The sequence below is a fragment of the Massilia sp. CFBP9012 genome, from assembly GCF_034045115.1.
Taxonomy (GTDB): Bacteria; Pseudomonadota; Gammaproteobacteria; order Burkholderiales; family Burkholderiaceae_D; genus Telluria.
The window spans coordinates 1-209,288 of record NZ_JAXCWM010000012.1 but is presented as its reverse complement, the minus strand read 5'-3'; the positions used below and the strand labels follow the sequence as shown (position 1 = coordinate 209,288).

189 protein-coding genes, 3 tRNA genes and 6 pseudogenes are annotated in these 209,288 nt (G+C 66.7%); 110 read left to right on the top strand and 88 right to left on the bottom strand.

The window, feature by feature from the left end:
• Positions 1 to 200 precede the first annotated feature (200 nt).
• Genes SOM61_RS20285 through sctC form a run of 3 tightly spaced genes read left to right on the top strand, consistent with a single transcriptional unit; the run spans position 201 to position 2,646 of the window.
• On the top strand, positions 201 to 434 hold the full coding sequence (locus SOM61_RS20285) for a hypothetical protein (protein ID WP_109343947.1): 234 nt from the start codon (positions 201 to 203) through the stop codon (positions 432 to 434).
• Positions 431 to 814: a hypothetical protein gene (locus SOM61_RS20280; protein WP_320475750.1), complete on the top strand. Its 384-nt coding sequence runs from the start codon at positions 431 to 433 to the stop codon at positions 812 to 814. Before SOM61_RS20285 ends, SOM61_RS20280 begins: the two co-directional genes overlap by 4 nt.
• 8 nt (positions 815 to 822) lie before the next feature.
• Positions 823 to 2,646: a type III secretion system outer membrane ring subunit SctC gene (sctC, locus tag SOM61_RS20275; protein WP_320475749.1), complete on the top strand. Its 1,824-nt coding sequence runs from the start codon at positions 823 to 825 to the stop codon at positions 2,644 to 2,646.
• 127 nt (positions 2,647 to 2,773) lie between these two features.
• On the opposite strand, the gene SOM61_RS20270 is transcribed toward sctC, so the two are convergent.
• Together SOM61_RS20270 and SOM61_RS20265 are read right to left on the bottom strand one after the other, a co-directional pair.
• Entirely contained in the window at positions 2,774 to 2,974 is a 201-nt protein-coding gene (locus tag SOM61_RS20270; RefSeq protein WP_109343945.1) for a hypothetical protein, read from the bottom strand.
• A gap of 68 nt (positions 2,975 to 3,042) precedes the next feature.
• Positions 3,043 to 3,402 (bottom strand): hypothetical protein, encoded by a 360-nt coding sequence (locus SOM61_RS20265; RefSeq protein WP_162819412.1) that lies wholly within the window; start codon positions 3,400 to 3,402, stop codon positions 3,043 to 3,045.
• 203 nt (positions 3,403 to 3,605) lie between these two features.
• Between SOM61_RS20265 and SOM61_RS20260 the strand changes: the two genes are divergently transcribed.
• Positions 3,606 to 4,091 (top strand): hypothetical protein, encoded by a 486-nt coding sequence (locus SOM61_RS20260; protein WP_320475748.1) that lies wholly within the window; start codon positions 3,606 to 3,608, stop codon positions 4,089 to 4,091.
• On the top strand, positions 4,088 to 4,534 hold the full coding sequence (locus SOM61_RS20255; RefSeq protein WP_320475747.1) for a hypothetical protein: 447 nt from the start codon (positions 4,088 to 4,090) through the stop codon (positions 4,532 to 4,534). The genes SOM61_RS20260 and SOM61_RS20255 overlap by 4 nt, the downstream gene beginning before the upstream one ends.
• A 43-nt stretch (positions 4,535 to 4,577) precedes the next feature.
• Here SOM61_RS20255 and SOM61_RS20250 read toward each other — a convergent pair whose 3' ends face one another.
• Entirely contained in the window at positions 4,578 to 5,132 is a 555-nt protein-coding gene (locus tag SOM61_RS20250; RefSeq protein ID WP_109343941.1) for an RNA polymerase sigma factor, read from the bottom strand.
• 182 nt (positions 5,133 to 5,314) lie between these two features.
• Between SOM61_RS20250 and SOM61_RS20245 the strand changes: the two genes are divergently transcribed.
• The 15 genes from SOM61_RS20245 to SOM61_RS20175 all read left to right on the top strand — a co-directional run bounded on the left by SOM61_RS20245 (position 5,315) and on the right by SOM61_RS20175 (position 17,340).
• Positions 5,315 to 6,346, top strand: coding sequence for a hypothetical protein (locus SOM61_RS20245; RefSeq protein WP_320475746.1), 1,032 nt, complete (start codon positions 5,315 to 5,317; stop codon positions 6,344 to 6,346).
• The gene (locus SOM61_RS20240; RefSeq protein WP_320475745.1) at positions 6,339 to 6,713 is read left to right on the top strand and encodes a hypothetical protein; all 375 of its coding nucleotides are present in this window, start codon (positions 6,339 to 6,341) and stop codon (positions 6,711 to 6,713) included. The genes SOM61_RS20245 and SOM61_RS20240 overlap by 8 nt, the downstream gene beginning before the upstream one ends.
• Entirely contained in the window at positions 6,706 to 7,134 is a 429-nt protein-coding gene (locus tag SOM61_RS20235; protein ID WP_320475744.1) for a hypothetical protein, read from the top strand. Before SOM61_RS20240 ends, SOM61_RS20235 begins: the two co-directional genes overlap by 8 nt.
• Complete coding sequence (locus SOM61_RS20230; RefSeq protein WP_320475743.1) at positions 7,124 to 7,405, top strand: hypothetical protein; 282 nt, start codon at positions 7,124 to 7,126, stop codon at positions 7,403 to 7,405. The genes SOM61_RS20235 and SOM61_RS20230 overlap by 11 nt, the downstream gene beginning before the upstream one ends.
• Entirely contained in the window at positions 7,402 to 9,477 is a 2,076-nt protein-coding gene (gene sctV / locus SOM61_RS20225) for a type III secretion system export apparatus subunit SctV (protein WP_320475742.1), read from the top strand. The genes SOM61_RS20230 and sctV overlap by 4 nt, the downstream gene beginning before the upstream one ends.
• A 34-nt stretch (positions 9,478 to 9,511) precedes the next feature.
• The gene (locus SOM61_RS20220; protein WP_320475741.1) at positions 9,512 to 10,474 is read left to right on the top strand and encodes an FHA domain-containing protein; all 963 of its coding nucleotides are present in this window, start codon (positions 9,512 to 9,514) and stop codon (positions 10,472 to 10,474) included.
• 65 nt (positions 10,475 to 10,539) lie between these two features.
• Positions 10,540 to 11,865, top strand: coding sequence for a FliI/YscN family ATPase (locus SOM61_RS20215; RefSeq protein ID WP_475439532.1), 1,326 nt, complete (start codon positions 10,540 to 10,542; stop codon positions 11,863 to 11,865).
• Positions 11,862 to 12,338: a hypothetical protein gene (locus tag SOM61_RS20210; protein ID WP_320475739.1), complete on the top strand. Its 477-nt coding sequence runs from the start codon at positions 11,862 to 11,864 to the stop codon at positions 12,336 to 12,338. Before SOM61_RS20215 ends, SOM61_RS20210 begins: the two co-directional genes overlap by 4 nt.
• The gene (locus SOM61_RS20205; RefSeq protein WP_320475738.1) at positions 12,339 to 12,953 is read left to right on the top strand and encodes a hypothetical protein; all 615 of its coding nucleotides are present in this window, start codon (positions 12,339 to 12,341) and stop codon (positions 12,951 to 12,953) included.
• 48 nt (positions 12,954 to 13,001) lie between these two features.
• Positions 13,002 to 14,075 carry a FliM/FliN family flagellar motor switch protein gene (locus SOM61_RS20200; RefSeq protein ID WP_320475737.1) on the top strand — a complete coding sequence of 358 codons (1,074 nt, stop codon included), beginning with the start codon at positions 13,002 to 13,004 and terminating at the stop codon, positions 14,073 to 14,075.
• Between the two features lie 53 nt (positions 14,076 to 14,128).
• Positions 14,129 to 14,737 carry a type III secretion system export apparatus subunit SctR gene (sctR, locus tag SOM61_RS20195; protein ID WP_229446696.1) on the top strand — a complete coding sequence of 203 codons (609 nt, stop codon included), beginning with the start codon at positions 14,129 to 14,131 and terminating at the stop codon, positions 14,735 to 14,737.
• A 26-nt stretch (positions 14,738 to 14,763) separates the two neighbouring features.
• Entirely contained in the window at positions 14,764 to 15,027 is a 264-nt protein-coding gene (gene sctS, locus SOM61_RS20190; protein ID WP_320475736.1) for a type III secretion system export apparatus subunit SctS, read from the top strand.
• Positions 15,028 to 15,040: 13 nt separating this feature from the next.
• A complete protein-coding gene (gene sctT / locus SOM61_RS20185) occupies positions 15,041 to 15,826 on the top strand; it encodes a type III secretion system export apparatus subunit SctT (RefSeq protein ID WP_109343931.1) in 786 nt (261 codons plus the stop codon).
• Positions 15,823 to 16,914 carry a type III secretion system export apparatus subunit SctU gene (gene sctU, locus SOM61_RS20180; RefSeq protein WP_320475735.1) on the top strand — a complete coding sequence of 364 codons (1,092 nt, stop codon included), beginning with the start codon at positions 15,823 to 15,825 and terminating at the stop codon, positions 16,912 to 16,914. The genes sctT and sctU overlap by 4 nt, the downstream gene beginning before the upstream one ends.
• A 96-nt stretch (positions 16,915 to 17,010) precedes the next feature.
• Complete coding sequence (locus SOM61_RS20175; RefSeq protein WP_320475734.1) at positions 17,011 to 17,340, top strand: hypothetical protein; 330 nt, start codon at positions 17,011 to 17,013, stop codon at positions 17,338 to 17,340.
• A 22-nt stretch (positions 17,341 to 17,362) separates the two neighbouring features.
• On the opposite strand, the gene SOM61_RS20170 is transcribed toward SOM61_RS20175, so the two are convergent.
• The 3 genes from SOM61_RS20170 to SOM61_RS20160 all read right to left on the bottom strand — a co-directional run bounded on the left by SOM61_RS20170 (position 17,363) and on the right by SOM61_RS20160 (position 20,151).
• Positions 17,363 to 18,457 (bottom strand): type IV pilus twitching motility protein PilT, encoded by a 1,095-nt coding sequence (locus SOM61_RS20170; protein WP_320475733.1) that lies wholly within the window; start codon positions 18,455 to 18,457, stop codon positions 17,363 to 17,365.
• Positions 18,458 to 18,635: 178 nt separating this feature from the next.
• Positions 18,636 to 19,376, bottom strand: a complete 741-nt coding sequence (locus SOM61_RS20165; protein WP_109343926.1) for a response regulator transcription factor — start codon at positions 19,374 to 19,376, stop codon at positions 18,636 to 18,638.
• 358 nt (positions 19,377 to 19,734) lie between these two features.
• Positions 19,735 to 20,151 (bottom strand): CesT family type III secretion system chaperone, encoded by a 417-nt coding sequence (locus SOM61_RS20160; RefSeq protein ID WP_320475732.1) that lies wholly within the window; start codon positions 20,149 to 20,151, stop codon positions 19,735 to 19,737.
• Positions 20,152 to 20,321: 170 nt separating this feature from the next.
• Between SOM61_RS20160 and SOM61_RS20155 the strand changes: the two genes are divergently transcribed.
• Entirely contained in the window at positions 20,322 to 25,283 is a 4,962-nt protein-coding gene (locus tag SOM61_RS20155; protein ID WP_320475731.1) for a hypothetical protein, read from the top strand.
• Between the two features lie 25 nt (positions 25,284 to 25,308).
• On the opposite strand, the gene SOM61_RS20150 is transcribed toward SOM61_RS20155, so the two are convergent.
• Entirely contained in the window at positions 25,309 to 25,989 is a 681-nt protein-coding gene (locus SOM61_RS20150) for a winged helix-turn-helix domain-containing protein (RefSeq protein ID WP_320475730.1), read from the bottom strand.
• 315 nt (positions 25,990 to 26,304) lie between these two features.
• Here SOM61_RS20150 and SOM61_RS20145 point away from each other — a divergent pair, with 315 nt between their 5' ends.
• The gene (locus SOM61_RS20145; RefSeq protein WP_320475729.1) at positions 26,305 to 26,571 is read left to right on the top strand and encodes a hypothetical protein; all 267 of its coding nucleotides are present in this window, start codon (positions 26,305 to 26,307) and stop codon (positions 26,569 to 26,571) included.
• A complete protein-coding gene (locus tag SOM61_RS20140) occupies positions 26,568 to 26,717 on the top strand; it encodes a hypothetical protein (protein WP_320475728.1) in 150 nt (49 codons plus the stop codon). Before SOM61_RS20145 ends, SOM61_RS20140 begins: the two co-directional genes overlap by 4 nt.
• Before the next feature lie 197 nt (positions 26,718 to 26,914).
• Here the strand turns inward: SOM61_RS20140 and SOM61_RS20130 are convergent, their stop codons facing one another.
• The 5 genes from SOM61_RS20130 to SOM61_RS20110 form a co-directional block, all read right to left on the bottom strand.
• The gene (locus SOM61_RS20130; protein ID WP_320475727.1) at positions 26,915 to 27,163 is read right to left on the bottom strand and encodes a hypothetical protein; all 249 of its coding nucleotides are present in this window, start codon (positions 27,161 to 27,163) and stop codon (positions 26,915 to 26,917) included.
• 422 nt (positions 27,164 to 27,585) lie between these two features.
• Positions 27,586 to 28,866 (bottom strand): ComEC/Rec2 family competence protein, encoded by a 1,281-nt coding sequence (locus tag SOM61_RS20125; RefSeq protein ID WP_320475726.1) that lies wholly within the window; start codon positions 28,864 to 28,866, stop codon positions 27,586 to 27,588.
• A complete protein-coding gene (locus tag SOM61_RS20120) occupies positions 28,866 to 31,217 on the bottom strand; it encodes a TonB-dependent receptor (RefSeq protein WP_320475725.1) in 2,352 nt (783 codons plus the stop codon). The genes SOM61_RS20125 and SOM61_RS20120 overlap by 1 nt, the downstream gene beginning before the upstream one ends.
• 111 nt (positions 31,218 to 31,328) lie before the next feature.
• Entirely contained in the window at positions 31,329 to 32,309 is a 981-nt protein-coding gene (locus tag SOM61_RS20115) for a FecR family protein (RefSeq protein ID WP_320475724.1), read from the bottom strand.
• A 2-nt stretch (positions 32,310 to 32,311) separates the two neighbouring features.
• Positions 32,312 to 32,911 (bottom strand): RNA polymerase sigma factor, encoded by a 600-nt coding sequence (locus SOM61_RS20110; RefSeq protein ID WP_320475723.1) that lies wholly within the window; start codon positions 32,909 to 32,911, stop codon positions 32,312 to 32,314.
• 97 nt (positions 32,912 to 33,008) lie between these two features.
• Here SOM61_RS20110 and SOM61_RS20105 point away from each other — a divergent pair, with 97 nt between their 5' ends.
• Positions 33,009 to 33,263, top strand: a complete 255-nt coding sequence (locus SOM61_RS20105; RefSeq protein WP_320475722.1) for a hypothetical protein — start codon at positions 33,009 to 33,011, stop codon at positions 33,261 to 33,263.
• 605 nt (positions 33,264 to 33,868) lie between these two features.
• Here the strand turns inward: SOM61_RS20105 and SOM61_RS20100 are convergent.
• The gene (locus tag SOM61_RS20100; protein WP_320475721.1) at positions 33,869 to 34,045 is read right to left on the bottom strand and encodes an SNARE-associated domain-containing protein; all 177 of its coding nucleotides are present in this window, start codon (positions 34,043 to 34,045) and stop codon (positions 33,869 to 33,871) included.
• Between the two features lie 14 nt (positions 34,046 to 34,059).
• On the opposite strand from SOM61_RS20100, the gene SOM61_RS20095 reads away from it, so the two are divergent.
• Both SOM61_RS20095 and SOM61_RS20090 read left to right on the top strand, forming a co-directional pair.
• Positions 34,060 to 34,773: a Plug domain-containing protein gene (locus tag SOM61_RS20095; RefSeq protein WP_320475754.1), complete on the top strand. Its 714-nt coding sequence runs from the start codon at positions 34,060 to 34,062 to the stop codon at positions 34,771 to 34,773.
• Positions 34,761 to 34,907, top strand: a complete 147-nt coding sequence (locus SOM61_RS20090) for a hypothetical protein (protein ID WP_320475720.1) — start codon at positions 34,761 to 34,763, stop codon at positions 34,905 to 34,907. Before SOM61_RS20095 ends, SOM61_RS20090 begins: the two co-directional genes overlap by 13 nt.
• A gap of 160 nt (positions 34,908 to 35,067) precedes the next feature.
• Here the strand turns inward: SOM61_RS20090 and SOM61_RS20085 are convergent, their stop codons facing one another.
• Entirely contained in the window at positions 35,068 to 35,823 is a 756-nt protein-coding gene (locus SOM61_RS20085; protein WP_320475719.1) for a GntR family transcriptional regulator, read from the bottom strand.
• A gap of 294 nt (positions 35,824 to 36,117) precedes the next feature.
• On the opposite strand from SOM61_RS20085, the gene SOM61_RS20080 reads away from it, so the two are divergent.
• The 10 genes from SOM61_RS20080 to SOM61_RS20035 are packed head-to-tail and all read left to right on the top strand — an operon-like array spanning position 36,118 to position 48,228.
• Positions 36,118 to 38,589: a TonB-dependent receptor gene (locus SOM61_RS20080; protein ID WP_320475718.1), complete on the top strand. Its 2,472-nt coding sequence runs from the start codon at positions 36,118 to 36,120 to the stop codon at positions 38,587 to 38,589.
• A gap of 7 nt (positions 38,590 to 38,596) precedes the next feature.
• Complete coding sequence (locus SOM61_RS20075; protein WP_320475717.1) at positions 38,597 to 39,712, top strand: BMP family lipoprotein; 1,116 nt, start codon at positions 38,597 to 38,599, stop codon at positions 39,710 to 39,712.
• Positions 39,709 to 41,199: an ABC transporter ATP-binding protein gene (locus SOM61_RS20070; RefSeq protein WP_320475716.1), complete on the top strand. Its 1,491-nt coding sequence runs from the start codon at positions 39,709 to 39,711 to the stop codon at positions 41,197 to 41,199. The genes SOM61_RS20075 and SOM61_RS20070 overlap by 4 nt, the downstream gene beginning before the upstream one ends.
• Positions 41,196 to 42,269, top strand: coding sequence for an ABC transporter permease (locus SOM61_RS20065; RefSeq protein WP_320475715.1), 1,074 nt, complete (start codon positions 41,196 to 41,198; stop codon positions 42,267 to 42,269). Before SOM61_RS20070 ends, SOM61_RS20065 begins: the two co-directional genes overlap by 4 nt.
• Positions 42,266 to 43,207 (top strand): ABC transporter permease subunit, encoded by a 942-nt coding sequence (locus SOM61_RS20060; RefSeq protein ID WP_320475714.1) that lies wholly within the window; start codon positions 42,266 to 42,268, stop codon positions 43,205 to 43,207. The genes SOM61_RS20065 and SOM61_RS20060 overlap by 4 nt, the downstream gene beginning before the upstream one ends.
• Positions 43,208 to 43,227: 20 nt before the next feature.
• Positions 43,228 to 44,292: an ADP-ribosylglycohydrolase family protein gene (locus SOM61_RS20055; protein WP_320475713.1), complete on the top strand. Its 1,065-nt coding sequence runs from the start codon at positions 43,228 to 43,230 to the stop codon at positions 44,290 to 44,292.
• A gap of 19 nt (positions 44,293 to 44,311) precedes the next feature.
• A complete protein-coding gene (locus SOM61_RS20050) occupies positions 44,312 to 45,229 on the top strand; it encodes a PfkB family carbohydrate kinase (protein WP_320475712.1) in 918 nt (305 codons plus the stop codon).
• On the top strand, positions 45,226 to 46,143 hold the full coding sequence (locus SOM61_RS20045) for a nucleoside hydrolase (RefSeq protein WP_320475711.1): 918 nt from the start codon (positions 45,226 to 45,228) through the stop codon (positions 46,141 to 46,143). Before SOM61_RS20050 ends, SOM61_RS20045 begins: the two co-directional genes overlap by 4 nt.
• Positions 46,140 to 47,273: an esterase-like activity of phytase family protein gene (locus tag SOM61_RS20040; RefSeq protein ID WP_320475710.1), complete on the top strand. Its 1,134-nt coding sequence runs from the start codon at positions 46,140 to 46,142 to the stop codon at positions 47,271 to 47,273. Before SOM61_RS20045 ends, SOM61_RS20040 begins: the two co-directional genes overlap by 4 nt.
• 13 nt (positions 47,274 to 47,286) lie before the next feature.
• Positions 47,287 to 48,228, top strand: a complete 942-nt coding sequence (locus SOM61_RS20035) for a carbohydrate kinase family protein (protein WP_320475709.1) — start codon at positions 47,287 to 47,289, stop codon at positions 48,226 to 48,228.
• Between the two features lie 2 nt (positions 48,229 to 48,230).
• On the opposite strand, the pseudogene SOM61_RS20030 reads toward SOM61_RS20035, so the two are convergent.
• The 3 genes and pseudogenes from SOM61_RS20030 to SOM61_RS20020 all read right to left on the bottom strand — a co-directional run.
• Positions 48,231 to 48,854: pseudogene (locus tag SOM61_RS20030) on the bottom strand (superoxide dismutase); the annotation flags it as partial.
• A 185-nt stretch (positions 48,855 to 49,039) separates the two neighbouring features.
• Complete coding sequence (locus tag SOM61_RS20025) at positions 49,040 to 49,315, bottom strand: DUF3325 family protein (protein ID WP_320475708.1); 276 nt, start codon at positions 49,313 to 49,315, stop codon at positions 49,040 to 49,042.
• 21 nt (positions 49,316 to 49,336) lie between these two features.
• Positions 49,337 to 49,894, bottom strand: coding sequence for a nuclear transport factor 2 family protein (locus SOM61_RS20020; protein WP_320475707.1), 558 nt, complete (start codon positions 49,892 to 49,894; stop codon positions 49,337 to 49,339).
• Between the two features lie 199 nt (positions 49,895 to 50,093).
• Between SOM61_RS20020 and SOM61_RS20015 the strand changes: the two genes are divergently transcribed.
• From SOM61_RS20015 to SOM61_RS20005, 3 genes are all read left to right on the top strand, one after another.
• A complete protein-coding gene (locus SOM61_RS20015; protein WP_320475706.1) occupies positions 50,094 to 50,600 on the top strand; it encodes a GAF domain-containing protein in 507 nt (168 codons plus the stop codon).
• 21 nt (positions 50,601 to 50,621) lie between these two features.
• The gene (locus SOM61_RS20010) at positions 50,622 to 50,909 is read left to right on the top strand and encodes a PAS domain S-box protein (protein ID WP_320475705.1); all 288 of its coding nucleotides are present in this window, start codon (positions 50,622 to 50,624) and stop codon (positions 50,907 to 50,909) included.
• Between the two features lie 244 nt (positions 50,910 to 51,153).
• Positions 51,154 to 51,480, top strand: coding sequence for a hypothetical protein (locus SOM61_RS20005; protein ID WP_320475704.1), 327 nt, complete (start codon positions 51,154 to 51,156; stop codon positions 51,478 to 51,480).
• Between the two features lie 61 nt (positions 51,481 to 51,541).
• Here SOM61_RS20005 and SOM61_RS20000 read toward each other — a convergent pair whose 3' ends face one another.
• Positions 51,542 to 53,044, bottom strand: a complete 1,503-nt coding sequence (locus tag SOM61_RS20000; RefSeq protein ID WP_320475703.1) for an aryl-sulfate sulfotransferase — start codon at positions 53,042 to 53,044, stop codon at positions 51,542 to 51,544.
• A gap of 159 nt (positions 53,045 to 53,203) precedes the next feature.
• Here SOM61_RS20000 and SOM61_RS19995 point away from each other — a divergent pair, with 159 nt between their 5' ends.
• Together SOM61_RS19995 and SOM61_RS19990 are read left to right on the top strand one after the other, a co-directional pair.
• Positions 53,204 to 55,693, top strand: a complete 2,490-nt coding sequence (locus SOM61_RS19995; protein ID WP_414675045.1) for a heavy metal translocating P-type ATPase — start codon at positions 53,204 to 53,206, stop codon at positions 55,691 to 55,693.
• A gap of 200 nt (positions 55,694 to 55,893) precedes the next feature.
• A complete protein-coding gene (locus SOM61_RS19990) occupies positions 55,894 to 58,602 on the top strand; it encodes a PAS domain S-box protein (protein ID WP_320475701.1) in 2,709 nt (902 codons plus the stop codon).
• Here SOM61_RS19990 and SOM61_RS19985 read toward each other — a convergent pair.
• From SOM61_RS19985 to SOM61_RS19970, 4 genes are read right to left on the bottom strand one after another with little or no spacing between them, the layout of a single operon-like run.
• Positions 58,599 to 59,987 carry a multicopper oxidase family protein gene (locus SOM61_RS19985; protein WP_320475700.1) on the bottom strand — a complete coding sequence of 463 codons (1,389 nt, stop codon included), beginning with the start codon at positions 59,985 to 59,987 and terminating at the stop codon, positions 58,599 to 58,601. The two genes, SOM61_RS19990 and SOM61_RS19985, sit on opposite strands and share 4 nt — an antisense overlap.
• Positions 59,984 to 61,396 (bottom strand): TolC family protein, encoded by a 1,413-nt coding sequence (locus tag SOM61_RS19980; RefSeq protein ID WP_320475699.1) that lies wholly within the window; start codon positions 61,394 to 61,396, stop codon positions 59,984 to 59,986. Before SOM61_RS19980 ends, SOM61_RS19985 begins: the two co-directional genes overlap by 4 nt.
• On the bottom strand, positions 61,396 to 61,755 hold the full coding sequence (locus SOM61_RS19975) for a hypothetical protein (protein ID WP_320475698.1): 360 nt from the start codon (positions 61,753 to 61,755) through the stop codon (positions 61,396 to 61,398). Before SOM61_RS19975 ends, SOM61_RS19980 begins: the two co-directional genes overlap by 1 nt.
• 56 nt (positions 61,756 to 61,811) lie before the next feature.
• Positions 61,812 to 62,219 carry a DUF2946 family protein gene (locus SOM61_RS19970; protein WP_320475697.1) on the bottom strand — a complete coding sequence of 136 codons (408 nt, stop codon included), beginning with the start codon at positions 62,217 to 62,219 and terminating at the stop codon, positions 61,812 to 61,814.
• 116 nt (positions 62,220 to 62,335) lie between these two features.
• On the opposite strand from SOM61_RS19970, the gene SOM61_RS19965 reads away from it, so the two are divergent.
• The 3 genes from SOM61_RS19965 (at position 62,336) to SOM61_RS19955 (ending at position 65,751) form a co-directional block, all read left to right on the top strand.
• The gene (locus SOM61_RS19965; RefSeq protein WP_320475696.1) at positions 62,336 to 65,038 is read left to right on the top strand and encodes a bifunctional acetate--CoA ligase family protein/GNAT family N-acetyltransferase; all 2,703 of its coding nucleotides are present in this window, start codon (positions 62,336 to 62,338) and stop codon (positions 65,036 to 65,038) included.
• Positions 65,039 to 65,183: 145 nt separating this feature from the next.
• The gene (locus SOM61_RS19960; RefSeq protein WP_320475695.1) at positions 65,184 to 65,459 is read left to right on the top strand and encodes a hypothetical protein; all 276 of its coding nucleotides are present in this window, start codon (positions 65,184 to 65,186) and stop codon (positions 65,457 to 65,459) included.
• A 7-nt stretch (positions 65,460 to 65,466) separates the two neighbouring features.
• Positions 65,467 to 65,751, top strand: coding sequence for a hypothetical protein (locus tag SOM61_RS19955; RefSeq protein WP_320475694.1), 285 nt, complete (start codon positions 65,467 to 65,469; stop codon positions 65,749 to 65,751).
• Here SOM61_RS19955 and SOM61_RS19950 read toward each other — a convergent pair.
• The gene (locus SOM61_RS19950; protein ID WP_320475693.1) at positions 65,744 to 66,100 is read right to left on the bottom strand and encodes a cupin domain-containing protein; all 357 of its coding nucleotides are present in this window, start codon (positions 66,098 to 66,100) and stop codon (positions 65,744 to 65,746) included. The two genes, SOM61_RS19955 and SOM61_RS19950, sit on opposite strands and share 8 nt — an antisense overlap.
• Before the next feature lie 67 nt (positions 66,101 to 66,167).
• Here SOM61_RS19950 and SOM61_RS19945 point away from each other — a divergent pair, with 67 nt between their 5' ends.
• The gene (locus tag SOM61_RS19945) at positions 66,168 to 67,037 is read left to right on the top strand and encodes an AraC family transcriptional regulator (RefSeq protein WP_320475692.1); all 870 of its coding nucleotides are present in this window, start codon (positions 66,168 to 66,170) and stop codon (positions 67,035 to 67,037) included.
• Between the two features lie 26 nt (positions 67,038 to 67,063).
• Positions 67,064 to 67,516 (top strand): GNAT family N-acetyltransferase, encoded by a 453-nt coding sequence (locus SOM61_RS19940; RefSeq protein ID WP_320475691.1) that lies wholly within the window; start codon positions 67,064 to 67,066, stop codon positions 67,514 to 67,516.
• 10 nt (positions 67,517 to 67,526) lie between these two features.
• Here the strand turns inward: SOM61_RS19940 and SOM61_RS19935 are convergent, their stop codons facing one another.
• Both SOM61_RS19935 and SOM61_RS19930 read right to left on the bottom strand, forming a co-directional pair.
• The gene (locus SOM61_RS19935) at positions 67,527 to 68,771 is read right to left on the bottom strand and encodes a DEAD/DEAH box helicase (RefSeq protein WP_320475690.1); all 1,245 of its coding nucleotides are present in this window, start codon (positions 68,769 to 68,771) and stop codon (positions 67,527 to 67,529) included.
• 124 nt (positions 68,772 to 68,895) lie between these two features.
• The gene (locus SOM61_RS19930) at positions 68,896 to 69,036 is read right to left on the bottom strand and encodes a hypothetical protein (protein WP_320475689.1); all 141 of its coding nucleotides are present in this window, start codon (positions 69,034 to 69,036) and stop codon (positions 68,896 to 68,898) included.
• Between the two features lie 952 nt (positions 69,037 to 69,988).
• On the opposite strand from SOM61_RS19930, the gene SOM61_RS19925 reads away from it, so the two are divergent.
• The 20 genes from SOM61_RS19925 (at position 69,989) to SOM61_RS19830 (ending at position 88,753) form a co-directional block, all read left to right on the top strand.
• Positions 69,989 to 70,297 carry a Flp family type IVb pilin gene (locus SOM61_RS19925; RefSeq protein ID WP_320475688.1) on the top strand — a complete coding sequence of 103 codons (309 nt, stop codon included), beginning with the start codon at positions 69,989 to 69,991 and terminating at the stop codon, positions 70,295 to 70,297.
• 91 nt (positions 70,298 to 70,388) lie between these two features.
• Entirely contained in the window at positions 70,389 to 71,870 is a 1,482-nt protein-coding gene (locus tag SOM61_RS19920; protein ID WP_320475687.1) for a pilus assembly protein TadG-related protein, read from the top strand.
• Positions 71,867 to 72,709, top strand: coding sequence for a hypothetical protein (locus SOM61_RS19915; RefSeq protein WP_320475686.1), 843 nt, complete (start codon positions 71,867 to 71,869; stop codon positions 72,707 to 72,709). The genes SOM61_RS19920 and SOM61_RS19915 overlap by 4 nt, the downstream gene beginning before the upstream one ends.
• Before the next feature lie 44 nt (positions 72,710 to 72,753).
• A complete protein-coding gene (locus SOM61_RS19910; protein WP_320475685.1) occupies positions 72,754 to 73,761 on the top strand; it encodes an OmpA family protein in 1,008 nt (335 codons plus the stop codon).
• Positions 73,761 to 74,510: a hypothetical protein gene (locus SOM61_RS19905; RefSeq protein WP_320475684.1), complete on the top strand. Its 750-nt coding sequence runs from the start codon at positions 73,761 to 73,763 to the stop codon at positions 74,508 to 74,510. The genes SOM61_RS19910 and SOM61_RS19905 overlap by 1 nt, the downstream gene beginning before the upstream one ends.
• A 5-nt stretch (positions 74,511 to 74,515) precedes the next feature.
• Positions 74,516 to 75,196, top strand: coding sequence for a hypothetical protein (locus tag SOM61_RS19900; RefSeq protein WP_320475683.1), 681 nt, complete (start codon positions 74,516 to 74,518; stop codon positions 75,194 to 75,196).
• Complete coding sequence (locus SOM61_RS19895; protein WP_147935022.1) at positions 75,193 to 75,372, top strand: hypothetical protein; 180 nt, start codon at positions 75,193 to 75,195, stop codon at positions 75,370 to 75,372. The genes SOM61_RS19900 and SOM61_RS19895 overlap by 4 nt, the downstream gene beginning before the upstream one ends.
• A 29-nt stretch (positions 75,373 to 75,401) precedes the next feature.
• Positions 75,402 to 76,490: a Flp pilus assembly protein CpaB gene (gene cpaB / locus SOM61_RS19890; RefSeq protein ID WP_320475682.1), complete on the top strand. Its 1,089-nt coding sequence runs from the start codon at positions 75,402 to 75,404 to the stop codon at positions 76,488 to 76,490.
• A gap of 23 nt (positions 76,491 to 76,513) precedes the next feature.
• Positions 76,514 to 77,923, top strand: a complete 1,410-nt coding sequence (locus SOM61_RS19885) for a type II and III secretion system protein family protein (RefSeq protein ID WP_320475681.1) — start codon at positions 76,514 to 76,516, stop codon at positions 77,921 to 77,923.
• 13 nt (positions 77,924 to 77,936) lie between these two features.
• Complete coding sequence (locus tag SOM61_RS19880) at positions 77,937 to 79,637, top strand: TadA family conjugal transfer-associated ATPase (protein ID WP_320475680.1); 1,701 nt, start codon at positions 77,937 to 77,939, stop codon at positions 79,635 to 79,637.
• The gene (locus SOM61_RS19875; protein WP_320475679.1) at positions 79,634 to 80,485 is read left to right on the top strand and encodes a type II secretion system F family protein; all 852 of its coding nucleotides are present in this window, start codon (positions 79,634 to 79,636) and stop codon (positions 80,483 to 80,485) included. The genes SOM61_RS19880 and SOM61_RS19875 overlap by 4 nt, the downstream gene beginning before the upstream one ends.
• Before the next feature lie 16 nt (positions 80,486 to 80,501).
• Complete coding sequence (locus SOM61_RS19870) at positions 80,502 to 81,389, top strand: type II secretion system F family protein (RefSeq protein WP_147935017.1); 888 nt, start codon at positions 80,502 to 80,504, stop codon at positions 81,387 to 81,389.
• 6 nt (positions 81,390 to 81,395) lie between these two features.
• Positions 81,396 to 81,752, top strand: a complete 357-nt coding sequence (locus SOM61_RS19865; RefSeq protein WP_320475678.1) for a DUF192 domain-containing protein — start codon at positions 81,396 to 81,398, stop codon at positions 81,750 to 81,752.
• The gene (locus SOM61_RS19860) at positions 81,749 to 82,582 is read left to right on the top strand and encodes a TadE/TadG family type IV pilus assembly protein (RefSeq protein ID WP_320475677.1); all 834 of its coding nucleotides are present in this window, start codon (positions 81,749 to 81,751) and stop codon (positions 82,580 to 82,582) included. Before SOM61_RS19865 ends, SOM61_RS19860 begins: the two co-directional genes overlap by 4 nt.
• Entirely contained in the window at positions 82,576 to 84,201 is a 1,626-nt protein-coding gene (locus tag SOM61_RS19855; protein WP_320475676.1) for a polymorphic toxin-type HINT domain-containing protein, read from the top strand. Before SOM61_RS19860 ends, SOM61_RS19855 begins: the two co-directional genes overlap by 7 nt.
• The gene (locus SOM61_RS19850; protein WP_229493601.1) at positions 84,198 to 85,520 is read left to right on the top strand and encodes a DUF6630 family protein; all 1,323 of its coding nucleotides are present in this window, start codon (positions 84,198 to 84,200) and stop codon (positions 85,518 to 85,520) included. Before SOM61_RS19855 ends, SOM61_RS19850 begins: the two co-directional genes overlap by 4 nt.
• Before the next feature lie 18 nt (positions 85,521 to 85,538).
• Entirely contained in the window at positions 85,539 to 86,138 is a 600-nt protein-coding gene (locus SOM61_RS19845) for a DUF1444 domain-containing protein (protein WP_320475675.1), read from the top strand.
• A 341-nt stretch (positions 86,139 to 86,479) separates the two neighbouring features.
• Positions 86,480 to 86,971, top strand: a complete 492-nt coding sequence (locus SOM61_RS19840) for a hypothetical protein (protein WP_320475674.1) — start codon at positions 86,480 to 86,482, stop codon at positions 86,969 to 86,971.
• A complete protein-coding gene (locus tag SOM61_RS19835) occupies positions 86,968 to 87,477 on the top strand; it encodes a hypothetical protein (RefSeq protein WP_320475673.1) in 510 nt (169 codons plus the stop codon). Before SOM61_RS19840 ends, SOM61_RS19835 begins: the two co-directional genes overlap by 4 nt.
• A 64-nt stretch (positions 87,478 to 87,541) precedes the next feature.
• On the top strand, positions 87,542 to 88,753 hold the full coding sequence (locus SOM61_RS19830) for a hypothetical protein (RefSeq protein ID WP_320475672.1): 1,212 nt from the start codon (positions 87,542 to 87,544) through the stop codon (positions 88,751 to 88,753).
• A gap of 71 nt (positions 88,754 to 88,824) precedes the next feature.
• On the opposite strand, the gene SOM61_RS19825 is transcribed toward SOM61_RS19830, so the two are convergent.
• The 3 genes from SOM61_RS19825 to SOM61_RS19815 form a co-directional block, all read right to left on the bottom strand.
• Positions 88,825 to 89,661: a hypothetical protein gene (locus SOM61_RS19825; protein ID WP_320475671.1), complete on the bottom strand. Its 837-nt coding sequence runs from the start codon at positions 89,659 to 89,661 to the stop codon at positions 88,825 to 88,827.
• 163 nt (positions 89,662 to 89,824) lie between these two features.
• Entirely contained in the window at positions 89,825 to 90,286 is a 462-nt protein-coding gene (locus tag SOM61_RS19820; RefSeq protein WP_320475670.1) for a hypothetical protein, read from the bottom strand.
• A gap of 101 nt (positions 90,287 to 90,387) precedes the next feature.
• Complete coding sequence (locus SOM61_RS19815) at positions 90,388 to 91,065, bottom strand: hypothetical protein (RefSeq protein WP_320475669.1); 678 nt, start codon at positions 91,063 to 91,065, stop codon at positions 90,388 to 90,390.
• A 234-nt stretch (positions 91,066 to 91,299) separates the two neighbouring features.
• Here SOM61_RS19815 and SOM61_RS19810 point away from each other — a divergent pair, with 234 nt between their 5' ends.
• The 3 genes from SOM61_RS19810 (at position 91,300) to SOM61_RS19800 (ending at position 94,758) form a co-directional block, all read left to right on the top strand.
• The gene (locus tag SOM61_RS19810) at positions 91,300 to 92,580 is read left to right on the top strand and encodes a sensor histidine kinase (protein WP_320475668.1); all 1,281 of its coding nucleotides are present in this window, start codon (positions 91,300 to 91,302) and stop codon (positions 92,578 to 92,580) included.
• Entirely contained in the window at positions 92,570 to 93,352 is a 783-nt protein-coding gene (locus SOM61_RS19805; RefSeq protein WP_320475667.1) for a LytR/AlgR family response regulator transcription factor, read from the top strand. The genes SOM61_RS19810 and SOM61_RS19805 overlap by 11 nt, the downstream gene beginning before the upstream one ends.
• Positions 93,353 to 93,456: 104 nt before the next feature.
• Positions 93,457 to 94,758 (top strand): NAD(P)/FAD-dependent oxidoreductase, encoded by a 1,302-nt coding sequence (locus tag SOM61_RS19800; protein ID WP_320475666.1) that lies wholly within the window; start codon positions 93,457 to 93,459, stop codon positions 94,756 to 94,758.
• 209 nt (positions 94,759 to 94,967) lie between these two features.
• On the opposite strand, the gene SOM61_RS19795 is transcribed toward SOM61_RS19800, so the two are convergent.
• Positions 94,968 to 95,690, bottom strand: a complete 723-nt coding sequence (locus SOM61_RS19795) for a sensor histidine kinase (RefSeq protein WP_320475665.1) — start codon at positions 95,688 to 95,690, stop codon at positions 94,968 to 94,970.
• Positions 95,691 to 95,883: 193 nt separating this feature from the next.
• On the opposite strand from SOM61_RS19795, the gene SOM61_RS19790 reads away from it, so the two are divergent.
• Entirely contained in the window at positions 95,884 to 96,348 is a 465-nt protein-coding gene (locus tag SOM61_RS19790) for a hemerythrin domain-containing protein (protein WP_320475664.1), read from the top strand.
• Positions 96,349 to 96,378: 30 nt separating this feature from the next.
• On the opposite strand, the gene SOM61_RS19785 is transcribed toward SOM61_RS19790, so the two are convergent.
• A complete protein-coding gene (locus tag SOM61_RS19785) occupies positions 96,379 to 98,052 on the bottom strand; it encodes a response regulator (protein WP_414675037.1) in 1,674 nt (557 codons plus the stop codon).
• 225 nt (positions 98,053 to 98,277) lie between these two features.
• Here SOM61_RS19785 and SOM61_RS19780 point away from each other — a divergent pair, with 225 nt between their 5' ends.
• The gene (locus tag SOM61_RS19780; protein ID WP_320475662.1) at positions 98,278 to 98,697 is read left to right on the top strand and encodes a hypothetical protein; all 420 of its coding nucleotides are present in this window, start codon (positions 98,278 to 98,280) and stop codon (positions 98,695 to 98,697) included.
• A 267-nt stretch (positions 98,698 to 98,964) separates the two neighbouring features.
• On the opposite strand, the gene SOM61_RS19775 is transcribed toward SOM61_RS19780, so the two are convergent.
• The 4 genes and pseudogenes from SOM61_RS19775 to SOM61_RS19760 form a co-directional block, all read right to left on the bottom strand.
• Positions 98,965 to 99,981 (bottom strand): GGDEF domain-containing response regulator, encoded by a 1,017-nt coding sequence (locus SOM61_RS19775; protein WP_147934640.1) that lies wholly within the window; start codon positions 99,979 to 99,981, stop codon positions 98,965 to 98,967.
• A gap of 186 nt (positions 99,982 to 100,167) precedes the next feature.
• Positions 100,168 to 103,224 carry an ATP-binding protein gene (locus SOM61_RS19770; RefSeq protein WP_320475661.1) on the bottom strand — a complete coding sequence of 1,019 codons (3,057 nt, stop codon included), beginning with the start codon at positions 103,222 to 103,224 and terminating at the stop codon, positions 100,168 to 100,170.
• A gap of 139 nt (positions 103,225 to 103,363) precedes the next feature.
• Positions 103,364 to 104,200: a response regulator gene (locus SOM61_RS19765; RefSeq protein ID WP_320475660.1), complete on the bottom strand. Its 837-nt coding sequence runs from the start codon at positions 104,198 to 104,200 to the stop codon at positions 103,364 to 103,366.
• Positions 104,201 to 104,399: 199 nt separating this feature from the next.
• Positions 104,400 to 105,366, bottom strand: a pseudogene (locus SOM61_RS19760) (IS1595 family transposase).
• Positions 105,367 to 105,671: 305 nt separating this feature from the next.
• Here SOM61_RS19760 and SOM61_RS19755 point away from each other — a divergent pair.
• Genes SOM61_RS19755 through SOM61_RS19745 form a run of 3 tightly spaced genes read left to right on the top strand, consistent with a single transcriptional unit; the run spans position 105,672 to position 110,108 of the window.
• Complete coding sequence (locus SOM61_RS19755) at positions 105,672 to 107,612, top strand: TOL_0244 family TonB-dependent receptor (protein WP_320475659.1); 1,941 nt, start codon at positions 105,672 to 105,674, stop codon at positions 107,610 to 107,612.
• A gap of 16 nt (positions 107,613 to 107,628) precedes the next feature.
• Positions 107,629 to 108,216, top strand: coding sequence for a TOL_0243 family YfiR-like periplasmic protein (locus SOM61_RS19750; RefSeq protein ID WP_320475658.1), 588 nt, complete (start codon positions 107,629 to 107,631; stop codon positions 108,214 to 108,216).
• The gene (locus SOM61_RS19745; protein WP_320475657.1) at positions 108,213 to 110,108 is read left to right on the top strand and encodes a sensor histidine kinase, YfiR-like protein-associated; all 1,896 of its coding nucleotides are present in this window, start codon (positions 108,213 to 108,215) and stop codon (positions 110,106 to 110,108) included. The genes SOM61_RS19750 and SOM61_RS19745 overlap by 4 nt, the downstream gene beginning before the upstream one ends.
• A gap of 96 nt (positions 110,109 to 110,204) precedes the next feature.
• On the opposite strand, the gene SOM61_RS19740 is transcribed toward SOM61_RS19745, so the two are convergent.
• From SOM61_RS19740 to SOM61_RS19720, 5 genes are all read right to left on the bottom strand, one after another.
• On the bottom strand, positions 110,205 to 110,753 hold the full coding sequence (locus SOM61_RS19740) for an FxDxF family PEP-CTERM protein (RefSeq protein ID WP_320475656.1): 549 nt from the start codon (positions 110,751 to 110,753) through the stop codon (positions 110,205 to 110,207).
• Between the two features lie 410 nt (positions 110,754 to 111,163).
• Positions 111,164 to 111,240, bottom strand: a tRNA-Arg gene (locus SOM61_RS19735).
• Positions 111,241 to 111,296: 56 nt separating this feature from the next.
• A complete protein-coding gene (locus SOM61_RS19730; protein ID WP_320475655.1) occupies positions 111,297 to 111,944 on the bottom strand; it encodes an NUDIX hydrolase in 648 nt (215 codons plus the stop codon).
• Positions 111,945 to 112,023: 79 nt separating this feature from the next.
• Positions 112,024 to 112,100 (bottom strand) — tRNA-Arg (locus SOM61_RS19725).
• Between the two features lie 134 nt (positions 112,101 to 112,234).
• Positions 112,235 to 112,311, bottom strand: a tRNA-Arg gene (locus SOM61_RS19720).
• A 91-nt stretch (positions 112,312 to 112,402) separates the two neighbouring features.
• Here SOM61_RS19720 and SOM61_RS19715 point away from each other — a divergent pair.
• The 3 genes and pseudogenes from SOM61_RS19715 to SOM61_RS19705 all read left to right on the top strand — a co-directional run bounded on the left by SOM61_RS19715 (position 112,403) and on the right by SOM61_RS19705 (position 118,360).
• Positions 112,403 to 116,299, top strand: a complete 3,897-nt coding sequence (locus SOM61_RS19715) for a sensor histidine kinase (RefSeq protein WP_320475654.1) — start codon at positions 112,403 to 112,405, stop codon at positions 116,297 to 116,299.
• A 559-nt stretch (positions 116,300 to 116,858) separates the two neighbouring features.
• Positions 116,859 to 117,736: pseudogene (locus SOM61_RS19710) on the top strand (IS3 family transposase); the annotation flags it as partial.
• 171 nt (positions 117,737 to 117,907) lie between these two features.
• Complete coding sequence (locus tag SOM61_RS19705) at positions 117,908 to 118,360, top strand: GNAT family N-acetyltransferase (protein WP_320475653.1); 453 nt, start codon at positions 117,908 to 117,910, stop codon at positions 118,358 to 118,360.
• An 80-nt stretch (positions 118,361 to 118,440) separates the two neighbouring features.
• Here the strand turns inward: SOM61_RS19705 and SOM61_RS19700 are convergent.
• Both SOM61_RS19700 and SOM61_RS19695 read right to left on the bottom strand, forming a co-directional pair.
• Positions 118,441 to 118,653, bottom strand: a pseudogene (locus tag SOM61_RS19700) (IS5/IS1182 family transposase); the annotation flags it as partial.
• A 369-nt stretch (positions 118,654 to 119,022) separates the two neighbouring features.
• Entirely contained in the window at positions 119,023 to 119,928 is a 906-nt protein-coding gene (locus SOM61_RS19695) for a LysR family transcriptional regulator (RefSeq protein ID WP_320475652.1), read from the bottom strand.
• A gap of 154 nt (positions 119,929 to 120,082) precedes the next feature.
• Here SOM61_RS19695 and SOM61_RS19690 point away from each other — a divergent pair.
• From SOM61_RS19690 to SOM61_RS19675, 4 genes and pseudogenes are all read left to right on the top strand, one after another.
• Positions 120,083 to 120,540 (top strand): annotated as a pseudogene (locus SOM61_RS19690) ((R)-mandelonitrile lyase).
• Positions 120,518 to 121,294, top strand: a complete 777-nt coding sequence (locus SOM61_RS19685; protein ID WP_414675035.1) for a carboxymuconolactone decarboxylase family protein — start codon at positions 120,518 to 120,520, stop codon at positions 121,292 to 121,294. The pseudogene SOM61_RS19690 and the gene SOM61_RS19685 overlap by 23 nt, the downstream one beginning before the upstream one ends.
• A 79-nt stretch (positions 121,295 to 121,373) precedes the next feature.
• A complete protein-coding gene (locus tag SOM61_RS19680) occupies positions 121,374 to 122,972 on the top strand; it encodes a carboxylesterase/lipase family protein (protein ID WP_320475651.1) in 1,599 nt (532 codons plus the stop codon).
• The gene (locus SOM61_RS19675) at positions 122,914 to 123,150 is read left to right on the top strand and encodes an aldo/keto reductase (RefSeq protein ID WP_320475752.1); all 237 of its coding nucleotides are present in this window, start codon (positions 122,914 to 122,916) and stop codon (positions 123,148 to 123,150) included. The genes SOM61_RS19680 and SOM61_RS19675 overlap by 59 nt, the downstream gene beginning before the upstream one ends.
• Before the next feature lie 340 nt (positions 123,151 to 123,490).
• Here SOM61_RS19675 and SOM61_RS19670 read toward each other — a convergent pair whose 3' ends face one another.
• Both SOM61_RS19670 and SOM61_RS19665 read right to left on the bottom strand, forming a co-directional pair.
• The gene (locus SOM61_RS19670; RefSeq protein WP_320475650.1) at positions 123,491 to 124,432 is read right to left on the bottom strand and encodes a D-2-hydroxyacid dehydrogenase; all 942 of its coding nucleotides are present in this window, start codon (positions 124,430 to 124,432) and stop codon (positions 123,491 to 123,493) included.
• Positions 124,433 to 124,603: 171 nt separating this feature from the next.
• Entirely contained in the window at positions 124,604 to 124,897 is a 294-nt protein-coding gene (locus tag SOM61_RS19665) for a hypothetical protein (RefSeq protein ID WP_123068127.1), read from the bottom strand.
• A 225-nt stretch (positions 124,898 to 125,122) separates the two neighbouring features.
• Between SOM61_RS19665 and ligD the strand changes: the two genes are divergently transcribed.
• Positions 125,123 to 127,666, top strand: coding sequence for a DNA ligase D (ligD, locus tag SOM61_RS19660; RefSeq protein WP_320475649.1), 2,544 nt, complete (start codon positions 125,123 to 125,125; stop codon positions 127,664 to 127,666).
• On the opposite strand, the gene SOM61_RS19655 is transcribed toward ligD, so the two are convergent.
• The 5 genes from SOM61_RS19655 to SOM61_RS19635 all read right to left on the bottom strand — a co-directional run bounded on the left by SOM61_RS19655 (position 127,629) and on the right by SOM61_RS19635 (position 132,553).
• Entirely contained in the window at positions 127,629 to 128,504 is an 876-nt protein-coding gene (locus SOM61_RS19655; RefSeq protein WP_320475648.1) for a hypothetical protein, read from the bottom strand. The two genes, ligD and SOM61_RS19655, sit on opposite strands and share 38 nt — an antisense overlap.
• 153 nt (positions 128,505 to 128,657) lie before the next feature.
• A complete protein-coding gene (locus tag SOM61_RS19650; RefSeq protein WP_320475647.1) occupies positions 128,658 to 130,121 on the bottom strand; it encodes a catalase in 1,464 nt (487 codons plus the stop codon).
• A gap of 153 nt (positions 130,122 to 130,274) precedes the next feature.
• Positions 130,275 to 130,508, bottom strand: a complete 234-nt coding sequence (locus tag SOM61_RS19645; RefSeq protein WP_320475646.1) for a hypothetical protein — start codon at positions 130,506 to 130,508, stop codon at positions 130,275 to 130,277.
• Positions 130,509 to 130,510: 2 nt separating this feature from the next.
• Positions 130,511 to 131,551 carry a non-homologous end joining protein Ku gene (gene ku, locus SOM61_RS19640; protein ID WP_320475645.1) on the bottom strand — a complete coding sequence of 347 codons (1,041 nt, stop codon included), beginning with the start codon at positions 131,549 to 131,551 and terminating at the stop codon, positions 130,511 to 130,513.
• A 33-nt stretch (positions 131,552 to 131,584) separates the two neighbouring features.
• Positions 131,585 to 132,553, bottom strand: coding sequence for an SDR family oxidoreductase (locus SOM61_RS19635; protein ID WP_320475644.1), 969 nt, complete (start codon positions 132,551 to 132,553; stop codon positions 131,585 to 131,587).
• 155 nt (positions 132,554 to 132,708) lie between these two features.
• On the opposite strand from SOM61_RS19635, the gene SOM61_RS19630 reads away from it, so the two are divergent.
• Positions 132,709 to 134,187: a GGDEF domain-containing protein gene (locus SOM61_RS19630; RefSeq protein WP_320475643.1), complete on the top strand. Its 1,479-nt coding sequence runs from the start codon at positions 132,709 to 132,711 to the stop codon at positions 134,185 to 134,187.
• A 121-nt stretch (positions 134,188 to 134,308) separates the two neighbouring features.
• Positions 134,309 to 135,985: a SulP family inorganic anion transporter gene (locus SOM61_RS19625; RefSeq protein ID WP_320475642.1), complete on the top strand. Its 1,677-nt coding sequence runs from the start codon at positions 134,309 to 134,311 to the stop codon at positions 135,983 to 135,985.
• Between the two features lie 13 nt (positions 135,986 to 135,998).
• On the opposite strand, the gene SOM61_RS19620 is transcribed toward SOM61_RS19625, so the two are convergent.
• Positions 135,999 to 136,628, bottom strand: a complete 630-nt coding sequence (locus SOM61_RS19620; protein ID WP_320475641.1) for a 1-acyl-sn-glycerol-3-phosphate acyltransferase — start codon at positions 136,626 to 136,628, stop codon at positions 135,999 to 136,001.
• 191 nt (positions 136,629 to 136,819) lie between these two features.
• On the opposite strand from SOM61_RS19620, the pseudogene arsC reads away from it, so the two are divergent.
• Positions 136,820 to 137,164 (top strand): annotated as a pseudogene (gene arsC / locus SOM61_RS19615) (arsenate reductase (glutaredoxin)); the annotation flags it as partial.
• A 39-nt stretch (positions 137,165 to 137,203) separates the two neighbouring features.
• On the opposite strand, the gene SOM61_RS19610 reads toward arsC, so the two are convergent.
• From SOM61_RS19610 to SOM61_RS19560, 11 genes are all read right to left on the bottom strand, one after another.
• On the bottom strand, positions 137,204 to 138,403 hold the full coding sequence (locus tag SOM61_RS19610; RefSeq protein ID WP_320475640.1) for a right-handed parallel beta-helix repeat-containing protein: 1,200 nt from the start codon (positions 138,401 to 138,403) through the stop codon (positions 137,204 to 137,206).
• 123 nt (positions 138,404 to 138,526) lie between these two features.
• Positions 138,527 to 138,964, bottom strand: coding sequence for an acyl-CoA thioesterase (locus tag SOM61_RS19605; RefSeq protein WP_320475639.1), 438 nt, complete (start codon positions 138,962 to 138,964; stop codon positions 138,527 to 138,529).
• 40 nt (positions 138,965 to 139,004) lie between these two features.
• Entirely contained in the window at positions 139,005 to 139,178 is a 174-nt protein-coding gene (locus SOM61_RS19600; protein WP_320475638.1) for a hypothetical protein, read from the bottom strand.
• A gap of 167 nt (positions 139,179 to 139,345) precedes the next feature.
• The gene (locus tag SOM61_RS19595) at positions 139,346 to 140,068 is read right to left on the bottom strand and encodes a hypothetical protein (protein WP_320475637.1); all 723 of its coding nucleotides are present in this window, start codon (positions 140,066 to 140,068) and stop codon (positions 139,346 to 139,348) included.
• 7 nt (positions 140,069 to 140,075) lie between these two features.
• A complete protein-coding gene (pepN, locus tag SOM61_RS19590; RefSeq protein WP_320475636.1) occupies positions 140,076 to 142,733 on the bottom strand; it encodes an aminopeptidase N in 2,658 nt (885 codons plus the stop codon).
• Positions 142,734 to 142,963: 230 nt separating this feature from the next.
• A complete protein-coding gene (locus SOM61_RS19585; RefSeq protein ID WP_320475635.1) occupies positions 142,964 to 144,028 on the bottom strand; it encodes an alkene reductase in 1,065 nt (354 codons plus the stop codon).
• A 9-nt stretch (positions 144,029 to 144,037) separates the two neighbouring features.
• A complete protein-coding gene (locus SOM61_RS19580) occupies positions 144,038 to 144,334 on the bottom strand; it encodes an ArsR/SmtB family transcription factor (RefSeq protein WP_320475634.1) in 297 nt (98 codons plus the stop codon).
• Between the two features lie 105 nt (positions 144,335 to 144,439).
• A complete protein-coding gene (locus SOM61_RS19575) occupies positions 144,440 to 145,408 on the bottom strand; it encodes a succinylglutamate desuccinylase/aspartoacylase family protein (protein ID WP_320475633.1) in 969 nt (322 codons plus the stop codon).
• A gap of 77 nt (positions 145,409 to 145,485) precedes the next feature.
• Complete coding sequence (locus SOM61_RS19570; RefSeq protein WP_320475632.1) at positions 145,486 to 145,956, bottom strand: hypothetical protein; 471 nt, start codon at positions 145,954 to 145,956, stop codon at positions 145,486 to 145,488.
• 104 nt (positions 145,957 to 146,060) lie between these two features.
• Entirely contained in the window at positions 146,061 to 146,930 is an 870-nt protein-coding gene (locus tag SOM61_RS19565) for a pirin family protein (protein ID WP_320475631.1), read from the bottom strand.
• Positions 146,931 to 146,970: 40 nt separating this feature from the next.
• Entirely contained in the window at positions 146,971 to 147,567 is a 597-nt protein-coding gene (locus SOM61_RS19560; protein WP_320475630.1) for an FMN-dependent NADH-azoreductase, read from the bottom strand.
• Positions 147,568 to 147,677: 110 nt separating this feature from the next.
• On the opposite strand from SOM61_RS19560, the gene SOM61_RS19555 reads away from it, so the two are divergent.
• Positions 147,678 to 148,643: a LysR family transcriptional regulator gene (locus SOM61_RS19555; protein WP_320475629.1), complete on the top strand. Its 966-nt coding sequence runs from the start codon at positions 147,678 to 147,680 to the stop codon at positions 148,641 to 148,643.
• Here SOM61_RS19555 and asd read toward each other — a convergent pair.
• Positions 148,633 to 149,454: an archaetidylserine decarboxylase gene (gene asd / locus SOM61_RS19550; protein ID WP_320475751.1), complete on the bottom strand. Its 822-nt coding sequence runs from the start codon at positions 149,452 to 149,454 to the stop codon at positions 148,633 to 148,635. The two genes, SOM61_RS19555 and asd, sit on opposite strands and share 11 nt — an antisense overlap.
• Positions 149,455 to 149,774: 320 nt before the next feature.
• Between asd and SOM61_RS19545 the strand changes: the two genes are divergently transcribed.
• Positions 149,775 to 151,943: a TonB-dependent receptor plug domain-containing protein gene (locus SOM61_RS19545; RefSeq protein ID WP_320475628.1), complete on the top strand. Its 2,169-nt coding sequence runs from the start codon at positions 149,775 to 149,777 to the stop codon at positions 151,941 to 151,943.
• 13 nt (positions 151,944 to 151,956) lie between these two features.
• On the opposite strand, the gene SOM61_RS19540 is transcribed toward SOM61_RS19545, so the two are convergent.
• The 4 genes from SOM61_RS19540 to SOM61_RS19525 form a co-directional block, all read right to left on the bottom strand.
• Entirely contained in the window at positions 151,957 to 152,799 is an 843-nt protein-coding gene (locus SOM61_RS19540; protein ID WP_320475627.1) for a DMT family transporter, read from the bottom strand.
• A gap of 3 nt (positions 152,800 to 152,802) precedes the next feature.
• On the bottom strand, positions 152,803 to 154,047 hold the full coding sequence (locus SOM61_RS19535; protein WP_320475626.1) for an MFS transporter: 1,245 nt from the start codon (positions 154,045 to 154,047) through the stop codon (positions 152,803 to 152,805).
• A 62-nt stretch (positions 154,048 to 154,109) separates the two neighbouring features.
• Complete coding sequence (locus SOM61_RS19530; protein WP_320475625.1) at positions 154,110 to 154,769, bottom strand: HD domain-containing protein; 660 nt, start codon at positions 154,767 to 154,769, stop codon at positions 154,110 to 154,112.
• Positions 154,766 to 155,431: a ribonuclease HI family protein gene (locus SOM61_RS19525; RefSeq protein WP_320475624.1), complete on the bottom strand. Its 666-nt coding sequence runs from the start codon at positions 155,429 to 155,431 to the stop codon at positions 154,766 to 154,768. The genes SOM61_RS19530 and SOM61_RS19525 overlap by 4 nt, the downstream gene beginning before the upstream one ends.
• Positions 155,432 to 155,518: 87 nt before the next feature.
• On the opposite strand from SOM61_RS19525, the gene SOM61_RS19520 reads away from it, so the two are divergent.
• Positions 155,519 to 157,468 carry a S9 family peptidase gene (locus SOM61_RS19520; RefSeq protein WP_320475623.1) on the top strand — a complete coding sequence of 650 codons (1,950 nt, stop codon included), beginning with the start codon at positions 155,519 to 155,521 and terminating at the stop codon, positions 157,466 to 157,468.
• 24 nt (positions 157,469 to 157,492) lie between these two features.
• On the opposite strand, the gene SOM61_RS19515 is transcribed toward SOM61_RS19520, so the two are convergent.
• Entirely contained in the window at positions 157,493 to 158,008 is a 516-nt protein-coding gene (locus SOM61_RS19515) for a YXWGXW repeat-containing protein (RefSeq protein WP_320475622.1), read from the bottom strand.
• Positions 158,009 to 158,170: 162 nt separating this feature from the next.
• The gene (locus SOM61_RS19510) at positions 158,171 to 158,407 is read right to left on the bottom strand and encodes a hypothetical protein (RefSeq protein ID WP_320475621.1); all 237 of its coding nucleotides are present in this window, start codon (positions 158,405 to 158,407) and stop codon (positions 158,171 to 158,173) included.
• A gap of 242 nt (positions 158,408 to 158,649) precedes the next feature.
• On the opposite strand from SOM61_RS19510, the gene SOM61_RS19505 reads away from it, so the two are divergent.
• The 8 genes from SOM61_RS19505 to SOM61_RS19470 all read left to right on the top strand — a co-directional run bounded on the left by SOM61_RS19505 (position 158,650) and on the right by SOM61_RS19470 (position 171,285).
• Positions 158,650 to 161,775: a penicillin-binding transpeptidase domain-containing protein gene (locus tag SOM61_RS19505; protein WP_320475620.1), complete on the top strand. Its 3,126-nt coding sequence runs from the start codon at positions 158,650 to 158,652 to the stop codon at positions 161,773 to 161,775.
• A gap of 91 nt (positions 161,776 to 161,866) precedes the next feature.
• On the top strand, positions 161,867 to 163,174 hold the full coding sequence (locus tag SOM61_RS19500; RefSeq protein ID WP_320475619.1) for a hypothetical protein: 1,308 nt from the start codon (positions 161,867 to 161,869) through the stop codon (positions 163,172 to 163,174).
• Positions 163,171 to 163,731 carry a hypothetical protein gene (locus SOM61_RS19495; RefSeq protein WP_320475618.1) on the top strand — a complete coding sequence of 187 codons (561 nt, stop codon included), beginning with the start codon at positions 163,171 to 163,173 and terminating at the stop codon, positions 163,729 to 163,731. The genes SOM61_RS19500 and SOM61_RS19495 overlap by 4 nt, the downstream gene beginning before the upstream one ends.
• Positions 163,732 to 163,758: 27 nt before the next feature.
• A complete protein-coding gene (locus tag SOM61_RS19490) occupies positions 163,759 to 164,865 on the top strand; it encodes a hypothetical protein (RefSeq protein WP_320475617.1) in 1,107 nt (368 codons plus the stop codon).
• Complete coding sequence (locus SOM61_RS19485; protein ID WP_320475616.1) at positions 164,862 to 165,866, top strand: hypothetical protein; 1,005 nt, start codon at positions 164,862 to 164,864, stop codon at positions 165,864 to 165,866. Before SOM61_RS19490 ends, SOM61_RS19485 begins: the two co-directional genes overlap by 4 nt.
• A 144-nt stretch (positions 165,867 to 166,010) precedes the next feature.
• Positions 166,011 to 168,071, top strand: a complete 2,061-nt coding sequence (locus tag SOM61_RS19480) for a coiled-coil domain-containing protein (protein ID WP_320475615.1) — start codon at positions 166,011 to 166,013, stop codon at positions 168,069 to 168,071.
• Between the two features lie 10 nt (positions 168,072 to 168,081).
• On the top strand, positions 168,082 to 170,349 hold the full coding sequence (locus SOM61_RS19475; RefSeq protein WP_320475614.1) for a bifunctional serine/threonine-protein kinase/formylglycine-generating enzyme family protein: 2,268 nt from the start codon (positions 168,082 to 168,084) through the stop codon (positions 170,347 to 170,349).
• A gap of 45 nt (positions 170,350 to 170,394) precedes the next feature.
• A complete protein-coding gene (locus tag SOM61_RS19470) occupies positions 170,395 to 171,285 on the top strand; it encodes a pirin family protein (RefSeq protein WP_320475613.1) in 891 nt (296 codons plus the stop codon).
• Between the two features lie 234 nt (positions 171,286 to 171,519).
• Here the strand turns inward: SOM61_RS19470 and SOM61_RS19465 are convergent, their stop codons facing one another.
• The 3 genes from SOM61_RS19465 to SOM61_RS19455 form a co-directional block, all read right to left on the bottom strand.
• Positions 171,520 to 173,082 (bottom strand): FHA domain-containing protein, encoded by a 1,563-nt coding sequence (locus tag SOM61_RS19465; RefSeq protein WP_320475612.1) that lies wholly within the window; start codon positions 173,080 to 173,082, stop codon positions 171,520 to 171,522.
• Positions 173,083 to 173,228: 146 nt separating this feature from the next.
• A complete protein-coding gene (locus SOM61_RS19460) occupies positions 173,229 to 174,203 on the bottom strand; it encodes a PP2C family protein-serine/threonine phosphatase (RefSeq protein ID WP_320475611.1) in 975 nt (324 codons plus the stop codon).
• Positions 174,204 to 174,265: 62 nt separating this feature from the next.
• The gene (locus tag SOM61_RS19455; RefSeq protein ID WP_320475610.1) at positions 174,266 to 175,531 is read right to left on the bottom strand and encodes an MFS transporter; all 1,266 of its coding nucleotides are present in this window, start codon (positions 175,529 to 175,531) and stop codon (positions 174,266 to 174,268) included.
• Between the two features lie 108 nt (positions 175,532 to 175,639).
• On the opposite strand from SOM61_RS19455, the gene SOM61_RS19450 reads away from it, so the two are divergent.
• The 3 genes from SOM61_RS19450 (at position 175,640) to SOM61_RS19440 (ending at position 177,759) form a co-directional block, all read left to right on the top strand.
• The gene (locus SOM61_RS19450) at positions 175,640 to 176,125 is read left to right on the top strand and encodes a GNAT family N-acetyltransferase (protein WP_320475609.1); all 486 of its coding nucleotides are present in this window, start codon (positions 175,640 to 175,642) and stop codon (positions 176,123 to 176,125) included.
• Positions 176,126 to 176,244: 119 nt separating this feature from the next.
• On the top strand, positions 176,245 to 176,967 hold the full coding sequence (locus SOM61_RS19445) for a MarC family protein (protein WP_320475608.1): 723 nt from the start codon (positions 176,245 to 176,247) through the stop codon (positions 176,965 to 176,967).
• A 45-nt stretch (positions 176,968 to 177,012) separates the two neighbouring features.
• The gene (locus SOM61_RS19440) at positions 177,013 to 177,759 is read left to right on the top strand and encodes a hypothetical protein (RefSeq protein ID WP_320475607.1); all 747 of its coding nucleotides are present in this window, start codon (positions 177,013 to 177,015) and stop codon (positions 177,757 to 177,759) included.
• Positions 177,760 to 177,819: 60 nt separating this feature from the next.
• Here SOM61_RS19440 and SOM61_RS19435 read toward each other — a convergent pair whose 3' ends face one another.
• Positions 177,820 to 178,713 (bottom strand): LysR family transcriptional regulator, encoded by an 894-nt coding sequence (locus tag SOM61_RS19435; RefSeq protein WP_320475606.1) that lies wholly within the window; start codon positions 178,711 to 178,713, stop codon positions 177,820 to 177,822.
• Positions 178,714 to 178,801: 88 nt separating this feature from the next.
• Here SOM61_RS19435 and SOM61_RS19430 point away from each other — a divergent pair, with 88 nt between their 5' ends.
• The gene (locus SOM61_RS19430) at positions 178,802 to 179,593 is read left to right on the top strand and encodes an NAD(P)H-dependent oxidoreductase (protein ID WP_320475605.1); all 792 of its coding nucleotides are present in this window, start codon (positions 178,802 to 178,804) and stop codon (positions 179,591 to 179,593) included.
• A complete protein-coding gene (locus tag SOM61_RS19425; RefSeq protein ID WP_320475604.1) occupies positions 179,590 to 179,988 on the top strand; it encodes a nuclear transport factor 2 family protein in 399 nt (132 codons plus the stop codon). Before SOM61_RS19430 ends, SOM61_RS19425 begins: the two co-directional genes overlap by 4 nt.
• Here SOM61_RS19425 and SOM61_RS19420 read toward each other — a convergent pair.
• The 5 genes from SOM61_RS19420 to SOM61_RS19400 all read right to left on the bottom strand — a co-directional run bounded on the left by SOM61_RS19420 (position 179,985) and on the right by SOM61_RS19400 (position 185,954).
• The gene (locus tag SOM61_RS19420) at positions 179,985 to 180,476 is read right to left on the bottom strand and encodes an SH3 domain-containing protein (protein WP_320475603.1); all 492 of its coding nucleotides are present in this window, start codon (positions 180,474 to 180,476) and stop codon (positions 179,985 to 179,987) included. The two genes, SOM61_RS19425 and SOM61_RS19420, sit on opposite strands and share 4 nt — an antisense overlap.
• Positions 180,477 to 180,484: 8 nt before the next feature.
• Positions 180,485 to 182,062: an RAD23 family protein gene (locus tag SOM61_RS19415; RefSeq protein ID WP_320475602.1), complete on the bottom strand. Its 1,578-nt coding sequence runs from the start codon at positions 182,060 to 182,062 to the stop codon at positions 180,485 to 180,487.
• Complete coding sequence (locus SOM61_RS19410) at positions 182,032 to 184,383, bottom strand: FtsW/RodA/SpoVE family cell cycle protein (protein WP_320475601.1); 2,352 nt, start codon at positions 184,381 to 184,383, stop codon at positions 182,032 to 182,034. Before SOM61_RS19410 ends, SOM61_RS19415 begins: the two co-directional genes overlap by 31 nt.
• Complete coding sequence (locus SOM61_RS19405) at positions 184,380 to 185,342, bottom strand: protein kinase domain-containing protein (RefSeq protein WP_320475600.1); 963 nt, start codon at positions 185,340 to 185,342, stop codon at positions 184,380 to 184,382. Before SOM61_RS19405 ends, SOM61_RS19410 begins: the two co-directional genes overlap by 4 nt.
• Positions 185,343 to 185,441: 99 nt before the next feature.
• Positions 185,442 to 185,954, bottom strand: a complete 513-nt coding sequence (locus SOM61_RS19400) for a glycine zipper 2TM domain-containing protein (RefSeq protein ID WP_147934582.1) — start codon at positions 185,952 to 185,954, stop codon at positions 185,442 to 185,444.
• A gap of 195 nt (positions 185,955 to 186,149) precedes the next feature.
• Here SOM61_RS19400 and SOM61_RS19395 point away from each other — a divergent pair, with 195 nt between their 5' ends.
• On the top strand, positions 186,150 to 187,286 hold the full coding sequence (locus SOM61_RS19395) for a metallophosphoesterase (protein ID WP_320475599.1): 1,137 nt from the start codon (positions 186,150 to 186,152) through the stop codon (positions 187,284 to 187,286).
• A gap of 113 nt (positions 187,287 to 187,399) precedes the next feature.
• Positions 187,400 to 188,842 carry a M20/M25/M40 family metallo-hydrolase gene (locus tag SOM61_RS19390; RefSeq protein ID WP_320475598.1) on the top strand — a complete coding sequence of 481 codons (1,443 nt, stop codon included), beginning with the start codon at positions 187,400 to 187,402 and terminating at the stop codon, positions 188,840 to 188,842.
• 24 nt (positions 188,843 to 188,866) lie between these two features.
• Here the strand turns inward: SOM61_RS19390 and SOM61_RS19385 are convergent, their stop codons facing one another.
• Entirely contained in the window at positions 188,867 to 189,238 is a 372-nt protein-coding gene (locus SOM61_RS19385) for an Lcl C-terminal domain-containing protein (RefSeq protein WP_320475597.1), read from the bottom strand.
• 309 nt (positions 189,239 to 189,547) lie between these two features.
• On the opposite strand from SOM61_RS19385, the gene SOM61_RS19380 reads away from it, so the two are divergent.
• From SOM61_RS19380 to SOM61_RS19370, 3 genes are all read left to right on the top strand, one after another.
• On the top strand, positions 189,548 to 189,820 hold the full coding sequence (locus SOM61_RS19380) for a hypothetical protein (protein WP_320475595.1): 273 nt from the start codon (positions 189,548 to 189,550) through the stop codon (positions 189,818 to 189,820).
• 405 nt (positions 189,821 to 190,225) lie between these two features.
• Entirely contained in the window at positions 190,226 to 191,380 is a 1,155-nt protein-coding gene (locus SOM61_RS19375; RefSeq protein WP_320475594.1) for a DUF1565 domain-containing protein, read from the top strand.
• 240 nt (positions 191,381 to 191,620) lie between these two features.
• Positions 191,621 to 193,018 carry a DUF1565 domain-containing protein gene (locus tag SOM61_RS19370; protein WP_320475593.1) on the top strand — a complete coding sequence of 466 codons (1,398 nt, stop codon included), beginning with the start codon at positions 191,621 to 191,623 and terminating at the stop codon, positions 193,016 to 193,018.
• A gap of 76 nt (positions 193,019 to 193,094) precedes the next feature.
• Here the strand turns inward: SOM61_RS19370 and SOM61_RS19365 are convergent, their stop codons facing one another.
• The gene (locus tag SOM61_RS19365; protein ID WP_320475592.1) at positions 193,095 to 193,775 is read right to left on the bottom strand and encodes an SOS response-associated peptidase; all 681 of its coding nucleotides are present in this window, start codon (positions 193,773 to 193,775) and stop codon (positions 193,095 to 193,097) included.
• Positions 193,776 to 193,886: 111 nt separating this feature from the next.
• Here SOM61_RS19365 and SOM61_RS19360 point away from each other — a divergent pair, with 111 nt between their 5' ends.
• From SOM61_RS19360 to SOM61_RS19350, 3 genes are all read left to right on the top strand, one after another.
• A complete protein-coding gene (locus tag SOM61_RS19360) occupies positions 193,887 to 194,291 on the top strand; it encodes a hypothetical protein (RefSeq protein ID WP_320475591.1) in 405 nt (134 codons plus the stop codon).
• Complete coding sequence (locus tag SOM61_RS19355; protein WP_320475590.1) at positions 194,292 to 194,501, top strand: hypothetical protein; 210 nt, start codon at positions 194,292 to 194,294, stop codon at positions 194,499 to 194,501.
• A gap of 99 nt (positions 194,502 to 194,600) precedes the next feature.
• Positions 194,601 to 195,578 (top strand): sensor domain-containing diguanylate cyclase, encoded by a 978-nt coding sequence (locus tag SOM61_RS19350; RefSeq protein WP_320475589.1) that lies wholly within the window; start codon positions 194,601 to 194,603, stop codon positions 195,576 to 195,578.
• 4 nt (positions 195,579 to 195,582) lie between these two features.
• Here SOM61_RS19350 and paoC (SOM61_RS19345) read toward each other — a convergent pair whose 3' ends face one another.
• The 10 genes from paoC (SOM61_RS19345) to SOM61_RS19300 form a co-directional block, all read right to left on the bottom strand.
• Positions 195,583 to 197,784 carry an aldehyde oxidoreductase molybdenum-binding subunit PaoC gene (gene paoC, locus SOM61_RS19345; protein WP_320475588.1) on the bottom strand — a complete coding sequence of 734 codons (2,202 nt, stop codon included), beginning with the start codon at positions 197,782 to 197,784 and terminating at the stop codon, positions 195,583 to 195,585.
• 88 nt (positions 197,785 to 197,872) lie between these two features.
• Complete coding sequence (gene paoC / locus SOM61_RS19340) at positions 197,873 to 200,080, bottom strand: aldehyde oxidoreductase molybdenum-binding subunit PaoC (RefSeq protein WP_320475587.1); 2,208 nt, start codon at positions 200,078 to 200,080, stop codon at positions 197,873 to 197,875.
• 4 nt (positions 200,081 to 200,084) lie between these two features.
• Positions 200,085 to 201,038, bottom strand: a complete 954-nt coding sequence (locus tag SOM61_RS19335; RefSeq protein WP_320475586.1) for an FAD binding domain-containing protein — start codon at positions 201,036 to 201,038, stop codon at positions 200,085 to 200,087.
• On the bottom strand, positions 201,035 to 201,688 hold the full coding sequence (paoA, locus tag SOM61_RS19330) for an aldehyde dehydrogenase iron-sulfur subunit PaoA (protein WP_320475585.1): 654 nt from the start codon (positions 201,686 to 201,688) through the stop codon (positions 201,035 to 201,037). The genes SOM61_RS19335 and paoA overlap by 4 nt, the downstream gene beginning before the upstream one ends.
• Before the next feature lie 271 nt (positions 201,689 to 201,959).
• A complete protein-coding gene (locus tag SOM61_RS19325) occupies positions 201,960 to 203,741 on the bottom strand; it encodes a PHA/PHB synthase family protein (RefSeq protein WP_320475584.1) in 1,782 nt (593 codons plus the stop codon).
• A 28-nt stretch (positions 203,742 to 203,769) separates the two neighbouring features.
• Entirely contained in the window at positions 203,770 to 204,618 is an 849-nt protein-coding gene (locus tag SOM61_RS19320; RefSeq protein WP_320475583.1) for a universal stress protein, read from the bottom strand.
• Positions 204,619 to 205,007: 389 nt separating this feature from the next.
• Positions 205,008 to 205,202 (bottom strand): hypothetical protein, encoded by a 195-nt coding sequence (locus SOM61_RS19315; RefSeq protein ID WP_320475582.1) that lies wholly within the window; start codon positions 205,200 to 205,202, stop codon positions 205,008 to 205,010.
• Between the two features lie 240 nt (positions 205,203 to 205,442).
• The gene (locus SOM61_RS19310; protein WP_320475581.1) at positions 205,443 to 206,948 is read right to left on the bottom strand and encodes a DUF4214 domain-containing protein; all 1,506 of its coding nucleotides are present in this window, start codon (positions 206,946 to 206,948) and stop codon (positions 205,443 to 205,445) included.
• Between the two features lie 406 nt (positions 206,949 to 207,354).
• Positions 207,355 to 207,621, bottom strand: a complete 267-nt coding sequence (locus tag SOM61_RS19305; RefSeq protein ID WP_320475580.1) for a hypothetical protein — start codon at positions 207,619 to 207,621, stop codon at positions 207,355 to 207,357.
• A 764-nt stretch (positions 207,622 to 208,385) separates the two neighbouring features.
• Positions 208,386 to 208,820 carry a DNA-binding transcriptional response regulator gene (locus SOM61_RS19300; RefSeq protein ID WP_320475579.1) on the bottom strand — a complete coding sequence of 145 codons (435 nt, stop codon included), beginning with the start codon at positions 208,818 to 208,820 and terminating at the stop codon, positions 208,386 to 208,388.
• 165 nt (positions 208,821 to 208,985) lie between these two features.
• Between SOM61_RS19300 and SOM61_RS19295 the strand changes: the two genes are divergently transcribed.
• Positions 208,986 to 209,108, top strand: coding sequence for a hypothetical protein (locus SOM61_RS19295; protein WP_320475578.1), 123 nt, complete (start codon positions 208,986 to 208,988; stop codon positions 209,106 to 209,108).
• Positions 209,109 to 209,288 lie beyond the last annotated feature (180 nt).

Here is a 209,288-nt window from a genome sequence, read left to right as displayed (position 1 = left end):
GCTTTCATCGTGCGCTCCCGATCGATGACGACCAGGATTTGACCGCGGGTCAGCTCAGCAGTTCAATGCTCATCCATATCTAACGATGACAGCGCCTTTTTTTTCGCGTCGATGGAACCGTTTTGTGCACCGCGTGCACTCACCCTGCACGCGCCCCTGCGGTCGGGGCGCATCCACCTTGTCTCGAAAGGGAGTCCGACATGTCCGTCTCACATGCAGCCAGCATCGACCCATTGCGCCGCCTGGATCGTCGCATGGACGCCGCCAATGGCCAGATCGAAGATTTCATGCAGGCCCAGGCGGCCGGCGAAGAGCCCGATCCGGCCGCTTTCACCGCCATGCTGGAGCAGCGCATGACGGTCGAACAGGCGATGCAGGCCCAGCTCAAGCTGCACGAGAAGCCGCTCAAGACCGTCCTGACGGAAACGCGATGAGCCAGCCGCCAGCGCAGGACCAGGACGTCCAGCTGCGCCGTGTCGGCGACGGGGCGCAGCTCAGCGTCGTGCTGGGGCCGGCCCACGATCCGGATGCGCTGCGCGCGGCGCTGGGGCTCGGCCTGTCGAGCGCCCTCTGTTTCGATGCCGGCCTGGCCTGCAATGACGACGGGCGCTGGCTGGCGCTGACGCGCTGGCTGGACACCTTGCCCGATGCACCGGCGCTGGACGCGGCGCGCGCGGCCCTGCTCGAACAGCGCGCCGCCTGGCGCGCGCTGCTGCCGGCGCAGGGCGATGCCGGCAGCGCCTGCGCGCGTGCCAGCCAGGAATTGCGCCAGCAGCAGCGCCTGCGCGGCCTGTTCGCCCGCACCAACCCATGAGAGTCACGATGATCAAGCGATTACGCAACAGCCTGTTGAGCGCCGCCATGGCCGCGCTGTGCTGCATGCCGGCCGGCGCCGCCGTGCCGTCCAGCTGGAAGGCGACCGGTTTCTCGATCGATGCCAATAATATGAAGCTGTCGAAGGTGCTGCAGGAATTCGGCAAGACCTATGGCGTCAAGCTCGACATCCAGGTGCGCGCGAGCCAGGCCTTGCAAGGCCGCCTGCAGGCCGACGACGGCGCCGCCTTCCTCGACCGTCTGGCAGCCAGCCACCGCTTCAACTGGTTCGTCTACAACGGCGTGCTGTACGTGGTGCCGCTCGACGACACCCGCTCGGTGCGGATCGAGGTCGGCGAGGACGCCGTTCAGGACGCCAAGGCCGCGCTGCAGGGGCTGGGCCTGTTCGACACCCGCTTCGGCTGGGGCGAGTTGCCCGACGAGGGCGTGGTGCTGGTCAGCGGTCCGCGCGAATACGTGCGGCTGGCGGGCGAGATCCTGCTCCCCGGCGGCAAGAAGAAGGAGCCGTCGCAGGAACGCCAGATGATGCTGTTCCGGCTCAAGTACGCTAGCGCGACCGACCGCGTGATCCAGTTGCGCGGCACGCGCGAGACGCTGCCCGGCCTCAAGACCATCCTGTCGAACCTGCTCAATCCGGCGACGCCCGAGCGCCTGGCGGCGCCGGCCACCGATTTCGACGCCGCCAGCCGCAAGCGCTCGCGCACCGCGCCGATGGGCCCGGGCGAGGCGCAGGAGCTCGATTTCGCGGCCGGCGCCGAAGCCCTGCGCACGGCGCTGCCGCTGCCGTTCGCGGCCAGGGGCGCGAGCCCGGGCGCTGCCGAGACGGACGCCGCCGCCGCCGACACGGCATCCAGCCGCCGGCGCGACGCGCGCAACGCCGAGCGCGCCGAACGGCCGCGCATCGAGGCCGATCCGGCGCTGAACGCGATCCTGATCTACGACCACGTCAGCAAGCGCGACAGTTACCAGCGCCTGATCGACGATCTCGACGTCGAACCGGCCCAGGTCGAGATCGAAGCGCTGATCGTCGACATCGACCGCACCCGCCTGGCCGATATGGGCGTCGAATGGAGCTTGTCGGTCGGCACCAGCAACGTGACCGTCAATGGCGGCTCGGGCGACTCGGCCGGGGTGGCGCTGCCGCTGCCCGGTTCGACCCTCCTGATCCGTAATGCCGCCAACTTCTATGCGCGCCTGAAGGCGCTCGAGGGCACGGGCGAGGCGCGCGTGCTGGCCAAGCCGACCGTGCTGACGCTGGAAAACGTGGCCGCCGTGCTGGACCTGAGCCAGACCGCCTATGTCCCGCTGGTGGGCGAGCGCGTCAGCGACCTGGCCGACATCACCGCCGGCACCATGCTGCGGGTGTTGCCGCGCATCCTGCGCGACGGCCGCGCCACGCGGGTGCGGCTCGACGTCGACATCGAGGACGGCGGCTTGACCGAGGTCGGCGGCAAGACCAATGCCAACCGCGCGACCATCACCACCCAGGCGATGATCGAGCTGCAGCAGACGCTGATGATCGGCGGCTATCACTCGGAGCAGACCAAGCGCGAGCAGAACAAGGTGCCGCTGCTGGGCGACCTGGCCGGTATCGGGGGCCTGTTCCGCAACGAGTCCGAGACCCGGCGCGACCGCGAGCGCCTGTTCCTGATCACGCCGCGCCTGGCCCAGGGCGGCACCGCCGCGCCGCGCCGCTCGACCGTGGGGCGCTCGGCCCTGCTGATGGTCGATACGCCGTCGATGGAGGTGGCGCCGGCACCGGCGCCTGCGCCTGCGCCGGTTCGGGCGGCGCCGGCCGCCCCTGGCAGCTAGTGTCCGCATCGTCGCCAGCCGCGCACGGCATGCCGTGCGCGGCTTTTCTTTTATCGTTCGACAATGAAGAAGCGCCCCCGGGCCGCATGCGGCCGGCGGGGGCGCCGGGATCGAGGTAAAGACGCAATCAGGCCATGTCGTTGGCCGACTTGGCCAGCGTGTTGTAGCCGCGCAGCTTGGCCATCGCATTGTTCTGGGCGATGCGCCACAGCGCATCCTGGGTCGCCTGTTCACCCAGGGCCTGGGCCTCGGCCGCATGGGCTTCGGCGCTCTGGACACGGGCGTCGCCGCTGCGTTGCGACAGCATGGTGCTCTGGAGTGTCGTCATCGGAAATCCTCCCGAAAAAAGGATAAAGAAATCCGCCGGGCCCGCAGACGCCGGCGGCCATGGACTGCTTAGCCGATCGAGCCGGCGGCCTGGACGGTGTCGTTCGAACGGCGGATCTGGGCTTCGGCCATCTTGACCTTCATGCCGTTGATGCCGTTTTCCATGCTCTGGTCGGCGATCGAATCGGCCTCGTCCTGCTGCGAGTTACGGGTGTTGAGGGTGTTCAGGTTCTTGGTATCCTGGGTGTTGTTGTTGGCGTCCGTCGCAGCGCGGTCGCTGGCATTGCTGGCGGTGCTGCCGCCGAGGCTGGACAGGGCGCTGATGCCGCTGATACCTGCAGAAATGAGACCGAGCATGTGATTCTCCTTGATGATGGGGTTGGAAGCGAAGCGCTGCATCTGGCAGCTGAACATAAGTGGCTTGGTCACTTCAATGGTTCCTTCGCCGAGAAGCTGCCGACAAGCCCACGGGGATCACATCGATCTGTGGAACGGGGCCAGGTCGACCGCAACGGGCATGAGTTTTTTTCCACGACGGGCCGACGCCTTGGCCTCGGCTCGCTCGGCGCGGGAACGTCATGGGGGTAGTCGGATCTCGGGCGCTCGTCCAAGATATTATTCTGGGAGATCACATGACCGGCGGCGGCAAGCGGCTCGCCATTGGCATGGCGTTCGCCCTGCTGGGCGTCGCCAGCCTGGGCGTGGCCGACATGGTGAGCCAGTGGCTCTGCGCGCGAGTATTCGCCTGTGCCGCGTCCTCTTACGCCCCGATCGACGTGTGCGAGGGCGATGCGCGCCTGGACATGCTGCGGTTTGCGGTCTGGGTCGGCCCGGCTGCCGCGTTCGGGGCCGGCGCATTCCTGTTTGGTGGCCGGCGGCGGTCGTTGCCAGCCTGGCTGGGCTTTCTCATCGCGCTGGTGGCGGCGCATCCGTTGATCATGGCTGGGATTCGGCAGGCAGTCGTCTGGATGACAGGGCTTACCAGTCGGAATGCCATTTTCTGTAATCGGCGCTGGAAAAGATTTCAATCTTTCGGGAACTCTTCTCCGCAATGCGCCACAGACCGGCATCTGTTGAACTTTGTTGAGATTCCCCGGACCGCACAGGAGCTGCCATGAACCCGATTTCCCATCACGACGCCGTATCCGACATCCTGCCTGCCGGCGCCCGTGCGCCGTGTGGCGCCGAGGCCTATGCCGATGTCGAGCCGCTCGGCCCCGACTGCATCGACGGCAGCCAGGCCGGCCTGAACCGCTTTCTGCGCGAGATGGCGCAGCTGGCCGGCGACGACAGCGCGGCGCTGACGGTGCAGCTGGGAGAGATCGTGGTCATCGCGATGCCGGCCCTGGAGGGCGGCATGACGATCGCAGCGCAACTGCCGCGCGGCGGCACGCAGCGCGTACGCCAGCCGGCGCCGGCCGGCTGCGAGCTGGCCTGGCATGCGGACCTGGGATGCGAGGTGATGGTGCGCCACCTGGGACTGGCGGCGCTGCGCGCCGAGCCGGACGTGCTCGACGCCTTGATGGACAGTGCCGCCATGGCGCGCGCACTGGTGGCCTGAAGAGGGCACAGGGGAGGGAGGCGGCGTCGCGGCGTCGGCTTGACTATCCCAGGCGGGTACGAATGGCGGCCCGTACCCGCGACACGCGCGAACGCACGGTGCCGATCGGGATGCCCAGGCGCGTCGCCGCGTCCTCGTAGGTGCAGTCGCCCTCCAGCACCGCCTCGAAGGTGGCGCGCATGTCTTCCGACAGGTTTTCCATCATGTCCTGGGCCAGTCGGGCGATCTGGCGCAGCTCGATCAGGCGTGCCGGATTGGCGTATTCGTCGCCGATCTGTTCCAGCAGCGTGTCGTCCAGCTCGTCGGTCGGGTCGGCATAGCTGCGGCGCACATGGTTGCGCGCCAGGTTCAGGGCGATGCCGAACAGCCAGGTCGACGGCTTGGACAGGCCGGCGTAGCGCGGCGCGCAGCGCACCGCTTCGACGAAAGTCTGCTGCACAACGTCCTCGGCATCCTCGTTGTTGCGCACATAACGGCGTACGAAGCGGTACAGGTGCACCTGGTGGGTGCGGAACAGGGCGTCCAGATCGATGGCGACGACCGGTTGGGCCGCCGTATCGTCGGCCAGGGGGAGGAGGGTGGTCTCGGTGGTGGGCATGATGGCTCCGGGTTGGTGACGGGGCCGGCCGGACCGGGCTTGGCCGGGCTCCCCTGTGTCGATGAGTTGCAAGATAGCAAGAAGACTTTTCGCTGTGACGGTTTGCTGAGTAATCCTGAGACTTTGAGAAATCATGAGTTTCCGCAGGCAACCGCCAGCCCCGCCGGCTCCACTGAGCCTGCATGAGAACAATCCATCACCCCGTGCAGCACGTCGCCCCGGCGCTCGTGCAGCCCACCATGCATCCCGGCGTGGCCGGCCATCCCGGCCTGGCGCCGGCGAACGCCCAGACGCACTCCCAGTTCCACCAGCAGCGCGCCGGCGTGCTGCGCCAGATGCCGCGCCCGACGCCGGCCCAGTCCCAGAACGCCCAGCGCAACCGAACCGCCCAGCAGGCGCGGTCGGCGGCCGAGCCAGAGAACGCGCTGATGCTCGCGATCGCAAACGCCGAACGCAGCGGCACCGGCGACGACGAGGCCATGCCGGACGGCATGGAGCGCGCCCTGTCGGCGCGCCTGGACGACAAGGGCGGTCCGGCTGGGGTGGATGTATTGCAGTGCGACGAGGCCGCCGACGCGACGCCCGACGAGGGCGCGTTGAAACAGTTGCGGGAGCGCCTGGGCGGCGGCGCCGAGATCGGCGGCGCCAGCGCGCTGGACGATGCGCTGGCCCTGGCCGGACGGATGGCGGCGCCCGGGAAGGGCGCGCTGGCCGAGCGGTTGGCCGATCTGCGCCGCAGCGCGGCCCAGGATCCGTCCATGCGCCGTCACGACCTTGATGGCGTCCAGGTCTGGATGGCCCAGCGCCAGGCGGCCAGCATCAATCTGCTGGTGTCCTGCCTGGAGCAGGGCGCCGGCCTGCATGCCCAGCTGCGTGGCAACGGCTTGCTGGACAAGGGCGACGACGGCAAGGGGCCCTCAAGCGCAGAGCGCACCGGCCTCGGCCTGCTGGAAGCGGGCCGCGCCGCCGGCGGCGCCGCGCTGCTGACCCGCCTCGGCGCCGTCGGCGGCCAGGGCCGGGACGGGCGCAAGGCCAGCCAGATGGTGGCCGCGACGCTGCGCATCTTGCCGCACGAACTGTGGGCCACCAACGAGGCGCGCGGCAAGCTGCTGCAGGAACTCGATCAGGACGCCGGCGAGGGCGCCGCGCCGGCACAGGGCGCCGACCGCACCGAACGACAACTACGCGCAAGCCAGGAGCATCGACATGCATGACGACGCAGCAAGATGGGATGGCTGGGCGCAGCTGCTGGCCGCGCTGGTGACCAGGGCCCTCGAGGAGGATCAGGTGCTGGGCCAGGCGCTCGGCGAAGAGCGCGAGCTGCTGGCCTACCCGGTCGCCGGCCAGGACCTGGTGCTGGCCGGACTGGGCCTGAGTGCGGCGCGCGCCGAACGCCTGGACCTTGCGGCGCTGCTGCGCCGGCGCGGACGGGAGATGGAGCGCTCCGGCCACTGGCTGCCGGCCCGCTTCGAGGACGGCAGCCTGTTCCTGCTGCGGCGCTGGCCGGGCACGCCGGATCAGGCGTGGCCGGGTGGCGCCGCGCTGGCGCTGCGTCACGCGGAGGAGCTCCTCGATGAATAAGCTCGGTGTATCCGGCGCCGGCATCGGCGCCAATGGCAATGCGCGTGGCCGGCCGATGGCCGCCGGCGCGGCGCGCGCCGCCGCGGCCCCGGTCGATGTGCCGCCGAACCTCGATACCGGCGTGCTGTTCGTCGGCGATGGCGGCGCGCCGATGTCGCCCGGCGCGCGTCACGACGCGTTCGCGCCGCTGACCGACATGGTCGGTCAGCGCATGGGGCCGACCAATCCGGCCTGGGGCAACGACGCGCTGGCCTTGCTGCGCAGCCTGCAGAAGCGCCTGATCGCCCATGCACTGACGCTGGAAGCGGGCGAACGCCGCCGCTGCCTCGATGCGATCGCTGTGCTGGAACCGGCGGTCGGCATGCGCCTGCGCATCATGCAGATGCAGATGTCCGAACTGGAGAGTGACCATGGCAAGTGATATCGATCGCGACCTCGAGACCGCCATCGGGCTGGTCTGGGGCCACCTGAAGGCCCGTCAGTACCCGCAGGCCGCGACCCTGGCCGGCGGCTGCCTGTCGCTGTGGCCGGGCCAGCCGATGCTGGTGCTGCTGGCCGCCTATGCGGCCGGCGAACTGGGCGAGCCGCTCACGCCGCAGCTGCGCGGCCAGCTCGATCGTAGCCGGCACGCCGACCTCGCCGCGCTGGTGTTGCGCCGCGCCGCGCCTGCGCACGCAGGGGAGGCGCCATGATCCACGGCTGGGTATTGATCCTGAACCGCTTCGCCCAGCGCGCCGCCGAACGCGCCGAGCTGGCGGCGGCCGCGGTGGTGATCGCCATCGTGCTGATGCTGGTGCTGCCGCTGCCGATCTGGCTGCTCGACATCCTGATCGCGGTCAACCTGTGCGTCGCCGGCCTGATGGTGGTGGTGGCCATGTACCTGCCGGGGCCGACCGCGTTTTCCACCTTCCCGGCGGTGCTGCTGCTGACGACGCTGTTCCGGCTGGCGCTGGAAGTGTCGACCGCGCGCCAGATCCTGCTCGAGGCCGACGCCGGCCACATCGTCGAGACCTTCGGCAACTTCGTGGTGGGCGGTAACCTCGTGGTGGGTCTGGTCGTGTTCCTGATCTTGACCGTGGTGCAGTTCATCGTCATTACCAAGGGTTCGGAGCGCGTGTCCGAGGTGGCGGCGCGTTTCACGCTGGACGCGATGCCGGGCAAGCAGATGTCGATCGACAGCGATCTGCGCGCCAACCTGCTCAGCGCCGACGAAGCCCGCGCCAAGCGCGCCGAGCTGGCCAACGAGAGCCAGCTGCACGGCGCCATGGACGGCGCGATGAAGTTCGTCAAGGGCGACGCCATCGCCGGCATCTTCATCGTCTGCGTCAACCTGGTCGGCGGCATCGCGATCGGCGTCATCCAGCGCGGCATGACGGCCGGCGAGGCGGTGCAGCTGTACTCGGTGCTGAGCATCGGCGACGCGCTGATCGCCCAGATTCCCGCGCTGCTGATCTCGCTGACCGCCGGCATGATCACGACCCGCGTGGTCGGCGAGCAGGAAGAGGGCGAGACGACGAATATCGGCCAGGACATCGTGCGCGAGCTGTTCGGCGAGCCGAAGGCGCTGCTGACGGCCAGCGTCATCATGCTGGTCTTCGCCTGCATCCCCGGCATGCCGGTAGCGGTGTTCCTGACGCTGGCCGCGATGCTGGTGGTGGCAGGCCTGGTCGGGGTCTTGCGTCCGGCGGCCGAGGCGGCCCAGGCCACGACCCAGGCCGCCCATGACAGCGGCCGCGTATCGGACGTGCTCAGCTTCACGGCGACCCGGCCCTTCATGGTGCGCCTGCCGGCGGCGATCGAGGGCAGTCCGCGCGCCGAGGCGATCACGGACGCGATGCGCATCATGCGCAACGAGGTCCTGCTGCAGCAGGGCATTCCCGACCTGCCGATGATCGATTTCGTGTATGCGGTCGACCTCAGCCCGGACCGGATCGAATTCCTGATGGCCGAGGTGCCGCTGGTGGCGGCCAGCATCCGCAGCGGCTGGGGCGCCACCGCCGAATCGGTCGGGCGTCTCGAGGAGCTGGGCTTTACCGCCCTCGAGGACGGCGTGTCCGGCTCGCGCAAGCGCCGGGTATGGGTCGACCTGTCGGCGGGGGCCGAGCTGCAGGCAGCCGGCGTCGCGGCCGAGCCGTGGGAGCGGGTGTTCGCCGCCGACGTGCGCACCGAATTGATGCGCAACTGCCAGATGTTCCTGGGCGTGCAGGAGATGTCGCGCTTCACCTACTGGGCCGAGAAACGCATTCCGGTGTTCGCCCGCGAACTGGGCAAACTGGTGACGACGCCGCGCATGGCCGAGGTCCTGCAGCGCCTGGCGCGCGAAGGCGTCTCGCTGCGCAATGTGCGCCTGATCCTCGAGGCCCTGCTCGACTGGGTGCCGCGCGAGAAGGATTCGGACATCGTCGCCGACCAGGTGCGTCTGGCCCTGAAACGCCAGTTGTGCCACGAAGTGGCGCGCGACGGCCTGATCGAGGTGGTGCTGCTCTCGCCCGAGCTGGAAGACCAGGTGCGCGCAGCGATGCGCCAGACCAGCCAGGGACTGTACCTCGACCTCGATCCGGAACTCGAACAGCAGACCCTCGACCGCCTGGGCGAACTGGTGGGCACGGCCGGCATCCGTACGCCGGTGCTGGTCACCGCCGCCGACATCCGGCGCGCGGTGCGGCGCCTGATCGAGGAAGAGTTCTTCGCGGTGCCGGTGTACGCCTTCTCGGAACTGACCCAGCACGCGCATATCCAGCCGGTCGGCATGCTCGAGTGCTGAAGCAACACGATTTTCATTGACGCAAGGAAGACCCATGACGAATCTCGAACTACGCATCCTGAGCGGCCTGCATCGCGGCGCGGCACTGCCGTTGATCGGCGAGGCCCTGGAGCTGGGCGGCGCCGAACACTGCGACGTGGTGCTGGCCGACCGCGGCCTGGCCCGGCGCCATGCGCGCCTGTCTCCCGGCATGGAGGGCTGGCGTCTCGACGCGCTCGACGGCGAGGTCTGCGGCGAGTTCGACGTCGAGGCCCGGGAAAGCCTGGTGCTGGCGCCCGGCGCCCGCGCGCGCCTGGGCGAGGTCTGGGTGTGCCTGAGCGCCCCGGACATGCCCTGGCAGGCCGCGCCCGAGCCGGCGCCGGTGGCGCCGGAAGCGCCGCCGCTCGCGCCGCCGACCGTCGAGACGCCGCCGCCACCGCCGCGCCTGCGCAGGCGCTCGAGCGTCAAGCGCCTGGTGCTGCTGCCGTTCGGGATCGTGATCGTGCTGTGCGCGGCCACCGCCTACGCCTTCAATGCGCGTCCGGAGACGGCGCCGCCGCTCGGCATCGACATTCCCGTCAAGCCGGCCCAGGCGCTGCCAGTGGCAGCGGCGGCGCGGGAGAGCGCCGCCTTGAGCGGGGCCGCGTTGCGCGCCGCCTTCGAACGCGAACTGGCCGATGGCCAGATGCTCGAGCGCTTCGAGCTGCAACTGAACGACGCGCGCTGGGAGATGCGGGCCGACCTCGACGGCGAAGAGAAAGAACGCTTCGAACGCATGCTGAAACGCTTCATCGCGGCCCACGGCATCGGCTTCCCGGTCGATGCCCGCATCGTGCCATCGGGCGCGCTGCTGCCGTTCCGGATCCAGCAGGTGCTCAGCGGGGCCCAGGCCGGCGTCGTCACCGAGGATGGGCACCGCCTGTTCGTCGGCGACGAGTATCGCGGCACCAGGCTGGTGTCGATGAAGGATGGGCGCCTGGTCTTCGCCGGCAAGCGCAAGATCGAGGTGCAGTGGTGAGTGCGCGCGTGGACGAGGCACTGAGCGAGGCACTGAGCGAGGCCCTGGCCGCCTTGCGCGAACGCATGCCCGGCTGGCTGGCCGCCTTGCCGGCCCAGCCGGGGATGCGGGTGCGCGGCCGCGTGACCCAGGTGCTGGGCACGCTGGTCGAGGCGGCGATGCCGCCGGTGCGGATCGGCGAACTATGCCATCTGCACGACCCCGACGACGATCGCCCGCCGATGCTGGCCGAGGTGTGCGGTTTCACCGGCAGCGCGACCCTGTTGTCGGCCCTGAGCCCGCTGGAGGGCGTGTCGCCGCGCACGATGATCACGCCGCTGCGGCGCAGCCACGTGGTCGAGGCGGGCGAACACCTGTTCGGCTGCGTGCTGGACGGCTTCGGCCGCCTGCAGTACCGGGCCCCGGCCGCGCCGCCACCTGGCGACGACGACGGCGGCTGGCGCGACCTGGTGCCGGTGATCCGCGACGCGCCGCCGGCCAGCGAACGTCCGCGCATCGCCACCCCGATGCCGACCGGTGTGCGCGCGATCGACGGCCTCCTGACCCTGGGCCGCGGCCAGCGGGTCGGCGTGTTCGCCGGTCCCGGCTGCGGCAAGACCACCCTGCTGGCCTCGATCGCGCGCAACTGCGCGGCCGACGTGATCGTGTTCGGCCTGATCGGCGAACGGGGGCGCGAGCTGAACGAGTTCCTCGAGCACGAACTCGACGCCACGCTGGTGGCCAAGACCGTGATCGTGTGCGCCACCTCGGACCGCACCTCGATGGAGCGCTCGCGCGCGGCGTTTACCGCCACCGCGATCGCCGAAGCCTTCTGCGCGCGCGGCAAGCAGGTGCTGCTGCTGGTCGATTCGCTGACCCGTTTCGCCCGCGCCCAGCGCGAGATCGGCCTGGCGGCGGGCGAGCCGCCGGCGCGCGGCGGCTTCACGCCCTCGGTGTTCACGATGCTGCCGCGCCTGATCGAGCGCGCCGGCGGCACCCGCGGCGGTTCGATCACGGCCATGTACACGGTGCTGGCCGACGGCGACAATGCGAGCGACCCGATCAGCGAGGAAGCCCGCTCGCTGCTGGACGGCCACATCGTCCTGACCCGCAAGCTGGCCGAGCAGGGGCATTATCCGGCGATCGACATCCTGGCCAGCATCAGCCGGGTGATGAGCAATGTGGCCGCGCGCGAGCAATTGAAGGCGGCCTCGCGCTTTCGCCAGCTGCAGTCGCGCTATGCCGACATGGAGCTCCTGATCCGCCTCGGCGAATACCAGGCCGGCAACGATGCCGAGGCCGATGCGGCGGTCGACCGGCGCCCGGCCCAGCTCGACTTCCTGCGCCAGGACACGCGCGCCAGCGCGGGCTTCGACGACACCGTGGAGCGCCTGCAGGATCTGGCGGCATGAGGGGGCGCCAGCACCGGCGCGAACCGGTCGACGTGAAGGACCCGGCCCGGCCCGACCCGCGCATGGCCGAACTGGGCCGGCTGCGCCAGCTGCGCACCGCCAGCGCCGAGCGCGAGCAACTGGCGCGGCGCGCGGCCTGGCGCACGGCGCGCGCGGCGCTGCATGCGGCGGTCGCGGCCTGGCGCGCGGGCGAAGCGCAGACGATGCAGGACTGGCAGGACGCGCGCGCAGCCTTCTTCGCCATGCGCTGCAGCGGCGGCCAGTTCCGCGCCGCCAAGGCCGCCTATGAGCGCGGCCGGCGCGAAGGCGCCGTGGCGCGCGCCGCCGCCCAGGAACAGGTCGGCGCCTGCCGCGCCGACGGCCGCCGCTATTTCGCCGCCGGCGAGGAAGTCCGGCGCGCCCGCAAACGCCAGGAGAAGCTGCGCATCCTGGACGGGGAATTACGGCGCCTGCTGGCGCAGGTGGAGGACTGAATGCGCATCCTGGCGACACCGACTCACGAGACGAGAAACGAACGGGGCGAGCCCGATCCGCCGCGCGAGCGCGACCGGCGCGATGCGCCTGCCGGCACCTGGCAGGCGGCCCAGGCGGAGCGCCAGCGCCAGGCGGCGTCGCATCTGCCGGCGCCGAAGCGCCAGGAAGCAGCGCACGAACAGCGCCGTGCGCCGTCGGCGCCGGCCGGCGAGAGCGCGGCGGCGCGGCTCGATCCCGAGGCGGCGCCACATGCGCGGGTGGAGGCGCGCCGCGGCCATGAGGGCGGCGCCGGACGGGAAGGCGGCGGTGGCGGGCGCGAGCCGGCCGGCGCGGTCGCCACCCAGGCCGTGGCGGCCGCGCCACCGGACGCGCTGGAGGCCGGACTGATCGACGCCATCGCCGCCCAGGCCCCTGGTCAGGACCTGTTCGAGCTGCTGCTGCCGGGCGGCGATCGGCTGGGCGTGCTGCTGGCGCCGGGGGCCGACCAGGTGCTGCGCATCCTGCTCAGTTGCAGCAACGCCGGCCTGCGGCGCCGCCTGGACGAAAAATCGATGGAACTGGAACAGGGCCTGGCGCGACGTATGCAGCAAGCGACGCGCCTGACCGTGCTCTGACATCCGGCCGGTGCGCGTCTTTCCATCCACCGACGCCGAAGGATGCCGATGTTCGACACAGAATTCGCCCCCAGTCCGCTCGCCGTCCGCCCGCCGTTGCCGGGCGTGCGTGCGCTGTCGGGCGCACGCGCGGCCCTGTTTGCGCGCCTTGGCGCCGGCTGCAGCCTCGATCTGTGGCCCCAGCGCCCGGCGGACGAACGCATCAGGATGACCCTGTACGCCGATGACGGTCGGGCGACGCTCGACTGGACCGGATCGATGCAGTTGCACGGGCCCTGTGGCGCCCTGCAACTGTCCGACGGCGCGCGCTGGCTGCGCGCGCTCGGCGGCGTCGATCCTGGCGATGGCGCCGACGCATGGCTGTGCGGCGCCGTGCTGGGCGCGCTGGACGGCACCCCGCTGGAAGCCTGCGCCCGGCTCCAGCCCGGCGCCCTTGGACAGGTCGACGACGAAGTGGTGCTGCGCTGGGTGCTGCACAGCGGCCATCACAGCGTGGCCTGCCACGCGCGCGCCGGCGCCGCCACCTGGTGCGCGCTGCTGGCGCAGGCCGATTGGCGCACCAGGTCCGCGCCGCTGGCGCATTTTGCGGCATTGCCGATCACGACCTCGGTGGTGCTGGCCCGCCACACGCTGCCGCGCGCCGCGTTCGACGCCCTGTACCCGGGCGACATCGTGCTGGCCGACAGGCCGGCCTTCGACTGCGCGGGAAGGGGCCGCCTGACGCTGGCCGGCCACGCGCTGGACGTCGCCTGGCGCTCCCCGCATTACCTCGACATTCTTCACCTGGAGCCTTGCATGGAACAGCAGGACATGGATGACGGCGGCGCCGCATTGCCGCTGTCCGACTTCGGCATCGGCGGCGACGAGCGCGCGCCTGGCGCCGGCATGGACCCGGCGGCGCTGGCCGCGCTGCCGGTCACCCTCGACTTCGTGCTGGGCCGGGTGCAGCTGCCGCTGGGCCGCCTGCAGCAGCTGGCAGCGGGCAGCGTGCTGGAACTGAGCCACGGTTCACCGCTCGACGTCGCCATCGACTGCGGCGGCCGGGTCATCGGGCGCGCCGAGGTGCTCGATGTCGAGGGCCGCCTGGCCTTGCGCGTGACGCGCTGGGGAGGCGCTTCGTGAGCGGTCAGTTCGATGTGGTGTCATTTGCGGTCCTGGTCGGCGCGCTGTCGCTGATGCCGCTGATGGTCGTGTGCACCACCTCGTTCCTGAAGATCTCGCTGGTGCTGCTGGTGCTGCGCAATGCCGTGGGCGTGCAGCAGGTGCCGCCGACGCTGGCCATCTACGGCATCGCGCTGGCGCTGAGCGCCTTCGTGATGGCGCCGACGGTGCAGGAAATCGGCCAGCGCGTCATGGCGATGGAGTCCAGCAACGGACCCGGCGCGCGCACGGCGGCGCGGCCGCTGCTGCCGCAGGCGGCGGAGGCCTTCGAGCCTCTGCATCAGTTCATGCTCAAGTACAGCCGCCCCGAGCAGCGCGAGCTGTTCCTGGCGTCGGCCAAAAAACTGTGGCCGGCCGACGCGGCGCGCGAAGCGCGCGCCACCGATGCCATGATCGTGATTCCGGCCTTCGTCGTGTCCGAGCTGCAGACCGGCTACGAGGTCGGCTTCCTGATCTATATCCCCTTCGTCGTCATCGACCTCCTGATCTCGAACCTCCTGATGGCGCTCGGCATGCAGCAGGTCAGCCCGCAGACCATCTCGATCCCGCTCAAGCTGCTGCTGTTCGTGATGGTGGACGGCTGGGGCAAGCTGCTCAATGCGCTGGCGCTGTCCTATGTGTGAGCGCCACGCCTTCACCGGAGCCTGACGTGGCCGACACCATCCATTTCTTCCAGCAGGGCCTGTGGCTGGCCATCGTCATGTCGGCGCCGCCGCTGCTGGTGGCGACCATGCTCGGCGTCGCCGTCTCGCTTCTGCAGGCGGTGACCCAGATCCAGGACCAGACGCTGCCCTATATCGTCAAGCTGGTCGCGGTGGCGGTCACGCTGGCGCTGCTGGGGCGCTGGTTCGGCAGCGAGCTGATGACCCTGACCACGCTGGCGTTCGACCTGGTCGCACGCACCGGCCGCTGAAGGCGCACGTCCCATGCTGATCGACCTGCACCACCTGCTGCTGGCCGTGGCGCTGACGCTTCCGCGCACCGCCGTGGTGCTGGCCATCCTGCCGGGCTTCGGCGCCGGCACGCTCGGCGTCATGCTGCGCGCGGCGGTGGCTTTCGGGATGTCGCTGCCCGCCATGCTGCCGGCCTACCACTTCGTGCGCGACCACCACGCCGGCGTCATGCTGCTGACAGCGCTCGGGATCAAGGAAGCCCTGATCGGACTGGTGCTGGGCATCCTGCTGGCGGCGCCGATGTGGGCCCTGCAATCGGTCGGCTCGATCGTCGACATGCAGCGCTCGCCGATCCAGATCCAGAACGGCAACGCCTCGATCGACCGCGACGCCAGCGCCCTGGGCGGCCTGATCCTGCAGGCGATGGTGGTCATGATGATTCACGCCGGCCTGCTGGCGGCACTGGCGCGCGTGGTGCTCGACAGCTACGCGGCCTGGCCGGTCGGCAGCCTCGGGCCGCCGTTCGGCGATGTGCCGCAGGCGGTGCTGGTCAACCGCTTCGCGGAACTGATGTGGCATATCGTCGTGTATGGTGCGCCGATCATCCTGGTGCTGGTGCTGATCGACCTCGGCATGGCCGTTATCGGCGCCTTCGCGCCGAACCTGCAGGTCTCGTTCGCGGCCTCGCCGATCAAGAGCCTGGCCGGCATGTTCGTGCTGCTGGTGTACTGGTCGACGCTGTCCCACTACGCGAGCGGCGACTTCGCGCGCGCGCTCGACCTGATTCCGTCGCTGCTGGCCGGAAGCACCGGGCGATGAGCGAAAAGACCGAAAAGCCCACAGAAAAGTCGCTCCAGGATGCGCGCGCGAAGGGCACCGTCGCGGTCAGCCGCGACCTGGCGCGCGTGATGCCGCTGGCCCTGCTGGGCGAGCTGGCCTTCGCTTTCGAGGGGCAGGGCCGCGCGGCCGTCCAGGGCCTGATGGAACTGGCGCTGTCGCGCATCGGCACACCGTTCGCGCACGCCCAGGGCGAGCTGGCGACCGAGGCTTTCAGCCTGCTGCTGCCGGTGTTCGCGGTCTGCCTGGTGGCGATCGCGGTGGCTGCGGTGGCCGGATACTGGGGCCAGTTCGGCATCCTGATCGCGCCCGGCGTGCTCACGCCCAGCATCGACAAGCTCAACCCCGCCAACGGCATCAAGCAGCTGTTTTCGATGCGCAAGGTGGCCGAGGCCTGCATTTCGCTGATCAAGGTCTCCCTGGTGGGACTGGTCACCTGGGTGCTGATCCGCGACGCGCTGCCGACGCTGGTGAGCTTTGCCGGCGGCACGCCGGCCAGCATCCATGAGGGGCTGGTGACCCTGATGCGGGCCCAGTTCCGCACCCTGGTGGGCATCTGCCTGGTGCTGGCGCTGATCGACTACGCCGTGCAGCGTCATTTCACGATCAAGTCGCTCATGATGAGCATGGAAGACATCAAGCGCGAATACAAGAATTCCGAAGGCGACCCGCAGGTCAAGGGCCAGCGCCGCCAGCTGGCCCACGAGCTGGCCGGCACCCCGGCCGAGGACAGCACCGCGCAGGCCGATGCCGTGGTCGTCAATCCGACTCACTTCGCGGTCGCCATGCGCTACGACGCGGCGGCCACGCCGGTGCCGCTGGTGCTGGCCAAGGGCCGCGACGAAGTCGCCCAGGCCATGATCCGGCGCGCCCATGCGCTGGGCATTCCCGTGATCCGCCATGTGTGGCTGGCGCGCACGCTGTATGCCACCGGCCGCGCGGCCCGTCCGGTGCCGCGCGCCACCTATGCTGCGGTGGCGCACGTGTATGCGGTGATCGCGGAACTCGGGCAGGACGGCACGCCTTCCGGCCCGGTCGACCTGGAAACCACCGGACTGGCGCCGGACTGACAAGGACTTCGGAAGATGGACAAGACCCCGTTGGCGCCTGCGGCGCCGCTTTCCACGCACGTCGATACCGTTCATGAGGTACTGCCGGCGGCAGCCTTGCCGCCGTTGCTGCTGGCCTTGCCGCTGGCCTTGCCGTCGGCGATGCCGCTCGGCCTGGGAGGGGGCGGCCTGGCCGGGGCGTCGATGATCGGCGGCGAAGGGGAGGTGGAAGGGCCGATCGGCCTGGCGGATCGCACGCCCTGGCTGGGAATGGCGCCCGGATTGCCGCAGCCGGTGCTGCGCGTGGGGGAAGGCAAACCTGGCGTGGGGAAAAGAGATGCGGTGCTGCGGCGCGCCCGTTCGGGGCGGCCCGCACCGCATGCCGGCGCCGAGTGCAGCGCCGGCGTGTGCATCTGCGGCCGCTGTCCGCCGCACCGCATCGAATGAGCGCTGCGGCGGGGCGGGGAGCTCAGCGCTGGCTGTTGAGCAGGTCGTGCAGCTCCATGCGGTTATAGGCCGCGCGCATCGCGTCGCGCGCGCTGATCTGGCGTTTGCCGACCATCGTCGCCAGCACGTCGTTCAGGCTGCGCGACATGTTGTCGTCCTGGCGGCGCATGAATTCGGCGATCATGTGGTGCTTGGACGGATCGCCGATGAACTGGGCCAGCTGGCCATTGTGATTGAACAGCATTTCGCTGGCCAGCATGAAGGCGCGCCCGTCCTCGCTAGGCACCAGGCCCTGGCAGACCACGCCGACCAGGGCGCCGGCCAGCGCGCCGGCATGGCGCTCGCGCTGCTCGGCCGGGAAGAAAGCCAGCAGGCGGGTCAGCGCCGAGACCGCGCTGTTGGTGTGCATCGAGGCCAGCACCAGGTGACCCGATTCGCCCGCATGCAGCAGCGTCTCGGCCGTGTCCTGGTCGCGGATCTCGCCCACCATCAGCACGTCGGGCTTCTGGCGCAGGCCTTCGCGCAGGCCCGAGGCAAAGGTTTCGGTATCGACCGGCACTTCCTTCTGCGAGATGATGCCCTGCTTGCGCCCGAACTCGTATTCGACCGGCTGTTCGATGGTGACGATGTGCGACTTGCGGGTCGAGTTCAGGTAGTCGAGCATGGCCGCGATGGTCGTGGTCTTGCCCGAGCCGGTCGGCCCGGTCACCAGGATGATGCCGCGCGTCGCCTCGAGCATCGTGCGCACGTAGGAGGGCAGGCCGGTCTGGTCGAGCGGCAGCGGATTGACCGGCAGGCAGCGCATCGAGATGCAGACCTTGCGCCCGCGCCCGGCGCGGAACACATTGCAGCGCAGGCGGCAGTCGCCCAGCGTGATCAGGCGGTCGATGGCGCGCTCGACGATCTTGTCTTCCCAGTCCTCGTCGATCGTGTCGAGCAGGGCGCGCATCTCGCCCAGGCGTACCGGGACCGAGGTGGCAGCCTGCCAGCCGCGCGGCAGCTTGAGCATCATTGGTTCGTCCTGCTCGATATGGATATCGCTGCATTGCTGACCGAGATTCGCCAGCGCATGGATCTCGAGCATGAGATCACGCGCCTCGGAAAGTGGATTGATCATGTTCTCCCTTTTAAGAATGGAAAGCAGGGACAGTATCGGTTAACCGGTTCGGTGCGCCCGGGCCGCCCCTTGCTGCACGCCATGCGCCAAGGCGATCCATCCGGTCGACCTTGATAAATTATAGAAAGCCATGGCCTGCCTGTCCCTCAACATGTCTCAGCATGTCTGAAATGAGTTTCTAACATACAACATTTTGCACCACCCCGGTGTGCTCGATGTCGATCGCTGCCGCGCCCGATCCGACCAGCTCGAGCCGGTAGCCCTGCGTATATGCGGTGCGCAGCAGCACGCCCCGTTCCGGTCCCAGCGCCAGCTTCTTGCGCAGCTTGTAGACGTGCTGCTCGATGGTGCGGCTGGCGATCTCGCTGCCGACGCCCCAGATGGCGACGCTGATGGTGTCGCGCGAGATATACACGCCCGGTGTCGAGAAGAACAGCCAGGCCATGGTGAATTCGCGCGGCGTCAGTTCGACCTGGCGCCCGTGGTCGCGCAGCACGCTGGCTTCACGGTCGAGCACGAAACCATGGTGCTCGATGGTGCGCTGGACCGGCAGGCGGTCGCGCCGGCGCAGCAGCGCGCGCATGCGCGCACCGACCTCGACCGGCTCGAGTGGCAGGGCGCAGTATTCGTCCGCGCCGCTGTCGAAGGCCTCGGCGATGCGCTCCGGTGCGGTGCCGGCGCCGAGCAGCAGCACCGGCGTGGTCTCGCCCGAGCGGCAACCGAGCCAGCTGAAGAAGCCATCGTCCTGCAGCGCGCTCCCGGTCATCTCGAAGACGATCAGATCGTAGCTGCGGCGCCGGATCGCGCGCATCAGTGCCAGCTCGCCTCCCAACCGCTCGCATGCCAGCCGGTGGCGGATCAGGATGGTTTCGAGCGCCTCGAAAGCGCCGTCGTTGCCGATACAGCAGGCGACATTCATCAGCGCCCTCCCTGGGTGCCGGGCGCCGACGCCGTTTCCGGCCGGGCAGGGTCTCCGGGGTGATCCCGGACAACAGAAACGCTCTCGCGCGTTTCACGTCGCAAATGGCACATCATGTCACTCCGATTCGTGGTTCGGCTGCGGTACCGGGCAGCAGCCGATTCGATCGGTGCTACCCGGCTCGCACGATGGCACGGGTGTTGCACAGGCGCGCATGGATGCCGCCGGCCTGGCACGACCGTGCAATGGTCATGACGTTCTATTATGAAAGATTATCGACAAGAAATTTCTCAAAATTTCTCGTTGCGGCGTGCCACATTTTGCGAGACCGATGTGTCAGGGCGATGGCAATCGGATGTCAGGCTTCTTCAGGCACCAGGAAATGGTCCTGCTGCCAGCGCTGGGCGACGGCCACGTGCTTGATCATCATGTCCATCGCGTTGCCCGGGTCCAGCCCGTCCAGCGGCAAGGCGAGCATCGATACCACGTGACCGGTGTCCGGATTCATCGTGAACACCGGGCTCCACAGCCCGTGCAGGTCGCGGTTGGCGGCCAGCAGCGCCGCGTAGATTTCGGCGCGGTCGCGCTCGGGCGCGGGGCCGAAGTCGCAGGCGAACATCACGTTTTCGTCGCCCCACTGTTCAGGATCGTGGGCAATCAGGAAGGGCGTGCCGTTCAGGTCGACCTGGAGCGCGCCCGGCGCCGGGTCGAGCGACGTTCCCAGCTGGGTGGACAGGGCCTGGACAAAACCTTCGAAAGTGGCTTGCTGGTTCATGCATTCTCCTCGGTGGGGTGATGGGGGGATGGCGCCGCCAGTCTGCTGGAGGGTGCCGGTCCGACCGGCTTGGGTGGCGCTGGGGGCGGCGCCGGTTCCGCGCTGCGACGCGGCGAACTCGGCGCGCCATCACGACACTCAAGGTGACCACACCTCAAAGGAGAAAGCGCATGTTCAGTTTCCGCACCACCCGCAACACGCCGCCGCCGTTGCCGACCCACGTGTCGCCGACCACCGCCGGGTCGCCGGGCGCGCCGCTTCAGGGCGTCGTCGCGACTTCGCCGCAGGGCGGCGAACTGGTGTCCGCGTCGGCGCATCCGGCGCGCGTGAGCAGCATGCAGACCGACTTTCAGATCAATCGCAACCGCGCGCTGAACGCGGCGATGAACGACATCGTGCGCTGCAGCAGCCACATGACGATCACGAGGACGGACATGGATAACCTGCGCAAGGCCAAGCGCGAGCTGATGAAGATCGACCACGCCATGCGCATGGAGGCGGCGGGCCGGCTCGTCGGGGACGTCTACAAGGCGCTCGGCAAGGACCAGCGCAAGGTATTCCATGACCTGTACCGGGAACTCGGGATGACCCAGCTTGCCGGCGCCCTCAACACCGGCCTGGGCATCCTGCCGACGGCGGTCGGATCGGCGCTCAAGAGCAAGGCGGGCGCCGGCGCCGTCCTCGCATGGTCCGGTCTGGCCCAGCTCTACCAGCCCTATCTTGGTGTGCTGATGTTCAACACACTGTATGCCGGAGCCGACTTCATGCGCAAGACCGGGATGCCCGGCCGTAGTCGCCCGATCGAGAGCGCGAAGACCTTGCAGCAAACGCTCACGGCACTGAACGACGCGAGCGACCGGATGGCCGAGGCGCTGACCGCGGCGCACGATGTCGCGCCTGGTTCGGCAGAGGCGATCGCAGCGCGTCACGCGCTCACCACGGCACGCGTCGCCGGCGCCCAGGCCATGGAAGAGCGGATGAAACGCGAGCAGTTCGACCAGAGCTTCGATGCCGGCCATTACATCAAGTCGCTGCTGTCGGGCACCAAGCAGATCGCCTTCTACCTGAGCCAATACGTGGCGTATGCCGACAACCAGGACTGCAAGGGCACGGAACGCGCGTTCAAGATGCAGATGGCGGTGACCGGCATCGTGCTCGGGTTGAATGTACTCGCGGCCGTCGCGGACCGCCGGCGCGAGGCGCAGCGCATCATGGCCAACAACCTGGCGTATGGCGACGTCGACAACAAGAACCATGTGCGCGATATGTTCCGCTCGCCCTACACCCAGAAGATGTGGGGTGTGAACGACGGCATCGAGAAGCGGACCGATGCCACTCTCGGCGAACTGGCCAGGCTGTTCGGCGTGCCGAAGCGCGCACTCAAGCGCTTCGACGAGGCCGGCGGCTTCAACCACCAGCGCTTCAGCCTGGCGCTCGACGCGCCGCGGCGGGAAAAACTGGCGCGGTTCGAGGCGATGACCGAGGGGCCGCTGCTGGCGGGCGCGCGCAGCAATATGGAAGAGCTCACGAAGCTCGTGCACCTCGAGGAAGTGGGCAAGCTCCACATGCTGGAGGACTTGTCCGCGCTGGGCGTGCTGGAGGCGCTGGACCGGCGCCATGCCGAGGTCGCGGGCGGGGGCGCGGCGCCGTATGCGGCGCCATCGGCGGACGAAATCAAGAGATTGCCGGGCATCGTGAGCGACGATCAGGTGCGGCGTCTGCTGGACGGTCCGCTGCCGGCCGCGCTGAAAGACAGGATGGGCGAGCTGCGCGCCCGTTTCGATGCCCTGGACAACCGCAGGACGCTGACCGCAGGCCATCCGAGGCTGATGCTGGGACTCGATTCCGAATACGCGCTGTCGGACCTGCTGGACCAGCAGCGCAGGGATCCGGCCGGGGCGCTGCCGGCGCCCCAGGCCGGCGCGCTGCTCGCGCTGCGCGGAAAATACGCCGACCAGGCAGCGCCCCAGGCACTGGCGGACGCGCTCGACATCGATCTGGCGCAGGCCACGAAGCTCTGCGCGGGCCCAATGTCCGACGCTCTTCGGCAGCAGTTGCACGATCTGCAGGACAAATACGAAACGCGCGCCGGTCTCAGGGGCGAGGACCTGGTCGAGGTCGATCGCACCGGCATGCTCGAGTGGGCGGACCTGGCCCGCGCTGATGCAAAGCCGCTGTCGGCGTCGGAGAGCGCGGTGCGCAGCCGGCTCGAGGCGAAGTCGCGTACCAGCACGCTCAATCTGGACGGCTGGCGCGGCAACGCCGGCATGGAGGACGTGGCCGAACTGGACGAACGCCGCGCCGCCTCGCTGACGCCGTTCGAGCATTGCCTGCTGCAGACGCTGCGGGTGCGCCCGGGCGCCCCTGGGGCGGTGCCGGGCGACGCCATCCTCGCCGCCGCCAGACTGACGCCCGTCATGGCGAATGAGACGGCGGCTGCGCGGATCCACACGCCGCTGTCCGAATTGCGCGGACACCGGCTCGACAAGGCCTTGAGCACCTGGGATTTCAGCAATCTGTCCGAGCCGGCCAAGTTGTCGGTCGAGAGGCTGCTGCAGGGTAAGCGCGGGGTACTGGGCAACATCAAGGACCTGGCGGGAATGCGCTGGAATATGCCGGGACATGTGGTGCCGGCGCTGGTCGTGCAGTACGCCCGCGCTACGTTCATGGCTGTCGGCGGCAGCGGCTTCTTTTTCCTGTTGCAGGCGGCGATTGGACTGGCGCGCAGGCTCAACGAGGACCGGTTCGCGTGCAAGCCAGGCGAGGGGCCGAACGATGCCTCCAGGACGTTCTCGCACGTGATGATGGGCGTCGGTGTACCCTTCCTGGCCGCTGCGCTGCTCGGCGCCTGGGCCGGCCCGCAAACCGTGAATGCATCGCGCGTACGGCGCGAGTTCTTCACCCGGCGCGAAGGCCGTCCGAATTTCACCGAGATGATGAAGGCCAACTACCTGTATTCCGCGCGCAAGGCGGTTACAGATTACGCCGGCCAGCGCTGGTTCAGTGGGCCGAAGGCCAAGGCCCGCAATACCAGACTGATGGGGCAGGTCGACGCGCGCCTGAAGATGCTGCTCGATGTCGCCGACGGACCGGACCGGGAGTCGTCCCCCGATACCCGCCCGGCGTCGCGCGCCGGCAGGTCGCCGGTCCGGCTGCATCCCACCCGCGCGCTGACCGACCAGTCGTACCGGACGCGCACGCCCGACGGCGGCGCGTCGCGCGGTATTGCGCGCCAGGCACGCCAGCAGGTGGCCTTCCAGCGCAAGCGACCGGTCACGGCCAACCGTACCTCGCTGTCCAAGGACAGCCAGCGCCTGGCCTGGGGGCTGCGGCCGGATGGGGTCGATTCGACGGTGCTGGCGACGTCGTACAGCCATCAAGCGGGAACGTCCGCGATGCGCCGGCTGGCCTCCAACCTGATGCTGGACATGAATATGTATCTGGAAGAAAAGCTGCAGCTCGCGCTGGAGCACATGATCGAGCTTCCCCGCATGAAGAAGATCGTGGAGCTCGTGCACCAGATGCTGGACGGTGCCGGCGCCGAGTCCGGATTGCCGTTGACACTCGATGACGAGACGCTGGCCGATCCGGTCAAGGGCGACCTGCGCAAGGCCCGCCTGCTGTACCTGAAAGAGCAGTTGCGCCCCAACTACGACAAGGACGTGCTCGAGACCTTCTTCAATAACGCCGAGGGCAGCGACAAGGCCATCAACGCCTTGCGCAATGCGGCGTCGAAGCCGCTCAGCCCCGAGCAGCAACTGCAGATCAAGCTGGTCAAGATGCTGTTCGGCCAGAAGCCGTATTTCGGCGGCTCGTCCGAGTACCATGACAAGGACGTGAATTCCTTCGAGTACTGGATCTATCACCTGAGCACCATCACGCGCGACCCGCGCCGTGCCCTGAAGGCCGGGCCAGGCGAGCTCGGCCATCAGATGCTCAAGCCCATGCGCGACTACCTGACGCCAGATGGCAGCCTGGTTGCGCTGAACAACCAGAGCAACCTCGGTGTCGGCGTGGCCGAGGCCGACTGGGAGGAGTTGTCGCCGACGATGCATGTGGCGATCAAGCGCCAGTTGCAGAAGCATCTGGACAAGTCGCAGGCCACGGACGCCAGCAAGCTCAAGCTGTACACGACGAGTTTTGCCTTGTGGGACAGGATTCGCAAGGACTACGGCGACTCCAGCAAGGATTACAGCGATGTCAGCAAGGACGGCTCGGATATCGACAAGCTGTGGGACCGTCTTTCGGAGGACGACAGGAAAGAGGTCTATGGCGACATCGCGGCGATTCCGTGGGAGGACGCGCACCTGCACGGCAAGGAGGGCATGATGAATGTCGCCGGCGTGCACGGCAATGTGCTGCAGACGCCCCAGGAGGCGGCAGACCGCTACATTCGTCACATGAAAAAGCAGATGCGCCACGAGCACGACACGGACGTCGTGCAGGTGCCGCGCCCGGACGGTTCGATGGTCAGCAAGAACTATGTCGAGCTGCGCGAGGACTTCCTGCGCAGTCACGAGAGCTGGTATCGCAGCGCGCATGCGAACCACCGGCCGATCGTCGGCGGGATGAGCGGCCATACGCTGGGCTATCTGAACCTGTACAAGGATGCGCTGATCCATGCCATGGACAAGTTGAAAGCCGACCCCGGGGAGCTGCCGTCACTGGAATTCATGCGTGTCGTGATGCTGGCCGCACTGGTGGGCCAGAAGCGTCACCACAGCTACGACGAGGTGATGGCCGCCAGCCAGGGCATCAGTGACGGCCGGGTCACGCTCGAATACAAGGATCGCACCGGCTTCAGGGATCTGCTGGAGTCGGGCGACCGGCAGATCGCGCAGATCGCAGGCAAGGTGCTGGGCGAGGCGGTCGACGGTTATGATGCCAACCAGAGCGCCTCGGTACTGGCGGTGCTGACCAGGGACTGCAACCTCAGCGCCGAGGAGTCGGCGGCCTTGAGCGAGCGCCTGCGTCCGGTCATTGCCGGTTACCTGCTTTCGGTCGCCGAGGGGACGTCGGGAGAGGCGCAGGACGGCAAGCCCCAGACCGGCTTCCTGGACCGGATGGAAGAGGCGCTGAACGAGACCTTCCCCGCCGATCGCGGCGACGCGGCGTCCGTGCGTTCGGTCTGACTGCCCGGGGCGCCAGCCGCCGCGCTCATGGGGCTGTCGGCATCAAGCGGTAGCCCCGGGTTCCGGCGCCGCGCAGCATCGCCCCGCGCTGCGGACCGAGCGCCAGTTTGGTGCGCAATTTCTGGACGGTCTGCTCGATGGTGCGGTCGGCAATCACGCCGGCCGCATCCTGCAGGACGGCACAGATCTCGGCGCGCGCCACGAACCTGCCGGGCGCCGAAAACAGCAGCCAGGCGATGGCGAACTCGCGCGTCGTCAGCTCGACCGCGCGGCTGCGGTCGAGCACGCCACCGGTCGTGCGGTCGAGCACGAATCCTTCGTGCTCGATGAGGTGGTGCACCGCCGGCAGGCGGTGCCTGCGCAGCAGGGCGCGTAACCTGGCGTCGAGCTCGGTCTGGTCGAGCGGACAATCCCAGAAGTCGTCGATGCCGCTGTCGAAAGCCCGCGCCACACGCACCGGCGCGATGGCGCTGCCGATCGCGAGCATCGGCGTGTCGGCGGCGAAGTAGCGCTTGCACCAGGTGAACAGGGAAACGTCGTCCGCGTGCCGCTGCAGCTCGACGATGACAAGCTCAGGTCCGGGGTAAGGCCATACCGGGGCCGCGGGTTCTCCGGCGATGCTCAGGACGTCGACATGGTGGCGACGCAGTGCGTCCTGAAACTGGCGGCGTATCGCATCCGTGCGGATGCAGCAGGCGACATTCATGGGGCCACCTGCATCGCGCGATATTGATGTGTCATGCGGTTCAAATCGTTATCATCAAGGGACGAGTGGCATGTCGCCATGATCCGGCGCGGCGACGTCGCTTTGAAGCGATGCGGTCCAGCATGCGTCGTGGGTGCCCGCCACTGGAAAGACGAAGGGCCCGCCGAAATCCGCCATCGCGCGTGGGGCCAAGGGTGGAGATGAACCGTGGCAATGCCTCCGATAATGCGTCATCCTCACTGGCGCCACAGGGCGCCGCTCACCCTTGCACCCGGTCGTCCGTGCCGTGCTTGCTGACCCCGCGAGGTTTGCAACATGAAAAAGAAGTCCCTGCCGGCGGCTCTGGCCTGCGCCATGCCCTTGCCTGCCCACGCCGCCGGGCGGGTCATCGCCACGGGAGAGGCCCGCGTCAGCGCCCAGCGCAACGACGGCGCACTGCGCTGGTCCACCGTCGTGACCTCGGCCGACACGCCCGGCTCCGACAAGATCGAGGAGAAAAAGGTCGGCATCAACGGCATCAAGGTATTGAGCGACGGCATCCCGAGCATGTCAACAGCGGCAACCAGCGCCTGGTCGACATGATCTTATCGCTCGAGGTCGACAACATCGATGTGGTCGGCGTCATGGGCACGCTGACCTGGCGCGCCAGGGAGCGTGTCACCGTCGACGGCGGCCTGACGACCGGGCGCCAGGACAACCGCTACCAGCGCTTACGCTGGTCTGTCTAGTTGCGTTGCCTACTTCTTCTCGGCAAGTCAATGCCTTGTTGGCAGGTATGTAATTTGGAGTCGCTCAGCCTGGAGGAGGATCGGCGGTCTGCCACGCGCCGATGCAGGGTCCACGCTCGTGTTCCTGTCGTCGTCGTCGTAGATGCCAGCAGCGTCAGATCCACCAAGCCGCATCCCGGTCCGAATAGGTGTTCGCGCTATCGAGCGTCGAAAGCCGCCGGTTGTCCCTCCACGGCCTGATTATCGTCGACGCGAAGCGCGCTGCCCGACAGGACGCGCTGGATGATGCTACTGCCGACCGCATTCGATTTCAGGAACCCGCTCGCACCGACCGTCCCGGCTGAATGCCGTATGAGCAGGCCTTGCCTGATCACGTGCGCCAGGTGCTGCGTACCGGCGACGACAGGTCCCTGATGGACGCGGCGTTCAACATGCTGAATGGACATGATACTTCCTTTAGTTGCGTAAATGCTGGAATGGTCAATCACGGTTGTTGCGGGCGCACCTCGTGACAAGTCTCCAAGAAAGATCATCGCGCTAACTCTTCGCGTTCACCGAAAGGCTGACATTCAAGGTTCACCCGACCGTGTCCTATATCAGTCTGATGACAATGTCGCGCGAGCGCGGGAACGCTTCGTGCCGCCGCATGCCATGCACCTCCCCAGCGCGTTTGTGAAGCGTGGGTCGTTCGTATCGGGCGTCGACCAAAAACGCACGCTGGTTTGCAGCGGCGACGGCAAAACATCCGTCAGCCGTAAGGCAGACGGATAACGCGAGTTTCGGTTGCAAGCCAGGAGAGACGCTCCGGCATCCTGGCTGCGCGATATTGTGCCTGCATGACTAGCGCCCTTATCCTTCGGCTTTTTTGTCAGACCACGAATTGCTCAGTCACCAGCTTGATCTTGTCGCCTTCGGCGCCATTGTCTGTCACCGCCACGTAGAAGCTTTCGCCATCTGGCGCCACGCGTACCACCACATGACCGTCGTGGCTGTGCAATTTGCGCGTCAGGCGACCGTTGGCCAGCAGGTTTTCGCGCATCACGGTGGTGGCGAATACTGCACGCGGCCCCGGGTACAGTCGCTCGCTGAACATGCGCTCAAGCTGCAGCATGTCGGGATGCGCGATGTGCCATGACGGGATCACCCAGGCCCGCGGCCTGAGTGTGCGCACGACCTCGGGGTTCAAGCCATCGAACATGCCGTGGTGGTCCGCCGTCGCCACCGATACCGGCCCCGCCGCGCGTGCGGCCGGGCCCAGCACGTCGTGCCAGGGTAGCGCGCCATCGTGCGTGTAGCTGGTCAGGTCGCCCGCCGTGAAATAGCGGAAGCGTCCGCTGGCGATGCGGATCGCCGCCGAGCACGCGTTCTCGCTCGGCCAGTCGGCGCGCGCCAGCGTTTCTAGCGGCGGGAACAACTGACGGGTGGCGCTGCCAGTCCCCGTCCATACCACGCCATTGGCGGCGATATTGCGCACCTCGAAGCAGCTCGCGGTAGCGCGGTGAGCGCGTCCGGCGAACTGGTCGTTACTGCCGACCCGGAAAGCTTCGACGCGCAGCCCCGCCTTACGCCTGGCCGCAATGAAGGCGCGGTAGTTGTCGGCGAACGGCGCGGCGATCCGGGCCGGGAAATCGTAGTCCGGATAGCCTCGGTCGACCACGGTGCCGATCGCGATCTGGGCCGCCACGTCGGTCACGCCGCTCAGCCGGAAGGCGCCGCCAGGCGCCAGCGGTGTCGCCGCGTCGGCGTCGCCGGTATGGTCCGGGTGCAGATGGGTAGCAAGCAGGTAGTCCAGGCCCTCCAGGCCGGCGCGCCCCAGATGACGTCGCACGTAGCGCCCCATCCACTCGCCGGGACGGCGGCTGGCGTTGGGGCGCGGCGCCACCGACACATCGGGTTCGTTGAACGAGGCGCCGGCGTCGATCAGCATGCTGGTACCGTCAGGCAGCATGACCAGGGTGGCGTTGCCACGGCCCGTAGCGATGTGGTGGATGTCGAGCCAGCCGGGCTGCCATGGCGCAAGCGCCGCTCCCGCGCGCTCGGGCGCAGGGACGGAAGCGGGCGCTGCGGGCGCGGCGCGCGCCGATGGGCCCAGCGCCAATGGCAGCAGCGCGCCCAGCAGCAGGCGACGTCGGTCGTTCGGCGCCGCCATCAGAAGCGGCCCGTCAGGCTCAGGCCGAAGGTGCGCGGCTCGCCGGCGTAGCGCGCGCGCACCACCTGCGTCGAGCGGGTCAGCAGGTATTCGGTATCGTTGGCATTCTTCACCCATGCCAGCACGCGCCAGCTGCCGTCCGGCGACTCGACGCCGGCCGACAGGTTGGCCAGTCCGAAGCCTGGAAGCTGCAGGTTCGGGTCGTTGGCCGCGCCGGTGTTGTAGCTGTCTTTCCAGGCATAGCTGGCGGCGCCGACCAGGTATCCGAACGACGTCGGGTAGCGCAGATCGGCCGCAACGCCGGCCTGGCGCCGCGGCGAGTTCGACATGGGGTTGCCACTATTGTTGATATTGCCGATCGCAAAATGGTCGTAGTGCGCGTCCAGGTAGGCGAGGTTGGCAGACAGATCCAGCCAGGGGGCCGGTTTCCAGGCCAGTTCGATCTCGCCGCCGTTGACGGTGGCCTTGCCCGCATTGAAGATGGAGAGGATGCCGGTGAGGGTATTATTGACCAGCTCCTGCTTGTCGCGGTACTTCATCCGGAACAGCGAAGTATTGATGCGCATCCGATTTTCCAGCCATTGCGACTTGATACCTGCTTCATAGTTGTCGACTGTCTCGGGATCGAACGGCGCGCGGAATGCTACCGCGCTCGCGGCGTCGGCGTTGAACCCGCCGCTGGTGAAGCCGCGGGTGGCGCTCAGGTAGGTCATCAGGCCGGCGCGCGGACGCCACGCCAGCACCGCGCGCGGGGTGACTTCGCTCCAGCTTCGGCTCAGGTCGTCCACGCTGAAACCGCTTGTCGGACGGACCAGGTCGCTGCGCGTCAGGCTGGCGCGCTTGCGGTCGCGCGTGTAGCGCGCGCCCATGGTCAGGTCGAGGGCCGGCGTCAGGTGCAGTACGCCGTCGGCGAACACGCCGACGCTGCGGCTGTCGACCTGCTGCTCGGCGACAGTGGCGCTGGCCAGTGCTCCGGTGCGTGCCGCCAGGCCACGCACGGCGAGGCGGCGCCAGCCGTCCTCCTCGGCGAAGTAGAGGCCGGCAACGATGTTGCCGCGCGCCCAATTTGGGCTGGCATAGCGCAGCTCCTGCGAGAAGGTGTCGATGTCGTCGGCGTCGCTGGTGACGCTCTGGCTGCCGCTGGCGAGCAGGGTGTAGCTGGCACCAACCCCGGAATAGTCTTCGCTGGAGACGGACTTGCGCCAGGCGCTGATCGAGGTCAGCTCGCCGGCGTCCAGACGCCACACCAGCCGCGCCGAGGCGCCCTTGATCGTACGGCGGAACTCCTGTGCGACGCCAAGTTCCGAGGTGCGCACGTCGCCGTCGTTGCCCAGGGTATCGGACGACAGCGTGCGCCCGCCGTTGTCGTCCTCGCCGTAGTCGGCGCCGAAGGTGGCGTTCAGGTCAGGGGCAAGGCGCACGAGCGCCTGGGCGCGCAGGTTCTGGCTGTCGATGTCGTCCTGTTCACGTCCGCTCAGGCGGTCGCGCCCCAGCCCGTCGCGCCGGCGGCTGGAAGCCGACAGCTTGAACGCCGCCTCGCCGCCAAGCGGCACGTTGACCAGGCCCTTGGCATGGCGCTCGCCATAGTTGCCGGCAATGAGTTCGCCCTCCAGCGCGAAACGCTCCGGATCCGGACGCCGGGTATTGATCACGATCGCTCCGCCGGTGACATTGCGGCCGAATAGTGTGCCCTGTGGCCCTTTCAGCACGGCGATCGACTCCAGGTCGAACAATTCGAAGCTGGCGGCGCTATTGCGGGGAATGAAGACGTCGTCGACGAACACGCCGACCGGCTTGTTGACGCCGATCTGGGAGAAGGTATTGCTGATGCCGCGGATGGCGATGGTCGGATTGGCCTGGCTGAAGGCCGACACCAGCAGCCCCGGCGTCAGGCGCGACAGTTCCTGCAGACCCTGGACCCGGTGCGCGTCGAGTGTACGGGCCGACAGGGCGGTCATGGCGATCGGCACGTCCTGCGCCGGCTGGGCGCGTTTTTGTGCGGTCACGGTGACGGTGTTCAGTTCCGTCCCGGTGCTTGCCGCTTTCTGGGCGGCGCCGGTCGCGGGGCGAAAGATCAGCACGGCGTCGCCGTCGCGCCGTACGCTCAGACCGGTACCGGCCAGCAGCGCCTCGAGCGCCTCGGCAGGGGGCATCTGCCCGCGCACGCCGCTGCTGCGCAGCGCCTGCACGTCGTTCGACCGGTACAACAGCTGAACGCCGGTCTGCTGCGCGTACTGGTCGAGCGCGCTCTTGAGCTCTCCCGCAGGAATGTCGAGCGCCAGCGTCTGGGCCTGGAGCGTGGAGCAGAAGGTGAGGGCGCACAGGGCGCCGAGCAGTTTTGGATTTGCCATCGTTTTTTTCCTAGCCATCTTTGCTTGCGTAAGGGGGGCCGTGCCGGCTGCGTGGTGTTGCTTCCCTGTAAGACGGATGGCGCGGAAAAAACCGGAATGCGTCGGTTGAAATTAATTTGTTGGGTCTGCCCGCGACAGTACGATCTGCCCGATGCCATATTGCGCATGCAGACCGAATCCCTGTTCCAGCAGACGCACGAATCCGTCCAGGTTCGACGGTGCGAAGCTCCCGCCGATCGGCATCGAGGCCGCCTCCTTGTCGGACAGCACCAGCTTGCGTTCGTTATAGCGGTTGAATTCGGCCACCGCCTCGCCCAGCGTTTCTCCGTCGAACACGATGCGTCCGCTGCGCCACGCCATGCGCTGCGCAGTCTGCGCCGGACTGCGGTCGGCGCGTGCGATCCGTCCGCGCTCGGCACTCGCTTCCTGGTTGGGGCTCAGTTCGACGGTTTCTTCGACTTGCAGCACCGTGGCGTTCGCGCTGACCCTGACCCTGCCCTGTTCAACCAGTACCGACGTGCGCTCGCCGTCGCGCCGTACCGTGAAGCGGGTGCCCAGCACAGTCACGCGGCTGGCGCCGGCATCGACCACGAACGGGCGCGCCGGATCGGGAGCGATATCGAAATATGCTTCGCCGTTGTCGAGCCACACCTTGCGCTGGCCATCAGGCGCGGCGCGCAGGCGGGTGGAGGTGTTGAGCGTGAGGCGCGAGCCATCGGCCAGGGCGACGGTGCGGTTCTCGCCGGTACGGGTGGCGTAGCGCTCGCCCTGGCGCGAGCTGAACTGGGGTGCAAGAACCACACCCAACCCGCAGGCGAGCAGAAGACCTGCCGCCAGGCGCCAGGTGTGCGCGAGCGCCGGCCCGGGACGCCGCGCGTGCGCCGGATCGGGACGGGCCGCGCCGTTCAGCGCATCGGCGCGGCGCCAGGCGGCGTGCAGTCGCAGGTAGGCCACACGGTGGCGCACGTCGGCTTCCAGCCATGCGTCCAGTTCGGCCTGCTGTCCGACGTCCCAGCGCGCGCCATCCTGGCGCGCCAGCCATTGGGCTGCCTCTTGCTCGAAGCTTGCTGCTGACTTGTTAGCCTGGTCCATCGCTATATTGAAGTGGTTCCGGTTGCCTGCTCATTCTGCGTATCCTTTTTCTCCGGCTTGCGCAGCTTGCGTTCCAGCTTGAGAATGCCAGCCCCGACGCCGCGTGCGAACAGCGCGTCGGCGATGGCGCGCATGCCTTTCGCGATCTGCTTTTCCACCGTGTCCTCGGTCACGCCCATTTCGGCCGCCACGGCGCGCTGCGACATGCCGTCCACCTTACGCAGCATCACCGCCTGGCGGCAACGTGCGGGGAGGGCGTCGAGCGCTTCCGCCAGCACGTTCAGTTCGGCGCGCCCGCTGGCATGCCGTTCCGGCGTCAGCTCGCAAGCCGACAGGTCGTCCAGCTCGGCGAACGCCTCGATCGAGACGACCTGCTGCCGCCGCGCGCGGTCAACCAGCAAATTACGCGCGGTCGCGAGCAGGAACGCAGCGGTGCGTTCGGGACGGCCGCGGCGCGCCGCTTCATACACGCGTGCGTAGACCTCCTGGCGCAGGTCCGGCCATTCCGCGCTATCGCGCCAGTTCTGCCGCAGGTAGCGCATGAGAACGCCCTCTAGCGGCAGCACTTCTCGGATGAACCAGTCGTCCAGATCGTTGAACATGTTTTGTGTGAAAGACGAATGGCGGTCAGAAATCCGGTACCGGCGCGGCGATGGGCATCATCGCGCGCCGCACTCGAGGCTAGCAGCACAGTGTGACATGGCGATGAACGACGCTCTGGACGAGCAACCGGCCCTGGGTCGATGGCCTGGCGGCCGTCATTATCCCAGGCTCCACTTCGACGCAGTAGGCGGCATGACGGCGTTCGGCAAGTGGTTGCTGCGTCTGCTGCTACCGCCACCGCTTCCAAGCAGTAAGAAGCTGCCCAATGTCGAGCTGCGCGCCAATGCCTTGCTCAGGGATCGGACACAGCGACGCGAAATCGATGGCATCTTGCTCGCTCCAATCGTTTGAGAGCGGAAAAACGCGCAGTTTTTCATCTTCACGTCACGATGCCTATCAAGAACCGGCCCACCTCAGCATCTCGATCATCCAGGGGGAGGCCTCAGTAAGCTCTGAGCAAACTCGACCGACTGAACGTCACTCGGATCGTGCCGGTAATTTCGCAAGGACAACCAGTAGCGAGACATCCCGCACTAAGCCTGTCCAGAGACTCGACCGTGCCATCGCTCGGACAAGCCGGTGCAGTTTCCTGCCTGAGCGTTTTACTTGAGACGCAGGAAAAGCACCGTGTTCGCGTCGAAGTAGTACGAATCGCTCTGGGGCTACACCAGCGCGTAGATATTCTCCTTCACGTATTCAATATACCTTGTTCGCAATTCATCGTCAAAGAAATGGACTTGCCATTTGGAAACCGTGAAGGAGCATGTGGTTTGATCCAGACAGGGCGGCCTGACTTGATGCGGCACGGCCTAGCGGACTGAAGTGGTTGAGCTTACACAATCGGAGACCGTTGATGTAAGGGCGCCGGAACGGGTACACGGTTATTTGCGCTTTACGATTCAATGAGTTCAGTTGCGGGCCACGATCGAATACTGATCCCACCGTCAAGCCTGGCGCTAGGCGCCAGCCTTCGCGCGGTGGCGCTCCTGGAGCCAGGCCACGATGCCCGGCACCAGGGACAGCACGATGATGCCCATGATGACTGCCGTCAGGTTGTCGTTGACCCAGGTGATATTGCCGAAAGCGAAGCCGGCTACCGTCAGCGACACGACCCACAGGGCGCCGCCGGCCACGTTATACGACAGGACTGACCTCGGTCGATGCGCTGGACGCCGACAAGATCAAGGGCAAGAACGTCAGCAACAGCAGGGAGCTGGCCGGCCAGCTGCCCGGCATCCAGCTCACCGAGACCCGGATGGGCGCCGAATCGGGCCAGGCGAGCTTCCGCGCCTTCAATGGCGAGGGCTATATCAACGGCATCAAGATGCTGATCGAAGGCATCTCGAGCAATGTCAACAGGGGCAACCAGCGCTTCATCGACATGATCTTCCCGCTCGAGGTCGACTATATCGAGGTGGTGCACGGCACCAACGATCCGCGCTACGGCCTGCACAATATCGGCGGCAACATCAAACTCGGCACCCGCCAGGGCGGCAATCACTTCGACAGCCGCTTCACGGTCGGCAGCGTCGATACGAGGGAAGTGCAGGCCGCCTACGGTCGCGAAGCCGACGGTTTCGCGCAGAATTATTTCGTGGACAGGCAGGATTCGAACAGCGACCGCCGCAAGCACGGCGATTCCGACAACTACTGGCTGGGCGGCAAGTGGTTCCTGACCTCGAAGGACAGGTCGCTCACCGGCGTCCTGATGCTGCGCACCTACGAGCACGACGCCGACGAACCGGGCTTCCTGACCGTGGCTACACCTATGCGATGCCGGGCGATTTCACGACGCCGGCGGCGATCCAGAACGACGACCGCTACAAACTCAACAACGTCGGCGCCTGTGTGCAAGCAGTGATCAAGGCCACCGATCAGTTGTGCATCGTGCCCGGCTACCGGCTCGACCGCTTCACCGGCGGCAATCCGCTGGCGAACGGCGGCAGCGCGGGCCTGCAGGACTATGGCTGGATCAAGCAGCCGACGTATCCTTGACACGCGTTTTGGTGGATTGACTGGTTGAATGGACGTTCTTTACTGCCCTTGTGGAAGGCAACCAGGCAATCAAAGCGCGGCAATCGGATTTCAGCCTTGTGACTGGACAAAGAGATACAGAAAGAAAGTGGATATCCGGACTGCTCAACAACACCCCGGACTACCCCAAACTCCACTTGTTGATCCGCGTTTTGTACCGATAACTCGGCACATACCGCATCTCGCAATACTCGATCGGCTGGCGCCGGTCCGACAGCGTGATCCTTTCGCAGGCCAGCAGCGGACTGCCCGGGGCCACGCCAAGCAGTTCGCTTTCCTCGGGCCGCGCGGCCACCGCGCTCAGGCTTTCCAGACTCTCCGAGGGACGCACGCCCAGGTCCTCCGCCAGCAGGCGGTAGAGCGAGCCCTTGGCCTCGAGCTGCTGGCGCCGGATGGTGGCGCCCTCGGGCAAGTGCAGGAAGGAGTCCTGCAGGCCAACCGCGCTGCCGTTGAGCAGGCGCAGGCGGCGCAGGCGCAGCAGCGGCGTGCCGGCCTCGATCTGCAGCAGGCTGGCCAGGGCCATGTCCGCTTCCACCGGCTCCAGGCCGAGGATGCGCTGGCCGGGCACACCGCCGCGCTTGATCGCGTCATCGGTAAAGCTGTCCAGGAAGCGCGACATCTGGCGCACCGATTCCGGTGCGGCGAAGGTGCCTCGGCCGTGGTCGCTGTAGACCACGCCTTGTTCCTCGAGCAGGCGGATCGCCTTGCGCACGGTGTCGCGGCTGACGCTGAATGAGGCAGCCAGCTCGCGTTCGGCAGGTAGCGGCGCATTGGGCGCATGGCGGCCGCTCTCCAGTTCCTGCTGCAGACGGGCGGCCAGCTGGCGGTACAGCGGCGCGTCCGGACCGCCGCGTTTGTCGTCGATTGTGTGTCCCATGGGTGTGCTCTCTACTTGTCCGGCATCGTAACACGCGCCGCCCGGCCCACGACGCTGCGGCATTTTTCCCGCGAATTGGTACGTACCATATGTGACCGCATGATGACGTAAGATGGCCGGAGCCAGACTATTTTTTACAGATGTAGCGCGAAGAAGACGATGTGAGGTTTTTGCAAAATCCTTGTTGAGTACTGGTACGTACCAGTGTATTCTCTCGCAAAACAGATAAAAGCGGGATCAGGAGAGCATTGCGCGGCAACGCCGCACCGATCATCCAAAACAAGGGGAACTATCGTGTACAAGCAATTAGGTTTATCGGCGGCGGTCTCGCTCGCGCTGCTGCATTGGCATGGCAATGCGCTGGCGCAGGAGGCGCCCGCCACGGCGGGCGCCCAGGCGGCGGCGACGGTGGTCGAAGTCACCGGCCAGCTGCTGGGTCGGGGCGAAACCCGCGCCAACAGCGTGATCGATGTCGAGACCATCCAGGCCCAGCCGGCCGGCCTCGATCCGCTCAAGCTGCTGACCCGCGTTCCCGGCCTGCAGGTCGGCTCGAGCGATGCGCTCACCGGCTCCTTCTCGATGCGCCTCGGCATGCGCGGCCTGAACAAGGAACAGATCGGCATCTCGGTCGACGGTGTGCCGAACGGTTCGACGCTGTCGAACGGCGGCACCATGCCGACCCGCCTGCTCGATTCCGCGAACCTGATCCGCATCGACGTCAGCCAGACCGCGGGCGACCTCGGCACCCCGTCCGACCAGGCGCTGGGCGGCTACATCAACTTCCAGACGCGCGATCCGAGCAAGGATGCCGGCGCCGAGATCGAACTCTCGGGTGGCAACTATGGCTACAAGCGCGGCTATGCACGCATCGAGACCGGCAAGTCGGCGGCCGGCACCAGCGCCTACGTCAGCATGTCGCAGTCGAGCGTGAACACCTGGCCGGGCGAAGAATCGGGTTCCAACCATCGCCGCAACGCCAGCGTGCGCGTGCTGCAGGACCTCGGTGGCGGCTCCAGCCTGCGCGGCACCGTCAGCTACAACGACTTCAGCGACAACGACTACGATGCGGTCGCGCTGCGCTCGATCGTCGGCACCGGCTACAAGGCGGTGTTCGAGATCGATCCCGATACCGACGGCCTGCTCGACCGCTGGACCGGCAACCCTGCCATCGATCAGAACAACCGACGCACGCGCGGCATCAACAGCAAGGACATCCTGGCGCACGTCGACTGGACCCAGCGTTTCGGCAGCACGGGCAAGTTCACGCTCAAGCCTTACATCCACACCCAGGAAGGCAACGGCTGGTTCTACGTTCCCTATCGCCAGTTGCCGGTCAACGGCAAGGTGTTCAGCACCGTTGCGCCGGGCGCTCGTCCGACCGGCACCGTCCAGGAATGCTACGCCAACCAGTACCGGCGCGACGCCAACGGCGCGTTGATCCCGGTGGCGGCCGGCACGCTGCCGGCCGGCGTCACCGCGGCCTCGCTGCGCGCGGCCGGTTGCCCGGCAGCCGCCAACTATGCGATGAATCCGCTCGATACCTGGGGCGACCGCGAAGCGACCACCCGCCGCAGCGACAACAGCATCAACCGCCGCGGCGCACTGAGCGAAGTGTCGTTCACCATCGCCGACGGCCACCGCCTGCGCCTCGGCGGCTGGTACGAACACACCCGCCGCAAGAAGATCCGCAACTGGTTCGGCACCACCGACCCGACCGTCAACAGTGCCTATGACGAGAGCGACCTGTATTCGGTGACCCAGGACCGCCATTACAGCCAGAATACGGCCATGGCCTATATCCAGGACAAGATGACGCTGCTGGACGGCCGCCTCGAGCTCGATGTCGGCGCCACTTACCAGCGCTTTCGCGCCTCGTACAACTCGGTCGTCGAATTCGCCGGCGAGCGCTCCTTGAAAGTGTCTTCGGGCGTGCTGCCGAAGCTGGCCGCCCTGTATCGCATCAGCGACGAGTTCGAAGTGTTCGCCAGCGGCTCGAAGAATTTCAGCTCGATCCCGGATTCGGTGTTCGAAGGCACGGCCGCCATCGACTCGAAGAACGGCATCGAACCCGAGACCTCGGTCAACAAGGACATCGGTCTGCGCTGGCAGCGCGATGGCGCCGGCGTCGCCATCACCGTGTACGATATCGATTTCCGCGACCGCATCTCGACCCAGAACGGCAATCCGAATGGCGATATCTTCAACCGTGACGCGACCACCAGCTTCATCAACCAGGGCGGCATCGAGTCGCGCGGCGTGGAACTGAGCGGCCGCCTGGTCGGCGCCAGCTACGAGCTGTACGCGAACTACGCGCACAACAAGGCGGAGTACGCCGACGACACGCCGTTCGAAGGCATCCGCTCGGGCGACCCGGTGCTGGGCGCGGCCAAGCACAGCGCCTTCGCCGAAGCCGTATGGAAGCCGGCGGCCAGCTGGCGTCTGGCGGTCAATGCCAAGTACACGGGAGAAGCGGCCGGCACCTACGGAGAGGTGCGCAACACGCTGAACAACGGCGGCCCGGCCTTCTACCCGCGCGAGTACATGCCTTCGTACACGCTGGTCGGCCTGTCGGCGCGCTACAAGCCGCAACTGGGCCTGGCCTGGCTGCGCAATGCCGAGCTGTCGTTGAACGTCGACAATCTGTTCGACAAGCGCTACCTGGGTGGCATCGGATCGGAGCTGACCACCTCCAATCCCCTGACCTCGGGTCGCTACTTCCTGGGCAGCCCGCGCGCCTTCTACCTGTCGCTGCGCGGCGGCTTCTGACCGGGCGATGACGGGACCACGCGCCTTTGTCCTGCGGCTGGCCGCCATGGTGGCCAGGGGCCTGCTGCTGCTCGCCTGCCTGGCCGCGCTGGCCGGACTGGCAAAACAGCTCGGCCAGCCGGCCGACGGCGACGCCCGCCTGCGCGTGGCCCTGTTCATCAACGGCACCCTGGGCGACAAATCGTTCTTCGATGCCGCCGCGCGCGGCATGCGCCAGGCCCATGCCAGCCTGCCGGTGCGCGCCCGCGTGGTCGAAGGCGGCGTCGATCCGACCCGCTGGCAGGCGGCGCTGGCCGACCTGGCCGATAGCGGAGAGTACGATGTGATCGTTGCCGGCACCTTCACCATGGCGCCCGCGATCGAAAGCCTGGCGCAGCGCTATCCCGCCCTGCGCTTCATCGTGTTCGACGCCAGCGTCGATTATGCGCGTTGCGCCTGTCCCAACGTCTACTCGATGCGATTCCGCCAGAACGAAGGCGCCTGGCTGGCCGGCTATCTGGCCACGCGCCTGGTGCAGGAGGGACTGCCCGGCGTGCCCGCCGGCGCTGGCCTGGGGGCGGTCGGCGGCATGCAGCTGCCCGTGATCGAAGACTTCCTTCTGGGTTACCAGGCCGGAGCGCGGGCGGCGGCGCCAGGCATCGCGCTCCAGGTGCAATATGCGAACGCATTCTCGGACCCCGCCGCCGGCAAGGAGATTGCGCGCCTGCAGTTCGCGCGCGGGGCCGGCATCGTGTTCCACGCGGCCGGCGCCACCGGCCAGGGCGTCAACGAGGCCGCCGAAGAGGCAGGGCGCTACGCGATCGGGGTCGACATGGACCAGGCCGCGCTCTACCGCGAACGGCAGCCACGGCGCGCCGCCGCCATCGTCACCTCGGTCATGAAGGAAGTCGACGTCGGTCTGGTGCGAGCGCTGCGCCTGGCCCTCGATGGCAGGCTCGCCTACGGCAGACTGGAATCGATCGGCCTGGCCGAAGGCGGCGTGCTCCTGGCGCCGCACTCCGATGTGGTGCAGGCGCTGCCGGATGCCTTGCGCCGGCGCCTGGAAGAGGAATTGGCGCGCCAGCGCGCCGCCATCGTGGCCGGTCGGGTGCGGGTGCCGACCGCCTTTGGAGATGCGCGATGAACTTCCCCCGTCTTGACATGCGCGGCGTCGCCAAGCGTTACGCGAACGGCCTGCTGGCCAACGACGGCATCGACCTGTGCCTGGCGCGCGGCGAGATCCACGCCCTGATCGGCGAGAACGGCGCCGGCAAATCGACCCTGATCAAGATGCTGTATGGTCTGGAGCAGCCCAGCGCGGGAGAGATCCTGCTCGACGGCCGGCAGGTGCGTTTCGATACGCCGGCCGCGGCGATCCGGGCCGGCATCGGCCTGGTGCCGCAGCATGTGCAGCTGGTGCCCTCGTTCTCGGTGGCGCGCAATGTAGTGCTGGGCGCCGAGCCGCGGCGCTGGGGCTGGCTGGATCATCGCGCCGCGGCGCGCGCGGTGGACGCGCTGGCGCGGCGCTATGGCCTGGAGGCCGATCCGGCCGCGCTGGCCGGAATGTTGCCGCTGGGCGCCCAGCAGCGGGTCGAGATCCTCAAGGCCCTGTACCGCGGCGCCGACCTGCTGCTGCTGGACGAACCCGGCGCCGTGCTTGCTCCCGACGAAACGGCGGCGCTGTTCGAGGCCTTGCGTGCGCTGGCCGACGACGGCATGAGCGTGCTCCTGATCACCCACAAGATCGCCGACGTGCTGGAGGTGGCGGATCGCTACACGGTGCTGCGCGCAGGCCGTGTCGTGGCCTCGGGTTCTTCCAGCGAGGCCGATGCGGCAGGCCTGGCTGCGCGCATCGTCGGCCGTCCGCTGGCGCCGCCGGTGCGTCCTGTCGCGCGCGCGCCAGGTGAGGTGAGGTTGCGTGCGCGTGGCCTGGTGCACGCCACCGGCGCCGCCGAATGCCTGGCCGGGGTCGACCTCGACGTGGCCGCCGGCGAGATCCTCGGCATTGCCGGCGTCGAGGGCAATGGCCAGGCCCTGCTGGCGCGCGCGCTGGCGCGCGAACCGGATGTCGTGCTGGTAACCGAAGACCGCCTGCACGATGGCGTCGCGCCGGCCCTGAGCATCGCCGAGAATGCGATCGCCACGCGCTACCGTGAAGCGCCGCTGTCGCGCCGCGGCTGGCTCGATCTCGCGGCGATCGATGCGGCGACGCGCGCGATGATCTCGGATTACGGCGTGGCGGCGGCCGGTCCGCAGCAGCCGATCGGCGCGCTCTCGGGCGGCAATATGCAGAAGATCGTGCTGGCCCGCGCGCTGGCCGCGCAGCCAGGCGTGCTGGTGGCCTGCCAGCCGACCCGCGGCGTCGACATCGGCGCCGCGCGCTTCCTGCGCCAGCGTCTGCTGGCGCTGCGCGACGCCGGCGCCGCCATCGTGCTCGTATCCGGCGACCTGGACGAGATCCTGGAGTTGTCCGACCGCGTCGCCGTGATGTTCCGCGGCGCCATCGCCGGTCACTTCCGCGGCGAAGGACTGCAGGCGCGCCTGCTGTCCGGCTACATGACCGGCGCGCGGCGCCAGCCACAGGCCAGCGCCCGTCTCGACGCGCCCTTCGTGGACGGGGAGGCGGCATGAAGCGCACATTCGATTTCCTGCTGCCGCCCGCATCGCGGCGCACCGTCGGCGCTGCCTGCGGCGCGTTGCTGGCCGGCCTGCTCTTGATCGCCTGCGTCAGCGACGAGCCGCTGCGCGCCTGGCTGATCCTGCTGACCGGACCCTTGCCGGAGCTGCGCCAGGCCGTCGATGGCAGCTGGCACTGGCACCGTCTGGTCCGCTTCGGCACCGTGCTGGAAGACACGGTCAACCTGACCCTGCTCGGCCTGGCGGTCCTGATCCCGTTCCGCGCGCGCCAGTTCTCGCTCGGCGCCGACGGCCAGCTGTTCCTGGGCGCGTTGGCCGGCGTCGCGGTGGCGCTGGCCTGGCCGGGGCCGGCCTGGATGGCGCTGCCGCTGGCCTGCGGGGCGGCGATGCTGGCCGGCGGCGCCTGGGGCGGCGTGACCGGCGTGCTGAAATGGCGTTGCGGCGCCAACGAGATGGTCGTCAGCCTGATGCTGAACCTGATCGCGATCGAGTTCTACCGCCTGGCGATCACACGCTGGCTGCGCGACCCCGATGCCGGCTTTCCGGCCACGTCCTTCCTGCCGCAGGAGGCGATGCTGACACCGTGGCTGGCGCATACCGGTGTCGGCGCCATGGTGCTGTGGACCCCGTTCGCCGTGCTGGCGGTGGCCTTGCTCCTGCAGCGCACGACGCTCGGTTACGAGATCCGGCTCACCGGCGCGGCGCCGGCCTTTGCGCAGCAGGCCGGGCTGCCGGTCGGACGCGCCACCGTGGCCTCGATGGCGCTGGGCGGGGTGCTGGCGGGGCTCGCGGGCTTCCATGTCGGCCACGCGCTGCTGGGCCGCCTGCCGGTCGACCTCGCGCCAGGCCTGGGCTTCGAGGGCCTGCTGGTGGCGCTGCTGGCGCGCCATCAGCCGCGAGCCATCCTCGGCGCCGCCTTCTTCTACGCCTGGCTGCGCGCCGGCGGACAGGCGATGGAGCGCGGCACCGATGTCTCGCGCGAGATCGCGCTGGTGCTGCAGGCCCTGGTGATCGTGCTGGTCATGGCCGAGCGCTGGCCGTGGCGCAGGAGGGAGGGCGCATGAGCCTGGAGCTGTCGATTCTGGCGCTGCTGGCCGTGCTGCGCGCCGCCACACCGATCCTGTACGCCGCGCTGGGCGGCCTGCTGTCCGAACTGGGCGGAAAGATCAATGTGGCGCTCGAGGGCCTGATGCTGGTGGCCGCCTTCACCGGCGTCATCGCCGCCATTCACCCTCCGCCAGGACTGCCGTTGGCCCTGCTGCCATGGTGGGGCCTGCTGGCCGGCCTGCTTGCCGCACTGTTGCTGGCGGCGCTGCTGGCCGTGCTGCATCTCGAATGCGGTGCCGACCTGATCGTGGCCGGCATCGCCCTGAACCTGCTGGCGGCAGGCCTGACTGTGTTCCTGCTGGCCGAACTGGCGGGCGACAAGGGTTCCACCGCGAGCTTCGCCACCCCGGCGCTGCCCTCGCTGCGCATTCCCGTCCCTGAAGGATGGCCGCTGCTCGACCTGCTGCTCAATGGGGAAAGTGGACATGGCCATCACGTGCTGGTGCTGGGCGCGCCCCTGCTGGCGCTGGCCGCCTGGGCCTTCCTGCGCCATACCCGTGCCGGCGCCTGGCTGCGCGCCACCGGCGAGAACCCGGCCGCGGCGCTCGCCGCCGGCATCCCGGTGCGCCGCATGCATTACCTGGCCCTGCTGGGCAGCGGGGTGCTGGCCGGCCTGGGCGGCATCTACCTGAGCATGGGCGTGCTGACCCTGTTCCAGGCCGAGATGACCGCCGGCAGGGGTTTCCTGGCGCTGGCTGCCGTGTTCGTCGGCGCGCGCCGCCTGGCCGGCGTGTGCGGGGCGGCGCTGCTGTTCGGCGCGGCGGCGGTGCTGGCGACCCGCCTGGGGACGCTGGATGTGCCGCCGCAGCTGCTGACGATGCTGCCGCCCCTGGTCACGATCGCGGTGCTGGCGCTGCCCGGCTGGCGGCGCCACCGCCATTCCAACCACCGTTGACATATAGAGGCATACAGAGCGTGACACCCGAACAACTGGAAGACCGGATTTTCGCATCGCTGGCGCTGGCCGGCATGGGCGACGCCCTCGGCGCGCCGACCGAGCAATGGACCATCGCCGAGATCTTCGCGGCCCATGGCGGCTTGCTCGCGCGCTTCATCGCGCCGCCGCCCGATACCTTCGCCGGCGCCAATAACGGCCTTCAGGCCGAGGTGACCGACGACGCCAGCCAGATGTACTACCTGGCGCAGGCCCTGGTCGACAGCAAAGGCACGCTCGACGAGGCCGGCTGGGTCGCCTGCCTGCTCGACTGGGCCGCGCACAGCCCGAAGGCCGGCTTCATGGGCCCGAGCACGGCCGGCATCGTGCAGGCCCTGCGCGAAGGGCGCGACACGGCCACGGTCGGGGTCATCGGCAGTTCGCACCGCAAGATGACCACCATCGGCACCACCAATGGCGCCGCCATGCGGGTGGCGCCGGTGGGCCTGCTGTATCCGGGGGACCCGGTCAAGGCCGCGGAGCAGGCGCTGGTCACCTGCCTGCCGTCGCATGACACCGACGTCGCGATCTCGGCTGCCTGCGCGATCGCCGGCGCCGCCGCGGCGGCGGTGGACGGGGCCGCGCTGGCCGACGTGATTGACGCCGGCCTGCAGGGCGGGGCGCATGGCGAAACGCTGGCGCGCCGTCATGCGCGCCTGGCCGCCGGACCGAACTTCCTGGCGCGCAGCCGCATGGCGCTCGAGATCGCCCGTCAGGCCCAGGGCAGCGGCGACGACCGGGGCTTCCTGGAGCGGCTCGAACGTGAAGTCGGCAACTCGGTGCTGGCGGCGGAATCGGTCCCGAGCGCGCTGGCGATCCTGGCGTATGCCGGCGCCGATCCGCTGCGCACGATCGCGCTGGCTGCATCGTGCGGCAACGACACCGACTCGATCGCGACCATGGCCGGCGCCATCGCCGGCGCCATGCACGGGCGTGCGGCCCTGCCGGAGGGTATGCTGTCGGAGTTCTGCGCGGTGAACGCGGAATATGGACTCGATGCGTTGGCGCGTTCGCTGGCCGGCCTGGCCCGGCGCCGCGCGGTGTGAAGCGAAAGGGAAAGCAGGTATGGTGATCGTATTCGGATCCGTCAATCTGGACCTGAGCGTGCCGGTACGGCAGGCGCCCGGTCCCGGCGAGACGGTGCTGGGCGGCGCGCTCCTGATGGGAGCGGGCGGGAAGGGCGCCAACCAGGCGCACGCGGCGCGCCGTTACGGCGCTGCGGTCGCTCTGGTGGGCGCGGTCGGCGACGACAGCCTGGCGGCCAGCGCGCTGGCCAGCCTGGAGGCCGCCGGCGTCGATCTGACGGCCTTGCGGAGGGTCACGGGCATGCGCACCGGCGCCGCCCTGATCACGCTCGAGTCGCAGGGCGAGAACCGCATCGCGGTGGCGCCAGGGGCCAACGACGCCGCCTGCGCCGACGATGTGAGCGACGCCGCGCTGGACGCGGCGAAGGTGCTGTTGCTGCAAATCGAGGTGCCGACGGCGCAATCGGGTGCGCTGGCGCGGCGTGCCCACGCGCGCGGCTGCCGCGTGATGCTCAATGCGGCGCCGATGCCGGCCGGTGACGCGCTCGACCTGGAGGCGATCGACGTCGTCATCGTCAATCGCATCGAACTGGATCAACTGGCCGACGCATCCGGCCTGGCGGCGGACGTGCCGCAGGCACGGGCGCTGGATCTGGCGCGGCGCCGCCGCTGCGATGTGCTGCTGACGCTCGGCCACGAAGGCGCGCTACTGGCAACGCAGGGCGGCGCGGTGCATGCGGTGCCCGGCCACCGGATCGACGTCGTCGACAGCACCGGCGCCGGCGACACCTTCGCGGGCGTGTACGCCGCAGCCTGTGCCGCAGGCCAGGACATCGCGGCGGCGCTGCTCGCTGCGAATGCCGCCGCCGCGCTGTGCTGCATGCGGCGCGGCGCCCAGGACGCGCAGCCGGCGCGGGTCGAGATCGACGCCTTCCTGAAGACCGGGGAGGCCGCATGAGCCGTCCGGTCATCATCGATTGCGATCCCGGTATCGACGACGCGCTGGCGCTGCTGCTGGCGGCCGGCCTGCCCGACATCACGCTGATGGCGGTGACGACGGTCGCAGGCAATCGTCCGGTCGACATCACTGCGCGCAATGCGCGCCGCATCCTCGACCTGGCCGGCCTGGCTGAGGTGCCGGTGTACGCGGGCGCCGCAAGGCCGTTCGGTTATCCGGAGGCGCGCTGCAATCTGGTGCACGGCGCAGACGGACTGGGCGGCGTCGCCATCGCCCAGCAGAGCAGCATCGCGGACGGCCACGCCGCGATCGCGCTGGCGCGCCTGCTGTCCGAGGCGCCGGCCGGCACGATCGATCTGGTGGCGATCGGGCCGCTGACCAATCTGGCGCTGTGCGAGATGCTGGCGCCGGGCAGCCTGGCGCGCGCGCGCCATGTGCTGGTGATGGGTGGCGCGCTGCGCGTGCCCGGCAACATCACGCCGGCCGCCGAGTTCAACTTCCACGCCGATCCGACCGCGGCGCGCATGGTCTGCGAAGCGGGCGCGCAACTGCTGCTGTTCCCGCTCGACGTCACCAGCCAGGCGGTCATGCATCCGGACTGGATCGCCGCTTTCGCGCGCGCGCAAACCGCCTGTGCGCGCGCGGCCGGCGCGATGCTGGACGCCTATGCGCTGCTCGACCCCTTGTTGCACGACGCCTGTCCGGTGGCCTGGCTGGAGCGCCCCGACCTGTTCGGGGCCGAAGACTGCCACCTGCAGGTCGACTGGCGCGACGGACCCAGCGCGGGCCATGTGCAGGCATGGTTCGGCGAGCGTGACGACATTCCGGGCGCCTTGAATGTGCGCGCATTGACGACGGTCGATAACGACGGCCTGCTGGCGCTGGTGGCGGACGCGATCGGGAGGCTGCCATGAGCCGGCGCCTGCTGCTGTGCGCCCTGGCGCTGCTGGTCGGTTGCGCGGCGGGCCCCACGCCGCCTGCCGCCGTCACGACCGATTCCGCTTCAAGCCTGCGCCTGATCGGCATGCAGCAATTGAGGCCCGATCTGCGCGTCCAGGACACCCTCGTCGGCGGCATTTCCGGCATGGATTACGACGCGGCGAGCGGCGATTGGCTGCTGGTGAGCGACGACCGGGGCCAGCATGGGCCGGCGCGCTTCTACCGCGCCCGCATCGCCTACGATGGCGAGACCGTGGGCGACGTCGCGATCGGCGCCATGGTGGCGCTGCGCCAGCCCGACGACAGCCTGTATCCGGCCTGGGGCCGCCCCGGCGTGTCCGCCGACCTGGAAGCGCTGCGCATCGATCCGGTCGATGGCGGCATCTGGGTCACCAGCGAAGGCGATCGCAAGGCACGGGTGCCGGCCTTCGTGCGCCGGGTGGATGCCGATGGCCGTCATGCAGGCGAGCTGCCTTACCCGGCGGCGCTGCAGATCCAGCCCGACTGCGAATGCGGCGGGCGCAGCAATCAGGGCATGGAAGGCATGAGCTTCTCGCAGGATGGCCGTCATCTGTGGCTGGCGCTGGAAGGCCCGCCCATCCAGGACGGGCCGCTGGCCGGACCGGGCCAGGGCGCGCTGACCCGGTTCACGCTGGCGCAGCGCGACGGGACCATCGTGGCCCAGTATGTCTATCCGCTGGACGCGGCGCCGGCGCCGGCGTTCCGGGGGGGCTTCGTCGATAATGGCATTTCGGAAGTGCTTGTGGTGGGCGCGCGGCGCCTGCTGGTGCTGGAGCGGGCAGGGCGTCAGATCGCCGGCCGCGAGTTCGTATTCGACACCCGCCTGTACGAGGTCGATTTCGCGCAGGCGAGCACATTCGATCCGGATGCGCCGCTCGAGCCGGCGCGCGTGACGCCGGGCGTCAAACGTCTGCTGTTCGCCACCGCGCAGCTGCCACAGGGCTGGGCCGACAATTACGAGGCGATGGCCTGGGGGCCACCGCTGGCCGACGGCCGGCGCTCGCTGGTGATTGCGTCGGACAATAATTTCAATGGCGGGCCGACCCGTTTCCTGGTGTTCGATGCCGGCTTGCCGCAAGACTGAAGAGGATGCCACCGTGCGGACCTGGCTCGATTGCGATCTCGACCGCCCCTGGCGCTTGCTGGCCTATGGCGATCCGAATGTCGACCTGATGTTCGCCGTCGACCGGGCGCCGGCGAGCAACGAGAAGGTGCTGGGACGGCGGCTGGGCAGCTTCGCCGGCGGCACCGTCGCGAATGCCGCCTGCGCGGCTGCCGCCCTGGGCTGCCGCACCCAGGCCATGGGCAGCGTCGGCGACGATGCCGACGGCGCCTTCCTGCTCGATGCCTATGCGCATCACGGCGTCGACAGCGCGCTGGTGCGCAGGATAGCCGGCGCGGCCTCGAGCTGTGCGATGGTGATGCTCGAGCCGGGCGGCGAGAAGGCGCTGGTGTATGCGCCGGTGGCGGGTGAGGCCAGCGCAGCGCCGGCCCTGGATGCGGCGCTGGCCGTCAGCACGCTGCTGTATTCCATGCCCTACGATATCCCGGCCTTCGTCAGGATGGTCGCCGCGGCGCGCGGCGCCGGCACGCGGATCGCGATCGATATCGAGGCCGCGATGGTGCGCCGGGAAGGCGACGCCGAGCGCCTGCTCGGCCTGGCCGACATCGTCTTCATGAACGATGCGACCTACGGTGCGCTGTTCGGCGGCGCGCCCGATGGGGAAGGCATGCGCCGCCTGCTCGAGCATGGTCCGCGCCTGCTGGTGGTGACTTGCGGCGCCGCCGGTGCGCTGGCGGCCACCCGCGACGAGACCGTGGGGCATCCGGCCTTCGTGGCCACGCTGGTCGACAGCACCGGCGCCGGCGACTGCTTCAATGGCGCCTTCCTGGCCGCGCTGTTCGAAGGTGGCGACCTGGCCACCTGTCTGCGTTTCGCCTGCGCCGCCGCCAGTTTCGCGGTTGCGCAACTGGGGGCGCGCAGCGGGATTCCCTCGCGCGCCCGGATCGAGGAATTACTGGCTGCCCAACCGGCCTGACTGCCCAGCGCCTCGTCGTAACGGCGCTCGACCTCGGCCCAGTTGATGATGTTGAAGAAGGCCGCGATGTCATCCGGGCGCTTGTTCTGGTACTGCAGGTAATACGCGTGTTCCCACAAGTCCAGGCCCAGGATCGGGGCGCCGCCCGACAGGCCGGCGAAGTCGCCCATCAGCGGGTTGTCCTGGTTGGCGCTGCTTTCGACCAGCCGCTTGCCGTCCTTGCCCACGGTCAGCCAGGCCCAGCCGCTGCCGAAGCGGGTTTGGGCCGCCTTGGTGAACTCGTCCTTGAAGGCGTCTTAGCCGCCCAGGTCGTTCTCGATGGCCTTGGCGATCTTGTCCGAGGGATTGCCGCCATCGGCTTTGAGCACGGTCCAGAACAGCGCGTGGTTGGCGTGACCGCCGCCGTTATTGCGCGCGACGGCGCGCACCGACTCTGGCACGGCCTGGATGTCGGCGATCAGTCCTTCCAGCGGCTGGTCGGCGGTATTCGCTTCGGCCATGGCGTTGTTCTGGTTGGTGACATAGGTCTGGTGGTGCTTGGTATGGTGGATCTCCATCGTGCGCGCATCGAAGTGCGGCTCGAGGGCGTGGTAGGCGTAAGGCAGCGGGGGCAGCGAGCAAGGGATGATCAGTCTGCGTTCAGGTGGTTGATGACACTGTCCAGGCGCAGGAGCGCGCGGCGCCAGTTCGGCCACGGAATGCCCGTGGCGGCGTGGTGCGCATGCGTGCAACTGCGATGATTGCTGCTCGTACAGCGGGCCCGGCCAGCGAAAGACAGAAGGGGATATGCGTGGCGCATCCCCCGGTCGCGTCAGCGCGCGTCCTGGCCGGTCCAGATTACCAGCATTGTCAAAGCGCTGGCGCGCCAGGTGAGCGTGAAGTCGATGGCGATGGTCGATCCGGCCGTGGCCATGAAGCACACCAGCGTCGCGATCGACAGCGAATCGACCGACAGGTACAGCAGGAAGGAGGACGCCAGGGCGGCGCTGCCAGCGACGCGCAGCGTCTTGACCAGGCCTGGGCCGCAAGGCGTGTTGCCGCGCACCTGCTTCCATTGCACGTCCATCGACAGGTTTAGCCAGCCCATGCCGGCCAGGCAGGACTGTCTTTACTGGCGCAGTGCCTGGGCCTTGCGCTGGCTGGCGAGCGGGCGAATCTCGGTGCTTTGCTGCATGGCGTTGCGCCAGCCATCCGGCCCCAGCACCCACAAGCGCACATACCGTCCGCGCAGCCGATCGGCGCCTTGCATCTCGGCCCGGAAGCGCCCGGTGACCAGCGCCGCGCGGCCATTGTCGAGCAGCCGGATTTCCATGTCGTCGATCTCGTAGGAACGGAACTCGAACTCGTCGCGGCTCAGGAGTTGCAGGAATTCGGTCTTGGTTCGGGCGCGACCGCCCGATTCGACGTGGTAGTAGTCGCCGCTGATCAGCTTGCGCAGCGAGGTCACGTCGCGATTGGCGACGGCCTGGGCGCGGCGCTGCTCGGCCGCGCGCAGCGCCGCCAGATCGCCTGCCGCCGTGCCGGCGTCGCTTGCCGTGCCGCTGTTTGCCATGCCTGCGGAGGCGGGCTTTGGTGCGCCGGGCTGGGGCAGTTGCGTCATGCCGACGGCTGGCTGGGAGGCGGCAAGGCAGAGCAGGGCGGACAGCAGGGCAGGCAGAAAGCGCATGGTCGGCGTGAAAGTGGTGGCACTGGCAAGTATATAAATTCCTGCAGCTGGATTTGTAACAAAGTTTTGCAGCATGTTGACTCGGCGCGTGCTGCGCGTGGTGTGCGGAGGAAAGCAACGCCTGCTCTGCTACAGTAACACGTACCACTATCGATTGACCGACCCGGAGCGTTCTTTTCATAAGGCCATTCCTGACGCAATGCCTGCAGCCGCCCTGCCTCCCGACCATACCGAGCGCCTCGCGCTGCTGCGCGAACTTGACCTGCTGGACACGCCGGCCGAGCCGGTATTCGACCGGGTGGTGCGCCTGGCCAGCTGCCTGCTGCAGGTGCCGATGGCGGCATTCTCGCTGATCGACGCCGAGCGCCAGTGGTGCAAGTCGCGGGTGGGCATCGAGGCCGCCGAGACGCCGCGCGCGGATGCCTTCTGCGGCCACACAATCCTGCAGGACGAGCCGCTGGTGGTGCCGGATGCGCGCAGCGACCCGCGCTTCGCCCGCAATCCGCTCGTCACCGGCGCCCCCGACATCCGCTTCCACGTCGGCGTTCCGGTGCGCTCGAGCGACGGCCTGGCGCTGGGCGCCTTGTGCGCGATCGACGTCGTGCCGCGCCAGCTCGACGCCGAGCAGAATGCGGTACTGGTCGAGCTGGCCGCCATCATCATGCGCGAAGTGCAGTACCGCGAACGGCTGGCGGCGGCGCGCTAGCGGCTGCGGCACAGCGATGCGGTGCTGGACGCGAGCCAGGCCCGCTTTCGCGCGGTGTTCGAGATCGCCAGCGTCGGCATCGCGCTGACGACGCCGGACGGGCGCTGGATCAGTGTCAACCGGGCGCTGTGCGAGCTGCTCGGCCATACGGCCGACGAACTGCAGGGGCGCGGTTTCGCCGACGTCACGCACGAGGACGACCGCGCCGGGGACGCGGCCCAGACGGACCGGCTGGCGCGGGGCGAGATCGACTTCCTGCGGCGCCAGAAGCGCTACCTGCGCCACGAATACGACGTGGCCGTGATTTAGGACATCCATGCGCAAAAGCTGGCGGAGGAAGAACTGGCGCGCCTGCACGCCGATCTCGAGCGGCGGGTCGAGGCGCGCACGCCGGAAGAATTGATCAAGCAAGCCGACCAATGGATGTATGAGGCCAAGAAATCCGGGCGCGGCTGCGTGCTGCCGCTTCCGTCTTCGTCGTAACACGATTAGGATGTGAACTTCGCATGCGGCCCGCGCCGCATGCCGGCCACTTATAATCCAGGAGACCACGATGCATACCGCAGACTCACGGGACGTCCTCGCGCACAAGGGCACGCTGCGCATCGATCTGTTGCGGGTCGGCCTGGCGACCGCGATGATCCTGCTGGCGCCCCTGGTCGCCATGCAGTTCACGCACCAGGTGGTGTGGAGCGGCGGCGATTTCGCCGCCGCCGCACTGCTGCTGGCCGGCGCCGGGCTGGCCTGCCTGCGCACCGCGCGCCGCGTGGCGCGTTGGCGGCCGTGGCAGCGGGTCGCCGCCGTCGGCGCGCTGGCTCTGTTTTTCGCCGCGCTGTGGGTGGAACTGGCGGTTGGCGTCTTTTTCGGTCTCGGCAGCTGATGTGCCGCTGGTCCGGTGCAGCCGCCGCGCGCGCTTCCTGAGACCTGGCGGGATGGCGCTGCTAGCGCAGCCGCAGCTCCTCGAACCGGAAGGGCTGGGCGATGAACACCGTATTGCAGACTGTACTCGGGTAGATATAGTCGAAGGCGACCCTGCCGGCGCTGTCGACCGCCACCAGCCGCGCCTGGGTGCGGTTCTCCAGCGACGAATAGGCCACCAGGTATTGCCCCGGCGCCCCTTCATACGCTGAGGAACAGATGTCTGACAGTAATTCGCGGTCGGCATCCCAGGTCCAGACTTCGCGCGCCGTGCGTGCGTTTTCATCGATCGCATAGCGTGACGGCGTGCTGTAGCTGCGGTTCTGGCCGGCCGGTGTGCCCGGAGGTTGTTCGGCGCTGCCCAGGCCATTGTTGAACAGCAGCAGTTCGCGATTGGGCGCGACCGACAACGAGTGCTGGCCGATCGGCACCTTGCCTTCGGTGACGCGCAGGGCCAGCGCGCGCAGCGTCGGATAGTTGACGTACCAGTGCTTGGTGGTGTCGCCGAGCAGCCAGCGGATGACGCCCGTGTCGTAGTCGAGCTTGACGACGAAGTTCTCGCGGCTCGAGATCAGCAGCGAATTGTCGTGGGCGTCGTAGATGGCCGAGTTCATGTGAAACCAGTCGACGCCGTCGCGCACGAAGTTGTCGGGATTGTCGCCGCCGGCGCGCATCGTCGCGCGGAAGATCTGGCCCAGGTCCCATTGCTTGAGCACCCGCCCCGAGATGTCGATCTCGGCCAGGATCGACTCCACCAGCCGCACGTTGCCGACCAGGGCGTCGAGTTCGGCCAGGAAGCCGGTCTTGCCGCGCGCCAGGTCGTGGTGGAAGTTGGTGAAGCGCGCGTCGTCGAGCCGGCTGCTGCGCACGCTGCCGTCGACGTCGACCTGGTGCAGCAGCGGGGCGTCCGGGTCGCCGACATAGAAGGCGTCATCGCCGAACAGCGAGGAGATGGAACTGCCGGGCGCGTTGCCGGCCCAGCGTATCTGGCCGTCGCTGTCGAGGATGACCGGCGTCGTGACGCCGTTCTTGATCAGCATGTATTCGACGCCGGGCGAGGCGCCTCCGCGCGCGGTGCGTACCTCGGGCGTGGCATAGACCGTGGCCGGGCCGGTATAGGGGCCGGTGGCCACTACAACCTGCGTCACGTGGGTCGACCCGTCGCGAAAGCGTGTCGTGAGCGTGAGCTCGTTGCGGTGGTTGGCGTACAGGCCGAAGACGGGGACGGCGATGCGCTTGCCGGAGGCATCCCAGGCCGCGCGCCGTCCAAGCCAGGCGTGGTCGTAAGTGACCGCAACCGGCCGCGAATGCGAGTCCGGACGGCCGGCGATCGTGTAGTGCACGCTGTCGAGGTGGGCGAAGTTGTCCAGCGTATAGCTCAGCTGCGCGACGAAGGGCGTGGCGCCGGAGGCCTGGGCGATGGCGCCGATGCCGGCGCGTTCGGCCTGGGTCTTGTCGTCACTGCCGCAGGCGGACAACAAGACAACTATCAGTATCCAGAGCAAGAGCGTGGCTGGCGACTTCATGCTTCCTCCCGCGGGTCGGTACCGAATCCTCGAAACGAGGCCCCAGCTCTCGTTGTAATCCCTTCGGCAGGCCCGTGCCTGCGACCGGCGCAAGTCGGTTGCGCGAACTAAATACGAAACGCTTGACCTTCCCACCGTGGGAAGGACTATCCTCTCGATATGGATTCGAGGAACAAGCAAATGAACAACACAGTCCTGATCATCGACGGCATGACCTGCGCCTCGTGCGTGGCGCGGGTCGAGAAGGCGCTGCGCGCGGTGCCGGGCGTGAGCGGCGCCAGCGTCAACCTGGCCACCGAGAAGGCCAGCGTGGAGGGCGCGGCCGCGCCGGATGCCCTGGCGGCGGCCGTGCGCGCGGCCGGCTACGAGGCGGACATCGAACTGCCCGACGCCACCGGCGCGGCCCCCGCGCGGCGCAAGGAAACGAGCGCGCTGCCTGCCTGGTGGCCGGTGGCCGCCGCCATGCTGCTGAGCCTGCCACTGGTGCTGCCGATGCTGGCCGCACCGTTCGGTCATGACGTGATGCTGCCCGGCTGGCTGCAGCTGGCCCTGGCCACGCCGGTCCAGTTCTGGCTTGGCGCGCGCTTCTACCGCGCCGGCTGGAAGGCGCTGCGCGCCGGCAGCGGCAATATGGACTTGCTGGTGGCGCTCGGCACCAGCGCCGCCTATGGCCTGTCGGTCTACCTGCTCCTGAGCCCGGTCGACCACGGTATACATGCCGAGCCACACCTGTATTTCGAAACCTCGGCGGTCGTGATCGCCCTGGTCCTGCTGGGTAAATGGCTGGAAGGCCGGGCCAAGCGCCAGACCCTGGCGGCGCTGGACGCGCTGGGCCGCCTGCGGCCCGACGAGGCGCTGGTGCGGCGCGAAGGCAAGGACGTGCGGGTGGCGCTGGCCGAGCTGCGCGTGGGCGAGCTGATGGTGGTCAAGCCGGGCGCGCGGGTGCCGGCCGACGGCGTCGTGGTCGACGGCCGCAGTCACCTGGACGAGTCGCTGCTGACCGGCGAGAGCCTGCCGGTGGCGAAAGAACCGGGCGAGCGGGTGGCCGGCGGCGCCGTCAATGCCGACGGCCTGCTGCTGATCGAGGCGACGGCGGTCGGCGCGGCGACGATGCTGTCGCAGATCATCCGCATGGTCGAGGATGCGCAGGCGGTCAAGGCGCCGATCCAGCGCCTGGTGGACCGGGTCAGTGCGGTGTTCGTGCCGGTCGTGCTCGCGATCGCGCTGGCGACCCTGCTGGGCTGGGGCCTGGCGGGCGGCGACTGGCAGGCGGCCCTGCTCAATGCGGTGGCGGTGCTGGTGATCGCCTGTCCCTGCGCGCTGGGGCTGGCCACGCCCACCGCCGTCATGGTCGGCACCGGCGCGGCCGCCCGCCACGGCATCCTGATCAAGGACGCCGAAGCGCTGGAGACCGCGCATGCGCTGGACGTCGTCGTGTTCGACAAGACCGGCACCCTCACAGAAGGCAAGCCGCAGCTGCTGGCCCATGAAGGCTTTGAACCGGCGCGGCTGCTGGCGCTGGCCGCCAGCGTGCAGCAGGGCAGTTCCCACCCGCTGGCGGGCGCCGTGCTCGAGGAGGCGGCGCGCCAGGGCCTGGCGCTGCCGACGGCCAGTGCCGCGCGCGCCTTGCCGGGACGCGGTGTCGAGGCCGAGGTCGACGGCGCCACCATCGTGCTCGGCAACCGGCGCCTGATGGATGAACTGGGCGTGCCGGCGGCCGGTGGCGAGCAGCATGAAGCGGCCGGCCGCACCGTGTCCTGGCTGGCCGAGCGCAGGGATGGCCGGGTGCAAGTGCTGGGCCTGCTCGCCTTCGGCGACCGCATCAAGCCGGGCGCACCAAGCGCCGTCGCGCGTCTGAAGACGGCCGGCATCGAGCCGGTCCTGCTCAGCGGCGACAGCCTGGGGGCCGCGCGCACGGTGGCGCAGGCACTCGGCATCGAACGCGTGCATGCCGAGGTGCTGCCGGCCGACAAAGCGCAGATCGTCACCGGCTTGCGCCAGGACGGGCGCAAGGTGGCGATGGTTGGCGACGGCATCAACGACGCGCCGGCGCTGGCGGCGGCCGACGTCGGCATGGCGATGGCGACCGGCACCGACGTCGCCATGCACAGCGCGGGCGTGACCCTGATGCGCGGCGACCCGCGGCTGGTGGCCGACGCCATCGCGGTATCGCGCCGCACTTACCGCAAGATCCGCCAGAACCTGGGCTGGGCCTTCATCTATAACGTGATCGGCCTGCCGCTGGCGGCCTTCGGGCTGCTCGATCCGGTGCTGGCCGGCGCCGCGATGGCGCTCAGTTCGGTCAGCGTGGTCGCCAACGCGCTGCTGTTGCGGCGCTGGACGCCGGCGCCCGCAGCGGCGAGCGCGCCCGCATTTATTCCCCCATCTGTATCCATTTCAACCACCGGGGCGGCAACGCCCCAAACCACAGGAGAAAACACCATGTATGAATTGACCGTGGAAGGCATGAGCTGCAATCACTGTGTGGGCCGCGTCACCAAATCGGTGCAGGCGGTCGACGCCGACGCCAGGGTCGCGATCGACCTCGACAAGGCCAGCGTACGCATCGACAGCCAGGCCGACCTGGATCGCATCGTGGCCGCCATCGACGGCGCCGGCTATCCGGTCACCGCGCGCGCCCCAGCCTAGGGTTTTTTCTTCACACGGTATCAATTGTGGACGATAAGACATTAAATTCCCTCCCTATGCCGTAGGAATTGCGCTATATTTTATTGAAACGACAATAAAACCAGGCACCGCCCGGACAGCCCCAAAATCATGCTGCCCCCGCCGGATCCTCCACGGGGAAAACCATGCGACACGGCGTTCTAGCGGAACCGACGGACCTGGTGAAACATCATCCGAGCGGTGCCCAGCTGCGCCACGTGGTGTGGGTACTGGGCGGTCTGGCGCTCGCCTTCGCGCTGCTGGCGCCGGCCGCCGGCTTGCCGCTGGCGCGGGCGCCGGAATTCATCCCGATGTACGGCTCGGTGCTGATCGGCGCCAACCTGCTGACCGGCATCCTGCTGCTCGGACACGTCCACACGGGACGTTCGCGCGCGCTCGGCCTGCTGGTGCTGGGCTACCTGCTCACGGCGCTGATCGCCAGCTCCCACCTGCTGACCTTTCCCGGCCTGTTCGCCGACCAGGGCGTGCTGGGCGGCAATCGCCAGACCACGCCCTGGCTGCACGTCGCCTGGCATGCGCTATTCCCGTTATTCGTCCTCGGCTATACCCGCAGCACCCATGCGCCGCCGCTGCCGCCGCACTTCATGCGTATCGGCGGCTTGCTGATCGTGCTGGTCGTGGCGCTGCTGGTGCTGGTGTCGACCTCGGGCGCACGCTGGCTGCCGCCGTTGATGGACGCAGACCGCACGCTGCCGCTCTATCACTGGATCGCGGGCGCCGTACTCGCGCTATCGGGCGGGGTGCTGTGGGCCATCGTGCGCAAGCGTCCGCGCACCGTGCTCGATGTCTGGCTGGCGGTGGCGATGGCGGCCTGGGTGTTCGAGGTCGCGTTGTCCTGCGTGCTCAATGGCGGCATGTTCGACCTCGGCTTCTATGCCGGCCGCCTGTACGGTCTGGCGGCGGCGCTGTTCGTGCTGGGCGCACTGGCGATCGACAATATCGCCTTGCATGCGCGCCTGCACGCGACCTTCCAGGAAATGATCGAAACCCGCGCCCGCGCCCAATGGCAAAGCTTGCTGGGGACGGTGCTGCAGCAGTTGCCGGACGGGGTGCTGATCGTCGACGCGGCGGGCCGCTGCGTGATGGCCAACGACCAGGCGGACCGGATGGCGGCCTGCTTCGCGCCGGGCGCCGCAGGCGCGCAAACCGGGGCTAAAACCGGCATCGCGGCGATGCTCGACTTGATCCGCGATCCGGTGGCGCGCGCGGTGGGCGGCGAGACGTTTCTCGACGCGGTGCTGGAAAGCGACCATGACGGCGTGCGGCGCACCTATACAGTAAGCGGTGCGCCGCTGCGCGACGGCGCCGCCGAGCTGGCGGCAGCGGTAATCGTGGTGGGCGATATCACCGAGCGCACCGAGGCCAGCGCGGCCCTGGCGCGCGCGCTGGACCAGACGCGCTACCTGGTCGAGAACACGCCGCTGGCCGTGATCGAATGGAACCGCGAGCTGGTCGTCACGCTGTGGAACGGGCGCGCCGAAGAGCTGTTCGGCTGGCGCCAGCATGAAGTGGTCGGCGCCCGCATCGATGCACTGCCGATGATCCACGAGAGCGACGCCGACCAGGTGGGCCAGATGATCCGGCGCCTGCTCGATTCGCCCACCCGTCACGCCAAGTCGCGCAACCGCAACCTCACCCGCGACGGCCGCGTGCTGTGCTGCGAGTGGTACAACTCGGTGCTGGTCGACGAGGCTGGCCAGATTCTGACCGTGTTTTCGCTGGTGCTGGACGTGACCGAGCGCGAACAGGCGATGGACGGCCTGCGCGAGGCCGACCAGCGCAAGGACGTGTACATCGCCACCCTGGCGCACGAGCTGCGCAACCCGCTGGCGCCGATCGCCAATGCGGCCTCGCTGCTGCGCGCCAAGTCGCTGCCGCCCGAGCGCATCGAATGGATCGCGGCCATGGTCGGGCGCCAGGTGGCCCAGATGGCGCGCCTGCTGGACGATCTGCTAGACGTCTCGCGCATCGGGCGCGGCAAGATCGAACTGCGGCGCGCGCGCGTCGACCTGGGACGCCTGATGCGCGACGCCCTGCAATCGAGCATGTCGCTGATCGAGAACGGGCGCCACCAGGTGGCGCTGCGGCTGGTCGACGAGCCCTTGTGGGTCGAGGCCGACGCGCTGCGCCTGACCCAGGTGTTCGCGAACCTGATCAACAATGCGGCCAAGTACACGCCGCCCGGCGGCGCGCTCGAGATCGGGCTGCGCTCGGAGAATGGCGAGGCGGTGGCATGGGTGGCCGACAATGGCGTCGGCCTGGACGACGGCATGATCGAGCGCGTGTTCGATCCCTTCGTGCAGGTCGCCAGCGCGCGCCACCTGGCCCAGGGCGGGCTGGGAATCGGGCTGTCGCTGGCAAAGGGCTTCGTCGAACTGCATGGCGGCAGCATCCGCGCCGACAGCGACGGGGCCGGGCGGGGCGCCACCTTCATCGTGCGCCTGCCGCTGTGCGAGGCGGCCGAGCCGGAGGTCCCGGCCGAGGGCCAGGCCACCGCGGGCGCCGTCATCGGCAGGCACATCCTGGTGGCCGATGACAATGTCGATGCCGCCGAGTCGCTGGCCTGGCTGCTGCGTTCCGAGGGGGCGACCGTGACGGTGGCGCACGACGGCGCCCAGGCACTGCGGCTATACCATGCGCGCTGCGCCGACATCGTGGTGCTCGATCTCGGCATGCCCGAGATGAGCGGACTGGAAGTGGCGGCCATCCTGGCCGACAAGTGCCCGCGTCCCTACCTGGTGGCGGTCACGGGACGCGGCCGGCAGGAAGACCGCACCGCCTCGCTGGCGGCCGGCTTCGATCATCACTTGACCAAGCCGGTGGCGCCGCAGCAGCTGATCGAACTGCTGCGCGGGGTGACGCAGGCTTAGTGCTGATGGCCGCCGTGGTCCTTGGCGCCAGGCTTTCGGGCGTTGAGGGCCGGGCCGGACGGCGCCGCTGGAATAGCATTTGGTGCGCTGGTGGGCGGCGGCACCTCGCCGGTCCATTCGTGAGCGACGCTGCCGGCGGGATGACGGTACCAGCCGGGATCGCGGTAGTCGCCGCGCTTCTGGCCTTCGCGCACCTTCAGCACGGTGAACATGCCGCCCATTTCGAGGTTGCCGAAGGGGCCGTCGCCGCTCATCATCGGCAGCGTGTTGTGCGGCAGCGCCATCTTCATGTCGCCCATCGAACCGCCCTTGTCGCCCATGACCATATAGCCCGGCACCAGCTTGTTGATCTTCTCGGCCACGCCGCGGTGGTCGACCCCGATCAGGGTCGGCACGTCGTGCCCCATCGCATTCATCGTGTGGTGCGATTTATGGCAGTGGAAGGCCCAGTCGCCGGGCGCGTCGGCGACGAACTCGATGGCCCGCATCTGGCCCACCGCGACGTCGGTGGTGACCTCGGGCCAGCGCGCCGACTTGGGCACCCAGCCGCCGTCGGTGCCGGCCACCTCGAAGCGGTGGCCGTGCAGGTGGATCGGGTGGTTGGTCATGGTCAGGTTGCCGACCCGGATGCGCACCTTGTCGTTCTGCCGTGCGACCATTGGATCCAGGCCCGGGAACACCCGGCTGTTGATGGTCCATAGATTGAAGTCGAGCATGGTGTTGGTGCGCGGGGTGTAGCTCCCTGGCTCGATGTCATAGGACGACAACAGCATCACGTAATCGCGGTCGACGGCGTGCTGGCGCGGATTCTTCGGGTGCGTGACCCAGAAGCCCATCATCCCCATCGCCATCTGCTGCATCTCGTCGGCATGCGGGTGGTACATGAAGGTGCCGGCATGGCGCGCCACGAATTCGTAGACGAAGGTTTTACCCGGCTGGATGCCGGGTTGCGTGAGGCCGGTGACGCCGTCCATCCCGCACGGCAGCAGCTGGCCGTGCCAGTGCACGCTGGTGTGCTCGGGCAGCTTGTTGGTCACGAAAATGCGCACCCGGTCGCCTTCCACCACCTCGATGGTGGGGCCGGGGCTCTGGCCGTTGTAGCCCCACAGATTGGCCTGCATCCCGGGCGCCAGTTCGCGCACCACGGGTTCGGCCACCAGGTGGAATTCCTTGACGCCGTCCTTCATGCGCCAGGGCAGGGTCCAGCCGTTGAGGGTCACCACCGGGTTGTAGGGGCGGCCGCTAGTCGGCGCCAGCGGGGCCGCGGTGGCGGCGGAGGTGTGGACGGGGGCTTCGGGCAGGCTGGCGGCGCCGGCCTTGCTCACCAGCGAGGCGCCCAGCATGGTCACGCCGGCGCCGGTCAGGAACGATCTGCGGTTGGTCATTGTGCTTCCTTGTGTTCGTGTGCCTGGCCGCGCGGCGGGGCCGCCGGCGGGGTGGTCTGCAGGCGGCCTCCCAGGGCGGCTTCGAGGTCGGCCTCGGCCAGCCAGAAATCCTTGAGGGCGTCGATGGTGGCGTGCACCGCCGCCGCCTGTTCGCGCGCATCGGCCAGCAGCTCGAAGGGGCTGGCCAGCATGCCGTTGTAGCGCAGCAGGGTCTCGGCTGCGATCTTCTGGCGCAGCGGGATCACCTGGTCGCGGTAGTGGCGCGCGACGTCGTGACTGGCGCGGTAGCCCAGGTAGCCGGCGCGCGCTTCGCTGCGCGCATTCACGGCCGTTTCGGCGACCCGCCCGAGGGCCTGCATGTATAAGCCTTCCGCGCGCGCGACGCGGGCGCCGCCCCAGTCGAACAGCGGCAGTTCGAGCGAGATTTCATAGCCTTCGCTGCGCGGCTCTCCCGTCTCGCTCTTGCTGGCATAGCCCAGGTCGAGCACATTGACCATGCGCGTGGTGCGCGTCAGGCCCAGGTCGGCGGCGGTGCCGGCGGCGGCGGCGCGCGCGGCGCGAACGTCCAGCCGTTGTTCGAGGGCCAGGCGCTCGATGCCGGCCAGTTCGACCGGCTGCGCCGGCAGCTCGGGCAGGCGTTCGGGCAGCGCGTAGCCGGCATGAAAGCCCCACAGGCCGAGCTGGCGCGTCAGGTGTTCGCGGGCGGCGTCGCGGGCGCGGCCGGCGCGCAGCACGGCGGCGCCGGCTTCGGCATGGAAGGCCGATTCGCGCGCCAGGTCGAGCGCACTGGCGTTGCCGGCCAGGGTCATGCGCTCCATCAGTTCGCTGGAGGCGTCGGCGGCCGCGGCAACCTGGCGCGCATAGTCGAGCGCCTGGCCGGCGGCCACGGCCTCGACCCAGGCCCGCCGGGTGGCGATCGCATGGCGTTCGATGGCGGCGGCGACCTGCAAAGTCGTCTCCTGGTAGCGTCGCTCGGCCATGCGCTGGCGCAGCGGCATGGTCAAGAGGCCCGCCAGGTCAAGCGACACGCCGCGCTCGATCTCGCGGCTGCCGCCGCCATCCATGCGCGAGAAACCGAACGAGGGATTGCGCAGACGTGCGGCCTGCGCCAGGTCGGCCTGGGCGATGCCGGCGTCCCAGTAGCTCGCCTGCAGGCCGGGGTGGTTCAGGACGGCGATGCGCACGGCGGCGTCCAGGCCGAGGGGTTCCTTGAGCAGGGCGTCGATCTCCGATGCCAGCGCGCGCCGGTCATCGTCGCTCTGCAGCAGGCGCGCTTCGACGCCGGTGCGGGTGCGCGCCTCGTCGGCGCTAATGCGCAATGCGGTATCGGGATTGGTGCTGGCGCAGCCGGCCAGCAGGAGCGCGGCAGCAGCGGCCAGCGCGCCGCGCGACATCATCGGGGCGGCCATCAGTGGTGTTCTCCATGCCCGTGGTGGCCATGGTGCTCATGGTTGTCCGCTTTCGGCTGCGCCTTCTGCGCAGGTTTGGCGTGGCCGGCATGCGCGGAGTGATCGGCATGATCGGCGTGTGCGCCATGATGGGCATGCGCCGGCTGGCTGGCCACGATGCGGTTGCTTTCCTGCCAGTTGCGGTCCGGCGTGGTCGCGGCGGCGACAGGCGGGCGCTGGACGTGGGCGCTCTGGTAGCGCGTCTCGGGAACGCCGGCGGCGGGGTCAATGGCGGTGGGCTGGGCGACGGCGGGCATGGCCGCGAGCAATGCGCCCAGCAGGGCGGCCGCGCGCCATGGCGCGGCGGTATGGGTAAACATGGTGTCCTCGTTCGGATGAAATACGGCGGGCCGCGCACGGGGCGCGGCGGGCGAAATCAGGCGAGCGGGAAGCGGGGCGGTCGTTCGGGCAGCGCGAGGTCGACCGCGGCGAGGCGGCCGGTGGCGGTCACCAGGAGGGCGGTGGCCAGGGATGGCGGAGGCGGCGCGACGCCGGCCGCGGGCGCCATCGCGGCGCCCATGCAGCATGCGGCGCAGGCACTGCAGCTGCCGTCGTGATCGTGCGCATCCTGGGCAAGGTCCGGCGCGGTATCCGGAGCCTGGTCCTGCATCTCGTGGCAAGGACTGCTCGCGGCGTCGTGGTGCGCCGTAGTAGCATGCGCGGTCTGCTGCGTCCCTTGCGGCGCATCATGGGCGCACGCAAGCATGGCGGCCGAAGCAATTCCCTGGAACGGGATCGCCAGCAGCATCAGCCATACGAACAGGAGACGGACGGAATATTTCACGCGGCGATTCTAGCACGACCGGCGCCCCTGGCCGCAAGCACCGGCTTGGACGCGCCGTCGGGCCGCGGCGTTTGATACGATACGTCACTACTTGCCGTTGAAAAGGTCCCCCATCAATGAGCGTCCGCAACCTGCAATACCTGTTCGCGCCGAAATCGGTGGCCTTGATCGGCGCCTCCGAGCGCCCCGGCAGCATGGGCACGACCCTGCTCGACAACCTGCTGGGCGGCGGCTTCAAGGGCAAGCTGTACGCGGTCAACCCCAAGTACGAGCAGGTCGGCGAGCTGCCCTGCTACGACAGCGTGGCCGACCTGCCCGAGGCGCCCGAGCTGGCCGTGATCTGTACGCCGCCGGCGACCGTGCCGCAGCTAGTGCGCCAGCTGGGCGAGCGCGGCACGCGCGCGGCGGTGGTGCTCAGCAGCGGCATGGCAAAGGCGCGCGATGGACGCGGCCGCAGCCTGCGCCAGGCCGCGCTCGATGCGGCCCATCCCTATCTGCTGCGCCTGCTCGGACCGAACAGCGCCGGCCTGCTGGCGCCCGGCCTCGGCCTGAACGCCAGCGTGGCCCACAGCGGCGCTCTGCCGGGGCGGATCGCCTTCGTCTCGCAATCCGGTTCCCTGATGACCGGCGTGCTGGACTGGGCGCGCACGCGCGGCATCGGCTTTTCGCACTTCATCTCGCTGGGCGACTCGAGCGACGTCGACCTGGGCGACGTGCTGGACTACCTGGCCAGCGACGGCCACGCGGGCGCCATCCTTCTCTACGTCGACCAGCTGCGCTATGCGCGCAAGTTCATGTCGGCGGCGCGCGCCGCGGCGCGCAGCAAGCCGGTGCTGGTGCTCAAGTCGCGCTCCAGCGAGGACGGCGTGCGCGCGGTGGCCAGCGAGAGCGGGGCCCTGGCCAGCGAGGACGATGTGTTCGACGCCGCGGTGCGGCGCGCCGGCATGCTGCGGGTATACACCACCGAGCAGCTGTTCGCGGCGGTCGAGACCCTGGCCTATGCGCGCCCGCTGCATGGCGAACGGTTGGCCATCGTCAGCAACGGCGCGGGTCCCGGTGTGCTGGCGCGCGACGCGCTGCGCTACGGCAAAGGCACGGCCGCCACGTTGTCGCCCGAGACCATCGCCCAGCTGGACGCGCTGCTGCCCGGCGGGGCGGGCGCGAAGTTGGCCGACCTGCCGGCCAATCTGCCGGTCAACCTGCTGGGCGGCGCGCCGCCCGAACGCTATGCCGCTGCGCTCGAGATCCTGCTCAAGGACCCGCAGGTCGACGCCGTGCTGGTGGTGCATTCGCCGACCGCCACCGTCGACAGCCGCGAAGTGGCGAACGCCATCGCGCCGCTGGCGCGCGAGGCCTCGCGTCCGATCCTGTCGTGCTGGCTGGGCGGCGCCTCGGTGCTCGAGGCGCGCACCATCGCCGCCAATGCGCGCATGCCCACTTTCCGCACGCCCGAAGACGGCGTGGCCGGCTTCCTGCAACTGGTGAACTACCGCCGCAACCAGAACCTCCTGATGGAAGTGCCGCCCTCGATGGTCGGCCACATGGCGCCCGACCGCAGCAGCGCGCGGGCGCTGGTGCGCGAGGCGATCGCCAATAAACGCCTGCTGCTGTCCGATCCCGAGACCAAGGCCATCCTGCGCGCCTACGGACTGGCCCTGGTCGAGACCCGGGCCGCGCCCGACGTCGAGGCCGCGGTGGCGGCGGCGCGCGCCATCGGGTATCCGGTCGCGGTCAAGATCCTGACCCCCGACGTGATGCACAAGTCGGACTTCGGCGGCGTGACCCTCGACCTCGATTCCGACGACGCGGTGCGCGCCAGCGCCCAGCGCATGAAGAAGCGCCTGGACGAGCTGTTCCCCCAGGCGCGCTTCGACGGCTTTTCGGTGCAGGCCATGTGCCGCCGCGCCAATGGCCATGAACTGATCGTCGGCGCCGCCACCGATCCGGTGTTCGGGCCGGTGCTGGTGTTCGGCCAGGGCGGAATAGCAGTGGAGGTCACCGACGACCATTCGGTGGCCCTGCCGCCGCTGAACCTGGTGCTGGCGCGCGACCTGGTCGACCGCACGCGGGTGGCGCGCCTGCTGGCCGGCTACCGCAACCGTCCGCCGGCCAACCTGGATGCGATCCTGGCGGTGCTGATCCAGGTCTCGCGCCTGGTCTCCGACATCCCCGAGATCGTCGAACTGGATATCAACCCGCTGCTGGCCGACAGCAAGGGGGCGACCGTGCTCGATGCGCGCGTGCGCCTGGCGCTGGCCGACCGCTCGGGCAGCACGCTCGACCGCCTGGCGATCCGTCCCTATCCGCGCGAGCTCGAAGAGACGATCGACTGGCACGGCGCGCCGCTGCTGCTGCGCCCGATCCGTCCAGAGGATGGCCCGGCCCACCTGGCGTTCTTCGATGCGCTGACCCCGGACGACATCCGCTACCGCATGTTCGTGCGCATCCGCGAACTGCAGCCCTCGCAGCTGGCGCGCTTTACCCAGATCGACTACGACCGCGAGATGGCCTTCATCGCCACCCGCAAGAATGCCGAAGGCGTGGACGAGACGCTGGCGGTGGGCAGGGTGGTGGCCGACCCCGACAACACCAGCGCCGAATTCGCCGTCACCGTGCGCTCCGACCTGAAGGGCATGGGGCTGGGGCGGATCATGATGACCAAGCTGATCGATTACTGCCGGGCGCGTGGCACTGGTGAGATCGTGGGCGAGGCGCTGCCGCAGAATTCTCGCATCGTCGCCATGGTCAAGAAGCTGGGTTTCGAGGTGACGATCGACGGCGAAGAGGGCATCCGGAAAATGCGCCTTGCATTACGTTAGCGATTTCGGACGTTTTGTGACAAAGGGTGCATTTTTCATGCTGTCGTGGTGGTATCGTAGCGCCCAATCCATGCCGTACTTGTCGCCCTGTCACGTCGTGACGATCCGCCTCAGCATTTGCAACTCGAACCACGTATCGATCACGATGTCCCGACTCGGTCTTTTCTTTTGCGCTCCCTACGCGCTGTTCATCGCGACCTGCCTCGGTTTCGTCTCGCTGGGCAATGTCGACTACCAGTCGCAGTTTACTTACCTGGAGCTGCCGATCGCGGCCCAGCTGGCGCTGGCGCACTGGCTGGGCCTGGACCGCGCGCTGGAAATCATCTCGTGGCCCGATGCCTATGGCCTGTTCATGACGCCGGCCTTCATCCTGCTGTACGCGGCCGGTGCGGCGCTCGAGCGCGGGCTGGAGCGGCGGTAGCAGCGTGATGAAGGAAGTACACGCGATCAGGTGGTTCAAGTACCGCGAAGCCGGCATGGCATCGTGGATCGTCAAGCGGGGACTTCTCGCCTACGGCATCCCGATGTACTTCTTCTTCGTGATCTCAGGATGGTTCAGCAAGCCCGAGCAGTTCCTGCCTTCCCTCGTCTACAGCATCCCGTCCTGGCTGATCGCGGGCACCGTGTTCGGCGTCCTGACCTGGTATGCATTCGAATGGCAGTACCGGCGCTATGTCGCCAAGAACGGGGAGCCTGCGGCATTCGTCAAATGACGCGGCGTGGTGCGGCGGTCAGCGGGTCGCCGCTGTTCGGCGTCCCGGTCGGTTCGATCAGCAGGATATGCGCCTCTTCGCTCGCCCGCGGCCGGTGACGAACGCCTGCGGGGACGATATATACCTGGCCGGCCGTCAGGCTGACGGTTTCCCCATCCTCGATGTCGATGTCCAGCCGGCCGTGCAGGACCAGGAAGAAGTCGTCGGTGTCGTCGTGGACATGCCAGTGGTAGTCGCCGCGCAGCTTGGCCACCATCACGTCATGGCCATTGAACAGCGCGACGGTGCGCGGTTGCCAGGCCTCGCTGAAGGTGGCCAGCCTGGCGGCCAGGTCGATCGGAGTGTGCATATGGCGCCTCTTGAATGAAAGCGCCATTCTTGCCGGTCCGCGTGCTGCGGTCTTGTACAATTGTCGCATGAGTAAACTGTCCCGCCGCCCAATCAACCAGGCCACATTCGGCGCGCTGGCCAATGGCGTGACGCTCATGCAGGCCGACTTTGCCGACCATGCTTTCGAGCGGCATAGCCACGAAGGCTACGTCATCGGCGCCACGACGCACGGCATCCAGCGCTTCCGGTGCAAGGGCCGCGAATACGACAGCCAGGTCGGCGATTTCGTGCTGTTCAATCCGGACGAAGACCACGATGGCCGACCGGGGACGCAGGACGGCTTTCGCTATACGCTCTGGTACGCTCCCGAGGACTTCGTCGCCAGCTGCGCTTGCGCGGACGGCGAGCCGGCGCGCAGGCGCTACTTTCCGCGCCCCCAGGTCACCGACCCGCATATGGTGGAGCAGTTCAGGGCCTTGTCGGCCAGCCTCGCCGAATCGCTGCCTGAAGCGCACGCCGAATCGCTGCGGGTGGAATCCCTGATGCGCGCATTCCTGGCGACGATGCTGCGCCGGCACGGCGAGCAGCCGCAGTCGGACGCCGTGCCTGGCCACGGTGCGAGCGCCGCCGCGCTGTCACGGGTCAGGGACTATATCCGGACGTATTACGCGCACGATATGACCGTGTCGGACCTGGCCGCCGTGGCAGGCCTGTCGCGCGCACACCTGACACGCGCGTTCAGCGCGGCGTATTACATGCCGCCGCACGTCTACCTGAACGCCGTGCGCATCACGCAGGCGCAAGCGCTGATCCGTCGCGGCATTCCGCTCACGGCGGTGGCGCTCGAATGCGGATTCGCCGACCAGAGTCACTTGACGCGCCGCTTCAAGGGTGGCGTCGGCATCACGCCGTCGGCATGGCGCGGCATGCATCGCGCTTCCCGACCGTTATCCTAGAATCGTTTTCTATTTGCACGCCAGCCATGCCAGACCATCCGATTGACCTCTCGATTGCGGTCGAACCGCAACCGGACTACCGCGACGCGAACGTCGTCATCCAGGGCCTGATCGACTTCAACGCGGCGCACGCCGGCGGCGCCGCGCCACAAGAGCTCCTGGTAACCTTGCGCGACCATGAAGGGAAGGTGGTTGGCGGCCTGTCCGGCGACACCTGGGTGGGCTGGCTGCAGGTGCATGCGCTATGGCTCGCCGACGATATGCGCGCGCGCGGCATGGGCCGCGCCCTGATGCTTGCGGCCGAAGACGAAGCCGTACGCCGCGGCTGCACGCAGGCTTTCCTCGAAACGCTCAGCTTCCAGGCGCTCGGTTTCTACGAGAAGCTCGGCTACACGGTATTCAGCCGCCTCGACGGTTTCCCGCCGGGCGGCGCGCGCTATGCCATGCGCAAGTCACTGGAACCGGGCCGGGCAGACTGAGCTAGCGCGCTCAGCGCCGGAACCGCACGTCCTCGCTCACCACCGCCGCATCGCCCTTCGGCTTCTTGGGCTTCTTCGGCTTCTTGACGATCTGTCCCTTCGCATCCGTCAGCGGCACCCGGTGATCGGGCGCGAAGCCCGGTTCTTCGACGCGCTCGAGCGTCTGGCGGGTCAGCACCTCGATCGCCGCCAGCTGCTCGACCTCGTCGGCGCAGACCAGCGACACCGCCTCGCCGGTGGCGCCGGCGCGCCCCGTGCGGCCGGTGCGGTGCACGTAGTCTTCGGCCACGATCGGCAGGTCGACGTTGATCACGGCCGGCAGGTCGTCGATGTCGATGCCGCGCGCGGCGACGTCGGTCGCGACCAGCACCCGCACCTCGCCCGCCTTGAAGCGTTCGAGCGCGCGCAGGCGCGCCGGCTGCGGCTTGTCGCCATGGATCGAGTCGGCCGTGATGCGCTTGGCTTCGAGCAGGGCCACCAGCTCGTCCACTCCCTTGCGGGTGCGGGCGAAGGCCAGCACCTGGGTCCAGTCATGGCGCTTGAGCAGATGCACGAACAGCTCGGGCTTGCGCTTCTTGTCGACCGTGATGATCCACTGCTTCACCGCGGCGACGGTGGTGTTGCGCGGCGTGGCCTCGATGCGCACCGGATCGCGCAGCATCTGGTTCGACAGCGCGCGGATCTGGTCCGAGAAGGTGGCCGAGAACAGCAAGGTCTGGCGCTTCTTGGGCAGCAGTTTCATGATGCCGTCGAGCTCGCGCGCGAAGCCCAGGTCGAGCATGCGGTCGGCTTCGTCGAGCACCAGGGTCTTGACTTCATTGAAGCGCACCGCGTTCTGGCGCTGCAGGTCGAGCAGGCGGCCGGGCGTGGCGACCATCACGTCGACGCCTTTGCGCAGCGCCATCATCTGCGGATTGATGCTCACTCCGCCGTAGGCAACCATGGTGCGCAGCGGCAGACCTTCGGCGTAAGTGCGCACGCTTTCGTGCACCTGCTCGGCCAGCTCGCGGGTCGGCACCAGGATCAGCGCGCGCACCGCATTGCTACCCACCTCGCCGCTCTTGGCCAGGCGCTGGAGGATCGGCAGGGTGAAGCCGGCGGTCTTGCCGGTGCCGGTCTGGGCCGCGGCCATCACGTCGCGGCCGGCCAGCACGGCGGGAATCGCCTGCTCCTGGACGGCGGTGGGGGTGTGGTAGGCGAGGGCGTCGAGGGTGCGGACGATCTGGTCGATCAGGCCGAGGGATGCGAACGACATGGGTGGGAGGACCTTGGGACGGAAATGAACAGCGCGTAGTTTACCCTGCCGCGGCCGGCATGGCGATAACGGCGGCTGGGCGGCGGCCGCACCGGGGTCTTGCAGGGCCGATCGGCGTGCGGGATTACGCTGCCGGCGCGCTCGTAGTGAGCACGCTGGCGGAGAGGTCGGCGATCGGCTTGACCGGCTCGTTGTGTTCGCGGCACGCGCCGAGGGACAGGCAGGCCAGGATGAGCGCGGCGGCGGGAAGGGCGCGTCGTTGCATGATGATCTCCTCCGGTTGGTGTGAATCCATCTTACGCCGACCGGGCACGGCGCGGCGCGCTTCATCGCCTGCCAGGTTCATCGCGCGCCTGGTGCTTGCGGTGACACACTGTTCGGCGGGCTTGGCGTGCATATTAATTCCAGTCAATAACATTCAATCTCTTGCAATGCTCTTGTATATTCAACTCATGCAGTTGGAATAATTGCGTGAAATAAGTCTGGTTAAGGCGCACTTCTGAAATGCCTTGTGCATAAACGCTTCTTTATATTTTAGGGAAAATCGCGAAAAACGCGAAAATCCCTGCGAGTGAGTTTTGGTGAATATTCGAGGAGTCAGGTTTATTAATTCTCACGAATATTATCGGATGCTGGCTATCGATGTGCAGATCGATTATGTAGTATCGGGAGAGGGCTAAGCAATGAGTCGGGATTTTATGTCGTTTGCATACCCGGTTCGAATAGCGTCGCGCGCAAATCCCGAAAATATCGAAAGAGTTCCTGAACGCGCAAACCGCGACTCACACGCTGCCTGACGGTTTGTCGCCGCCCCGTTCCTGTGACTGGGCACTCTGGCGACCCCTGCGCCCATCCCGCCAAAATCTGCCCTCGCTCCCTATGAGTAGTCGGCCCGAGATCCCCCTGAAATTGTACTTAGTAAATACAGTTATTATATCGATTGTCACTATATGGAAATAGCGGAGGTGAATATCTTTGCTATTAAAATAATTGCCATTAGGAATATATCATCTCTTGGTGCATTATTGCTTCGATACTCAGGCGATTGTATTTTGGAAATTATATTAACAAAAATAAATGAATGTTGACTCCATTATATTTGGTAGATAAAAATCAAAAACTTCTTGTTGTGCGCAAAAACTGATTATATTATTGGCCCGCATTCGAAGTGTTTGATCCGGATTAAGACGATGACCGATTATTTAATGGAGAAAATAATGAGTAAATTCAAGTTGAACCTGTATCGCCAGCGCGGCCAGGGAATGATGGAATACGTGATTATCGTGGCCCTGATCGCGGTCGCCGCAATCGGTGTGTATTCTGTATTCGGCCAGACGATGCGTAACCAGACCGCCGGACTGGCCAACGAGATGGCAGGTGTCGATTCCGGCACCCAGATTTCGGCTGCAGCAGCAACCGCCCGCACGGCGGGAACCCGCGCCGACAACACCAAAGGGATGGCCACCTACAACGCCGAGAATGACCAGGGCGGCGGTGGCGGAACCGGTGGTCAGGCCCCCGACTGACAACGACGGTCGACGGTCTGACGGGATGATGATGTTGGCAAGCAGAAAAACCGCAGGTGGACACGCGGCGATGCGGCAGGGCGGGCAGGCAATGGCATTCGTGCTGGTGTTCGGCGCCGTTGCCGCCCTGATCGCGCTGCTTCTGTTCAATAGCGGCATGCTGGCCAACGCCAAGACCCGTCTGCAGAATGCGGCGGATGCCGGCGCCTACAGCGCGGCGCTGCTGCAGGCGCGGGACCATAATTTTGCCGCCTACACCAACCGTTCGATCGTCGCCAACCAGGTGGCGGTGGTCCAGATGGTCAGCCTGAAATCCTATCTCGAAGACGCGGCCGACACCCGTGATCGGATGGACGAACTGGCGCTGGACCTGCAGTCGTCCATCTACCCGACCTCCAAGCCCACCTGGAATCTCGGCAAGTCGGTGCCGATCAGGCAAGTGGATGCGGCGTTCTCGGCCGTGGCACCGGTCGCGGTGTCGGGTCTCGGCCGCCTGATCAGGGCCCATGAGACGGCGCAGCACGCGCACCACGCCGCCACCATTCTCGATATGGCGCTCGTGGCCGACGAAGTTGTCGCACGCAACGACCCCGCGGCTGAACTGACCAATGGTGCTTTCCGGCTCGGCCGCACCAATGTCCAGATCGTGAAGTGGGGCAATGCAACCGTCCGCCATCGGGCCAACGATCCATCGCCCGAGGCGGACCGCTTCGCCGACGTGGTGGTCAGCGAACAGTCGACCGACCGCTTCAGCCGGGTGCGTCCATCCTCGCCGCTGCCACGCTGGTCCAGCACGAGCAAGCTGTGCCGGATTTTGCCAAACCATGTCAGGTCGTACACCCGCTTCGACTTCGTCCATGCCGGCGCCAGCCAGCTCAGCGAAGACAAGAAGCGCTGGCTGGCGCTCGACGCCACCACCGGTGGGGGTGTCGCGAGCTGCACCATCTGGTATCCCTGCTGGACCGGTGTCTGCTACAGCACCAGCACTGAACCGCATATCGACGGCAATTTCGGCCTCGGCGGCGCCGGCGGCGCGGTGGCCGGCAGGGGAGGCGACTACGACAGCCTGCGCGGCTACCGCGGCAACCCCACGGCAAGCTATGCCTTCGGCGGCGCCTCCGCCCTTGGCCAGGGCTTCATACGCTACCAGTCCGAGGGGCCGGGGGGCACGCTCGACGGCGCCGGCGGCCTGCAAGACTATTATCGCGACGTGGCCAATCCGGGCAGCGCCATCCCGGCCAACCAGGCGCCCGAGCTGAATGGCGGCGCCGCCCCGGTCACGATCGAAGTCCAGCGCATCGCCGACACGATGCGTACCTCGTCGCGAATCCTGCACGATTCGGACCAATTGCGGCTGGAGGATGGCATGCGGGGCGAGACGATGCGCGCGCTGTCGTCGGCCCATGCCTATTTCTACCGCCCTGGCAACGAGGCCGCCGGCAGTTTCACGCGTACCGGCTGGCGCCGCGGCGACGGCAAGACCGAAGTCGCGAACCAGTTCAACCCGTATTGGCAGAGCCGGCTGGTCGACCGCAGCATCGACGATCGCGCCGCATCGTGGGCAGCCCAATGAGCCGGCGCTCACAACCGCGCGGCCGGCAGGGCGGCCAGGCAATCGCCGAATTCCTGGTGGCCGCGGTGCTGCTCCTGGTGCCGCTGTTCCTGGCGGTCGCCGCGCTCGGAAAATTCGTCGACGTCCAGCACGTCGCCACGATGGCGGCGCGCTACGGCGCCTGGGAACGCACCGTCTGGTACGACGAGTCGGGCACGGATTTCAACGGCATCAATGGGCCCAACCAGAAGAGCGCCGCCGCCATCAAGGGCGAGATCGCGGCGCGCCTGTTCAGCGACCGCGCCGGCGCCGCCAGCATCATCCGCGGTACCGACGGCGCCAATGCGGCGCTGGCCAACGGCATCGACCCGATGTGGCGCGATGCGGCCGGCGTCGCCTACCTGGCCAGCTACGACAGCTTCGATGCGCAAGGCGCGCGCACGACGCCCCAGCGCGACGTCGCCGGCGCCTCGATGGCGGCGCTGTCCGCGATCGAGGTCAGGGGCGTGGCCGGTTTCGTGCCGCCGCTGCCGACCGACACGCTGGCGCTGTCGACCGTGTCGCTGGCGGACATCGCCCGCGACAGCGCCGTCTATGCGCGCCTTTGGGGAGGCACGCCCGGCGGCTGGCAAGGTCTCGACTTCAGCGCCACTGGTGCGATCCTCTCGAATACCTGGAGCGCCAACGGCAGCGGCGCCACCCGCGCGATGGTCGCGCGCACCGTGCCGACGGCCCAGGGCATGGGCGCCGTCGTGACGGCCGCCAGGGAGGGCATCCGGGCCTGGGATGCGGCCGCTGCCCCGGGCATCGAGGTCGGCAAGATCGCGGTCGACGTCGTGCCGGCCGACCGTTTGAGATAGCGCGCATGCGCACATTGTTTACTACGAGAGAAAGGTTCGAATCGATGCAATCGTTTTTCCACCGAGCTGTGTTCGTCCCGGTCGTCGCGCTGCTGCTGGCCGGCGCCAGCGTCATCGCGCATGCGGGCAGGTATGACACCGACTTGCCCGGCGCGGTCGACCATCCGCTCATCTCGCGCTATGCCGGCTCCATGCTCTACCTGCATGGCGGCGAGAACTATGGTCCGGCCAAGGCCCTGGTCGCCGGCAGCAAGGGTGTCGAGATCGAGCAGCTCGAAGGCAAGCTAACGAACCGCATCTATTGGGCCCCGGCAGGACGCGCGCCACTCGAGGTGTTCCGCAACTACGAAGAGGCGCTAAGGCAGGCAGGTTTCGAGATCCTCTACCGCTGCGAGGAAGCACAGTGCAAGCGCGGTCGCGTGCAGGACAAGATCGTGCGCTGGGTCGAAAACATGAGCTGGACCGGCAGGGGACGATCGGATGGGTACGTCCGGCGCATGTTCGAATACAAGCCCGGCTTTCATTACCTGCATGCACGCAAGCGTAGCGGAGCCGATTCGGTCAACGTCCAGGTCGCGCTGCGCGCGGGCGACAACGACCGCGACAACGCGGGCCGGGTGCAGCAACTGGTGCAGGTGATCGAGTCGGCCAGCATCGAGGGGGGCAAGGTCAGCGTCAACGCGGCGACGATCGGCGCGTCGCTCGAGCGCGAGGGCCGCATCGCGCTGTACGGCGTCCTGTTCGATACCAACCAGGCCGTGATCAAGCCGGAGTCCGGCGACACGCTGGGCGAGATGGCCGCGGCGCTCAAGGCCAACGCGGCGCTGTCGGTGTTCATCGTCGGCCATACCGACAACCAGGGTGCGGTGGCCGGCAACGTCGACCTGTCGCGGCGCCGCGCGCAGGCAGTGGTCGACGCGCTGGTCACGCGCCATGGTATCGAGGCGGCGCGCCTGCAGGCGCAGGGCGTGGCCAATTTCGCGCCAACCGCCCCGAACACCAGCGAAGATGGACGCGCCAAGAACCGGCGCGTGGAAATGGTGGTGCGCTGATGCTGCGCCGAACCACCGTACCGGTCCTGTTCGCGCTGGCGGCCCATGCCGGCGCCGCGCTCGCGCAAGAGCTGCCAACGCCCGGCCTGTACCGGGTCGACACCGTTGGCCAGGCCGAGCACCAGGTCGGGCCGCATCAGGCGATCATCACGACTGAGGAAGACGGCGCCAGCGGCGACCAGGCCACGCGCTCGGTGGTCGCGGGCGCGGACAGCGGCCGTAAGGTCTACAAGGGCGGCGCGCCGGTCACCCAGTGCGTGAAGGCGGGACCGCCCACGCTGCCGCCGGCGTTCGGCAAGGGCACGTGCACCAACCAGGAAACGCGGCGCAGCGCGCAGGGCGTGGTGCTGGTGGAAAGCTGCCCAACGGGCAAGCTGACGCTCACGATCCGGCGCCTGGACGCCAGGACCTGGGAATACGTGACAGAGATGGACATGTCGAGCGGCACCACGCCGAATCTCGACGGCACCCGCACCATGCTGCAACTGGCGGCCAAGAGCGCGGAGTCGCCCGCCGACCGCGCGCGCGCCGCCAAGGCCCTGGCCGATCTACCGCGCCGCGAGGCGCACATGGCGCGCGATCGCGTCGCAGCCGAAGCTGCCCTGCAACAGGCCCTGGCCAAGGCCCGCACACCCGAGGAAGCCGCGGCGGGCCGGCAGGCCATCGCGCGCCTTCACGGGAAAGTGCCGATCAAGATCACCGACCGCGCCACCTTGACCCGCATCGCAGATCGCTGCACCTCGCCCTGACCGCCATGAAGACGCTCCAACTTTCCAGCCTCGCCGGGCTGTGCTTCCTGATGCCCCCGGCCTTTGCGCAAGCTTGTCCCGGCCAGGTGCCGCCAGGCCTCACGGCGGTACCGGTGGCCAGCAAGGCCGTGGTCAACGGCTTGTCGATGGCGATCAACCAGGTGCAGGGGCCGGGCACGGCAAGCAGCGTGCTCGATCGGGTCGAGCAGCAGTGGAAGCAGGGTGGATTCGACGTCCGGCGCGGCAATGCGATGGGCTGGGACACTGTTTCCGCGCTGGGCAAGGGCTGCCTGGTGACCCTGCAGCTGGTGAACCGCAACGGCGTGTTCGGCTACCTCGCGCGCAGCACCCCGCACAGCGGCGCCGCCGCCAGCCCGGCGGCGATGGGCGTGCCGCTGCCGCCCGACGCGAGGGTGGCGTCGAGCGTGGCCAGCGACGACGACGGCCGCAAGGGCCTGGTGGTGACCATGAGCTCCCCGCTGACGCTCGACCAGCTGGGCGAGTTCTTCATGCGCCAGCTGGGCGACCAGGGCTGGAACGGCCTGCGTTCGCACCAGATCGTCAACCCGGCCAACGGCGTCGCCTCGCTGCTGGTGAATGCCCGCCGCGGGCGCGGCCAGGTCGAGCTGATGATGTGGCGCGAGGGCGGCACGCAGATCGTCATGACCATCTCGGAGGCGCTATGACCGCGCCCCGCCGCAACGAAGCTGGCCAGGCGATGACCGAGTACACGATCGTACTGGCGCTGACCGTGGTGGCGCTGGTGCTGGCCGCGCTCGATCCGTCGCCGCTCGACGCCTTGCTGGACGCGATCCGGCGCGCCTATCTGGCGTTCTCATACGCGATCTCCATGAGTGTCTGACCGACTCCTTCTTTTTTGAATGTAACGACATGGCCATCAACTCGAAACTCGCCGCGCGGCTCACCAGCCCACTCGCGCTCCTGCTCTTCGCCGCCCTGATCGCGGCCGGGGTGGCCGCGCTCGCCTACCACTACCTGCAGCAGCGTGAAGAGACCATGCGCGCCGAGCTGGCCGCGAGCAGCCGCGTCAAGACCACGCCCAAGGTCCAGGTGGTGGTGCCCAATGCCGACGTCGAAGCCGGCACGGTGCTCAATGGCGCGCGCTTCGTGTCGCGCCCGGTGGACGACGACCTGGTCTATCCGGACACCTTGCTGGCCAAGGACTTCCCGTCGGCCCAGGGCCTGCGCCTGGCGCGGCCGGTGCTGCGCGGTCGCCCGGTGCGCATGTCCGACCTGCAGCAGCCCGAGGTCGACGACGTCGCCGCCGTACTGCCACACGGAACCCGGGCGATGACGATCGATATCGACAACCTCAACTCGATCGCCCAGACCCTGCGGCCCAACCACCGGGTCGACATCTTCCTGATCTCGCGCTCGTCCGGCGGACAGCACGAGCGCCAGCAGGGACAGGACGACAAGGCGCTGGAGCAGGCATCGCTCTTCATGCAGGACATCGTGGTGCTGGCGACCGGCCGCGAATTCCAGGACGTGAGCAATCCGGCGCTCGACCCCAACCGGATGGCGCGGCCGGGCGAGGTCGAGGGCGGCGCCGAGACCGACCAAGAACGCAGCTTCGATTCGATCACGCTGCTGGTCAAGCCGCAGGAGGCGGCCAAGCTGATGGTAGGCCAGCGCATGGGCACTTTCCGGGTGGTGCTGCGCGGCCGCAACGACCGCGACGCGCTGGCGCTGCGCACGCTGCGTGCGCGCGACCTGATGCCGGCCGCGGCGCGCGGGCGCGATGCCGGGATCGAGTTCATCGTCGGCGGACGCGGCAACCTGGTGGCGCGCATGGACCTGCTGCCGTCGCAGATCCGGGCCATGCAGGCGGCCGGCGAGCAGGGACGCGGTGCAATGCCGGCGTCGGCTCCGGAGGCCCCGGCCGTGCAACTGCCACCCATGCCGGTGCCGGCGGGCGTCACCGAACCCGTTCCTTCGCTGCGCGGCGGCGGCTTCTAACCTGAACCAGAAAAACAATCATCATGCTCAAGCCGTCTTTCGTACTTGCCCTGCTTGTCATCGCCGTCGTGTTGCCCCATACCGCGCATGCCGAAGGCGCGCCGGCGCCCGCACGGACGCGCGACGCCGCTCCCGGCATCACCTACCACCAGAGTAAGCCAATCACGATCGTGGCCGGCGAGATCGCGATGCTGCCGATCCGCGGCAAGATCGTGCGCCTGGCGCTGGGCAGCGGCGACATCCTGTCGACCACCACGGTCGATGCCAACCTGCTCCTGATCGCCGAACAGGTCGGCACCACCAGCCTGCTGGTATGGACCAGGGACGAAGTGCATTCCTACCGGGTGCACGTGGTGCCGAAGGACCTGGCCGGGACGCGCGCCAAGATCGACCTGCTCACGCGCGACCTGAACGGCGTGAAGGTCGAGGCGCTGGGCAACGAGATCGTGCTGACCGGCGTGGCCCACCGCGACGCCCTGGCCAGGCTGGGCGCCGGACTGCGCGGCGTGCCGGGTGTGGTGCTCAACGTGAAGGAAGACCAGGGCAGCGCCTTCACCCGCTCGGTGCTGTTCCGGCTGCACTTCGTGGAGGTCAGGCGCTCGCTGCTCGAATCGATCGGCATCAACTGGGCCAAGAGCGCCAACGGCCCCACCGCTGGCTATATCGGCATCGCCACCGACAAGGGAGTGTACGACCCGCCGCGCGCCTACACGCCCGAGGACGACCTGCTGTCGCCGATACCGCCCTTCGTGACCCGCAATGGCAGCAAGGGCGGCCACTTCCTGGGGCTGGCGACCTCGCTGACGTCGCGCCTGAACCTGGGCGTGTCCAGCGGCGACGTGCAGGTGCTGGCCTCGCCCGAGCTGACCGCGAAAAGCGGCGGTAAGGCGCGCCTCCAGGTGGGTGGCGAAGTGCCGATTCCGCTCGCCGGGGCGTTCGGCTCCACCACCGTGGAATTCAAGCCCTACGGGATCATCCTGCAGATCGAGCCGCAGATCGACGCCGACGGCATCATCACCGCCAAGGTCTCGACCGAGCTGTCGCAGATCGATCCGGCGGTGACCGTGGCCGGCGTCCCCGGCTTCCTGACCCGCAATACCAACACCGAAATCAGCGTCAAGGAGGGCGAGATGGTGGCCCTGTCGGGCCTCGTCAACAGCGAAATGGCGAACGCGGTCGATCGCGTGCCGGGCATCAGCCGCATCCCGATCCTGGGCCGGTTGTTCCGCTCGGACGACTTCCGCAACAGCAAATCCGAGCTGGTGGTGCTGCTCGAACCCGAGATCATCGCGCCTGGCGACGGACTGGCGCAGCAGTTGCGCGAGCGTGGTGAAGCGAACAAGAAGGGTTTCGAGGACCAGGTGCTGGAACTGCAGCGCAAGGAGTCCCAGACCCCGATTCCTGACCCGTCCCTTGACTTTTATCGGAACTGATATCGGAGTTTGCATGATTCGTATCCAGGTATTTCGGCGCGCCCAGTTGGTGGCGGAAGCGACCAGCAAGGGAGCCAGCTGCTTCCTCGGCAAGGAAGCCGGCAGCCTCATCGTGCTGCAGGGCTGGCGCGTGGGACGTCGCCAGCTCGAGTTCGCGTTGGGCGAGGAAGGGCTGTTCGTCAGGGACGGCGGCGGCATGGCGCCGCTCAAGGTCAACGGCAAGGAGGTCAATGAATACGGACCGCTGGCCAGCAACGACACCATCGAGCTGGCCGACTACCGGATCATGGCGCACGTGTCCGAAGAGGCGCGACCTCATCCGGCGCCGGCGCCGCTTCCGGTGGCGGCGCTGCCGCATGCAGCGGCGGCGGCGCGCCAGCCGCAGCCTGAGCCGAGCGCGAACCCGCTGGAGCGTCCCGAAGGCATCGCCATGCGCGGCCAGTTGCACCGCATGCTGATCGCCGCCATGGACCTGCGCCGTGTCAACGTGGCGCGCATGGCCGACGCCGAGCTGCGCTCCACCGTGCAGAAGCTGATCGAGGAACTGATCGACACCGACAGCGCCTTCGAGTCGATGCGCGAGCAGCGTGCGGCGCTGTGCGACGTCGTGCTCAATGAGGTGGTGGGCCTGGGCCCGCTGGAGTCGCTGCTGGCGGACGACGAGGTGAGCGAGGTGATGGTCAACCGCCACAACGACGTGTTCGTCGAACGGGCAGGGCGCCTGGAGCGATCGAACATCTCGTTCTCCAACGACGCGGCGGTGATTTCGGCAATCGAACGCATCGTCTCGCCGCTCGGACGCCGCATCGACGAGAGTTCGCCGATGGTCGACGCGCGCCTGAAGGACGGTTCGCGCGTGAATGCCATCATCCCGCCGCTGGCGATTCGCGGGCCGAGCATCACCATCCGCAAGTTCGCGCGCAACAAGCTGGTGGGCGAGGACCTGATCCGCTTCGGCGCCATCAGCGCCGAGATGATCGCCTTTCTGCAAGTGGCGGTGAAGCTGCGCGCCAACATCGTGGTGTCGGGCGGCACCGGCTCGGGCAAGACCACCTTGCTCAACGTGCTGTCCAACTTCATCCCGGACGACGAGCGCATCGTGACGGTGGAAGACGCCGCCGAGCTGCAGCTGAACCAGCCCAACCTGGTGTCGCTCGAAGCGCGGCCCGCCAATATCGAGGGCCGCGGCGCGGTCACCATCCGCGACCTGGTAAAGAACTGCCTGCGCATGCGCCCCGACCGCATCATCGTGGGCGAGTGCCGCGGCGGCGAAGCGCTCGACATGCTGCAGGCGATGAACACGGGCCACGATGGCTCGCTCACCACGGCCCACGCCAACAGCCCGCGCGACTGCCTGTCGCGGCTCGAGGTGATGACCCTGATGAGCGGCCTGGAGATCCCGATGCAGGCGATCCGCGAGCAGGTGGCGTCGGCGGTGGACCTGATCGTCCAGCAGACCCGCTTTTCCTGCGGCAGCCGCAAGGTGACGTATATCAGCGAGGTGACCGGCATCGAGGGCAACCTGATCCAGCTGCAGGACATTTTCCAGTTCGAGCAGGACGGATTCGACGCCAACGGCAAGGTGTGCGGACGCCTGGTACCCACCGGGCACATACCGGACTTCTACCAGGACCTGATGCGGCGCGGGATGCCGGTGGACGTTTCCATCTTCCGGCGCGACAGCGTGCCGATGAAGCGGGTGCATCCGGCATGAACGAGCGCACCTTCATCATCGCCGCGATCTTCTTCGCCATGCTGGCGCTGGCCTGGCTGGCGCTGCACTTCGGCAGCCGCTGGTTCCGCACGCGCCAGGCCGAGGTGGCGATCAGCGCCAGGGCCGACCTGGAGAACATGTTCATCTTTACCGACGAGCGCCGCATCATGGTGATCAACCTGTCGGTGCTGATCGTCCTGCCTTTGGCGGCCTGGGTCGTGAGCGGCAACCTGGTATTCGTGCTGATGTCCGTCGCGCTGGCCTTCGTCGCTCCGCGCCTGGTGGTGGCCCACATCGCCCGGCGCCGGCTGCGGCAGTTCGAGCAGCAACTGCCCGACGCCCTGATGATGATCACCGGCGCCCTGCGCGCGGGCGCCAGCCTGCCGCTCGCCCTCGACAGCGTGGCCAGCGAAGGCAAGCCGCCGATTTCGCAGGAGTTCGCGTTGCTGCTGCGCGAGATGCGCCTGGGCGTCGACTTTGCCGTGGCCCTGGAATCGATGGAAAAGCGGGTGCCGCTGGAAGACCTGGCGCTGGTCACGGCCGGCATGGCGCTGTCGCGCGAGGTCGGGGCCAACCTGGCGGCGACGCTCGAATCGATCGCCAGAACCATCCGCGCCAAGCTGCAAATGGAAGGCAAGATCAGGAGCCTGACCGCGCAGGGCAAGATGCAGGGCCTGGTCATGGCGGGCCTGCCGGTGATGCTGGTGGCGGTGTTGAACGTGATGGAGCCGGAAGCCATGGCGCCGCTGTTCAACGCCTGGTACGGCTGGGTGACGCTGGGCGTGATGGTGGTGACGATCCTGGTCGGCTACCACTTCATCCGCCGCATCACGACCATCGACGTCTGAACGGGAAGCCGCGACCATGAACCCATTCGTCATTGCTCTGCTGGTCGGCGCCGCCTTCGTGCTGCTGGCCGCCGCCCTGATCCACGGCGCGGTACGCCTGAAGGAAGACGTGCCCGAGGAAGACCGCGCCTACCTCGACCCCTTGCCGCGGCCATTGCGCCTGCTGTGGCCCGTGGTCCGCCTGGTCGATTACCACCTGTGCCGGAACATACCGAAGTCCCTGCTGGCCGGCCCGGGCGAGACGCTGCGGCTGTCCGGCATGCTCTACCTGATGAACCCGACGCAGTTCATCGCCCTGTGCCTGGTCAGCCTGACGCTGTTTTCCGGGTTCACTGCGCTGGTGCTGTCGATGGCGGGCCTGTTCAACCCGTTCTGGGTCATCGCCCTCGCGGGCCTGGGCTTCATCTATCCGCGCATCTGGCTCAAGGAGACGCTCAAGCGGCGCCAGAAGTTGATCGTCAAGGCGCTGCCGGCCTACCTCGACTTTCTGACGATGTCGGTGGAAGCAGGCCTGAACATGGCCGGGGCGATCGCCCAGGCGGTCGACAAGGGACCGGCCGGCCCGCTCAAGAACGAGTTCGCCTTCGTGCTGCGCGACCTGCGCGCCGGCCTGACCCGCGCCGACGCGCTGCGCCGCATGGACGCGCGCGTGCGCATCCCGCAGGTGTCGAGCTTCATCAGCGCCGTGATCCAGGCCGAGCGCATGGGCGCCAGCCTGGGCGCGACCTTCCGCGCGCAGTCCGAACAGCGGCGCGTCGAGCGCTTCCAGCTGGCCGAGAAGCTGGCGATGGAGGCGCCCGTCAAGCTGATCTTCCCGCTGGTCGTCTTCATCTTCCCCGTGACCTTCCTGGTGCTGATGTTCCCGATCGCGATGAAGTTCATGGCGTCGGGCATCAAGTTCTGAATTGCCATGCTCAAGACCATCCCGATCCAGTTCGAAACCGCCTCCACGCCGCGCCGGCTCGACGTGATGCTAGCCACGACCGTGCTGGCGCGGATGCGCGGCCTGCTGGCGCGTCCGCCGTTGCGGGCCCACGAAGCCCTGTACATCAGCCCATGCAATATGGTGCATACGATCGGCATGGGCTATGCCATCGACGTCGTCTTCCTGCGCCGCGACGGCCTGGTGCTGAAGGTCGCCGGCGGTGTGCAGCCGCGCCGCATGCGCGGCCACTGGCGCGCAGCCGCGGTGCTGGAGCTGGCCGCGGGCGAAGCCGCGCGCTGCGCCATCGCACCGGGCGTGCGCCTGCCGCTGGAGGCCCCGTGAACGCGCGCCAGCTTGGACAGGCCGGTGTCGAGCTGCTCGTGGTGCTGCCGGTGCTGGTGGTGATGCTGTTCGGGACAATACAGCTCGGCCTGATGTACCAGGCGCGCGCGACGCTCAACTACGCCACCATGCTGGCCGCGCGCGCCGGCGCGCTGCACAACGGCGACCACGGCGCCATGCGCAATGCGCTCGCGCGCGGCCTGACCCCGCTGTTCGCACACCAGGCCAGCGCCGCCGGCTACGCCGAAGCGCTGGCCAAGGCCAATCTGGAGACGGCGACCGCCAGCAATATCACCGACATCGAGGTGCTCAACCCCACCGGCGCCGCGCTCGCCGACTTCGGCCGCGCGCGGCTGGATGGCGAGGATGGGCGCGAGCTGCCCAACGACACGCTGCATTACCGCACCACGGCCGCGGGCAGCAGCTCGCAGCTGTCGGTGCAGGACGCGAACCTGCTGCACGTGCGCGTGACCTACTGCTTCCGCCTGGTCGTGCCGGTGATCGACCGCATGCTGCATTCGGCGGTGAATGCGGTGTCGGCGGCCACTGGCGGGACTGGCATGCAAAACCCGTTCGGCATCGGCCCGACGCCGGGGATGGATGCGCCCTGTTCGGCGCCGGGTGTGCGCGGACCGCGGGTGCAGATTCGGAGCGAGGCGATCCTGCGCATGCAGTCGGCTTTTCATGAAGAGAACCTGGGGGGCGGATCGGGGACGCCTCCCGATACGGGCGCGCCGGGTGATCCGGATGAGCCGGGCGGACCTTTTGAACCGATCGATCCTACCGACCCGACCGACCCGGAAGATCCGCCAGGAGGCCCTACATGTTAGGCAAGATGAGATTGGCGCTCGGCAGGTGCGTGCTGCTGTTCATTGTGGCGGTCATGCTGTGCGTGGCGCCTGTTGGCGCGGCATTGGGGCAGATACCGTTGCCCGGAAATGGTGGCGGAGGCGGAATGACGCCTGTTCCGCCAGGCTCTGGCGGCGGCATCAAGCTGATTTGCGATATGCCCGGGACTTGCCCGACAAAGCAGGCACGTGAAGAGTACGCTAAGAAGAACAACTGCCAGTTTCCCGAGGACGTGTGCGAGAAGCCGAGTGCCGACGATGACCACAAAGGTGCCAATGAACGTGACAAGGGATTCTGGGGCTCACTGTGGGATAGCGTTAAGGGTTCGGTCACTTACGGGTACGAGTTCGTTAAAGGCGTAGTTGCGGGGCTCAAGGGCCAGATCGCGGACCTGTGGAATATGGTGACCAATCCGGGCGAGGTCATTTCAGGTCTGGTTGAACTGGGCAAGTCCTTCTTTAACGATCCGAAGGGAACGATGCAAGCGCTTGGCCAGATGCTCGGTCAGGAGGCGGTCGATACCTTCACACGCGCAACTCAGTGCGGTGCCTACGACTTGGGGAAGGTAATCGGTAGTTATGTCAGTCCGGCGTTTGGACTCAAGCTGGCAACTAACTTGACCAAGTTCTCGGGCAAGCTCGGCGATGCTGCTAAGGCGTTGCGCAAGGAGTACGGTTGCGCCAGCTTTGTGGCGGGTACGCTGGTGCTTACTGCTGAGGGATTCAAGTCCATTGAGTCGATCGTTGTGGGGCAGCACGTTGGATCACGCAACGAGAATAGTTTCGCCGACCGGCCGCAAGTTGTTACCGATGTATTCGGCCGGGTGGCGCCCAGCTATCGGCGGCTCGCGACACAGTTAGAGACGTTTGAGATCACTGAAGAGCATCCTCTGTGGCAGCAGGGGAAAGGATGGGTCGAAGCTGGCAAGCTGGTACCTGGCGATGTCATCGCGAGCGCGCAAGGCGACACGGTCGTCGTCGCCAACGACATAGTTCAGCATCCCCGTAAGGTCTACAATTTCAGCGTTGCCCACACGCACAGCTATTTCGTGGGTGCTCAACAGATATGGGTTCACAATGCTGGGCCGTGCAGTATCGAACTTCATACGAAGGCTTGGGACAAGCTGTCGCCTAAAGAAAAGGGTTACCGGGGCGAGCGTGAGGTTTTCATTGACCTTTTGGCAAAAGGTTATGAGCCTGTTGGGAAATCGTTCGATCCGCGTGGTATGAGTCCTGACGACGCCTTCAAGGCTTGGGACGGCCAGACAGGGATTGATGGTATCTACAAAGACAAGAATGGAAATTATGTGATTATCGAATCAAAAGCGACCGGCGGAACGAAAAAAGCGGATCCCGAAGGTTGCGTTGACAGGTTATGCACGGTGAAAAGTGGTGCGCGGCAAATGAGTAACGAATGGTTGCAGGACCGTATCGATGGCCTGATTGACGATCCAGCAGAGGCTCAGAAAATAAAAAACCTCGTTGCCGCAAACAGGGTAAAAAAAGTTTACGCGTTAACTGACGAGAAGGGAACGTCTTATAATGAAATTACGAATAATGGCAATCGAGACGTAGAGATAGGCAAGAAATGGAACCCATGACTAATCAGAAGGAAATGCGTGACCCGCTTGGTAATTTGGGGCGCTATCGAAAAGAAATTGGTGAAATAATTCAGCAAGAAGAATTTATTTCTTCCCTTGTGCCAGAATCGTTGGAGGAGGAGGCCTGGTTTAAGTTGCAGGCCGTGGCTACCACATTAAGGCTTGTTGTACGTAAATATGGTGCCGGTGATACGGTAGAGTCGATCAAGGGTTTGATCCTTGATCGTGCCAATTTAATGGCCGAGAATAGCGAATTCATACGGATTAATGGTAGAGCTGAACAGAGAAATTATTCGACGATTGAGGCGATAAATCGGGCAGATGCAGCTTTTGTGGGCATCGCCCTGCTATTCGTCGAGTCATCGGAATATCTGTCAGTGTTTCAAAAATTCCTGCCTGTCGATTTCGAGAAGAGGAGCTATGTTATTGATCTGCTGGTGAAAGCGTTTATTCCGGATCACGCTCTCGCAAAAAAATATAAGACGGACAAGTACGCGGCGGCCTGGATGGATCCGTTTTTGCGTGCACTTGCTGCCGATGCGGACCATCGTAACGAGGCATTGGCAGCCTATATGAAAAACTGGTGTCGCATGATGCGCCCTTGGGGATGGAAGCCTGATCTTGATACTGCGCCAGGCAAGGATCGCTTGTTCTGCGACTTTGCATTTGAGGTTGCGCTGGCGGTGTGCGCGTATGATATCGACGACAGCATGTTCAATGACCATCCTTACTATCCTCGCGATCTGGTCGATTACTACCGAATGCATGTGCGCCACACTCGCGATGCGTGGCGACCCATAGCTGCCGGGCCCGGAGTACAGATCATTGCTCCGCCGCCACCGAAAAAAGCTGACCTCGCGAAAACCAAACGCAAAGGCATAGCACGCTGGATCGAACTGGTCTGCGACGGCAACGTGGATGCAACCGAGTCGGTTCTGGAAGTGATAGGAAAACCACGCAAACTCGATGATATCCATGAACTGATGGAAGCACTGAGCGAAGCTGGTCAAGCCGTTCACGGTGATATCAAGGACGACGAAACGGTCTTGATTCAAGCATCCAATGTGGCCGAAGATCGGGCGCTCGGCGGATTCGATGGTCCAGCGGGACCACCTTCTGGACCGGCCCGCTGCAGTGCGGGGTTGCTTGCCTTCTCGTCCTGGCTGGAAGCGCGCGGCTACCGCCTGGTCGACCTCGACAACGACGACGACGCCTGGCATGCCGTCGTCGTCAAGGCCGACTACCACGCCGAACTCATCGAACTGAGCAACACCCTGAAAATCCGCACCCGCACGCCCGCAGCCGTCTACAACGATTAACCAGCATAAGGACTCGCCATGTTTGGACTGTTCAAGAAGAAAGCACCCGCCCAAGCCGCACTGCCGGCCTTGCGCGCCGACCAGCTGCAGCCCCGCCTCAAGCACATCAATTTCTTGCGGGCGCTGCAGGCCGCGGGCGTGCCGCCCGAGCAGCAACCGAGTCACGCACCGCTGTGCGGCGAGCTGATCGTCACTTATGCTTTCGATTTGCCCGACAGTTTCATGATGGCCACCCCGAAGCTGGTCGAGAGCGTCGCTGTCTCTGCGACCGCGCTTCCCGGAATCGCACGGGCCAATCTCGAGCGTGCCTTGCCGCAGCCGAAGTTTTTTGCCAAGGACGGTTGCAAGGTCGCCGTGACCGGGGAAGACCTGGAAGCGACCTTGCTGCTCGTGGATGGCGTGTGGGACGCCATGGCGTCGCAGGTGCGTGGCGACATCCTGGTCAGCGCGCCGCGCCGCGACCGCATCCTGATGTGCGACAGCGCCGACCCGAATGCGGTAGTGACCCTGCGCGAGCAGGCGCAGCAGTTCTTTGACGAGCACAACGATGCGCACCGGCTGTCGACCCAGGTGATGGTGCGGCGCAGCGGCAGCTGGGCGCTGTTCGACGGTCAATAACGAGGAGTCGGGATGTCGTTGAGCTTTGTACTTGGAAATCTGCTTGGCCGGGCCTTGGTCAGTTATGTCCTGGTCTGGGTCGCATGCTTCCTGGCGAGCCGTTTCGACTGGCGGCTCGCTTTCACTCGCAGCCGGCGCTGGTACAGCATACTCGCCGTCGTCGTCCTGACCTTGCTGGGCATGGGCGGGGCGATCGTGCGATCGGGGGGAGGGCAATGAGGCCGCGCCGCCGTCTCGCGCTCGCGGGCAGTCATGCACTTCTGCTGGGCTGGCTGCTGCCATTTTCCGGTGCCCGTGCCCAGACTCGTGGTACGAATGGCAGGCCACCCGAGCTGCGGCACATGCAGATCTTTCATGTGCAGGAGCTCGGACTCGAGGTCTGGGTGGAGAACCAGCCGCCGTGGGAAACACGCTTGTCGAACGAGACCGGCCGCCCCACCTTCGTGGCCGAAAGCCCGCCGAATTATCACCCGCCAACCGTCATCACCTACGCAAGCTGGCCGGAAGAAAAGGTGCCTGCGGAGGGAATGCACCAGATGGCGGGCGCCGCGATCCGGCGCGCCAGCGAAAACTTCGGCGTGAGCCGCGAGCGCAGCCTCGCCATTCCGGTCAGACTAGCCCGGTATGGTGACATCCAGGGTTACGAGGGCTGGTTCACAGGCAAGGCCGACGGCGTGGCGATGGACGTCTCGGTGTTCGTCGGGCAGGCGCCCGGCAAGTTCCCGGTCGTGTTCAACGTTTACACCACCAGGGGCAAGCTGCCCAACCTGACTGAGGTGCTGCGCCGGGCCTGGACCAATGTCAAGTACCTACCGGCAGGCCGAATCAAATGATCAAGCGAGCTCCAGGCAGTTTTACCCGGGTGGCGATGTCGTGCGCAATGCTGCTGTGCATCTCGCCAGCCTTCGTGCAGGCACAGGCGATCGATGCGCCGCGCTATGTCAACGCCCAGGGCGTGGAAGTGATCCAGGGACGGCGCGCGGCGAGGCCGGCGCCGACGGCAGGCGTTGGCAGCGAGGATGGCAACGCGTCAGGGTCGGTAAGCAGAGCCCTGGCGATCCCGAAGAGCGCTGAGCCGGCTCGAGCCACGGCTGCAGGCTACCAGACCGCAGCTGGCGAGCAGCAACAGCGCGACCGCGACCGGCTAAGTATTCTTGAACAAGAGATGCACGCCGAAAATGTGGCGCTCGAGTCGAAGATCCGCGTTCTGCAAGATCCCGCTATGCGCGCCAAGCTCGACGCAGAGCAGTTCAAGCGTCTTCAAGAGACAACCCTGGCACACGAGAAGAATATTCGCGCTTTGCATTCTGAAATCGCGCGGGTGAAAAAGAACAGGTGATCGGCGCTAGCGCCATCCTTCCTTGGCCATCTCATTCAAGCTCGATAATTCGGTTGGAGTGTTCGTGCAAACGGTTAAAATGTTTCTCCGTGTCTATAACCGGCGTTTCAATTTTGGGCAGGCCGTGGAGGCGGTGCGCAGCTTTCTGCTGGCACTGAAAGAAGTGCATCCTGAGCTCGCGTACTGGGACGTATTTGGAAAGAAGCGGTTCGAGCCGCTGCGGCACGACCTCGGTAATTTGTCCGAAACGCTGCGCGCCGCTGATAAGCCCAAGAAAAAATATCGCCACGAAGTCAGTGCACTCGATGCGGACGGTAACCTGACCGATGCGTCGACCGCGCGGTTTGGCTTCACGTTCTCTCTGTTTTCTGCCGGCGCCAAATCCCGCGGTGGTATGGAATATTCGCGCCCCGAACCGGTCGAGCTGAGTTTCTACCTTGGTGAGGACAATGCTTCCTCGCGGGTGTCCATGAACTTCCCACCAGGGGAGCAGGCTTTCCTGAATGGGCAAGCCATGCGTGCAATCGTCGAGGTAGCGATCCAGTCCTGGGACCCGGACAATCTGGAAGTCTGGCCGGCTGATTTCTACAGGGCTGCTGTCAGTAATCACGAGATCCCGCGCATGGTGCGGGCAGGCTGGTTCAACTATCTGCGTCACCCGCTCATCGTGCCCTGTCTGCCGGAGACGCTTCCATACGCCGCCACGCGGCTGGACGACGACCGCATCCTCCTGTGCCTGGGCGACGCGGTGCCCGAGTCCCACAATCAGGTTCAGGTCGCGCAAGGGGCGGCCATGCAGGCTGTCTTCGACCAATTCCATCTCAACGAACGGCATGTGCTGGCCGGATTGCCGCTCGATGCGGAAGAGCAGGCCTACCTTGAGCAGGTGACGAGCGCACCGGCGGACCGCGGATATGCAGTTGCATTCACCGTGTTCGACGGCTACGATGCCGAGCGCGGAGTCCTGCTCTATGCGCGGCTGTTCAAGAGGATCTTGGGAGGCTATCCGTTCAATCTGCTTCCGCACATGCGCGACGACGCGCCGCTGATTGGTGGCCTGTTCTTCGTCGCCCAGGCGCGGCAGCAGCTCGCGGCGCTCGACCATGCAAGGGCATCTCAGCCTATCGAGTGGCACGTTGCTGACGCCGAGTTAGCGCGTACGCTTACCATGTTGCTGAACGACTGGCTGCAGATTCCGCCTGCCCGGCTGACGGTGCACTACACTCCGTTCCTCGGCGGACTTGCAGATGAATCCGAAAGCAAATCGATGTCCTGATTTTTTTTGCTCATCTGTTCGGCCGTGCTTAATTCTGAGATCGCTCGCGCGACAAGGATGCGCCGACCGAGTTATTGCATCATTTCGGTCTGGGTAATCGGAGGCAGCGAGCCGAGACTATTTGCCAATTTCAGGCAGTCCCCGGCTTCCGGTGACTTCCTGGGCAAGATCGCCAGATCCCCCGTCACCCAGGTCTGAAGTTTGCCGTTCTCTTCGTCCGCGAGCGAGAGCGTCAGCTTCGCATCCTCGTGGTTGCTGCGTGCCAGCATGACGATAGCGGCGCGGTCCAGGTCCTTTTCCTGCGATTGCACCCAGTCGCGGTGGGCCTTCCTTACCTTGCTGCGCACTTCGGGGAAGCGCTGCTCACAGATCGACAGGAATTCGGTCAGCAAATCCTTGCGCGCCATGATGCGCACGAGCCGCTCCTCGTGTGCCGACATCGGCTTCGCCGGCTCCTGCGCCGCGAGCATGTATGCCCGCTGGCGGTCCTTGGAGTTCATCGGATTGTCGCGGGCCTGCTGGACCTTCGCCAAAAAGACCCTCGCATCGCCGGGTTTGCCGTTGACACTGCCGATGACTTCACCCTTTGAATAGATCAGCTGCTCGGGCAGCCCGAAAGGTTTCTCGACCTTTCCGAAATCGGGGAATTGGTGCCAGACCGGCCACTGGACGCGGGCGAACTTCACACTCGGATCCTTGGCAGGCGCGACCGCACGCGCGTACGCGTCCGCAGCGCCAGGACAGTATCTGCATTTCCGATCGGCGGAAGTGAACTGGACCACCACGGTCTCATGCGCAGCCAGGTAGGCGGCCAGTTCCTGTGGTTTCAGATCCTTCACCGGGGCTGCCTGGACGGCATGGGATGTGAGCAGGACTGCCAGAAGTAGTGCAGAGTTAAAAGCGGTCATTGGAACTTCGCTGGCTTCATGGACAATCCGGATTGTCTGGCAATGCGAATGACTTCGCAAATCGTTGTGCATGAAAAGGCAAAGTCAGCCCTGATGATCGACGAGCGGTAGACGATCACGACCACGTCCGACTCAGCTGTTCTCGTCAATCATTCTTGTTCAATCATGGCTGTGGATAGGAAGGCAGCATGTCCAATTTGTTCGCCAGATTGAGGCAGTCGCTTGCCTTCGGCGGGGCGTCGCGCAGCATGCCCAGGTCGTTCCGTGCCCACCCCTGCAGCTTCTGATGCTCTTCGCCCAGCAGCCGGGTCGCTAGTTTCGCGTCCTCGCGGCTGGTGTGGGTCAGCATGACAATCGCCGCCTTGTCCAGATCCTGCTTCTGGGCCTGAACCCAGGCATCATGCGGCTTCTGCATCTCGTCCCGCGTCGCCGGATACATCTTGCCGCAAACCGAGATGAACTCGTCCACGATATCCTTGCGCGCCTGGATCCTGATCAGCCGCTCATCCTGCGCGGAAAGCTGGGCAGCTGGCGCTTGCGGCGCTGCCTCCTGCATTGGGGCGGCCTGAACAGCGTGGCAGCTCAGTGAAGCAGCCAGGAAAAATCCATATTTGAACGCGGTCATGGGAACTCGGCGGCTTAATGATCAACCTGCATTGTTCAGCATCGAACATGCTGATGCAAACCGCCCTGCATAAGCGCGCAAACTACCCCATCGGCCGCCGCTCAAAAGCTGTAAGAGACGCTGGCGCGCAGCACCGGGAAGAACTTGTAGTCCGACAGTTCTTCGCTCAGGCGCGCTTCTTCGTGCGCGACGTCGCTCGCCAGCACGGTGCAGGTCACGCGCGAGCTGGTGCAGCCGCGGCTGACCAGGTTCACGTGCGCCTTGCCCTGGTAGAAGGCGCCGAGGTCGGCGCTGAAGTTCCAGCGCTGGTTCGGGGTGAGGGCGTTGCCCCAACCGATGCCGATATACGGCGCGGCCTTCTGGAAATCGACGTTCGCGTCCAGGTTGCCGACGTCGGCCGCGGTATAGCCGCGGCCATTGATCAGGTACTGGCCGTTGGCATTCGGACGGCCGCGGCCCGTGATCTCGTTGCCGTTGTAGAGGATGCCGCCGGTCAGCCGGAACGGGCTGTTGGCGATCACATACCAGTCGAACAGCACGTCGAAGGTCTGCAGCTTGCCCTTGGCGTCGTAGTTGATGCCGCCGGTGCGCTTGTCGAAATCGTGCTTGAGGTAATTGATGCCGAAACGACCGTTGAGATTGCTCTCCATGGGCACGACCAGGTGCACGCCGGCGCCGGTAGTGCCCAGCGTGGCGGTGACGGCAGCGCCGATCTCGGCGTGGGCGGAAGCGGCGGCCAGCGTGGCGGCCAGCGCGACAACGATGCGTTTCAGTACCATCTGTAAAACCCTTTGATCGGAAAGGCGAGATTGTAGCGGGCAGGGGTGGGGTAGGGCATGTCGGAAAATTGTAATGAAAGGTAGAAAGCGACAGTCTTTTCGTCCAAGCGCGTAGCGGCTCCATGCCGCCCGGCCCCGATTTCGTCGGCCCAGGCCCGACTCCGTCGCATAATGCTGTCTTGCAAGGAATGGTTTGCCTATGCTGGCCCCATTCTCACCATCCGAAAGCACATCATGTTTGCAAGCCTGTTCCACGTGTTCCGCCTGTTGCTGGCCTGGCTGGCGGTTTATCTCGCCCTGGTCATCACCCTGAATGAGACCTGGCTCGATCGGGTCGACATCGACCTCGGACCCATCGGTCCGCTGTTCGGCTTCGCCCTGTGCGGCTGGGTGCTGCTGGAAGTGTTCTCGCATATGCGCCGGGTGCGCCTGGTGACTGGCCGCCTGGACGCCAGCACCCTGTCGAACCGCCAGCGGCGCCAGATCGAGATTCCGCTCGAAGCGGGCGAGGCCTTCGACATGATCGACGCCGCCATCCGCGAACTGCCCGGCGCCACCGTCGTCGACAGCGCGCGTGACAGCCTGCAGGTGCGGGCCAAGGTCGCGCGCATCGACCCCTATGGCAAGGAGGCATCCCAGCTGTGGGGCCTGGAAGCCTTTGGAAACCGGCGCAACCAGATCCTGGCGACGGTGTCGCCCAATGGCGACGTGGCCGGCAGCGTCACCCTGATCTGCGAGCCGGAGGCGCCGGCCTGGACCGACTGGTTCATGGTCGACCACGGCACCAACCTCGAGAACGCCGAGGCCGTGGTGCGGGCCATCGCGCGCCGCATCGCCGAGCGGCGCCGCGCCGAAGCGAATCAGGTGCGCGAGAGCGTGACCGAGAAGGAACTCACGGTGGCGCGCCTGAACCTGCTGCACGCCCAGGTCGAACCGCACTTTTTGTATAACACGCTGGCCAGCGCCCAGGTGCTCACCCGCAGCGACCCGGCGCGCGCCGACGCCATGCTGGGCAACCTGATCCAGTATCTGCGCCACTCGCTGCCGCGCACGGAGGATGCGCCGTCGACGCTGGGCGAAGAGCTCGAGCGGGCGCGCGCCTACCTCGACATCCTGGCCATCCGCATGGGACCGCGCCTGGCGCTGCAGGTCGACGTGCCGGACGAGCTGCGCCGGCTGGTGTTCCCGCCGATGATGTTGCAGACCCTGGTCGAGAACGCGATCAAGCACGGGCTGGAGCCCAAACCCGGCGGCGGCACGGTCTGGATCCTGGCGCGGGCGGTCGGCGGCGAGCATGCGCAGGCGGTGGCCGTGACCGTGGCCGACGACGGCCGCGGCTTCTCGAGCGAAGGCGCCGGCACCGGCATCGGCCTGCGCAATGTGCGCGAGCGCCTGCGCCTGGCCTATGGCACTGGCGCCAGCTTCGCCATCGTCGCCAACTTCCCGAGCGGCGTCGCGGCGACCATCACGGTGCCGCTGGCGCTGCAAGGAGCGGGAGGCCGCCATGCCGCCTGATACCGTCACCTGCGTGGTCGCCGAAGACGAAGCGCTGCTGCGCGACGAACTGGTCAAATTGCTGCTCGAAGCCTGGCCAGGGCTCGACATCGTCGCCGTGTGCGAGGACGGCGGCGGCGCACTGGAAGCCATCGAGACCCACCGGCCCGATGTCGCCTTCCTCGATATCCGCATGCCGGGGCTGTCGGGCCTGGAAGTGGCGTCGAACATGCTGGCGGCGGGCCTCGGCACCGAAATCGTGTTCGTCACCGCCTACGATCAATACGCGCTCGACGCCTTCGACCGTGGCGCCGTGGACTACCTGCAGAAGCCGGTGGCGCGCGAGCGCCTGAACGCCACCGTGGCGCGGGTGCGCGAGCGGCTGGCGCGCGGCGGCGTCGATGCCGCCAAGCTGGCCGAGCTGCTGGCCCGGCTGCAGGTGGTGGCGCCGCCGGCGCCGCGCGCGCAGCCGCTGGTCTGGCTGACGGCCAGCCGCGGCAACGAGACGCGCCTGATCCTGGTCGACGACGTGGCTTATTTTCAGGCCGATTCCAAGTACACGGTGGTGATGACGGCCGAGGGCGAGTCGTTGCTGCGCAAACCCATCCGCGACCTGCTCGAGGTGCTCGACCCGACCATGTTCAAGCAGGTGCACCGCTCGACCATTGTCAACCTGCGCGCGGTGGCCGGCGTGGCGCGCGACGAGAGCGGGCGCGGCACGATCAGGCTCAAGAGCCGGCCAGAGACGCTGACTGTCAGTCAATCGTTCATGGGTCTGTTCCGTAATATGTAGTCAAGATATTGACATGCGCAACGTTATTCACGCCGCCATAGTAAAATCGACATTGTCCAAGGACCCGGCGCCGTTGCCGGGTAGGGCATTGTGAAGGAGGCAACTTGCGTAGCGATATCGTGATCGTGGGTGGTGGCGCCGGCGGACTCGAGCTGGCCTGCAAACTGGGCCGCAAGCTGGGCCCATCCAAGGTGACGCTGGTCGACAGCCGCCTTTATCATATCTGGAAGCCGTCGCTGCACGAAGTCGCGGCCGGTACCCTGGACATCCACCAGGAAGGACTGTCGTACGCCATGCTGGCCCACGACAATGGATTCAATTTCGTGCTGGGCCCGATGACGGGGCTCGATGCCGCCGGCCAGGCGATCGAGATCGGCGCAGTGCGCGCCGCCAGCGACAATGAAGAAGTCCTGCCGCTGCGCCGGCTGGGCTATGGCTCGCTGGTGATGGCGATCGGCAGCACCTCGAATTATTTCGGCGTGCCGGGCGCCGAAGAGCACTCGATCTCGCTGAACGCGACCGAGGACGCCGAGCGCTTCCGCCTGCGCATGCTGCGCCTGATGCTGGCGGTCGAGCAGCAGCGCGAAGAAGGCAAGGAAACCGGCCTGGACGTGGTGATCATCGGCGGCGGCGCCACCGGCGTCGAGCTGGCCGCCGAGCTGCGCGAAGCCTCCGGGGCGTACGCGCGCTATGGCTTTGCCCGCATGGACGTCAAGCGCGACGTGCGCATCACCATCCTCGAAGGCGCGCCGCGCATCCTGGCGCCGCTGCCCGAACGGGTGTCGAAGGCGGCGCACGACCTGCTGGGCAAGCGCGGCATCAATGTGGTGGCCGACTGCCGCGTCACCGCGATCGAAGCCGACAAGGTCATCGACGGCAAGGGCAATGTGTACACGGCCGACCTGTGCGTGTGGGCCGCCGGCATCCGCGCGCCCGAACTGCTGGCCGGCCTGGGCCTGCCGACCGCGCGCGGCGGCGGGCTCGACGTCGACGCCAACCTGCGTGTCAAAGGCGTGCCGAATATCTGGGCGCTGGGCGACTGCGCCGTCTGCATCGACGGCAATGGCGCACCGGTGCCGCCGCGCGCCCAGGCCGCGCACCAGCAGGCCGATTACCTGGTGACGGCCTTCCTGCGCATGGACAAGGGCCAGGCGCCGCAGGACACGCCGTATGAATACCGCGACTATGGTTCGCTGGTCTCGGTCGGGCAGAGCACCAGCGTCGGCAGTCTGATGGGTTCGCTGCGCGGGGCCAGCTGGTTCGTGCAGGGCGCGGTGGCGCGCACGATGTACGCCAGCCTGCACCTGATGCACCACCGGGCGGTGATGGGCATTACCCGCACCGCGCTGCTGGCGGTAGCACGCTTCCTGATCCGGCGCAGCACGCCGCTGGTCAAGCTGCACTGAGGAGTAGGGCAGGCGGGCCGGACGTTGCCGCCGGCCGCCTTCCTTCGTCAGCCCCAACACGTCGTTCCCGCGCAGGCGGGAACCCAGGTCCTATATGTCCCCACTTAATTTTCTTTAAGTGGCGCATCGAGCAGATTGGGTTCCCGCCTCCGCGGGAACGACGTTTTTACGTTAGCGGTTCGTGTTTGCGCCGCAGGCCCCGACAAGATCTAGGCCGCCAGCTCGCGCGGCAAAGTCATCTGCAATATCGCGCCGCCGCTGTCGCTGCGCGCCAGGGTCAGGTTGCCGCCCAGGTAGCGCGCGCGTTCGCGCAGCAGGCGCAGGCCGTGGCAGCCCTTCGACGATTTTTCCAGCGCATCCTCGCGCGGCCCCACGCCATCGTCGCGCACGGTGAGCATGGCCATCTCGCCGTCGTCGTCGAGGATCACGTCCACCCGCGTGGCCTGGGCGTGGGCGGCGGCGTTGCGCAGGCCTTCCTCGGCGCAGCGCAGCAGCAGCACGCCGTGCTCGCGCGACCAGGTGCCGTCGTCGTCGGGCAGGCTGGCGCGCGCCTTCAGGCCGCGTTCGGCGCCGAAGGCGGGCACCAGCTCGGCCAGCGCGGCGCGCAGGCCGAGGAACTCGAGCTTGTCGTTCCACAGCTCGAGCTGCATCGTGCGGTTGGTTTCGATGATGCCGGCCAGTAGGGTCTTCATCTGGGCCGCGCGTTCGCGTCCCTTGCTGTCGGCCGGCAGGTTCTGGGTCAGCAGGGCCAGGTGCATGGTCAGGGCCGTCATCGACGAGCCAAGGCTGTCGTGCAGCTGGCGCGCCAGCTGGCGGCGTTCCTGGTCCCAGCAGTTGGCCAGCCAGGCCAGCATCTCGGTGAGTTCAGCGGTGCGCGCCGCGACCTGGCGTTCGAACTCCGGGTCGGGGGGCGATGGGGCCGGTTCGGTCATCGTAGGCTCTGTTAAATGTTTCCCAAATCATACAACAGTTGGCAATTCGGCGGCGCGCGCCCGGCGCCGCCAGCCATCCGGACGTTGCGCCCGCACAGCGTGCGCTCCCGCACAGTCTGCGTGGCAGCCACGGCGCATGCTGGAAACGTGGCCAACGAGCCATCCATACCATGCACAATACGGGGGTACTACCATGAGCAAGAATGACAAGCAACAGGACGCCATCGCGCTCCTGACCAGCCAGCACGACGAGGTCAAGGCGCTGTTCAAGCAATTCGACGAACTGGGCGAGCGCACCACCACCAGCAAGAAAAAACTGGCGAACGAGATCTGCGAACAGCTGATCATGCACACGCAGATCGAGGAAGAGATCTTCTATCCGGCGTTGCGCTCGGCATCGAAGGAGATGGAAGACATGCTCGACGAAGCCGTGGTCGAACACGCCTCGGCCAAGGACCTGATCTCGCAGATCCAGGAAATGGAGCCGGGCGACGACCTGTACGACGCCAAGGTCACGGTGCTGGGCGAGTACATCGAGCACCACGTCGAAGAAGAAGAGGAAGAGATGTTCCCGAAGGTGCGCAAGCTCAAGCTCGACCTGGATGCCCTGGGCGCCGAGATGGCGGCGCGCCGCGACGAGCTGCTCGCCACGGCTTGATCGTGTTTCGCTGCTGTAACTGCTGCGGCTTCACGCGGCGGCAGCGCCGGCTGAAGCCGGGGCTGGAGTACTGAGCGGCGCCAGCGCTTCCAGCAGGCGATCGATCTGCACCGGCTTGACCAGGTGCTGGTCGAAGCCGGCTTCCATCACGCGCCGCTGGTCCTCCGGCAGGCCGTAGCCGGTCACGGCGATCAGGCGGATCGCGTGCGTGGCCGGATCGGCGCGCAGGCGCCGCGCCACCTCGTAGCCGTCGATGCCAGGCAGGCCGATGTCGACCAGCGCGGCGTCCGGCCGGCAGGCATGCGCCTGGCTCACGCCCTGCAGGCCGTCAGCGGCCTGGTGCACCGGGTAGCCATAGGCGGCCAGCATGGTCGCCATCATTTCGCGCCCGTCGTCATTGTCTTCGATCAGCAGGACCGATGGCTTGCCGGTGTCGAGCGGCGGCGAGATTGCTGGCGCGCATGGATCGGCCGCGCCGGTCGATTGCGCCAGCTCGGCGCCTGGAAGACGGATCGTGAAGCTGGAGCCAAGTCCGGCGCCGGGACTGTCGGCAGCCACGCTACCACCATGCAGCTCGACCAGGCGCCGTACCAGCGACAGGCCGATTCCCAGGCCGCCCTGCGAGCGGTCAATCGAGATCGCACCCTGCACGAACACGTCGAACACCTGCGGCAGCAGCTCGGGCGGGATGCCGACGCCCGAGTCGCGCACGCAGAGCATGACGTCGTTGCCGGTGCGCGCCAGGGAGATGTCGATGGCGCCGCCGTTCGGCGTGTATTTCAGCGCATTGTCCAGCAGGTTCGACACGATCTGTTCCAGGCGGGTCGGGTCGCCATCGACCCAGCCTGGGGCCAGCTCGACCGCGATGCGGTAGCCGTCCGTGCGGCCGGTGGCGCGGAAGGTTTCCAGGCAGCTGGCCACCAGCCTTGACAGGTCGGTGGCCTGGCGCGCCAGCAGGATCTTGCCCGACATCGCGCGCGACAGGTCGAGCAGGTCGTCGACGATGCGCGACAGGTGCTGGCTCTGGCGCTGGATGATGGCGCGGGCGCGCGCCACCGTGTCGGGCGCGGCGCCGGCCAGGCCAATCAGGCTCGAGGCGCTGGTGATTGCCGACAGTGGATTGCGCAACTCATGGCCGAGCATGGCAAGGAATTCATCCTTGGCGTGGCTTTTCCTCTCGGCGGCGCGTCGCTCTTCCATCTCGCGCACCAGGCGCCGGTTGGTGGCGGTCAGCTCCGAGGCATGCTGCGAGAGCTTCTCGGCCTGGCGCTTGAGTTCCTCGTTCTTCATGGCCAGGGTGACGAATACCGACACCTTGGCGTGCAGGATCTGCGGAATGACAGGGGTAAACAGGAAGTCGGCGGCGCCGCGCTGGTAAGCCTTGAGGCGGTCGATCTCGTCGGCCAGGAAGGCGGTGACGAAGATGATCGGGATGTCGGCCGAGCGGGTGCGCTGGTGGATCGCCTCGGCGGTTTCGAAGCCGTCCATGCCGGGCATGTTCACGTCGAGCAGGATCACGGCGAAATCGTGCAGCAGCACCTGGCGCAAGGCTTCCTGGCCGGAGCGGGCCGACAGCACGCTGTAGTTGCCCTCGTCGGCACGACCGTCGAGCAGGCTGGTCAGCGCCAGCAGGCTGGCGGGGTCGTCGTTGACCACCAGGATCTTGGGTTTATCGCTGTTCGCCACGAGGGATTCCGTCAACATTGCTGTGCTCGCCCGACTAAGGATTCTAAACTTATAGTTATGTTCGAGTAAATACCATGCAAAACGCGCCATCATAGCATGTGACATAAGTGCCACTTGGCAAATAAATCAATCGTGCGGCCTGTAGCGATGTTCGGTGCCGCACATACGTCGGTACAGTGCTATGCCATAGTGGAATCGAACCGGTTCGCTGGCGGACGGGACGCCTACAAGAAAGGATATAACATGAATATCGACACCATCGTAAATGAACAATTCCACGGTAAAACTTTCCGCGAGCTGAGCGACGCGCCGCTATCGGCGCTGCGCGGCATCGGCGAGCAGCAGGCCACTGCGCTGGCCGACACGCTGGGCGTGAAGACGATCGGCGACCTGGCGAACCTGGAGGTTATCCGGTACGCCATCGCCATCAAGGCGCTGTCTGGCTGCGAAGGCCTGTCCAATAAGGAAAAGGCCGAGGAAACGCTGCTCGACGACGCGGTCGAAATGACCTTCCCGGCCAGCGATCCGATCTCGGTCGACGCCGGCATCACCCGCATCGAGGTGGCGCCGGACATGGTCGACGCGGGCCATGATCACCAGCACGCGCAGTCGATCGAAGAAAAGAGCAAGATTCGCGAATGTCCGGTGGACGAGAAGCGCTGAGATTTTCGTTAACTGGCATTAGCGGGCGGGCCACGCGGCGGAAGTTGCGTGGCCTGTTTGTTTATGCGGGCGCTGCGAGGAGATAATTGGAGTGGCGCCGGTGGGGGAACTGGGGTTCCCGCCTTCGCGGGAACGACGGGCTGAAGTACGTGTCCGAAGTCCGGACACTACTGAGCCCCAGGCCTCAAGTGACGTCGTCCCGCGCAGGCGGGAACCTAAGTATGCGTGCACAGCGAATGTGCACGCAAAGTGAGGAAAACGCACTGCTCAGCGATGCTGCGCCGCCAGCTCCGCCGGTGCTGCAGTAGAAGCCGCCTGGCTCGGCGCCGCTGAAGTCTTGGCCGCCGCCTGGCGATTGGCCGCCGGCGAGCAGAAGCGGTTCTTGCCGGCGCGCTTGGCTTCGTACAGCGCGTAGTCGGCGATATTGATCAGCGCATCGACCGACTCGGCGTCGTCCGGATAGATGCTGATGCCGATCGAAGTCGACAGCCGCAAGGTGAGGTCGTTGATGAAGAAGGGCTCGGACAGCGCCTCGACCAGTTTCGAGGCCGGTCCCTGGGCGTCGGCCAGGCTGTGGATATCGCCCAGCACCACCATGAATTCATCGCCGCCGAGGCGCGCCACGGTATCTTCCTTGCGCGAGCTCGACAGCAGGCGCTGGGACACCATCTTGAGGATGTCGTCGCCGTAGGCATGGCCGTAGGTGTCGTTGATCGCCTTGAAGCCATCCAGGTCGAGGTACATGACAGCCGCCTTGGCATGGCTGCGGTTGGCGTGCTGCAGGGCCGTTTCGATGCGGTCTTCCAGCAGGCGCCGGTTGGGCAGGCCGGTGAGGGCGTCGTGAAGGGCCAGTTCCTGCTGCGCCTTGGAGTACTGGGCCAGTTCCTTGTACAGCAGCCGCACCTCGAGCATATTATGGATGCGCTTGTGCACTTCGAGCAGGTCGAAGGGCTTGCTGATGAAGTCGCGGGCGCCGGCTTCGAGCGCGGCGATCTTGAAGCTCGGCTGGGCGGTCAGGGCCAGCACCGGCAGGTAGCCGCCTTGCTCGATCTCCTTGAGCCCCTTCATCACCTGGAAGCCGTTCAATCCCGGCATCTGCAGGTCGAGCAGGATCAGGTCGTAGTTGTGCTCGCGGTGAAGCGGGCAGACCTGTTCCGGCAGCATGGTCGAGCTGACACAGGTGTAGCCTTCCTCACGCAATATCTCTTCCATCAATTCGATATTGTCGGGCGAATCGTCCACTACCAGGATTTTCGCGTTCAAAATGTCTTGTCTGCTCGGCATGCTTTTTCTCGTCTATTCGTATGGAGCGGATCCCCTTCTGGGTGGAATCGGGCTTGAACCCATCACTACTTAGTCTAGCAAACAGCTCAAAATTTCTTGTAGGACAGCGCCGCGTGAGCGGGTAGGAACATGAACGACCGGTCGACAACGGCTATTTTGCACTGGTCATCCAGCATTGGCTACCACTCAACGGTTGACCAGACGTACCCCGCCGTTCACCAGCTGCGATGTGGCGGGCATGGCCACCATGCCGATCGCTTCCATCAGCTCGGTCTGTTCGACCGGCTTAGAGACATGGGCCGAAAAGCCCGCTTCCAGCGCCTTGAGCCGGTCTTCGGAACGGGCGAAGGCGGTCAGGGCGATGGCGGCGACTTGTCCGCCGGCCTCGCGCGGCAGCGCGCGCACCCAGGACAGCAGTTCCAGGCCGTCGACCTCGGGCATGCCGAGGTCGCTGATCAGGAGGTCGGGCGGCGCGGCCTGCAGCATCTCGAAGGCCTCGCGCGCGCTGGAGGCCAGGCGCACGCTGGCCTGGCAATCGGCCAGGATGCGGGCGATCAGCTCGCGCGCATCGCGGTCGTCGTCGACCACCAGCACCGAGGTGCCGCGCAGATCGCGAATCGCGCCCTCGGCCGCCTGGGCGGCAAGGCCGGCGTCGGCGGACGGCGCCGGCGACTCGCGGATCATCCGGGCGCGGGCCGTGTCGATCGAGCGCGGCGGCGTCTTGGCCACCGGCAGCTCGATCGTGAAGCTGGCGCCCTGGCCGACCCCGGCGCTCTCGGCGCGCACCGTGCCGCCGTGCTGCTCGACCAGGTGCTTGACGATCGACAGGCCCAGTCCCAGGCCGCCGTGGGTGCGCGTCATCGAGGCATCGGCCTGGCGGAAGCGCTCGAATACGTGGGTGATGAATTCGGGACCGATGCCGGCGCCGTTGTCGCGGATCGTGATCGCGACCTGCTCCTCGTGCTGGCTGACCTCGATCGTCACCAGCCCGTCGCGCGGGGTAAACTTGATCGCGTTCGACAGCAGGTTCCAGATCACCTGCTGCAAGCGGCCCGGGTCGCCCGCCACCGGCGGCACCTGGTCCCCGTATTGGCGCTCGATGCGGATGCCCTTGGCGTCGGCCGCCGGGCGCACGGTCTCGATGGCGGCGTCGATGAAGCTGGCCGGCGCGACCGTCTGCATGTCGAGCAGCACCTTGCCCGAGGTGATGCGGCTCATGTCGAGCAGGTCTTCGATCAACTGGGCCTGGGCGCGCGCATTGCGCTCGATGGTTGACAGGCCGCGCTGCAGGTCGGCGCCGTCGCGGCTGCCGCGGCGCAGCACCTGCGACCAGCCGAGGATGGCCGACAAGGGCGTCCTTAGCTCGTGCGACAGGGTGGCCAGGAATTCGTCCTTCATCTGGCTGGTGCGCTCGGCCTCGGCGCGCGCCTCGCGCTCGTTCTCGAGCAGCACCTTGCGCTCCTCGGCGGCGCGGCTGGCCGCCTCCACCAGGCGGATATTGTCGACCGCGATCGCGGCCTGGGCCGCGATGCCGCTGACGATGCGCTCGCTGCGTTCGGTGAACACGCCGGGTTCCGGGTGGCCGAAGAACATCGTGCCGAGCAGCTCGCCCGAGCGCGCCGTGACCGGCACCGACAGGTAGCTGCGCACCGGCGGATGGCCGGCCGGGAGGCCGAATTGCGGCGCCTTGGCGGCGTGTTGCGGATCGTGGCCGAGGTCGCCGATCCGCACCAGGCCGTCGGCGCGCAAGCCGGGGCCGAACAAGGCGCTGGCGCCGGGCGCCGCGAAATCCTGGAACTCGGCCGAGGTGGCGCCCGACAGCGTGTACAGCGAGAACAGCGTGCCCGCGCCCTGTTCGCCATAGTGGAAGAAGGCGCCGAAACGGGCGCCGCAGACGCCGGCGGCGGCGTCAGTGGCGGCCTGCATCAGCGAGCGCAGGTCGCGGGTCGAGGCCAGGATGCTGCCGGTGCTGTTGAGCAGTTCGAGCACATGCGATTCTTCGCGCAGCGCCTGCTCGGCGCGTTTGACCTGGTCGACGTCGGTATTGGTGCCGAACCAGCGCACCACGCGGCCGTCGCGGTCGTGCACCGCCTCGACCCGGGTGAGGAACCAGCGGAAGTTGCCGTCGGCGCCGCGGATCGGGAATTCCATCTCGAACGGCGAGCCGGTGCGCACCGATTCGTCCCAATGCTCGAGGACGGCCGGCAGCACTGCGGGGTCGTACACCGCTTTCCAGCCCCAGCCGGTGGACTCGCTCTGGGTGATGCCGGTGTATTCGTACCAGCGCTGGTTGAACCAGACGATGGCCCCGCTGGGGTCGGCCATCCAGGCCAGCTGCGGGATGGTGTTGGCCAGCGCGCGCAATTCTTCCTCGCTCTGGCGCAGGTGGTCGTCGGCTTCGCGCCGGGCGCTGATGTCCTGGGCCATGCCGGTCATGCCCAGCACGCTGCCGCCCTGGGCCGGGCTGGCATGGTCGGGGCGGCCGACCAGGGCCACGCAGCGCGCGGCGGGCTGGCCGCTCGGCGCGCCGCCGGCATGGCCGTCGCGCGGCAGCAGGCGGCATTCGAGGTCGAGGTCCTTGCCCTGGGAGAAGGCTTCGAGCACGGCGCGCCGCACCCGCGGCCGGTCGTCCTGTGCCAGGCGGGCGCGCAGCAGCGGCCACTCGAGCGCCACGCCTTCGGGCAGGCCGAGGATCTCGGCCGCGCGCGCGCCGAAGGTGACGCGGTCGCTGGCCGCGTCCCAGCGCCAATCGCCCAGGCGGCCCGCCGCAATGGCGAGCTGCAGCCGGTTGTTGTTGTCGATCAGGGCTTGCTGGTCGAGCTTGCGCGCCGTGATGTCCTGGAAGTACAGGGTCAGGCCGTCGGGCGAGGGATAGACCCGCATGTCGAGCCAGCATTGCAGGCGGCGGTAGAAGAACTCCTTGTTGACGGTGATCCGCTGCTCCATCGCGCGCCGGCAGTCGGCGGCGACCGAGGTGCCGTGCAGGTCTTCGAATTCATCCCACAGCCGGCGCCCGACCAGGCTGTCGCGGCTCTTGTTGAGCGGCGCCACCATCTGCAGCGCGCGGCCATTGATATAGGTGATGTTCCAGTCGCGATCGACCGCGCAAAAGCCGTCGGTGAGGCTTTCGAGCATGTTTTCCATGCGTTCGGTGGCGCGCTGCAGCTCTTGCCGGGCGGCCGCCAGGTCTTGCTCGGACACGTGGCACGGGGTGCTGCTGGAATGGTCGGAGGGATTGTTCATGCCGGGGTTGCGGAACGCCCGAGACCGGGCAGGATGTGTTTCATTGTAGACCAGACAAGCCGGTCTGACACACACGCTTGGAACCTGCCGGGGCGGCTTCTCGAGGCGCGCTCAAAGCCGCCGGCTTCAGCCGCCCGCTTCAGCCGCCCTTGCCGGGCCGGGGCGCCACCTTCGACAGCGCATCCTGCAACTGGTCGATCTCGTAGGGCTTCTGCAGCGACTGGTAAGGGAAGGACAGGTGGCGCAGCAGGGTGTCGCCATAGCCCGAGGCAAAGATCACGCGCAGCGACGGGTCGTCCGCGATGGCGCGGGTGGCCAGGTCGACACCCGACATGCCGGGCAGGCTGACGTCGGAGAACAGCACATCGTAGCGCTGGCGTGCGAGCAGGGCCAGGGCGTCGTCCGGATGGGCCACGCCGTCGGCTTCGTGGCCGAAGGCCTTGAGCATTTCGCACACCAGGTACTGGGAGTCGACATTGTCTTCGACCACCAGGATGCGCATGGCGCCGCCGCCGGTGTCTTCCTGCTGGGGCGCCGCCGTGGCCGGGGCCAGCGCCACCAGCACGCCGCGCACCGCGCCGGTCTCGTCGCGCACCGGGGTCAGGCGCAGGTCGAAGCGCGACTCCTGGCTGCCGTCGAGACGGCGGAAGGTGAGGGAGGTGTCCTGTACCACGCCGGCCTCGCCGCGCCATGCGGCCTCGAGCGTCTTGCCGGCCGCTGCCAGCGGAGGCGGCAGCACCGGCGGCACCGAACCGCCGGGAACCCGGCCGTAGCCGGGGCCGGCCAGCAGCGCATACGACTCGTTGAACACCGTGATCGTCTCGGTGCCCCAGACCAGCAGGGTAGGAAGCTGAGAATTGAGCAGCAGGTCGCTGGCGAGCCGCAGTGGCAGGGGCCAGCGGGCGGCATCGCCCAGCGCGGTCGCCGACCAGTCGTAGGATGCGGTGCTCCGGGCGGAGGTGTCGAGGTCGGGCATGGGCTGGCTTGTTGTAAAAACGAAAATATGGCGGGCATCCTACACCAAAAGGCCGCAGGCTGCTTTGATAAGCGTGCGCGGCCGTACAGATTAATTTTCGTAACTAACCAACATAAACGCAGCTGGCATGCGATCGTGGCCGTTGTCGCGGCCACTAGCAAGCAGGGAAAGCGGCCGAGAAAAAAAGGCGCTGTCACCACTAGATGTTGATGACTCCGAATGCGATGCGCAGCAATTGCTCGACGGATGTAACCCTCCCACCATCGAGCGCCCAGTGCCATCCCAGGTAGTTGGGGAGTCGGCGTGATGCCACACCATGGAACCGGGCCAGCCATTCCTTGAAGCGTCGGTGATAGGCGTTCACGTTTTGCACATGGATGGCGCCCTCGGCGCCGTTGAGGACCCGTTCACCAACACTGAGGTTGACCGCCTGGTGCGTGATGCCATGGGCATGGGCGAAGGCGGGATAGGCAGCGTTGGCGTCGGTGACCAGCAGCGCCTGGGGATCGAGTTTCGGCAGCAAGTGCTTGACCAGCTGGGCCACCTTCAAGGCGCCCCATCCGGTGACGGCGTCGATGGTTTGTCCACTGCGGTCGCGCGCCACCAGGATGCAGTCGAGGTGATGGGAAATGCCGCGCCAGCCGGCCCTGCCACCGCGCTTGCGCGGCTTGCGATCGAGCTTGCGTGAGCCCTTCTGCGATTCGAGCAGGAACGTCTCGTCGGCCTCGACGATGCCGACGAGGCGTTCGGGCCGGTCGTCCTTGACGCGGTCGAGAAAGCGATGGCGCCAGCGAAACGTGGTGTGGGGTGCACGCCGACACGCTTGGCCGCAGAGCGAACCGTGCGGGAGTCGAGCACCGTTTCCAGATAATCGAGACACTTGCCCTTGTGCCTGAGCCGCGCCAGCGGCGTGCCGGTCAGGTCATTGAAGGTGCGTCCGCATGCGCAACAGCGAAAACGTTGCAGGTCGTTAGCATGACCGTGCCGGTGGCAACGCTCGCAGCCGCAATCCGGGCAGCAGCGCCCTTTGAGCGGATCTTGCCGATGAGGGCGACCACCTGGTCGAGCCCGGCGCCCGGATGCAAAGCCGCCAGCACCTGCTGACGCTGCGGCTGGTTCACGAACGCCAGCTGGGCAAACAGCTCCTCAAACTTTGACGCAGTCATAGCGCGCTCACGAATGATGGCGACTTGGATTGGCCGCGGGTCAGCTCAGCAGTTCAGTGCTCATCCATATCTAACGGTGACACCGCCCAAAAAAAAAAGCCCGCATCGTAAGAAGCGGGCTGAATCTATTTCCTAGGAGGAGAATAGAGGAGACAGGTGAATGATGCTGCATTGCGTCAAATCAGTCCAATTTATATTTCCAATACCAGTCATAGCCTTTATAAATATCGCTCAGGGAATGTCAAGTGCGCACTGTAGCGTGTGCGCACTTGGTGCGTGCGCGAAAATGTTCTAGGATGGCAACTATGTCATCTTCTACGTTGCTCGCTCGCGCCGCTATCGCGCTGCTGTCCTGCGCCTGTGCGGTGCAGGCGCATGCGCGACCGCTCGATCCGCCGGCTGGGCAAACCATACCGCTCGCCGATTATTCCCTCGAACAGCTGTCCGACATCGTGGTGACCTCGGTCTCGCGCCAGGACGAGCTGCTCGCACGCGCACCGGCCTCGGTCTATGTCATCCAGGGCGCCGACATCGCCCGTTCCGGCGCCACCACCTTGCCCGAGGCGCTGCGCCTGGCGCCGAACCTGCAGGTGGCGCGCATCGGCGCCGGGTCGTATGCGATCAGCGCGCGCGGTTTCCTGTCGCCGCTGGCCAACAAGCTATTGGTGATGGTCGATGGCCGCAGTGTGTATTCGCCGCTGTTTTCCGGCGTGTTCTGGGAAATGCAGGACGTGGCGCTGGAAGACGTGGAGCGCATCGAGGTGATCAGCGGCCCGGGCGGCACGGCCTGGGGCACGAATGCCGTCAACGGCATCATCAACGTCATCACCCGCAGCGCCGCCCAGACCCATGGCGGCCTGGCGACGGCGCATGCCGGCGCCGGCGAAAAGGGGGCGAGCGTGCGCTACGGCGGGCAACTCGACGGCGGGCCGCACTGGCGCGCCTATGCGCGGGGCATGGACATCGACGGGTTCGCGCTCGACGCAGGCGGGCCGGATGCCGGCGGCATGCGGCGCCAGCAGGCGGGTTTCCGCCTCGACTGGGAGGCCGATGCCACCGACGTCACGTTCAGCGGCGACGTCCACGACGGCCGCCTGCGGGCCGGGGGCGACCAGTCGCACACCGAGACGTCGGGCGCCAACCTGCTGGGACGGGTCGAGCATCGAGTGGACGAGAACCAGAGCGTGCGCCTGCAGGCCTGGATCGACCATTCCCGGCGTGACCAGCAGGGCGTCGGCGCGCAGCGCCTGGACACCTTCGACGTCGAGGCCCAGCACCTGCTGCGCCTGGACGGCCACAACCTGGCCTGGGGCGGCGGCTATCGCTACAGCCGCGACCGGATCGACAACGGCCCCTTGCTGCGCTTTACGCCGGCGCGCCGCAGCCTGCGCTGGTCGCACCTGTTCGTCCAGGATGAAGTCAGCCTGGCGCCGGACGTGCGCGCCAGCGCCGGTGTGCGCATCGAACACAATGTCTATACCGGCAGCGAGGTGCTGCCCAGCCTGCGCCTGGCGTGGGACGTCGATGCGCGCTCGATGCTGTGGGCGGCGCTGTCGCGCACGGTGCGCGCGCCGTCGCGCATCGACCGCGATTTCTATGCCATCGACCCGTTCGACCCGGAGGCCTTCCTGGTCGGGGGCGGCGCCGACGTGGTGTCGGAGACGGCGCGCGTGGCCGAGCTGGGCTACCGCGCCCAGCCCCTGCCTTCGTTGTCGTGGTCGGCCACCGCCTTCTATACGGATTTCGAACGCCTGCGCACGCTGGAGCGGACCGCCGCGGGCGCCAATCCGCCAGCGGCCTATGTCCTGCAAAGCCTGGGCAAGGGCGCGCTGCGCGGCGTCGAGCTGTGGGCCAGCTGGCAGGCTGCGCGTGGCTGGCGCCTGCATGCGGGAGCGGTGCTGCAGGACGTGGACGTCGGGCGCGAACCGACCAGCCGCGACAGCACCGGCCTGAGTTTTCTTGCTGGCAACGATCCGCGCGTGACCTGGACCGTGCGCAGCGCGCACGAGCTGGGTGCGCGCCTGCGGGCCGACCTGGCGCTCCGTTACGTCGCGGATATGCCACAGGCAGCTCTGCCAAGCTATCATGAACTCGATGCGCGGTTGGCGTGGCAGGTGCGCCCCGATCTCGAGATCGCCCTCGTCGGGCGTAACCTGCTGCACCGACGCCACGCCGAATACGGCGCGGCCGGCAGCCGCCAGCTGATCGAGCGAACAGTGTTCGTCAGCGCGGCGCTGCGTTTTTGACTGGCCAATAAATTCCATGACAATCACTCAACCTGAACGCCCGCAGCGCCGCCTGGCATGCCGGGCCCTGGCGCTGCCCCTGCTGCTGGCCGGCGTCGGCGCGCCCCTGCTGCCGGTGGCCGCCCAGGCGGCGGCGCCGGCGCTCGAGCGGCGCGTGAAGGCGGCTTTCCTGTATAAATTCCTCGGTTATGCCGATTTTCCGCCGCAGGCCTTCGCCGACGCCGCCACGCCCTTCACCCTGGGCGTGTTCGGCGCCGACGACATGGCGGCCGAGCTGACGCGGATCGCCACCGGGCGCATGGTGGCGGGGCGCACGATCGTCGTGCGCGCGTTGCGCGAGCAGGACCTGGCCCAGCCGGTGCACCTGCTGTTCGTGGCCGGCCAGGACGAGGCGCGCACGGCGCGTCTGCTGCGCGGCTCGCCGGCCTGGCTGACCGTGACCGAATGCGAAGGCTGCCTGCAGCACGGCAGCGTGATCAATTTTACGATCGTCGATGAGCGCGTCCGTTTCGACGTCTCGCTCGATGCGGCGGAAAAGAAGAATGTGAAGCTCAGTTCGCGCCTGCTGACGGTCGCGAACCGCGTGCAGAAAGGAGCCTCATGATGCCAATGCACGATACCGGTTCCGTCCGGAGTAAATTGATTTTGATGGCGGTGGCGACCACTGTGGTGGCGCTGCTCACCGCGGGCGTGGCGATGCTGCTGCTCGACCTGCGCACCTTCCAGCGCTACTGGATCGACGACCTCACCACCCAGGCCGACATCGTCGCCAGCGTGACCGCGCCCGCGGTCTCGTTCAACGATACGGCCGACGTCACCCAGAGCCTGACCCTGCTGCGCGTGCGTCCGCAGATCGTGGCGGCGGCGGTCTACACCGCCAACGGCACCCGCTTCGCCACCTATGTGCGCCCCGACGTGCGCGCCCAGTTGCCCGAGCGCCCGGAGCCGGCCGGCTACCGCATCGAACGCGGCGAAGTCGTGCTGTACCGCGACATCGTCGAGAACGGCGAACGGATCGGCACCGTCTACCTGCGTTCGCGCTACGGCGTGCTGGACCGGGCCCTGAGCTATGGCGCCATCCTGGGCGGCGTGCTGCTGGGCGCCCTGGTGATCGCGGCCCTGGTGGCGTCGCGGCTGCAGGCCTCGATCACGCGGCCGCTGGAGGCGGTCACCGACGTCGCCCGTCAGGTGATGCTGCGCCGCGACTTCTCGCTGCGCGTGCCGGGCAAGCAGAAAGGCGAGATCGGCGTGCTGGTCGAAGCCTTCAACGACATGCTGGCCGAGATCGGCCGCCGCTCGGACGCGCTGCAGGCGGCCAACCGCACGCTCGAACACGAGATGGAGGTGCGCCAGCGCGCCGAAGGCGCCCTGATCGTGGCCGACCGCCGCAAGGACGAATTCCTGGCCACCCTGGCGCACGAGCTGCGCAACCCGCTGGCGCCGATCCGCACCGGCCTGGACATCCTGCGCATCCGCAGCGGTGACGCCCAGGCCACCCAGCGCGCCACCGACATCATGGAACGCCAGCTGCGCCAGATGGTGCGCCTGGTGGACGACCTGCTGGATGTCTCGCGCATCAATACCGGCAAGTTCACCATCAAGATGGGTCGCGTTGAGCTGAAGGCCGTCGTCAACGACGCGCTGGAAGTGGTGCGTTCGTATATCGAGCTGCACGGGCACGAGCTGGTGCTGGAGCTGCCCGACCGTCCCGTGTTCCTGCATGGCGACGCCACGCGCCTCGCGCAAATCCTGTCGAACCTGCTGAACAACGCCGCCAAGTACACCAACCGCGGCGGCAAGGTAATGCTCAGGGGCGCGGTGGAGGACAAGACCCTGGTGCTCGAAGTGGCCGACACCGGCATCGGCCTGGCGCCGGACATGCTCGATTCGGTGTTCGAGATGTTCGTGCAAGTCGACTCGACCCTGGAGCGCAGCAATGCCGGCCTGGGTGTGGGCCTGTCGCTGGCGCGCAAGCTGGTCGAGCTGCACGGCGGCACCATTACCGCCCTCAGTGAAGGCCTGGGCCTGGGCAGCCGCTTCCTGGTGCGCCTGCCGATCGTGGTCGAGCCCGAGCCGCCGACCAAGCCGACCCCGGCCGCCTTCATCAGCACCGAGAGCTACCGCATCCTGCTGGCCGACGACAACGTCGACTTCGTCAACAGCATCGGCGCGCTACTCACCGCGATGGGCCATAGCGTGGTGATCACCCACAACGGCCCGGACGCGCTGGCCGCGGCGGCGCGCTTCTCCCCTGACTATGCCTTCCTCGACATCGGCCTGCCGCACATGTCGGGCTACGACCTGGCGCGCGGCATCCGCAAGCTGCCGAGCGGCGCCCTGACGGTGCTGATCGCGGTAACCGGCTGGGGCCAGGAAAAAGACCGCCAGCTGGCCTTCGAGGCCGGCTTCGACCACCATATGGTCAAGCCGGTGCGCTTCGAGCAGATCGAGGAAATCCTGGGCACGCGCAGCGTCGTCAAGAAGCTGCGGACATAGCCGGGCAGCGCATCGCATGGCAGAGTAGGGCACGTAAAAAAACGGAAGCGCAGAACGCGCTTCCGTTTTTTTGCGTGCGGCAGGCTGGCGGGGGCGTCAGTCCGGCTTCGCGCGGCGGCGGTGGGCCAGGAAACCCAGCACGCCCAGGCCGCCCAGCATCATCCCGTAGGTGCCGGGCTCGGGCACCGGCGCCAGCGCCACCGCCCCGCCAAAGCTGGCGCCGTCGGCCGACAGCAGTTCGCCGCTCACCTGCAGGTAATAGTCGCCGGCCTCCAGGTCATCGCTGGCGAGTGACCACAGATCGATGGCGCCGGCTTGCACTTCCTCGCCCGCGGTGATGAGTACGTCGTCGGCGCCGTACAGGGCCAGGCCGGTGATGTCCAGGCCGACGTCGCCGCTGCGGCTGCTTGAAGCGACCACGGCGTCCAGATTGTGGCCGATCGGGCTCGCGATCGTGAAGGTGAACTGGTCGGCGAAGGTGTTGCCCGCGTTCTCGGCGGCGAAGGTGTCGCCGAAATAAGCGGTCAGATCGACCAGGTCCAGCGCCTGCGGCGATTCACCGATGACGTCCTGCGCCATCACGGCGGAAGAACCGAACGATGACGCGCCAGCCAGCACCATTGCAGCAATGTGAGATCGTTTCATGTCTGTCCTCGCTAATAGTCAGCCGCGACCTGCAGCCTTGGTTGAGAGACCGGAACTTCATGCTAACAAAAGGGCAAATAAATACATCCCCCCGGCGATAGCGTGCTTATGGAACAAGAAATTTGTTCGCGGAGTTAATTATTTGCTGGTGCGATAGCTATCGAATGCGCCTTCATAGGAGAGCGCATCTATCTTATGTTGTAGAGCAGAAAACAGCGGCCGATTGCGCGACAGATGTGAGCAAAGTCCTACGCAAACTATTGGTGCTCTCCGGCGTAGAGGCCGTTGTCAGGGTGCGCGCGCGACTGAACAGCGCGAAAGGGATGAGCGCCAATAGCTCTGGCGCATTGCTGCGAGCGGAAAAGAAAAATGGCTCAGAATTTCTTCTGAGCCATTCTCTTTGAAACAGTTGGTGCGGCTGGCAGGAATCGAACCCACGACCCCTTGGTTCGTAGCCAAGTACTCTATCCAGCTGAGCTACAGCCGCCCGAGGCACGCATTATAGCGATGCTTGTTCGTCTTGGCAAAGGGTTATCGGGAAATTTATTTTGTCATTGATCGCATCAGTGCATCGATGACCGCGCAATCGTTAGGGTTGCACAGTACTGCAGGCAAGTCTGCTTGGGGGATCAGGTGGGCTGCCTGGCTTTCCCACCCCATCAGCGCTGGATTGCCGCCGATCCGGCGCGCCAGGTAGTAGCGGGTATAGGTCAGCGTGCGTGCGCTGTCGACCAGGTGGGCAAGGATCTCGACCCGCAGGCCGGATTCCTCGAACGCTTCTCGGATCGCCGTGGCTTGCAGGCTGACACCCGGATCGACCCGGCCCTTGGGAAAGGTCGCGTCATAGCCGCCGAAGCGATTCGATGGCGACACCGCCCACACGCGGCCATCGTCTTCCACGATCACGACGCCGGCGGCCGGGGATTTCGATGGCGGTAGGTCGAAGGCCGGTTCTACGATATCGGCTTGGCCCGCGACTTCGCTCCATGCCGCATTGGTGGCGGGCGCGTCGATCCACGGCCCGAACGGTACGCCGTTCAGCATCGGGGGCAGAGCGCCGAGCGGGATGACGGTCGCGACCCGCGCCGGGTCGAGCCAGGTGTCGAGTGCGGTCGGTAGCGACGGCCGGGCAATCAGCACGGGCTTGCCGTGCTCGTCGGGCTGGGGATGATGGACGGCGGCGTCGTTCATGAGGAGGATGGCTGAAGCAAAAATGCAGGCCTAAAGCAATAAGGGCACTTCTTGCGAAGTGCCCTTATCTGAAGAAGGTTGGTGCGGCTGGCAGGAATCGAACCCACGACCCCTTGGTTCGTAGCCAAGTACTCTATCCAGCTGAGCTACAGCCGCCCAATGCAGGCATTATAGCGGGAGGCGGGCATCTTGGCAAAGGTTCATTGCCGATCAGGGCATCGTGACCGGATCGCCTACCGCAGCGCCAAAGGAAAAGGGCCAGATCCTGCGATCTGGCCCTTCGTATTTTCTGGTGCGGCTGGCAGGAATCGAACCCACGACCCCTTGGTTCGTAGCCAAGTACTCTATCCAGCTGAGCTACAGCCGCCCGAAGCACGCATTATAGCAGCGGGCTGTCGTTTCTGGAAGACTCAAAATATTTCACCTAAGCAAACTCCTCTGGTAGATTTGATGGCAGGATGACTAATTGGATTGCCATGCCGGGTTTCGCCACTGTCCGCACCACGTCGTGTCGCTGCGTGTTCCTGTTGTTGCTGGGCGTGTTGGGCATGCTCGCTGCGGTCCTTTCCAAGGACGCGGACGCCGCCCAGCGCAGCCTGCGCTTCGAACGGCTGTCGGTCGACGACGGCCTGTCCCAGCATTCGGTGATCAATATCTTGCAGGACCGCCAGGGCTTCATCTGGTTCGGCACCCAGGCCGGGCTGCACCGTTTCGACGGCTATCGGATGACCGTGTACCGCAACGACACCAACGATCCGGGCAGCATCCCCGACAACTACGTGTCCGCGTCGTTCGAGGATTCCCAGGGCTACCTGTGGTTCGGCACCAAGGGCGGGCTCGCGCGCCACGACCCGGCCACCGGCCGCTTCCAGCGCCATGCGCTGACCGATGAAGGGCGCAGCGTGCTGCGTTCGGTGGTGGCCATCGTGCCGGGGCCGGATGGCGCGCTGTGGCTGGCGACCACCGATGGCGTGGTGCGCTTCGACCCGGCCACCGGCCGGCACCGGAGCTATGTGCATGACCCCGAGGATCGCGCCAGCCTGCGCGACGATCGCGTCAATGCGCTTGCCTTCGACAATGCGGGTGCGCTGTGGGTGGGCACGGCGGGCGGCCTGGACCGGATGGAGCCGGCCGGCGGCCGCTTCACGCATTTTGCGCTTGCCCCGCCGGGCGACATCAAGGGCAACACGGTGCTGGCGCTGTCGATGGGGCCGCGCGATACGCTGTGGGTCGGCAGCGCGTCCGGGCTCGAGGCCTGGCGTCTGGACGAAGGAGCGCCGCAGCGCCAGCGCATGGGCGCGGCCGATGGCATGGGAGAGGTGCAGGTCAAGACCTTGTACCACGACAGCGGCGCACAGCTGTGGGTCGGCACCGAGACTGACGGCCTCAAATGGCGCGATCCCTCCAGCGGCCGCTTCATCAGCTACCGCAACGCGGCCCAGGACCCGCACAGCCTGTCCGACAACCAGGTGCCGGCGGTGCTGGTCGACCGCACCGGCACGCTGTGGGTCGGCACTTATTTTGGCGGCATCAACCGCACCGACCTGGCCAGCGGCGGCTTCGCGCGCTATGGCGACACCGAGGGCATCGGCCGCGCGCGGGTGAGGGGGATCGCCGGCGACTCCGCCGGCCGCCTGTGGGTCGGCACCGTCAGCGATGGCCTGATGCTGCTCGACCCCGTCACCCGCCAAGCCAGCCGGGTGCGCGGCGCGCTGCTGGGCGACAGGGTGACCGCGCTCGCCAGCGCCCGCGGCCGGCTGTGGATCGGCACCCCGACCGGCCTGCTGTGGCGCGCCCCGGACGGGGGCATGGGCCGGGTGGCGCTGGGCCCCGGACCGAACGCCAGCCATGTGCAGGCGATCCGCGCCGGCCGTGACGGCACCTTGTGGGTGACGACGCGCGACGGCCTGTCGGCGCTGGCGCCCGGGGCCGAGACCACGCGCAGCTGGCGCAACGATCCGCTCGACCCCACCAGCCTGGGCGACAACTATGGCCGCGCGCTGCTGGAAGACCGGCAGGGCATCGTGTGGATCGGCACCGAGTCGGGCCTGGAGCGGTTCGATCGTGCCACCGACACCTTCACCCGCTTTCGCAGCGACCCGGCCGATCCGGGCACCTTGCGCCACAGCCGCGTCAATTTCCTGCACGAGTCGCGCGCGGGCGGGCTGTGGGTCGGCACCGCGGGCGGGCTGCACCGCATGATGCGCGACCGCGAGCGCACCTGGTTCCGCTTCTATCCCTTCACCGATGCCGGCGAGGCGCCCTCGGTCGGCGCCATCCTCGAGGACGACGACGGCACCCTGTGGGTCAGCTCCACGGCCGGGATCACGCGGGTCGATCCGGTCAATGGCCAGACCAAGAGCTACACGTCCAAGGACGGCCTGATCGACGGTTCCTATTTCGTCGGCTCCGCCTGGCGCGGCGCCAACGGGCAGATGCATTTCGGCGGCATCAACGGGATGACCTCGTTCCAGCCCGCCGAAGTGCGCGACAACCCGTTTCCGCCGACGGTCGCGATCACCGACCTGCTGGTCTTGAACAAGACCCGGTCCATCCCCGACCTCTCGACCCGGAGCGAGATCACGCTGTCGCACCGCGATACCGTCTTCACCCTCGAATTCGCGGCGCTGCACTACGCCGACCCGCAGGGCAACCGCTACGCTTACCAGCTCGCGGGCTTCGATCAGGGCTGGGTCGACACCAATGCCAGCCGGCGTTTCGCCACGTATACCAACCTCGATCCGGGACGCTATGTGTTCCGGGTCCGGGCCAGCAACAAGGACGGCCTGTGGAGCCCGGACGCCGCCACGCTGGAGATCACGATCACGCCGCCGTACTGGAAGACCTGGTGGTTCCGCACGCTGGTGGCAGCCGCAGTGCTGGCCTTATCGTACCTGGCCTACTGGCTGCGGGTGCGCGCGCTGGTCGAGCAGAAAGGGCTGCTGGCGCGCGAAGTCCACGCCCGCACCGCCGAACTGCTGCTGCAGAAGGAAGCGGCCGAACGCGACAAGCGCGAAGTCGAGCGCCAGAAGGAATCGGTCGAGCGCGCGCACCGCAATATCGCGCTGCTGTCCGACATGGGCCGGGTGCTGACCGCGAACCTCGACAACGAGGCCATCATGCGCACCCTGTACCAGCACGTGGTGGCGCTGATGGACGCGCCGGTGTTCGCGGTCGCGCTGTGGCGCCCGGAGCGTGGGATGCTCGAGCTGCCGTTTGCGATGATGGTGGGCCGGCGCATGGCGCCGCGCGAGCTGCGCTTCGACCCGGCGCGCCACCTGCTGTCGTGCTGCGTGGCCGAGGGCCGCGAATTCCTGCTGATCGACGTCGAGGCGGAACTGCCAGCGGTGCTGGCGCAGCCCTTCGATGTGGTCGATGCGGTGGCGGTGTCGGGCACGGCGGCGCTGGCGCCGCGTTCGCTGCTGTGCGTGCCGGTGACGGTGGGCGAGCGGGTGCTGGGCGCGGTGACCGTCCAGAGCCGCCAGCCCGGCGCCTACGGCCAGGTCCACCTCGACATGCTGGGCACCCTGGCCGCCTACGTCGGGGTGGCGATGGACAATGCCGAAGCCTATCTGCGCCTGAAGGAAACCCAGGCCCAGCTGGCGGCGCAAGAGAAGCTGGCTTCGCTCGGCTCGCTGGTGGCGGGCGTGGCGCACGAGCTCAACACCCCGATCGGCAACAGCCTGCTGATGGCCAGCACCCTGCAGGAGCGCACCAACGCGGTGGCGGCGCGCTTCTCGCACGCCACGCTCAAGCGCTCCGACCTGGAAGACTATATGGACGCGTCGCGAGAGGCGTCGGAGCTGATCGTGCGCAGCCTGCACAATGCGGCCGAACTGGTGAGCAGCTTCCGCCAGGTCTCGGTCGACCAGGCCAGCGCCCAGCGCCGCCGCTTCGACCTGGCCCAGGCCTGCCACGAGATCGTGGCGACGCTGATGAACACGGTGCGCCTGGCCGAACACCGCCTGCTGCTCGACGTGCCGGCCGGGATCGTGATGGATGGATTCCCCGGCCCGCTGGGCCAAGTCCTGATCAACTTCGTCAACAACGCCATGTTGCACGCCTTCGAGGGGCCGGGCGGCACCATGACGATCGGCGCCGCGCTGCACGACGGCCGGGTGACCATCAGCTTCCGCGACGATGGCCGCGGCATCGAGGCGGCCCATCTCGGCCGCATCTTCGATCCCTTCTTCACCACCCGCATGGGGCAGGGCGGCACGGGGCTGGGCCTGAACATCGTCTACAACATCGTCACCAGCCTGCTGGGCGGGACGATCCGGGTCGAGAGCACGCCCGGCGCCGGCACGCTGTTCGTGCTTGATTTGCCGCTGCGGGCGCCGGATGCGCCGGCATAGAGGAAGAAAGCCTAATTGCGCTTGATATTTTTCCGAGTACAGTATCCGAGTACACTGAGCCGTGCCGACCTTCAGCTAGCGGCCAATAGCAGACGCTCACAATGGGGCTCAGTACTCTCGTGAGATCATATGCAGCTTCTAGGTGTGATTTTTCTCGTCGGACAGATGCCGGAACAATCCGTGTTCTAAACGCTCGAACCGTTCCAGTTGAGCAATGAAGCGTAGATTGTCCAGTTTGGAAAGGACGACACCTTCGGGCGGAACGACAAGGAAGCAGGGTATGTCTATTTTCTCGAAGCTGAGCTTGTAACGGAGCTGCTGGAAATGTTGCTCTGGGTATGCAATCGATGTCGCCGGTAAACGGCACACATAGGAACGGTACCGCTTCGATGGCAAAAAGTTCTCACGGGTTAGGACTCAGTAGCATCACGCCGAAACGTCTGCTGTGGGTCGAATCCCGCCGGTCGTAAGTGTCCGTGAATTTCCAGGCTCTGCAATCTGAGGTACGCTGACTTTTTCGGACACTCCTGTTTGGTAAACTTCGCCAACTGGAGAATTTATGAAACGCGCAAAAACATACACGCCGGAGCTTCGTGAGGAAGCTGTAAAGCTGGTCCTGACGCAGGGACTAACGCTGGACGATGCAGCCCATCGACTGACGATTCCCAAGGGGACGCTGGCTAATTGGCTAGCCGCTGCGAAGCGTGGCACATCGCCCAAGGTGGCGCCTGGTAGCCGCTCCGTTCCCGAGCTGGAGGCGGAAGTAACGAAGCTGCGCAAAGAGCTGGCAGAAGCCCGCATGGAACGGGACATCATAAAAAAGCGGCAGCGTACTTTGCGCAGGAGTCGCTGCCAAGTACGCGGTCATAAAAACGATGCGACTCGAATTTCCGCTCACGGCGTTGTGTCGCACCTTCGATGTCTCGCGCAGTGGTTTCTACGCGTGGGCCAAAGCCGCGCCGTCTCAGCGCCTGCAGGACGACGAGCGCCTCAAGGTTGCCATTCAGGCCGTGCACGTGCAAACACGGGAAACCTATGGGCCACTGCGGATGCAGCCAGAGTTGGCTTCGCAGGGCTTTGAGGCAGGCCGCGACCGCAGTGCGCAACAAGCGCCCGGCGCCAGGACTGATTCATCACTCTGACCGCGGCAGCCAGTATAGCGCTCATGATTACCAGGAACTGGCTAAACAATTTGGCATGCAGGCATCCATGTCTCGCCGGGGAAACTGCTATGACAACGCCCCGATGGAAAGCTTCTGGGGAAGCCTCAAGAACGAGCTGATACATCATCAGCGTTACGCCACCCGGGCCGATGCAAAGGCTGCTATACAGGAATACAGCGAGAGCTTTTACAACCGCCAACGGCGCCACTCGCGCCTCGGCAATATTCCGCCCGCTGCATTTGCTGAAGAATTCAGCAGGCAACAGCGGGCAACAGCGGGCAGCTTAATACAAGAGTGTCCACTATTGACAGTACACCTCAAACGGAGGCGTAGGCGTGCCGCCGCTGGCATAGGTCGGCGGTCAACTGTCGGCCAAAAGCAGCCAGTCAGAACGAATGCAATCGGCTTAATAGCGGGTACATACTAAAGTTTCTAAATCTCACTGATGACCATCAACACTGCGACCTTGCAAATCCGCGCGGCACTCACTACAGACGTAGGAGCCATGTTCAAAGTCAGAACATCGGTTCGTGAGAACGTGCTCACGGCTGAAGAGCTCGTCGAGCTTGGGATAACGCCCGAATTTATCTCAGCAGAAATCGAGCGCTCGCCGTGCGCATGGGTGGCGACCGTTGACAGCGTGATCGTTGGTTTTTCCATGGTGGATTTAGATACTGCCTGCCTATTCGCGGCTTTTGTGCTGCCCAAATACGAGGGGCTCGGCATTGGCACGAGACTGATCAAAGCGTGTGAATCCGAAATTTTCAAGTCTCACTCCGTCGCCTGGCTGGAAACAGCTCAGTCAAGTCGGGCCGCAGAGTTGTATCGCCATCTTGGCTGGACCAACGAGACCGAGATTGGCGAGGGGGACGTGAGGATGGAGAAACATCGGGAGTGACCGCTTCGGGTCCAGGCTGTGTAAAAACTTAAAAGCAGGCCTTGGCAGTGGAACTATATCCGCCGATACATGTGGTGCGGCCCTTTAAGGTACTTGAGAAGCACGGTGCGATAGCAAGCCGGCCGGCCCGTCTTTGATGGTTGCACCCGCGTGAAGCCCAGACGGGTAAGGTCAAGTTCATCCACGAATACATCGACTACCCGCACCGGATTATCCTCGGTCACGTAGTCGCCCAAGAGTTCGGGCAACAGCGTGCCCTGGCTACGGTCTTCGCCTTCGATAAAGCGCTTCATTCAGCATCCCTCTTGATGAGATACTGGCTTAACGTTTACCGAGCCACGTCCGTTTACCCGAAGCTACGTTTTTACACAGCCTGGGCCACAAGCTGCCCTTCCAAATTTCAATTGGGAGAGAGATCAGGCGCGAAATGAATCCTCTAGGGAAGCACTGATTTATTCTGGCGGGAGAGAATCGGTCACGAAAAATGTGCCCGGCAAGGCCTCGCCGGCCGCGCACAAACCGCAGCGATACCCGGTGCTATCGCGAGGATTTGCAACGCTGCAGGGTGCATTCTCGTGGCCGATTCCTCGCCATGCATAAATCAGTGCTTCGCTAGGGCGCTCGAGCCCCAATTGCTGGCTCAGCTCACGCGTCAACCGCTTTCACGCGCCCGTCTGCGCGCGATACCGCAACGCGTCGATCACCAGTGCCAATGCCGGTGAACGCTGCCGCCGGCTGGCGTAATACAGGTGGTAGCCCGGGAATTGCGGCCACCAATTTTCAAGTAGGGGCACCAATCGCCCGGCGTCGAAGTGAGGCTGCAACAAATCGAGCGGAGCATACGTCAATCCCATGCCGTCCAGCGCCGCCTGGAGCATAAGGTACACGTTGTTGAAGATCGCCTGGCCCTGTACGCGCACATTAAGGGGCGTCCCGTCCTTCTCGAATTCCCAGATATACAAGTCGCCCCGGGTTGGCAAGCGCAAGTTGATGCAGCGATGCTCGGTCAGGTCGCGTGGCGTGATCAGGGCCCGCTTTCCCAGCAAGTAGTCGGGATGTCCAGCCACCGCCATGCGGATATCTGGAGCGATACGTACAGCAATCATGTCTTTGTCCACACTGCTGCCAATACGCACCCCCGCGTCAAAGCGCCCGGCGGCGAGGTCGGTGAATCCATAATCGACGATGAGCTCGACCTGGATGTCGGGGTATTCCCGCAACAATGGCAGTAGCTTGGGCCACAGCATGGTCTGGATGGAATGATCTCCAGCAGTGATGCGTACGGTGCCGGCCGGCTTGTCGCGCATTGCAGTGAGAGACACCAGCTCTAGTTCAATCTCATCGATCCGGGGAGCGATGACACCCAAGAGGCGGGCGCCGGCTTCAGTCGTGGAAACACTGCGGGTCGTACGCGTGAGCAGCTGAATGCCCAGTCGCGCCTCCAGGGCACGCATGCTATGGCTCAGTGCCGAACGGGATATGCCGATCTGGGCAGCCGCACGGGTGAAACTGCGCTCTCGGGCGACGGCCACGAAGGCCATCAGGTCGTTCAAGTTCTCTTTCGCCATTGGTGAATTCCTTGCACAAGCGCATGCTGTTTTTACTATCTTCTCACCTAATCGTGGCGGTCGTACAGTGGAGGCCTGTTAAACGACCTGAAAGGCAAGCGGCATGCGTGTTTCTGTATCGAGGACTATTTTGTGCGTCGCTGCGCTCCACGCAATGATGGCTGGTGCTGCCGAGGCGCGTGTAGCCGCTGGCCAGGCTGATCCGAAACCCGCCCAGCAGATTACACAGTCCGGTACCCAGCCCTCGGCCTTCGGCCCGGCTGCCAATTTTACGGGGAGGGTTCGGGTGGACATGCTCTGGCCGGCAGACGCCGGTATCAGCGCGTCCGGCGCGCTGGTCACCTTCGAGCCGGGCGCGCGCTCGGCCTGGCACACTCATCCCGCAGGACAGCGTCTGGTCGTTGTCTCGGGTGTGGGGCGCACGCAGGAATGGGGCAAATCAGTACAGGAACTTCGGCCTGGCGACGTTGTGTATTGCCCACCGGCGTGAAGCACTGGCACGGTGCATCGGCAACGACCGCGATGACCCACCTAGCTGTCAGCGGCACTGCGGACAGCAAGAATGTCGAGTGGATGGAGAAAGTTAGTGATGAACAATACAACGCGCGTTAAGCGCCGTACCGTCGGTACATTCGCTGTCCTGCTCTTGGGGCTCACGGCGGCCATGTCCCATGCCGCGCCAGGCGCCCCGAAGGGCACATCCGAGACAACGCAACCTTCCGCTGAGCGGCTCTCGGCACGGCACCGGGCGATTGTCCCGATCGCGGCATTCGCTGCGACTGGCGACCTCGACAAATTGCGCAAGGCACTGGATCAGGGGCTCGATGCAAGTCTGACGGTAAGCGAGACCAAGGAGGTTCTGGTGCAGGTATACGCCTACGCAGGCTTCCCCCGCAGCCTGAATGCGCTTGGCGAGATGATGAAGGTGCTGGAATGGCGCAAGGGGCGTGGCATCAGCGATCACCCCGGCCGAGCCCCAAGCCGGCCAATCCCCAAGGGCGAGGCGCTGCTAACCGCCGGTACAGCCAACCAGACCAAATTGGTCGGTGCGCCGGTGAGTGGCGCCTTGTTTGAGTTCGCGCCCGCCATCGACGAGTACCTGAAAACGCACCTGTTCGGCGATATCTTCGAGCGCGACAACCTCGACTGGCAGAGCAGGGAACTGGCCACGTTGGCGATCCTTTCCGCACTGCCTGGGGCGGAGGCGCAACTGGAATCGCATATGCGCATCAGCATAAATGTGGGGTTGAAGGCCGGGCAGTTGCGCGAACTTTGCCATGTGCTGGCCGAGAATGTACATGCCGACAATTCGCGGCGTGCACGCGTAGCGCTGGCGCGAACGCTTGAATCCGGGTCCAAAGGGTGAAGAGCCGGACCGACACTACACCGACGACATTGAAGCGACAGGTCCGATTGCCGGACCGTCGTTCTGTGAGACCACGAGAATGATGAAGAAACACACGATTTTTCCGCGCGGCATACTGGCGGCGTGCACTGTTGCAATTGGACTGGTAGCAGCGCTCCCCAGCCATGCGCAGGAGCCTGTCCCGGTCGCTACCGCCTCCGGGCCCGTCATAGGCGCGACACTGCGTGGCATCGAGTCCTGGCTCGGCATCCCCTATGCTGCGCCGCCAGTTGGTCCGCTGCGCTGGCAGCCGCCGCAGCCGGTCAAACCCTGGACGACGCCCATCAAGGCCAATACGCTCCCCAGCAGCTGCGCACAGAATGCCGATCTTGGTGTCTTTGCACGAGCCGGTGGGAGCGAGGACTGCCTCTACCTGAACGTCCACCGCAGCGCGAACGCTGCGCGCAGTGGCCAGAAGCTGCCTGTCTTCGTCTGGATACACGGCGGCGCGCTACAGGTCGGCCAAGGTGGCGACTACGATCCCGGCAAGCTGGCAACCCGGGGAAAGGCCGTTGTCGTTACTCTGAACTACCGCCTGGGTGTCTTCGGCTTCCTCGCGCATCCCGCGCTCGATGGCGAGGGTCACGATTTTGCCAATTATGGATTGCTGGATCAGCAGACGGCGCTGCGCTGGGTACAGCGCAACATTAGCGCCTTTGGCGGCGATCCAGCAAACGTCACCATTGCCGGCGAGTCCTCCGGAGGCAACAGCGTCATGGCCCATATCGCCGCGCCAAAGTCGGCCGGTCTGTTCCACCACGTCGTCGCCATGAGCGGTGGAGGCATCATGGCCAGGCATCCGACCTTCGGCGCGCCGCGTCCCCTGGATGTTGCGCGGGAAATCGGCATCGGATTTGCCAAGGCGGTGGGATGCGAGCGGGGCGGCGCTGCGTGCATGCGCGCCCTGCCGACCAAGCGCATTCTTGACGCCCAGCAGCCCTATGCACTCAACGAGTTCGTCATCGACGGCAAGGTGCTGCCAGTTCATCCTTCTGACGCCTATCGTACTGGGAGGGTCAACCGCGTCACGCTGGTGAATGGCAGCACCCGCGACGAAGGCACCTTTTTCGTCGCGCTGCCGGAGCTGCTCACTGGAAAAGCACTGACGGATGGAGAATATCCCGTGTGGCTCGAACGCCAGTATGGGGCGGCGCTCGCACTGAAGGTGATGCGCGAATATCCGCTGGCGAACTACAACAGCCCAAGCGAGGCGTTTGCCGCTTCTGCAACCGACAGCATGTTCGCTTGCGCGGGGCGGGCGATGAGCCGGGCACTGGCAGACAAGATGCCCGTCTACGCCTACGAGTTCAGCGACCGAACTGCGCCTTCTTATGTCGGTGCAACGACTTTTCCGCTGATGGCAGCGCATACCTATGAACTTGCCTACGTCTTTCCGGGATTTCGGGGCGGCGGCGATGCACAGGTGCTGTTGAACCCGTTGCAGGAGAAGCTTTCTGACGAAATGGTCGACTACTTTGCGAACCTCGCGAGCTTGCCTGGCAGCGCTGGCAACTGGCCGCGATTCGATCCGGCGAAAGACAACGTCATGACCTTTGTGCTGCCACATGCACGGGTAATCTCTGGCCAATTCGCCGATACCCACCACTGCGCGTTCTGGGATCGGAGCGGCAGTTATTGATCAACCGGCGCAAGCCGGGCCCAGGTTTCAGGGTGACGCCCGTATCGGCAACCAGCGGCTGGTCCCCGCCGTCGGTGCGATTGCGCATCGGCGGGGCGCAACACCCGCCCAGGTCGCGCTGGCGTGGCTTCTGGCACAGGGGCCCTGGATTGTTCCTATTCCCGGGACCACCAATTGAGGAAAATGCGGGCGCCGTCCACATGCAAATGACGGCAGACGATTTGAACGAGATCGGCGCGATCCTCGCCAGCCTGCCAGTGTATGGGGCCCGATATGGTGAAGGAGGAATGAAGCTAGTGGGGCGTTAAGCCCGTATCGACATCCGTGGCAGTTGAACGGCTGCTTTGGGTCGATAGCGGGCATTCGCGACGATGTTTTGGCACTACAGTAATAGCCGTATTGATGTATAGATTGATGCCAACGCCAAACACCTATTCGCTACGGCCATCTTTCGCTGCCTGAACATTCATCTGTGGAAGGGACGCCGAGAGGTTGTGATTAGCACGCTTAGGTTGCGTTCATACCACGTTGCGCGGGGCTCCCGCGCGCCAGGCCTCGATATTATCGACCAGCATGTCGGCCAGCGTCTGCATGGCGCCAAAACTGGCCCAGGCCACGTGCGGGGTCAGGATGAAGTTTGGCAGGCGCAGGCCGAGCAGGGGGTTGCCGGACGACGGCGGTTCCTTGGAGAGGACGTCGAAGCCGGCGCCGATGCGGCCTTCCATCAGCACCTCGGCCAGCGCCGCTTCGTCGACCAGGCCGCCGCGCGCGGTGTTGATCAGCAGCGCGCCCGGCTTCATCAGGCCCAGCTCGCGCCGGCCGATCAGGTCGCGGGTCTGTTCGGTGAGCGGCAGGTGCAGGCTGACGATGTCCGAGGTGGACAGCAGTTCGTCCAGCCCCAGTTCGGTGACGTCCGGGTCCTGGATCGCCGAACGCGAGGTGGCGGCCACCCGCATGCCGAAGGCGCGCGCGATGCCGGCGACCCGCTTACCGAGCGCGCCGTAGCCGACGATGCCCAGGCGGCTGCCGGCCAGGTCGCCGATCGGGTGGTCGAGCAGGCAGAAGCGGCTGGACGTTTCCCATTTGCCCGCCTCGACATCGAGGGTGTAGGCGCGCAGGTTGCGGCGCAGCGCCAGCATCAGGGTGAAGCAGTGTTCCGGCACCGAGACCAGCGAATAGTCGCGGATGTTCGAGACCACGATGCCGCGCTCGCGGCAGGCGGCCAGGTCGACATTATCAAGGCCGGTAGCCGCGATGGCGACCATCTTCAGGTCGGGCAGTTGCGCGATCGCGCCCGCGCGCAGCGGCACCTTGTTGGTGATGGCGACGGTGGCCCCGGCCAGGCGTTCCACGACCTCGTCCGGGCTGGTGCCCGCGTGATCCTGCCAGGTATGCGCAAAGCCGGGCACGCGCACATTGGCTTGCAGGCTGTCGCGGTCGAGAAAGACGATACGGTCCATGATGTCCTTTACGCTGCAGGAAATAGAAGGCTAAAGAGAGAGCGAAAGCTTATTGTAGAGCAGGCATGGCAAAAGACAGGAAGACCTGTCTTTTGCATGGGAGCGGCGTGGGGACGCCGCGATATGGTGGGGCTCGAGCCGGCTTCTGGTGAGGGTTCTGAGCCGTGGGGATTACTGCGAGCGGGCGACGCCGTCGGCCTTCGCTTCGACCTGGTCGGCCTTGGCTTCAGCTTTTTTCTCGGATGCTTTCGCTTCGGCCTTGGCCACGTCGGCCTTCGCTTCTGCGTTGGCCTTCTCTACCTTCTCGTCGGCCTTGGCGACTTCTTTCGCATGCTTGGCGTCGGCCTTGGCTGCATCTTTGTGGGCCTGCGCTTCGGCATGGGTAGCGGTGGTGGCGGCAGGCGTCTGGGCGAACACGGAAGTAGCGAACAGACCAGCGATCAGGGTAGCGGCGATTTTGCTCATGGTGTCATTCCTTTAAAGTGGTTTGAAACTCGGTTGCTCTCGTGTGGGGCTCCGTGGAGTTGTATTCCCCGTGTCACTGAGCAGATAACGGGGCCCGTTACGGTCCAGTTGACCGGATTTACATCCACTTACATTTATCGTAACGGTTCGGTCAGCGTTCGCTGCCGTACAGTCCTCGACGGTATGCCGGAATAGGCTGTGATCAATAGGTCCTGGAGCAGCACCATGCCCGACGCACTGAAAGTCTATAAAGCCAAGCGCAATTTCACGATCACGTCCGAACCAGCCGAGGGCGGCACTCCCGGCTTGGACGAATTGACCTTCGTCATCCAGAAGCACTGGGCCAGCCGCCTGCATTACGATTTTCGGCTCGAGCTGGATGGCACGATGAAGAGCTGGGCGGTGCCCAAAGGCCCCAGCTACGACACCCACGACAAGCGCATGGCGGTGCACGTCGAGGACCACCCGATCTCGTACTCCGATTTCGAAGGAACGATTCCGGCCAAGCAATATGGCGCCGGCAAAGTCATCATCTGGGACAAGGGCACCTGGGAACCGCTGGAAGACCCGCACAAGGGCTTCGCCAAGGGCAGCATCAAGTTCGAGATGCATGGCCACAAGATGCGCGGCCGCTGGACGCTGGTGCGCATGAAGGGCCGCGGCAACGAGAAGCAGGAACCGTGGCTTCTGATCAAGGAGAAGGACGAATACGCGCGCTCGTCCGAGGAGTTCTCGCTGGTGGACGAGATGCCGGACAGCGTCAAGAGCTTGCCGATGCCCGAACGGGTGCAGCGCAAGGTGGAAGCGCTGCGCGAAGACGAGAAAAAGGCGCCGGCGCCGAAAAAACGGGCGGCGGCGAAAAAGGCGGCGCCGGCAGCCGGCAAGGTCGCCTTGCCCGAGAAATTTTCTCCCGAGCTGGCCACGCTGGTGGACGCGCCGCCGCCCGATCCGGAGAACTGGGTGTTCGAGGTCAAGTTCGACGGCTACCGCATGCTGGCGCGCATCGAGGACGGCGCGGTACGCCTGATCACGCGCAATGCCAACGACTGGACCGACAAGCTGTTGCCGCTCAAGGCCGAGCTGGAGCGCATGAAGCTGCCCGATGGCTGGTATGACGGCGAGATCGTGGTCCACGACGAAAGCGGCAAGCCCGATTTCGGCAAGCTGCAGCAGGCTTTCGACGGCAAGCAAGCCGAACACATCGAATTCTTCCTGTTCGACGTTCCGTACTTCGACGGCCACGACTTGCGCGAGCTGCCGCTGGTCGACCGGCGCGGCTTGCTCGAAAAACTGCTCGCGAAAAAGAAGTCGGACAAGGTGCGCTTCTCTGCGGAATTCGGCGACAAGCCCGACGAACTCGTGATTGCCGCCTGCAAGATCGGCCTGGAAGGCGTGATCGGCAAGCGCCGCGACGCGCGCTATGTGTCGCGGCGCTCGCCCGACTGGATCAAGCTCAAGTGCGGGCTGCGCCAGGAATTCGTGATCGGCGGCTTCACCGATCCCAAGGGTTCGCGCACCGGCATCGGCGCGCTGCTGCTCGGGACGTATGATGAGGAGGGCGTGCTGCGCTACGCGGGCAACGTCGGCTCGGGCTTCAACCATTCCTCGCTGGCCTCGATCGCCAGGCGGCTGGAAAAGCTGCGCAGCGACGAGAGTCCGTTCCCGCCGCGCGCCGTCCCCGGCCGCAAGCACCATTGGGTCAAGCCGGTGCTGGTGGCCGAGGTCAGCTTCTCGGAATGGACGAGCGCCGGCGCCGTACGTCATCCTGTGTTCCAGGGCCTGCGCGAAGACAAGCCAGCCAAGGGCATCACACGTGAAAAGGCACAGCACATGACCGAAGCGACGCCAAAGGACAATGAGGATCCTGTTGCGGCGCCGGCCAAGCTGCCGGCATTGATGAAGATCACGAACGGCGACCGCGTGATCGACAAGGAGAGCGGCGCGACCAAGCTCGACCTGATCCGCTATTACGCGCTGGTCGGCGAACTGATGATGGAACACCTGAAGGGCCGTCCGGTGTCGCTGGTGCGCGCACCCGAGGGCGTGGGCGGGGAGCTGTTCTTCCAGAAGCATGCCGATGTGCGCAAGATGCCGGGCCTGCGCCAGCTGGATGCGGCGCTCGACCCCGACCATCCGCCGATGCTGGAAGTGGCGAAAGTAGAGGGCATCCTGTCGTCGGCGCAGTGGAACGTGGTCGAGATCCACACGCAAAACGCGCTCAAGGGCACTTACCGGAAGCCGAACCGCATGGTGTTCGACCTCGACCCGGGCGAGGGCGTGGAGTGGCCGGCGATGCAGGAAGCGGCCCAGCTGATGCATGCCTTCCTCGATGAACTGGGCTTGCCTGCTTTTCTGAAGACCAGCGGCGGCAAGGGCCTGCACGTGGTGGTGCCGATCAAGGGTAATCATGACTGGGATACGGTGAAGGCGTTCTCGCAGGCGATCGTGCGGCATATGGCCGATACCTTGCCCGACCGCTTCGCCTTCAAGAGCGGCCCGAAGAACCGGGTCGGCAAGATCTTCATCGACTACCTGCGCAACGGACAGGGCGCGACCACCGTCGCCGCCTGGTCGGCGCGGGTGCGGCCCGGACTCGGGATTTCGGTGCCGTTGCGCTGGGACGAACTGGCTGGCCTGAAGTCGAGCACGCAGTGGACGGTGGCCAATGTGCACACGCGGCTGGACGAGGGCAATGCGCCGTGGGACGGCTATGCCGGGGCGGCCAGGACGCTCACGAAAGCGATGAAGGCGCTCGGGTTTGTGCCTTGACCGCTGGCCCGAAGGCGTCCCAGGCGAGTGCGGCCAGGAAGCCGAGGGCGAGGAATTCAAACAGGAACTGGCTGTAGCTGAGCATCCCCTCGAGCGGCGGCTGCTTCATGAAAAAGCTGAACACGAAAGTGACACCCACGATCCCCTTGAGCAGTGCGACCAGCAGCGCGGCCGTCAGCAGACGGGCGATCTTCGTTCCGGGCAAGCGCTGCCATACCAGGGCGAGCACCAGCGTCGCGCCGATCACCGGCTCGAGCATGGTGAGATAGGCCGCCAGCGTGACGTGGAAGGGATAGGGGAAAACGTATTGGGCAGGACGGGCGAACGACGCGAACTGTTCCATGAGCGGCGCCAGCGCCATGCCGGCCAGCGCCTGGCCTCCCATGCATAGCGCCGCCGTCGCCAGTGCGACGACGACCAGCGACACGCCGCCGCGTACCCAGCGCACGGCGGCAACGCACAGCACGGACTGGATCAGGACCTTTGCCACCGGCTCGATCAGCCCGATCGCCGAGTAGGCCCAGCCGGTCGTCACCACGCCGCTCATGATGCCGGCGCGCGCCGTTTCGCGGATGGTGAGCAGCAGGGCGAAGACGATGAGTGTGCGCGCCTGGAAGCCGCGCCGCGCGAAGTCCGGCCCGGCCAGCCGCAGGACGACGAACACCGCGCCGATCGCGAGCGACAGGTTGAGCCAGCGCGCCCAGGCCGGCGGCTGGGACAGCGGGAAGGGGATGCCCGCGGCGAGCATCGCCACGTGGATCGTCAGGGCGATGGCGCCGGCCAGTACCAGGCTGGCGGCGAGCAGCAGGGGTTGTCGTGGGGCGGTTATTGCGAGCATGCGGGGATCCGGTTGGGTTGGCCGCATTGACGGCGTTGCTCCGGAGTATCGCCGAGCCGGGCCCGGACGGGAATGCGCATGTCGCGCGACACAGCAAGCCGCCACGCGGAACGGCTGTCCCGGGTGGCGGCAAGAGGCAGGGGAGCTACTGGATCAGTCGACGTTGCGGCCCAATGCCTTGAGCGAAGCCCGCACGCCACCGCCGTAGGCTGGATCGGCCTGGTCGAAGTGGCGCAGCTGGCGCTGCAGGATGTCTTCATCCACCTGGCTCAGCGGGCCGGCCAGGTTGTCGCACAGGTTCTGGCGCGCCTGGGCGTCCATCAGGCGGAACAGGTTGCCGGCCTGTGTGTAATCGTCTTCCTGGCCGCGGAAGTCGAAGCGGCCGGCATCGCCTTCCAGGGCGAGCTCGCGCTCGCCGTGGCCCATGCCGGTGGCGCCGGCGCCCACGCTATTGAGCGTGTGGTAGTTGCGCGCCGAACCGCCGTTGGCGATGGCCATCGATCCATCACGCTGGTGGTTGTGGACCTGGCAGCGCGGTGCGTTCACCGGCAGGTGCTGGTGGTTGGTGCCGACGCGGTACAGCTGGGCGTCGTGGTAGCCGAACAGGCGGCCCTGCAGCATCTTGTCGGGCGAGTAGCCCAGGCCCGGCACCACATTGGCCGGTGAGAACGCGGCCTGCTCGACTTCGGCGTGGTAGTTCTGCGGGTTGCGGTTCAGTTCCAGCACGCCGACCGGTTGCACGGGGAAGTCGCCATGCGGCCAGACCTTGGTCAGGTCGAACGGATTCCAGCCGGTGCGTGCGCTCCAGGCTTCCAGTTCCTGGACGGTGGCGACCTGCACCTGCACGTCCCACTGCGGGAAGTCATTGGCGGCGATCGCATTGAACAGGTCGCGCTGGGCGTGATCCGGGTCGCTGCCGGCGATGCGGGTAGCGTCGGCCGAGCTCAGGTTCTTGATGCCCTGGCGGGTCTTGAAGTGCCATTTCACGTAGACGCGCTGGCCCTGTTCGTCGATCAGGCTATAGGTGTGGCTGCCGAAACCGTCCATGTGGCGGTAGCCGTCCGGGGTGCCGCGGTCCGAGAACAGGATCGTTACCTGGTGCAGGCTTTCCGGCGCATTGCTCCAGAAGTCGAACATCATATTGGCCGACTTGAGGTTGGTCTGCGGATCGCGCTTCTGGGTGTGGATGAAATCCGGGAAGTTGATCGGGTCCTTGATGAAGAACACCGGCGTGTTGTTGCCGACCAGGTCCCAGTTGCCTTCTTCGGTATAGAAACGCAGGGCGAAGCCGCGCGGATCGCGTTCGGTATCGGCGCTGCCCTTTTCACCGCCAACGGTCGAGAAGCGCAGGAACACCGGGGTCTCTTTGCCGACGTGGGCGAACAGCCTGGCTTTGGTCAGCTTGCTGATGTCATGGGTGACGGTGAAGGTTCCATAGGCGCCCGAGCCCTTGGCGTGGACGACGCGTTCAGGAATGCGCTCGCGGTTGAAGTGCTGCAGCTTTTCGATCAGCTGGAAATCCTGCAGCAGCAGCGGGCCGCGCGGGCCGGCGCTCAGCGAATTCTGGTTGTCGGCGAGCGGGATGCCGGAGGCGGTGGTCAGGCGGGGTTGGCTCATTCGTGATCTCCTCATTGCATTGAATTTCAATGAGATAGATTCTAATGAGCAATTCGATTTAGGGAAAGATAATTGCTTTAATTATTAAGATAGTTTTTTACAATACCTCGAAAGAAAGAGATGCAAGAAGGCGGTGCGGCCGCCTCCTTGCACTCAGTGACCGTTCTTGAAGATGCCCCGGATATTCATCGCCATCAGCGCAAACTGCAGGGTGATCAGGGCCCAGGCTTCGTCGTGCCAGCCCCAGACGATCCACATCAGGTTACTGAGAATGAACATCCAGAATCCGAAGACACGGCGTTCGGCGCGCTTGGAGCCGATCAGGAAGGCGGCGTAGAGGCTGACCACCATGGCCGGCCATTGGAGGAGGTCGATCAGTTCCCCCATCCTCACGCCGCCTTCTTGCGTGCCGGCGCCTTGGCCGGGGCCTTTGCGGCTGCCTTTTTGGACACGGCTTTCTTTGCGGCCGGCTTGGCGGCGGTGGCTCCGGAGCGGCTGCCCGCGCCGGACGTCTTGCGCGCGCGCGGCGCGGGGGTGTCGTCGTCGTCGTCGTCGGCCGGCTTGTTCGACTTGCGTGGTGGCGGATCGTCGTCATCGTCGTCGTCATCTTCCAGCGCCGCCAGCGCGGCCTTGGCCGGCTTCTTGCCCAGGCTGGCCTGGAGCAGGGCGACCAGGTCGATGACCTTGCCGCTGGTACGTTTTTCCTTCTCGGGCTCGGGCTGGGTGATGGTCTTGGTCTGCTTGGCCTTGATCTTTTTCTTGACCAGGGCCAGCACGTCCTCGCGATAGGTGTCGTGATACTGCTTCGGTTCCCAGTCCTCGCTCATGCCCTCGACCAGCGCCATCGCCATCTTGAGTTCCTTGACGGTGACGGCGGCCGTCTTTGAATCGGGCGACGGGATCTTGAGTTCGCCCGCGTCGCGCATCTCGTCCGGATAGCGCAGGGTATTGAGCACGATGGTGTCGCCCACGCATACCAGCGCCGCCAGGTGCTGCTTGACGCGGATGACGACGCGCGCGATGCCGATCTTGCCGGCCTCGCGCAGGGTCTCGCGCAGCAGGGCGTACACCTTGGCGCCGCCCTTGCCGGGCGCGAGGTAGTAGGGCTGGTCGTAGTAGATCAGCGGGACGTCCTCGGCGTCGACAAAGGCCTGGATGTCGATGGTCTGTGTCGCCTCCGGGTTGGCGCGGCGCAGGTCTTCGTCGGACAGCACCACGTACTCGCCATCTTCATACTCGTAGCCCTTGACGATGTCGTCCCACGCCACCTCCTTGCCATTGCCCTTGTTGTAGCGCTTGAAACCGACCGGCGAAAAGTCGCGGCGGTCGAGCATGGTCAGGTCCAGCCCCTTGCTCTCGACCGCGGTGTACATATCGACCGGGATGTGGACCAGCCCGAAACTGATCGCCCCCTTCCACATGCTGCGCATGGATGCTCTCCTCGTTATTCGCAGACCGGCCTGTCAGCCGACCGAACCGGTAATCGGCAGCACGATGCCGGTGATGTAGCCCGAGCACACGGGCGAGGCCAGGAACACATAGGCCGGCGACAGTTCTTCTGGCTGGGCCGGGCGCTTGTAGTCAGTGGCGGCGCCGAATTCCTTCAGCTGCTCGGGCGGCTGGTCGGCCGGATTCAGCGGGGTCCAGACCGGGCCCGGGGCCACCGCATTGACGCGGATGCCCTGTTCGATCAGGCTCGAGGCGAGCGACATCGTGAAGGCGTGGATCGCACCCTTGGTGGCCGAGTAGTCGAGCAGCTTTTTCGAGCCCTGCAGGCCGGTCACTGAGCCCGTGTTGATGATCGCGGCGCCGCGCTTCAGATGGGGCAGGGCGGCGCGCGCCATGTGGAAGTAACCGTAGATATTGGTGCGGAAGGTTTCGTCCAGGCGCTCGTCGGTGATGTCGAGCAGCGAGTTCGCATGTTCCTGGAAGGCGGCGTTATTCACCAGCACGTCCAGGCGGCCGAATTCGGCGACGACTTTTTCCACCGCCTGGTTGCAGAAGGCGGCGTCCTTGACGTCGCCCGGGATGGTGATGCAGCGGCGACCTTCGGCCTCGATGCAGCGTCTGGTTTCCTCGGCGTCCTCGTGTTCGTTCAGGTACATCACGGCCACGTCCGCGCCTTCGCGCGCGAACAGCACCGCGACCGCGCGGCCGATGCCGGAGTCGCCGCCGGTCACGATGGCGCTCATGCCTTCCAGCTTGCCGCTGCCCTTGTAGCCCTCGGCCATGAATTTCGGCTTGAGCTCCATCTGCGCCTCGATGCCGGGCTTGGCCAGGTGCTGGCCGGGCATCGGCGTTTCCGGCTGCCGGACGCCGGTCTGCACGGCGGCCTTGTCGTCACCCTTCGCCTTCTGCATGCTGCCATCGATCTGGTCCTGGCGGTTCTGGATGGCCTTCTGCTTGTTCGCCACATCGTCCTGCTGTCCCATCGTGCTTCTCCCGTGAATATGCATTCGATCTGGAGAGTATTGGACGCACGGTCCGGCGCGACGGTGCGGTTCCACACACAGTGCCGAGGTTATGGCACACTCGCGAGGCAAACATGGCGAATCGGTAATGCCTGGAAACGTTTTGGAGAATGAGGATGGCAGAAGAGGGCGCGCACGCGGACGAAGTGAACATCGACTACAGCTGCCTGTTCGTGAACCCGGTGGGCCAGCGCCGCGCCGATTTCCAGAGCGCCTGCGCCGGCGTGTTCGCGCAGTTGCGGGTTGCCTCCGGCGCCGATCAGGCGCGCAGCCTGCTGGCGCGCGAGCCGGCCGACCTCGTGGTGCTGGACCTCGAACGCTGCGAGCTGGGGATCGACCTGGCGGCCCTGGGCGCCCTGGTGGCCGAACGGGCCGGCAAGCCGACCCTGGTGCTGTGTCCCTTCACCAATGCGCGCTGGTTGCCGGCGCTGATGGCCTTCGGCCCGATCGACTATGCCATCGGCCCGCTGCGCGCGCAGCAGACCCGCGCGCTGCTCGACGCGCGCCTGCGCGCCGGCTTCGCGCGGCCGTGGGCCCCGGGCGCCGCCGAGCAGGAGCTGCAAGTGCTGCTGGCGCTGCGCGGCGCCAGCCAGCAGGCGCTGGGTGACGCCGACGACAGCGTGCGCTTTGCCGAGCGCCTGTGCGCGGCCGTCATGGATTGGCCGGGTCTGGCGCATGCCGCGCTGTTCCAGCACCGCGACGGCGACCTGCACCTGGAAGCCGAGCAGGGCGTGGCCGGCCTGCACCTGATGGCGCTGCTCGAGGTCGAGGGCCGCCTGCTGCAGTCGCCGCTGCGCCACGCCTTCCCCGGCCTGCTGGCCGCCGCCAGCGGCGAATTCACCCTGCTCGACGCGCCGGAGAAGGCGGGCGAGCCCGAACTGGCGGCCAGCCTGGAGCGCTTCGGCGTGCGCATGGTGGTCGGCGTGCCGATCCCGGGCCAGGGACCGGGCGGCCCGCGCGGCTCGCTATGCCTGATGTTCGACCATGCGCGCGCCTTCTCGCGCGCGCAGTTGCAGGCGCTGGACGACCTGGCCCAGCTGGCCTCGCACGGCCAGCGCATGGCCGAGGTCACGCGCGAAAACGAGGTCTTGCTGGCGCGCGTGACCCACCTGGCCACCACCGACGCCCTGACCGAGGTCGCCAACCGCCGCCACGGCGAACACCTGCTCGAGCAGGAGATCAAGCGCGCCCGCCGCTACCGCCTGCCGCTGGCGCTGGTGAGCTTCGACATCGACCGCTTCAGCCAGGTCAACGACAGCTTCGGCCACCCGGTTGGCGACATCGTGCTGCGCACCGTGGCCAGTACCGTGCGCGCGCTGCTGCGCGCGAGCGATGTGCTGGTGCGCTCGGGCGGCGAGGAATTCCTGGTGATCGCCCCGCATACCAGCGCGATCGACGGCCTCAGGATGGCCGAGAAGCTGCGCGCCGCGATCGAGCAGGTCGAGATCCCGGGCTGCGACCACGTGACCATCAGCCTGGGCGTGGCCCAGTTGGGTGAGAGCGAGAGCGGCGACTCGCTTGCGGTGCGGGCCAATGCCGCACTGGCGCGCGCCAAGCGGGCCGGACGCAACTGTGTCGAGCTGGCGATGTCCTGAGCGGCTGTTGGCGGCCCTGGCTAAGGCGCCGCAATCGCGCGATCGAAAACCGAATATCGATATGCGGTATTTATGCTACGCTAGCGGCCTTTCAAACAGGCAAGACCTCCCAGGGTAATCCATGCTTCAGTGGCTGCGCGAATACCGCCGCGCCGCGCTGCCGGGCGACATCAGCGCCGGCATCGTGGTGGCGATGATGATGATCCCGCAGGGCATGGCCTATGCGCTGGTGGCCGGTCTGCCACCGGTGGTCGGGATCTATGCCAGTATCTTCCCGCCGCTGCTGTACGCGCTGTTCGGCACCAGCAGCACCCAGTCGGTGGGGCCGATGGCCATCGTGTCGCTGATGACGGCGTCCACGCTGGCGCCGCTGGCCACGCCCGGCACCGGCCTGTATGGCGTGCTGGCGGCCCAGCTGGCGCTGATGTCGGGCCTGGTCCTGCTGGCCTGCGGCCTGCTGCGCATCGGCTTTCTCGCCAATTTCTTCTCGCGCCCGGTGATGAGCGGCTTTACCATCGGCTCGGCGGTCGTCATCGCCTGGGGCCAGCTGCGCACTCTGGTCGGCGGCCCGATCTCGCTGGACGCAACACCGCACTGGCCAAGCATCGCGCTGGGCGTCGGCTCCCTGGCCTTGCTGGTCATGGCGCGCGAATGGCTGTCGCCGCTGTTGCGCTGCTTGCGCGTCAAACCCGTCGTGGCCGACATCGCGGCCAAGCTGGCGCCGATGTTCGTCGTGCTGGGCGCGACCGCGCTGGTGCCCTTGCTTGCCCTGGACCGCCTGGGCGTGGCCACCACCGGTGCGGTGCCGGCCGGCTTGCCGGGCCTGAACCTGGCCACCTCGAGCGGCCACTGGCAGGCCTTGCTGCAGCCGGCGCTGCTGATCGGTTTCATGGTGTTCTTGATCAGTATGTCAGGCTCCCAGGCGCTGGCGCTCAAGCGCGGCGGCGAGAAGCTGGTCAGCAACCGCGAGCTGGTCGGCCTGGGCGCGGCCAATGTCGGCAGCGCCCTCTCCGGCGGCTTTCCGGTCACCGGCAGCATTTCGCGCTCGGCGGTCAATTTCGCGGCCGGCGCCAACACCCAGCTGGCGAGCATGATCACGGCGGGCCTCTTGGCCCTGGCGCTGGTGGCGCCCACCGGCTGGCTGGCCCTGCTGCCGCTGCCGACGCTGGCCGCGACCATCATCGTGGCGGTGCTGGGCATGCTCGACTGGTCGACCCTGCGCACCGCCTGGCGCTACGACCGCGCCGACGCGCTGGCGCTGCTGGCGACCGCCGGCGGCGTGCTGGTGCTGGGGGTGGAGGCGGGCGTGCTGGTGGGCGTGGCGCTGTCGATGGGCGCGCTGATCTGGCGCGCCAGCCGGCCGCACATCGCGGTGCTGGGCCGCATCCACGGCACCGAACACTTCCGCAACGTCGACCGCTATTCGGCCGAGACCACGCCGGGACTGTTGATGTTGCGGGTCGACGCCGGGCTATTCTTCGGGAACGTCGATGCGGTGAACGAGCGCATCGACGAGGAATTGGCGGAACATGCCTCGACCTCCCACCTGGTGCTGGTGCTGTCGGCGGTGAATGCGATCGACACCTCGGCCCTGTTCGGCCTGGGGGAATTGAATGCGTCGCTGAGCCAGCGCGGCGTGACCCTGCACCTGGCCGAAGTGAAGGGGCCGGTGATGGACCGGCTGCGCGACAGCGATCTGCTTGGCCAGCTCAGCGGGGAGGTATTCCTGAGCGCGGCGAATGCCTGGGACCGGCTGGCGGGGTCGAGTGCGGCGGGCCGGCCGCAGCCGGCCGTCTAGAAAGAGAAAAACGTCAGGCGCGCTTGCGCTCGGCGTCCTTGTCGTCCTTCGAGGCAAGCACGATCGGCGCCGCGTTTTCGGGGTAGAGGGCGGTGACGTCCCGGTAGACGGCGCGGATGGTGTCCATGTCGCGCTCGATGTCACCGGATGGCAGCAGCGTTTCGGTCATGCGCAGCTCTTTCTTCTTGTAGTCGAAGCTGACCAGCAGCATCGGCACGTTGGCGGTTTGCGCCAGGTGATAAAAGCCGCTCTTCCAGTGGGGCCGATAGCCGCGCGTGCCTTCCGGCGTGATGCCGACCCAGCACCAGTCTTGCTTCAGTATCTGCTGCGCCAGCTGGCGCGTGGCGCCCATCGGCGCGCGGCGATCGACGGCGATCCCACCCCAGTAGCGCATCAGGCGGCCCATCGTGCCGCGGAACAGCGTATCCTTGGCCAGCCAGCGGAACGGGGTATCCAGCGCCCATTTGGCGACCATGCCAATGGGGAAGTCCCAGTTCGAGGTATGCGGGTAGATGACCGCGATCCCGTGGGGACCAGGCAGCGGTTTGAAGTAGACCTTCCAGCCGAATAGCTGCAGCACGCGCAGCGCGGTGCGCTGGCGCAGGGTAGGCAATGCTTCGGGGCGCTGCAGGTAATCGTCCATCCGGTCTCCGTTGCGGCGTAATGACATGTGGCTATGCAAATTCCATTACGCTCTAGAAAATCAAGCGTGGGATTCTAGCCGGAGCGGGGAGGGGGGACAAGCAAAAATGCTGGTGCCGGGTATGCACTGTGGTTATCATGCCGCTGTCTGAACGACAAGCCAATAACAATCCGATACGACGCGTAATGACAATGGATATCACGATTTACCACAACCCGCGCTGCGGGACCTCGCGCAATACCCTGGCCGCCATCCGCGAGGCCGGCCATGAACCGCGGGTGATCGAGTACCTGGCCACGCCGCCAAGCCGCGAGCAACTGGCGCGCCTGATCGCGGGCGCCGGCCTGCAGCCGCGCGACGCCGTGCGCCGCAAGGAAGCCCTGTACGCCGAGCTTGGCCTCGACCGGCCCGACGTAGACGATGCGACCCTGCTCGATGCGATGGCCGCGCATCCGATCCTGATCGAGCGGCCTTTCGTGGTCACGCCGAAAGGCGTGCGCCTGTGCCGGCCGTTCGAGCGGGTGCGCGAAATCCTGTAAGCGCCATGACGACGCAGCGGCGCCGCCGCAACGTCACTATGACGGCGGCGCCGACGGCAGGGCCCCGATGTCGGCCTTGCGCATCGGCCGGGCCCCGGTATTGCCGCTGCCGGGCGGCGCCGAGTCGGACTGCAAGCCTTGCCCGATCGCCGGCGAGCCGCGGCGCAGGCGGAAGTCCGGCGTGCCGCTGGCGCTGTACTCGACGAACTGGGGCGGCGCGCTGATGCTGCCCGTATGCTCGCGGCCGGGCGACAGCTTCCAGTCGTCGCCGGCATTCTGGTACACGAGGTTGTTGCGGAAGCTGTTGTGGCGGCCGATCGCCCCTTGTTCGAGGATGCCGTTGCCGTTGTCGTACACGATATTGTTGCTGACGTGGGTGTGGTCGTTCGGCCCCTTGCTGTGATAAAAGTCGCCGCCGCCGACCACGATGCCGGTGCCGGATGCCGCCACGGTATTGCCACGCACGGTCACGCGGTTGGCGTCGTGCCACAAATGGATGCCCGCGCCCGACACGCGGTAGACGACGTTGCCCCGCACGCTGGCGGTGGTGCTGATGTAGATGCCGTGCATGTAGCGGCAGCCCGGTGGGCCGATGTCGTGCACGTGGTTGCCCGTCACGACCACGTCCACGCCCTTGAAGTAGCTGTCGATGCCGATGCCGGAGCCGCCCTTGGGCTCGCACGGCACATCGTTGCCGATGTGGTGGATGCGGTTACCGTGCACGCCGTTGTGCGAGCCGCCGTTATAGATGCCGCTCAGCCATTTCATGCCGCTCTGGTACTGGGTGCCGTCGACCTCGAAGCCGATGATGTCGACGTAGTTGCCGCGGTTGTCCCAGGCTGCGCTCTGGCGCGCGTCGAGCGGCGGCACGATCCTGGCGCCCCAGCGCTCGGTGCTCTGGAAGATGATGCGCGCTTCGAGCGTGCCGCTGGTGACGGTGCGCACGCCGCCCGAATAGATGCCGGGCGCCACGTGCACGGTGGTGCCCGGCGTGACCACCTGGGCCGCGCGCGCGAGGGTGCGGAAGGGCTCGGCGCGGGTGCCGGGATTGCTGTCCGACCCGTTGGGCGCGAGATAGAGATGGGTGCGCACCAGTTCGGGCACCACCAGTTCTTCGTGCCCGCCGTCGCGCAGCCGGCAGCCAGCCAGCAATTGCCCCGCCAGCAGCGGGCAGGCCAGCAGCCAGAACAGGATCAGGCGCATATCGATCGGGATCTTGGGCAGAATCCGGAGCATCGCATCCTCTTCGTCGGATCGGGTGACGGAACCAGTCTGATCGCGCCCAAGCGGGTGGTACGCCGGATCGATCAAACTCGTCCTTGAGCATGCGCAATGCAACCATGCGCGCGGGGGCGAAGTTCAGTCTGGTGCGACCACGACGGGCATATAAATGTCCAGGAATTCGGCCGGCATGCGGCGCGGCCGGCCGCTACCGATCTCGATGCAGACCAATTCCCAGCGCCCGCGCAGCACGGTGGCGCCATCGCTGTCGCGCACCAGCTGGAAGCGGCGCTCCATCGTCAGCTTGCCGTCGCCGCCGACCAGCCAGGTGGCCAGGCTCAGCGCCTGGCCTTGCACGGTGGGCAGCAGGTATTCGTAGTCGCCGCGCCGGATCGCCATCGCGCGGTCCAGGCGCCGGTAGTCGTCCAGCGACAGGCCTAGCCCTTCCGAGTGGGCCCAGCCGGCCTGTTCGCACCAGCGCACGTAGACGGCGTTATTGGTGTGGTTCAGGCCATCGATGTCGCCGGCCTGCGGCACGACGGGCAGGATGAACGGATGCGGATAATCCCAGTCCAATGTGTTTCCTCTGCAAGCGCGGCCGGGGCCGCGAACCTGGTCATTCTATATGTTCACGATGATCCTGCTGCTGTACCTGCAACAGAACCTCGATGTCACGCTGGAGAGCAGCAGCCTGCGCGGCGAGTTCGCCAGCGGCGCCGCATGCGAAGAGGCCGCCGTCCGCTTGCGCGGCGCACTGCCCACGCCCGAAGGCCATGCGGCGGCGTGGCATGACGCGCTATGCGTGCCGATCGCGCGCGGGGTCAAGGTGCGCGAGGGCGCGCCGCTGGACCTGGGGGCGCTGCTGCGCGAACATCCACCGGCCGAGTGCGGAGCCGACGGCGCATGGCGCAGGGTAGCGGAGCTGTGCATTCCGTCCGGGGGCGCGACGGGCAACGCTCAGTCGCGTTTGAACTCGGCGCCGGAGGGGCAGGGCACGAGACCGGCGATGCCGCCGCCGCCGGGCTTGTCGAACAGGACGGCGCCGCCGCCCTCGGCGCCGAACATGCTCGGCCGCACGCCGCCGCCGGTGCGGCAGTAATATTTGCCGTTCTTGCGGAAGCGGTAGACGATGGTGCCGTCGGGCGAGGTATAGCTTTCCGAGGTCAGCGTGCGCGAAGTATCCTTGCGGGCGCCTTCGACGGCGCTGGCAAAGCGCTTCCATGGCGTGTCGGTCGGCTCGAGCGGGGCCAGCTTGCCCTTGCGTAGGTCTTGATCGACGCTACCGGCGGCACGCCTGGCGCGGCCGGCCAGCGTGGCTTCTTCGTATGCGGCATCGTCTTGTGGCGAAGGCTGCGCCAGCGGATCGGGATAGGTTTCAGCGACAGACTCCGCAATCGGGGCAACGGCGGGGGGCGTGATGGGCCGCGCTTCGACAGGAGCGCGTGCCGGCGAGCGAGGGGTGGAACGGGGAATTGGAACGGGTGGCGAGGATGCAGGGGCCGGCGGCGGCACCAGCACCGGCACCACGAGGAATTCACGCAGCGCCGGCACGATGGATGGCAACGACCGCACGCCGGTGGCATCGAGCCACCACGATGCGAGCAGCAGGTGCGCGCCGAGCGTGGCCAAGAGCGGCCAGCCCGGCGCGCGGCGCGGCATCACGCCGGCGTCCGCGCGCATCTACCGCTTACTTCGGCGCCGTCATCGCACCCTTGATCGCCACGCAGCGCTGCTCATTCTGCAGGGTGTCGAGCAGCGAGCGGCGGGTAAATGCCGACAGGTCTTTCATCTGATCGGCGGCGCGGCTCAAACGCTGCACGCTTTGCGGCGTGCAGGCGGTCGGGATCATGGTGATGGCGTAGGCGCGCATATAGACCGGGCCGGCCGCCTTGTCGATCGCCGGCAGGCGCGCCAGGCGCGCATCGGCCTCGAGCTCGTTCAACTGGCCCTGCTCGGCCGGGAACACGCTGCCCATCGCTGTGCGGATGCGCGAGAATGGCAGCGGCGTCTTGAGGTCTTCGATCTTGCCGACCCACTCGGCCTTGACCTTCGGATCCGGACGCGACGCAGTGGCTGCCACCGCCGCCACCTGGCCGGCGTCGGATTTGTCGCTCGCGCTCTCCGCCGCGATCAGCCTGTCGGCGCCGGCGTAGTTGTAGCGGTTGAGATGGGCGATGAGCGCCCAGCGCTGGTCCTGGGTGAGCTCCATGCCGGCGGCATCCATCTTGCCGTCGAGGATGCCGGCCAGGCGCGCCAGCGCCTCCGGGCTGGAGGCTACGCTCACGTAGAGACTGAACCAGCGGCGCTGGACGTCGGCGTTGCCCTTGTGCGCCAGCACGCCGTCCCAGGCCATCTTTTCGAGTGCGGCATAGGTCTGCTTCGCATACGCATTGTCGAGGCGCATGGCGTCGAGGTAGGCTTTCGACTGGACGACCTTGCCCAGCACGTCGCCGAGCAGGGTGTAGTCCTTCTCTTGCGGCGCATTGTTCAGCGCCACGGTAATGAAGTCGTTCAGCGGCAGCTGGGCGTCGCGCACGCTGTCCCACAGGCTTTGCCACAGCATGGCGCGCAGCAGCGGATCGTCGACCTGCGACAATTTGGTGCGCGCGGTATCGAAGGAGCGGGCGTCCAGCTGGACTTTCGCATAGCCCCAGTCCTGGTAGTTCGGGTAGACGAGGTCCGGGCAGGCCGCGCCGTCGAGGTCCTTGACCGCGGTCTTGGCGCCCTTGTAGGTCACCGGCACGTTCTTGATGAGGGACAGCTTGCCGCCGTCGATCTTGAACGCCGCCACCTGCACGCGCTGTTCGCGCAGCGTCGGCAGGTCCTTGCCCGGCGCGGTTTGCGTGAGGCTGAAGTCCTTGATCTTGCCGTTGCTGCAGCTGTAGTTGGCGGCGATCGTGTTCACGCCGGCGTGGTACAGCCACTCTTTCGTCCAGCCCGACAGGTCGCGGCCGGCGGTCTTGGCCAGGGTATTGATGAAGTCATCGAGGGTGGCGTTCTGCCACGAATACTTGACCAGGTAGTTGTGCACGCCCTTGCGGAACACTTCCTCGCCCAGCAGGTGGCGCAGCTGCTTGAGCGCGGCGCCGCCTTTCGAATACGTGATGGCGTCGATATTGTCGAAGGCATTGGCCGAGGACGGCACCGGCACCTCGATCGGGTGGGTGCTCGCGGTCTGGTCCTGGATATAGGCGCGCTGCTTGCCGGTCTGGTAGAACTTCTGCCACGAGTCCTTGAACTCGGTCGATTCGGCGGTGGCCAGGATGCCCATGAAGGAAGCGAAGCTTTCGTTCAACCACAGGCCGTTCCACCACTTCATGGTCACCAGGTTGCCGAACCACTGGTGGGCCATCTCGTGCATGATCACTTCGGTCATCGACTGCTTCTGGTCGGCCGTCATATTGGCCACGCCGTAGCGCGCTTCGGCGAAGGTGATGGCGCCGGCGTTTTCCATGGCGCCGTACAGGAAGTCGGGCACGATCAGCTGGTCGTATTTCTCGAACTGGTAGGGGATGCCGAAGTACTCTTCGAAGAAGGTCATGCCGGCCTTGGTCTGGCGGAACCAGTCGGCGGGAACCACCTGTTTGGCCAGCGACTGGCGCGCGAACAGGCGCATCGGGTACTTGCCGCTATTGTCTTCCCAGACCTGGTAGGGGCCGGCGTGCAGCGAGAAGTTGTAGGGGCTCAGGCGGCGGGTTTGCTTGAAGGTCCAGCGGCGGTTGGCGCCGGCATCAATGATCTTCGTTTCGCGGGTGGTGGTGACCACATGCCAGTCCTTCGGCGCGGTGACGGTGACGGTGTAGCTGGCCTTCAGGTCGGGCTGGTCGAACAGCGGGAACATCTGCTGGGCGGCCACCGGCTCGAAGTGCGAGTAGGTATACACGCGGCCATCGGCCGGGTCGACCATGCGGTGCAGGCCTTCGCCATTGGTGCTGTGCAGGCGCTCGTAGGCGACGGTGACGGTGTTGCGGCCCTTGGCCAGGTGCGCCGGGTCGATGGTGATGAACCAGTCGTTGTAACGCGCCTGGACCGGCTTGCCGTTGACGCTCACCGACTTGACGCTGGCCTTGTTCAGGTCGAGGGTGACGGCGGAATTCGTGTCCTTGAGGTCGAAGGTGACGGTCGTAGTGCCGGCGAAGGTTTCCTTGCCGGTCAGCGTAAAGTCCAGCACATAGTCCACGTTCGCGATGCGCGCGGAACGGGCAAACGCGTCGTCCTGCGACAGGAAGGCGGTTTCGGCGCGGACCGGGGCGGCTTGCTGGGCCGGCGCGGCGTGGACGGCGCCGCCGAAGACGAAGGCGGAAGCGATGGCGATGGCCATCGTGCGGTGTGCAGGAAAGTTCACTGAATATCCTCTCTCTCGGTGGGCGCATCTGGGTGCGCGAAATGTCAATCGCGCAAGAATAGCACTAACGTTCCACGCTGGACACCCGCAGGAGAGAATGTGTACTTCGCGCATGCAGATTCGATAGCATCGTCAATACGCATGAAAAACGGGACCGCCAGGGTCCCGTCGAAAGAGGCGCCGCCGCTTCGCCGGCGACAGGGCAGCGAAGCGGGGGCGAAAACGAAAAATCAGGCAGCCTGGTCCAGTGCCGGATAGTCGGTGTAGCCGACCGGCCCCGGATGGTAGAAGGTATCGGTGTTCGGCTCGTTGAGCGGCGCGCCCAGCTGCAGGCGCTTCGGCAGGTCGGGGTTGGCGATGAACAGCTGGCCCCACGACACCGCGTCGGCGGTGCCGCTGGCGATCAGCTCAGCGGCCTTTTCGCGGGTGAGCTGCTGGTTGGCGATCCAGACGCCGCCGAATTCCTTCTTGATCATCGGGCCCAGCACGTCCGGACCTTGCCCTTCGCGGGTGAAGATGAAGGCGATCTTGCGCTTGCCCAGCTCGCGCGCCACGTAGCCGAAGGTCTCGGCCGGGGTCGAATCGCCCATATCGTGCGAATCGCGGGCCGGCGCCAGGTGCACGCCGACGCGGTCGGCGCCCCAGACGTCGATGCAGGCGTCGGTCACTTCGAGCATCAGGCGCGCGCGGTTCTCGATCGGGCCGCCATAGGCGTCGGTGCGCTTGTTGGTGGAATCCTGCAGGAACTGGTCGAGCAGGTAGCCGTTGGCGCCATGGACTTCGACGCCGTCGAAGCCGGCCTTCTTGGCGTTCTCGGCGCCCTTGCGGTAGGCGGCGACGATGCCGGGAATTTCATCGAGTTCGAGCGCGCGCGGGGTGACGAAGGGGCGCTTCGGACGCAGCAGGCTCACATGGCCATCGGGCTGGATCGCCGATGGCGCGACCGGCAGCTCGCCGTCGAGGAAGGACGGATCCGAGATGCGGCCCACGTGCCACAGCTGCAGGAAGATACGGCCACCGGCCTTGTGCACGGCTTCGGTGACGATCTTCCAGCCTTCGACCTGTTCGTCGGACCAGATGCCCGGGGTATCGGCATAGCCCACGCCCATTGGGGTCACCGAGGTCGCTTCAGACAGGATCAGCCCGGCCGAAGCACGCTGCACATAGTATTCGGCCATCAGCGCATTCGGCACGCGTGCGCCGCCATCGGCGCGCGAGCGGGTCAGCGGCGCCATGACGATGCGGTTCGGCCATTCGAGAGCGCCCACCTTGATCGGGTCAAACATTGTAGTCATCGGGTATTCCTAAAGTCCGTCGTTCAGTTGTGCGAGGAAGGCATGGATGGCTTCCTCGTTCCGTTGGAAGAAAATCCATTGGCCGACGCGGCGCGTGCTCACGAGCCCGGCGCGCTGCAGGGTGGCCAGGTGCGCCGACACCGTCGATTGCGACAGGCCGGTTTTCTGGTCGATCAGCTTGCAGCACACACCCATCTCGAGCGGGTGATCCTGCTCGATGAAGTGCAGCTGCGGCTCCTTGAGCCACTGCAGGATCTGGCGCCGTACCGGGTTGGCCAGGGCCTTGTGGATCGCGTCGATGTCCATGGATTTCCTTATATCGGGTTCTTTCGATCCGAATATCGTCATCTTACGATATTCAAGAAATGTTTGCTGGCGACGGCCCGAAATGCGCGGTTCAAGGTGGTGAGCTTACTCGCGGCCGAAAGTCGCGTTGGGGCGGGTCAGGTAATACCATTCGGTATTGGCGGCGGCGTTCGCGGCCGGGAACAGGATGCGGCCACCGAATTCGGCCACCACCGGCGTGCCGTCGGCACGGTGACCGAGCAGTTCGCCTTCGCTCACCGGGTCGAAGCTCTTCCACGGACGCACGAAGGCGTCGTCCGCATGCAGCTTGTCGTGCACCACGAACATCGACAGTGCTTCCATCTCGTCGAAGGCGACCGGTTCCGGATCCGCGGCAGCGATCAGGCCCAGGTGGGCCAGCGTGTTCATGATCGCGCGGTAGGCAACGTCCGGCGCGGCCGGATCGTCGTGCTGGCCGCATTCAAGCGTCAGAGCAAAACCGCCAGTGCTGCGCATGTATTCGGTGGTGCCGACGCCGTAGCGCAGCACGGTTTCCAGTTCGTCGGCGCTGCGGCTGCGGCGCTGCACGCCGTCGCCATAGGTGGCCAGCCAGCCGTCGACGAAGCGGCGCACACCCAGGCGGCGCGCCCAGGCGCGTTCCTTCGCGGCGTGGCGGAATGGCTGCAGCGTGCCGTCGTTGTCGAGCGGCCCGACCATCACGAACGGCTCGCCGGTGGCGGCGAAGGAGTGCAGGTCGAGCAGCACGTCGTGCTGGCCGAGCAGGGGGCACAGCCAGTTGGCGACCTGGTCCTCGAAGTCCAGCGGCTTCTCTTTGGGGAACAGGTCGCGGTTCAGGTTGCGGTCGCCGTTGCGGGTGTTCTGGGCGTAGGCCAGCGGATTGACGATCGGGACGAAGGTGACGCTGCCGGCCGCGATGTGCAATGCGCCGCTATCGATTTCCTCCATGATCCGCCGGATCGCCTTGGTGCCGCACACCTCGTTGCCATGGGTCGCGCCCATGATGATGACGCGCGGGCCGGCCGCTAGGGCCGTGTAGTTGATGGATTTGAATTGGAACTGGCGGGCGGAGGTCATGGCGGTATGGGCTGGTTGGGCTGTGGAACGAAGATGGGTATTTTATCGGACAAGGTGCGCGGGTTCGACGGCGGGACTCAGCCCTGCGCCTCGATCACCCCGAACCCCGCCGGCGCGTCGCCCAGGTAGGCCAGCACCGCATGCGCCTGGATATTGGCGTCGTATTGGGCGTTGGCCGCGATGGCGGCGCGCAACCCCGGCACGATGTCCGGCGTATGCGGCTGGCGGTAAGCCTTGATCAAGAGATGCACCAGGTCGGCCGGCGCATCGGCGCGGCGCAGGCGCGACTCGACGATGGACAGCAGCGCGCGCTGCATGCGTGGGGTCGGGTTGCGGATCTCGCCAAACACATAGGGCGTGTTGGCGATCGCGGTGCAGACAATGGTCTCCATCCGGTCGGCCTTGTAGTCGGACGGGATGTCGAAATACGCCTTGTTCCAGCGCGTATGGGGATAGGCGTGGCCATGCGGGAAGCGGTCGGCGTTTTCCAGGCCCATGGCCCGGCTCGCGCGCATCCAGAGGTCGCCCAGGGTGTCCAGCAGTGCCATGTCAATGTTGTTGCGCTTGTGTCATCCCGAGAGTGTAGCGCATGGCAGGCCCCTTCGCACAGGGAGCTGCAGGGCGGCTGGTGGGCGCCCTGCAGCGATACCAGTTACACGAAACGACCAGCCCGGAAATCCTCCACCGCCTGCTGCAGTTCGGCCTGGGTATTCATCACGAACGGACCATACTGCGCGATCGGTTCATTCAGCGGACGCCCGGCCAGCACCAGCACGCGGGTGTTGGCCGCTGCCTTGACACGCACGCCATCGGCGCCGGGCGCATTGTCGAGGATCGCCATGCGCCCCGAGCCGACACCCTTGCCGTCGATGATCGCCTCGCCACGGAACACGTAGACGAAGGCATTGTGGCCCGCCGGGATCGGCTGCTCGAACGTCACGCCGGTCGGGATCTCGAGGTCGAGATACAGCGGCTCGGTATGCGCGCGCTGCACGGCCCCGTCCACGCCGTGGGTGCTGCCGGCGATCACCTGCACCGTCACGCCATCGTCCAGCGTGAAACGTGGCACGTCCTCGAGCGGGATGTCGCGGTACCAGGGTTTGACCATCTTGTCGCTGGCGGGCAGGTTCAGCCACAGCTGGAAGCCTTCCATCAGGCCCTCGTTCTGCTCCGGCATCTCGGAGTGGATCACGCCGCGGCCGGCCGTCATCCACTGCACGCCGCCATCGGTGATCATGCCTTCATTGCCGGCGCTGTCGCGGTGGCGCATGCGGCCGGCCAGCATATAGGTGATGGTCTCGAAGCCGCGGTGCGGATGCTCAGGGAAGCCGGCGATGTAGTCGCCTGGCTTGTCGCTGCCGAAGGCGTCGAGCATCAGGAACGGATCCAGGCGGCGCTGCAGGGGACCGGTCAGCACGCGGTTGATCTTCACGCCCGCGCCGTCCATCACGAACTGGCCGTTGATGATGCGCTCGACGCTGCGCGTTTTCTGGATGGGGGTAGTGGCAACTGCGGTATTCATGCTGTTCTCCTGTTGGTTGCGCCGCCTAGCGGGCGGCAAGTTACGCCAGTGCTGCCTCGATGGCGGCGTTGGCCGCGGCCTGGCCCTTGGCCACCGCGTCCGGACCCATCGCCATGCCCGACGAATAGATGAAGGTGTGGTCGTTCAAGCCCAGGAAGTTCAGCAGGGCGCGCATCTGCGGCACTTGCGGGTCGGCCGCTTCGTCGTACACGCCGCCACGGGCCGCGGCCACGTACACCTTCTTGTTCTTCAGCAGGCCTTCCGGACCGGTCTCGGTATAGCGGAAGGTCACGCCGGCGCGGGCGATGGCGTCGAACCAGCTTTTCAGTTGCACCGGCATCGCGAAGTTGTACATCGGGGCGCCCAGCACGATCACGTCGGCCGCCTGCGCCTCGGCAATCAGCGCGTCATCCAGGGCGACGCGCGCTGCCTGCTCCGCGCTGCGCTGGTCGGCCGGGGTGAACAGGGCGCCGACGGTGGCGCCGTCCAGCAGCGGGTGCGGCTGTGCGCCGAAGTCGCGGCGCACGACGGTCGCGCCCGGGTTGGCGGCGGCCAGCTTGTCGACGATCTGCTGGGTGACGCGGGTGGATTCGGATGCGTCGCCGCGGACGCTGGTGGTGATGTGCAGGATGTTCATGGTCAGGCCCCTTCGTTTGGTAGAGAGTTTCGATGGGGCTACTTTAGCAATTCCAAAATCAGTCCGGAAGCCGGTAGAATGGATAACATTATTCTGCTGGTGGGACAATCATGGACGTGGAACCGAATGACTTGCTGCTGTTTGCCCGGATCGTCGAGTCGGGCAGCTTTACCCGCGCCGCCGAACGCGTCCACCTGCCCAAGTCGACCGTCTCGCGCCGCCTGGCGCTGCTCGAGACGACCCTGGGCGAGCGCCTGCTGCAGCGCACGACCCGCAAGCTGGTGGTCACCGAGTTCGGCGCCAGCCTGTACGAGCACGCGCGCCGCCTGGCCGACGAGGTCGACGCCGCCAGCGCGCTGGCCCAGCACCGCCAGGGCGAACCGAGCGGCAAGCTGCGCATCTCGGCGCCGGGCGACTTCGCCAACAGCGGCCTGAACGAAGTCATCGCGCGCTTCCTGGAGCGCTACCCGGCGGTCAGGCTCGAGATGGACCTGACCCCGCGCCGGGTCGACCTGGTGGCGGAGAACTTCGACATCGCGATCCGCATGGGCGACCTGCCGAACGACGCGACCCTGAGCGCGCGTCCGATCACGCTCGAGCAGCCCGGCCTGTACGCGGCGCCAAGCTACCTGGCGCGGCGCGGCATTCCCGAGCATCCCGACGATCTCGACGCGCACGACGTGCTGTGCATCCTGAGTCGCACCGGTGGGGCCATGCCGTGGGTCTTGATGCGCGGGAAGCTGAAGTGGGAGCGCGCGCTCAACGCGCGGCTGACGGCGAACTCGCCCGACCTGCTGGCGCGCATCGCCTCGCGCGGCGCCGGCATCGCGCTCAGCTCGACGCTGTTCGCCCAGCCCTATATGCAGACCGGAGAACTGGTGCGGGTGCTGCCGGAATGGGATATGCCGACCGCCAGCGGCTGGGCGGTGTTCCCAAGCCGTAAGCTGATGCCGGCCAAGACCCGGGCCTTCCTGGAAATGATCGAATCGGCGTGCACCGAAAAGGGCCACAGCCCGCATGCCGCGGTGGCCGCGTTCAGGGCGCGCGCGGCGCTGGAGGATGACGTCAAGACTTGAGCGGCCGCTCGCCCATCGGTTCGCCCAGGCGCACCTTGCCTTCCGGCGCCCAGGCCGGGTTGAAGGCAATGGCGCCGCGCTGGAACAGCATCACGACGGTGGAGCCGAGCAGGAAGCGGCCCATCTCTTCGCCTTTTTTCAGCGTGACCTGACCCGGCTCGTAGTGCCATTCGCAGATGCGCGGCATGCGCGGCGGGTTGACCACGCCATGCCAGACGGTGGCCATGCTGCCGACGATGGTCGCGCCGACCAGGGTCATCACGAAGGGCCCGAATTCATCGCTCTCGAACACGCATACCACGCGCTCGTTGCGCGCGAACAGGCCCGGCACGCCGCGCGCCGTGGTCGGATTCACCGAAAACAGCTTGCCCGGCACATAGATCATGCGCGTCAGGCGGCCATCGCACGGCATGTGGATGCGGTGGTAGTCCTTCGGGCTCAGGTAGACGTTGGCGAAGTGGCCGTGCTGGAAGTGGGCGGCCAGCGCCTGGTCGCCGCCGACCAGTTCGGCCGTGGTGAACTTGTGGCCCTTGGCCTGGAAGATCTGGTGGTCGTCAATGTCGCCGAACTGGCTGATGGCGCCATCGACCGGGCACACATAGTCGCTGGCCGCCAGCGGACGCACGCCGTCGCGCAGCGGACGGGTGAAGAATTCGTTGAAGCTGGGGTAGCTGGCGATGTCCGGATTGGCCGCCTCATCCATGTTAACCCCGTACTTGCCCACGAACCAACGGATCAGGCTGGTCGTCATCGAACCGCCCTTGTGGCCGGCGACACGGCCGGCGAAGTTGGTGATCGCCTGCTTCGGCATGACGTATTGCGGCAAGACTTTTATACGGGACACGGACGATCGCCTTTCTTCGAAAAGTGCGCATTATAGCGGGCGTGCTACAGCGAAAGTGCCGAATGGAAATGATATTTCCATGTTAAGGCATGCCCGAGTGTACTCCAGGTGGTGGCGCAGTGGCGAACGCTGGTGGAAATACCTTTGTATGGAAGTTTATGGTGCTAGGGAATGGAATTACATATTTCCTCATGTAGGAAGAATAAACTTCCAGGAAGACGTTTACATTGTACCAATAATGGGCATATATTTCCTCCATACACACCCAATAACGAGGAGATTTCCCTGTGAAGACGCCGAATCGAAGCCGCTGTCCCCTTTCCCTGATCATCCTGGCGACCTTCGCCGGCCCCACGTGCGCACAGCAGGAAGAAGCGGGAGTTCCTGTCTCGCAGGTGGAAATCAAGGGCAGCAGCGCCAGCTATGACCCGCGCCGCGACGACACCGCCACCCGCACCGTGATCGGGCGCGAAGAGCTGGGCCGCTATGGCGACCGCTCGGTGCTCGATGCCTTGAAGCGTGTGCCGGGCGTGACCGTGAACACCAACCAGGCGCGGGGCGGTGAAATCCAGATGCGCGGACTCGGCGCCGGCTATACCCAGATCCTGATCAACGGCGAGCGGCCGCCTGGCGGCTTCGACTTCGATTCGCTGTCGCCCGAGGTGGTTGAACGCATCGAGGTGCTGCGCGCCGCCACCGCCGACCTGTCGACCCAGTCGGTGGCCGGCACCGTCAACATCATCCTGCGTCGCGTTGCCAAGGAACGCGAGCGCCAGCTCAAGCTGGGGATGCTGCAATCGTCGCAGTTTCGGGGCCCCAGTGCGGCGCTGCAGCTGAGCGAACGCGGGGAGGGTTTCGCCTGGTCGCTCGCCGGCGATGCGACCGCGGAGCGCTATGACCGTGCCTGGAGCATCTTCGAAGAGACCATCGCGCCAGGCGGCGCAGTTGCCCTGGCGCGCATGACGAGCGCGCCGGAAGAGGGCCGCATGCGGCGGATGAACCTGACCCCGCGTTTCGAATGGACGCTGGCGGATGGCGACACGATCAGTGTCGAGACCTTCGTCAACGTCAATCGCTTTCGCAACCGCACCCATTTGTCGATCGCGACCGACATTGGCCCGCCGCCACCGGTCCCCGACCAGCACAACCGGATGCGGGCCGACGCCGAAGACCTGCGCACCGACCTGAAATGGACCACCGAACTCGATTCCGGCGCGACCCTGGAGACCAAGCTGGGACTCAGCGGCGAGAATGCCGACAACACGATCTTCCGCCGGGGCGCCGATCCCCTTGGCGTTCCGGTCACCGATGGCTGGGTCGATTCCGGCTGGCGCGATCGCGGTGCGAATTCGACCGGCAAATATATGCGCAAGCTGGAAAACGGCCACGCCATCGCGGCCGGCTGGGACGGCGGCGTCGGCTGGCGCGACGAGATGCGTCACGAACGCGACGCGATCCGGTTTTTTCCGCCCGGCCTGCCGCTCGACGAAACGTTCGAGGCGCGCGTGGTCCGCATGGCGGTGTATGCCCAGGATGAATGGAACATCACGCCGCAGTGGTCGATGTACCTGGGCCTGCGCTGGGAGGGCATCCGCATCCGCGCCTCGGGCGACTCGTTCGACGCCACCCGCAGCAGCTCCAACGTCTGGAGCCCCATCCTGCAGACCTTGTGGAAGATCCCGGATCGCAAGGGCGACCAGCTGCGCTTCGCGGTGACCCGTACCTACAAGGCTCCGGATCTGTGGAATCTGCTGCCGCGCCGCCAGGTTTGGGAAAACAACAGCGCTACCGAGGCCGATTTCCAGGGCAATCCGGAGCTCAAGCCCGAATTGGCCTGGGGCGTGGATGCCGGTTACGAACATTACTGGGCCGAGAACGCGATGGTCGCGCTGCGGGCGTCGCTGCGCCGCATCGAGGACTACACCAGCAACCGCATCTACTTCGACGGCTACCGCTGGATCGTCACGCCGGTGAACGACGGTCGCGCCGAGGTCCGCACGCTTGAACTGGAAACCAAATTCCCCCTCGCGTCGCTGTTCGCGCAAGCGCCGGCGATCGATGTGCGCGCCGGCGTGAGCCGTCACTGGGCGCGCGTGAAATCGGTCCCCGGTCCCGACAACCGGCTGGAACGACAGACGCCGTTGTCGGCCAACGTCGGTCTCGACTACAAGGCGGGAGCGCTGGCGCTGGGAGGCAGCGTCGCCTTCACGCGCAACGGGCAGGTGAGGGTGACTGCCAATCGCGGTTACTACTCGGAAGCGCGCACCGACCTCGAAGCCTATGCGGCGTGGCGCTTCGATCCGAAGCGGCTGGTCCGGCTGTCGCTATCGAACCTGGCGCACGAGGATTCGGGCTTCGAGGTGAGCTACGCCGATCCGGTCGCCGGCGTCGAGAAGCGCCGCTTCGATTATCCGGGCGCGGTGCGCATCCAGGCGAACTATGAGCTGAAGTTCTGACTGTCGATCCAGGTTATGCCAGGCGTACCGCCGCCGCGCCTAGCGCCACCAGCCCGGCGCCGCAGATCCGGGCGCGGGTGGCGCGCTCGCGCAGCACGAATACCGCGATCGCGGTGGCGAACACGATCGAGGTTTCACGCAGGGCGGCGACCACCGCGACCGGCGCCTGGGTCATCGCCCACAAGGCGATGCCGTAAGAGCCGGTGGTTGCTGCGCCGCCGATCAGCGCCAGTTTGGGATGGCGGATCAGGTAGACCGGCAGCTGGCCGGCGCTGCGGCGCCATGACAGGGCCGCGATGCCGATCCCGGTAAGCAGGAAGATCCAGGCGGTGTAGGCGGCTGGAGCGCCCGAGCGCCGCACTCCCAGGCCGTCGACCAGGGTGTACGCCGCAATCACCGTCGCGGTCAGCAGCACCAGGGCGGTTGGACGCAGCCCGCCCGAGGCGTGGCCGCGCGCACCCAGCGTCAGTGCGGCGCCGCCGGCGCAGATCAGGCCGATGGCGATCCATTGGACGCCGTGCAGCGACTCGCCGGCCAGCAGGCCGCCGCCCAGCGCCACCAGGACCGGTGCGACGCCACGCATCAGCGGGTAGGCATGGCCGATGTCGGCCACCCGATAGGCCGCCGCCAGGAGCAGGTAGTAGGCGATCTGCAGCATGCTGGAGGCAGCAATGAAGGGAAAGCTGGACGCATCCGGTGCCGGCAGGAAGGCAAGCGCAAGGGCAGCCAGCACGGCGGCGCCGCTGGTCACGGCCAGCGCGGCCATGAACGTGTCAGGCTGCGATTTGAGGGCGGCATTCCAGGCCGCATGCAGCAAGGCCGCGAACAGGATCGCGGCAAGCACGTGGGTTGGCATGGCCTAGGCCTTCACACCGGCATATTGATGGCTGCGAAAGTAATGCCACGCCACGATCAATGCCACCGCCTGCATGGCCGCGCACAAGAAGAAGCTGCTGCCGACCCGCCAGTCGCCAGGGGGCAGGTGGCTGACCGCGCTCAGGATGCCGGTGCCGAGCAGCGGTGTGACGATCACGCCCAGGCTGCCGATCGACTGCAGTGAGCCCATCACCTCGCCCTGCTGCTCGGGCGGCGAGGATTTCGAGACGATGCCCTGCAGGGCGGGCCCGGTGGCATAGGCCAGCACATTGGCCAGGATGAAGACGTACATCATCCAGCCCTGGGTCGCCAGGCCGTAGGCCAGAAAGGTGAGCATGCCGGACGTCAGCGCCATCAGCGACAGCCGCACCTCGCCGAAACGGTGGATCAGCTTGCCCAGCAGCCAGGCCTGGACCACCACCGAGCCGAGGCCGACGCAAAAGAGGGCGATACCGTTGTCGCGCGGCGTCCAGTCGAAGCGGAAGGTGGTGTACAGGACCCAGGTCGATTGCAGCATCATCTGGGCGAAGGTGGTCAGGGTGATCACGATCACCAGGCCGCGGATGTCTTCGCGTTTGACCAATCGGAGCAAGGCCGAAAAGGGATTCAGGCGCGCCAGCTTGAACGGTTCGCGGCCGTCTTTGGCAAGCGACTCCGGCACGAAGAAAAAGCCATACACCAGGTTCGCCGCCGACAGCGCGGCCGCGACGTAGAAGGGCAGGTGCAGGTTGGCGTCGCCGAGTATGCCGCCCAGCATCGGGCCGCAAATGAAGCCCAGGCCGAAGGCGGCGCCGATCTTGCCGAAGGCCTTGGCGCGGTTTTCGCGGGTCGAGATGTCCGAGGCGTAGGCCGAGGCGACCGACATGCTGGCCGAGGACATGCCGCCGATGATGCGGCCCACGAACAGCCAGGCCAGGCTGGGCGCCCAGGCCGTGACGAGGAAGTTCAGGCACATGCCGGCCATCGAATACAACAGCACCGGACGGCGGCCGATGCGGTCGCTCAGCGCGCCGAGTGCCGGCATGAACAAAAATTGCAGGATCCCGAAGGTCGCCGCCAGCACCCCGTACCACAAGGCCCGCTTGTCCGGCCCGTCCACGAACTGGTCGAGCAGCAGCGGCAGGACCGGGACGATCAGGCCGATGCCGAGCATGTCGATGAAGATGCAGACGAGGACGAAATTGAGCTTGCCGGAGACGGGTTGCGGTAAGGCGGTCGAACTGGCCATGGACACCTCGGTCAATACAGTTCGTCTATCTTAGCATTGCTGCAAATGGTCCAGCTTGTGGTCTAGGTTCCACTCCATTCGGCCGCGAATTCCTCGCGGAAGGCCAGCAGCTTGGCCAGCCGTTCGCGGCCCAGTGCACGCGCGGCGTCGGTCTGCATCATGTCCGGGAGCTTGTGCAGCTTGACCATGATGTGGTCGAGCGAATAGCGGCGGTCGTCGAAGTCGCGCTCCTTTCCCAGCGGGTCGCTCGGATGGGCCAGGCTGCTTTCCATGCGGCCGGCGATATAGAACATGCGCGCCAGGCCCACCAGGCCCAGGCCGTCCATACGGTCGGCGTCCTGCACGATCTTCGCCTCAATCGTCTCGGCGGGGATCGCCGCCGAAAAGCTGTGTGCTTCGATCGCATGCGCCACGGCGTCCAGTTTTTCGGGAGGGAAGCCGAGATGGGCCAGCTGGTGACGCGCCAGCCGCGCCGAGCGGCGCGAGGCCTGGTCGCGTTCGGGGTCGTTCTTCGGCAGGTTCACCAGGTCGTGCAGGTAGCAGGCGGCCAGCACCACCAGGCGGTCGGCCTCGGGATGGTGTTCCAGCAGTGCCTGCGCAGTGCGCCAGACCCGGTCGAGGTGGGCGCTGTCGTGGGCGCCGTCGGTATCGGCGCTGCCGGCGGCCATGGCGGCCAGCCTGGTTCGCCAGCCGGCGAGATCGGTATTGCTCATTTCGGTCATGATTCTTGTTCCAGGGTGAGAGGCGGCACGGCGTGCTGCGACAGCGCGTCGGCCCGTGCATTCTTGTGGCGCGGGATCCAGCGCAGCCTCGCCTGCGGCAGGCGGGCCAGCAAGGCCAGCGCTTCGCTGCGCAGCAGGCCCAGGGCCGGCGCATTGGCGCCGTCGGGGGCGTTGACGTCGTCGATCACGACCTGGCTGTCGCCCAGCACCAGCAAGTCGGTCGCGCCATGCTCGACGGCCGCGCGCAGCACGGCGTTCAGGGCGCGGTATTCGGCTTCGCTGCTGTTGCCATGGCCGCCGTCGACGGACAATTCATGGCGCTCGCCGGCCGGCCCTTCGAGCACGGCGCCCAGCCCGCAGCGGCCCGGGTTCGGCCGCGCCGAGCCGTCGAACCAGGCGCGCCAGGCGCTGGTTTCCGGTCCCGCGCCGCGGGTGCGCGCGGCGGCGACGCTGGCCTGGCGCCGCGCGGCCTGCAGTTCGGCGTGGCGGCGCTGGGCCTGGCGCTCGGCCAGCAGGCTGGCCAGTCCGGCGCTGCCGGCGCTGAGCATCAGGGTCTGTTCCAGGGCCTCGGCCTCGGGCACGCCGGTGCGCGCGGTCATGCGCCGGGCGGCGGACAGCTCGGCCTTGAAGGCGGCGGCTTGCAGGGTGGCGAGGTCGTTCATGGCGAGAGCATAACCGATTCGCGTTTGTTGACAGGTGTTAAGACTTTTGAAACACTCATCCTGTTGGACTCAACCACAGGAGAACGTATGCATCAGAATCGCCGTGCTGTAAGTCTGTCCTTGTTCGCCATGCTCGCCGGCGCCGGTCTGGCGCCGGTGCAGGCCCTTGCCCAAGCCGCCAAAGTCGACAAGGCCGCGCCGGTCAAGACGACCGGCAAGGCGCGCACTCAGCCTGTCAAGCGCTACACAATCGAGCAGTTCATGGCGACGACCTCGCTCACCGGGGCCTCGTTCAGCAAGGACGAGAAGCAGATCCTGTTCAGCAGTAACGAGTCCGGCATCTTCAATGCCTATACGGTGCCCGTCGTCGGCGGCAAGCCGCGCGCGCTGACCGCGTCGAAGACCGACACCACCTATGCGGTCGCTTACTTCTACAACGACGACCGCATCCTGTTCACGCGCGACGGCGGCGGCGACGAACAGAACCACCTGTATGTGCGTGAACTCGACGGCAAGGAACGTGACCTGACGCCAGGCGACAAGCTGAAAGCCTCGTTCGCAGGCTGGAAGCCGGACGGCAGCGGCTTCTACGTCGTCACCAACGAGCGCAATCCGAAGTTCTTCGATCTGTACCTGTATGACGCCGCCACCTATGCGCGCACGATGGTGTACAAGAACGACAGCGGCATGAACGTCTCGGCCATCAGCCGCGACGGCAACTGGCTCGCCTTCAACAAGCCCGCCACCACCTCGGACAGCGACGTCTATGTCTATAACGTGCAGGCGCGCGAAATGAAACACATCACGCCGCACAAGGAGCCGGCCAGCCATGCGGCGGCGGACTTCGACCCGGCCTCGAAGCGCCTGCTGTTTACGAGCAATGCACAGGGCGAGTTCGCGCGCATCAAGTCCTATGACCTGGCCAGCGGCGACGTGACGGAAGTCGAGAAGGCCGACTGGGACCTGCTGGGCACCGACTATTCGCGCAACGGCCGCCACCGTGTCAGCCTGGTCAACCGCGACGGCAGCATCGAGGTACGGCTGTATGACGAGGCAGGCAACCCGGTGGCTTTGCCCAGGCTGCCGGGCGGCGAGATGCGCCAGGTGACCTTCTCCGAGAGCGGCAAACTGATGGCGTTCTACCTCAACGGCGACCGCTCGCCCAGCAACCTGTACGTGCACGACTTCAGGAGCGGCAAGACGTCGCAGCTGACACGCAGCCTGAACCCGGAGATCGACCCGAACGACCTGGTCGAGGCCGAGGTGGTGCGCTTCAAGTCCTTCGACGGCATGGTGATCCCGTCGATCTACTATCGGCCGAAGGGCGCGTCGCCGAGCGCGAAAGTGCCGGCGGTGGTGCTGGTGCACGGCGGGCCGGGCGGCCAGACCATGCGCGGCTACAGCGCCCGGATCCAGTATCTGGTCAATCACGGCTATGCGGTCCTGGGCATCAACAACCGCGGCAGCTCGGGCTATGGCAAGACCTTCTTCCGCGCCGACGACCGTAAGCACGGCATGGAGCCGCTGTGGGACTGCGTCGAAGCCAAGACCTGGCTGGCCAGCCAGGGCTATATCGATCCGGAGCGCATCGGCATCATGGGCGGGAGCTACGGCGGCTACATGACCCTGGCGGCGCTGGCCTTCCGGCCCGAGGCGTTCAAGGTCGGCATCGACATCTTCGGCGTCAGCAATTGGGTGCGCACGCTGGAAAGCATCCCCCCGTACTGGGAAGCGCAGCGCAAGGCGCTGTACGACGAGATCGGCGACCCGGTCAAGGACAAGGAGTTCCTGGTCGCGACCTCGCCACTATTCCACGCCCATCACATCCGCAAGCCGCTGATGGTGATCCAGGGCGCCAACGACCCGCGCGTGATCAAGGCCGAGAGCGACGAGATCGTCGAGGCGGTGCGCAAGAACAAGGTGGAAGTCGAGTACGTCGTGTTCGGCGACGAGGGCCACGGCTTCTCCAAGAAAAAGAACGCGGCCGTGGCGGATGCGAAGATCCTCGCTTTCCTGGACAAGCACCTGAAGCGCTGATCCGCATCCTGGCTGCGCCGTCGTTCAGTAGCGGTGGGGATTGTCCGGGCGGCGGTCGTGGCGGTTGCGCACGCCGTCGCCATCGCGATCGCGGTCATGGCGGTCGCGGATGCCGTCGCGGTCCCGGTCGCGGCCATGATCGCGGCCATGGTGGCGGTCGTGCTTGCGGTGATGGCGGTCACGATCGTCGCGATAATGGCCAGGTGGTGGGCCGTAATGGTGGGCCGGGCCGCGGTTCCAGCGCGACGGCTCCATTACCCAGCGTCCGCCGCGATGGTGCCAGCTCGGCGGCGCGTAGACATAGCCGGGGCGCGCGGCGACATAGTGGCCCGGCACCCAATGATGGCGATGCTTGCGCCATTCCCAGAAGCCAGGCGCCCAGACGTAGCCGCGGCGCGTGGCGGGAATGACTTCATAGACGGGCGCTGGCGGCGCGGTGTTGATCACGACCGAGATATGGGGCTGGGCGTGCGAGGCCAGTGGGGTGAAGGCAGCGGCGCCGATGGCGATCAGGGCTGCAATCAAAAAAGGGGATTTCATGTTCGTCTCCAGATCCTTGAGCGGATGCGATGGAATATAGCAATCCGGGAATCGGGACGTGGCGTTTGAAGCAAGTTCTTACAACTGATACAGCTCAGTGGACGGTGCGGGTTGCGGCCGCCGCGCGCCGCATCCTGGCGGCGCGAAGGCGACGGGCGGCGTTCACATGCGGCTCCCGACGGTGACGGTGTCCGCCGCCAGCAGTTGCGACTTCTCGGCGGCGTCGAGACGCTTGGCGCTGACGGTGACCACCGCCATCTTGTCGCCGCTGGCGATGGCGGCATCGCTGGCGCTGTAGCTGTTGGCATGGGCATCGGGAATCTTGGCCAGGTAGCCCGCCGGGACGGCGACCAGGGCGGCGGCGATGAAGATGGCTTCCATGTGTTTGAGGACGTTCATTTTGCAGTTCCTTTTAGTGAGTGGTGAGGGGTGGTTGGTGTGTCGATGTATCCACTGTAGGCCAAGCGCCGCATGGTCTCCAGCGGGATGCGACGAGCCGCAGGAAACAGGGGGTGAGCTGCGTTCCGGCGCACATGAACGTGGCCAGGGCCCGGCGTTTTCATCCTCCCCCAGCTAGCTGAGCGCGAGGGGCGCACGGGCGCCACACCACCAGATTCATGCATGACAGGCATGCTCACACTATGCTCACCTCGCTGATCGGCCAGCTGGCCACCTCGCGTACCGCGCGCCGCCGCTCCCGCAACCTGCGCGCCGGCGCCCGCTCCTCCACGACGAGCAGCGGCTGGACCCTCTCGCTCGGTCCGGCCTGGCTGTGGGCGGCGCTGCTGGCGATTGGCGCCGGCGCCGTGGCGCTGGCGATGCATGCGCGCGCGCTGCCGGACGGCGCGGCCGAGACGCCCGACGCGGTCGCACTGGGCGCCCTGCAGCCGATCGCGCCGGGGCTCGACTTCGTGGTCCCGCGCGACAGCGGCATCTCGCTCACCCAGCACGGCGGCCTGGCCCTGCTGGTGGCGAGCGGCATGCACGCCGGCCCGGCGCTGCGGATCGATCTGTGCACCCAGATGCTCGACCCGACGCGGCCGCGCATGCTGCCGTTGCGGATCGGTTACCCGTTCGACGAGGCAGCGCGGATCGCGCGTGCCGCCAGTGCACCGCCGCGCAGCGTGCTGCTGGCCCGGCCGGGTTCCGGCATGCCGCGTATCGACATCACCGGCAATGCCGGCGCCGGCACGACCGGCCTGGCGCTCGCCTGGAATGCCGGCGCCGCCACGGCAGGCTGGATCGGCGACGCCAGCGGCGGCAACGTGACGCGCGCGCGCCAGGGCCAGGCCGTGCTGGGCAACAGCGGCTGGCTGATGTGGGGCACTGGGGTGACAAGTGAAGCGTTGCGCTTCACGCGCCGGCCCAGTGCCGCCTGCCCGCAGGCGGGCGAGCTCGTGCTGCATCACTATCAGCAAGGCGCCGCTGGTGGAGCGGCCCTCGTGCAGGCCTTCCCGGCCCAGGGTGAGCAGGTAGAGCTGCGCCTGGCGCCTGGCGCGTGGCAGGTGCCGCTGCTGCCCGGTCCCGGCATGGAAGACCAGGCGCTGTTCGAGGCGGTGCGCGCACGCGGCCTGCTGCGCCTGGGCCGCGACGGCCTGGTCGAGCTGGCGCCGCGCGACCTGCTGGCTTGGCATCGGGCCGGCCAGGAGGCGCGCGCGCCGCTGCCGGGCTGGGAAGATCACGTGCTGGACGCAGGCGACCGCCGCCTGCTGGAGCGCCTGCATCACCGCGCCGACGGCGCCTATGTGCGCGAGCAGGTGCGTATATTTAACAGCGAGCGCCGGCTGGTGGCCTGGCGCACCCGGCCGGGCGCCGACACGGTCTGGCATGCGCTGGCCGGCGGCGCGCCGGCGCCGCGCGAGACCGGATTGCCGGTGGCCGCGATGCGGCTGTTCGCGCGCCTGCCCGAAGGCTGGGAACCGTGGCAGCGGGTCGGCGGCTGGGAGGGCGGCCGCCAGGGATCGTTCGTAACCTTGAATACGCCGGCCAGCGGCCGGCCGATCGAGCTGCTGGTGGCGGGCCGGGTGCGCGGCGTGTCGGGCGCGCGCGTGCTGGCCCAGGGCGCCTGCGATGGCCGCGCCTGCCCCGACCGCGAGGCGGTGCAGCGGCTCGTGCTGGCGCCACTGGCAGGGGCGGCCGCGATCGCGGTCCAGGTCGAGCCGCTTGACCTGGCGGCGATGTCGGGCGGCGCCGACGCCGCCTACCGCCACCTGGCCATGGTCGACGGACGCCTGGCCTGGCAGGCATTGCCGGCCGGCGGTAGCGGCGGAACACGGCCTGCTGCGGTGCCGGTGCATCTGCGCGACCGCCATGGCGAAGCCTTGTGGGCCGACGGCGCCCCGGCCGAAGCGGCGCTGCGCGCCGGCCTGGCGCCGCTGCTGGGGGTGCACCGCCAGCACGACGGCAGCGTGGCCGGCATGCTGGCGCGGGTGAAAGGTACCGGCCACGATGCGCAGCTGAGCCTCGACCTGGGCCTGCAGGCCAGGGCCCAGCAGCTCCTCGACTGCATCGGCCTGCGCGGCGGCCGTTGGGACGGCCAGGCCTGCGCCGGCGGCCTAGATGCCCAGCCGGAGCGGCGCGCCGGCCTGGTGCTGCTTGACGCCGGCAGCGGCGACATCCTGGTCGCGGCCTCCAGCGGCGGCGGTCAGGCCGATCCGGGCCGCTGGGGCGAATTGCGCGACTTCGACCGCGCCGATCCGGCGCGCAGCCCGCTGCGCATCGCCGCCTTCCAGCACGACGGCGGCGCGCACCGCGCCCCTGGCTCGACCTTCAAGGTGATCACCGCCCTCGGCCTGGAAGGGGCGGCGCGCGGCGACGCCCGCCTGGACGGCCTGCTGCAGGGCTTGCCCCTGCACGAGGTGGACCGGCTGGCACAGGCGGGTGGTTACGATTTCCGCACCGGCGCGCCCAGCTATCCCGTCGATGGCAACCGTGCCCGCATCACCAATTTCCGTGACCAGATCACCAGCACCCGGGCCCAGGACGGCCGCCTGGGCCTGGCGCAGGCGATGGCGCACAGCGTCAATACCTGGTTCGCCTGGAGCGCGGAACTGAGCGACCGCACGCTGATGGACCAGCCGGACGGCGGCATGCCGGGCGCGCGCGAACTGGAACCGGGCGCATTGGACACGGTGCGGCCGGTGGCGGCGATGGCTGGTCGGCTCGGCTTCGGCCAGCCGCTGCGGCTCGACGGCGGCCTGCTGCCGCCTGACTATCGCTGGGGCGAGTGGGACGCGCTGCAGGCCAGCGCCTCGCGCCTCGACCCGGTCCACAGCCGCCACGAACTGCGCCAGATGGCGATCGGCCTGCGCATGCAGACCACGCCGCTGCAGATGGCGCTGGTGGCGGCGGCGGTCGGGGAGGGGCGCACCGTGGCGCCGCGCCTGCTGCTGTCGCTCGACGGCCGCACGGCGCAGGCTGGGGCAGGGGAGTCGCTGGGCGTGCGCCTGGACCGCGTGCGCGCCGGGATGAAGGGCGTGATCGACGGCGGCACCGCGGCCGGGGCGTTTCGCGCCGCCGGCTTCGACGCGCTGCGGCCCGGCCTGTACGGCAAGACCGGCACGGCGCCGGTCGGCCAGGACGACCTGGCGACGGTCTGGTTCATGGGCTGGCTGGAGCCGGGCACCCTGCCGGGCCAGACCGGGCGGCTGGCATTCGCCGCTTTTGTCAGCCATTCGGCGGCCACCGGCGGCGGCCACGCAGCCCCGGTCGTGGCTGCCTTGTTGCAATCCATGCAAACCCAGTCGTTGGAAAAGAGGGACAAATAGCGCTCTTTTGCGCGCCTCAAGGCCGTGTTTGTATGGCATCATCTATTTCAATCCGCTAAAACCGCGGAGCGAAACAGAGGATGGGGTAGGTATGCGTTTGCCGGGAACCCGGTATCAGGAACACGGTTGGGAGCAGGTCCGCAAGCTGCTGGGACACTGTTCCCTGCAGGCGTGCGCCCGGCTCGGGCCGGACACCTTGCTCGATCCGGATCCTGAACAGTCGCTCGGCGCCTATGTCGATGCGGTCGCCCAGGCTTTGCATGCGGCCGGCGCGCGCTCCGAGGCGCATGGCAACAGCTATGGCGACACCTGCGGCGAGCTTGCGCTGACCCTCGTCTTCGAGCTGCAGGCGCGCCCCGCGGACTGGGTCGCCCTGTGCACGGCGGTGGCCGCCGAATATGCCCGCATCGGCGCCTTCTGGAGTCAGCCCGGCGGCGAGGCGCTGCTGCGCAAGAAATTCAACGACCTGTACGCCGTCCTGCGCGACAAGGTCGACAGCGACAACTACCAGGCCGCCTGCGGCCGCCCGTGCAGTCCCAACCGCATGTACGCCTACCGCATGCTCGATACCGCCTGGCACGAGGTCGCGCGCCTGTTCGCCGGCTGGCGCGAGCATGCGCCGCAAGTCGGCGCCATCCTGGGCCGCGACGTGGTGGCGATGCCGATCGAGGCGCGCCAGCTGCGCACCAGTGGCGACTGCAAGCCCGAATGGATCATGCGCTGGAGCGAAAGCCTGGAATTGCATAGCGGCGCGGCGGGCCCGCTGCACACCCGGTCCAAGCGCTTCGCCAGCCTCAAGAACAGTCCTGAAAAAATCGGCGCCATGCTGCGCGAGATCGGAGAATACGAGCTGCTGTCGGCCAACCGCGACCAGGATTGGCTGCACGACGCGAGCGAGGCCAGCGCCTGGCTGGACGACTACTGGCGTGTGCTGGATGAATCGGAACAGGGCAGCACGCCCGGCCCCGACCTGATCCTTCAAGCGCGCCAGGACGAGCTGGATTCCGGCGATGGCCTTGAGCCCGAGCCGACGATCGATGCCGGCCCGGTGGAGGCGCAGGAAGCCGCGCGCCTGGCCCTCGTCGCGCAAGAACTTTCACTCCCCCCCAACTACGCTCTGTTGGCGGCGCTGGGCGAAGACCGCGCCAGTTGGGCGGCGCGCCGGATGGCGCAGGATTCCCTGCCGGTGCGGCTGGCGGTATATCTCAAGCTGCTCGGGCCATTCGACGACAGCTATCCGTCCGAATGGCTGGATCCGCAAACCGGCGAGCTGCCGACGATGCAGCAGCTGGCCGGGCTGGACGGGATCTCGCTGCCGACCCTGCGCAAGCGACGCGACGCCGCAATAGCGCGTCTGAACGAGATGGCGGGAATGGAGGAGGAAAGACGATGGGCATGACGGAACTGGATCGCAAGCTGCAGGCCGGCGCCTTGCTGGGACGCCGGATCGAGGCCGACCGCCTGGTGCTGGCCGACGAGGTGCTGGCGCAGGCACTGGACGGCCGCCGGCCCCTGACCGCGGGCGAACGCGCGGCGCTGCAAGGCTCGCCACTGACCTTGCGCCGCCTGCGCCACCTGGCGGACAGCCGGCGCGCGCAGGCGCAGCCCGGTAACTGGCGCGGCAGCCGCGGCCTGCTGCGCGCCGCCGACAGTGGCAATGCCCTGGACCTGCTGCGCACCGATGATGGCATGTGGCGCCTTCACTTCGTCGACGCAGCAGGCAGCCTGGCCGTGGTGGTCCAGCTCGACCCGGAAGCGGCCGGGGCGGCCGGCGTCATGGCGGCGCGGCCGGCGATCCAGGTGCGGGATGGCCGCGGCGCGCTGGTACTGGAAGGACAACTCGATGCCGACGGCGAGTGCGAAGGGCCGTGGCCTTTCGCGGCGCTGCCCGCGGCGCATTTTCAGCAGCATGGCGCACGCTTCGAGGTGATCCCTCGGGCGACCCCGCTCACATAATGGTGTTCCGATAGACCCGGAAGGACGATGATGCTAGGTTCGCTGTTCAAGAATACGTTGCAGAACACGCTGCGGCCGCTGCGGCAACCGGAGTTCGACGCGACGCGCCTCGGCAGCGTGGCGATCGCGCTGCCGGCGCCGAATGGCCTCACCGTCCCGCCTGGCTGCGCCGCCGTGCTGGTCGACCGGGGCGGACGCAGCCGGCGCCAGGCGGCCGGCAGCCGCATCGCCGCGATCGAGGGCGAAACCGCATGGTGCGTCCATCCGGGCCCTTATACCTGCGAGCTGGCGCCGTTCGCGGGCGCGCCCGAGATCGGCCTGCGGGTGCATTTCGCGATCGACGCGAGCGACCCGCGCGCTACGCACCAGCGCTTCGACCTGTTCCTGGCCAGCGAGGCTGGCTGCATGGTCGAACTAGGCGGATTCATCGAGCTGGCGCAGACCGCGCTGCAGCGCGAGCTGGCCCAGGGCAACCTCGAGCTGCCTCCTTGCACGACGCTGGAAGAGTGGAACGCCTTCCGTACCGGTTTCAACCAATTGATGTATACGCGGTTCGGCGTGACGGTCGACGATTGCGTGCCGGTCGACCTGGGCGCCGCGCGTGATTACGCGGCCACGCTCGATGCGCGCCTGGCCGCGCGGCTCGACGCCGTCCATCCGTCCGCCGCCGCCCGCGAGGGTGCGCTGGCCCCGGTGGCGCCGCAGCAAGCCTTCGTTCCCGCCTGCGAGGATGCGCGCGCGCTGCGCCGCCTGTTCCTCGAGCTGCCCTGCCTGATGTGCGCGGTGCGCATGGCGGTGCTGCCGGCCGACCAGGGCCGCTTCCGCCAGCACCAGGAGTTGCTGCGCCGGCTCGACCTGGTCAGCCTGTCGGTGGGCACCATGCCGGCCCTGGAACTGGCGGCTCCCGGCCAGCCGCTGGCGCAGGAAGAACAGCTGCGGCGCGCGCGCCACAGCCGCCGCGCCGCGGCCGCGCTCGACGAGGCCTGGGCCCTGCTGGCGCGCCTGAAGGTGGCCGGCGAAGGCCCGCTCGACAACCTGTTCGATGAGGCCGACCGCATCGTGGCCAATCTCGAGACCGAGGCTGGGGCGCGGCGCGCCGTCACGGCACGCGAAGTGGAGCTGGAGGAGGCATGAACGCAGGCGCAAGTGCGGTCCAGTGCCGCAGCATCGCCGTCGATGGCGGCATGCTGACGATCACCGCGACGCGCCGCCCGCGCGCCGGACGCGCCGACGTCAAGTGCAGCGTGCCGGGCGCGCCCGGCGTGGCCGAGCGCATGCAGCAGGTGGTGCGCCTGGCGCGCCACACCGAACCGCGTTTCGACAGCCGCGACCAGGTGGTGCTGAGCCTGGACCGGGCGCCGCTTGATGCCGATCGCGACTGGGAACTGGCGGCGGTGCTGGCCGACCGCATCGTGCGCGACGTCTTTGCGCCGCGGCGCGAGGTCGTGGCCAATGGTTGGTCCGACGCCTGGCACCTGGGCCGGATCGATGGCCGCAGGCTGGCCGGCTCGCCCGACGGCGTGCTGCTGGGCGGCGCCGACGCCCTTGCTCATCTGGGCGCCCTGAACGGCCAGCCCGATCCCGCCGCCGGGATCTCCAGCGCGCGCGCCTGGTTCCCGATGCATAGCGGCGGCGAACACGATGGCCTGGCCTGGGTCGAGGTCAGCGTGCGGCCGCTGGCCAGGGCCGGGAGTGGAGAAGATGATCCTGTGAGCGTGCCGGACGTGGATGCGGTGCGCCAGGCGCAGGTGGCGGCGGTGCTGGCCGGGTCGCGCCACTTCGACGGCCGTGGCCAGGGCCAGTGGCGCACCACGGTGCGTTTCGGCGAGCCGCGCTTCTCGGGCGACTCTTACCAGCTGGCGCTGGTGATGGCCGACCGCATGGCGCGCGGCCGCGAATTTTTGGCGCGCGGCCGGGTGATCGCCACTGGCAGCTCGAGCGCCTGGCATGCGGGACGGGTCGAGGCGGTCGAGGCGCTGGCGCCCAAATGCGCGCTGATCGCGCGCGAAGCCGGCCCGGGCGACCGCATCCTGCTGCCGAAAGAGTGGGAAGCCGCTCTGCCTCATGGACTGCGTGAAGCCTTGCGCGCGCGCGGCGCCAGCCTGGCCTGCGTCGAGCGGATCGGCATCATCTAGCCGGAATGCCGGTTTGTTTGACCGGATCGCACCCGCGCACGGGAGCGATCCGTGCCGAAGGCATGGCCCTGCTAAAATCCAGTGCTTGGACGGCAGGTTTGCAGTTGAAAGTGACGAGAAGTACAGGATAGAACGGAGTCGGATATGTTGCAGATGTTCGGAGTAAAAGGCGCCAGTTGCCCGCGCTGCGAGTGCAAGAACGCGCCCGAGGCGCGCTATTGCGCCGGCTGCGGCGTGATCCTGGGCGCGCCGCGCAACAAGCCGGTGCTGGTCGAGAACCGCTGGGTGCCGGGCCCCGACGAACTGGCCGTGTTCTTCGGCGTGCGCGAGCTGTCTGGCCTGTTCGTCAAGACGCTGCGCGTGCCGGCCACGGCGCGCGGCTTCATCCTGCAAGGAGAAAAGGCCACCGAGGTGCCGCAGGGAGAGTACGAGATCGAAGGGTTCTTCACCCGCCTGAACCACCTGCTGCGCGACCAGCACGCCGAGATCCTTGTCACCCGCACCGGTGCGCTGGCGGTGCCGTTCGAATTCGACGATATCCCCACCTGCGAACATCTCGATATCGCCCTGCGCTTTTCGGTCAGCGTCAGGATCGAGAACGTGCCGGCCTTCGCCCGCCACTTCATGACCACGCCGGGCACGATCGGCGCCGCCGAGTTGCGTGAGCTGCTGTCGCACCCGGTGCGTCAGCTCGCGCTCGAGTTCATCGGCGCGCGCTCGATCCGCGAACTGGCGGCCAATGGCGAGTTGCGCGAACAGCTCGACCAGCGCCTGCAGGGCGGCCTCAAGTCGCTCCTGGCCGGTTACGGCCTGGCGGTGACGGCTGTCGAGACCTTCGAGCTGCGCCACGACAAATACGACGCCAACCGCGCCCGCATTGGCAGCCTGTGGCTGGCGACCGACGAAAAGCACGTGCAGCTGGCGCACAGCCGCCACCTGGACGAGTTGTACACGGCCGAGGAATGGCAGCGCATCAAGCGCAGCGAAGAAGAAGGGCGGCTGCGGCTGCGCCGCGCCGAGCTGCGCCAGGACGACGCCATCGCGCGCGCAGAACTGTCCCTGCAAGGCGCCGACCGCGCGCATGGCGTGCGGGCGCGCCATATCGAGCTGTATGGCCGCATCCTCGAGGCAGAGTCTCGCAAGCAGGCGCTGGCCAATGGCGCGGCCGGGGTGCTGGCCGAACTCGAGCACGAGATGGCGCAGAAGAACGCGCAGCGCGCCGACGAAGCGGCCGAGTGGCAGCACTTGCGCGCGCTGGCCGGCGTGCGCATGCGCGCCGAGATCGCGAGCGCCCAGCAAGAGACCACCCAGGCGCGCCAGCTGGCGCAGCAGCGCTTTTCCCAGCAACTGCTGCAACAGCAGATCCGCAACAAGATCGAACAGGCGCGCCAGATCGAGGATGCCACCCGCCAGCGCGCCGAGCTGGCAAGACTGCGCGAGAGCGAAGCAGAAGCGGCGCGCCGTCTGCGCGACATCGAGGGCGCCGAGCACGAGGCGACATTCCAGTCCCTGAAGCTGTCCAATGAGGCGCGCCGGCGCGAGGCCGAACGGGCGCAGGAGTGGGAAGACGAACAGGCGCGCCAGCGCATCGGGAGCGTGCGCCGCGGCGCCGGCCGGGCCGACGCCCAGGCGCAGCACGAAAAACTGCTGCGCACGATCGAGGCCGACGCCACGCACGCGCGCCGGATGCAGGACGTCACCCTGGAAGCCGACGAACGCCGCGCCGGCATTGCGGAAGGCGCGCGCGCTGCTGACCGCGCCCACGAACTCGAACTGGCGCGGCTGGCAATGGCCCGCGCCGAAGCGCTGGGCGCGATGGACGATACCGCCAAGCTGGCGCTGGCCGAAGCGCCGAATGCGGCGGTGCTGGCCGACTACCTGAAGACGCGCGTGCATGCCTCGATGGATGGCGACCAGCTGACGGCGCTGGCCGGCGTGGCCGGCGTCGGCAAGATCGACGCGGCGCTGGCCGATGCGCGGGTCGCTGCGGAACAGGCGCGCCGCGAGCTCGAGGTCGACAAGGACCGGCGCCACCAGCTCGACCTGCTGGCCATGCAGAACGATGTGAACAAGGCGGCGCTGACTTCGCAGGCGGCGCTGGCCTCCGGCATGGTGGCCAATGCCGTGCGCCAGTGCGTCCACGGCCATCCGGCCGGACGTGACGACCGTTTCTGCGCCGCTTGCGGAGCGACGCTGCCGGCGTGATTCAATAGCAATGCAGACTGCCATCGACAAGATCCGCGAACTCCGCGCGCTGCACGAAGACGGGCTGTTGAGCCGTCAGGAGTTCGACCTGCGCAAGAACGCGATCCTGGACGCGGCCTACACGCCGGCCGAGCGCGCCGGTGCCAGGGCCGAGCATCAGGCGCCCGGCACCGACCTCGGTCCCGCAGCGGACGTGCCCATGGCGCGTCCCGGCACCGAGATCGGCCTGATGGCAGGCCAGGAAATCGGCCCGCAAACCCGACGCTACCGGCTCGAGCGCCTGATCGCCCACGGCGGCATGGGCCAGGTGTGGCAGGCGACCGACCTTGCCACGCACGCCGAACTGGGGCATAGCGCCCAGGTCGCGCTCAAGATCCTGCCGCCGCACCTGACCCAGGCCGCGAGCCACGCCAAGCTCCTGATCCAGGAAGCCACCCGTGCGCGGCGCCTGGCGCACGAGCACATCGTGCGCGTCTACGAGTGGGCCCAGGATCCGGCCACGTCCAGCTACTTCATCATCATGGAGTACCTGGAAGGCGAGGACCTCGATGCCGTGCTGGGCCGAGAGTCGCGCCTGCCCCTGGACCGCGTGCTGGCGCTGCTCGACCCGGTGGCCGACGCCCTCGACTATGCCTGGACCAAGCACCGCCTGGTCCACCGCGACATCAAGCCGGGCAATGTGTTCGTCAACCGCAAGGGCGAAGTGAAGCTGCTCGACTTCGGCATCGCCGCGCGCGCCCGCGCCAGCGGCGCCATGTCGCCGCTCGATGCGCCAGCGACGTCCGGCACCGCCGGCTACCGCGCGCCCGAGGCGGCGCTCGAAGGCCGGGTGCCGGAGCCCACGCTCGACGTATACGCGGTGGCGGTGATGATCCACCAGCTCCTGACCGGCGTGCTGCCCGGCGCAGCGGGCGGACAGGTGCCCGAGACGCTCGGCGCGCGCCAGTGGGAGGTGCTGCGCGCCGGCTTCGCATCCGATCCGGCGCGGCGTCCTGCCACGGTGCATGCGCTGCTGGACGCGATCCGCGCCGCGGCCGGCCCGTCGGCCGAGGAGCTGGCCGCGCAGGAGGCGGTGCGCCGGGTCGAAGCGGAGAAGGAAGCACGCGAACTGGCGGCGCGCCGCAAGGTAGAGGCCGAAGCGGCCGCGGTGGCCCAGGCCCGGCTGGACGAGCAGCGCCGCGTGCAGCTGCGCGAACAGCAGCGGCGCGAACGGGCGGCGGCCGAAGAGGCGCGCCTGGCGCGCAAGGAGACGCTGCGCCAGCAGTTGCTGGCCAGACGCGACGAAGAGGTGGCGAAGGCGCAGGCGGCCAAGGAAGAAGCCGCGAAATTGGCACAGGCGAAGGCTGCCCAGGCCAAGGCCGCCGCCGCATATATCGCGCAGCAGAAAAAGGCGCGCGAAGAAGAATCGGCGCGCGCGGCCGAGCCGGCGCCAAGCGCGCCGACGCCAGCGATGCCGGCCGTCGACGCGGGCGCCATCCTGCACGACCCGTTCACCGACGGCAGCGGCAACAGCCCGGCCCTGGTCCTGATCCAGGCTGGCCGTTTCGAAATGGGCTCGCCGGAGCACGAACGCCGAATCGCAATGGCGGCCGGCTCGCAAAAGAACTGGATTGCGCGTGAAACGCCGCAGCACTGGGTCGGCATCGAACGGCCCTTCGCCATGGGACGCTATCCGGTGACGGTCGGCGAGTGGCGCGCCTTCGTGCAGGCCAGCGGCTGGGAGCAGCACGGCGAGGTCAATTGGGAGTCCCCCGGCTTCCCGCAAACCGAGATGCATCCGGTGGTCGGCGTGACCTGGTTCGACGCGCTGCAATACGTGGCCTGGCTGGGCGAGGCCACGGGCAAGCGCTACCGCCTGCCGAGCGAGGCCGAATGGGAATATGCCTGCCGCGCCGGCAGCAGGACCGCGTTCAATGTGGGCGACACCATCTCGACCCTGCAAGCCAATTTCGACGGCAGCTTCACCTATAACGGCGGCCCGCGCGGCGAGTTCCGGCACGGCACCACGCCAGCGGATATGTTCGCGCCGAATGCCTGGGGCCTGCACGATATGCACGGCAATGTCTGGGAATGGGTGCAGGACGTGGTGCATGACAATTACGAGGGCGCCCCGCAGGATGGCAGCGCCTGGGAACTGGGCGGCGACCAGGTGCGGCGCATCCTGCGCGGCGGTTCCTGGCTGTACAACCCGCGCTACCTGCGCGCGGCGCTGCGCAACGGCTTCTCGGCCGTGCTGTCGAACGATATTGTCGGCTTTCGGGTGGTGCGCGAATTGTAACTCCGGTGTACAGTCGAGCATTGCCTTTCCGACCAGGAGCTCGCCATGACCATTGCACACCTCTTCAAATCGCACGACAAGGACCTGGGCGGCGGCTTCACCGTGCGCCGCATCCTGCCGGCGGCGGCGAAACAATCGGTCGGCCCCTTCCTGTTCTTCGACCACATGGGACCGGTGGAGGCCGAGCCGGGCACGCGCCATGACGTGCGCCCGCATCCGCACATCGGCCTGGCCACCGTGACTTATCTGTTCGAGGGCGCGATCATGCACCGCGACAGCCTGGGCACCGAGCAGCGCATCGAGCCGGGCGCGATCAACTGGATGACGGCCGGCAGCGGCATCGTGCACTCCGAGCGCACCCCCGAAGACCTGCTCGAGCGCACGCGCCGCACCCACGGCCTGCAATTGTGGGCCGCGCTGCCGCGCGAACACGAAGAAGCGCCGGCCGCCTTCAGCCACACGCCGGCCGATCAAATTCCCGAGGTGCAGCTCGACGGCGCCAAGGTGAGGGTGCTGGTCGGCACGGCGCTGGGCCAGACCTCGCCAGTGCCAACCTTCGCCGAAACGCTCTACCTCGACGTCCACCTCGAGGCCGGCGCCGCCATCGAGCTCGACCGTCTGCCGGAAGAAGCCGCACTGTACGCGCCGTTCGGCGCTATCGAGGTCGACGGCGAGTCGATTGCCGCCAACATGATGGCCATGCTCGAGCCGGGCGCCGCGGTGCGGGTGAGTTCGCGCGATGGGGCGCGCTTCGTTGTGATCGGCGGCGCGCCGCTGGACGGCAAGCGCTTCATCTTCTGGAATTTCGTCTCGACCAGCCGCGAGCGCATCGAGCAGGCGGCGCACGACTGGGAAAAGGACCGCTTCGTGGCGGTGCCCGGAGAAACGGAACGCATTCCGCTGCCACCTTTGCCGGCGGCCTGGCGCCACGACTGAGTTGCCGCGCGGCTAACTGGCGCACACACGATGCGGGCCGGCGTAAGCTGGTGTCACTACCGTGGTCTTAATGCGGTGGTCTTGATGTGGAGGTAAGCCATGAAGATTCCTGAGCACCTGCGGGCGCCGGCGATCGTGTTCGCCTTGCAGGCGGCATTATTGGCCGGTGCCGCGCTGGTCTTCCTGATTCTGATTCCGCCCCACGGTTGAGCGCCCGCCCACCAGGGCGGCCGCTCAGGCGTTGAGTGCGGCGATAAGGGCGTGGTTGCGACGTTCGTCACCGCCACGATGGCCGCCGTGCGCCTCGGGATAAGCCTGCGCCACGAAGCGCGCCGCGATGCCCAGGCCAGCCTGCTGCAGGCGACCCAGCTGGGCTTGCGGCGCCAGCGGGGTTTCACGGCCGCTGTCGCGGTCGCGCTGCCAGAAGCCGCCGTCGCGATGGAACAGCATCGGCAGCGCGGCGGCGCGCGGCATGCTCGACGCTTGCTGGTGCCGGTTCGACGCGGGCAGGCAGTCCGGCGCCATCAGGTAGAAACATTCGGCGCGGGCGCCGGCGTCCAGCCGATGCAGCACCACCGCGTGCGCCATCAGGGCCGTCACCTCGAGCGTGACGATGCCCTTGATGCTGGCCGTCAGTTCGATCCGCATGCCGAGCCGCAGCTGCACCGGCATGTGCTTGCCGGGCCAGACGCCGTCCAGCAGCAGGCCGTAGCGCGACACATCCTCGATCTCGAAGCCATGCCGGCTGCGGCGGATGACGGCATGCCGTCCCGACAGGCGGCGCGTCAGGCCGCCAATCTCGGCGCCGGTTTCGCCGTGGTGGGCCAGCAGCAGGTCGGCCTCGGCGGCGATGCTCTCGAAGCGGCCCAGCACGCACTCGTCGAGCGCGAACAGGCGCACGTGGCGCTGGGTGGCCGAGTCGGCCTCGGCGTGCACCAGGCAGGCGCCGGTCGCAGGGCAGGGATGCAGCGCCGCCTCGACCGGGATGTCGATCTCGATCAGGTCTTCATCCCAGGCGATGGTCGACATGCCGAGGTCGATCTTGCCGCTGCCGCTGTCCAGGTTGAGCTGGGCGATCGAGGCATTGCGGGCGGTGACGTCGATGTCGATCCGTCCGCCGCCGGGTGCATTCACGCGGGCGATGCCGGCGTCGTCGGCCGTCACACGCACGTTCTTGTGGGTCGCGAGGAAGGTCTGGTGGATCTCGCCCAGGCTGGCGTCCTGGCGCGGTACCAGGATGACGGGCGAGCAGGTCCAGGTGCGATTCGATTCCGGGGCCTGGCGATGATGGCTGTGCAGCTCGATCTCGATGCGGTACTGGCCGTGTTCCAGGCCGCGCGAGGAAAATTCGAGGAACAGGGGGCGCCAGTCGCCGCGTGAGGTGCGCTGGAAGGCATAGCTTTCGCCGCCGTGCAGGCGCAGCGCCGAACGCACCAGCATGCGCACCTCGGGCGCGCAATCCATCGGCATGCCGCGCAGCTCGAGCCGGATCGCCTGGCGGCCGCCGGCGGCGCGCGGGTCGAAACCGCTGATGTGCAGCTGGGGGCGTTGCAGATTGGTCCGGAGCGCCGTCGGCGCCGGCCCGATGTCGGTCGGGCGCCGGCTGCGCAGGGCGGTGATGGCGTCGAAACTCGATGGCAGGCCGGCCGCCGGCGTAGTGGCCACCGGCGTGGCTGCCGGCGCGGGGGCTGGCTGCATGTCGACCGCGGGCTGGGCATGCCCGTGCGCGCACATGGCGTCGTCGGGCATGACCCAGACGGTGCAGTGTGGATGCTCGGGATTGCGGCAGCGGTTCATGTCAGGGCGACAAGTTCAATAATGGTCGAAATCAATATTGCAAGCTTACGCTGTTTTTGAACCGCACGGCGCACCAAGTTCGTTGATTAACAACATTATTTTCTAAAAGCATGAGATCTGTTGGTGGCTTTCGGGATACGCCGGGCTCAGGCGCGATCTGCTTCCACCGGCAGCACGGTTTCGTCCGCATGGCGGGCCAGTGGCCGCACAACCAGGGCGGTCAGATTGTCTGGCTGCAGTCCGGCCGGCGGATCGTTTTCCAGCTGGCCGAACAGGCGCTCGACCAGGGTTGCCGCCCCCGGATCGCCGTTCATCAACGCCGGCCAGCCGGCGACGAAACCGTCCGGCTGGGCGCAGGACCAGAACCCGTCGGTGGCCAGCAGGTAGGCGGCGCCGGGCCGCAGGGGAAGCGCGCGGCGGTCGGCCAGGTGGGCGAGCCAGCAGGGCAGCTTGTCCGGAGTGAGGGCGAACAGCGGATCGGACAGGCGCGTCGGGTCGGTGAAGGCATTGCCAAGGATGAAAGCCTGGGCGATCTGCGGCGCATGGCGCCCGTGCACCTGGCGCCACCAATCCGCTTCGTCGAGGCGGCCGGCGAGGGCGGCCACGGTGGCCGGCACGTGGTCGACTGTCAGGGGCGAGGTGTGCGTGGCGTCGAGTTCGTACAGGCGCGAGTCGCCCACGTGGTACAGCAGCGGCGCGCCGCTTGCAGGCAGTTCGAGCAGGGTCAGCGTGGTGCCGGGCCGCGCGGCTCCGCTGGCGCCCTGAGCAAAGCGCGCCTGCAGGCCGGCGTGGATGGCGTCCAGCCGCTCGCCCAGTTCTTCCAACGTGGCGCAGGCCGGCATCGTCAGCAGGGCCGCCGCCAGCGCTTCAGCCGCCTCGCGGCCATGGCCGTGGCCGCCCATGCCGTCCAGCACCGCCAACCGGCCATGGCCGGCCGGCCAGCCGTCCACGGTGGCGAATAAGGGTTGCTGGTCCTGCAGGCGGCAGGCGCGGCCGTCGAAATCGATGACGACGAAATTGTCCTGGTTCTCGGCGCGGGTGGCCGGGCCGCAACCGATGCGGCTCGCGACCGCGACGTCGAAGCAGGGAGCGAAACGGAAATCGGCGAGCGTGGCTGGCATTGGCAAAATGATCAGGATAATACCGCCACTTTACACGCTGGCGTGACGGATCAAAGACACGATTAGATAGGGTGTTTCCGGCTGCCTGTCAGCAAGACCAGGGCGTTGAGCACCACGCAGGCGCCGGCGGCGGCGAACGCGGCGCGCACGCCCCAGGCGTCGGCGACCAGTCCCCACACCACGCTGCCGGCCGCGTAGCCGCCGGACATGATGAACAGGTAGATCGACAGGGTGCGCGCGCGCACTTCGGCCGGGAACGACAGCTGGGCCGCCGCGTTGAGGGTCGAAACGGTGGTGGACCAGGCCATGCCGCCGCACACGATCATGGGTGCGAGCAAGGCGAGGGAGCTGGTATGCGGCATGGCCAGCAGCATCGCACCATATACCAGCAGCGCGCCCGCCAGCAGCCCGGTGCGGTCGACCCGGGCCCGCACCTGCGGCAGGAAAAAGGCCGCGGCCACCGCGCCGCCGCCCAGGCAGCCCATCAGGGTGCCATACACGCCGGCGCGCAGGTGCAGCACGTCGCGCACGAACACCGGCAGCAGGCTGGCAAAGGCGATGGTGGCGAAAAAGACCGAACACACATTGCGCAGGATGCGGCGGTAGCGCGGGCAGCCGAAGGCGGTGGCCAAGCCCAGGCGCAGGCGCACGCCGAACTTTTCGCGCGCGCCGGGCTGCGGTTCGCCCTCGCGCCACCAGTGCCAGTAAACCCCCAGCAGGCCGATGAAGGACACGGCGTTGGCCAGGAACAGGGCGCCTGGCCCGATCCAGCCGAACAGCAGTCCCCCCAGCGCCGGGCCAAGGATGGCGGACAGGTTGTACGACAGGTTGTTGAGCGTGGCGGCGGCCTCGACTTCGTCGGGTTCGACCAGGCTGGCCAGCGCCGCCTGCCAGGCCGGCCAGACGAAGGCGGTGCCGATGCCCAGGCAAAAGGTAATCGCCAGTACCGGGCCGCTTGATACCTTGCCGCTCCAGACCAGCACGGCCATCGCGGCGGCGCATACGGCATTGAACAGATTGCAGAAGAACAGGAACTTGGGCCGGTGCACGGCGTCGGCCAGCACGCCGGCGAGCAGCGCGAACAGGAAGATCGGCAGATAGGTGGCGGTCTGCACCAGCGAGGTAATCGAGGCCGATTGCGACAGCGAGGCTACCAGCCAGGCCGCGGCGAAGGTCTGGACCCAGGTACCGAGGTTCGATACCAGGTTGGCGAGCCAGATGCGGCGGTAGCGGGCATGGCGCAGCGGCTGCGTCAGGGGTACCTTGCGGCGCCTGGGAACCGTGCCGGCGGCAGGGGAGAATAAGGCGAGGAAGCTGGCTTTCGGCATGGTCGAACCATGGTAGGTCGGGGCCTGCTCGCTCGTCAATAAAATTGCATTATGGAAAGTCAACGCTGTGGTATGTTTACGTTCTGCGCAACACTGTCAATACATGCCATGGACATCAGGCCGCTGGTCGACACCGATATTCCAGTCCTAGTTCCGGCCATTGCCGCCCAGTTGCGGGAGCTGGCGCTGGAATTCATCGTGCACGAATCGACGCGCGAGGGCGCGGCGACCTTCCTGGCCGAGAATGACCAGATCGGCGTGCGCAAATACCTGGCGCTGGGGCATGTGTATCACGTGGCGCTGGACGAGGGACAGCTCGCGGGCTTCATCGCGATCCGCGACAACAGCCATTTATTCCACCTGTTCGTCGGCAAGCGCTGGCAGGGACGGGGGCTGGCGCGGCGCTTGTGGAATGTGGCGCGGGCCGCGGCCATCGCACGCGGCGGCGACGGCAATTTCACGGTCAATGCGTCGAACCATGCGGTGGCGGCGTATGAGGCGTTCGGTTTCGCGCGGGTGGCGCCGACGCAGTGCGTGAAGGGCTTGTATTTCAATCCGATGCGGCTGGGGTGGGCGGACGACGTCCACGATTGATCCCGGGTCAGCGGTGTGCCCGCGCCGCCAGGGCATGATGTAAAGTGGCGATCCGGGCCTGGGGCCTGGCCCGTCAGCGGCACTCGTCGACCGCTGGCCGGGCTTCGACACGCTATTTCATGACCCTCGAGTTGATACTGGCCGTGGCCAGGAGTTTTTTGTTCGTCCTGGTGACGATGCTGCCGATCCTGAATCCGGCCGCCACCGCGCCGATCTTCCTCAGCATGACCGAGGGCGCGACGCCCGCGACCCGTGAGCTGCTGGCGCGCCGCATCGCGCGCAATATGTTCTGGCTGATGACGGGCTCGATGCTGATCGGCTCGTATGTGCTCGACTTCTTCGGCATCTCGCTGCCCATCGTGCGGGTTGGCGGGGGCCTGATTCTCGCCTCGGTGGCCTGGCGCCTGCTGGGCGCGACGCCTTCCACGCTCGACAGCCGGACCGCGCTGGCCGAGGCCTACACGCCGGACCATGCCCACCGTCAGGCCTTTTATCCCTTGACCTTTCCGATCAGCTGCGGCCCGGCCTCGATCGCGGTGGCGATCACGGTGGGCGTCGCGCTGCACGACGTGCAGCTCGTGTTCTCGCTGGCGCGCATGGGTGGCGCCTTGATGGCACTGGCGGTCATCGGCGTGCTGATTTATCTCGCGTTCCGCTATGGCGAACACTTGCTGCGGCTGATCGGCGAGGCCGGCACCGCGGTCTTCCTGCGGCTCACCGCATTCATCCTGCTGTGCCTTGGCGTGCAGATCGTCTGGGATGGCCTGCGCGAACTGCTGCTCGAGGTGATGGCGGTTCCGGTGCACCTGGCGGCGATCCGGGCGATCGTGGGCGCCGGATAGCATTGGTGAGCGCACGCGCTGGCCGGCTCGCTATACTGCTGGTCGATGACCAGCCTCTCTACTCCATTCCCGCCGACTGTCGGCACACGCAATGATCGCCTTGCCGGCGTTGGCGTCGCGCTGGCGGTCCACCTGGCACTGATCCTGGCCTGGCAGATGGCCGGCAAGTTGCCGTCAATGCCGCAGGAAGGGAGCGACGAGGCGATGCAGTGGATATCGCTACCCTTGCTGCCAACGCTGGAACCGCGCGTCGAGCCGGCTGCACCTGAGCCGGTGAAGGAGGTCAGACCGGCATCGGTAGCCGCTCCGATGCCGACAGCGCGCATCGCGCCAGCACAGGTGTCGCCGGTGGCGCAGGCGCCATCGGCCGCGCCAGCGCCCACGGCAGTCGACGAGCAGCCCGCTGCGCTGCCGAGCGCCGCGGACATCCTCGCCAATGCGCGGCGCAGCGTCGGCGAGATCGACCGCGCCCTGCGCAAGGAAAACAAGCCCGTGATCGTCCTGCCACCGGATAGCCCGCAGATCCGCATGCGCGAGGGCATGGAACACGCGCGCGCCATGGCGGCGCCGCGCCTTTGGGAGGCGCCCAAGGTCGAGGAACTGGTGAACAACACGGGCGACGGCGCGCGCCGCACGCGGGTGATCACCGGAAGGGGTACCTACTGTGTTACCGACAGGGCGCCGACGACCAACGTCGAGATGATCGAGATGCACGGCAGGCGGCGCTTCACCAATTGTCCGACACACGAAACGCCGCCCAAGCAGCAGGTGTGGCGTACCGCGCGCGATTAGATATCTTATTCACGACCGATACGGTGCAGCCAGATCTACAGGGAGAGATACCGAGGCCCCTCAGATCGACTTTGCTATCGTCTCCCGCAACCACTGATGAGCGGGATCCCGATGAGAACGCTCATGCCATAGCATGACCATTTCATACCCGGGAACGTCCACGGGTGGCTCGACGATCTGCAGCACGTTGGTACTGCGTACCAGACGCGAAGGCACCATGGCGACAAGATCCGTACTAGCCAGGACGGACATCATGAACAAGAACTGTGGAACGGAAAGCACCACCTTGCGCTTCAATCCTGCCTTCGCAAGCGCATCATCAGTCACTCCATGGAAACCGCCTCGATCTGGCGACACAATCACATGCTCCAGTTCGCAGAATTCCGCCAGCGTGAGTTGCGGATGCAAACGCGGATGATCCACTCTTCCAGCAAGTACATAGCGCTCGGCGAAAAGCGTACGTCGGCGCAGTCCGGGAGGTGAGCCTTCGCCAGTATGAAAGGCGAGATCGATGTCACCTTGTTCGGCTTGCTTCGCAATCTGTGACGGTACCAGGTCCAGCACGGCAAGCCGAGCCGCCGGCGCCGCCGCCCGGATTGCGGCCATCGCAGGTAAAAGAATAGTCGAGCCACTGGAGTCGGAAGCAGCGACGCGCCAGGTATGTTGGGACTCTGCCGGGTTGAATGGGCGGGCTGGCGTCACTGCGCGCTCCAACGATTCAAGCGCGTCGCGCAATGGCTGAATCAATTCCTCAGCTCTTGCGGTGGGCTGCATTCCACGCGGACCAGGCAGCAACAGGGGATCGCCAAAAATATCCCTGAGCTTGGCGAGGTGAACGCTGACGGACGGCTGGGAATAGTTAAGACGACGCGCTGCCCGGGTCACATTCCGTTCAGCCAACAGCACGTCAAGGGTGACCAGCAGATTCAGGTCGAGTGTTCGCAAATTAAGCATCTTAATAGCTCGTATGTCGATAATTCATTTCCAATATACCTGACGCGAGCCTATTCTGTCCTCCTTTGCTTACGTTGAAAGATCAGTGATGAATATTCTTCTCGTCCACGCGCATCCGGAGTCCAGGTCCTTGAACGGGGCGCTGAAAGATTTCACCGTGCAGCGGCTGCAAAGCGCGGGACACTCGGTGCAGGTATCAGACCTGTACGCAATGCAGTGGAAAGCCGCTGTCGACGCCGAAGATACGACCCAACGGTTGTCCACGACCCGGTTCGATGTTGCTTCCGAATCCAGACATGCTTTCGAGAACGGCTTTCAAAGTGAGGACATTGCTCGGGAGCAGGAGAAGCTGCTGTGGTCCGATGCGGTAATTCTTCAGTTCCCGCTGTGGTGGTACTCCATGCCAGCAATCCTGAAAGGCTGGATCGAGCGGGTCTATGCTTTCGGCTTCGCCTATGGCGTTGGCGAGCATTCCGACACACATTGGGGAGATCGTTTTGGCGAGGGCACGTTGGCAGGGAAGCGAGCCATGCTCATAGTGACAGCAGGTGGCTGGGAATCGCATTATGGTCCGCGTGGCATCAACGGTCCAATCGACGACATACTTTACCCAATCCAGCACGGTATTCTCTTCTATCCGGGCTTCGACGTGATACCGCCGTTTGTCGTGTATCGAGCTGGCAGTACAGATGAGAGCAGGTTCACTCATATCCGTGACGAACTCGGACAACGACTCGATACCCTTTTCAGCGCAGATCGCATTGCTTTCCGTCCTCAGAACAGGGGCGATTACAAGATCCCGGCGCTGACCTTGCGAGACGACATACTCCCTGGGCAAACCGGGCTGTCGATACACGTCGCAGATCGCGAGCACGAATGAATACAACAGCAAATAAACGTCTCGTGGGAAGTTTTCTCAGCCAGTTCGAAAAGGGCGGCGTCAATGAGCTTCTTGACATGATGAGCAACGAAGCGACATGGTGGGTCAATGGCAAACCTCACTTGTTTGCTTTTGCTGGATTAAAAACCAGAGCTGAAATGCGGCCCGCCCTTGAAGAGCTTTTCGCCTTCTTCAACGGTGGATTAAGAATGGAGTTGAAAAGTTTGATTGGCGAAGGCGACATGGTGGCCGCTGAAGCACGCTCTTATGGCGTGACGACGAGTGGAAAGCACTATGAGAACGAGTACCACATATTGTTTCGACTTCGTGATGGCGAAATCGTTGAAATACGGGAATACACCGATCCCATGCATGCGGTCGAGGTGCTGCGTTAATCAGGTAAGCGACCCTGTGACGATACACTCACAAGTCCTTCATCGGCTCGCCGCAGCCACAAGCTGCTGGCCCATCCCTCGATTTCTTTGCCATTGACCGTCGCACGCACCTGCCACCAGTCGCCGTCGCGCAAGCCGGTCGCTTCCACCCGCGCGCCTGCCGGCACCACCAGCAGCCGTTCGGCGCCGACCCCGCCCGCTATGCGCAGGTTGAGCGCATCGTGCACGCGATAGCGGGCGCCAGCCACCGGCACGTCGGTGCCTGTCACTTCCTGTGCCTGTGCCGACTGCACCAGTTGCGGGGCTGATGCGGGAGCCCCGAACATGGCCAGCAACAGCGTCCCACCGGCCGCGGTGCCGACTCCCAGCACACCAAGCGCCCGCGCATTCGGCCGCCGCCACCAGGCGCGCGGCGTGAGCCATGCGCAGGCGCACAAGGTGAGCACCAAAGCCACCGCGTAGGCGGCCGCTTGAGTCCAGGTGACCATCGTCGTCCTCAGGCGTCGAAGCGCAGCACGTAGTGTCCGGCCACCAGGTGATGCCCCGGCGGGATCACATAAGGCTGATCCTGGGTCGCGGTGTCGATCTGGGCGACCAGGGCCAGTTGCTCGTCCAGGTGGTACAGCGCCTGGGTGGGCGACAGGCGCGCGATGCGCAGGCCGTCGCCGGAGGCTTCCCAGCTGAAGGCGTTGCGCGACAGGCCGAGGCGGTCGGCGCTGGCGGCCGGGGCGCCGTCGCCCTGGCGCACGAATTGCGGCGTGTCGAGCACGCGCAGCGCGCCCAGCGACGGCATGCCACGCCCGAAGGTCAGGCGCGTGCCCGATGCGGCCGGTTGCGACGGGCCATCGGGCAGCACCAGCAGCGCGCTATAGCGCTCGGCCAGCTGCTGCTGCACCGCCAGCAGGCGGATGCTGGCGTGGTCGAGCGGCGCGAATTGCGACGGCACGGCGATGCGCTGGCGGCCGGCCGGGGTGATCGCGTGCAGCTCGTCGGCGTCGTCGACCGCGAAGCGGATGACGCTGTCCTTGCCCGGCGCACTGGGCAGCAACTGGGCGTTCAGGCCGACCTCGAGCGCCTGGGCGCCGGTCTCGCGGTAGCGGCTCAGGCGCGGCAGGGCCAGCGCGGCCAGCGTGATGCGGTGGCGCGCCACCGGGGCGTAGGTGGCATCGAGCTCCGTCGCGGGTGCCGGGCGGGTCGCCGGGCTTGAAGCGGCCAGTGGCATCGCGGTCATGTCGGCTGCCGGCGGCGTGGCGGTGCGCGACTTCCACACGGCCGGGCTGCGCTGCGGCTGCGCGCTCGGCATGGCGGGCGTGGCGCTGGCGGTCGGCGCAGGCTGCGGACGGGCGGCGACGCTTGAGCCGGTGCGGCTGATCTTCAGCAGCAGGCGATGGGCGCTGGCGCCCTTGCCACGCAGGACGTAGTAGCCGTTGGCGGCGTCAAAGCGGCATTCGAAACTGTCCTTGGGACGCACCTGCAGTTCGAGCGGGACGCCGGGGCCGTCGTTCACCAGCAGCAGGCCGCCTTCCGAACCGAACGGCCAGCCGGGCACGGCGAAGGTGGCGTTGGCGCCGTCCAGGCCCACCAGGGTCAGGCGCTGGTTTGGATAGATGGCGCAGACCGGCTGCCAGATGGCGCTGTCGCGTGAGGCGGTCACCGTGTACTGGACTTGCTCGCCCGGCGCCGGCAGGTAGACGGCGTGGCCGAACTTGACCTGCACTTCGCCCGGATCGAGGTCGTCGCTGCCCAGCACGTGGTAGCGCACTTCGTCGCCGCCGAGCAGGTCGCCGAAATCCTTCTGGTGCAGCGCGGCCAGCGATTGCGCCAGGTCGCGCACGCGCGCGCCGCGGGTCAGGTGGCGGTCGTCGTCGACCTCGTCCTGCGGCAGCACCAGGGTCACGTGCGAGAAGCAGCGGGTGGCCGCACGGCCGCGCTGCTCGCGCGGCGAGCGCTCGAGCAGGTCGCGCAGCAGCGGACGGCGCGAGAACAGCGCGAGGCCAGGCGCCTGCCACAGGGCGTCGGCGTTGAACACATCCTGGACCTTGCCTAGGACTTCGTGTTGGACATAGACCGGCATGATTGACTCTCCTCGTTGAATTGGGTGCTCGCCATGCCGAACGCTAGCAGGGGGCAGATGAAAAACAGCAGGTGCGAACCGCCCGCGGACAGGAAGCTCATGGGCTGGCCCATGATCGGGAACATGGCGAGGTTGGTGCCCCAGGACAGCAGCAGGTGGCCGGCGATGAAGGCCGCGCCGCCGCACAGGGCGAAGCACTGGAAGCGGCCGATCCAGGCGCGCCGGAAGTCGTTGGCCGCATTCGAGCGATGCCAAGCGCCGGCGGCGGCGCGCAGCAGCGCCGCCAGGAACAGCGCCTGCAAGGTCCACAAGGCCAGGCCCGCCGCCAGGCCGTGGCGGTGCAACAGGAAGGAGGGCGCGAAGTCGTCCTGGATGGCGGGAATGGCCAGCGCTTCGCCGGCCGCGCCGCCCAATGCCGCCAGACCGAGCAACTGATCTGCGCCCAGCCAGCCGCCCTGGACGATGGCGCGGCTGCCTTGCAGCATCTGCTGGCCAGTGTGCGGGTGGATGGTCGGTTCGCTCCAGACCTGGAAGCGTTCGGGATAGAAGCCGAAGGCGCCCAGCAGGTCGCCGCCGGCGCGCATCGTCACGCCGCCCGCCACCAGCAGACCGGCCGCCACGAGGACCGAGGCCAGCGCCGCGCGCTTTCCATGGCTGGCGCACCAGGCCAGCAGCATGGCGCCGCTCCATACCAGCAGCAGCAGCAGCGGAGAATAATCGTCGACCCGCACCAGGGCCGCCGCGAGCAGGAAGATGAACAGCAGCACTGGCGCCGCCATGCGCAGCCAGAAGCGCCAGTCATGGCGGCCATGGGCCGCGCCGCCGGTGGCCAGCGCCAGGCAGTGCGCGCTCAGCGCGGCAAGGGCGAACTTGGCGAACTCGAAGGGCTGGATGTCGAACACGCCGGTCTCGCCGCCGAAGCACACTTGCAGCAGCAGGCCGCCCAGCGCGAGCGCGGCGAACGCCAGCAGCACGCGCTCGGTGACCGGACGTGACACGGCGCCGCGGGCAAAGCAAGACAGCAGCAGCAGGGCGCCCGGCAGGCCGAGGCCCAGCAGCGCGGTCGTGTTCTGGAAGTGGCGCAGCCAGGCCGTGTCGCCGGCTCCCAGGCCCATCTCGAGCTGCACCAGCAGCCCGGCGCCGAGCAGCAGCACGGCGCTGGCGGCCAGCAGCGAGGCGCGGCGCGGGTACAGCAAGGTCAGCCAGAGCGTGGCCCAGGCCAACAGCAGGGAGATGACGGCGCCGGGAGCGCCGACGGTGCGCTGGGTAACCAGGAGCAGCATGGCGCCGGAGGCCAGCAGGGCTGCTGCGAACGGCAGGACAAGATCGGAACGCCCCCCACGCCCGCGCAGCAAGGGCGCGATGCAGGCAAGCCCCATCAACATCACGAGGCAGGCGGCGGCCCAGGCCAGCGGCGGCGGCGCGGGCAGGGCGAGATGGTCGCGTTGCTCCCAGCGCCAGCTTACGGAGGCCGGCAACTGGTTCGCAGGCGCCGCCGACAGCGCAACCTGGCGCGACGGCGACAGGCGCAGGGTGGCGCCATCCCGCGTGAGGGTGAACAGGGTGCGGCCGACGGCGAAGGCATCCACGTCCGCCAGCGGCAGCTCGCGCTGGGCGGCGTCGATCCAGCCGGCGCCGTTCGAGACCAGCACCGGCTGGGCGCCGCGCGCCGACAGGGCGATGCGGCCGTCGTCCTGGCGCAGCAGCAGGGCGTCGCCGGGTTCGATCGCGGCGGCGGCGATTCGGTTGCCGCAATAGAGCAGGCCGCCGAGACTCAGGGGGCGGGCCAGGCTCGCGCCTTGCGGCAGCCAGCGGTTCCAGGCCGCCACCGCGCGCGCAGACAGGCCGTTGTCGGGACATGCGGGCTGCGGCTGGCCGTCGCGCAGCACGGTGGCGCCATCGTAATGCCAGGTCTGTTCGCCGTCGTGCAGGGAGACGCGTCCGGCTTCGGCCGCGACCACTGCCAATTGCAGCGCGCCGGCCTGGATGCGCTGGCCGGCCGCGAGCGGCAGGTCGCTGCTGCGCTGGCGCGCATCGCCACGGCGCAGCACGACGGGTAGCAGCGGTTCGGCATTGCGCAGCAGCCAGTCGCCGTCACGGTCGCGGCGCAGTACCAACTGGCGCGGGGCGGCGCGTGGCGCCCCCAGTTCCTGGCGGCCCAGCATGACCGATTCGCCGGGGGCGAGGGTCACGGCGATCTCGGATGGCGTCCAGGCGGCCGGCGTCTTCATCAAGGCCAGCAGCTGCACGGCGCACAGCAGCGCCAGCAGCATACCGGCCAGGGCCGCGCCGAAGGATAGGCGCTTGATTCCGGACTTCATGCCGCGCTCCGCAGCGGCTCGGAATTGAATGCGGAGACGGTGTCCGCCAGGCCGCGGCTGATGTCCAGCGCATGGCGCGGGCGGTCGGCGGGCCGCTCGGCCACCAGCACGCGCAACAGCGCGAGGCCGGGCGCGGCGGCCGCGCCCAGGCGGCTGGCGAACAGCGCCGCTTCGTCCGATTGCAGGACGGCTGGCCGGGCCTGGCGCTCGGCCAGCAGGCTGGCCGCCGCGTCGCGCCCGTGCGCCTGCCACGCCTGGCCGCAGGCGCTGCTGTAGCGCAGCAGGCGCCCGCAGACCAGGAAGTAGAACAGGGCGCCGAGGGCGAAATAATCGGTGCGCGCCTCGGTGGCGTAACCATCGGCGTCCGGGAAGAACTGTTCCGGGGCTTGCCAGTTGGCGGTGCCGGCGTAGGTGTGGGCGCGCAGGTCGTCCAGGCGCCGGTTGGTGCCGAAATCGGCCAGCTTGACGGCGTCGCTCGCTCCGTCCAGCAGCAGGTTGCCCGGTTTGAGGTCGAGATAGCGCCAGCCGCTGGCGTGCACCTTGGCCAGCGCCTGGTTGACCTGGCCGATCCAGGCCAGGGCGCGGGCAGGGGCGACCGTGCGGCCCAGCGCCATTTCGCGGGTCAGGTGGCCGGCCAGGTCGCCGTCGAGCAGCTCGAGCGCCATCGCCGGCATGCCTGCGTGTTCTCCGCTGTCGAGCAGGCGCACGATGTGGCGGCCATCCCATGGCGCCAGGCCGCGCAGGAAGGCGATCTCGGTGCTGGCGCTGGCCAGCCAGCGCGCGCGCAGGCCGATTGGTGCGCGTTCCATCTGTTCCAGGTTGACGAGCTTGAGGGCCACGCAGCCGTTGGCGTGCAGGCTGTCGGCGCGCCACACGACGCCATAGGCCGAACCGGCCAGCGCTTCGCGCAAGCGGTACTGGCCGCCGGCCAGCGAGATGACGGTGCCTGCTTCGTACATGGTGTCCCCCAAACCTGGCGCATGGCGCCGATGCGGGGAACTAGCGGAGGGGAGACGAAAAAAAGCCGCGCGGTGCGCGGCTCATCGGATCGGCGTGGATCAGCGGCCGTGGCCGTGGTGGTGACCGCGGCGGTCGTCGCGATCCCAGCGGTCACGCCGGTCGTGCCGGTCATGACGATCCCAGCCGCGTCCGCGGTGCTCGACGTAGACCGGGCGCGGTTGCACGTACACCGGGCGGGGCTGGACATAGACCGGACGCGATTCCACGTAGACCGGGCGTGGCTGCACATAGACCGGACGCGGTTGCACATACACGGGGCGCTGCTGCACGTACACCGGTTGCGACTGGTAGTAGCCGTTGTTGTACCCGTTGTTATAGCCATTGTGGTGGCCGTAATGACGACGGTCGTCGCGGGTGTTGATGGAGTTGCCCACCGCCGCGCCGATCACGCCGCCGGCAACGGCGCCGCCGGTGCCGCCGACCGTGTGGCCGACGACGGCGCCAAGCACCGCGCCAACGGCCGTGTTCGTACCACGATCACCGGCCATTGCCGCCGGCGATACCGCGACAGCGGCCAGCAGCACAGCACCAAGGGTTGTCGATTTCAACATGGTCTTTCCTTTTACCCTGGCGGAGATCGGAATGATGACTGCGACACCGGGTATGGACGTACTATATTCCCGGGCCCGAATCGTGCCATTCGTTAATACAGTTTTTTACAACTGCATCTCGGTTGGTAACATTCTGTCTTGCAAGCAGCAGCGGGCGCCCCATCTAGGCACGACCAACTTCATCCGATCACTGCCATGCGCCCGAGCCGTAGTTTCGTCGTCGTCCTCTCCCTGCTGGTCTTGCTGCTGGTCTATATCGGCATGCGCCTGCTGCCCGACCTCGGGCTTGGCCTGGCCGGCACTGCCGCCGGCGTCCTCCTACTGGGCCTGCTCGGCGCGCTGGTGCCCGTTGGGCTGATGTCGTCCTCGCTGCGCCGGCGGCGCTGGTCGGACCTGCTCGCCTGGCTCGGCCTGCTGTCGATGGGCCTGTTCTCGTCGCTGCTGGTCACCACCTTGCTGCGCGATGTGGTCCTGTTGGTGCTGCTGCCCTTCGGCGCGCTGACGCCGGCGGTCGGCTATGCCAGCGCACTGGCCGTGCCGCTGGTGGCGCTGGCCGTGACCGTGGTCGGCTACGTCAATGCGCGCCGGGTAGCGCGGGTGGTGAAGGTCGACGTGCCGATCCGGGACTTGCCGGCCGACCTGCACGGTTACGCCATCGCCCAGATCTCGGACATCCACGTCGGCCCCACCATCAAGCGCGCCTACCTGAACGCCATCGTCAACAAGGTCAACCAGCTCGGCGCCGACGCCATCGCCGTCACCGGCGACCTGGTCGATGGCAGCGTACAGCGGCTTGCCATGCATACCGAACCGCTGGCGCGACTGAAGGCAACCGACGGCGTGTTCTTTGTCACCGGCAACCACGAATACTATTCCGGCGCGCTGGAGTGGATCGCCGAGGTGCGGCGCCTGGGCCTGACGGTGCTGATGAACGAGCACGTGGTGCGCCGGCGCGGCGCCGCCTCCCTCGTGATCGCCGGCGTGGCCGACTATACGGCCCACCATTTCCACCCCGAGCACAAGAGCGACCCGCGGCGCGCCGTCCGTGGCGCGCCGTCCGGGGCCGGGGTGAAGGTGCTGCTGGCGCACCAGCCACGCAGCGCGCCGGAGGCGGCCAGGGCCGGCTTCGACCTGCAGTTGTCCGGCCATACCCACGGCGGCCAGTTTTTCCCGTGGAATCTGTTCGTGCCGCTGCAGCAGCCTTTTGTGGCAGGCCTGAACCGCGTGCGCGATATGTGGGTGTATACCAGCCGCGGCACCGGCTACTGGGGACCGCCGAAGCGCTTCGGGGCGCCATCCGAGATCACCCTGGTGCGGCTGGTGCCGGCCTGAACAAGGCGCCGTCCACGCCGTTTTCTATCTGTACGTACGGCAAGAAAGTAGCAGCGAAAAGTTGCCGAATGCGCTATCGTTTGAATCTTTTCGAACTAGCAAGGGTTTCCCGCATGAAACGCAGCTTCCGTCTTCACCACCTTCCTGTCATGGGCGTCATCGCCGCCGCGCTGTTGAGCGTCCCGGCGCTGGCTGCCGGCCCTGGCAATGACCCCGCCGCCCTCGCCAGGATCCGCGACACGGCGATGAGCAGCGATTACGCCTGGCAACGTACCGAAGACATGACCGACCTGATCGGTCCGCGCCTGTCCGGCTCGCCCGGCGCGGCGGCGGCGGTGACCCAGGTTGCGGAAGCGATGCGCAAGCTCGGCGCCAAGGTGACCTTGCAACCAGTCAAAGTGCCGCACTGGGTGCGTGGCATCGAGACCGGCGAGCTAGTCGAGTACACGGGCCGTCCGCAGGGCGTGAGCCAGCGCGTCGTGCTGACCGCACTGGGCGGTTCGGGCGCGACTCCGGCCGAGGGCCTGGTAGCGCCGGTGCTGGTGCTCAAGAGTTTCGAAGAACTCAAAACGCGCGCGGCAGAAGTGAAGGGCAAGATCGTCCTGTTCGACGTGGCGTTCGACCAGCACATGGCCGACCGCGGCCTGGCCGGCCACGCCTATGGACAGGGTTCGGCTTACCGCCGCAATGGCCCGCGCATGGCGGCCGAGCTCGGTGCTGTCGGCGCGCTGGTGCGTTCGGTCGGCGGCGCGGCCTACCGCCTGCCGCATACCGGCTCATCGGGCCTGCTCGAGAATGCACGTATCCCGGCCGCCGCCGTGACGGCGGAAGACTCGATGCTGATGGCGCGCCTGGCCAAGCGCGGCCCGCTGAGCATGAAGCTGGTGCTGACCCCGCAGAACCTGCCGGACGCCGACAGCTTCAACGTGATCGCCGACTTGCCTGGTACCGAGAAACCGGACGAGATCGTGATCGTCTCTGGCCACCTCGATTCCTGGGACCTGTCGCCGGGCGCGCACGACGATGCCGCGGCCGTCGCCAGCGCGATGGCCGTGTTCGAGGTGCTCAAAAAGCTCGACTACCGCCCACGCCGCACCATCCGCTTCGTCGCCTGGATGAACGAAGAGAACGGCCAGCGCGGGGCGGCCGCCTACCTGGCCGCCGAGCAGGCCAACGCGGGAAAGCACTTCGGTGCGATCGAAAGCGACAACGGCGTCGGCCGCCCCTTCGGCATGCGCGCCAGCGTGATGCCGCAGTCGGTCAAGCTGTTCGCGCCGCTGCAAGCGGCGCTGCAGCCGATCGGCGCCAACGTGTTCCAGCGCCAGGACGTGCTGGCCACCGGCGACCTGGCCGGCCTGGAACGCGCAGGCGTGCCGAGCTTCGCGCCGATCGTCGACACCTCGAGCTATTTCGACTACCACCACACGCCGGCCGACACGCTGGACAAGGTCGATCCCGACATCCTGCGCCGCCATGTGGCGCTGATGACCGCGACCGCCTGGTACCTGGCGAATATGGAGCAGGACATCGGCCGCTCCAGCGTGCCGAAGCCCTGAACCCGGCCCGCCCGCGTTGCCGGCTCAGGCCGCTGTGCTGATGCGCCGTATCGCGCGCGCATGGCCGCGGTAGGGCCGGCCATAGATGGTCTGGATGCCGCTTGCGAAATTCTGGCCCCAGACCAGCTGCGCGCGGGTGGCGTGCGGCTCGCTCGACCAGTACCAGTTGCGCTCGAACGATTCGCGCAGGTTCGCGAACAGCAGGGCCAGTTCGCGCCGCGTCGGCAGCGCGCCCCCGTGACCGCTGGCCCAGTCCACGGCGGTGGGCCAGCTGACGTCGGAGGAGTCGCCTGGCAGCAGGACCAGGTGGTAGTCGGGTTCATCCTTGCCCAAGATCAGACCGGCATATTCCTCGCCATCTTGCAGCATGCCCCGGATTTGCATGTATTCGCCCATTGAAATCTCCTCGGGTTAAGTAGCAGTGGGATAAGACTGCTGAGCGCGACTTTTGGTTTCGTGTTGGGTTCGATCTAGATCATGGTGGCGTCTAATTTCTACGGGGACGGATCTCGTGGGGATTTCATATTACTTGGAAAAATTTCCTGGAATAAATGAACTAAAGAAATAGGCGTCACTCAAAGGGGACATTCTTTAACTGCGGTGAGGAACCCCCCGATGAAAAAACCTGTGACCTTCGCTTCGTCATTCCACATCAAGGCCGCGCTGTAATGCAGCGTCGCCGTCCTGCTCACCGCCTGCGGCGGTATGGCCGACGAGTCCGCCAATCAGCATTTGCTGGCTGACACGGTGGCCAGCACGACCACGGAGGCGCCGAGCGCCATGGCCACGGGCGCCATCGACGCCGGCCCCGCAGCGCGTGAGACCGTCGCACAGGAAACGGCCATACCGGACCCGGCGCCGGCCCCGATGGACAACGGCGTCGCCACTACTGCACCGGCCACCCGGACCGCCGACGGCAACCATCAGGAACAACGTCGTCTGCCGTGCGGGTTCGGCTGCGATCCACCTTGGCCATGACGCGACCGATGTCCAGATCGTCAACAACACGGTGAACTCGTCGTTGCCTGGCTAGCCATGCGGCCTCCTAGCGCCTTGCCTACGCTCGCCATGCACCGCCATGAGCTTCCCCCCACTTACCGGGATAGGTTCTAAGCCGCGCCAGCCATGCTTCCCGCCCAGCGCATGCTTGGCATGCGCTAGTCGTGGAAACCGCGTACAGGCGTGGGTCCGCTTCCAGACGACTCAGCAAGACCGTCCTTCACTGCGTCTTACGACGGCCACTTCTGGCAAGTATTTAATTTCTATAGGGAAATTTTACTTAGAAATCTAATACTCCAAGAAAAAATTTCCTAAAAACAGTTGAACTTAGGAAGTTCCTCGCACTCAAAGGGTTACATCGTTTAATTAGGGTAAGACACATTCATGCAGACCTTCGCTCACTTTGCCTCGATCCGTACCAACCTCACCCGCGCCGCTTCCGCCATCGCTTTGCTGGCCGCCGCCATGTCGGCCAACGCCGCCGCCATCCCGACCACCCCGAACAATTTCTACGTCTCGCCAAGCGGCTCGGACACCGCCGCCGGCACCAAGGCCGCACCGTTCAAGACGCTGGCGCGCGCCGCCAAGGCCGCGACCAAGGCCGGCACTACGGTGTTCGTAGCGCCTGGCACCTATGCTGGCGGCATCAGGACCACCGCCAGCGGCACCGCTAGCAGCCGCATCTACTGGGTGTCGACCACGAAGTGGGGCGCCAAAATCGTACCGCCCGCCAACTCGACCAACAAGACGGCCTGGGACAACCGTGGCAACTACGTCAGCATCATCGGTTTCGACGTCGACGGCAGCAAGATCGGCACCGGCACCAAATGGGTGCTCGGTATCTATACCGGCGGTTCGTACAATGTGATCGAAGGCAACCACGTGCATCACATGGCGACCACGATCCCGTGCAACAGCGCGGGCGGCTCGGCGATCGGCGTGGACAGCTACTACAAGGGCGTCAAGAGCGATGTGATCGGCAACGTCGTCAACGACATCGGCCCGGCAGGCTGCACCTACGTGCAAGGCATTTATCACAGCACCTCGGGCACCATCAAGAACAACGTCGTCTACCGTGTAGGTTCGGCTGCGATCCACCTGTGGCATGACGCGACTGACATCCAGATCGTCAACAACACGGTGAGCTCGTCGGTGTTCGGCATCATCGTGGGTGGTGGCGACTTCTACTTCACGAAAGCGGGCGCCAACAACGTCCACGTGCACAACAACATCGTGTACGACAACAAGTACGGCATTTCGGAGCAGGGCACCACGGGTAAAGGCAACACCTATAAGAACAACCTGGTGACCAAGAACACGACCTACAACTTCCAGCTGCGCAATGGCCTGACCCATACGGGCACCATCAGCTCGGAACCGCTGTTCGCCGGCTACTCGCGTACCGCTGCACTGCCGAACTACAAGCTGTCGACCAGCTCGCCGGCGATCGGCCGCGGCCTGGCGACCTATGCCCCGGCGGCGGACATCGACGGCAAAGCACGCCGCAGCGCCATCGACCTCGGCGCTTATCAGCACTAAGCAGCACCAGGCAAGACCAAGCAGCACCCCCGGCAGCACCGACCCGGACCGAAGCCAGCCCCGGCCAGCTTCATCCGGCGTCACCCGCGCCAGCGCCAGCTGGCCGATCTCGTGGACGGGCGCATGCGCCCCGTCCGCTCCGACACATCAGGAGAAGCCCACGCCCCGCGTGGACAGCTGCGCCCTGCGCGTAGCCCCTCCATTGCCCGGTCTTTTTTCCGGACCAGAAGGAAACCTCAGATGAAAAGCAGCACCATGATCGCCTCGAACCTCCGCACCAACATGACCCGTGTCGCCGCCGCAGCAACCCTGCTGCTGGCCGCTACCGTATCGACCCAGGCCGCTGCGGCCCCGCAAAGCGCGGCGCCAGCCGCCACCGCCGCCGCCACCGCCGCCGCCTCGGCCCAGGAACAAGTGCGCCAGCTGTATCTGACCCTGCTCGGCCGTGAGCCGGATGCGGGCGGCCTGCAGTACTGGAGCCAGGCGGTAAGCCGCGGCGTCAGTATCGCGAGTGTCGAAGCGGAGATCAAGCGCAGCACTGAATACACCAAGCGCAATCCGGGCCCTGTCGCCGGCCCGAGCACGATCCCGGCCACGCCGTACAACTACTATGTTTCGCCGAACGGTTCGGACAGCGCCGCAGGCACCAAGGCGGCGCCGTTCAAGACCCTGGCGCGCGCCGCCCAGGTCGCGACCAAGGCCGGCACGACCGTGTTCGTGGCGCCTGGCACCTATGCCGGCGGCATCAGGACCACCGCCAGCGGTACGGCAAGCAACCGCATCTACTGGGTGTCGACCACCAAATGGGGCGCAAAGATCGTGCCGCCTGCCAAATCGACCAACAAGACCGCTTGGGACAACCGTGGCAACTACGTCAGCATCATCGGCTTCGACGTCGACGGCAGCAAGATCGGCACCGGCACCAAATGGGTGCTCGGCATCTACACCGGCGGTTCGTACAACGTCATCGAGGGCAACCGCGTGCACCACATGGCGACGACCATTCCGTGCAATAGCGCCGGCGGCTCGGCGATCGGCGTGGACAGTTACTACAAGGGAGTCAAGGGCGATGTGATCGGCAACGTCGTGCACGATATCGGACCGGCCGGCTGCACGTACGTTCAGGGCATTTATCACAGCACCTCGGGCACGATCAAGAACAACATCGTCTACCGTGTCGGCTCGGCTGCGATCCACCTGTGGCATGACGCGACCGATCTCCAGATCGTCAACAACACGGTGAGTTCGTCGGTGTTCGGGATCATCGTCGGTGGCGGCGACTTCTACTTCACGAGTGCAGGCGCCAACAACGTCCACGTGCACAACAATATCGTGTACGACAACAAGTACGGTATCTCCGAGCAGGGCAAGACCGGTAAAGGAAATACCTACAAAAACAATCTGGTCACCAAGAACCCGACCTACAACTTCCAGCTGCGTAACGGTTTGACCCATACGGGTACGATCAGCTCGGAACCGCTGTTCGCCGGCTACTCGCGCACGGCGGCAACGCCGGACTTCAAGCTGTCGACCAGCTCGCCGGCAGTTGGCCGCGGCATCGCCACCTACGCGCCGAAGAATGACATCGACGGCAAGGCACGTGGCAGCAGCATCGACCTGGGCGCGTATCAACGTTAAGCAGCGTTAATAGCTTGTGATCGCGGCATGACCGCAAGGTGAATGGCCCGGACGTGAGAGCGTCCGGGCCATTGTTCTATTCGGTTTCGGTATCGATCGGCTGCACGACTTCAGGTCCGCCGAGCCCGGCCCGGTTGACCAGCGTGCTGACCGCGTGCCACTCGAACGCATCCGAGGGCAGGGCGGCACGGCGCGCAAACGCCAGCGCTTCTTCGCTCGAGAGCGCCGGATCGAGCCAGGTTTCGGCATCGACCGCATCGAGCACCACCGGCCGCCGGTCGTGGATGTCGAGCATGCCGCCGGAGGCGTCGTCGGTGACCAGCACGAAGCCGGCCTCGGCGCGGTTTTCGGTAAAGCTGCCAAAATTGGCCAGGGCCAGCATGAACAGCGGCGCACCGTCGCGGCGGTGGATGTGCCAGGGTTGTTTGTGGCCTTTTTCTCCGGTCCATTCATACCAGCCCTCGGCCGGCACCAGCGCGCGCCCCGACTTGAGCAGCCCGCGCCAGTAGCGGTTGGTGAGCTTGTCCATCCGCGCATTGATCGTCACCGGCACCTTGCCCTTGGCCCAGCGCGCCTGGTAGCTCCAGTACACGTCGTCCACCCGTCGCTCGCCATCCTGGATGTGCAGCACGGGTCGGTAGGTGCCGGGCGGCACGTTATGGGCCGGCGCGGCTTCGCTGTCATACACCGCGTCGAGCCAGCCGATTGCGCTGGCGTAGTTGCGAGCCGTCTGGCTCTGGTCGAATCGTCCACACATGCTTCGATACTAGCGCAAGCCTGTTCATGGCAGCGCGCGAGGCGTGTGGCGTTTGGCCGCATCGTCCGGCAATGGTATGCTCCGGGCTGATATGATTGACAAGGAGCAGGTATGGCAGCAGGCTGGTGGACCGTATTGAAGACCGTCCCATGGAGCGATGTGATCAGCGCCGCGCCCCAGGTGGCGACCGGCGCGCGCCGCCTGTGGGACACGGTCAATCGCAAACCGGGGGCGGTGGATCCGGCGACCGGCTTGAGCCCCGAGATGGCCGCGCAAGAAGACGATATCATCGGCCTCCTGATCGCGCGCTCCGAGCAAAACGACGCGGAGCTGAACGCCTTGCGCAACCAGATGCGCGCGGCCTCCGAACTGATCGCCAACCTGGCCGACCAGAACGCCCAGCTGATCGCCAAGATGGACGTGCAGCGCCAGAAGATCACCTGGCTCAGCGTGACCGCCGGCCTGTCGGCGCTGCTGGCGGTCGTCGCCCTGATCCTGGTGGCAGTGCGGACATAAATGAAACTGGTACTGATCTGCGCGACCCTGTTCATCTTCATTTCGATGCTGCTGAACGGGGCGCGCCGGCGCGGCAAGCTTAATGACAGCGCCAACCGCGCAGTGTCGGGCCTGGCCAATTCGATGCGCATCTTCGTGTTCGGCCTGCTGTTCTTCGTGGCGATCGTCTGCGTGGCGATGGCCTGGCATATGCTGCAAAGCCCGGCTTGACCCCGGCCGGCGCGACCGCCGGCAATCCCGTTTCTTCCGGTGGTCCGGGAATTTCCGGTATGATTTGAATTGTTTCCAAAATTCAACATTTGCCGATCCGTGATCCAGTCCAAGCCAGAATCCATCAGCAGCCTGCCGGCGCGGGTACTCAACCTCGTCGATAGCGGAGTGATCGTGCTCGACCACGAAGGCCGCATCGCCCTCTGGAACGGCTGGCTGGTGCCGCGTTCCGGCCGCGGCGCGGCGCGCATGCTGGGCCATGCGCTGATCGAAGTCTTCCCCGACCTGCGCGGCTCGCGTGTCGAGGCGGCCATCTTCGCCGCGCTGCTCGAAGGCGTCGCCACCGAGCACGTGCCGCTCTCGCATAGCCGCGCCCCATTCCCGCTGCGCGAGCCGGGCAGTTTCGACGGCGCCCTGATGGACCAGGCGGTCTCGGTCACGCCCTTCGACGAGGACGGCCGGCGCTTCTGCCTGGTCGAGATCCGCGACGTGAGCAGCGTCGCCGTGCGCGAGCGGCGCTTGCTGGAACATGCTGAATCGCTGCGCGCGCGTTCCTATATCGACGGCCTGACCGGCATCGCCAACCGCCGCCACTTTGACGTGGCGCTGGAGCGCGAACTGCGCCGCGCGCAGCGCGCGGATGGCACGCTTGCGCTGCTGCTGGTCGACATCGATTCGTTCAAGGCCTATAACGACCATTTCGGCCACCAGCAGGGCGACAGCTGCCTGACCATGGTGGCCCAGGAGCTGGCCGGCATGCTCAAGCGGCCGGCCGACCTGGCGGCGCGCTATGGCGGCGAAGAGTTCGCGGCCGTGCTGCCCGATACCACGCTAGAGCAGGCGCGCGTGCTGGCCGACCGCATCCGCGCCCACGTCGCCGGCCTGGGCCTGCAGCAGGCGCCGGCCGCCCATCATCCGCAGGTCACGCTCAGCATCGGCGTTGCCGCCTTCGACCGCGCGCGCCTGAACGCGCCGGAAGTGCTGATCGAGGCGGCCGACAAGGCCTTGTATGCGGCCAAGCGCGGCGGCCGCAATCGCGTGGTCGCCGACGGCGACGCGGTGGACGCCGCCGCCTGAAACGTCAAACGGGCGGCAGCCGGCCCAGCAGCTTGTCGAGCGTGACCGGATATTCGCGCACGCGCACCCCGGTGGCGTTGTAGATCGCATTGGCCACCGCCGCCGCGACCCCGCACAGGCCCAGTTCACCGACGCCCTTGGCCTTCATCGGCGACGAGTATTCGTCTTCCTCGTCCAGGAAGATCACTTCCTGGTGCGGGATGTCGGCATGCACCGGCACCTCGTAGGTGGCCATGTCGTGGTTGGCGAAGAAGCCCAGGCGCTGGTCGACCACCAGGTGTTCCATCAGCGCGCCGCCGACGCCCATCGTCATCGACCCGATCACCTGGCTGCGTGCGGCCTTCGGATTGAGGATACGGCCGGCCGCGCACACGGCCAGCATGCGCCGCACCCGGGTTTCTCCGGTGACGGCATCGACCGCCACTTCGACGAAGTGGGCGCCGAAGGTCGACAGCTGGTTCTTCTTGGCCAGGTCGCCGAACTCGATCACGTCCTCGGCCACGAGTTCGCCGTCCCGCGCAGCCTGCGCCAGCGGCAGGCTGCGGCCCGCTGCGCGCACGGCGCCATCGACGAATTCCGCCTCGCCGGCCAGGCCCAGCTTGCCGGCCACCTGCTCGCGCAGCTTGACGCAGGCCGCGTACACGCCGGCGGTGGCGCTGTTGGCGCCGAACTGGCCGCCGGAGCCGGCCGAGACGGGAAAGTCTGAGTCGCCCAGCTTCACCTCGACCCGCCCCAGCGGCACGCCCAGCATCTCGGCCGCAGTCTGGGCGATGATGGTGTAGCTGCCGGTGCCGATATCGGTCATGTCGGTCTCGACGACCACCGTGCCGTCGCCACGCAGCCTGACGCGCGCGGCCGAGGTGATCACGGGGCTGTTGCGAAAGGCCGCCGCCACGCCATGCCCGATCAGCCAGCGGCCTTCGCGCACCTGCGCCGGTTTCGGGTTGCGCTTGCTCCAGCCATGGCGTTCGGCGCCGGTGCGCAGGCACTCGATCAAGCGCCGTTCCGAGAAGGGCCGGATCGGCTTTTCGGGATCGACCCGGGTGTCGTTCAGGATGCGGAACTGGACCGGGTCCATGCCCAGCTTCTCGGCCAGCTCGTCCATCGCGATCTCAAGCGCCATCAGGCCCGGCGCCTCGCCCGGCGCGCGCATTGAATTGCTCTCGGGGAGGTCGAGCACGGCCACGCGGGTGGTGGTCATGCGGTGCTGGCCGGCGTACAGCAGGCGGGTCTGCTGGGTCGCGACCTCGGGCCGCCCGCCCGGCAGGTTGCCGTTCCAGGTTTCGTGGCCGATCGCGGCGATGCGGCCGTCGCGGCCCGCGCCGATGCGCAGGCGCTGGATGGTCTTGGGGCGGTGGGTGGTGTTGTTGTAGACCAGGTGGCGCTGCAGGGCCACCTTGACCGGACGCCCGGCGGCGCGTGCGCCGAGCGCCGCCAGCAGGGCATCGGCGCGCAGGAACAGTTTGCCGCCGAAGCCGCCGCCGATATACGGCGAGACCACGCGTACGTCCTGCTTGCGCATGTGCAGGGTCTTGGCCAGGTCGCTGCGCCACCAGTCGATCATCTGGCTTGAGGTCCAGATCGTCAGTTTGCCGCCATCCCAGCGCGCCGTGGTGGCATGCGGCTCCATCATGGCGTGCGACTGGTCGGGCGTGGTGTAGACCGCGTCGAGCTTGACCGGGGCAAGCTCGAAATGGCGCTCGAAGTCGCCGGCGCGGGTGTCGGGCGGATAGTCGCGCTCGGGCTTGGGCGCGATGCCACTGTCTTTCACCGACGCCAGGTCGAAACTGCCTTTCTCTTCGCGGTAGCGCACCCGCACCAGGCTGGCGGCGGCGCGGGCCTGCTCGAAGGTCTCGGCCACGACCAGGGCCAGCGCCTGGTGATAGTGTTCGATTTTCGGACCGCCGAGCAGGCGTGCGGTGTTCTTCTCGCCCTTGCCGAGCTTGCCCGCAGTGGCGGCGGTGACGACCGCCAGCACGCCCGGCGCCCGCTGCGCCGCCTCGACGTCGATGGCGGCGACCGTGCCCTTGGCGATGGGGGAACCGACCACGATGCCGTGGGCCGCGCCCGGCACTTCGCGATGGTGTTCATAGGCATAGGTGGCGCGCCCGGTGCACTTGAGCGGGCCGTCGATGCGGTCGTAGGGGCGGCCCACGTGGCGCAGCCGGTCGATCGGATTGGTGGTGGCGGGGGTATTGAATTTCATGGGCGTGACCTCTCCAGGCGCCGCGATCGCGGCGCTCGCATCAAGAAAAGAAGCGGGACGGCGCCGCGGCGCCGTCCCACATGCGGCGTCAGGCCGACAGCGGCATCTTCTCGATCAGCTTGTCGAGCGTGATCGGGTATTCGCGCACCCGCGCGCCGGTGGCGTTGTAGATCGCGTTCGCGACCGCGGCGCCGACACCGCAGATGCCGAGCTCGCCGACGCCTTTGGCCTTCATGGGCGAGGACAGCTCGTCTTCTTCCTTCAGGAACACGACTTCCTGGTGCGGGATGTCGGCGTGCACCGGCACCTCGTAGGTGGCCAGATCGTGGTTGGCGAAGAAGCCGAGGCGCTTGTCGACCACCAGGTGTTCCATCAGCGCCGCGCCCACGCCCATCGTCATCGCGCCGATCACCTGGCTGCGCGCCTGCTTCGGATTGAGGATGCGGCCAGCCGCGCACACGGCCAGCATGCGCCGCACCCGGACTTCGCCGGTGACCGCGTCGACCGCGACTTCGACGAAGTGGGCGCCGAAGGTCGACAGCTGGTTCTTCTTGTCCAGCCCACCGGTAAATTCGATCGTGTCCTCGGCCACCAGCTCGCCGCCGGCCGCGGCTTGCGCCAGCGGCAGGTTGCGCCCGCCCGCGCGGACCGTGCCGTCCACGAATTCGGCCTCGCCTTCTTTGACGCCGAGCTTGGCGGCGACCTGTTCGCGCAGCTTGGCGCAGGCGGCGTACACGCCCGAGGTCGAGCTGTTCGCGCCCCACTGGCCGCCCGAGCCGGCGGAGGCCGGGAAGCTGGAGTCGCCCAGGCGCACCTCGACCCGCTCGAGCGGCACGCCCAGCATCTCGGCCGCGGTCTGGCCGATGATGGTGTAGCTGCCGGTGCCGATATCGGTCATGTCGGTTTCGACGATCACCTTTCCTTCGCCGGTGAGCCGCACCCGCGCGGCCGACTTCATCACCGGGCTGTTGCGGAAGGCCGAGGCCACGCCGTAGCCGATCAGCCAGCGGCCCTCGCGGGTCTGGCCCGGCTTGGGATTGCGCTTGTTCCAGCCGAACTTCTCGACCCCCATGCGCATGCACTCGACGAAGCGGCGCTCCGAGAATTTGCGGATCGGCTTTTCGGGATCGACCTTGGTATCGTTCAGGATGCGGAACTGGACCGGGTCGATGTTGAGTTTTTCGGCCATCTCGTCGATCGCCACCTCGAGCGCCATCATGCCCGGCGCCTCGCCCGGCGCGCGCATCGCATTCCCTTCCGGCAGGTCGAGCATGGCGACGCGGGTCGCGGTCATGCGGTCGGCGCCGGCGTACAGCAGGCGGGTCTGCTGGGTCGCGACTTCCGAGCTGCCCTTGGGCAGGTTGCCGTTCCAGGTTTCGTGGCCGATGGCCGTGATGCGGCCGTCGCGGCCGGCGCCGATGCGGATGCGCTGGATGGTCGCCGGGCGGTGGGTAGTGTTATTGAAGATCAGGTGACGGTGCAGCGCCACCTTGACCGGGCGCTTGGCCGCGCGCGCGCCGAGGGACGCCAGCAGGGCGTCGGCGCGCAGGAACAGCTTGGAGCCGAAGCCGCCGCCGACGTAGGGAGAGATCACGCGCACCTTGTCCTTCGGGATGTTCAGCGTCTTGGACAGGTCGTTGACGCACCAGGCGATCATCTGGTTCGAAGTCCATACCGTCAGCTTGTCGCCTTCCCAGACGGCGGTGGTAGCGTGCGGCTCCATCATCGCGTGCGACTGGTCCGGGGTGGTATAGGTGGCGTCGAGTTTCACCGGGGCGGTATCGAAGCCGCGCTGGAAGTTGCCGGCTTTGGAGTCGGGCGGGTCGGATTCCCAGTCGGGCTTTACCGCCTTGTCCTTTTCGGCGGCCAGGTCGAACTTGCCTTTCTCTTCGACGTATTTCACGCGCACCAGGTGGGACGCGGCGCGCGCCTGTTCGAAGGTCTCGGCGACCACCAGCGCCACGGCCTGGTGGTAGTGCTCGACCTTGGGGCCGGCCAGCAGATGGGCGACGTTCATGTCGCCTTTACCCAGCTTGCCGGCATTGGCGGCCGTGACCACGGCCAGTACGCCGGGCGCGCGGCGCGCCGCCTCGATCTCGACCGAGGCGATGCGGCCCTTGGCGATGCTGGAACCGACCACGAAGCCGTGGGCCGCGTTCGGCACTTCCTTGTGGTGCTCATAGGCGTAGGGCGCGGTGCCGGTGCACTTGAGCGGACCATCGATGCGGTCGAGCGGCTGGCCGACGTAGCGCTGGCGGTCGATGGGATTGGTGGTGGCTGCAGTCGTGAATTTCATGGGGTCAGCCTTTCTTCGCTGCGTTCATCGCTTCCGCGAGGGTGCGGTGCACCAGGGCCACTTTGAACGCGTTGTCCTCGGTGGTGCGGGCGCCGGCCATCAGGCGATCCGACACCGCCTTGGCGCCTTGCGCCATCTGCCGTTCGGCTTCTTCGACCCGCCACGGCTTGTGGGCCACGCCGCCGACCGCCACGCGACCGCTGCCGTCGGGCAGGATCACAGTGGCCACCGACACCAGGGCGAAAGCATAGGACGCGCGGTCGCGTACCTTGCGGTAGGCGTGCACGCCGCCCAGCGGCTTCGGCAACTTGACGGAGGTGATCAATTCACCCGGCTCGAGCACGGTCTCAATGTGCGGGGTATTGCCCGGCAGGCGGTGGAAGTCGGCGATCGGGATGCTGCGCATGCTGCCGTCGGCCTTCACGGTCTCCACCTCGGCGTCGAGCAGGCGCATGGCGATCGCCATATCGCTCGGGTGCACGGCGATGCAGGCTTCGCTGGCGCCGACCACGGCGTGGTGGCGGGTGAAGCCGCCGATGGCGGCGCAGCCGCTGCCCGGCTGGCGCTTGTTGCACTTCTGCGCCGTGTCGTAGAAATACGGGCAGCGGGTGCGCTGGAGCAGGTTGCCGGAGGTGGTCGCCTTGTTGCGCAACTGGGTCGAGGCGCCCGCTAGCAGGGCGCGCGACAGCACGGCGTAATCCTTGCGCACGCGCGCATCGGCCGCCAGGTCGGTGTTGCGCACCAGGGCGCCCACGCGCAGGCCGCCGTCCGCTGTTGGCTCGATCTTGTCGAAGCCCAGGCCATTGACGTCGACCAGGGCGGTCGGGGTTTCGATCTCGAGTTTCATGAGATCGAGCAGATTGGTGCCGCCGGCGATGAAGCGGGCGTTCGGAGTGCGGGCGACGAGCTCGGCGGCTTGACCCGCCGAAGTGGCGCGCTGATAGGTAAATGCCTTCATGCCTTGACCCCTCCCACTTCGGTGATCGCATCGATGATGTTCGAGTAGGCGCCACATCGGCAGATATTGCCGCTCATGCGTTCGCGGATCTCTTCCACGGAGAGCAGGGGCTTCACATTCAGGTCGGCGGTCACGTGGCTCGGAATACCCTGGCGGATTTCCTCGATCACGGACACGCTGGCACAGATCTGACCGGGGGTACAGTAGCCGCACTGGTAGCCGTCGTGCTTGATGAAGGCCGCCTGCATCGGATGGAGCTTGTCTGCCGTGCCGAGGCCCTCGATGGTGGTGATGTTGGCGCCTTCGTGCATGACCGCCAGAGAAAGGCAGGAATTGATGCGGCGGCCGTCCATGATGACGGTGCAGGCGCCGCACTGGCCCTGGTCGCAACCCTTCTTGGAACCGGTCAGGTGCAGGTGCTCGCGCAGCGCGTCGAGCAGGCTGGTGCGGGTGTCCAGCTGCAGGGTGACCGGCTTGCCGTTGACGGTGAAAGTGACGCCGGTGGTGACCGGCGGGGGAGTGGTGGTCGCGTCGGCCGTGGGTGCGGCCTGCTGGGCATGCGCGCCCGGTACGGCCGCAGTCGATACCGACAGGGCGCCGGCGATCAACAGGTCGCGCCGGGTGAGCTTGACGTCGCTGAATTGGTCCATGCTTGTGGCTTCCTTCTCTAGAGTGCGTTGCCCACGTCTGTTCTCGGCGTCAATACTGCGGCGCCGGCAGGTGTGGAAGGGCTTGCGGGGTTGTCGAATTGATTCTAAGTCAGCTATCGGGAAGGCCGCGTTCCCTTGAAACTTGAAGTTTCCTGTTGGCTGTAAATATCAGCCGACAGATAGAGGACGCGGGCAGAGACGGCGGCACGAGCGACATGCGCGCCGGCCAGAGGCGCTGGTCAACGCGATGGAGCGGAAGAGGGAGGCAAACCTATTGCTGAAGGACGTAGTCGCCCGGGGCAGGCGCCGTGTCCGGCATCGGGGCTGGCGGCGCTACATGCTTGCCGGCATGGCGTGACAGCCATTGATCCCAGGCGGGCCACCAACTGCCTTCGAGCTGGGGCACGCGCGCGAGCCAGCGGTCGGGATCGATGTAGGGATCGTCATGGCGATGCACGGCGACTTGGTAGCTGCGGTTGGGACTGCTTGGCGGCGCGACCACGCCGGCATTGTGGCCGCCGCTGGTGAGAATGAAGGTGATCTCGGTGTCGGTGAGCGGAATGATCTTGTACACCGAGCGCCATGGCGCGACGTGGTCGGTGAGCGTGCCCACTGCGCAGATGGGCACGTCGATATCGCTCAGCGAGACGGGATGCCCGCCGGCCAGATAGCGCGAGCTGGCCAAGCTGTTGCGCAGGAACAGGCGGTGCAGGTATTCGGCGTGCATCCGATAGGGCATGCGGGTGGCGTCGGCATTCCAGGACATGAGGTCGCTCTCCTGCTCCGGCAGGTCGAGCAGGTAGTGGCGCAGGCGCCGCGACCAGATCAGGTCGTTGGAGCGCAGCAGCTGGAAGGCGCCGGCCATCTGGCGCGTGTCGAGATAGCCCTGCTGCCACATGGCAGCTTCGAGGAAGCTGACCTGGCTGTCGTCGATGAACAGCGACAGCTCGCCGGGCTCGGTAAAGTCGACCTGGGCCGCCAGCAGCGAGATGCTGGCCAGGCGCCGGTCGTGGTCGCGCGCCATGGCGGCTGCGGCGATCGCGAGCAGGGTGCCGCCCAGACAATAGCCGGCGGCATTGACCTTGCTGGCGCCGGTCTGGGCGACGATGGCGTCGAGCGCGGCAGTGATGCCCAGCTGGCGGTAGTCGTCCATGGTGAGGTCGCGGTCTTCGGCTTGCGGATTTTTCCAAGACACCATGTACACGGTATGGCCGCGCTCGACCAGGTAGCGCACCAGGGAATTGTGCGGCGACAGGTCGAGGATGTAGAACTTCATGATCCAGGCCGGCACGATCAGCAGCGGCACTTCGTGCACGGCGGGGCCGACCGGGTCGTAGCGCAGCAGCTCGATCAGCCGGTTCTGCATCACCACCTTGCCCGGCGTGACGGCCACCTCGCGCCCTGGCCGGTAGTTGACCTCGCGCGGCTTGCCCGCGAGCAGGGCTTGCACGTCGCGCCAGGCGCGCGCGGCGCCATTGGCCAGGTTCATCCCGCCGCTGGCCAGCACGGCGCGCTGCACGACGGGGTTGGTGGTGACGAAGTTCGACGGCGCCACGCAGTCGAGCATCTGGCGCGCGAGGAAAGTGACGACGTCGGCATGGTGCGGCGCGACGCCGCGCACGGTGGAGGTGGCGCGGTGCCACCATTGCTGGCTCAACAGGAAGCCCTGGCTGAGCTGGTGCCAGGGCGAGGTGTTCCAGGCCGGATCGACAAATCGTTTATCCTGGGCCAGCGGCCGCACCAGCTCGGCGCCATCGCCGGCCGGTGTGGCAAGGTATTGAAGCCAGCGCTGCCAGCCGAGGACGGCGTCGCTCGCCAGCTCGTGCTGCTTGTCGGGCGACATCATGAGGTGGCTGGCCCAGTCGAACCACGCCATGCCGAGCGCGGCCGGTGACAGGTTGCCGGTCATGCGCCCCAGCCAAGCCCATAGCACCAGGTCGGCATGGACTTGCCCACCGGCGACGCGCGCATGGCGGTGGGTGCCGCCGAGCCAGGCGCTGCCTTCGAGCCGGCGCGAGCTACCGGCGGCATCGGGTCGGGTGTCAGGCGCCATGAAGAGGACTCGCGGGCTGCCGCTGCGCTCAGTGCGCGATCAGGAGCGGCGTCGTGCTGCCCGCCAGCAGCGAGCGGGTGACGCCGCCGAGGACGAACTCGCGGTAGCGGCTGTGGCCGAAGGCGCCCGTGACCAGCAGGCCGGCATCGTGCTCGCGCGCCACTTTCAGCAGCGCCTCGCCGGTGCTGCTGCGCGTGGTCTCGATGACGACATCGACCTTGACCCCATGGCGCGCCAGGTGCAGCGCCATGTCGGCGCCCGGTTCCTCGCCATGCATCTCGGCCATGACGCCGGGATTGATGAGCGTGAGCTTGACTGCATCCGCCTGCCGCAGCAGGGGCAGGGCGGCGGAAATCGCGCGTATCGCCTGCATGCTGCCATCCCAGCCGACGACGGCGGTGCCGGGCAGGAGCCGGCCTTTCCAGCCGGGCGGCACCACCAGCACGGGACGCGCGCCATGCAGCGCGATGTATTCGGGCAAGCCGCGCGCCTGGGCCGGAATGCCCGGGACGACGATCGGTTCGGCGTCGCGGCTGACGATCACGAGGTCGGCGTAGCGCGATTCGAGCAGCAGGGCGTAGCGGGCGTCGTCTTCGAGCATGCGCGTCTCGAAACTGTTGACGCCGTGGCGCCCAACGGCGGTGCTGAACTCTTGCAGCCGCGCCTCGACGGCCTCGCGCACCCCGCTGAAATCGGATTCGGGCATCATCGGCGCGCCCATCGAGCCGACCAGCAGGGAATAGTCGAACCAGGAAATGCCGGTGGCCGCGCTGCCGACGAGGTGGGCGTCGAAGGCATTGGCCAGCAGGGCGCCGACGCGCAGGCGCCCCTCTTGCTCGGGACTGCCGTCGACGTGAACCACGATGGTCTTGTACATGCTCGTTCCTTTCTTCTCGGTAAAAGCGGACTCGGGCGGATAGGCCTACCGATGTCCCGCTACGGACCCTGGACGGCATCTGGCCTATACGCTTGGATTACTCGAAGTCCACTTTATTCCCGGATCGGACGCATGTCAGGACCGCGGTTGATGTGAATCAAAAAAGCTGGGAAAGAAGGGAAGATGAATGCCGAGTGGCATTGTCAGGAATGCGTACGACTGCTCTGACGCAAGGACGCGGTAGCGATTACCTCTTTTAGGCCTTGTGACTATGCGTGGTGGCCGCATACTTATGTCATTACCGGCGAAGTGGTCGGTTCTCTTGTGTCTCCATCTCGGCCCTGCCGAGGACTTGGCCGTTGCCTGCTTCGTGCGGCAGCGGCCTTTTTTTAGCTGGAGATGCCTGGGGTGCGCGCCGCGACCAGGTCAGGGGCGGTGGACGGTTGCGACTCAGTGGTGACGGGCTTGGCGGCGTGCGCGGTCAGGTCGCCGGGAACGAGCATTTCCCAGTTCGTGCTGACCAGGTCGAGGACCATTTCCTCTTGCCGGCCGCAGCAGGTGCAGGTGCGCTGGTCTCGGGCCATGTTGTACTGCCAGGAGTGGGTCGTCGTGAGTGCGCCCGTGATGGCAGAAAAGAACGATTTTGATGCCGAGAAAAATCCCATGATGCCCGCCAGAAGTTAACTTGGCCAGCGTATTACGGAACTTGTGAGTGCGCAAGATACTGAACAGGTAAAGCCTCCAGGTTCTTGCTTCCGGCTGCTCGAGTGTTGTGAAATGGATGCATTCAATGTCGGACCACGGGTATCGTGGTCCCTTGGTCCTCAAGTGACCTCGAACGTCGTGCTCATCACGCCGACCAGCGCCACCATCTCGGCCGACTCGACCAGGGCCAGCAGCACGTCGCCGCGATCGACATGGCCATTGGCCAGCAGTGCATTCCATTCCGCCAGTTCGAGTGCCGTCGCTTGGCGCTCGAGCGCTGTTTGGTACAGATGCGCAACGAAGGCCGAGTTGTCCAAATCGTTCGTCGCCTCGTCGGAATCAATGAAGCTGTCGGCGATGTAGGCCAGCGAGATGCCTGCTTCCGAGCGTTTGATCCAATAGTTCAGGCCGTCGATATCCGGCCGTCGGTCGTACAGCGCGTCGTACATGCGAGTGAGCACGCCGATGTCGCTGGCGCCGATGTCCAGTGCATGCGACGCCACTATCTGCAGTTTTTCGCCGGAATCGACGAGCGCGAGCGCCAGATCAGCGCGGCTGAGGTCGCCGCTGCTCAGGTTTTGCGTCCAGTAAGCCAGGCCACCCGCATCGGCGGCGCGTCCCAGTACCTGATCGTATAGCCAGGCGACATAGGCCCCATCCGCCTGCGGCGCCTTGCCCGCCAGTTCGGTCGATTCGAGAATGGCCTGCGCCACACCTTCGAGCGTGCCGTCGCCAGCAAGCTGTCGCATCCAGTAATCGAGGCTGCCGGCATCGGGCGCGCGATCGAGCAGGCTTTCATACAGCCGCGTGACGCTGCCGTGCGCCGAGGTATCCGCGCTTGCCTCGGAAAAGTGCAGGGCTTCGATATTGCTCAGCTGATAATTAATATCGGGCCGATCTGTTGGGCTCATGCTGAGCGTGGCGTTGCCATCGATATTGCGAAAGACGTAGAAGGTGTAGTCGTCGCGGCCGGTGCGGTTGAGCTGCAGGGTGTCGTAGCCTTTGCCGCCATCCAGTATGTTGAACGAGATGTGGCCGATCGTGTCTGCGATCCCATCGCCGATGATGATCCGGTCGTCACCGCCGCCGGCATCGACCCGGTCCTGGCCGCCGTCGACGATGATGGTCTGGCTGGCGCTGTCGGCGATGATATTGGCGCGGCCCGGCACTTGTTCGAAGGTGCCGGCGCCGGTGATGAGCGTGATGTCGAAGCCGCTCAGGCCGATGTGCGCGGTATCGCCCAGGCCGTTGGTATCGATCAGGACGGCGCTCAATGCGGTGCCCCGGGAGCTTTCCAGCTGCAGGGTCGCGTTCGCTGCGACGTCCGTGGCCATTGTCGGGGTGATTGTCGACAGCATGAACGGCGTAGGGAAGTCCCAGTATGACTGCGCGGAGAGGGCGGCGATCATCTGGGCATGGTCGGCCGCAGGGGTGTGGGCCGCGATCTGGGCGCTCAGCATGTCCAGCGCGCGGGATACTGGTTGTATGGCAGCTGGCCCCTCCATCCGCAGGCCATATCCGGTTGGCAGGTGGGCCGTGAGGGCCGAGGCATGACCTGGTATCGTCATCAGCGGAATATTGGCAACGTCGTTCCCGTTCTGGTCCTGGCGCGTTGCCGCGATCACCGGGACGACTACGGTGCGCGTTAGGTCGCCAGTGGCATCGATGTGGGGGGGTGATCTGCACGTCGACGCCGTCGATGTTGACGGTGGATGAATCGGTTGCCATGGCGGTTCCTTACGGTTGGGCATGTCGAAGCCGCCTGATATAAATGTCAATGCATCGTGGGTTGGAAAAACGTGTGCTGTGGCGGGCGTCGATACCCATTGCGCGTGAGCTGACGCATTGGCCAGGCCAAAGTAGGCAGCGCATGCGCCTGCCATCAGTTCAATGTCCGGAACCAGATCTGCATCGCCGCTCAGCGACAACTACAAGCACGAGAACCGGTCTCAGGATTGATGTCAGACCTGATACTGGCGAATGCAACCAGCCGCACGCATTGGCGACCTGTTCGGGCGATCGCGGAAGTCTTCAGCAGTCCAGTCGGTACATTGCACGAACCCTTTGCACGCCGTGAGATACGGCCATCATTTCTGCAAGACCCCTGGTGGTAAAGGTTTGTGCGCGGACCTCGTGGAAGGCAGCGGCCTGTTTCGGTGCATCGGGGATGCCGCGGATTCGCTCGATCGAGTATGCGGGCCAGAATCCGCCGTCGGGGGCTTTCACGACGCGGCCATGGATGCGGTAATCGCCTTCATCCCAAGGGTTAACCGACCTTCTTGATTCGAAACTGTCCATAGATCTCTCGTTCTATAACGACAACTTATTTTACGAGTGGCATGGTACGACGTCAGTAAAAAGCATATCAATGGCGGGTCAAAATCACGCCAGCCATGCGAAATGCATACGCCGTTTCGTAACTTGAACGAGTGAAGTTTGCCGATCGATGTGCGAAGCCTCGCAGACGCCGGTGTGATCCGGTGCTGCGATGACCGGCAGCTTGGAAGCCAGGGCCTGAAGTAGTCGGAGACTAGCGGTGTTAACGAGTTGGAAAGAGCATCACCTCAATTATTGATGAAATGCATTTTTTGTTGTTTTTAAGAACCTTCTAAGCGACCCCGCTGTACTTGGTTGCAGACTGCAATTAATATTCACAAGGAAATCTCTCCAATTGTCACGTTAGTGCTTAACTCGCTGGGATTGGTGTGTCCAAAGGTGGAATAATGCAGAAGTTACGAGGAAAGCGCGTCGCGCAAATGATGAACGAACTGGAAGCTGAGGGAGTCGTCATCTCCGAAGCGGATCAGGCGATGCTATGCGCGTACGTGAAAGGAACGGTGAGTGGTGCGGATCTGCTCGCGCACGCCGTTCAGTTTTGTGATCTTTCGTCTTACCAGAGCTGGCTATGCAGTAACTTTGAGGGAGCCTACTCTGCCATGTCGTCAGAGGTGTCAATCGAACAACTCATGGCGGAGATGGCAAGCAGTCTCAGGCACCGCAGCGTCGTAACGTCGACAAGATCGGTGCAGGCACCTTGGACCCACCAGACGGCCGCCGAACTTCTAAAGCCGTTCCGCCTGGGCGCGCGCGCGCCGTCGATCGTCGGTCTCGTCGACCCATCCTCTGTGACAGCCCAAGCCCTCCAGGCCGAACTCGATCACACGCCATAGCGCGACGAGCGAGACCGGACCTTTGATCACAGCGGTGATGCCAGCAAATTGGCAGGCTTTTGCGGCTGCGTACGTTGCATCGCTTGCTGTAATCAGGATGACAGCGGCGGTATGGCAGCGGCTCTTGAGCTCACCAGCAAATGACCGCCGCTCCACCGGGCGGGTCGGGCTGCAGATCAACACGACATCGAACTGTGTTGCCCCCACCGCGCTCAACGCGGCGTCATGCTTTTCAGTGGCGACAGTCATGTACCCGAGCGACGTCATATGCGTCTTCAGATCCCCACACAGTTTACGGCTGTCACCTACCACCAATGCTGCTCTCATGTCTGCGCCATGTTCTGAATACTTGGCTCGAGTTTACTTCTTATTCACTCATTAACAATACCAGTGCGCGCCGGTCAGGCAGGCGGGACTTCTCCTACAGGTCATCAATGACTGACCTTTTCGAAGCAGTGTTACGAAGCGGTGGCAGCTACCGTGGACACTACCGTGACAATTGACACCACTGTGACACTGGCGGCGCCGTGCCCGGCGATCGAGCGCCCGGCTGCCGACGACTTCGATGCGTGGCAGGCCTCGGCAATTGAGGTACTGCGCCAGTATGCCGAGTAGGCGACACGCCATGCCAAGACGGTCAATTACCGCCGCCAGCGCGCATGCCAGATGACTTTCGATAACAATAACGGAATGCTTTTGGGCTGAGGTCGTGTCCGAATGTCAGACCTCGTATATTGAACTTACCGACTCAACTGGTAATGTAAATGATGCGGCCGGGCGAGGTGACATCGTTCA

Bases quoted from the DNA above. Each gene is read 5' to 3' on its own strand.
- SOM61_RS20285 (WP_109343947.1), top strand. From the start codon at position 201: ATGTCCGTCTCACATGCAGCCAGCATCGACCCATTGCGCCGCCTGGAT.
- SOM61_RS20280 (WP_320475750.1), top strand. From the start codon at position 431: ATGAGCCAGCCGCCAGCGCAGGACCAGGACGTCCAGCTGCGCCGTGTC.
- sctC (WP_320475749.1), top strand. From the start codon at position 823: ATGATCAAGCGATTACGCAACAGCCTGTTGAGCGCCGCCATGGCCGCG.
- SOM61_RS20270 (WP_109343945.1), bottom strand. From the start codon at position 2,974: ATGACGACACTCCAGAGCACCATGCTGTCGCAACGCAGCGGCGACGCC.
- SOM61_RS20260 (WP_320475748.1), top strand. From the start codon at position 3,606: ATGACCGGCGGCGGCAAGCGGCTCGCCATTGGCATGGCGTTCGCCCTG.
- SOM61_RS20255 (WP_320475747.1), top strand. From the start codon at position 4,088: ATGAACCCGATTTCCCATCACGACGCCGTATCCGACATCCTGCCTGCC.
- SOM61_RS20250 (WP_109343941.1), bottom strand. From the start codon at position 5,132: ATGCCCACCACCGAGACCACCCTCCTCCCCCTGGCCGACGATACGGCG.
- SOM61_RS20245 (WP_320475746.1), top strand. From the start codon at position 5,315: ATGAGAACAATCCATCACCCCGTGCAGCACGTCGCCCCGGCGCTCGTG.
- SOM61_RS20240 (WP_320475745.1), top strand. From the start codon at position 6,339: ATGCATGACGACGCAGCAAGATGGGATGGCTGGGCGCAGCTGCTGGCC.
- SOM61_RS20235 (WP_320475744.1), top strand. From the start codon at position 6,706: ATGAATAAGCTCGGTGTATCCGGCGCCGGCATCGGCGCCAATGGCAAT.
- SOM61_RS20230 (WP_320475743.1), top strand. From the start codon at position 7,124: ATGGCAAGTGATATCGATCGCGACCTCGAGACCGCCATCGGGCTGGTC.
- sctV (WP_320475742.1), top strand. From the start codon at position 7,402: ATGATCCACGGCTGGGTATTGATCCTGAACCGCTTCGCCCAGCGCGCC.
- SOM61_RS20220 (WP_320475741.1), top strand. From the start codon at position 9,512: ATGACGAATCTCGAACTACGCATCCTGAGCGGCCTGCATCGCGGCGCG.
- SOM61_RS20215 (WP_475439532.1), top strand. From the start codon at position 10,540: ATGCCCGGCTGGCTGGCCGCCTTGCCGGCCCAGCCGGGGATGCGGGTG.
- SOM61_RS20210 (WP_320475739.1), top strand. From the start codon at position 11,862: ATGAGGGGGCGCCAGCACCGGCGCGAACCGGTCGACGTGAAGGACCCG.
- SOM61_RS20205 (WP_320475738.1), top strand. From the start codon at position 12,339: ATGCGCATCCTGGCGACACCGACTCACGAGACGAGAAACGAACGGGGC.
- SOM61_RS20200 (WP_320475737.1), top strand. From the start codon at position 13,002: ATGTTCGACACAGAATTCGCCCCCAGTCCGCTCGCCGTCCGCCCGCCG.
- sctR (WP_229446696.1), top strand. From the start codon at position 14,129: ATGCCGCTGATGGTCGTGTGCACCACCTCGTTCCTGAAGATCTCGCTG.
- sctT (WP_109343931.1), top strand. From the start codon at position 15,041: ATGCTGATCGACCTGCACCACCTGCTGCTGGCCGTGGCGCTGACGCTT.
- sctU (WP_320475735.1), top strand. From the start codon at position 15,823: ATGAGCGAAAAGACCGAAAAGCCCACAGAAAAGTCGCTCCAGGATGCG.
- SOM61_RS20170 (WP_320475733.1), bottom strand. From the start codon at position 18,457: ATGATCAATCCACTTTCCGAGGCGCGTGATCTCATGCTCGAGATCCAT.
- SOM61_RS20165 (WP_109343926.1), bottom strand. From the start codon at position 19,376: ATGAATGTCGCCTGCTGTATCGGCAACGACGGCGCTTTCGAGGCGCTC.
- SOM61_RS20160 (WP_320475732.1), bottom strand. From the start codon at position 20,151: ATGAACCAGCAAGCCACTTTCGAAGGTTTTGTCCAGGCCCTGTCCACC.
- SOM61_RS20155 (WP_320475731.1), top strand. From the start codon at position 20,322: ATGTTCAGTTTCCGCACCACCCGCAACACGCCGCCGCCGTTGCCGACC.
- SOM61_RS20150 (WP_320475730.1), bottom strand. From the start codon at position 25,989: ATGAATGTCGCCTGCTGCATCCGCACGGATGCGATACGCCGCCAGTTT.
- SOM61_RS20145 (WP_320475729.1), top strand. From the start codon at position 26,305: ATGAAAAAGAAGTCCCTGCCGGCGGCTCTGGCCTGCGCCATGCCCTTG.
- SOM61_RS20140 (WP_320475728.1), top strand. From the start codon at position 26,568: ATGATCTTATCGCTCGAGGTCGACAACATCGATGTGGTCGGCGTCATG.
- SOM61_RS20130 (WP_320475727.1), bottom strand. From the start codon at position 27,163: ATGTCCATTCAGCATGTTGAACGCCGCGTCCATCAGGGACCTGTCGTC.
- SOM61_RS20125 (WP_320475726.1), bottom strand. From the start codon at position 28,866: ATGGCGGCGCCGAACGACCGACGTCGCCTGCTGCTGGGCGCGCTGCTG.
- SOM61_RS20120 (WP_320475725.1), bottom strand. From the start codon at position 31,217: ATGGCAAATCCAAAACTGCTCGGCGCCCTGTGCGCCCTCACCTTCTGC.
- SOM61_RS20115 (WP_320475724.1), bottom strand. From the start codon at position 32,309: ATGGACCAGGCTAACAAGTCAGCAGCAAGCTTCGAGCAAGAGGCAGCC.
- SOM61_RS20110 (WP_320475723.1), bottom strand. From the start codon at position 32,911: ATGTTCAACGATCTGGACGACTGGTTCATCCGAGAAGTGCTGCCGCTA.
- SOM61_RS20105 (WP_320475722.1), top strand. From the start codon at position 33,009: ATGGCGATGAACGACGCTCTGGACGAGCAACCGGCCCTGGGTCGATGG.
- SOM61_RS20085 (WP_320475719.1), bottom strand. From the start codon at position 35,823: ATGGGACACACAATCGACGACAAACGCGGCGGTCCGGACGCGCCGCTG.
- SOM61_RS20075 (WP_320475717.1), top strand. From the start codon at position 38,597: ATGACGGGACCACGCGCCTTTGTCCTGCGGCTGGCCGCCATGGTGGCC.
- SOM61_RS20070 (WP_320475716.1), top strand. From the start codon at position 39,709: ATGAACTTCCCCCGTCTTGACATGCGCGGCGTCGCCAAGCGTTACGCG.
- SOM61_RS20065 (WP_320475715.1), top strand. From the start codon at position 41,196: ATGAAGCGCACATTCGATTTCCTGCTGCCGCCCGCATCGCGGCGCACC.
- SOM61_RS20060 (WP_320475714.1), top strand. From the start codon at position 42,266: ATGAGCCTGGAGCTGTCGATTCTGGCGCTGCTGGCCGTGCTGCGCGCC.
- SOM61_RS20050 (WP_320475712.1), top strand. From the start codon at position 44,312: ATGGTGATCGTATTCGGATCCGTCAATCTGGACCTGAGCGTGCCGGTA.
- SOM61_RS20045 (WP_320475711.1), top strand. From the start codon at position 45,226: ATGAGCCGTCCGGTCATCATCGATTGCGATCCCGGTATCGACGACGCG.
- SOM61_RS20040 (WP_320475710.1), top strand. From the start codon at position 46,140: ATGAGCCGGCGCCTGCTGCTGTGCGCCCTGGCGCTGCTGGTCGGTTGC.
- SOM61_RS20025 (WP_320475708.1), bottom strand. From the start codon at position 49,315: ATGGGCTGGCTAAACCTGTCGATGGACGTGCAATGGAAGCAGGTGCGC.
- SOM61_RS20020 (WP_320475707.1), bottom strand. From the start codon at position 49,894: ATGCGCTTTCTGCCTGCCCTGCTGTCCGCCCTGCTCTGCCTTGCCGCC.
- SOM61_RS20015 (WP_320475706.1), top strand. From the start codon at position 50,094: ATGCCTGCAGCCGCCCTGCCTCCCGACCATACCGAGCGCCTCGCGCTG.
- SOM61_RS20005 (WP_320475704.1), top strand. From the start codon at position 51,154: ATGCATACCGCAGACTCACGGGACGTCCTCGCGCACAAGGGCACGCTG.
- SOM61_RS20000 (WP_320475703.1), bottom strand. From the start codon at position 53,044: ATGAAGTCGCCAGCCACGCTCTTGCTCTGGATACTGATAGTTGTCTTG.
- SOM61_RS19995 (WP_414675045.1), top strand. From the start codon at position 53,204: ATGGATTCGAGGAACAAGCAAATGAACAACACAGTCCTGATCATCGAC.
- SOM61_RS19985 (WP_320475700.1), bottom strand. From the start codon at position 59,987: ATGACCAACCGCAGATCGTTCCTGACCGGCGCCGGCGTGACCATGCTG.
- SOM61_RS19980 (WP_320475699.1), bottom strand. From the start codon at position 61,396: ATGGCCGCCCCGATGATGTCGCGCGGCGCGCTGGCCGCTGCTGCCGCG.
- SOM61_RS19975 (WP_320475698.1), bottom strand. From the start codon at position 61,755: ATGTTTACCCATACCGCCGCGCCATGGCGCGCGGCCGCCCTGCTGGGC.
- SOM61_RS19965 (WP_320475696.1), top strand. From the start codon at position 62,336: ATGAGCGTCCGCAACCTGCAATACCTGTTCGCGCCGAAATCGGTGGCC.
- SOM61_RS19960 (WP_320475695.1), top strand. From the start codon at position 65,184: ATGTCCCGACTCGGTCTTTTCTTTTGCGCTCCCTACGCGCTGTTCATC.
- SOM61_RS19955 (WP_320475694.1), top strand. From the start codon at position 65,467: ATGAAGGAAGTACACGCGATCAGGTGGTTCAAGTACCGCGAAGCCGGC.
- SOM61_RS19950 (WP_320475693.1), bottom strand. From the start codon at position 66,100: ATGCACACTCCGATCGACCTGGCCGCCAGGCTGGCCACCTTCAGCGAG.
- SOM61_RS19945 (WP_320475692.1), top strand. From the start codon at position 66,168: ATGAGTAAACTGTCCCGCCGCCCAATCAACCAGGCCACATTCGGCGCG.
- SOM61_RS19940 (WP_320475691.1), top strand. From the start codon at position 67,064: ATGCCAGACCATCCGATTGACCTCTCGATTGCGGTCGAACCGCAACCG.
- SOM61_RS19935 (WP_320475690.1), bottom strand. From the start codon at position 68,771: ATGTCGTTCGCATCCCTCGGCCTGATCGACCAGATCGTCCGCACCCTC.
- SOM61_RS19930 (WP_320475689.1), bottom strand. From the start codon at position 69,036: ATGCAACGACGCGCCCTTCCCGCCGCCGCGCTCATCCTGGCCTGCCTG.
- SOM61_RS19925 (WP_320475688.1), top strand. From the start codon at position 69,989: ATGAGTAAATTCAAGTTGAACCTGTATCGCCAGCGCGGCCAGGGAATG.
- SOM61_RS19920 (WP_320475687.1), top strand. From the start codon at position 70,389: ATGGCATTCGTGCTGGTGTTCGGCGCCGTTGCCGCCCTGATCGCGCTG.
- SOM61_RS19915 (WP_320475686.1), top strand. From the start codon at position 71,867: ATGAGCCGGCGCTCACAACCGCGCGGCCGGCAGGGCGGCCAGGCAATC.
- SOM61_RS19910 (WP_320475685.1), top strand. From the start codon at position 72,754: ATGCAATCGTTTTTCCACCGAGCTGTGTTCGTCCCGGTCGTCGCGCTG.
- SOM61_RS19905 (WP_320475684.1), top strand. From the start codon at position 73,761: ATGCTGCGCCGAACCACCGTACCGGTCCTGTTCGCGCTGGCGGCCCAT.
- SOM61_RS19900 (WP_320475683.1), top strand. From the start codon at position 74,516: ATGAAGACGCTCCAACTTTCCAGCCTCGCCGGGCTGTGCTTCCTGATG.
- SOM61_RS19895 (WP_147935022.1), top strand. From the start codon at position 75,193: ATGACCGCGCCCCGCCGCAACGAAGCTGGCCAGGCGATGACCGAGTAC.
- cpaB (WP_320475682.1), top strand. From the start codon at position 75,402: ATGGCCATCAACTCGAAACTCGCCGCGCGGCTCACCAGCCCACTCGCG.
- SOM61_RS19885 (WP_320475681.1), top strand. From the start codon at position 76,514: ATGCTCAAGCCGTCTTTCGTACTTGCCCTGCTTGTCATCGCCGTCGTG.
- SOM61_RS19880 (WP_320475680.1), top strand. From the start codon at position 77,937: ATGATTCGTATCCAGGTATTTCGGCGCGCCCAGTTGGTGGCGGAAGCG.
- SOM61_RS19875 (WP_320475679.1), top strand. From the start codon at position 79,634: ATGAACGAGCGCACCTTCATCATCGCCGCGATCTTCTTCGCCATGCTG.
- SOM61_RS19870 (WP_147935017.1), top strand. From the start codon at position 80,502: ATGAACCCATTCGTCATTGCTCTGCTGGTCGGCGCCGCCTTCGTGCTG.
- SOM61_RS19865 (WP_320475678.1), top strand. From the start codon at position 81,396: ATGCTCAAGACCATCCCGATCCAGTTCGAAACCGCCTCCACGCCGCGC.
- SOM61_RS19855 (WP_320475676.1), top strand. From the start codon at position 82,576: ATGTTAGGCAAGATGAGATTGGCGCTCGGCAGGTGCGTGCTGCTGTTC.
- SOM61_RS19850 (WP_229493601.1), top strand. From the start codon at position 84,198: ATGACTAATCAGAAGGAAATGCGTGACCCGCTTGGTAATTTGGGGCGC.
- SOM61_RS19845 (WP_320475675.1), top strand. From the start codon at position 85,539: ATGTTTGGACTGTTCAAGAAGAAAGCACCCGCCCAAGCCGCACTGCCG.
- SOM61_RS19840 (WP_320475674.1), top strand. From the start codon at position 86,480: ATGCAGATCTTTCATGTGCAGGAGCTCGGACTCGAGGTCTGGGTGGAG.
- SOM61_RS19835 (WP_320475673.1), top strand. From the start codon at position 86,968: ATGATCAAGCGAGCTCCAGGCAGTTTTACCCGGGTGGCGATGTCGTGC.
- SOM61_RS19825 (WP_320475671.1), bottom strand. From the start codon at position 89,661: ATGACCGCTTTTAACTCTGCACTACTTCTGGCAGTCCTGCTCACATCC.
- SOM61_RS19820 (WP_320475670.1), bottom strand. From the start codon at position 90,286: ATGACCGCGTTCAAATATGGATTTTTCCTGGCTGCTTCACTGAGCTGC.
- SOM61_RS19815 (WP_320475669.1), bottom strand. From the start codon at position 91,065: ATGGTACTGAAACGCATCGTTGTCGCGCTGGCCGCCACGCTGGCCGCC.
- SOM61_RS19810 (WP_320475668.1), top strand. From the start codon at position 91,300: ATGTTTGCAAGCCTGTTCCACGTGTTCCGCCTGTTGCTGGCCTGGCTG.
- SOM61_RS19805 (WP_320475667.1), top strand. From the start codon at position 92,570: ATGCCGCCTGATACCGTCACCTGCGTGGTCGCCGAAGACGAAGCGCTG.
- SOM61_RS19795 (WP_320475665.1), bottom strand. From the start codon at position 95,690: ATGACCGAACCGGCCCCATCGCCCCCCGACCCGGAGTTCGAACGCCAG.
- SOM61_RS19790 (WP_320475664.1), top strand. From the start codon at position 95,884: ATGAGCAAGAATGACAAGCAACAGGACGCCATCGCGCTCCTGACCAGC.
- SOM61_RS19785 (WP_414675037.1), bottom strand. From the start codon at position 98,052: ATGTTGACGGAATCCCTCGTGGCGAACAGCGATAAACCCAAGATCCTG.
- SOM61_RS19780 (WP_320475662.1), top strand. From the start codon at position 98,278: ATGAATATCGACACCATCGTAAATGAACAATTCCACGGTAAAACTTTC.
- SOM61_RS19775 (WP_147934640.1), bottom strand. From the start codon at position 99,981: ATGCCGAGCAGACAAGACATTTTGAACGCGAAAATCCTGGTAGTGGAC.
- SOM61_RS19770 (WP_320475661.1), bottom strand. From the start codon at position 103,224: ATGAACAATCCCTCCGACCATTCCAGCAGCACCCCGTGCCACGTGTCC.
- SOM61_RS19765 (WP_320475660.1), bottom strand. From the start codon at position 104,200: ATGCCCGACCTCGACACCTCCGCCCGGAGCACCGCATCCTACGACTGG.
- SOM61_RS19755 (WP_320475659.1), top strand. From the start codon at position 105,672: ATGTCATCTTCTACGTTGCTCGCTCGCGCCGCTATCGCGCTGCTGTCC.
- SOM61_RS19750 (WP_320475658.1), top strand. From the start codon at position 107,629: ATGACAATCACTCAACCTGAACGCCCGCAGCGCCGCCTGGCATGCCGG.
- SOM61_RS19745 (WP_320475657.1), top strand. From the start codon at position 108,213: ATGATGCCAATGCACGATACCGGTTCCGTCCGGAGTAAATTGATTTTG.
- SOM61_RS19740 (WP_320475656.1), bottom strand. From the start codon at position 110,753: ATGAAACGATCTCACATTGCTGCAATGGTGCTGGCTGGCGCGTCATCG.
- SOM61_RS19730 (WP_320475655.1), bottom strand. From the start codon at position 111,944: ATGAACGACGCCGCCGTCCATCATCCCCAGCCCGACGAGCACGGCAAG.
- SOM61_RS19715 (WP_320475654.1), top strand. From the start codon at position 112,403: ATGACTAATTGGATTGCCATGCCGGGTTTCGCCACTGTCCGCACCACG.
- SOM61_RS19705 (WP_320475653.1), top strand. From the start codon at position 117,908: ATGACCATCAACACTGCGACCTTGCAAATCCGCGCGGCACTCACTACA.
- SOM61_RS19695 (WP_320475652.1), bottom strand. From the start codon at position 119,928: ATGGCGAAAGAGAACTTGAACGACCTGATGGCCTTCGTGGCCGTCGCC.
- SOM61_RS19685 (WP_414675035.1), top strand. From the start codon at position 120,518: ATGAACAATACAACGCGCGTTAAGCGCCGTACCGTCGGTACATTCGCT.
- SOM61_RS19680 (WP_320475651.1), top strand. From the start codon at position 121,374: ATGATGAAGAAACACACGATTTTTCCGCGCGGCATACTGGCGGCGTGC.
- SOM61_RS19670 (WP_320475650.1), bottom strand. From the start codon at position 124,432: ATGGACCGTATCGTCTTTCTCGACCGCGACAGCCTGCAAGCCAATGTG.
- SOM61_RS19665 (WP_123068127.1), bottom strand. From the start codon at position 124,897: ATGAGCAAAATCGCCGCTACCCTGATCGCTGGTCTGTTCGCTACTTCC.
- ligD (WP_320475649.1), top strand. From the start codon at position 125,123: ATGCCCGACGCACTGAAAGTCTATAAAGCCAAGCGCAATTTCACGATC.
- SOM61_RS19655 (WP_320475648.1), bottom strand. From the start codon at position 128,504: ATGCTCGCAATAACCGCCCCACGACAACCCCTGCTGCTCGCCGCCAGC.
- SOM61_RS19650 (WP_320475647.1), bottom strand. From the start codon at position 130,121: ATGAGCCAACCCCGCCTGACCACCGCCTCCGGCATCCCGCTCGCCGAC.
- SOM61_RS19645 (WP_320475646.1), bottom strand. From the start codon at position 130,508: ATGGGGGAACTGATCGACCTCCTCCAATGGCCGGCCATGGTGGTCAGC.
- ku (WP_320475645.1), bottom strand. From the start codon at position 131,551: ATGCGCAGCATGTGGAAGGGGGCGATCAGTTTCGGGCTGGTCCACATC.
- SOM61_RS19635 (WP_320475644.1), bottom strand. From the start codon at position 132,553: ATGGGACAGCAGGACGATGTGGCGAACAAGCAGAAGGCCATCCAGAAC.
- SOM61_RS19630 (WP_320475643.1), top strand. From the start codon at position 132,709: ATGGCAGAAGAGGGCGCGCACGCGGACGAAGTGAACATCGACTACAGC.
- SOM61_RS19625 (WP_320475642.1), top strand. From the start codon at position 134,309: ATGCTTCAGTGGCTGCGCGAATACCGCCGCGCCGCGCTGCCGGGCGAC.
- SOM61_RS19620 (WP_320475641.1), bottom strand. From the start codon at position 136,628: ATGGACGATTACCTGCAGCGCCCCGAAGCATTGCCTACCCTGCGCCAG.
- SOM61_RS19610 (WP_320475640.1), bottom strand. From the start codon at position 138,403: ATGCTCCGGATTCTGCCCAAGATCCCGATCGATATGCGCCTGATCCTG.
- SOM61_RS19600 (WP_320475638.1), bottom strand. From the start codon at position 139,178: ATGCCACGCCGCCGCATGGCCTTCGGGCGTGGGCAGTGCGCCGCGCAA.
- SOM61_RS19595 (WP_320475637.1), bottom strand. From the start codon at position 140,068: ATGCGCGCGGACGCCGGCGTGATGCCGCGCCGCGCGCCGGGCTGGCCG.
- SOM61_RS19585 (WP_320475635.1), bottom strand. From the start codon at position 144,028: ATGACTACAATGTTTGACCCGATCAAGGTGGGCGCTCTCGAATGGCCG.
- SOM61_RS19580 (WP_320475634.1), bottom strand. From the start codon at position 144,334: ATGGACATCGACGCGATCCACAAGGCCCTGGCCAACCCGGTACGGCGC.
- SOM61_RS19575 (WP_320475633.1), bottom strand. From the start codon at position 145,408: ATGACCTCCGCCCGCCAGTTCCAATTCAAATCCATCAACTACACGGCC.
- SOM61_RS19570 (WP_320475632.1), bottom strand. From the start codon at position 145,956: ATGGCACTGCTGGACACCCTGGGCGACCTCTGGATGCGCGCGAGCCGG.
- SOM61_RS19565 (WP_320475631.1), bottom strand. From the start codon at position 146,930: ATGAATACCGCAGTTGCCACTACCCCCATCCAGAAAACGCGCAGCGTC.
- SOM61_RS19560 (WP_320475630.1), bottom strand. From the start codon at position 147,567: ATGAACATCCTGCACATCACCACCAGCGTCCGCGGCGACGCATCCGAA.
- SOM61_RS19555 (WP_320475629.1), top strand. From the start codon at position 147,678: ATGGACGTGGAACCGAATGACTTGCTGCTGTTTGCCCGGATCGTCGAG.
- asd (WP_320475751.1), bottom strand. From the start codon at position 149,454: ATGCCGAAGCAGGCGATCACCAACTTCGCCGGCCGTGTCGCCGGCCAC.
- SOM61_RS19540 (WP_320475627.1), bottom strand. From the start codon at position 152,799: ATGCCAACCCACGTGCTTGCCGCGATCCTGTTCGCGGCCTTGCTGCAT.
- SOM61_RS19535 (WP_320475626.1), bottom strand. From the start codon at position 154,047: ATGGCCAGTTCGACCGCCTTACCGCAACCCGTCTCCGGCAAGCTCAAT.
- SOM61_RS19530 (WP_320475625.1), bottom strand. From the start codon at position 154,769: ATGACCGAAATGAGCAATACCGATCTCGCCGGCTGGCGAACCAGGCTG.
- SOM61_RS19525 (WP_320475624.1), bottom strand. From the start codon at position 155,431: ATGAACGACCTCGCCACCCTGCAAGCCGCCGCCTTCAAGGCCGAGCTG.
- SOM61_RS19520 (WP_320475623.1), top strand. From the start codon at position 155,519: ATGCATCAGAATCGCCGTGCTGTAAGTCTGTCCTTGTTCGCCATGCTC.
- SOM61_RS19515 (WP_320475622.1), bottom strand. From the start codon at position 158,008: ATGAAATCCCCTTTTTTGATTGCAGCCCTGATCGCCATCGGCGCCGCT.
- SOM61_RS19510 (WP_320475621.1), bottom strand. From the start codon at position 158,407: ATGAACGTCCTCAAACACATGGAAGCCATCTTCATCGCCGCCGCCCTG.
- SOM61_RS19505 (WP_320475620.1), top strand. From the start codon at position 158,650: ATGCTCACCTCGCTGATCGGCCAGCTGGCCACCTCGCGTACCGCGCGC.
- SOM61_RS19500 (WP_320475619.1), top strand. From the start codon at position 161,867: ATGCGTTTGCCGGGAACCCGGTATCAGGAACACGGTTGGGAGCAGGTC.
- SOM61_RS19495 (WP_320475618.1), top strand. From the start codon at position 163,171: ATGACGGAACTGGATCGCAAGCTGCAGGCCGGCGCCTTGCTGGGACGC.
- SOM61_RS19490 (WP_320475617.1), top strand. From the start codon at position 163,759: ATGATGCTAGGTTCGCTGTTCAAGAATACGTTGCAGAACACGCTGCGG.
- SOM61_RS19485 (WP_320475616.1), top strand. From the start codon at position 164,862: ATGAACGCAGGCGCAAGTGCGGTCCAGTGCCGCAGCATCGCCGTCGAT.
- SOM61_RS19480 (WP_320475615.1), top strand. From the start codon at position 166,011: ATGTTGCAGATGTTCGGAGTAAAAGGCGCCAGTTGCCCGCGCTGCGAG.
- SOM61_RS19475 (WP_320475614.1), top strand. From the start codon at position 168,082: ATGCAGACTGCCATCGACAAGATCCGCGAACTCCGCGCGCTGCACGAA.
- SOM61_RS19470 (WP_320475613.1), top strand. From the start codon at position 170,395: ATGACCATTGCACACCTCTTCAAATCGCACGACAAGGACCTGGGCGGC.
- SOM61_RS19465 (WP_320475612.1), bottom strand. From the start codon at position 173,082: ATGAACCGCTGCCGCAATCCCGAGCATCCACACTGCACCGTCTGGGTC.
- SOM61_RS19460 (WP_320475611.1), bottom strand. From the start codon at position 174,203: ATGCCAGCCACGCTCGCCGATTTCCGTTTCGCTCCCTGCTTCGACGTC.
- SOM61_RS19455 (WP_320475610.1), bottom strand. From the start codon at position 175,531: ATGCCGAAAGCCAGCTTCCTCGCCTTATTCTCCCCTGCCGCCGGCACG.
- SOM61_RS19450 (WP_320475609.1), top strand. From the start codon at position 175,640: ATGGACATCAGGCCGCTGGTCGACACCGATATTCCAGTCCTAGTTCCG.
- SOM61_RS19445 (WP_320475608.1), top strand. From the start codon at position 176,245: ATGACCCTCGAGTTGATACTGGCCGTGGCCAGGAGTTTTTTGTTCGTC.
- SOM61_RS19440 (WP_320475607.1), top strand. From the start codon at position 177,013: ATGACCAGCCTCTCTACTCCATTCCCGCCGACTGTCGGCACACGCAAT.
- SOM61_RS19435 (WP_320475606.1), bottom strand. From the start codon at position 178,713: ATGCTTAATTTGCGAACACTCGACCTGAATCTGCTGGTCACCCTTGAC.
- SOM61_RS19430 (WP_320475605.1), top strand. From the start codon at position 178,802: ATGAATATTCTTCTCGTCCACGCGCATCCGGAGTCCAGGTCCTTGAAC.
- SOM61_RS19425 (WP_320475604.1), top strand. From the start codon at position 179,590: ATGAATACAACAGCAAATAAACGTCTCGTGGGAAGTTTTCTCAGCCAG.
- SOM61_RS19420 (WP_320475603.1), bottom strand. From the start codon at position 180,476: ATGGTCACCTGGACTCAAGCGGCCGCCTACGCGGTGGCTTTGGTGCTC.
- SOM61_RS19415 (WP_320475602.1), bottom strand. From the start codon at position 182,062: ATGCCGGTCTATGTCCAACACGAAGTCCTAGGCAAGGTCCAGGATGTG.
- SOM61_RS19410 (WP_320475601.1), bottom strand. From the start codon at position 184,383: ATGAAGTCCGGAATCAAGCGCCTATCCTTCGGCGCGGCCCTGGCCGGT.
- SOM61_RS19405 (WP_320475600.1), bottom strand. From the start codon at position 185,342: ATGTACGAAGCAGGCACCGTCATCTCGCTGGCCGGCGGCCAGTACCGC.
- SOM61_RS19400 (WP_147934582.1), bottom strand. From the start codon at position 185,954: ATGTTGAAATCGACAACCCTTGGTGCTGTGCTGCTGGCCGCTGTCGCG.
- SOM61_RS19395 (WP_320475599.1), top strand. From the start codon at position 186,150: ATGCGCCCGAGCCGTAGTTTCGTCGTCGTCCTCTCCCTGCTGGTCTTG.
- SOM61_RS19390 (WP_320475598.1), top strand. From the start codon at position 187,400: ATGAAACGCAGCTTCCGTCTTCACCACCTTCCTGTCATGGGCGTCATC.
- SOM61_RS19385 (WP_320475597.1), bottom strand. From the start codon at position 189,238: ATGGGCGAATACATGCAAATCCGGGGCATGCTGCAAGATGGCGAGGAA.
- SOM61_RS19380 (WP_320475595.1), top strand. From the start codon at position 189,548: ATGGCCGACGAGTCCGCCAATCAGCATTTGCTGGCTGACACGGTGGCC.
- SOM61_RS19375 (WP_320475594.1), top strand. From the start codon at position 190,226: ATGCAGACCTTCGCTCACTTTGCCTCGATCCGTACCAACCTCACCCGC.
- SOM61_RS19370 (WP_320475593.1), top strand. From the start codon at position 191,621: ATGAAAAGCAGCACCATGATCGCCTCGAACCTCCGCACCAACATGACC.
- SOM61_RS19365 (WP_320475592.1), bottom strand. From the start codon at position 193,775: ATGTGTGGACGATTCGACCAGAGCCAGACGGCTCGCAACTACGCCAGC.
- SOM61_RS19360 (WP_320475591.1), top strand. From the start codon at position 193,887: ATGGCAGCAGGCTGGTGGACCGTATTGAAGACCGTCCCATGGAGCGAT.
- SOM61_RS19355 (WP_320475590.1), top strand. From the start codon at position 194,292: ATGAAACTGGTACTGATCTGCGCGACCCTGTTCATCTTCATTTCGATG.
- paoC (WP_320475588.1), bottom strand. From the start codon at position 197,784: ATGAAATTCAATACCCCCGCCACCACCAATCCGATCGACCGGCTGCGC.
- paoC (WP_320475587.1), bottom strand. From the start codon at position 200,080: ATGAAATTCACGACTGCAGCCACCACCAATCCCATCGACCGCCAGCGC.
- SOM61_RS19335 (WP_320475586.1), bottom strand. From the start codon at position 201,038: ATGAAGGCATTTACCTATCAGCGCGCCACTTCGGCGGGTCAAGCCGCC.
- paoA (WP_320475585.1), bottom strand. From the start codon at position 201,688: ATGGACCAATTCAGCGACGTCAAGCTCACCCGGCGCGACCTGTTGATC.
- SOM61_RS19325 (WP_320475584.1), bottom strand. From the start codon at position 203,741: ATGGCGCCTGACACCCGACCCGATGCCGCCGGTAGCTCGCGCCGGCTC.
- SOM61_RS19320 (WP_320475583.1), bottom strand. From the start codon at position 204,618: ATGTACAAGACCATCGTGGTTCACGTCGACGGCAGTCCCGAGCAAGAG.
- SOM61_RS19315 (WP_320475582.1), bottom strand. From the start codon at position 205,202: ATGGCCCGAGACCAGCGCACCTGCACCTGCTGCGGCCGGCAAGAGGAA.
- SOM61_RS19305 (WP_320475580.1), bottom strand. From the start codon at position 207,621: ATGGACAGTTTCGAATCAAGAAGGTCGGTTAACCCTTGGGATGAAGGC.
- SOM61_RS19300 (WP_320475579.1), bottom strand. From the start codon at position 208,820: ATGAGAGCAGCATTGGTGGTAGGTGACAGCCGTAAACTGTGTGGGGAT.